The sequence below is a fragment of the Empedobacter brevis NBRC 14943 = ATCC 43319 genome (assembly GCF_000382425.1).
Taxonomy (GTDB): Bacteria; Bacteroidota; Bacteroidia; order Flavobacteriales; family Weeksellaceae; genus Empedobacter; species Empedobacter brevis.
Window position 1 is genome coordinate 1 of record NZ_KB908294.1, and the last position, 230,686, is coordinate 230,686.

Below are 230,686 nucleotides of genomic sequence, written 5' to 3' on the forward strand. Positions count from 1 at the left end.
ATGTTTAATAATTTGGTTGGCTTTAATCTGTGTTCAAAATCGTTAGCATTCCATAATTGGAAATTGACAACTTTTTCATTTCTGATTGTTCCGCCACAATCAATAAAATTCTTATTGATTTGTCCCACTTCGGTAACGTGGAAATGTTCGGGAACAAACGTTCCGTTCTCTAACTGAAATTCAACATTCTCTAATGTTGGCAAGATTTCTTTGATTTTTGATAGTTTCATATTAACTGAATTTTAAGTGGCACATTAAATGATATATTGCAATATAACGATATTGGATATTAAAAAAATGCTATGAACAGCACTTGGTTACTTTTACCTCCTGATTGAAAAACGCATTAAATTCCTGTTGAATTTCATTCCATACTTTTTCATCAATACAATAGCAAACAGATTTTCCCTCAATCGTACCCTGAACGATACCAATGTTTTTTAATTCCTTTAGATGTTGTGAAATGGTTGCCTGTGCCAACCCTAATTCCTCAACCAAATCGTTACAGATGCAGGCATCTTGATTGATGATATATTGAAGTATGGCAATCCTTGCAGGATGTGCCAAAACCTTAAACTGAGAAGCCAACTTATTCTGTTGGTCTGTAAATATTTCTGATTTAGTAAGTCCCATAGTTTACATTTTTACATCGCAATATTACGATAATAAATTTTAAGCACAAAATAGTTTGTGAAAATTTATGTTCCAATACCAATTCTTTACAAATCTTCATTTCGATTTTCAGCTACAAATAGTAAAACACTGCCTTTCAAAGCCAAACCCTGCCACTTCTTCAAAGGGGCTTATCTACTGCTATAATTTTAGGCTTCAAGCAAAATTCTAAACAAAAATTATAGTATGGATACACAGCAAAAAGACCTATCGTATTTCAGGTTACGATTACAAGAATTATTAAACACCAGCTTCCCCGAAAAAGCAAATGACCAAAAATTTATTGAGCAACGTTCTTCGTGGGCTACCAATGCCTACGAGGGGGCTTTTAGTTCGGGAAACGCTATTGAGCAATGCAACGAAATAGCCAATTACATACTTTTTGAGGGCTTGCATTTCTCCAAATTCGATACCGTGTTTCAGGTGGTATGCAATGAGTTTGATACCATAATGGCAGACGAGGAACTGCGACCGTTCGCCCTTAAAATGTTTTCTGTTTGCGAGCCTGTTTTCTCCGGCTATGAACTGACCTATGATTTCGCATACGGTTTTGAGTTTGACCTGCTCTATACCGAAATAACCGGAACCATCGCAATATGGATAGAGGAAAATGGGCTTCAGTAAAAAGCAACATCTCCAACAGAACATTGATGCCCTGCGAATTGCTTTTAAACTGGAAAAGGAGAAACGACAAGCCACCGTAGGCGAAAGACTGCTAATGATGCAATACAGCGGATTTGGCGGTCTTAAATTCGTGTTGAACCCCATAGCGAACGAAATAGACATCAATAATTGGAGAAAAACAGAACACGACCTTTTCCCGATTACGCAGGAACTCCACCAGCTGCTCAAAGAAAATTCAGAAGACGAAAAGCAATACCGCAGGTATGTGGATAGTATGAAAAGCTCTGTTCTGACGGCTTTTTATACACCGCCACAGGTCATAGATGCGATTTCCGCAACTTTGCGTGAAAGCGGTCTGAACATTGATAAATTCCTCGAACCCTCCGCAGGTATCGGGTCTTTCATACAATCCTTTTCAGAAAATAAAAAAGCCAGTGTTACTGCTTATGAAAAGGATTTGCTCACAGGCAAGATTTTAAAACAGCTTTATCCCGAAAGCATAATCCGTATAAGCGGTTTTGAGGAAATCCCCGAAAAGGGACAAAACAGCTTTGATGTAATCGCCAGTAATATACCGTTCGGCGATACTTCCGTCTTTGATTTATCCTATTCCCGAAGCAAGGACAGTGCAAAAGTACAGGCAGCCCGAAGCATACACAATTACTTCTTTTTGAAAGGTGCTGATATGCTCCGTGAGGGCGGTTTGCTGGCTTACATTACTTCACAGGGCATTCTGAATAGTCCGAAGAACGAGCCGATACGCAGGGCGTTGATGCAGGATAATAATTTGGTTTCGGCTGTCCGCTTACCCAACAACCTGTTTACGGAATATGCAGGAACGGAGGTTGGCAGTGATTTGATTATTCTGCAAAAGAACACAGCAAAACAAAGTCTGACCGAAAGGGAAGATCTGTTTTGCCAAAGCAGGCAAACAGAATACAATGCTCCGGGCAATGCACTCTTTCAGGACAGCACAAGAATTGTGCATACCGATAGAAAATTAGATACCGACCCTTACGGACAACCTGCACTCATCTATATTCATAAAGACGGCGTTAACGGAATTGCCAAAGACCTCAAACAAATGCTTTCCGAAGATTTTGGAAAACATCTGAATTTGAGTTTATATAGAGGCGAACGGAACGATGAGCCTGTAATACAAATTCCAGCTACTCCAAAGGTAACACCTCCAATTGTCGAACCTGTAACCATTCAGGCGGAAATACAACCTTTATCAATCAATCGGGAAAGCCCGCAGGAATTAAAACAATTAAGCATTTTCGACCTGTTTGAAAATGCGGACGAACCTGTAATGGTTGTTGCTCCGCCCAAAAGAACGACACAAGTTAAAAGGCAAAGCACCAATAAAAGAAGAGGTGCAATGGGTCGCCAACCTGACCTGTTCAGTAGTGCGATACAGCAACCTTATACACCTCCGATTACCAATAGAACTGCCAACGGAAGCCCATCTACCAATGGCAAAAAACAGGAAGCCATCGGCGACCTGTTTTCGGGTATCAACGGGAATGGCCAAGCTGATAAGCCAGCCGTTCCCGACACCATTCCCGAACCTGCTATGTATAGTGGCAAACTGCATCCGTTCCACCGTAACGATAGCCTTGTCGTGGATAATGGTTGGGTCGGTCATCTGCAAGATGTAGATACATCAGACGGTACGGCAGTTTTCCACCCTTTGCAATTACCGACCTTACAGAAAGCAAGAGCCGAAGCGTATATCGAGGTGCGTGATATTTACCAACAGCTTTACACTAACGAAGCAGAGCTTCAGACCGAACACAAAGAAGAAAGGGAAAACCTTAACCGTTTATACGATGCCTTTGTTAAAAGATACGGCAACCTCAACAGTGCCGATAATATCAAGCTCATTAAAACGGATAGTTCCGGTAAGGAAATTCCTTATTTGGAACGTGTTATTGGGGGTGTTGTACACAAAGCCGATATATTCAGCAGACCTGTTAGTTTTTCTACCATAACCATAGCAACGGATAATCCCGAAGAAGCATTAGCGGCTTCACTGAACAAATACGGAAGCGTGGATTTGGACTATATGTCCGAAATCAGCGGTATTACCGATGATGCTTTGAAAGAAGCCTTACACGGTCGTATTTACTACAATCCTCTGCAAAAGGAATACGAAATATCCGAACGGTGGATTGCAGGTAACGTAGTGGAGAAAGCCGAAGAGGTACGAACCTACCTCGAACGCAATCCCGATGACAGCGAAGCCAAAACAAGCCTTACGGTTTTGGAAGAAGCCCGCCCAAGACGAATTGAGTTTGAGGAACTCGATTTTAATTTGGGCGAACGCTGGATACCCACAGGCATTTACGCCCGATTTGCTTCACATCTTTTTGATACAGATGTACTCGTTCATTATTCTGAAAGCTCCGATGACTTTTCCGTAAAGTGTGACCGTAAGAATTTGCATATATGGGAGAAATACGCTGTCAAAGCAGAAAGCCGGACGTTTGACGGGGTTGCCCTGCTCAAACACGCCCTTGTCAATACTACGCCTGATATTACCAAAAAAATTACGGTTGGCGACCAAGAGGTCAAAGTACGGGATATGGAAGCCATACAAATGGCGAATACCAAGATTGACGAAATCCGTACCGCCTTTACCGATTGGCTGCACGCCCAAAACGATGAGTTTAAAAGTAGGCTGACCGACCAATACAACGATACCTTTAACTGCTTCGTCCGACCTAACTATGACGGAAGCCATCAGGACTTTCCGGGCTTAGACCGTAAGGCATTGGGCATTGAAGACCTGTATTCAAGCCAAAAGGACACGGTTTGGATGATTAAGCTAAACGGCGGTGCTATCTGCGACCACGAAGTAGGTGCAGGAAAAACGTTGGTAATGTGTACGGCAGCACAGGAAATGAAACGTTTGGGATTGGCACACAAACCGATGATTATCGGGCTGAAAAGCAATGTTCACGAAATTGCCGAAGCCTACCGCACTGCCTATCCACACGCTAAAATCCTGTTTCCGGGCAAAGAAGATTTTACGCCCCAAAAACGCCTGCGAATTTTCGGGGATATTAAAAATAACGATTGGGATTGTGTAATCCTCACACACGACCAATTCGGAATGATACCACAATCGCCCGAAATACAAAAGGAAATACTCGAAATAGAATTGGACAGCGTAGAGCGAAACCTCGATGCACTGGAATCGCAAGGCAAGGAAGTTACCAGAGGTATGCTTGCCGGAGTAATCAAGCGGAAAGAAAACCTCGAAGTCAAACTCAAAACCCTGCAACACGATATTGAAAATCGCAAAGATGATGTGGTGGATTTTAAGATGATGGGCATTGACCATTTGTTTGTGGACGAAAGCCACCAATTCAAAAACCTGATGTTCAACACAAGGCATACAAGGGTTGCCGGATTGGGCAATGTGGACGGCAGCCAAAAGGCATTGAACCTGCTCTTTGCTATCCGTACCATTCAGGAACGCATCAATGCGGATATGGGAGCAACTTTCCTTTCGGGAACGACCATAAGCAACTCACTAACGGAACTGTACCTACTTTTTAAGTACCTGCGACCAAGAGCATTGGAAAAACAAGGCATTCACTCTTTTGATGCGTGGGCTGCTATTTATGCAAGGAAAACGACCGATTATGAATTTTCTGTTGCTAACAACATTGTAGCAAAAGAACGTTTCCGATACTTTATCAAAGTGCCGGAGCTGGCACAATTCTACTCGGAAATCACAGATTACCGAACGGCAAAAGATATAGGAATTGACCGCCCCAACAAGAACGAGGTTCTTTATAACATATCGGCCACACCTGACCAGGAAGCGTTTATCCAAAGTCTGATGCAATTCGCCAAATCGGGAGATGCCACTTTGTTGGGAAGAGCACCTTTATCTCCATCGGAAGAAAAAGCAAAGATGCTTATCGCAACGGACTACGCCCGTAAGATGTCGCTCGATATGCGTATGGTAAGCGGTATGTACGAAGACCACCCCGATAATAAGGCTTCGCATTGTGCGGCAAACATTGCCAAGTATTACAACCAATACAATGCACAGAAAGGAACGCAATTCGTTTTCTCCGATTTGGGAACCTACAAGCCGGGCGAATGGAATGTGTACTCCGAAATCAAACGCAAGCTCGTGGAAGACCACGGCATACCTGCACACGAAGTCCGGTTTATACAGGAGGCTAAAAATGATAAGCAACGTAAGGAGCTTATCAAAGGTATGAACGAGGGAAAAATCAGGGTGTTGTTCGGTTCTACAAGTATGTTGGGTACAGGTGTGAATGCACAGAAAAGAGCCGTTGCGGTTCATCATCTGGATACGCCGTGGCGACCGAGTGACCTTGCCCAAAGGGACGGTCGGGCAGTCCGAAAAGGCAATGAGATTGCCAAGTTCTTTGCCGACAACAAAGTAGATGTGATTATTTATGCCGTAGAAAAATCATTGGATAGCTACAAGTTCAACCTGTTGTATAATAAACAGCTATTTATAGACCAATTAAAAAATAACAATCTCGGCAAACGGACTATTGACGAGGGCAGTATGGACGAAAAATCGGGAATGAACTTTTCGGAATATGTGGCTATCCTGTCGGGAAATACAGACCTGTTGGATAAAGCCAAGTTAGAAAAACAGATTGCAGGATTGGAAAGCGAAAAACAGGCGTTTAACCGTTCCAAGTTCAGTGCCAAATACAAGCTGCAAGACTTTACGGAATTGCTGGATAGTACGCAATCCCGATTAAACAGAATGAGCCTTGATTGGGGAAACTTACAGCAACGCATACAAAAGCGTTCGGATGGCACAATTGCAAATCCTGTACAGTTGGACGGTTTACCGCACAATGCGGATATTAAACAAATCGGTGCAAAGCTCAACCAGCTTTCGGACAAAGCCCGCACCGGAGGTCAGTATGAAGAAATCGGTAGTTTGTACGGATTTACGCTGTTGGTAAAAACCGAAATGTCCGAAAAGGAGGGCGTGGATATACGGGTAAACCGATTTTTGGTACAAGGCGAGGGCAATATCAAATATACCTACAACAACGGTTTAATCGCTAAAGATGAAAAGCTGGCTGCTGTAAATTTCCTTAATGCACTGGAGAAATTGCCCAGCTACATCGAGCAGGAACAAAAGAAAATTATAGAAATAAAAAAAGACTTACCTGTTCTCCAGGAAGTTGTCAATGGTACTTGGTCTAAGGAAAGCCGGTTGAGCGAACTCAAAACGGAACTGGCTGGCATTGAACGGAAGATACAGTTATCTATTACGCCGGAAACTAAAGAAGAACCTGCGGAACAAACCGAAAAACAAACTTCCAATATTTCGGAGAATATTGTACGGACTAAAGGTATTCATTTACCTCGTGGGGTATTGTAAGAATACTTATTGTATTTCGTCCTCTTCGTCCATTTTTTTAAGCAGGCTTTCTTTAAGGCTGTCAAGGAATTTGGTGCGGTTTATTTTTCGGGATTTAAGTTCCATAAACGTATGATAAAAGTCGCCTAAACTGATATTGAATGTGCTTTCAAATGTTTTGGCGATGGCTATTATATCTGCATTGCCAAATGCACCCTGCGAATGGAGTGAGTAAATTAACTCGGTTAATGCTGTTTTGCTTTCTATCCAATTTAAAGTAAAACTGTTAGACGGTTTCTTCTGATTGTTATTGTTTAGTTGGTCTTCGATATAAACTTGTATGAGGTCGTTGGCGATAATCTTTGCCGCTTTATAATCGTGGGAAGTAGAAAATCGATGGTCGGTTTCAAAAAACACAGTATCCAAGCTCAATTTTATATCGTGTTTGCCCCGTACAAATAGCTTATCATCAATAAATGAGTTATTCGTCCGGTAATATTTATAAAATTCAAGGTTGTTGTCAAAATACCTTTTAAGCTTTTTCAATTCTTCGTTTAGATATTTCCTGTTCGGTTTTGTACCGTATGGCTTCTTTGTTTCGATTTTATAAATAGCATTATAATAAATTAGTTTTGAAACGATAGCAGGTTTCTGATATTTGAAAAAATGTATTTCCTCATCAATATTTTTAAACCCTCTATTTAAAACATATTCCTTTATTTTAGACAAGCTTTTAAGGATGATATCTATAATCGCTTCTATCCGTTCAATAGAATAATCGGCTTCAATCTCTAATTCGTTGATTGATGTTTCCAGTTTCTTTATCGTTTCATTGTAATATTTATCCATTCAGTTTACTTCTTGATGTTTGAGTTATAAATGGAGAAGCCTAAATTTGTTATTATATTTAGGCATCATCCAGTTTATAGAAATAGAGAATGTTCAAGCATTTACTAATATCATACAAAGCATTCACGAACTGCACTTTTGGAATTACGATTACTCCAGTAAATTGTATTCTTGCTTTAAGTTGATATTGTTTCACTATAGTTTCTATTGAAAACAACCCACACATTTTACGCTGTCAGGGATAATGAGCATACGTTTATAAGGAATGGGGTGATGGCATTTAATACAGATACCAAAGCTCTCATCATTGATTTTTTGTAAAGCATTTTTTAATCTTATCAATTTGCTTTCAGCTTCACGTAAACTGGCTTCCAACACACTTTTATTGTTAATGGCATCCATTCTACTAATTCTTCCAATAGCAACATCGGGGGCTACAGGTTTGGTCATTTCCTTGTAGTCCGCAATGTCTTTTTTAGTTTTGGCTATTTTTTGCTCGATTGCAGTTTGCAATTCTGCTTTTTCTTCCTGTGTCATAAGAAATTATTTATCCAACATCACTTTGTAAGTGGGGTCTTCAATAATATTTATTTCGATAACACTTTCAGCATTTTTCAATAATTGTCTACAGTCCTGACTTAAATGACGCAAATGGATTTTTTTGTTTTGTTTAGCGTAGCGATGTGTCAGTACATTAAGTGCTTCAATAGCAGACATATCCACCACTTTACTTTCTTTGAAATCAATAATGACTTCTTCGGGGTCATTAAGGATATCGAATTTTTCAGTAAAGGCTGTTGTAGAACCAAAGAAAAGCGGTCCGAAAATTTCATAATGCTTTATTCCTGTTTCGTCAACATATTTTCTGGCACGAATACGTTTTGCACTTTCCCAAGCAAACACTAATGCGGAAATGATAACACCGATTAATACGGCTAATGCGAGATTATGTAAAACAACCGTAATCAGAGCGACCAGCATACCAACGAAAATATCGTGTCGTGGCATTTTATTGATGATGCGAATACTTGCCCATTCAAACGTACCGATAGCTACCATTATCATCAAACCTGTAAGAGCTGCCATAGGCACTTTTTCTATCAGACCACTGCCAAACATAATAAAAATTAACAAAGCCACAGAAGCGATAATTCCTGACAACCGTGCCCTTGCACCACTGGAAATATTGATTAAACTCTGACCAAGCATAGCACAACCGCCCATTCCTGAAAAGAAACCAGATAAAATATTAGCGGTTCCTTGTGCCACAGCTTCTCTATTACTATAGCCTCTTGTTTCAGTAATTTCATCTATGATATTTAACGTAAGCAAACTTTCAATCAGTCCCACACCCGCAACTATTGCGGCATAAGGAAAAATGATTTGAAGTGTTTCTAAATTAAAAGGAATAGAAGGAATATGAAACGGGGGAAAACCACCTTTTATTGACGCAATATCGCCAACGGTTTTAGTGTCTAATTTAAGAAAATACACCAGTCCAAATACAACCAAAATAGCAGTTAGAGATGCCGGAATAGCTTTGGTTAATTTTGGCAAACCCCAGATGATAAGCATTGTTAGAGCTACTAAGCCCAAAAGGATATACATATTCGAACCAGTAAGCCAATTGCCGGAAGCGTCTTTAAACTGGTCGAGCTGCGACATAAAAATGATAATCGCTAAACCGTTCACAAAACCAAAAATAACAGGATGTGGCACTAATCGAATGAGCTTTCCTAATTTTAGAAATCCCGCTAACATCTGAATAAGACCAGCAAGGATAACGGTGGCAAAGACGTACTCTACACCGTGGGTTTTTGCTAAAGCCACGATGACAACTGCGATTGCACCTGTTGCTCCTGAAATCATTCCGGGACGACCGCCTAATATAGAAGTAACCAGCCCCATCATAAAGGAGGCATATAAACCAACTAATGGAGAAAGTCCTGCAATTAAAGCAAATGCTACCGCTTCAGGAACCAATGCCAAGGCTACGGTAATACCTGATAACACTTCTGTTTTGTAATCTACCTTTTGTTTGAAATCAAACAAATTAATGATTTTTTGCATAATATATATAGAATTAAAATTGTTGAAAAGGCAATGAGCCGAAAGTGAAACTTTCGGATGCGACAAAGCGACCAATAAATTAAATTGGGAAAAAGAACTGCTAACCGCCTATCAAGGCGGAGTAACTTGAGAAGATATTTGTGTTGTTCTTTTCATTAAGTTTGCAAAACTACGGTTATTTTTTTACATCTACAATAACTATAAATGCTCTTTATCTAACCCTTTCTTCAAAAAAAAACGTAACCGTACTATTTTCTTTTCTTTCTGATAAATTAAAATTCAATCAGAATCCGAAAGAGAATACTTACGAAACAGCTCTTTTTTCATATTACCCTTGTTGCACCAAATGTTGCAAGTTTGGGTCATTTTTGATACGCTCCATTTCGCTTTCAATAATATTTACAATGTCTATTTTTATCTGACGGTAATTGCTTTCAATTTGCTGTTTCATTTTATCTTCTCCGTGTTCATTAACAAATGATAGGATTTCCGGTATCTTCTGATATACTTTAGTTTCTGCGGCAACTTTTTCATTGTCCACAACAATTTCAGCGTGAAATATTTTTTGCTCAATACGTTCATCAAAATTGTCCGAAACTGAACCCACAAACATTCCTTGTGTAAGTGTTGAGATTTTAGAAGCCGGAATAAGGCTGTCTAACTGTGTGGAGATAGAAGTAGATTTATCATTCCTGTTAATCGTCATACTTTGGCGTTTCTGCAATACTTTTCCGAAACGTTCCGAAAGGCTCTTTGCCGTTTCGCCAACCACCTGACCACTGAATATATTACCTACTGTATTTTGAATTACTTTGCTCTCTTTGTCGCCGTAATCCCTTGTTAATTGCGAAAAATCCTGAAAGCCCAAACACACAGCCACCTTATTACTTCTCGCAGTTGCGATGAGATTGTCCAGTCCTCTAAAATAAATTGTTGGCAACTCATCTATGATTACGGAACTCTTTAATTGCCCTTTTTTGTTGATGAGCTTAACAATTCTCGAATTGTACAAGCCCAAAGCTGCGGAGTAGATATTTTGACGGTCGGGATTATTACCAACGCACAAAATTTTAGGCTCTTTGGGGTTATTGATGTCGAGCGTAAAGTCATCGCCAGTCATAACCCAATACAACTGTGGGCTAATCATTCTTGACAAAGGAATTTTTGCCGATGCAATCTGTCCCTGCAATTGGTCTTGCGCTCCGGATTGCCACGCATCCATAAAAGGCGACAAATAATTTTCCAAATCGGGATAGGAAGTTAAAATCGTAAATACGTCCGAATACTTTTTGTTAAGCAATTCAATGGCGTGTGGGAAGGTACAATATTTACCGTCCTCATAGATTTTCAGATACCAAATAATGGCAGCTAATAGGATAATTGGGCTTTCCACGAAAAAATCCCCTTGCTTCTGTATCCAGCTTCGATTGAGGTTCAGCATTATGGTATAAGCCGCTTCATAAGCATCCGAAATGTCCGTCATAAAGTCTGGGTTCAAAGGATTACAACGGTGGCTCTTGCGTGGGTCATCGAAATTTATCACATAGAATTTTGGTTGAACTTTGTACTTATCTTGGTGCTTCAATAAATGATTGTAGGCAATGGTAGAAAGGTCGTCAAACTTGAAATCGTAGATGTACATTGCAAAGCCTTTCTCAATCTGTTGCTTTATATAGTTGTTTACAATTGCATAGCTCTTCCCCGAACCAGGCGTGCCCAGCACAATTGATGCCCTGAAAACATTGACTACGTTAATCCAGCCATTGTTCCATTTTCCTTTGTAATAAAACTTTGTGGGCAGGTTAACGGAATACTCGTTTTCCATCAGCTTGGTTTCTTGCTGAAAGCTCTCGTTTTCATTATTGAAAACATCGTCCATCAGGTTGGTACGAAGCAATCGGCTCATCCATACACCTGCCATCAGCAAAGCGATATAACCTAATGAGATAGTAAGAATATACAGAAATGTGCCTATTACCGGAGATAGTTTTAACAACAGTGTGTTCAGAAAGAAAAGCACAAAACCAACGCCCAAAGCCACGTAAATTTTAGACCAGGTTATCTTCTCATTCTTTACGCCTTTCGTTCCTAAACAACTTAAAGCAAGCAATACCAAAGCAAAGGCTTTAGTATATAAGGTATGTGAAAATAAACCTGCTGTTCTATCGAAGTTGCCTAATATTTTGTTGATTATTTCCAATGTCCAGCCACATTCCATAAAGAAACCGTAGCAGAACCAATAAAGGTGCATCAGTACCAAAAGAATACTTACTGCCCTCATAAAAGCCATTATTTTGGCTAAACCTCTTAAATCGTCTTCTCCCTGCATTATTTTTTAGTTTTAATGTTCGGGCGTGAATTTAAAGGCTCTACATAGTGGCTATAAGAATGTGGCAGTCAATGGCGGTGCGTGGCTGTGTTTGGCTGAATACTATTGCTGACCTATTTTGCGTTTACGTTTCTTCTTCATTTTGTTGGCAAAATCCTGTTCCTCGTAATCTTCGCCCTGTGCTTCGGGCAGTAAACCTCCCAATGCTTCAATCAAACCATCTTCGTGTTTGTCCGTAGTTAAGAAGTCGAACAAATGGTGTGGTTCTTCCGCAGGAAGATCCGCATTATTTGATGTGGATATTTTTGGTGGTTGTACGGCAGGTTCTTTAATATCGGGTTTGATGTTATTGTTCCAATAATCATTAAAGGTATTGGCAGAAAGTTCTGTTCCTAAACGTGAACCGTTCCAAACCGCTTTGGAATTATGGTCAATAAATGTGATACCATAAATACGCCCTGTATCATTCCTGCGTACCACTACATTAATGCCCTGTTCGCCTAACTGTTTTTTAAAAGCCTGCTCATCACTTGTGGTTTGCAGGGCAATAGTAACGGCAGCTTTAATGGTAGGTTTTGTCGGGTGGTCTTTTAAATTCTCTTTGCATTTTGCAAAATGCAATTCCAAAGCCGGAAGCCCTGCATTTTTACCAAACAACGAAGCCTTGAAAGGATGCCCGGCTCTTTCGCCTTTTTCATTTAAAGGAATGTACAGTAAACCCTGCCGTAGCTGTCCCTGCAATTCGCCCTCCACTTTTTCGGTGGTAACATTAAACAGGGAAAGCAAGGCATTGTATTCGCCCAAAGTCTGAAACTTATAATAATTCGGCAAGTGGCGGACTACTGAAGCAATTTGACTTTTTATATCGCCTGCTTTGTAATCTACCGGACGGAAAACCTTGTCGTTCTGCTTGTGTTCTTTATCGGTTGCGGGTATCAATTCGTGTTTCCTTTCGAGTTCACGGCACACATTCATCGACCGCATTTTTTCAAACTTGTCAGAGATTTTTTTACCATTCTCGTCCACACAAACCGATACGATATGAATATGCGAACGGTCAATATCGGTATGCTTAAAGACTACAAAAGGCTGTTCGCCGTAACCCATTTCCCGCATATATTCTTCCGCCATTTGCCGAAACCTGTCATCGCTAACCTTATCTTTCGGGTCGGGATTGAGCGAAATATGCAACGTATGCTTTTCCGTATTGCGGTTGGCAATCAGGTAAGGAGCAAAAGATTGTGCTAATTGTGCAACGGAATAATGACCGTTAGCGGTTTCAATCATCTTATGGGCAAACAAAATTTTTCCGTTTTCATTCTCCACTTTAAGCTGATTGTACGCCAATGCTCCGTATAAATTTCCGCTTCTGCCGATTTTCGCTATCATTTCTAAGGCTGTTTTTTCAGATGTTTTGCTTCAAATTCCTCACTTATCAGAATGATTTTTTGGCATAGCATTGCCATTTCAGCCGTTTGTTTTTCCAATTTGTAAAGGAACGCTGCGGCTTTTTTCTCGGAAAAATGTTTGTACAGCAGCTTTACAACCTGATTATAATTCACGCCTACGGAACGAAACTGGCTATGAAACGAGGTCAACCGCATATAAAAATCAACCGTTCCTTTGTCAATCTTAACCGATTTCATTTCCTTATTGAACAGTAGGGAAATGATAAACTTCGCTTTATTGGGCATTCCCGATGCTTCAAAAAGCGATAAAAGTTTGGCATTTTCTCCGTCTGTAAGACGGAAAACGTGGCGGTGGATGCTTGGGTCGGTTTTCGGTATCCGCCCGCCCTTATTCTGTTTTTTGTTACTGTTCTCGTTCATCACTAATCCATTTTTAATCCACACAAAACCTCGACTTCGGAGAGCGTTTTCTGCCCCCTGCTAAGGGCAAGTTGTTTTGAGGCACTAACTCGGTTTCGAGTGCCTCAAAACACAACTTGCCGTGTTCTGTTGAACACAAAAATCCGCCCTGCGGGACGGATTAAATGTAACAGGAAAAAACGGCTCGAAGCCGTTCCTGTTGCCCTCCATTTTGTCAAAAGACTTTTGCATAAATCCGTTAATAAAAATCATTGTACAAAGTAAAGCCCTGCCTGTAAGAGTATTGCAATGCGATACCCGGACAAACTCTGCCTTTGAACGCCAAACACTGCCACACCTCAATCAGCGGATAAATCAATCGCTTTATTTGCCGTATAATTTTAGTGCAGGTAGTAAAAAATGTATTTCAACAAAGAAGAAAATCAGGTTTGCAAATAGGCAGTTTGGAATAAAAGCATAAGGTTTTAAAAGCATAAAACAATAAAAGTGTAAAAGCGGTAAAGCAATTTACCTATTGTAAGGTTTGCCACTTGCTAAAGAATGTGCCTGACAAGGCAAAAATGAAAGCAAATATCTGTGCAGGAAAGTACGCAAAAGGGAATGCAGGAATATAGGAATGAGGTAATAATCAGATAAACCAATATTCAATCCTGCAAAACAAATAAAGTGTGTAACAATAAATTTTTAAATAATGGAAACAACAAAGAAAACTTTAAAAATCAGCTTCTCCACCCAAAAAGGCGGTGTGGGAAAATCTACAATGACCACCTTGCTGGCAAGTGTGCTTCACTACCGTTTAGGTTTTAATGTGCTGGTGATGGACTGCGACTTTCCGCAACACAGCCTGACCAATATGCGTGAACGGGATAAGAGAACCATAATGCAGAACGACTACCATAAAAAGGCGGCAATGAAGCAGTTTCAAGCCATCAACAAAAAAGCGTACCCGATTATCAAATGCAAGGCTGAAACAGCTCTGGAGAAAGCATCGGAATACAGAAGCCAGTCGGCGGTTGTGCCGGATGTTATTTTCTTCGACCTGCCAGGAACAGCCAATACCAAAGGTGTACTGACGACCTTAAAAAAAATGGACTTCATCTTTTCGCCCATTACTGCCGACCGTTTGGTAGTGGAAAGTACATTGGGCTTTACCAAAGCCTTTCTCGGACTTCCCCAAACGGACGAGGGCAATCCCGAACAAGAGATGTGGCTGTTCTGGAACCAAGTGGATGGCAGGGAAAAAACAGGTTTGTATGATGCGTATCAAAGTGTCATCAAAGAACTCAACCTGCCCATAATGGAAACAAGGATAATGGACAGCAAGCGTTTCCGAAAGGAAACAGACGACACAGGCAGTTATGTATTCAGGTCAAGTTTGCTGCCTGCCGAACCACAGTTAATGAAAGCAACTAAAATGGATTTGTTTGTCGAGGAATTTTTAAAAATCACTCATCTATAAAAATAGTAAAGTATGGCTTCAGATAACAAAAACAACGATTTTGAAAAGCCCAATGTTGATGAGGAATACCTTATGAACGTCATAAGCGGCGATGAGCCTGTTGCTCCACCGACCATTAACAAAAAGCAGGATGTACCAAAGGAAAACAAGCCCAGGGAAAAAGCCCGTAACAGTTCATCAAAGAAAGCGGACTACGAGGAAACGTTTTTGGTCAATCGTTTTCCATCGGGGCGTAATGGCAAGGTCGTTTACATACGCCCTGAATACCACGAAAGATTGCTCCGCATCGTTCAACTGACAAAGGAAGAAAGAACAACGCTCTACTCTTACATTGACAATATTCTTGAACATCATTTCAGGGAGTACGGGGACGATATTACCGATTATTTCAATGAACATTTTAAACCCATTCTATAATGAAGAAAGATAAAAAGAACAGGAATACTGTTGCAACCGGCAGCAACTCCGATACAGTTAGCAATACAGCTAAAACAACCTATGAAAACGCATTTATACAAATGAATAAAATGCAGAAAAGAGGCAATAAAAGCATATACCTAAGTCCTGAACATCACGAGCGTTTAACCCGCATAGTCCAGATTATAGGCGATGATAAAATACCCTTGTTTGCCTATCTCAATAATATTCTTGAACATCATTTTAAAGTATTTGAAGATATGATTACAAAAGAGTTCAACGAAAAGTACAAAGGCTTGTTTTAAAAAACCTACGTTATGGAAATAGTAATTGTGATATGCCTGCTGATAGTCATTGTCCTGCTTTTACAGGATAAGATTGTCATTAAGAAAAGGACAAAACAAGAACCTCCGCAGAAGAAAGTCAATCCGAACCTGCCCGATATTATGGGGCAGCCAAAATCCGTAGAACGCCTTTCAATGCCAAACGCTGCCAATGAACGCCAAATTGAGGAACCGGAGATAAACCCCGCTAATTTAGACATTGAATACGACGAAAATGAAAACGTCGGCATTCAAATCCGCAAGGAAGAGCTGGACGAAGTTTTCAGTAATATACCTGATTTGGAGGAAGAGGAAGAAGATTGGAACAGGTACGGAATATCCGGTGGCGATGACGGTTTTGCCCAAGGGGTTACCTTTGAAGAACTAAGCTCCGTGGGGGTGTTGCTCCAAAAAGAAGAATTGGAACCAGCCCAAAAGGAAACAGCGATAGCCATAGTTCAAAAAATACAGGGAACCGAATTATTCAGCCTATTGGAGAATTCTATGGAAGATGCTTCCCGAAGAATAGCCGAGCTTTTGGATAGCACCCTTTCATCTGAAACGGAAGACAGTTCTTCCACTTTGCGGAAAAGTGATTTGAGTGATTTTGACATTGGGGAGTTTGTTTAGGCAAGCTCCCTTTTGTATGTTAGACACAAATTAAAAATTGTTCAAACGCTATAAAACTAAGTGCCCGCTATTTTTACAAATTTTGGAGTATCGAACTTCGGTGTAATTGTTGGCATATCTACTTTGACTGATATTGGCATTGGAAAATCAACTCCCATAATAATTGCTTCTCCTGACCCTAAAGATGGTAAAAAAGAAAGAGTTTCTTTATTGGCAGTCGAGCAAGCACTCGCGATTGCTTCCTTATCTTGATAATTTATCAGCCTATGAGTAATGAATGTTCCCATTTGACTTAGCGTACCAACAGGAATATCTCTTGGCATTTGTGTTGATAAACATAGAAATAATCCATATTTACGACTTTCTTTAGCAATGTTATCAAAAGCATTTAATTCTGTGCTTTCAAAATATTCATCCTTAATTTTCTTGTTTAAAAACTGATGGGCTTCATCTACAAAGAGAATTAGAGGATTTTCTCTGAAAATATTAGTTCGAGCTTTATTCAATAAGTATCTTCCCAATGAATTTGCCAAGATTTCTCTTGCCTGAAAATTATAAGGTACATTTTCAAAACCAATTCTTAAAATATTTAATTCTGGATTATTCAAAAACTCGTCTATCTTGGTTATTAGGTTATTTGTGGTTGGAGCATTAAATCCAAACATACCGGAATAATCATTGTCCGATATTACATTGTTAACACGCATTATTAAACTCGTTGCATTTCCATAATTTCTTTCATCTCTATTGTTTGCCCAACGGTCGTTGAATATTTGAAAACATTCATTCCCTATTTGCCTGTGGAGTAGATTTATACTGAAATTATTTATTGTGAAATCTTCTATAATAGATTTATAAGTAAAGTAGGCATTATTATATGCCGCAGTAATATTATTTTGTTTTACAACTAATCCATTATTTATAACCACTTGCTGACCCCTGAATGTAAAAGTATCGTTAGTTCCATCATTATTATGTCCATTATTAGGAATATTCCCTAATAAGCAATGTGCAACTTTTAACGACTTAATAGCTTCCAATAAAACGGGTTGCTGTACTTGTCCTGATGGTCTGAACAGAACGAATAAATCATTAATGGTTAAATTCTGATATGGAAAATAGCTTTCTGAAATCAGTGTTGAATGGTCAACTTTTGGATGAGCATCAAATGTAGAGTATTCTCCCGTTGGGTCTAAGATTATAGCTTTTGCTCCGGTTTCTATAACTCCCTCAATAAATTTGCTGATGGTATAACTTTTCCCTCCTCCTGTTGTACCAACAACCGCACAATGACGACTAAATATCGCTTGCAAAGAAATATCTACGGGAACATTTTTATCGTATATCAAATTCCCCATTCTAAAAGTAGGAGAATGTTCGATATTTTCGGGTTTTATGCCAAAGGTTTTGAAATGTGTAGAAAGAAATTCCGACGAACAAATGAATACCTTAGAACCAATGAGTGGGAGGCTATTTATCCCTTTTTCTATTCTACTCGGGTCAAACAAATCAAATGATAAAAGAATTTCTATTCTTCCTACTGGATGAAATGCTTTAGTTGAAAAAGTTCTTTCACTTAATTCCAACCGTTCTTTTTCAGGTAATGATATTTCCAACATTTTTCCCAGAAAACCTTTTTCCTCTCCCTCAACAACAATATAGTTTCCTACAAGTCCACCTCTCAACACTTCTGCGTGGTGAACAAATGTTTTCATCAAAACAGAAGACGGGAAATGCACTTTCACAAATGCAGGGGATACAAAATTTACATACCCAAGAAAATGACTGTGATTAAAGGGGCTATTGCTCATATCTAACTATTAGGGATATTAATTACTATTTGTCGTGTATCTTCCTGATTGTAAGATTTTAAGTCAGGATAATTCTTAGCGAAATCCTCAAAGGTTTCTGAAACAATAGATATATTGGAATATTTGTTTGCAGCATCAATAAAGGGTTTCATATTTTCGTTGGTTTCATCTATCCCTTTATTTACAATCATCAATTGAAAGCCTGGATTTTGTTCCAAGGCTTCGATGATTGCGGTTACGATATGTTTATCCCCGAAACTAAAGCCTATTGTAATAAGGAAAACATTCTCCTTTCTCAAATTGGACTGGAACCTCGACATCATTTCAAAATACGGCTGTTCATAAGAGCTTTCATATTTTGATTGATGTGGATATATCATCAATGGTTCGTCAGGTTCTTCTTTTTGTATAATCTTGTTGTCTTGCTTTTCCCAATTTACAGAACCGTGTAATTTGTACAAATGGAAAACTTTTTGAATAAAATTGTCTTCTTCTTTTACTCTACTTTGATTGCGGGAAACAATATCGTAATCATAATTACGCCCACTAAATATTCTTGGTTGAGAAAATGAAAACCCGTCTATAACAACAAAATTGCTTTCACAAGCTGATTGTTCAAACATTAGGTCATAATTCAATGTAAACAGCTTAAATCTTGGTAAAGTAACTTTGCGTTTCGTTATTTTATTTAATAAGAGCGTATGTGGCGAATTATCTGGCAAACTCAATTGACAGGCTTCTTTGATAAAATCTTTAATTTTGTTTACACAATCCTCAATATCTATATCCTCTTTGGGTATATATGGTATAGCAGGTGTTGCCATAGAAAGAACCTTTTCTAAATTCTTTACTATAGAGCCATCATCCCATTTTTCATCGTAGCCAATAGTTTCAAGTAACTTTCCAAAAACATCGGCTGTTAAAAGAGCTTCCGCATCATCCCATAAATTTGCCATCGACTTACCCAACTTCCCATCTTTTCCCCAACCAATAGATGACCCTGCACCAGTTAGAAGTAATAAATTCTCAAACTGATTATTTAGAGTTTGGGAGTATTTATTCCTATTTGTTGCAATTGCATAATCAATTCTATTTTCGGTACTTTCTTTGAAATCGTGAAGTTTGCCGTCGATATATACTTTTATATCAGTAGCATCACTATCATCATAAGCAACAGAACTGTTATTGTTGAGTAAAATGTATTTCATATTCGCATATTTTATTTGTTAACCTTTTTATTGCCAAAGAAGAGTTGTTAAAAACCTAATCTGCATTATTCTTGATTGCATTTAATTCTTTTAAAACAATTTTTAAAGCCTGCTTTCCTATTTCTTTATCGTCAATAAGTCCCTTTATTTTATCTGAAAACCATAAAACCAATAGCTCATCAATTGGGGTATTCAAAAATTCTGCAAGCTTTTCGATGTGTTTTCTTGGCAATGGTCTTTCTTCATTTTCGACTTTACTGATAAAAGCACTATCCAGTTCCAATGCAGCCCCAACTTCCCGTAGGAACAATCCTTTACTTTCTCTTAGTCTTTTTATGTGTTTTCCAAATGCCATTTTGCTTTTTTAAGACTTGTCTAAATATGTCAAATTTAAGCAAAATAGTTTAATAAATACGGATTTAGACTTTCTATAAAGCCACTCACTGCCAAATCATTCCTTTGACTGCCACTTTATTATAACGCCCTGATTTCTGAAACACCTTTGTCCCGAAAGTCCGCAAGGTGCGGGATAACAATAACAAATTAATGTGTTTCAATTATGGAAAAACAGAGAAAAAAAGTTTTGCTGGCAGCCGTGGCTATGCTGTCAGGAATTGGTGCGCTCGCACAGGGAAACGGCTCGGCAGGTATCAACGAGGCTACCCAAATGGTAACGTCTTATTTCGACCCCGCAACCCAATTAATTTACGCCATCGGTGCGGTGGTCGGGCTAATCGGAGGTGTTAAGGTGTACAACAAATTCAGTTCGGGCGACCCCGATACATCGAAAACTGCGGCGAGCTGGTTCGGTGCGTGTATCTTCTTAATTGTTGCGGCTACCATCCTGCGTTCATTCTTCCTTTAATCCTTTGCTTTATGAACAATTACAACATAAACAAAGGCATCGGAAGAACGGTGGAATTTAAAGGTTTGAAAGCGCAATACCTTTTCATCTTCGCAGGCGGACTGCTCGGTACGCTCATCCTCGTGATGATACTGTATATGGCAGGCGTAAACTCTTACATCTGCCTGTTCCTCGGAGCAGGCGGTGCTTCGCTCATTGTGTGGCAGACCTTTTCACTAAACAGGAAGTACGGCGAACACGGGCTAATGAAAATCGGGGCAGGAAAAAGACATCCCCGATACATCATTTGTCGCAAGCCTGTACACCGCTATTTAAAATTCACTCCTAAATCGAATGCCCTATGAGAAACGTTGCAAAGACAACAACGCTGGAAAACAAATTTCCTTTGTTGGCAGTAGAAAACAACTGCATCCTTTCCAAAGATGCGGACATTACCGCCTGCTTTGAGGTTCGTTTGCCGGAACTGTTTACGGTAGCATCGGCGGAATACGAAGCCATTCACTCCGCCTGGCACAAGGCTATCAAGACTTTGCCGGATTTTACGGTCATCCACAAACAGGATTGGTACATCAAAGAAAGCTATGCTCCCGATTTGGCAAAGGAAGACCAAAGTTTTTTGGCTAAATCCTACCAACGCCATTTTAATGAGCGACCATTTCTGAACCATTATTGTTACCTGTTCCTGACCAAGACAACCAAAGAGCGTATGCGTATGCAAAGTAATTTTTCATCGCTTTGCAAAGGTTCGCTGATACCAAAGGAAATCAGGAACAAGGAACCGATACACCGCTTTATGGAAGCGGTGACACAGTTTGAACGTATCGTAAACGATAGTGGTTTTATAACGCTGCAACGCCTTACCGAAGATGACATCATCGGAACTGACGAAAAGCAGGGATTACTGGAACAATACCTTACGCTATCGAGGGATGCGGGAACACCGATGCAGGACATCGCACTCGGAACAGAAGAAGTCCGTGTCGGGAACAAAAGGTTAAGCCTGCACACGCTTTCGGACACGGACGACCTACCCGGAACGGTATCTGCCGATACCCGTTTTGAAAAGCTATCTACCGACCGTAGCGACTGCCGTTTGTCATTCGCCGCACCGGTGGGCTTGCTGTTAAGCTGTAACCATATCTACAACCAATATTTGTTTATAGACAACAGCGAAGACAACCTGCAAAAGTTTGAAAAGTCTGCAAGGAATATGCACTCTTTGGCAAGGTATAGCAGGGCAAACCAAATCAACAAAGAGTGGATAGAAAAATACCTGAACGAAGCACATTCGTTCGGTCTTTCTTCCATAAGGGCACACTTCAACATTATGGCGTGGTCGGAAGACCCTGCGGAGCTGAAACAGTTAAAGAACGATTGCGGTAGTGCATTGGCATTGATGGAGTGTAAGCCTCGCCACAACACTACGGACGTAGCCACTTTGTTTTGGGCTGGAATGCCCGGCAATGCAGGCGATTTTCCGAGTGAGGAAAGTTTTTACACTTTTATCGAGCCTGCGTTATGCTTCTTCACGGAAGAAACCAACTACCACAATTCGCCCTCTCCGTTCGGTATCAAAATGGCTGACCGCCTGACCGGAAAGCCTATCCATTTGGATATATCGGATTTGCCAATGAAACGTGGGATTATCACGAACCGCAACAAATTCATTTTGGGGCCATCAGGTTCGGGAAAATCGTTCTTCACAAATCATATGGTAAGGCAATACTACGAACAGGGTGCTCACGTCCTGTTGGTGGATACAGGGAATAGTTATCAGGGCTTATGCGAACTCATCAAAGGAAAGACCAAAGGCGAAGACGGCGTGTATTTTACATACACCGAAGACAATCCCATTGCCTTTAACCCTTTCTATACCGATGATGGCGTGTTCGACATTGAGAAGCGTGAAAGTGTCAAGACTTTGATACTGACACTCTGGAAACGTGATGATGAACCGCCAACCCGTTCTGAAGAGGTTGCTCTTTCCAATGCCGTAAGCGGCTATATCGAACGTATCAAAACGGACGATGTTTACCCATCATTTAACGGTTTCTACGAGTATGTCAAAGGCGATTACCGCAAGGTACTCGAAGAAAAACAGGTAAGGGAAAAAGACTTTGACATAGCAAATTTTTTAAACGTTCTCGAACCCTACTATAAAGGTGGAGAGTACGATTATCTGTTGAACTCCGATAAGCAGTTAGACCTGCTTTCCAAACGCTTTATCGTGTTTGAAATTGATGCGATTAAAGACCACAAAATCCTCTTTCCCATAGTCACAATTATCATTATGGAAGTTTTTATCAACAAGATGCGGAGGCTGAAAGGTATCCGAAAACTCATCCTGATTGAAGAAGCGTGGAAAGCGATTGCCAAAGAAGGAATGGCGGAATATATAAAATATTTATTTAAAACCGTCCGCAAATTCTTCGGAGAGGCGATTGTCGTTACGCAAGAGGTAGATGATATTATCCAGTCGCCCATTGTAAAAGAAAGTATCATCAACAATTCCGACTGTAAAATCCTCTTAGACCAGCGTAAGTATATGAATAAATTCGATGACATACAGGCAATGTTGGGGCTTACAGATAAGGAAAAAGGTCAGGTACTTTCTATCAATATGAACAACGATGCAAGCCGACTGTACAAAGAGGTTTGGATTGGCTTAGGTGGTACGAACTCGGCAGTCTATGCCACCGAAGTTAGTTTGGAGGAATACCTCGCATACACGACAGAAGAAACCGAAAAAATGGAAGTGATGCAATTAGCTTCCGAATTGGACGGTAACGTAGAACTCGCCATTAAGCATATCGCAATGCAAAGGCGTGACAAAGCAAATCAATAGTCATTAACATTTTAAAATTCATAAAAATGAAAAAGTTCCTTTTTATGGTGTGTACGGCACTAATGCTCGCCGTAGCACCGTCCGCAAAAGCACAATGGGTAGTAACCGACCCCACAAATCTGGCATCGGGTATTCTCAACAGTGCGAATGAAATCGTACAGACTTCTTCCACGGTATCCAATGTAATTAAAAATTTCAAGGAAGTGGAAAAGGTGTATAAACAGGGTAAGGAGTATTACGACAAGCTACAAGCTGTAAATAATCTTGTAAAAGATGCACGTAAGGTACAGCAGACTGTATTGCTTGTCGGTGACGTATCCGAAATGTATGTTACCAACTTCGGTAAGATGATGAACGACCCGAATTTTTCTGCACAGGAATTGGCAGCTATCAGCAATGGTTATTCGGCACTATTGAATGAAAGTACCGAACTGCTGAAAGAACTCAAACAGATTGTAACCTCATCAAGCCTTTCGCTGAACGACAAAGAGCGTATGGATATTATTGATAGAGTGTACAAAGAAGTAAAGGAATACCACAGCTTGGTACGCTACTATACCAATAAGAATATCTCTGTAAGTATTCTAAGAGCAAAAAAGCAGAACAATACCAAAAGAGTGCTTGACCTCTATGGAACTCCTAACCAAAAATACTGGTAGTTATGGAATTTCAAAATCTTCACGAAGTCCTACGCTCATTATATGATGAGATGCTCCCACTGTCCGCCGATATGGCGGCAGTGGCTAAAGGGATAGCCGGATTGGGGGCTTTGTTCTATGTTGCCATAAAAGTATGGCAGGCTTTGAGCAGGGCTGAACCCATTGATATGTACCCCTTGCTCCGTCCTTTCGCTTTGGGGCTTTGCATTATGTTTTTCCCAACTATCGTATTGGGAACAATCAATGCCGTGTTAAGTCCGGTGGTACAGGGTACTCACACAATCCTCGAAAATCAGGTGCTTGACCTCAACGATTTGCAGGCGAAAAAAGACCTGCTCGAACGGGAAGCTATGCTACGAAATCCTGAAACAGCCTATCTCGTATCAAATGAGGAATTTGATAAAAAGCTCGAAGAATTGGGCTGGTCGCCCGGCGATTTGATTACGATGTCGGGAATGTATATGGATAGGTTTGCCTACCAAACCGAACAAGCTATTAAGAATTGGTTTCGCAATCTGTTAGAGGTACTGTTTCAGGCGGCAGCTTTGGTCATTGATACCATAAGGACGTTCTTTCTCATTGTCCTGTCCATACTCGGGCCGATAGCCTTTGCGATAAGCGTGTGGGACGGTTTTCAGTCCACGCTCACGCAATGGCTGACCCGATACGTCAGCGTTTACCTGTGGTTGCCTGTGGCAGACCTGTTCAGCTCTATGCTTGCCAAAATACAATCCCTCATTATCGAAAAGGATATAGCAATGCTTGCCGACCCGACTTACATTCCTGATACCTCAAATACCGTGTACATCATCTTTATGATAATCGGCATCATCGGGTACTTCACAATTCCGACCGTGACAGGTTGGGTAATCCAAGCCGGAGGCGCAGGAAACTTTACCCGTAATGTCAACCAAGCTGCAATGAAAACCGGAAATATCGCCGGAGCAGGAACAGGTTCGGCAGTTGGAAATATCGGTGGCAGGTTAATGGGGAAATAAAAACAATCAAATCATTTAAAAATGGAATTTAAAACATTAAGAAATATCGAAAACAGTTTTAGGCAAATACGGCTGTATGCCATTGTATTTGCCGTTCTCTGCCTAAGTGTGGTAGGATTTTCACTTTGGAAATCTTACAGCTTTGCAGACGAACAACGCCAAAAAATCTATGTGCTGGATAATGGAAAATCGTTGATGCTTGCCTTATCGCAAGATGCAAGTATCAACCGACCTGTGGAAGCAAGGGAGCACGTCAGGCGTTTTCACGAACTCTTTTTTACGCTTGCTCCCGACAAGAACGCTATCGAAAGCAATATGAGCAGGGCATTCAACCTTGCCGATAAATCAGCTTTTGATTATTACAAAGACCTATCGGAAAAGGGCTATTACAGCAGGATTATTTCGGGGAATGTACAGCAACGCATTGAGGTGGATAGTGTCGTGTGCAATTTCGACACCTATCCGTATGCGGTGCGTACCTACGCCAAACAATTCATTATCCGTTCGAGCAACGTGACCAGGCGTAACCTGATTACTTCCTGCTATCTCGTGAACTCTGTCCGTTCGGACAACAACCCGCAAGGCTTCAACATCGAAAAGTTTGCAGTGATAGAAAACAGGGATATAGAAGTTATCGAACGCTAAAAAAACAATCTTATGGAAGCATTATCAGATTTAAACACGTTTGCAAAAATCCTTACCGATAAAGGATATAACGGCTATTTCCATACGCAGGGAGCGTATGCCGGAAAGTTGAAGGAAAGTATCGGCGAATACCTCGAAAACTGCCAAAAAGGTACAGATAGTTTGCCTAAACAGGACTTGTTGCTGACGGGCTACCTGCAATGGTCGGGCGAAGACAAGCCAAGTGTAGAATGCAGTATGTGGGTAAAATACCTGAACGGCAAATTCTCGCTCAACAGAATGGAGGTTGCAAGGAAAGACCAATTTGGGCAACTGCTGAAAAAATCGGAACTGACAAACCTGTCTGTAATATCCGCACCCAAAGCGGTTGAGGCAGTCGCTTTGGTCAATGAAGAACCGAAGCAAAAGGCAGGTCAAAGTCCTAAGCGTTTCAAGCTATAACAACAGAAATAGTAAGGTTATGAAAAAACTAAGAGCAAATATGGACAGGTACTTTGACAAGCTGGACGAACGCTGGCGGGCATTGCCCTTGCGGAAACAGCACCAATACACACTTTACTTTTTTGTGGGGTATCTACTGCTTACGGCAGGGGTCATTTGCAAAGTATGGTACGATACCTCAAAGTCGGGTAACGATATGGTCATTGAGCATATCGAAAACCCTGTCCTCAAAAAAAGTGAAAGCCCTGCAAGATTGCAGGACACATTATCAACAATTCTAAAAAACAAGATTTATGAAAGAAAATGAGAACAAAAAGTCGGTTGTTCGGGTAACGGAAGGGAACCAGGCAGCAACCGCTGATGTACCGCAAGACGGTACACAGAACAAAGCCGAAAAGCTCAAAAAGCCGCTCATCTTTGGCTTAATGGGAATTGTCTTCGTAGGTTGTATGTACCTCATATTTAAACCATCCGCAGACAAAAAGGAAATCGAGAACATCGGGCTGAACGATGCAGTACCAGAGGCTACCGGAGCAGGAATGCCTGCCGACAAAGGCAAGGCTTATGAGTTGGAAATGCTGGAACGCAAAGAGCAAGAAAAACGCAATGCACTTACCACGCTTTCTGACTATTGGAATACTGAAGACAAAAAAGAGCCTAATGATGAATTTCCCGAAGAAGACGAAAGCAACAGCTATGGCGGTGGCAGAGGTTCGGGCAGAAACGGCAATCCGGCATTGAGCAGTTACCGCAATGCACAAAGCACATTGGGTTCATTTTATCAGGATAACAACTCGGAAACAACAGAACTCCGCAGGCAATTGGACGAACTAAAAGAACAATTAGCCGAGAAAGATGTGCCTAAATCTGTAACCGTTGATGACCAGCTTGCCCTAATGGAGAAATCCTACCAGATGGCGGCAAAGTATCTGCCAACGGGTACAAATTCGACAGAAGTTCCACCTGTTAAAAGTGCAGGTACAGCTACGACCGGTTCAACTCAAAAAGAACATTTTGTAGCGTTTACACCGACAAGGAAAAACACCGTTTCCGCTTTGTATCGTGAGCCTACGGACAGTGCCTTTTTAGCCGATTGGAGCGAAACAAGAAACCGGGGCTTTTATACCGCAGGTTCTATTGAGCAAACGGCACAACCGAAAAACAGTATCAAAGCCTGTGTACACGATGCACAAACGGTTATCGGCGAAACAGGGGTACGATTGCGATTGTTAGAGCCAGCCCAAACGCCCGGGCGTACCATTCCAAAAGGAACGATTGTAACAGCTAATGCCAAATTTCAGGGTGGACGATTACAGCTAAAAATTACCTCCGTAGAATTAGAGGGCAACATCATTCCGGTTGATATTACTATTTACGATTTGGACGGACAGCAAGGCTTGTACGTTCCGTATTCGCCCGAAATGAACGCCCTTACCGAAATGGCGGGCAATATGAGCCAGACTTCGGGAACAAGCATAATGCTCACGCAGAATGCAGGACAACAGGTTGCTGCTGATTTAAGCCGTGGCGTGGTACAGGGTGTTTCGGGCTATTTCGCCAAAAAGGTAAGAACCCCAAAGGTTACGCTAAAAGCGGGGCATCAGGTCTTCCTTGTATCTAAAAAATAATGTTGAACTCAAATAATTTAAACAATGAAAAATCATTTAAAAACCTTTTGGGCATTTGCCCTGATACTCGGCTTTGCCGTACAATCTTTTGCACAGGATAGTGCAAAAACTCCGCTTGCATTAGGCAAGATAGAACCGTATAGAATGGAAGTTACCTACGATAAAACTTCACATCTTATTTTTCCGACCGCCATTCGTTATGTGGATTTGGGAAGCGAATACCTGATTGCAGGAAAAGCGGAAGATGCGGAAAACGTGTTGCGTGTAAAAGCATCGGTAAGGGAATTTGAAGCGGAAACCAATTTTTCTGTCATTACCAATGACGGGCGTTTTTACAGCTTCAATGTGCATTACAGTTCCTATCCGGAGGCAATGAGCTATGACCTGCTCACGATGCAAAAGGCAGTAGATAAAGCCAATGGTAACGATGTGCTTTTTGAAGAATTGGGCAACAATTCTCCGTCATTGGCAGGCTTGCTGTTGGAAACGATTTACAAGAAAGACAAACGTATTGTAAAGCATATCGGGGCTAAGAGCTTCGGTATTCAGTTTATCCTCAAAGGCATTTACATACACATCGGCAAATACTATTTCCATACGGAATTGAGAAACCGTACCAATGTGCCATTTCAGATTGATTTTGTGAATTTCAAGGTAGTGGATAAAAAGGTAGCCAAACGTACCGTAGTACAGGAACGCCCGATGATACCGCTTAGGACTTACAAGCCACTGGACGACATTGCCGGAAAAACAATCGAACAAAACGTCTTCCTGTTAGACCAATTTACCATTGCCGATGACAAGGTACTGCTGATTGAGATTTTCGAGAAAAACGGAGGCAGGCATCAAACGCTCCAGATAGAAAATTCCGACTTAATCAAAGCCCGTTTGATTAACGATATGCACCTGAAATTTTAATAACCTTTTAAAGTAAATAATATGAAAAAGTATATCTATACCGTGATGCTCATCTTTATGGCCATCACGGTCACACAGGCACAAAGAATGTTACCTAAACAGAAAGGATTGGAAGTGAGTACGGGTGTGCTGTCCGATGATAAAATCGGTAACGATTATTATATCAATGTAGCAATGACCGTAAACGGCAAAAATGGTAACTATCAGCTTTGGGCGTTGGAATACACTCATCAATACCACGATTATAAAGACCTCCGCATACCGCAGGAAACTTATACCGCAGAGGGCGGTTACAGCTTCTTCCTCTTGGGCGATGCCCGTAAGAACATCACGCTGAACTTCGGAATAACAGGTGTAGTCGGTTACGAAAGTATCAACCGTGGCGAAGCAATGTTGTATGACGGAGCAAAAATTTTGAGCGAGGATAATTTTATCTACGGAGCTGGTGGACGGCTCACATTTGAAACGTACCTGTCCGACCGTTTTGTGTTAGTCCTGCAAGGGCGTACAAAGGTTTTGTGGGGTACAGACTTGGAACAGTTCCGACCGTCCGCAGGCGTGGGATTAAGGTTAAATTTTTAAAACGTAAAAACAATGATAGCAATATTCAATAAATTCAGGATAGGATTAAGCTCAATATATGTACTCTTGGCAATCCTCACAGCTTCGGTTACGTTGGTATCTTGTAGCAAAGACGATGAACTCGAAATACAGAACGATTTCCCTTTTGAGGTCAAAGTAATGCCTGTACCCAAAGATGTTGCCAGTGGGCAGACCGTAGAGATACGGATTACCATACAGCGAACAGGCAATTACAGCAATACGCAATATTTTCTCCGCTACTTCCAATTTGACGGTCAAGGCACATTGCGGTATTATGACGAACCACCGTATTTGCCAAACGATTTGTATTCGTTGCCAACGGAGCAGTTCCGGTTGTATTACACTTCGTCATCTACCGTATCACAATCCTTTGAGGTTTGGATTTCGGATAACTTCGGTAACGAAAAGCAGTTGAGCTTTCAGTTCAACAGTAGTGATTAATGCTACTTATATAAAAGCAAAACCGACTGTTACAGGTCGGTTTTTTGCTTTTCAGCTTTCGGTGTACGTTGTTTTTTTGTTTAAATTTACTTGAATTATAATCTTAACGGGTATGGATACAGTTACGGCTCAATTGGTGTTTGGTATTATTGTTATCGTTATTGCGATAGTGCTTATTTATTGGATAAACCGCAGGAAATTTTACAGGCGTAATGGTATGGGTGCAGAGGGATTTTCGAGTTTTGAAGCATCTGTATTTACCCGTTTTATAGAACGTATCGGCAAATGGATTGCCTATGCTTTAATTGTTGTCGGTATTGTCTGTATATGGACTTACAGCCAAATGAAAAAGGAAAAGGAACTGCAAAAAGTGGAGATACAAAACCCTCGATAATCAATCTGCTCATTCAAGTTGCCACTTAAGATATTTGTATAATTTTGTAGTATCTTAAACAGCTTTAGGCAAAATATAATTTGAATGAAACTACGAATTGAAAATTGGATTGATAATAATAATTTTTCAGAAGATGTAAATGTACTATTTACAGATGCCGTTACTTGCTATAAAGCTGGAGCGAATAGAGCCTCATTATTATTTTCATATTTGGCTTTTCTGACGATACTGAAGGAAAGAATAATTGGAGGAACTAAACCAAACTTATTTCCCCAAAGGGAATGGGACAAAATAATCTCAAAATTACAAAATGAAGACTTGTGGGAAGCAAGTGCATTTGATGCAACTCAACAACAAGAAAAAACTGACCAGACTACAAAAGAACGCACTAAAGACCCAATATTTAACCTTAATGACAATCTACGATTACAAATAAAATATTGGAAAGATAGAAGGAATGACTGCGCTCATTACAAGGATAATATTATAGACACTTTTCATATTGAGGCTTTTTGGGCATTTATAGAGAGTAATATGTCCAAAATAACAATAGAGGGTGGAATGCAATCTCTGATAAATAAAATTCATAAACATTTTGACCCAACTATTACTCCACCGGATAAAGACATTTCTCCATTAATTCAAGAGATTGAATTTTCAGTAGAAAGGTCAAAATTGAAACATTTTTGGGAAGCATTATTAAATAATGGAGAATGGGATTTCGACTTATCTATAAGGAAACAGGAACTAATTAGTAAAAGTTTAGAGGTAAATAAAGGTTTTGTAAACGATAGTTTGATTGCTATTGTCAAAGCCAATAAGTATTATTTAAAAGACTTTCTGTCGAACCATCCTGATAAAATTTTGAGCTTTAATTTTAATGAGGAAGAAGTCCGAAAATTTTGGAAAACACAATTAACTTCTTGTAACAACATTTTAGGATTATATACTTCTTTTTTAAGAAATGGTTTAATCCCACAAAATGAAATAGCAGAAGCAAATAAAACTATATTAAATGCTATAAGAGAATATTCTCCAACCATCAATGAGCATCAGATATTATCAGGAAATGGCATCTTAGATACTTTTAAACAAGTGATTTTAAACAACATTAGTTTTATTGGGTATAAGTCATATTTATGGGTAAACGATAGAGCTGATATTATTTCCGGAATAATCAAAAATTGCCCGTCCGATAAGGATATAATTATGAGATTAGTTGAGCACTATAATCAACGAGATAATTCTGATTGGTTATTGGAAAGATTTAATAATATATTTATTGATGGTAGTACCATTACCATTGAATATAAAAATATTTTGCAAACTGATAATGTAGAGATACCAGAGAAATTAAAAAAATACTTTGCTTAAATATTGTGAATAAGCAATATCAAATCGGATAGCCAAAAGGTTATCCGATTTTTTGTTTACAGAGGTAGTAAACCGCCAAACACTACCTTTCAACGCCAATCAATACTACATTTTCCAACCCTGTAACACCCCTTAATATCTTCGACTTCCACAGAAAAAATGAGCAAAAAATGGAAGTTATCGCAATACAAAAATCCGCATTGGACGGAATGAAAAATGAGCTAAGGGAAATTTTGGAAATGACCGAAAATGCTGTACGGAAATACACCCCGATTTTCAAAGAAGAGCAATGGCTCGACAACCAGGAAGTGTGTTTGATGATGAACATTACCAAACGGACTTTGCAGACCTATAAGGACAAAGGCTTATTGCCATATTCCAAACTGAACCGCAAGAATTATTATAAACGCTCGGACGTACAGGCTTTACTCGAAGCCGGACAGCCGTACAATACCAACGACAATGGATTTACTGACGAATGAAACGGAAGAAATCATCGCCCATCAGGAAATGATAATGCAGTTGAGAAACCGTATTGAAGAAATATTGAAAAACTACCGTCCTGTAATGAACGGAGAAATATACTTGTCGGGCGAAGATGTATGCAAGCTGCTCCATATCAGCAAACGGACTTTACAGCAATACCGTGACGATAATATCCTGCCGTTTATACAAATTGGGGGCAAGATAATCTATAAGGAAAGTGATATTCTGACCGTCTTAGAACAGAACTATATAGCCAATGACAGACATTGCTTGTAATTAATTTTGTTCTGACTATGTTTCAACGGAAGGACTTTAGTATATTTGCTATGTAAAATATAACAATACTTAAAGTGTTTTTGCTTTAGGTCTTGGTACTGAAAACTGGTAATTTTTTGTATCCCCAAGACAATAAGTAAGAACGCTCACGTCATAGGCGTGGGCGCTCGCTTATTCGGGGATTAAGGCGTACCAGTGCCTCAGTATCGGTAAGTGTGGTTGCCTGCGCTTCTTTTTTTTGTGCAGGGCTACATCAACTCAAAAAAGTAATGATATGGAAACTGGTACAGCACAAAAAAAAATTACCCTCGCCTTTATCAATGATAAAAGCCCGATTTTGGATTTGACCTGCAACGACCTCGCTGCTTCAGGAATTGAAGTATCGTTCCGCTCTGAAAACATTGAAGACGGACTATTCCAATTATCAGCATTAAAAACACTCCCCAACGTTTGTATTATTGACCTTGATTTTTACAATAAGAATGTGCTGGCACAGCTTCAAGAATTGAGAACACAATATCCAACCATTAAACTGATTGCACATAGTGATATTGATGCAGAAAAAGCCGTAAAATCTCTTTTAGAAATCGGTTTTGCAGGTTATCTGCTCATAGGTAGTGATGTGGACGATTTTAAAAAAGCTATTGATGTTGTTACCAATGGCGATAGATATTTTAGTGTGGGAGTAGCGGAAATTACACAGGAATATTTCAGCAATAAGTAACGTTCCAATTATAATAGTGTAAAATATCTGTTCTAATCAAGCGGCGTTCTTTTGCTTCTTTTCTTTGGTCGCTTATGTGAAAAGAAAAGAAGTCACTGCATACCTAATCATTGGGATAATGAATATCCCACATAATAATGTCGCAACCTGTTTGGTAAAATGTAGGGAAAGGAAATTGTGCAGGAGTGCATTTTGACAAAGGGGTTGCACCGATTTGATGCAAAAAGACTGCCCCGACCATCGGGAGGATCTGTCTTTTTGCCGCCCGATTTTTCGGGTCAGGCGACTTTTATCGGGTGGGTGCGGAAATCTTTCAGATTGTGAAAAAACCCCTTGTATTCGGTCATTCCTCTGCGGAATAAGTTCCACAATAAGGAACAACCCATTTGTGTCAATGAGGAATTGATAAACAAGTCCTGGTATTCCAATGCTTCGGCAAGGGAGCAACTTGGCGTGTTGTCTTCTTGTTCGGATTGCTTCAACAATTCGCCAAATTCATCGGTAACAAATGGCAGGCTTGCCACCGTTTGGTATTTCTCTGAATTGGGTTGCTTTATCTCTCCGATGGTAGATAGTAACACTTGTCCTGTATCTTGGCTGTTGCCAAAATCCAACCAATATTTTGGCTCATCTTGGTAGTGTCTGCGGTAGCTTATTTCTTTTAGAATTTCAGCAACACCAAATCTCGCCTGTACATTGTCCACACAAGTAATGGTTATGATTGCCCTTGCTTTTTCGGGTATTCTGCCAAACTTGTCCTTTTCAAATTTTACCGTTTCGGCTTTCCAATTTGTACCGATGCAACGATTGATACGGTTTATCAATGCAACCGATTTGTACAATCCTGTTTCACTTTCAAAAAAACGCTGTCTGCCTAAATTGGCACTCGTGATAACATCATCATCCCAAAGGCGGACTTGCAACCCTGCGTGTCCTAACGCTATCAAGCTCTCGTTTATTTCCATTAAAGCGGTCACTACTTTTGAGCCTGTGCCACCTGCTCCGATAAGGTTTACCGAAATCGGGTTTGTCGGATTGAGCAGATAATTGTCCGTAAAATGGATTGCTGTTTTTGCTGTATTCATCACAATAGATTTTTAAGGGTTTTGTTATTCTTTTTTAATACTTCTTTCGGAAAGGGTTTATCTGTGTTGATAAGGTCTTTCCAAAGATTTACAATGTTTTTTTTCGTCAAGTTTTCGCATAATGAATGGCTGAAATAGGAATTGAAAAAATAATGTTCCCACGCCTGTATAAATTCCTCAACCGAAGCCGAATTTTTAATGTCAATACTAACAGTACCCATACATACGTTGCCCTTTTCGTAGATATTGAAAAATGGGACGTAATGCAATGGCGTTTTCTCGGTAGGTCTTCTGTCGCTTGCCAAAGCAAATACCGTAAGACTGCTTTTGCTCGCTAACCAAAGCATTGGCGGTACTTGTGCCTTTCCGTTGGGTATGCCCAAACTATCTACAAAATACAGTTGTCTTTGCTGTGCTTTCGTGTACCATAGCACCGTACCTTTTTCGCTCGGACTGATATGCAGAATATTGGTCGGCAAAATTCCATTTGGCTTTAAAAAAGCTGTGTTCTTTTCTTCATCGGTCTGTAAAGCCTTTGCCAATACGTTGGCTTCTTTTACTGTCAATGGGTGGGCATTGGTAGGCGTTCCGTTGCTATCCATATCGAAATGCTCCACGTACATTGCTGTATCTGTTCCTTTGGTTTCATAGAAAACCAAAGCGGATTTTGGATAGTACAATGTGCCGAAATCTTTGGTTATGTCGTTTATGGTGTTCATTTTTCTGTTGATTTATAGTCATACAATAGAGTGCATAGGTCGTCCAATAAGGTAAACAAGCGGTTTTCAAAATCAAGGTTGTTTGTCTTTATTTTGCTTCCGTCAAAGGCTTTGCAAATGGTCGGTTCTTCCAATACTCCGCACTCGTTAAACTCGTTGTTGATGCTTTCTTTAAGGCTTTCATATAACCAACCTTTGGTATCGGAAATAAAAGAGATATACTTTTCCATTCCGATTGCTTCATTTTCGTAATCATCATTATAGGGGTCTTCTTCGGGCAATGGTGCATTTCTGAAAATGGTTGCGTTCGGATATTCCGTATAAAGGGCAAAGGCATTACAAGCAACTTGCCAACATTCCCTGTCGAATGTATCAAGGCTTTTAAATCGGCTCAAACGCTGTTCAAATACCTTTAAATTGATACGGTTAAATAGCTTCTGTTCTATCCTGTCGCCAATATATTCGGCATTTCTCAACTCACTTTTATACGTTTCGGTTTCGTCTGTTTCATCATCCTGTTCTACCCAATCTTTGTGCGTTTCATATAACCAATACAAATAGCTGTCTTCCTGTCTGTAATACGGCACATCGGCAATATGGTACAGATAACTGCATACCGATATAAGTAGCTGTGCGGTCTTTTTACGCTTCGGGTCTTTGAGCATTTTAAAGAGTGGTGCAATAGGAATATAATACAAGGTTGTACCTACATTATACCTTTCCTCGCTCACAAAAAAGGTTTTCTTACTATCCTGTACCAATTTGAAACTATCCCAATTTATGTTGGTACGTTTTACTTTGGTTTCCATATCCCACATAGACAATGTTATATTGTATGGAAAATCAAAATCTTTGGTCTGCATTGGCTCAATGCTGTAATGTTCAGCAAGTCGGGAAAGGGACTTGTAAAAATCCCTCTCCGTTTTCTGACAAGCCTGTACGGATTGTGCTGTTTTCAGTTTAGGCAGAAACGTACACTTTAGAATACCATTGGTAGCATTGCTATCGGTACGGACTTCTGCTTGTCTTTCTGCACTTGGTTTGCATCCTTTGGTCTTTGCATCCAATTGGCAAACTCGCCCAACTGTCGGTGCAATTGCCGTTGTCGTTTCTGTTCGGGTATGCTGATAGTTCCCGATATGATGTTGCGTTGCATAATTCATCGTTTTAAAATTTTGGTTTAACCTTTCGTACCCATTACGCTCTCAAATTTGTACTCGACTGCATCATCTTTTATTTGTGGTGCTGATACTTTTGCGGTTGTCAAAATCGGGTACATATTGGCGTAAAAATTCATTACGGCTTCCACGCTCCAACGTGGTTCTGGGTCGGTCAATCTGATGTCCTGTCCTTTATCATTGAGGATAAATACTCGCTCTAATTGGGTTGCTAATAACATAATGGTCGTTTTTAAATGTTAATACTGTTCTTCTTCGTCCGCTTCATCAATAGGATAATCGGCAGCAACTTCTTCCTCTTTTTGCGGTTCGGGTTTTGCTTCTTCCATTGCCCCGAAAAGGCTTGGTGTGGCAAACTTGTCGGACAATGATGTTTTACGCTTGCGTATCTCGTCCGCTTTTTCGGGGAACTCCGTTATATCGGGTACTTTCATCCACGCATCACGGAACTTGCCCTCTTTCTCCAACTCGTCAGCCTTTGCCATAGCATCTTTAAACTTCTTGTCTTTGGCTTCTTTTTCCTTTTTCTCCTTTTCGGCTTTTTCTTTCTCGATTGCCGATTGCTTTTTAACTTCTTCCAATTGCTTTAAGAATTTCTCCATATCCACCATTAAGCCCGATACCTTTTGTATAGGTGTGGTTATCTGCTCAAAAAACCCCTCGTCAAACTCTTGGGGTGTGGCGTTAAATGTCAATGGGGGAATAAGGTTTTTGGCACTATCTCCGCATTGTTCGTTGTTGAGCAATACTGTTACGATTAAGTTGCTTTCTATTCCTTTTGAAATGTTCAGTTGTAAAACTCCTGTAAAGTCCAACTGCTGTATCTGATTGAAAAAATTTGTGTTCATTGTTCTAAAATTTTAAAGTTTCGTCTAATCGTTTTTTGATTGTTGTCAGTTTCTCAAACATATCCGTCCAATAGGCTTTTAGCTTTTTGTCGAACTCTGAAAAACTTTTGTCCTCGTGTCGGTACTCTTTATATTGCCTTGCCATTTTAATGGCTTCTTTAAGGTTTGTTATCTCAATGGGGCAACCGTTCAAATCTGTTACTTGCATAGCTTTATGAGTGTGATTTTTCAGCGGTATAAACTCCATTTTCATAATAGCCAAATAGCTGTTCCCAAAGTCGTATTAGGCTATTGGTATCTACATAGAAATACTCGGTTCTACTGCAATAGATGATGTAAATAGCTTCGTCTTTGTATTGTGTTTCAAGGCTCTTGTCTTTAGCCATACTTTTTGCTTCCTCTATTGTTTTTGCTTTCATATCCGTTGTTTTATAAGGCTACCACCGATTAAGGCGGTAGCCTGTTGTTATTTAATTAAGGTTTAGGATTTCCGCACCGTCCAAAGCAAATGCGGTACACAATTCAAATGCTTTCTGTGATTTGAGTTGGGCAGTACCACCCAATACAATGCTCTGCAACTTAGCTTCATCGTTCTTGTAATTTCTCACGTTCTGATAGTACCCTGTCACAGCATTGTACGCTCCGAACAATGTGCCTTTGGTAGTGTCCATTTGCTGTGTATCGCTTATCATTGCATACGCAAAAGCATCCTCAACGACATTTTTGAACACGGTGGAAATTTCATCTTCCGCACCTTTTTTGATGAGGTCAAGCGTTTCCTTGTTCGGGCAAAGTGCCAACTGTATTAGCTTTCTTACCTCTCGGTCAGATACTTTTACTTTTGCCCATTCATTGAAAATTCCCTCTAATTGATTACTCAATGTGTTGGCAAGTCCCATAATCTTGTGAGCATTCTCGATACGTTGTTTTGCTCCCGAAGTGTGCTTGATACGGACAACATTGGTCATACTGCGTAACGAAGCGTTTAAGGTGTTTTGACAAACAATTCTGATAGGCGTAAATGCGGCTGTAATACTTCCGCTACCATCGTGCGAAGTGGTTAGGAAAATGTACTTTTCTGTTACATCATCGCCATTACCTACACGGATATAGTCGGGCAATTTGGCTGTGATAAAATTGCGTTCTCCGTTGCCTAACGCTCCTGCGGTTTCGTATAAAATCCCCTCGCCACCACCTACAATAGCATCAAAGAAATTAAAGGCTTCACGGTTCTGTACAATGTGGTAATCCTTGCCGACTACGCCCAATACTGCGTTGTTATCGGTGCGTATGTTGGCGAAATAGTTAGGTACTTCCAATTCGCTACTGCCTATTTCTATGCCGTTGGCAGTTTCGATAATGCCCGAACCTTTTGTAAATAGTGGGGATTTTATGACTTCGTAATCTAACCCTGCGTATTTGATAGCTTCCTCGCTTGTCGGGTATTGCTCCACGATTTGCCCCAAGTTGTGCCACGCTTTTTTTTGAACGCTGAAAAATGAATAACGCCCTGTTCTCTCGTTGAAATTGATATTATGTGCCATAATGCTTAAAATTTTGATGTTAAAAAATGATTGAATACTCGTTGTTAAAATGGGAGGTCGTCATCTACTCCCTGCGTTGTAAATCCGTTACTTTCAGATTGTGCAGTAGCCTGTACGGTTTCGGCTCTCCTGCCTCCTGCAAGCGGTTTGAAGTCAGAGGTATGAAAGTTCAAACCTGCCTTTGCTTCTCCGTCTTTACCTACCCACGCTCTTGTGCTTACCCTGCCAGTCAGTTCTACCAATAGACCTTTAGTGAGTATCTTCACTGCGTTCGGGGTTCTCCAATATGAGCAGTCGAAATAGGCGGTTTGCTCCACTCGTTCGCCCTGTTTGGTTTTGTAGCTGTCGTTTACCGCTACTGAAAAGTTTACTACTTGTTTTCCGTTTGACGTTGTGCGTACTTCCGCATCCCTTGTCAGTCTTCCTGTGATGTTCATAATCGTCCTGTTTTAAAAGTTGTACATTTTGTTACGTTCGCTTTTCTCGTTTCCTGCTTCCTGTTGTGGTTTGCTCCGCTTCGCTTCGCATAATTTTTTCCAAAAGAAAAACCGGAAAAAAGAAAGCAGATAATCCAAGCGGGCAATAGCGAAAACCAAGAAAAAAAATGATTTAATGGGGGTTCCTTTAGGGGGAAACCGTTCATTCATTTTTTTTATTGGTGGGTGTGTGCGGTGGCTGCCCGCTATAACTTAGCTGCCTTTTTACCGGTTGATTGTGGAAATATTCTGTTCTAATTTTTATGGAATAAATGACCAGGCTATGAGAGCCTGAAATAGAGGTTGGAATAATCGAAAAGTAAGGGCATAAAAAAAGCAGAACCGTTAAGTTCTGCTCTGTTGTGAAGTAATAAAAGTTAATCAGATTGCGGCTAAAAATGCTTCTTCCATAGCCTGAAATTTTGGGGCAACTAAATCCATATCCTTACTGATTTTTTGGCTTGTGATTTTGGCGTAAATCTGTGTGGTGGAAATATTTTTATGCCCCATCATTTTGCTAAGACTTTCAAGCGGTACGCCCTCGGTCAAAAACATTGTGGCGAATGTGTGACGGGCGGTGTGGAATGTAACTTTCTGTTCTGTAACAATACTCGCTTCCTCAATAAGTTTACCTATATGCGTGTTGCAAGTCGCATTGGATGGCATTGGGAATACAAAATCATTTCTTGTAACTCCACGATATTTCTCAATGATGCGTTTGGGGATTTCCAAAAGACGGACGTTGGAGGCAACATCTGATTTCTTCCTCCTGCTGATTATCCATTGGTGTCCATCAAAGAAAGACTGGATATTGCTCCATTTCAGTTTCTTAATATCAATGTAAGAAAGCCCTGTAAAGCAACTGAAAATAAAAAGGTCTTTTACAAGTTCATATCGGGGCTTAGATGGTTTCAGGAGCATTAAAGTTTCCACATCCTCTTTTAAAAGGTAGCTGCGGTCGGTTTCTTCCATACTGATTTCATAATCTTCAAAAGGATTATCCCGTATCAAGCCTTTCTTGATAGCCAATTCTGCCAAAGCAATAACTGGCATTGTGTAAACCCAAACCGTATTATGGGTACATTCCTTATCAATGCGAAGAAAGAAATCAAACTCACGGATAAAATCAGAAGTGAGTTCTCGGAAAGCCATATCGTCACGATGGTAACGCTCCCTTATAAATTCGCTAAGGTGATTGTAAACAGTGTTGTACTTGCTATATGTGCTTTGAGAGCGTTTTCCCTTAGCGACCATTTTTTCAAAGTCTTCGTTTTGGTCTTTAAAGACTTTTAGTACGGCATCTTCCATTACACCAACACCTAAAAACGAGAGCTTTACTTTTTGGGCGGTTGCAAAGCCCTCGTGCTTCAGCATATCTTCGTAAATCTTGTCGATACGTCCACGTATGTTATCCAATTTTTGGTTAACGCTCAAAGCGGTGGCACTCTTTCCCTCAACTCTTCCGTATTTTAAATCCCAATTATTAGGATTGATTTCTAACTTTGTTCCGAAAGTTTTAGGTGTTCCATCAATGGTAATACGTGCCATAATTGGTGCATTACCGTTCTTTTTCAGTTCGTTCTTTTTCAGGTAGAAAAGCAGTTTGAACGTGGACTTTTTTGTCTGTTCCATAACTCAAATGTTTAATGTTTAAAATTAAATTACATTGAGTTACAAGGGAATATAAAAATGGGTGCAAAAGACTGAAATATAATCAGTTAAGCTATATCATTACCGTTATCAATCGGTAACGAATTAGTAACCTAACCTTGTGTTTTCACGACCAAAACCTATCAGACACCGAGTTCCAAACTAAGACTACTGTTTTATAAAGCATTGTATAGCAACGGGTTTAATCGTTTTGCTTACTTTTGCTTTTTACTAATCTTTTTTATTTAAAAAAGTGCCAACTGTTTCGATTCCAATTCTAATAAAAATTGTTTTCGCTTTTTACCACCTGCATAACCTGTTAGGGATCCATCTGAACCAATTACTCTATGGCAAGGTACCAAAATTGCTATTTTATTCTTCCCATTCGCATTCGCTACAGCTCGTATCGCCAATAAATCTCCTACAGCTATAGACTGTTCTTTGTATGAACGTGTTTCTCCAAATGGTATTTTTAATAATTCGTTCCACACTTTTTTCTGAAAATCTGTTCCGATAAAATCCAATGGAACTGTAAATTCTTTTAATGCACCCTCAAAATATAAATTCAATTCTTCCTCCAAAATATTCAAAACTTCATCTTCTTCTTTTGATAAAATATCACCTATATTTTCAATCTCTTTGAGTTGTTTTTCGGTCGATTTTCCATCAAAAAATTCTAACATACAAAGTCCTTTTTCTGATTTAATCGCAAGCATTTCTCCTAAAGGAGTTTGTATTTTTTTTGAATGAAACATTTTCTGAAATTTTAGTTGAAAGTTAGAAAAATATAACCGTAATTTGGTATCAAATTTGTTGTTAAAAATATCATAAAATTAGTTTATGAAAAAATCTATATTCGCGAGTATTTTCGCTTCATTTATTATATTCTCTTGCCAATCAAAAGGTGTTCAGCAAGAAGAAAAAAAAGCGGAAACAAAAGCCGAAGTTATGAAAGCTGTAAAAGAACACAACGCTAAAAATTCTTTGGATTGGGATGGAAAATATGAAGGTGTTTTACCTTGCGCGGATTGCGAAGGAATAAAATATATTGTTGAGTTAAAAAAAGATGGTAACTTTTTTATTGAACAAGAATATTTAGGGAGAGAAACGGTTTATCAGGATGAAGGTTTTTACAAATGGGATGCTGCCGGAAATGTGTTGCACCTAAACTCAAATGTCAGCCCTCTTGTATTGAAAGTTGAGGAAAACCGATTAAAAGTATTGGATCAAGAAGGAAAAGAAATTTCTGGAAATCTAAAAGAGAAATACATTTTAAAGAAAGTAAAATAATGATCTAAAATAACAACCAACAACTAAAGTTATTGGTTGTTGTTTTTAATGAAGCAATTGATTCTTTTTTAATTCTTCATATACCTTTAAAACGCCAATTACTTTAATTTCTTCTTGCAAATACTCCTCAAAACTAAAATAACCTACTGCTTCAATCTCATTTGTTGGTTTTATATCTTCCTTCAAATCATACAAAAAACAATCTTGTTCCATCAACAAATTTTGTTCTCCGTAAGCCTCCGCTGTAATATGACAGAAATAATTTAATTCACTTTCAAGTAAATCAACATCTAATTCTTCTTTAATTTCTCTAATCAAAGCAGATTTTGAATTCTCGTCCTGATCAATTTTTCCTCCCGGTAAATACCATGCTTTTTTGTTTCCACTAAAAGTTAAAAGCAATTTATTGTTTTTTATAACCAATAAACCTGCTGTTGGCAATTGAATCATATTTTATTTCCCTAAACTTTTTTGCCATTCCCAAGCTGTACGCATACTTTCAGCTAATGGAGTTTTCGGTTTCCAACCTAACTCTTTTTCTGCAAAAGAATTATCTGCATAAGCTTCTATAATATCTCCTCCACGGCGTTCTTTCACTTGATAATTTAATTTCAAATCATTTGATTTCTCAAATGCATGAACAACCTCTAATACTGTAGAACCTGTTCCTGTTCCAAGATTAAAAAATTCTAATTTGTGTTTATTTTTATTTTCAATCAGTCTCGTAACAGCCTTTACATGCGCATCTGCCAGGTCATTTACATCAATATAATCACGAATTGCAGTTCCATCGCGTGTCGGATAATCATCACCCCAAACAGACAATGTTTCTCTAATTCCTGCTGCTGTTTGCGTAACATACGGAATCAAATTATTCGGAATTCCTTTTGGTAATTCTCCTATTTTAGCCGTTGGATGTGCCCCTACCGGATTAAAGTACCTTAAACAAATTACATTCTTATTGAAAGCAGATGAAAAATCTTCTAAAATTTCTTCTCCCATTTGCTTTGTTTTTCCATAAGGAGATTCAGGTTTTTTAAGCGGTGTTTGTTCATCAATTGGCATTTTATCCGCTTGTCCATACACCGTACAAGATGAACTGAAAATAATATTATCTGTATCAAAATCTTTCATTGCATCCAAAAGGTTGATTAATCCTAAAAGGTTATTACGATAATACATCAATGGTTTTTCGACTGATTCACCTACTGCTTTATGTGCGGCAAAATTGATAATTCCATCAATTTTATTCATTTTAAAAAATTCGTTTACTTTTTCCTGATCTTTTAAATCAATTTCAAAAAAAACAGGTTTTACAGTAGTAATAGCAGCAATTCTATCTAAAAAATCAATTTCTGTATTAGATAAATCATCAATTATCACCACTTCATAACCTGCATTTTGTAATGCAACAACTGTATGCGAACCAATATAACCTAATCCGCCAGTCACTAATATTTTACTCATTTCGTATTTTAAAGTTTCTTAGTTGTTCAAATTTATAAAAATTAAAAAGCTTCTGAAACAAATCAGAAGCTTTTTAATTTCATATTTCAATTGAAAATTATTTTCCAAAAAATTCACGAACAGCTGATGTAATGTAAGTTAATTGCTCTTCATCTAATTCTGTGTGCATTGGTAAAGAAATGACTTCTTCTACTAATTTGTTTGTGTTTGGGAAATCTGCATCATTATAATGTCCATGATCATATGCTTTTTGCTTACGTAACGGAACCGGGTAATAAATCATTGCAGGAATTTCTTTTTCTGTTAAAAACGCTTGTAATTCATTGCGTTTTCCATTCGTAACACGTAAAGTATATTGGTGAAATACATGAGTTGTATCTTCTCCTTTCACCGGAGTCAATACTTCATCAATATCTTTAAAAGCTGCTGTATAATAAGCTGCTGCTTTATTACGAGCTGCATTATAATCATTTAAAAAAGGTAATTTATGACGTAGAACTGCTGCTTGAACAGAATCTAAACGAGAATTAACTCCTACTTCATCATGGTAATAACGCTTGTACATTCCGTGATTTACAATCCCGCGTAAACGATGCGCCAATTCCTCGTCATTTGTAAAGATTGCGCCACCATCTCCATAACAACCTAAGTTCTTTGACGGGAAGAAAGATGTACAACCAATATGGCCTATTGTTCCTGCTTTTTGTCCTTTGTAATCTGCTCCAATTGCTTGGGCAGTATCTTCTACAACATATAAATGATGTTCTTTTGCAATCGCCATGATTTCGTCCATATTGGCACATTGACCAAATAAATGAACTGGGATAATTGCTTTTGTTTTTGGTGTAATTGCTGCTTTTAATTTTTCTGTATCTATTGTAAATGTATCATAATCAACATCTACTAATACAGAATTTAATTTTAACAAATCAATTACTTCAACTGTAGCAGCGAATGTGAAATCTGCTGTAATCACCTCATCTCCTGGTTCTAAACCTAAAGCCATTAAAGCAATTTGTAAAGCATCAGTTCCGTTTCCACAAGGAATGACATGCTTTACCTTTAAATATTCTTGTAATTCAGTTTCAAATTGTTTCACTTCAGGACCATTAATGAAAGCGGCCGAATCTAAAACATTCATAATTGCAGCATCAACGTCTCCTTTTATTTTTTGGTATTGACTTTGTAAGTCAACCATTTGTATTTTTTTCATAGCTTAATGAATCTTTCAAATCTACAACTTCAAAAAGTTGTTATTATTACAACAAATGTACAAAAAAAGCTCATTCTAAATTTTTAACTTTGCAACATTGTGCAAGGATTTTATAACACATCGATTAAGGCGTACGGAATGGCGCTAAAATTGGCCTCGAATTTTAACGAAAAAGCAAAACTTTGGGTAGACGGTCGTAGAAATTGGGAAGAAAAAATAGCCTCTAAAATTTCTGAAACCGATAAAGTTTTATGGGTACACTGCTCCTCTTTGGGCGAGTTTGAGCAAGGTCGACCTGTAATTGAAGAACTGAAAGAAAAATATCCGACACATAAAATAGCCGTTTCTTTTTTTTCTCCTTCAGGTTATGAAATCAGAAAAAATTATCAAGGTGCAGATTTGATCTTTTATTTGCCTTTGGACACCAAATCAAATGCCGAAAAATTAATAAAAGTTCTTCATCCTGAGATTTTAATCTTAGTGAAATATGAATACTGGTTCAATTTAATTTCAGCCTTACACCAACACAATATTCCGACTATCGTTGTTTCTTCGATTTTTAGAAAGAGTCAGAATTTTTTCAAAAAAAACGGAAACAACTGGTTTGCAAAAAAGCTGAAGTTAATTCATCACTTTTTTGTTCAAAACCAACAATCAAAAGAGTTATTAGACGCGATACAAATTTCACAAAATACAATTGCAGGTGATACACGGTTTGACCGTGTCAAACAAATTATTCATCAGGACAATCAGTTGGATTTTATGAATTATTTCAAAGGAAATTCCAAACTAATTGTTGTTGGAAGCTCATGGCCAAAGGATGAAGAATTATTTGTGGAACTAATCAATCAAAACTTAAAAGAGGATTGGAAAATTCTTTTTGCACCGCATAATTTAAATGAATCGGCAATCAATTCTTTCTTGGTTCAAGTCGATTCAAAAGCGATAAAATATTCAGATTTAGACAAAACAACTGAGCAAGATTTAACCCTTTCGAAAGTGTTTATTCTGAATACAATCGGAATTTTATCAAAAGTCTATGCTTATGCAGACATTACGTACATTGGTGGTGGTTTTGGTGCTGGAATTCACAATACATTAGAAGCTGTAACATTTGGCAATCCTGTTGTTTTTGGTCCTAAATACAAAAAATTTCAAGAAGCTGTCGATTTAATAGAGATTGGCGGAGGTTTTTCGATTTCGAATCAACAAGATTTTAACAACATCATGAACCGCTTGATGAATGACGAAAATTTCAGAAAAGAAAGCGGACAAAAAGCAGGAAACTTTGTCCAAAATTCTCCAAATGCCACAAAAATTATTTTAGACTATTTGGATCAAATTTTATAAATCTCATAATTTTACCACTTTTTAACAAAAAAGGCATAAAAATTGTGAATCGAAAAGCATTATTGATTTTTTGAAAAGCAAATCAATCTTATCTATGAATAAAACTTTACTTTTGAATTAAATATAAAATAACTCAGACTTAAGTAATAAAAAAATGAAGAAACTAATCTTAGGAATAGCACTTTTCGGTGGATTAAGTGCAGCAAACGCGCAAATTGATTTAGGAATAAAAGGAGGACTTAACTTCCCAACTTTATCTGGTGATTCTAGAAAATTATATGATGATCAAACAAAATTCAGAACAGACTTTTATGTTGGTGGTTATGCCAACTACAAAGTAACAGATCAAATTAGTTTTCAACCCGAGCTTTTATACTCAAAACAAGGTGCCGGATTAAAAACAACTGATAATTCTAATGCCAAAATTGTAACACATAACATTAATATTCCTTTGATGGGACGTTATGAAATTATGGATGGTTTAAATGTTGAATTTGGTCCTCAATTAGGATTTTTAGTTTCTGCGAAAGCGAAAAGTGAAGAAGGAAAGACAGACACAAAAGTAAAAGTTACGGATAATTTCAAAACGTTTGATTTTGGACTAAACTTTGGTGCCGGTTACAAAATTACAGATGAATTAGAAATCAATGCCCGCTTTACAAAAGGATTATCAAACATCAATAATGTCTTCCCTCAAGGAATGAATGATAACTACAAAATTACCAATACTTACTTTAGCGTTGGTGTCGCATACAAATTAACAGAAATGTAATTTCATATCGCATACAACATATTGAAGGGGCTTTTTGCTCCTTTTTTTATGCTATCTTGTTAAATATTTCTAAAACAGCTCTCTAAATTCAAATTAAATTCTATATTTGTAGTAACAAAATTACAATTGTAGATATGAAAGTTAAATTATCAAGAAGAGAAGAAGAAGTCATGGAAGTAATTTGGAGTGGAAAACAGGTTTTCGCCAAAGATATTATAGATTCTTATGACGAACCGAAACCTGCAAATACTACAATTTCTACCTTATTAAAAAGAATGCATGACAAAGGATATATTGACTACGAGCAAATGGGAAACTCGCGCCGATACTTCGCTTTGGTTAAAAAAGAAGATTATTTTTCGAAAGAAGTAAAAGGAATGATTTCAAACTTCTTTAATAATTCGACAACTCAATTTGCTTCATTTTTTGCAAAATCTAACAATATGTCTGTCGAAGAATTGGAAACATTACGTGACATTATTGACAATGAAATAGACCGTAAAAAGAAATAGCCTATGGTTGCTTTTTTTATAAAATTTATACTTTGTTCCGGATTTTTATATTCCTTTTATAAACTTTTCCTGGAACGTGAAAGCATGTATAAAATCAACCGATTTTATCTGCTCTTTTCATTGGTATTTTCATTGATTGCACCATTGTATAAAATTGATTTGCCAATTACAGCCAACGAAACAAATATTTCACCGGAACTTTTAGCTTTACTGATGCAGAACCCTGAATTGTTTCAACCTGAAGGAGGAATTAATTTCGGTGATATTCTTAAGTTCTGTTATAGTATAATTGCTCTCGTGTTCCTTGTAAGATTTCTCTACAATTTATATGAACTGATGTTTAAAATAAAAACAGATGAAAGGATTAACGATGATAAAATTACTTATATTCTCGATTTAGAATCGAATCAACCTTATAGTTTCTGGAATTATATTTTTATTCCCCAAAAACAATTAAAAAATTTGCACCAGAACTTAATTGATCACGAAAAGGCACATTGTCTTCAAAAACATAGTGTTGATATTCTTTTGATCGAAATTTTTCATATTCTTTTCTGGTTCAATCCGTTCATTTATTTCTACAAAAAATCAATCAAATTAAATCATGAATTTTTAGCGGATGAATATGTTTTAAAAAGAAATTCTGATTTAAAAACGTATCAACATCAAATTTTAGACTGTATTGCAACACAAAGTCCGTCGATGATGGCAAGTAATTTCAATTTTATTCTAACCAAAAAACGCCTGCTTATGATGACAAAAAATACCTCGAAGCGAAAAGTAAAAATTCTTTCGTTTGCTTCAGTACCCTTTATTTTGAGTGCTTTTGTATTATTTAGTCAAAAATCTTTTGCTCAAGAAGTAGAGAAAAAAGCTAAAAAAGTAGAACAAGCTTTAGAAAAACCTGTTCAGTCACAAGCTGGTTTGATTTATGATCATGTAAATAATTTTGGAGATTCTATTCCTAAAACAGAAAGAACAACTGAGTATAATAAGGCCGAAAAAACAGAGAAAGTTTTGACAAAAGATGAGTTGAAGAATCTCTTGAAAAATAATACTCAAAACAAAATTATCTTAAACGATGCCGGAGATATCATCTTGAATGATTCGATAAAAATAAAAGACATCGTAATGAAGAAAGAGATGATTCCTACAATTTTATACAAGAACGATGGTAAGATCTTGCAAAAGATTGATCCAAAAGATATCGACAAAATGCTTGTAAAAAAGGATGAAGGATTAATCGAAATTATCAAAAAAGATTCTTCTATTATACGAATATTCAATTTCGAAAAAAATGTTCCAAAAATCAATAAAAAAACTTTAAAAAGTAGAGGTTCAGCTAAAATACCAGTTACTCCAAATCATATTTCTCTAAAAAATGGGTATTCCATCTATACAGATAAAAACGGTGCAGAACATAAAATTTTAAACTCCGAAGTGAATAAAATTTATTTAACAAATACAGCCAAAGAAATCACCGGAAAAGTTGAAATAAATTTCCCTAATATTCCAAAAACAGCAAAAAAAATAAAAAGTGATCCTGAAGAAGGAAAAGAAAACATGAATATAACTTTTGTTCCTTCTACAAAAGGCTATACATTCAATTACACCTATACCGACTCAAATCAACCTTTATCAGACCATTTGGATCAACGAATGAAGGAATTAAAAATTGAAGAACAAAACACTAAAAAACAAATAAAAGAAGTCGAACGCTTACAACGAGAAGAACGTAAAAAAGCAAAAAAATAATCAAAATAAAAATCCGGCATATTTTACAGCCTATTTACAAAGGAAGTTCTGCGAGCTTCCTTTTTTATTTCATCGTGTTTTGAGTTTCGAATTTTATAATCTTATGAAGATTGTTTAACTTTCCTAAAATTTCAGAATTTGTTACAAGCAGGCGACTTCAAAATTTACAATGCATCTGCCGGTGCAGGTAAAACGTATACTTTGGTAAAAGAATTTCTTTCGTTATTATTCACCAACGAAAGTGATTATCATTTCGAGCATATTCTAGCAATTACATTTACCAACAAAGCAGCCGGCGAAATGAAAGAACGTCTAATCGAAACGTTGGAAAAAATTGCTAAAAATCCTCATCCTAAAGAAGATCCGTATATTCTCGAATTAGCTTCAGAGCTGAAGATGAAGCCTGAAATCATCAAAATAAAAGCGTACAATATTCTGATTGCGATTCTTCACAATTATTCAAAATTTTCGATTTCTACGATTGATAAATTTAATCTGAGATTAATGAAATCGTTTGCACAAGATTTAGGTCTATCCATGAATTTTGATGTCGAAATGAATACCACTGAAATTATTAATGAATCAGTAGATTTATTGTATTCAAAAATCGGAGAGGATGAAAAGCTGACGCAAACAATGATTAAAATTGCGTTGGATAACATGGACGAAAATAAATCCTGGGACATTCGAAAAACGCTTTCTTCTGACACTTCTGACATTTCAAACGATCGACATTTACACGATTTGGAAAAACTAAAAAACATTTCACTTGACGAATTTATTCGTTACAGAAAAGTTATTTTTGAGGATATAAAGACACTAAAAGAGGGTTTAATTTCAGTTGGAAATGATTTTTTCAACTTACTTGCAAACAATGGAATTTCTGTTAATGAATTACCTGGAAAAAGCAGAGGTATTGCCGCATTTTTTCAAAAACTAAAAAATTATGATGGCTTTGGTTTGATTTTACCAACTGATGCAAATTCGAAAGACATGTTGGAAGAAGGTTATCTTTCCAAAGTAAAAGACACAACAGCTGAATCTATCTTTCCTGAAATTAAAACGTTGTTCGAAAAAGCTACAAATATCAACGATCATTTGCTTTTATTAACCTCAATACAAAAAAATATTTCATCCATCTCCCTGATTAATGAAGTAGAAAAATCATTGGATTCCATCAAAAAAGATTCAAATGTTTTATTGATAAATGAATTCAATACCATTATCAGTAAAAATCTTCAACAACAACCTGCCAATTTTATATACGAAAGAATTGGTTCACGATACAATCATTATTTTATCGATGAGTTTCAAGATACTTCAACTTTACAATGGAACAATTTAAATCCGTTAGTTGAAAATGCACGTGCTCAATCGGATACCATTATGCTGGTTGGCGATGCGAAACAATCTATTTATCGGTGGCGCGGCGGAAATCCTGCTCAGATGATTGATTTAATTGATCGAAAAGAAGAAGAAAATATAAAAGTTGAAGAGTTAGAAAAAAACTGGCGAAGTCACGAAAACATCATTCAGTTTAACAATGAATTGTATTCATTTATTGCACCTCAACTTAATTTATCTAGCTTTCAATACTTGTATGAAATCGGAAATAAACAATTCGTAAATGATCAAAAAGAAGGTTTTGTCAAAATCAATTTTATTGAGCAAGAAGGACGTTCAAAAGATTTGTTTAAAGAACAAAACTTAGCATTAGTTTTGAAAACCATCGAAGATTGTCGTTCAAATGGCTTTTCGTTAAGCGACATTGCTATTTTAGTTCGTAGCAACGCACAAGGCGTACTATTGGCAAAATATTTAACAGAGAACAAGTTGGTTGTGATTTCGAATGAAGCTTTATTGTTGAAAAATTCGTTTGAAATTCAGTTGATTGAATATTTATTCAAAATCACTTCAAATCCAATGGACGAGCAATCTAAAATTCGTTTCTTGATGGTAGCTTATGAATTAGAATTGTTCCAAACTGAAGATTTAACAATCACTGTGGAAGAAGCTTTAAAAGAAGGTTTGACAAAATTTCTGAAAGTAACCAAAACACTTGGAATTGATTTAGATTTTATTCAGGATCAAAATCTTTCTTTGTACGATTTTACTGAAAAAGCAATTCGAACATTGCATCTACAAAACCGTTCACCTGCTTATATTTTGAGTTTTTTGGATGTTATTTTAGACTACTCTTCTAAAAACGAATCAGACCTCAATTCTTTTCTCGAGTTTTGGTCGACCATTAAAGACAAAGCCAGTATCAAAACACCAAAAGGAGTTGATGCCATTCAAATTATGACAATTCATAAATCGAAAGGATTAGAATTTCCTGTGGTTATTTTACCTTTTTTAGATTGGCAAAGTAAAAATTCAAAAATTTGGATTCCGTTGCAAAAAGATGAAGAAAACCCTTTCGATACTTTTTATGTTGGAATTAACAATGAATTAAAATCAATTAAAAACGAAGCGATAAAATCTAAAATTGACGAAGAAGAAAATTTGGTTCAACTTGACGAAATCAATACTCTTTATGTTGCTACAACACGCGCTAAAGAACAATTGTATATGATTGCTCAGAAACCAAAAGAATCTTCAAAATCAAAAAATATTGCAAATTATTTGTACGAATTTGTTTCTTATCATGGTTACACTGATGATGAAGTAATTTTAAAAGGTTCTCCTAAAAGAATTTCTACACCAAAATTCGTTGGAAATGCTTCAGCAGAATTGAAACTTTATTCTTCCGATTGGAATACCCGCTTGGTAATCAATACCAATTCGGAAAAAGCCCAGGAAAAATTAAAATTTACCGAGTTTGGTAATACAATTCACACAATTTTATCGCAAATTGTCACCCAAGAGGATTTGCCTCAAATTATTGAAAATGAGAAACAGCGTGGAACAATTTCTGCTGAAAATGTAGCCCATTTGCAAAAAACCTTGCAGAATTTATTACAAGATGTTAAATTAGTTCCCTATTTTGCTGATGGTTTGACTATTTTGAATGAACGTGATTTTATCGATCAAAGTGGACAAATTTTCAGGGCCGATCGTGTTGTCATTGATGCTGAAAATAATTGTTCGATTATCGATTACAAAACTGGTCAACCTGATTTAGACCATCATTTTCAAGTCAATAGATATGCTGATTTTTTTGAGAATTTGGGTTATAAAATTCAATCTAAAATCTTGATCTATATTGACGATGAACAGCAAAAAATAAATGTTGTAGAGGTATATTGATGAATGAAAATGTAAAATTAAAATTAGCGAGTTTACCCGAAACACCAGGTGTTTATCAGTATTATAACAAAAAAGGAGATTTGTTATACATTGGTAAAGCAAAAAATTTGAAACGCCGTGTTAATTCGTATTTCAATAAACAACACGATTCGAAACGTTTACGTGTTCTGGTAAGTAATATCGAAACGATTGAAACCATAAACGTTAATTCTGAATATGATGCGTTGTTATTGGAAAATAATTTAATTAAGGAACATCAGCCGCGCTACAACATCTTATTAAGAGATGACAAAACCTATCCTTGGATTTGTATTAAAAACGAACGGTTTCCGCGTATTTTTTCCACTCGAAATGTGATCAAAGATGGTTCTGAATATTTCGGACCCTATTCTAACGTCAAAACCATGAAAGTTTTGTTGAGTTTAATTAAAGAATTGTACCCCATCAGAACATGTTCATATGATTTGAGCGAAAAAAATATTGAACAGCACAAATTCAAAGTTTGTTTAGAATATCACATCGGAAATTGTCTTGGACCTTGCGAAGGTTTCCAAAGCGAAGAGGAATACAACGAACAAATTACCGCAATTCGTAATATTATCAAAGGAGAATTTAACGAAGCCAAACAATATCTGGTCAATCAAATGACGAAATATGCAGTAGATTTGAAATTTGAGAAAGCACAAATCGTTAAAGAAAAAATCGAAGCTTTACAGCATTACCAAGCGCGATCAACTATTGTTTCTCCTACAATTACAAATGTTGATGTTTTTTCGATTTCGTCCGACGAAGAATATGCCTATGTCAATTTCATGAAAATTTATCATGGTGCTATTATTCAGTCTCATACAGAAGAATGGAAAAAGAAATTGGACGAAACGGACGAAGATTTACTGGAACGGGCTATTATTGATTTTTCAGAACGATTTAATTTAACTTCTAAAGAAATTTATGTTCCTTTTGAATTAAGTTTAGAAATTCCTTTCCGAAAAATTACAGTTCCCAAAATCGGAGAGAAAAAACATATCGTTGATTTATCCTTGAAAAATACACGAATTTATCGTTTAGAACAGCTCAAACAAACCAAAATTGTTGATCCTGATCGTCATACCAATCGCATCATGAATCAGATGAAGGTGGATTTGCGTTTACCGGAAGAACCAAGACACATAGAAGGTTTTGACAACTCTAATATCCAAGGGACAAATCCGGTTTCGGCGTGTGTTGTTTTTAAGAATGGAAAACCGAGCAAAAAGGATTATCGAATTTTCAATGTCAAAACAGTTGAAGGCCCAAATGACTTCGCAACAATGGAAGAAGTCATCGAGCGGCGATATTCCAGAATTTTGGCAGAAGGAGAATCATTGCCGCAATTGATTTTGATCGATGGAGGAAAAGGTCAATTAAGTTCCGCTTTGAAATCAATTGACAGATTAGGTTTACGTGGCAAAGTTTCTGTGATTGGAATTGCAAAACGTTTGGAAGAGATTTATTATCCGGATGATCCTTATCCTCTTTATTTAGATAAAAATTCTGAAACACTAAAAGTGCTTCAGCATGTTCGGGACGAATCGCACCGTTTTGGAATTACACGCCATAGAAATCGCCGAAGCAAAAATGCGTACAATTCTGTTTTAGAGAAAATAGAAGGGATTGGTCCGCAAACAATTAAAGAATTATTAACAAATTTTAAGTCGGTAGAAAGAATAAAAAACGCATCTTTGTTAGAGTTAACTGATCTTATAGGAAAATCTAAAGCAAAAAAAATAAAAGATTATTTTTCGAATGATGAAAAATCTACTAATTGACAGAGATTTAACTTCTCTTTTGAACAACCCGAAATTACAAGCCATTTTGGCAATTGTTCCTATCACCTTATTTGTTCTTGGCTTATTAAGTTATTTTGGTATTTTTTATTCTATGTTCAGCACACTTGATGCTCAGCTAGGGCATATGGGAAATTCCAAATCATTATTAAGTGCTTTGTTAGGAAACCTTATTATATTCATTTTCTTAGTGTTGATGAGTTTCTTTACAGGAGTTATTTCCTTTGTTTACTTTATTGTACATGCTTTAAAAAATCCTAATCTAATTAAAAGTGATGACCGTTTAGTTTGGATTACGGCAATTATCTTTGGCAATGGAATAGGAATATTCATCTATTGGCTTGTACAAATCAAACGAAAAAAACCTCGTCCTGTTATCGATTTATACACAGACGATATTTAAAATATAAAACTGCTTTACAATTTCATAAAGCAGTTTTTTTTATCTTATCAATCAAAATTTCGTACCTTTTCTACTCTAAATCATGAAATTATGAACATAGTAGAACTATTGGTAACAGAATTGCAAAACGAATATCAAATAACAAAAGAATTTGTTGCAAAATTTCCAAGTGATAAGGCAGATTATAAGCCACATGAAAAAAGTATGGATATCACAACTTTGACAAATCATATTGTCGAAATTTTTGCTTGGCCGGCTCTAATTTTAACAACAGATAAATTAGACTTTGCAGCCGGAGATTACAAGCCTACAAATTATACAACTGCTGATGATTTACTGAAGAAATTAGATGCTGATGATCAAGTTGGAAAAGAAGCGTTAGAAAATGCATCTGAAGATGATTTAATCAAAAATTGGAAAATAGTAGCCGGAGAAACTGTTTATGCTGATTATACAAAATATGAAGCAATTCGTCATGCATTGAATCAAATTACACATCACCGCGCTCAATTAGGTGTTTATTTCCGTTTACTTGGCATTGCTTTACCTTCAAGCTATGGTCCAAGTGCTGATTCTCAAAAATTTTAAATAAAAAAAGACCTCTTAACAAGAGGTCTTAAAATCATAATTAGTGTTAATTCATATTACTTAATTGGTAATATCATTTACTCAAAAATATAACATATATCATCTTTAAACAAATCTAGTTAAGATTTTTTTTAATAATTCTTAACATTTTTATTAGATTCTCACTTTTCAATCAGTTTTTTTTATTTTATCTAAATAAGACATCAAGAAAAAACAGGATTTATTATGAATATCAAAAAAAGCTTTCGATAAATTCGAAAGCTTTTTTTCTATTTTTAAAAATAATCGTCTAGTTAAACAAAAGGTGTTTTCACAACTTCCGCTAATATATTTTTATCTCGAATCTGAATTCGGATTGAAGTTCCAACTTTTGCAAAATCTGTATGCACATAAGCCAAACCTATTCCTTGTTTCAGCATTGGAGATTGAGTTCCAGAAGTCACAATACCGATTGTATTTTCATGATCATCAACCACTTTATAATCGTGACGAGGAATCCCTCTTTCAATCATCTTGAAACCAACTAACTTCTTTTCTACTCCTGCTTCTTTTTGTGCTTTTAAAATATCAGAAGAAATAAAGTTTGTGTCCAATTTCGTTACCCAACCTAAACCTGCTTCGTATGGAGTTGTCTCATCATTGATATCGTTTCCATACAGACAATATCCTTTTTCCAAACGCAATGTATCACGAGAAGCCAATCCACATGGTTCAATCTCGAAAGGTTTACCGGCTTCCATCACTTTATCCCACATTTCATTCGCTTGTTCGTTCGCAAAATAAATTTCAAAACCGCCCGAACCAGTATATCCTGTTGCTGAGATAATCACATTATCTATCCCTGCAAATGTCCCAATAGCAAAGTGATAAAAAGGAATCTCTGATAAATTAATTGCCGTTAAAGACTGCATCGCTTCAATTGCTTTTGGTCCTTGAATTGCCAACAAAGACATTTCATCCGACTTATTTGTCAATTCTACTCCAAATGTATTGTGCTTGTTCATCCAGTCCCAATCTTTCTCAATATTAGAAGCATTGACTACTGCCATCCATTCATCATCAGAGATTTTGTAAATAATTAAATCATCTACAATTCCTCCTTTTTCATTGGGCATTGCGTTATATTGAGCTTGACCAACTGCAACTTTTGTTACATCATTCGTCAGTAAATATTGTAATAAATCTGTTGCTTTTTCTCCTTTTAAAAAGAATTGTCCCATGTGAGAAACGTCAAAAACACCAACCTTTTCGCGAACAGCAAAATGTTCTTGGTTAACACCTGCGTATTGCACTGGCATTTCATATCCAGCAAAAGGAACCATTTTTGCACCTAAATCTTTGTGCTTTTGGTTTAATGCAGTTACTTTCATTGTTTGTTTGCTTTGATAAGTTTATAATTCTCCCAAAAATAAGGAATTAATTGTTAGGAAGATTTCTTAATAGTGAAGATTATCTAATTTTATGAATAATTTTTAGATCTCCTGTAGTCGCCTTATAAGGCTCGAAACGCATAATTGATTTTCCTTTGCCAAACTTATTCATAAATTTTTCGTTTATTTTTCCAGATAGTTTTACGGGTTGACAACCTTCGCAAGGAACAATCAGAATGGTATCATTCACTTTTCCTTTTATTTTTACAATTTCGTACGAATAATCTTTATCCAAACGTGATTTAATACTATTTTCAAGTGACTGATCAAAGTTTTTTACAAAGAAAACCCGTCGGTCTTTATTGCTTCCAATAATAATCGCTACACCAACTAAAATTAATAAAACGACAATTGATATCGTCAAAATTTTTTTAAAATCCATCTTTTTGGTTAATTCGTAGTTTAAAAGTAATAATTCATTCCCAATGAAAAAAATATTCATTTTATTTCCTATCTTTTTCATCTTATTTACATTGACAATGAATAGTTGCTCAAAGATGAAAATTGCAACAGAAGAACAATTTATTTCAATCAAAAATATTCAAAATGGGGATTTGATTTTTGTTGGTGCACAAACCGAAGAACTTTCAGGTGCAATTAGTCGGGTGACTAAGCTATCTGACCAAACAAATTTTGATCATGTTGGATTGATTGAAAAAACATCTGATTCTATTTTTGTTTTGCATGCTGCTCCAATGGGAGGATCGCAACGAGAAGAAATTCATCATTTTTATACTTCACAAACCGAAAAAAATAATCAAATTGTCATTTATCGTCTCAAAAAAGAATATCAATCAACGATTCCTCATGCAATTGAAAAAGCAAAAACCATGCTCGGAAAACCTTATAATTGGTTATATATTTTGAATGATAACGAATTATATTGTTCGGATTTTGTGGAAAGAGCTTTTCGTGATGATAAAGTTTTTGAGCTGATTCCGATGAATTTCAAAAATAAAGAAACCGGAATTATTGATAATTTTTGGGTAGATTTTTATCGTAAAAAAGGAAAAGAAGTTCCACAAGACGAACCAGGAACCAATCCGAATCAATTGGCAACTTCTGAAAAACTAATCAGAATTGGAGAATTTAAACTCTAACTTATCTGATTTAAAAAAAATTATTTCAAAATCAAACACGTTTTTTAAAACAATAAATGGAAAATTATAAAAAACAAATATGAAATGGGAATAATCCCTACTTTTACCATATGAAACAAAATATCATTTATAGTATCATTTTCTTTTTCGTGTTGTTTGGACTAAAATATTTGTTTGATAAAAGCGATACACAATCGATGTTAATTACTTCGGGAATTGGTGCAGCAATCTTTTTTGTTTACCGTGTGCTTGTCCGAAAAATGTTATACAAACAAAAAGACCAGGAAAACTAATTTCTCTGGTCTTTTTTTATCGCTTTCATCGCTTCTTCGATATGCACATTGGCCACATTCGAAACAATATGTTCTATTAGTTGTCCTTGTTTATTGAATACAAATGTTTCACGCGGCGTGAGTAATCCAAATTTCTTTTTAATTCCTAACAACTTCGACAATTTTGCTCCTTTATCCGAAAGCAATGGAAAATTGAGCTGATGTTTCGTATAAAATCTTTCGTGCGAAGAAGTTGATTGCCCATTAATTCCGACTACAACAGCATCTAATGCATTAAAATCTGCATTTACATCACGAAATTCACATACTTCTTTTGTACACGTTGGTGTAAAGTCCATCGGATAAAAGAAAAGGACAAAGTATTTTTTGTATAAAAATTCGTCCGAATTGAACCAATTTCCTTTGTTATCTTCCAACGAAAAAGTTGGGATATGACTTCCTATTTTCATTCGCCAGTGTATTCTACAAAATTACGAGGAGTCTCATATAATGTTACTTTCAATTCTAAGCCTGAAGCTAATTTTGCACGAATTTTATTCCAAATCAAAATCACAATATTCTCAGCTGTCGGATTAACAGTTTTAAATTCTTCAATGTCTACATTTAGATTTTTGTGATCCAGGTAATCTTCGACTTCAACTTCAATAATTTTACGTAACTGATCCAAATTCATCACAAATCCGGTTTCCGGATCAACTTCTCCTTTTACCGAAACTATAATTTCATAATTATGTCCATGATAATTCGGATAAGAACATTTTCCAAAAACTTTAAAATTTTGTTCGTCGCTCCAAGTTTGATTAAATAATCGATGTGCTGCGTTAAAATGTGCTTTTCTGTTGACCGTCACTTTCATCTGTATAATTATTTATTCTTCAATATACGAAACGTAATGTTCAAAAATTATTTTGAACCAAGCCGTATAATTCTGAGGATTTTTTTCTATATCTTTTTTCAAATCATCTAACTCTACCCAACGATAAGCCATCACTTCATCCGGATTCAAATTTGGCTCATCGTCAAATGTCCCAATAAAAACGTGATCCAGTTCATGTTCTGTTAAGTCATTTTCCAAATGAGCTTTATAAATAAAATTAAATTTATATTCCAATTCACAATCAAACCCCATTTCTTCTTGTAAACGTCTATGTGCAGCTTCTTCATAAGTTTCCTTATCACGCGGATGGCTGCAACACGTATTGGTCCACAGTGTCGGAGAATGATATTTAGTTGCAGCTCTTTGCTGAATCATCAATTCACCTTTCGAATTGAAAACAAAAACAGAAAATGCACGATGCAACAATCCGGCTACATGAGCTTGTTGTTTCTCCATCAATCCTAATTTTTGATCATCTTGATCAACTAAAACTACGAATTCTTTCATGTAACAAAAATAACCTTTTATACAGGATTAAAAAAGAAGTTCAATTTCTTTGTGTTTAAACTCTCTCAATTCTTGGTTAATTTCAATCAAAAGATTTCCGGCTTCATTCACATCACGAATAATTCCATTCGTTTCCTCCCCGTTTAATATAAATGTAGAATTTTCATCTTTTCTAAACAAATTATCCAAATAAGTTTGATGAATTTGATTGAAATCTTTCTGTTCTAAAATGGAATATTCTGCCTCAAATAAATGCATTAAACCTGCCAAAATTTCCTCGATGTCATATTCTTTGTCAGTCACTTTCCGAATTGATGTAGCTTTTGGTAACTGATTAAAATCAGTTTGATTCACATTCATTCCAATTCCAATTACCGAATTCATCCTTCCATTCGACCGGTGGTTTTCAATCAAAATGCCACACACCTTTTTATCATTGAGAATAATATCATTCGGCCATTTTACGTTTGATTTTGAATGAAATTGTTTTAAAAATAGACAAATAACATTCGAAATCCATTCGTTGAAATAGATTAATTCTTGAAAACTATAATCCGTTTTCAGTAAAAAACTAAAGGTTAAATTTTCGCCAGCAGTCACCTTCCATTCATTTCCAGCATAACCTTTTCCTTTTGTTTGATTTTTAGCATGTATGACAGTCCAACTATTGGCATCTTTTTTGGACAATTCCACTAAGAACTCATTCGTATTAGGCAAAGAATCAAAACTAATTAAGTACATTTTTTTTACTACTTTTATACAGTGGTTAAAGTTATTTTAAAAAGTTTAAACTTTAATAAGGATTCACTAAATTTGCGAATTACAAAATAAAAGATGATAGATACTCAATATACAAAAGACTTGCTGGATAGCATTGTTGATGGAATTACAAATGTTAAAGGAGAAGAAATTACCATTCTAGACTTAAGAGAAATTGAAAATGCATTTTGCCAGTACTTTGTTATTTGTACAGGAAATTCTAATACACAAGTTAGTGCTTTAGCAGCTTCTATAGAAAGAACTGTAAAAACAGAAATGTCTGAAAGACCTTTTCATGTAGAAGGTACTCAAAATAACCAATGGGTTTTGATCGATTACACCAATGTCATTGTCCATATTTTCCAAAAAGAATACAGAGAATATTACGATATCGAAAGTCTTTGGGGTGATGCCATAGAGACACGTATCGAAATGGAATATTAATCATAACTGAAACCAAAAAAAAATTGAAAAAAAATAATTTTAAACCTTCGGGGTTTAATCCTACATGGATTTATGCTATAATAGGATTATTGCTGATTGCCTTTCTGTTATTTTCTGATAATATTGGCGGTGTAGGCGGTACTACTAAAAATATTGACCGTACAACATTTCTTACTTATGTAGAAAAAGGATATGTCAAAGAAGCTGATTTAGAAAAAGAAACCGGACGAGTTAGTGTTTATTTAACTGATGCGGCACTGAATACGGAAGAATTTAAGAAATTCAAAAAATCAAATGAATCTTTAAACCCTTTTGCTACAGGTGCTCCTAATTTTACATTTAATGTCGCTGATGCAGGAAATTTTGAAAAAGATTTTTATGCGAATGTGGAAAAAAGTCCAAATAAGACTGCAAAACTTAATACGCTTGTATCAAATGGTTTTGGAGGATTATTTATGAATCTTTTCATTTCACTAATTTTCTTCGGATTAATTTACTTCTTACTGTTCAGAAGAATGGGTGCTGGAGGATCTGCCGGAGGAGGTGGAGGGATTTTCTCTGTAGGGAAATCGAAAGCTAAATTATTTGAAGGTGATGACCACATCAAAACAACTTTCAAAGATGTAGCCGGATTAGAAGGTGCAAAAGAAGAAATTGAAGAGATTGTTGAATTCTTAAAACATCCTGAAAAATTCACAAAATTAGGTGGACGAATTCCTAAAGGAGCCTTATTAGTAGGACCTCCTGGAACAGGTAAGACCTTATTAGCAAAAGCTGTAGCTGGAGAAGCAAAAGTTCCTTTCTTCTCATTATCAGGTTCAGATTTTGTTGAAATGTTTGTAGGAGTTGGTGCCTCTCGTGTGCGAGATTTATTTAAAAACGCAAAAGAAAAATCCCCTTCAATTATCTTTATTGATGAAGTTGATGCAATTGGACGTGCACGTGGAAAATCAAACTTCACAGGCTCTAACGATGAACGTGAGAATACATTGAATCAGTTGTTAACAGAAATGGATGGTTTTGGAACAGAATCTAATGTCATCGTGATTGCTGCCACAAACCGTGCTGATGTATTGGATAAAGCTTTGATGCGTCCAGGTCGTTTTGACCGTATTATTCACGTTGATTTACCTGAATTGAACGAACGTAAAGAAATTTTCGCAGTTCACTTGCGTCCTTTAAAATTAGGAGAAGATGTTGAAATTGAATTTTTAGCTAAACAAACACCGGGATTTTCCGGTGCAGATATCTTCAATGTTTGTAACGAAGCTGCTCTAGTTGCTGCTCGTAAAAACAAAGAAGTGGTAGAAAAACAAGACTTTTTAGATGCTGTTGACCGTATTATTGGTGGATTAGAGAAGAAAAGTAAAGTCATTAAACCTTCTGAGAAAAAACGTATTGCTTACCACGAAGCTGGTCATGCAACAATCGGATGGTTAACTGAACATGCTGCTCCATTGGTAAAAGTGACGATTGTTCCTCGTGGACGTTCATTAGGTGCTGCTTGGTATTTACCGGAAGAAAGACAAATTACAACGACAGAACAATTGTTAGACGAAATGTGTATGACAATGGGAGGTCGTGCTGCTGAGGAAGTCGTTTTTAGTAATATTTCTACAGGTGCATTAAGTGATTTAGAAAAAGTTACAAAACAAGCTTCTGCCATGGTTAGTATCTATGGTTTAAACAAAGAAGTTGGAAATGTATCTTATTATGATTCATCCGGACAAAACGAATATGGATTCAGTAAACCTTATTCTGAACAAACTGCTCAGGTAATTGATAAAGAAGTTAAAACAATGATCGAAGCTCAATACGATAGAGCAAAAGATATTTTGCGTGAACACCGTGATCAATTAGATGTTTTAGCTCAAAAATTAATTGAGAAAGAAGTTATTTTCAGAGAAGATTTAGAAGAAATTTTCGGACCAAGAAAATTTGTCAATGAGTTGGATCAATCAGAAGATAAACAAGAACAAATTATTGAAACTGATCCGGAACAAATTATTCAGCCAGAATCTGGAAACGATATTTAATTTTACAAGTTAAATTTTCTATTATAATTTAAAAAATCGTCTTAATAAGACGATTTTTTTTTTACATCATATTAGTATTAACAAAATTTGTTACCTTTAGGCTGAAATCGTATAATATTGTACAAAATCATAAGTTTCCATGTGGAAAGCAATTAAAAACCTACTAAAAAAAGCGATAGAGAAACCTGAGGATAAAGAGGATAATAATCACATCGATTTGTTTCATCCTAATTATTCTGAGCACAACGTTTCTATGGACGAAGTTTTTGCGACAAACTTCAATGCTGGTGGTGGGCATTTTTTATTCTGTGATAATAATCAAGAAGCTTTTCAAAACTTAAAAGAAATTATCCATTACGAAAATGTTACGGAGTTGATTTGCCTTGATCCTAAACTTCAAGAAATATTAACAAACATTCAGATTCCTTATGTGGAAAACCCTTGTGACTCGCGATATACGCTTAGTTTTCTTAGTTGTGAGTTTCTAATCGCCTTTGATGGCAGTATTATGTTATCGGCACATCAAACTTGCGGAAGAAATATAGATGATTTTCCATCAAATTTTATTATCTATGCACGCCCATCGCAATTAGTAGAAAATGTTGGTGCGGCATTACAAAAATTACGAACATTAAAAAAAGACAACCTTCCATCTAAAATAACTTCTATTCGTGGGAAAAACATGCATAAATTTCCAAATGTACAGAATGCGAAGAATATTTATTTGTTATTGGTTGAAGAATAGAGATGAAAAACTTAGCAATTAGAGCTTTCTCGGGACTTATTTACGCACTTATTATATTTTTCGGTACAACAATACATCCAAAAGGTTTAATCGTTTTGATGATGGTTTTCGGACTTTTTTGTTTGTACGAATTCTTTAAAATCACCAATCTTAAGAATAAACTTTACCAATTAGGAGCGCTTGTAGCAGCTTTAATTGTTTTTGGATATTATGGAAAAGAGTTTCTTGAAGCTTTCGAAACTTCAAACCATTATTACTTTCATTTAAGAAGTTTGTATTTTATTATTCCTGTTTTATTTACCTTCAGTATTTATGTTATTTTCAAATCAACCAATGAATTATTAAATGATTTCGGAAAAGCTACATTAGGATTAACCTACATTATTGCTCCTTTTGCCGTTGCTCTAACGTTACCAAGTTTTGATTACCACTTAGGAGAGAAAGCAATGCATTACGAAGTTTTCTTTGTGTTTTTATTGCTTTGGTGCAGTGATACATTTGCTTATTTAACAGGGAATCTAATTGGAAAACATAAATTAGCCCCAAAAATTTCGGGTGCAAAAACTTGGGAAGGATTTTTTGGTGGAATTATTTTTACATTACTAGCCGGATTTTTTATTCAGAAATATTTTGGAGAAAACTTACATGGAAATTGGATGGTTATCGGCTTAATTGTCGCTGCATTAGGCCCATTGGGAGATTTAACAGAATCTAAATTGAAACGTTTTTTTAATGTAAAAGACAGCAGTAATTTAATTCCTGGCCATGGCGGTTTTTTAGATCGACTAGATAGCTTTATATTTGTCGTACCATTTGTTTATTTATATTATTTATTCATATATACTTTATGAAACTTCACAGAGAAGGAACAGCAATTTTGATAGGTTGTTTAATTTTATTTGCAATCGCTACAGGAGTATTACATTATTTTTTCCCTGTTTATGGTTTTTATTTCGCTTTACCGTTATGGGTTACTTACGGATTTATCGTATGGTTTTTCCGAAATCCGATTAGAGAATCAGATTCATCTGAAAACTGCGTTATTGCGCCTGTAGATGGAAAAGTTGTGGTATTAGAAGAAGTTTACGAAAGTGAATTTTTAAATCAGAAATGTATTCAATTGTCTATTTTCATGACGCCGCTTAACGTACATGTAACACGTTACCCTGTCAATGGAAAAGTCATTTATTCTAAGTACCATCCGGGAAAATTCTTGGTAGCATTTCATCCAAAGTCATCTGAATTAAATGAAAGAACAACCGTTGTTGTTGAAAATTCGGATCACACAAAAGTTCTTTTCAGACAAATAGCCGGTGCTGTAGCACGAAGAATTGTTTGTTATAGTAAGGAGAATGACACTGCTGTAGCAGGAAAAGAATATGGATTTATAAAATTTGGTTCACGTGTTGATATCTTTTTGCCACTTGATACTGAAATAAATGTAAAGGTAGGAGATAAAACAAAAGGTGGAATTCAGAAAATTGCACAATTGAAATAAATCAGTTAGTTGAACTCAATGTTTTTAACTAATTTTGTCAAAAACAATATTATCATAATATACCCATACAATAAATTTTGTAAGACATGAAAAAATTAATTCTTTTAGTAGCTGTTGCTGCATTTGCTACTTCTTGTAACTCTAAGGCAAGTGTAAATCATGGTGTCCTTCCTGTAGTTCATGAGCCGGCAACCGCAGAGGAAATGCATCACAAATCTGAAGCTGCTCACGCTGCTCATGACGGAGAACATGCTCAGGCAGCAGAAGAAAAACATGAGGAGGTAAAAGATTCTACAAAAACAGTAGAAACTCCTAAAACAGAGAAGAAAGATACTGTAAAAGCTGGTCATTAAGATTCAGCTTTTTTTTATTCTTTACGTTTTATTTTTTCAGGAAAAAATTTAAAAAATTCTGCTTTTGATTTTTCATCCGGAGAAATTAAATAGATTTCTTTAGCAAGACCAGCTAAAGTTTTATCATCGAAAGAATCAGTAAATAAAACATCAAATTTCTCTCCACTGTCTAGAAAACCTTTTTTGATTAAGTTTTCCACTTTCTTCTCTCCGAAATTATCATTCAGTCGATGTTCTTCAATTGTTGCACCTACTACCAAAAATTGATTTACCGTAATATAATTTTGTATAAACTCTTTTAAATAAATTTCCGGAGCAGCAGATGAAATGGCTATCTGGTAATTATTTTCTCCAAAATAATCTAGATAATTCATAACATTTTTATTCAAATAAGGATATAATTTCTTAGAAAATTTGGAGCAATAGTCTGGGGGATATTCAAGAAGAATTATTTCTCTTTTAAATAATTCATGTGAAAGATTTCTACTTATTTTTCTCTTAAAAATTAATCTTGAAATAGTAAAAAATAATCTCAATTCTAATGTCAAAAAAGAATTTGACCAAATAAAAAATATCCAATGTGTAAACGAATTAATTCGAATTAAAGTTTTATCGAAATCAAAAACAACTTTTTTATCCATCTAATGACCAAGGAAATCTAATTAATATATCTGAATATAAATAATAATCTGGAACAATAACTGATTCTTTATTTGTTACAACTACAGTTAATGAAATAATATTCGTTTTCGGTATTATTATTTCTTGTTCTATCTTTTCGAGTACACTTCTCAAAGAATTACCTGAATCAACCGCATCATCTACAACAAGTATTTTGTCATATACTTTCCAATCAAAATTATCAGGAAAGGTAATTTCTCTTGAATTATTTTCAGCTTTATGTAGTAAATATTTATATTCAATAACTCGCAGCCTATTCAAAATTGATTGTGGTAAAATCTTAAAAGATTTTTGGAGAGTAATTTTAATTAATTGATTACTCTTTTTTCTTTTTGTTGATGGTCGCTGGCAAGTAACTGAAACAAAATCAATTTTTGTAGAACTTTCTTTTTGAAGTTGTTTTACCACCATTTTTGCTATAGGTATTCCTCCTTCTTTAATTCCAACTACTAAGCAATTTCCATTTTTATCTAAGAACTTCTCTAAGTTCTTTTGCAAAAAAGAATCAAACACTTTTTGATCAAAATTAACTACTTTCATTTAAAACTTATTTTCAGAATATGGTATCCGGTGTTGAATAGAACGAACCAAAGTTGCTTCATCTGCATACTCTAACTCGTCACCTACTCCAAGTCCTCTTGCAATGGTAGAAAAAATAATTTCGGTATTTTTCAATTGTCTATACAAATAAAAAACAGTGGTATCACCTTCCATTGTTGAACTTAAAGCAAAAATTATTTCTTTCACACTTTCATTCTGAACGCGGTCTATTAATGTTGGAATATTTAATTGGCCTGGTCCAATTCCTTCCATCGGAGAAATCTTTCCTCCTAAAACGTGATATTGTCCTTTAAATTGTCCTGTATTTTCAATTGCCATTACATCACGAACATCTTCTACGACACAAATTGTAGATTCGTCACGCAAAGGATTACTACAGATCTCACAAACCTCCTCATCTGAAATGGTATGACAATGTTGACAATATTTGACATCATCTACTAAATGTGAAAGCGCTTCTGACAAAGCTGTTGTTTGCGATTTTGGACGATTCAACATATGTAAAACAAGTCGCAAAGCCGTTCTTTTTCCTATCCCCGGTAAATTTGACATTTCTTCTACAGCTCGCTCCAGAACCTTGCTTGGGTAATTCATTTATTCAAAAAATTATAGACGACAAATTTACAATTTTATCTTCGTAAAATTAATCTGTCACCATTAATCCAAAAATAGTAAATTTGGGCTTATTTACTCTAAGAAATTATGAACTCAACAATTTTACTGCTTTGTGTAATTGTATACTTTGTAGGACTTTTAGTCATCTCGTATATCACAAGCCGAAATTCGGATAATCAATCTTTTTTTAACGGAAATAAAAAAAGTAAATGGTGGTTAGTCGCTTTCGGAATGATTGGAACAAGCTTAAGTGGCGTAACATTCATCTCTGTTCCGGGAACAGTCGGAAAGCTAACCGGATCCGAATACATTTACGGTGGTTTCGAATATTATATGATGGTCATCGGTTTTTTTCTTGGTTATTTTATCGTTGCCGGTGTATTACTTCCGTTATATTATCGAATGAATTTGACTTCCATTTATACTTATTTAGGCAAACGTTTCAATGTTGAAGCACATAAAATAGGTTCTGTTTTTTTTATTATCTCGAGAGGAATTGGTGCTACAGCACGTTTGTATTTAGTGGTAAATGTCTTGCAAATCTTTTTACTGGATAATTTAGGGGTTCCGTTTTGGGTAACAACATTTATCTTATTATTGATGATCTTATTGTATACATTTGAAGGAGGAGTAAAAACAATAGTCGTTACAGATACATTACAAACATCATTTATGATTATTAGTTTGATTGCTTGTATTTGGTTTATCTTATCTCATCTCAATTTATCTGTGGCGGAGGCCTATGATATCATGCAAGCTAAAAATTATACCCATTTAATCAACTTAGATCCAAACTCTAAGACTTTTTTCTTAAAGACAATCTTGGGCGGAATGTTCATTACAATTGCAATGACCGGACTTGACCAGGAAATGATGCAAAAAAATATCTCGGTTGATAATCTACAAAATTCAAAAAAGAACATGTTAACTTTTGCCGGAACATTGTTAATCGTAAATCTTGCATTTCTCTTCTTAGGCGGATTGCTTTATTTATATGCAATGAGTGAAGGAGGTTTTTATACAACCGATGGTTTTATCATGGAGCAAGGTGGACAGAATATTATGGGAGATGACATGTTCCCTGCCCTTTCACTTTTAGGCCATCATTTCCCTATGGTGATCTCAATCATTTTTATCATCGGATTAATTTCCGCTTTGTTTCCTTCTGCTGATGGGGCTTTAACTGCCGTTACCAGCTCTTACTGTGTCGATTTATTGAATCTCAACGAAGACAACGAAAAATCAGAAAAGGAGAAGAAAAGAATCCGGATCAGAGTTCATCTGGCTTTCACTGTCATCTTCTTCATTTTAATCATGATCTTTAAAATGATTAACAATAAATCGATTGTTTATTTGGTTATGGAAGTTGCAGGATATACGTACGGTCCTTTATTGGGATTATTCGCTTTCGGAATTTTAACAAAACGTCATATTTACAAAAAATATTCAATTATTACAGTAGCGCTACTAGCTCCTGTTATCACATACATCATCAATGAACTGGTCATTAATTTTAGCGATTACAGAATTGGAGTGGAGTTAATTATTCTGAATGGTTTATTAACTTTTGTCGGATTATGGCTCGTTAGCGCTAATCAACAAAAAGAAATTACAACTTAAACATGGAAAAAAAATTAAAATTAATATGGGATTTTTATGGTCCTGATGCCATACCTACTGCAAAACATCATGCAATTCACTTGAAACAATATGCAGAAAAAGAAAAACTGCAAAGTACAATTGCTGAATTTGTAGAAATTGAACCTGAATATGCCGTAGCATATTTGGTTGTTGTAGAATCTGAAATGATACAGGTTCGTGATGCATTGATTCCTCATCGGGGTGAGTGGCACGTAGAAGAATAACATAAAAAAGACGGAGTAAAAACTTCGTCTTTTTTTTGTATTTACACGATCAATTAAAAACTGTTCCCTATTTCTAGTGATTTATGTTCTATCATTTTTTTGCCCATTAAAAAAGAATTATTTTTGTTCAAATTTTTATAAACAAACAATGACACTTCAAGAACTTCAAACACAAGTACAACAAACAAGAAGAGATATTTTGAGAATGGTACATGCCGTAAATAGTGGTCACCCAGGTGGATCATTAGGTTGTGCAGAATTCTTTGCCGCTTTATATGGTAAAGTAATGACCTATTCTACAGATTTCTCTATGGACGGAAAAGGAGAAGACCTATTTTTCTTATCTAACGGGCATATTTCTCCGGTTTATTACAGCACTTTAGCACGTTCAGGATTTTTCCCAGTAAGCGAATTAGCTACTTTCAGAAAATTAGATTCTCGTTTACAAGGTCACCCTACAACACATGAAGGTTTACCAGGTATTCGTATCGCTTCAGGCTCTTTAGGACAAGGATTATCTGTAGCTTTAGGTGCTGCTCAAGCAAAAAAATTAAACAATGACGATAAATTAATTTACACATTACATGGTGATGGTGAATTACAGGAAGGCCAAATTTGGGAAGCCTTTATGTATGCCGCTGGTAAGAAAGTAGATAATATCATTTCTACAATTGATTACAATGGTCGTCAAATTGATGGTGATACAGATGTTGTAATGCCTTTAGGTGATTTGAAAGCAAAATTAGAAGCTTTTGGTTGGATTGTTTTAGAAGAAGAAAATGGAAATGATTTAGAAAAAGTAATTGCTATTTTAGAAAAAGCTAAAACATTAACAGGAAATGGAAAACCAGTTTCTATTTTATTACACACAGAAATGGGGAATGGAGTTGATTATATGATGGGAAGTCATGCTTGGCATGGGAAAGCTCCTAATGATGAGCAATTAGAGAATGCCTTAACTCAAAACCCTGAAACGGAATTAACAGATTACTAAAAATTAGCATAACCAAAATACTATGAAAACATTATTTTATTCAATACTTACGCTTTGTTCTTTGACAGCCTTTGGGCAAGAAAAAACCTATTCTTTTGATAAAAAAGTTTCTTACAAAATCAATTTACCAGATGAATATCGTGTTTATTTAGAAGGACAAAAAGAGTTGCTATTTGTTACATATATCACAAAAGATGCTGTTTTAGGAACCTCAGAAGGAGGTCCTTATGTATCGGGAAGTTTTAATAAAGAATCTTTCTTTATTCATAACAACAGGTTCTTTGATGTATATGCCAATTCATTAGAAAATCAATTATCAATAAAAGCACCTTATTATTATGAAGGTGTTTCTGAAGATAATTTAAAACCTTATTCAGACAACTTGTTTGAAAAATTTGTTTCGGTAAAAAACTTAAATTCATCTGCAACCATCAATGGATATACTTGTAATGAATATGAATTGACTTCTAAAACAGAATTTGAAAACAAAACATCAACATTATGCATTGACGAGAAAAATGCTATAAATAATGTAGCTATCATGTTTCCTCAAATAAAATTAAAAGGACTTTTAGTGAGGTATGATGCGGGAGATTTTAATGGATTAACAATTCAAAATATTGCAAATTCTAATGTAAAAGTAACATTCGATGAGAAAAAAGAAATCGAAAACTTTACAAACGAAATAGCAAAAAAGAAACTGGAGTATGATAATCTTATGGCCGCTGTAGATTCTACATCTCCTGTTGCTGCTTACACACCGGATAATCGTTACGAAGACCCAATCATTAATTATTACACGTATCAAACATCAGACAACAACAATATCAATAATCTTTTTGGAACTATTGCTTCATTAAATTATAGTTTGGTTTACACGGATAATGACTATGATGGAAATCCAGATATTGATCGTTCAGCAGCATTATCAACGGCTCAAGGTTCTACCGCTCAATTGATCAAACAATTCAAAAAAAATAAATTAGCAAACAAAAGCGAGGTAAAAGAATTAAATCATCTTTTCAAAACATATTTTGACGATGCCAAAAAGTTTAAATTAACGGAAGTCTCTTCTGACTATGACGAAGCTGCTGTAGCAGTAGATTCTGCTGTTTCAGCTGTGTCTATGGCAGATTATTACGATCCTTACATTTCAGCTTACAAAACAACTGATATTAATACAATTGATCTGGCAATCGACAATCCTAACGTTCAAGATTTCATGAAAGTTGCTCCTGAACACTGTAAAGATTTAAAAACTAAAATTCCGACTTTTACAGACAAAGAATTAGGAAACTTAGTTTACAATTATGCAGGCCAAGTGTGTGATTTGTACATCTATCAAAGCGGAAGTGTTGGTTTACCTGAAACAATTGATGCCATGAGAAAAAGTGTTTTAGAAATTAACAATAAATACGATAAACTGAAAAAAGAAGACAAAGAAAAATTAACCACTTTCTTGAATTCTTTGGATTGATAATTATCAAATACATCCATAATGAAAAAGTCTATCAGCTTCATCTTAATAATTTTGACAAGTTTTGCTTTTGCTCAAATGCAATCGTATAAATTTGAAAACGTTATACAATATCGTATCAAAAGTGATTTCTATTCAGATTTTCTGGATATTTTATCAACAAAAGATAACAAAGCCCATTTGATGATTACACGAACTCCTATGGGAAATTTTGCTTCATTAAAAGTAAACGACAACATGTATTCGGTTTACAGTGAAGAAAAGAATCCTAAGGTTTTTAAAATTGATTTTGAAGGCACAAAAGATTTATTAGGAAATGCTTTTTTAGTAACTGATAATCCTAGTTTAACGAATTCAATTATCGGAAATAGTTATGTTGCAAACAGAACAGGTAAAAAAGAAACGATTTTAAATCAAAAATGCGAAGTGTACAACATTTTTAGAAAAGATAACAACAAGGATGATGGCACAGAAATTTGTATTGATACAAATTCTACTATCAACACCGTTCCGTTTATCAATTCTGAACTAAATTTAAAAGGCTTGGTTTATCGAGTTGGGCAAAATATTGTTTTAGAAAATGTCGAAACATTAGAAAATTGGATAAAAAAGAGCGCTGAAGACAACGAAGAAATTAATATTTCACCAAATGATTTTATTTATCAATTTGATGAAAAAACAGAATTAGAAGAATACAAAAACGAATACAAAAAACAAAAACAATGATAGACTTAACATACACAGAAAAAAAAGATACCCGTAGTGGATTCGGAGATGGATTAACGGAACTAGGAAGAACGAATCCAAATGTTGTTGCATTATGTGCTGACTTAATTGGTTCATTAAAAATGGATCAATTTATCAAAGAAAATCCGGAACGTTTTTTCCAAATTGGGATTGCAGAAGCAAACATGATGGGAATTGCTGCAGGTTTAACAATAGGTGGTAAAATTCCGTTTACAGGTACATTTGCAGAATTTTCTACAGCACGTGTATATGATCAAATTCGCCAATCCATTGCATATTCTAATAAAAATGTAAAAATAGCTGCTTCTCATGCAGGTTTAACATTAGGAGAAGACGGAGCAACTCATCAGACATTAGAAGACATCGGTTTAATGAAAATGCTACCAGGAATGGTTGTGATCAATCCATGTGATTACAATCAAACTAAAGCGGCTACAATTGCTGCTGCGGAATATGAAGGTCCTGTTTACTTGCGTTTCGGACGTCCTGCTGTTCCTGTTTTCACACCTGCTGATCAAAAATTTGAAATTGGAAAAGGAATTTTAATGAACGAAGGATCAGATGTAACGATTGTCGCTACCGGACACTTGGTTTGGGAATCTTTAGTTGCCGCTGCAGAATTAGAAAAAGAAGGAATTTCTTGTGAAGTGATTAATATTCATACAATCAAACCTTTGGATGAAGAAATCATTTTAAACTCTGTAAAGAAAACCGGTAAAATTGTGACTGCTGAAGAGCATAATATTTTAGGAGGTTTAGGCGAATCTGTAGCCCGAGTTTTAGCTCAAAAACTACCAACAAAGCAAGCTTTTGTTGCCGTTAATGATAAATTCGGTGAATCAGGAACACCATCAGATTTAATGAAAAAATATGGTATCGATTCAACTGCTGTCATTGAGAAAGTAAAATCTTTACTTTAAATCGATTCCTAAACATCATAAAAGGAGCTTATTTTAAGCTCCTTTTTAGTAAATTAGAAAATGATATTTCAAATCATTTAGGTTGGTCAATAAGCAAAAAAGTGCTATTTGATCCATAGGTCTTTTGCAAAATTAGACTATCTTATCCGAATAAAAAATACTCATTAATTAGTATTATTTATTAAACTAACGAACGTTTATTCATGAAAAAAAAAGGTCAGAAATCATTCGAGGAGTACGTCCGTACCGTAAAAAAATTTTGGAGCGAGAATACTGAGAAAAGAATTAATTCTGTAGAGAAGAATAATTTTAAAACGATTGACGATTTTTTACAAGTCTATGGAAGTCTTTCTATTGGAGAATATTTTATGTATATCATCAATCCAAATAAAGGTACTTTTGAATATGTTTCTCCTCAAGCAGAATCGATGTTAGGTTATCGAACAGATGAGTATAGTGCTGAATTGTGTGTTCAAATGGTTCATCCTGAAGATTTAGAATATGTGATTGATATTCAGAAAAAAATTTCAAATTTCAGTATGGAAATCATCCCGGAAGAAAGAACCAATTATAAATTCACCTATGATTTTCGTGTGATCGATATTAACGGAGGTGTTCATCAAATCCATCTTCAGCACTTCTTTTATGAATTGGGTAAAAATCTCCTTCCAAACCGTGTTATTTGCTTAGCTACTGATATTACTCTATTAAAAGTTGCAGGCACTCCTAAAATGCATATTTACAGTATTAAAAACGGTTTAAACAGTCTTTTAAATTCGACTATAAATTCAGCGCTTCAATTAACAAAAAAGGAAAAGGAAATTATTGAATATTTGGTCAAAGGTTATACAAGTCAGGATATAGCCGATGCCATAGGACTGAGTAAACATACAGTTGATACACATCGAAGAAATATGTTGAAGAAAAACGATTGTTCTAACACTTCAGAACTATTCAGTCTTTATTTTAAAAAGTAGAAAAAGCAAGCCGATAAGCCGGGTTCTGTCATTTTAGATTTAAAATGCTTTGTCATTTATCTAGGATTTAAGTTACCTTAAATTTCTATCTGCCTACCCCCCAGCAACGAACGAGTAGCTCTTAACTGCTGGTATACATGGCATTGCTCCGCATAGAGTTTACCTGGTTTCACTACAGCCGAACTGTACATACTTTCTGTTGCACTTGTCCTCGCCTTCCGACGGACGGGCGTTACCCGCTATGCTTACTCTGTGGAGCCCGGACTTTCCTCTTCAAATAAATTTGAAGCGACAAAGTGGCTTGCTAAGCGCAAATGTACGGTAAAAGTTAGCAAAATAAAAAAAGGCTCAAACATTTTGTTCAAGCCTTTCTTTTATAGAAACTTAGATATTACTCTGATTTTTCTTCTTTTGCTTTTCCTTTTACAGAAATTTTAACCCCATCCTTTGCCTCATTTAAGTCAAGAATTAATTGATCTCCTTCACTAATTACAGCATTGATGATTTCTTCTGCCATTGGATCTTCAATGTATTTTTGAATTGCACGTTTCAATGGGCGCGCTCCATAATCTTTATCAAATCCTTTATCAGCAATGAAATTCTTCGCTTCTTCTGTTAATTCGATATGGTAATTTAAAGCTGTTAAACGTTCAATCAAACTCGCTAATTCTATATCGATAATTTTCATAATATCTTCCTTCGTTAAAGAATTAAAGAAGATGATATCGTCAATACGATTTAAGAATTCTGGTGCAAAAGCACGTTTCAATGCCGTTTCAATTGTTGATTTAGCTCGTTCATCGGCAGAATCTTTCTTCGAAGAAGTTCCAAATCCAACACCATCGCCAAATTCTTTTAATTGTCTTGTACCAATATTAGATGTCAAAATGATAATTGTATTACGGAAATCTACTTTACGCCCTAAACTATCTGTTACATGACCATCATCTAAAATTTGTAATAAGATATTGAAAACGTCCGGATGTGCTTTTTCAATCTCATCTAACAAAATTACAGCATACGGTTTACGGCGAACGGCTTCTGTCAATTGACCACCTTCTTCATAACCAACATAGCCTGGAGGTGCTCCTACTAAGCGAGAAACAGCAAATTTCTCCATGTATTCAGACATATCAATTCTAATCAATGCATCGTTAGAATCAAAAATCTCTTTTGCTAGAACTTTTGCTAATTGTGTTTTACCAACTCCTGTCGTTCCCAAGAAAATAAATGAACCAATTGGCTTGTTAGGATCTTTCAATCCTGCACGATTACGCTGAATTGCTTTCACAACTTTTGCCACCGCTTCGTCTTGACCAATTACTTTTCCTTTCATTAACTCGTTCATTTGAGCTAATTTTTTCAATTCTTTCTCTGCAATACGATGCACCGGTACACCTGACATCAACGAAACAACTTCCGCTACATTTTCTTCAGTAACCGTTTCTCTATTCTCTTTCGACTCTTGCATCCATTGTGCTTGAGCACGCTTTAAATCGCTTTCAATTTGTTTTTCAGAATCGCGTAAACGAGCTGCTTCTTCATATTTTTGAGATTTTACAACTTTCGTTTTTTCTTCGCGAACCTCTTCCAGTTTCGCTTCAAGATCTAAAATTTCTTGCGGAACCTTAATATTCTTAATATGCACCCGAGAACCAGCTTCGTCTAAAGCATCAATTGCTTTGTCTGGTAAGAAACGATCTGTAATATAACGTGTTGTCAGATTAACACAAGCTTGTAACGCTTCGTCTGTATAATTTACATTATGATGCGCTTCATACTTATCTTTGATGTTATGCAAAATTTGTAACGTTTCTTCCGGCGTAGTTGGTTCAACCATTACATTTTGAAAACGACGAACCAAAGCGCCGTCTTTCTCAATATATTGACGGTATTCATCTAACGTTGTTGCACCAATACATTGTAGTTCTCCTCGCGCTAGAGCAGGCTTGAACATATTAGAAGCATCTAAAGAACCTGTAGCTCCTCCTGCTCCAACAATCGTATGCAATTCATCAATAAAAAGAATAATGTCATCATTTTTCTCTAATTCATTCATGATGGCTTTCATACGTTCTTCAAACTGCCCTCGGTATTTTGTACCGGCAACTAATGAAGCCAAATCCAGAGTTACCACACGTTTGTTGAATAGTACACGCGAAACTTTACGTTGTACAATTCGTAATGCCAAACCTTCTGCAATAGCAGATTTACCTACACCTGGCTCTCCAATCAATAATGGATTGTTCTTTTTACGACGAGAAAGGATCTGAGAAACACGTTCTATTTCTTTTTCTCGTCCAACAACAGGATCCAATTTTCCTTCTTGCGCAATCGCAGTTAGATCACGTCCAAAATTATCTAAAACAGGTGTTTTACTTTTTGACGTAGATTTACTTGCAGATGCTTTTTCATAATCGTTGTCTGCATCTCCTCCATCAAAAGAAGGATTTTCGGCACGAGGCGACTGGATTTCTTCGTCCTGAAATTGAAATTTGAACTCTTCCTTAACTGTATTATAATCGATATCCAATTTATTCATCAATTTTGTAATCGGATCGTTTTCGTTACGAAGAATACACAATAACAGATGGATTGTATTTACAGTTGGACTTTTAAACAATTTTGCTTCTAAGAATGTTGTTTTCAACGCTCTTTCTGCTTGCTTTGTCAAACTCAAATTCTTTATATTATTTCCAGGAGTTTCTTTAGCTGGGTTAAGGTTTTCTATTTTTTGACGCATCTCGTCCAAATCAACATTCAATGCTTCTAAGACAGAAATGGCTTTCCCTTCACCGTCGCGAATAATCCCCAACAGAAGGTGTTCCGTTCCTATTTGGTCGTGGCCTAATCTCAACGCTTCTTCCTTACTATAAGAAATAACGTCTTTTACTTGTTGTGAGAAATTATCGTTCATTTTATTATTTAAGCTGTCTTTAACAAATATAATTATTCTGATAGACTATAGCATAAATTATGCCTATGTCCGAAATGATTTAATGAATCCTTAAAATAACGAATTATTGTCTATTAATTTCAAAATAGCTGACAATATTTCATATCAATTCTTAAAGAATTCATAACAATTTGAGAAATAGATGTCGTCGCCAGAAAATCATATAAATCGCCTCTGTTCATTTTCAATCGGTTCTGCAATTCAAAAATATCATTTGAAGAAAGAGAGCCACTTGATTTAAAAATATGATCGATTTCTTCTCTTCTTTTAGGAGTATACAGTGTAGATGAACACCAAGTTACAACCTTTTCCTTCGACACATCTTTTACTTTCAATTCTTTTTCATTCCAAAACAAAAGATAAGCATTTTTAGTTGGTCTTTCAAAAACAAAAATTGTAAAAGGAGCAATATCTGACAATTTTTCCGATTTAATAAACTCATTTACAGATTTATATTTCAGTAAATTTAGAAGTATAATTCCTCTGCTTTCTCTGTATTTTTCTTTAAAAGAGACCGGTTTTTCTTCTCCTCCATTCAAAATACAAGCAACATATTGTTCCGAATAAAATATCCAAGTCCCTCTTGCGCGTTCGTCCACAGGAGAAAAATACGTTTTTTCAAAACGCTGTTGTTCTATAATTTCTTTGGAAGAAGAACGGTTAATTTCCTCATCCCGATTATGTGATAACACGAATTCTTCTTCATTTCTATAAAAACTGACTATACACATCTCATTTTTCAATTTACTTCAAATGTAAAAATTTATCTTTGCAAAGAATTATGAGTATTCAGAAAACCATATCACATTCTTTTGATGAAATGAAATTCATTCTTTTGCAATTTGACGATACGTCCTATCAAAAAGAATTGAACGTTATTTCTAACGCTTCTGTTGGCCAGCATTTTCGTCATATCATCGAGTTTTACGATTGCTTTATTGATGCGCAAAAAAGCGGTTATATTTGTTACGATGACAGAAAACGTAACCGGATACTGGAAACTTCTGTTGTTGAAACTCTACGTACATTAAATAATTTAAAATTGAATATTGAACGTTTAAATTTAGAAACATCAATTCAATTAAGACAAAATTATTACGGCGAAAATTTCACGATTCCTACAACAAATTATCGCGAATTGATGTATTGCTTTGATCATAGCGTTCATCATTTTGCCTTGATAAAAATTGCGATTGGAACTCATCTTCCTGCAATTAAAATTCCTCATAATTTTGGGGTTGCTTCATCAACCATTGCTTTTCAAAATCTTGAAAAATGAATCCAAAAATTGCGAAGTGGACACAATACGAATTTTGGCCATTCTGGTTATTTTATGGACCATTGACACCTTGGTACATTTACAAAATTTTTCAGGCAGGTGCGCCAGCCTATTTTTGCTCAGTCAATCCCAATATGAAATGGGGAGGTTTTATCGATTATTCAAAAATAGATTTACTGAATCAAATTGATGAAAATTATAAACCAAAAACTTTTTTTTTCGAAGAATTTACTACGCAAAATATTCCATTCAACTTTCCATTTGTCGCAAAACCAAACACTGGAGAACGTGGAATTGGAGTGGAATTAATTCGAAACACTACCGATTGGTTCTCTTATTTAGAACAAAATAATCGGAATTTAATTTTACAGGAATACATCCAGTCTACTATGGAATTTGGTGTTTTTTATGTTCGAATGCCGAAAGAAAAAACAGGAAAAATCATTTCAATTACTGCAAAAAATTTTTTGACATTTACAGGAAATGGAACATCAACATTGAAGGAATTAATTGAGCAAAATTTAAGAGCATTTTACAGAAAAGAATATTTGTTCAAGCGCTATCAAAGTGAGCTAAATTCAATCCTCAATAAAGATGAAAAACTATTGGTAGAACCAATTGGTAATCACAGTAGAGGAACAACTTTTTTGGACGGCTCTTCTTTAAAAACTCAAAAACTAGAAGAAACAATCGATTATGTTGCGCAAAAAATTGAAGGCTTTTATTATGGACGCATCGATTTGAAAGCAAAAAGTTTGGAAGATTTCCAGAACGGAAATTTTGTCATACTCGAAATTAACGGAGCCAATTCGGAAGCGACACATATTTACGATCCTTCATTTCATTTGCTAAAAGCCTATAAAGAAGTTATTAAACATTTAAATTATCAACATAAAATTGCCATTCAAAACCATCAATTAGGTGTAAAATGGACCGATTGGAAGTTGCTTGCAAAAGAATTATTCAAACGATATCAATCCTGATTTACCAAAATTGGCAGTTTATCCGAAAAGGAATAATGATTGAAAGAAGTTTTTGAAACCAATTTTATGAGTTATCCATTTCCGAAAAAAACAATTGTAATTCCACTATTATTGCTTATCCCTATGTGGATTATTTTTTTATTTCAACAGAATGGATATAATCTTGATGACTGTTACGGTGTTATTCCACGTACGTTTGTAGGATTAAAAGGTATTTTATTGTCTCCTCTTTTCCATTCTGGCTGGAAGCACATTATAAGCAATACATTTCCTTTGGCATTTCTAAGTTTCATCGCTTTGTTAATGTATGATAGACTGGCTTATTATGTTATTTTCTTTGGATGGATTTTATCCGGAATTATTTTATGGCTAATTGGAAATCCACCTTTTTTAGATGATCATGTAAGTTGCCATATTGGAGCAAGTTCTATTGTCTACTTACTCGCTTCTTTTATTTTTTTTAGTGGAATTATCCGCAAAGAAAGAGGTTTAATGGCAATCTCATTAATCATTATTTTATTATATGGAGGAATGATTTGGGGAATGGTTCCTCAAGAAATATTACCTCAACTAAAATCAGAAGTAGGAAGTAATTCTATTTCTTGGGAAGGACATTTGAGTGGTTTTATTTCAGGTGCTTTTTTCGCCTTTCTATTTAGAAAAATTGGTCCGCAAAAAGAAACGCCTAAATGGGATCAAGAAAATTATTATGATCCACAAGCCGATCGTTTATGGGAAGTCTACCAAGAGCAAGAGCGATTAAGAGCTGAATATTTACAATCGTTAGAAGAAAAAGAAGATTATTCTGACAATGATTTCAAAAACATATCCAATTCATAAATTTCTTTCGGTGCTCTTCCAGCATCATAACCAGGAGAATAATAATTATTATCGTTTTCTTTTACAGACAAATTAACAATTGGTGCCCCATCAAATTGATGTCTTTGTGCACTCTTGTCAACAACAATATTTTCCAATGCAGGTAGATTAACCGTATGTAATAGATGCTTTATTTTCTTCCAATCTTCACTTTTTGTTTGTCGAATAATTGTATCAGAATTATGTATAATGTATGTTTTCTCGAAATTAATAATTTGACTTTCACTATTTCCTCTTGTTGATTGATTTCTTGTAACTTCAATAGTTTTCAAATCATTTTCGATCAACTTATTATTTGTAGAACAGCTCGTTATTATGAATAACATAACTGTTAGTGTATTTATTTTTAACATGTCTTGTATTTTATTTCTAATTTAATCAAAAAATACTCCTGATCACTCAAAATTTTTCCTTGTATTACTTTCGATCATCTTTCACCAAACCTTTTACTCTCAGATTCAATTTATTAAAGAATATCGTATAATTTTCTTTTTTTTCATTTGATGTAAAAAAGCAGTTTGTCAACTAAATAAAATTGACCTTTTCATTCTATTGATATACACTAAACTAAAATACAAAATTCATTATTTTTATTTAGATTAATTATAAATATTTATTCTTTTTACTTTGTTTGTTAATTTTTTTAAGATAGTTTTGTCTAAATTTAAAGTACTTATGAAAAAAAATATATTTTATTTATTTCTTTTACTTTCCTCAAATTATTCTTTTGGACAAAACTGGACGCTAGTCAGTGAATCTGAAGCTTATCCAACTGCCAGAAAAGAATATCAGGATAAAAGGAACCAGAAAATTTTTAAATTAGATCGAAGAACATTAGATCAAAAATTAGTAAATGTTTCTTCTCGTAATACAAATCAAGGAGGGACAGTAATTAGCATGCCTAATGCCAATGGTACTGTTGAACGCTTTGAAATTTGGGAAGCTTCTAATTTTTCAGCAAAAGATCAAGCGAAATACCCGAACTTGCGCTCTTATGTCGGAAAAAGTTTAGAAGACCCTTCAGCATACTTACGCTTTAGTACAGGGCCTTCGGGAATTAGTTCAACAATTTTCAGAGCTCATGACAAGTCTGAATTTTTGGAAACTTATTCAAACGATGGTAAGTTTTTCGAAGTACATTCTAAAAATGGGAAAAATGATTTTAATTGCTCTACTCCTGAAGATCATGCAACGCATAAAACAGCTGAAAAGATTGATGCAAAAAGTAACGATCAGAAATTCAGGACATATCGTTTAGCTTTATCAGTCACAGGAGAATATAGTCAAATTTTTGGCGGAACATTAGAAAAATCTCTTGAAGCCATGAATAATACAATGACTCGTGTAAATGGTATTTTTGAAAAAGACATGGCAATCAATTTCGTTTTTGCTGACGATGTCCAAAAGCTTATTTACTTAGATCCTGAGACAGACCCTTACTCTCCTTCTGATGTAGGTCTTGATGATGATCCAGTATATGGAGGTTACCCTGAATACGCATCTGTCTGGAATGTAGAACTGCAGCGTAATTTACGTGACAATTTCGGAGAGCAAAACTACGATATCGGGCATTTATTTGGACACGACGGAGGTGGTGGAAATGCCGGTTGTATAGGTTGTATATGTGAAACTGCTTTTCCTCAAGGAAAAGGAAGTGGGTTTACATCTCCTGGTAGCGGTTTGCCAAAAGGCGATAGTTTTGATATCGATTACGTGACACACGAAATAGGCCACCAAATCGGAGCGAATCATACGTATTCATATCGAAATGAAGGTACCGGTGTTAATGTGGAACCGGGTTCAGGTTCAACCATTATGGGATACGCTGGTATTACTTATTTTAATGTTCAAGCCCATTCAGACGATTATTTTACCTATAGAAGTATTCAACAGGTTCAAAATAATTTAAAAAATAAAACGTGTGGTATAGAAAAACCTATTTTTAATACACCTCCAAAAATAGAATTAGCTAAATCACTTTATAATATTCCTGTTGGTACAGCCTTTAAATTAGATGCAGCAATCTCTGATGCAGAAAATGATGCTTTTTTAACTACATGGGAACAAAATAATTCAGGAAACTCTTCTACAACAAATGAAAACAGTAGAGTTAAAGGGACTAAAACTATAGGTCCTAACTTTAGATCTTTCAAACCTGTAAAAGAATCGTACAGATATTTTCCTAATTTCACTAGTATTCTGAATAATCGATTGATTCATACTGGAACTGGTAATGCTGTGTGGGAATCGTTAACATCTGTTCCCAGAACATATGATTTCACTGTAACAGCAAGAGATTACAATATTACAGGACCTCAAACGAACACAGAGACTGTCAAAGTAATAGCTACAGCGAATGTAGGACCTTTTGTTATTACATCTCCTGAAAAATTAGCCATCAACACTGATGAATTTACAGTTACTTGGGATGTTGCCAATACAAATCTTGCTCCAGTTAACACCACAAAAGTTAAAGTCTCTATTTCATGGGATGAAGGAAATTCTTTCAAAGAATTAGGAATCGTGGATAATAATGGTTCTGCTACTTTTGCAATGCCGGAAGATGCAGTTTCTGTTACAAAAGGTTATGTTATGATAGAAGCAGTGGATAATATTTTCTTAGCTGTTAAGAAATTTGAAACTGAAGTATTAGCAACAAAAGATGTAGTAGCAAAAGAATCTAAACTTTATCCTAATCCATCAAATGGAACTTTTACAATAGAGCAAAAAATTACAGGAAGTGTTAAAATCGATATTTTAGATGTAAATGGACGAGTAGTGTATGCTACTACGGCAGATGCTATCGGAAATTTCAAAAAACAGATTAACACAAAATTACCTAGTGGAATTTACTTCGTACGAGTTTCATCAAATGAAGGAGAAAACACTTCGAAATTAATTATAAAATAACACTAAGTTATCTATAATAATAAAACCCCTGAAAAATTAATTTTCAGGGGTTTTTATATTTTTTAATCTTTCACTTAAAAAGGCATTCCCGGAATATTCGGTAAATTTTCCTGAGCCGTTTTCTTTGCTCTGTCGATTGCTTCATTTTTCACTTGTTCCAACGCTTTGTTTAACGTCATCACGACTAAATCTTCAATCTCTTCTTTCTCCATTCCTTCTGCAAGTTCAATATCTTTTACAGTAGCCAATTTCGACATGGTAATTTTTACTTTTCCGTCGTTAGAAGTCGTCGTAAAAATTTCGCCATCTAACTCACTCTTCAGATCAGAGAATTTATCTTTAAATGAATTGATTTTTCCCATCATTCCCATGATGTCTCCAAAATTTCCAAACATTTGTTTTTATCTTTAATAATTAATTATTCGTGTAGTTTTTTCCACAATAAATCTTTCAATTCTGTAATTCCTTTTCCGGATACTGATGAAATAAATATTGTATCGACATCAGTTGGTAATTGCGCTTTAATTTCTGCTTCTAATTCGGCATCTAGCATATCCGATTTAGAAATTGCTAAAACCCTTCCTTTATCTAATAATTCAGGATTAAACTTCTGCAATTCATTCAACAAAATTTCATATTCCTTTTTATAATCTTCAGCATCTGCAGGAATTAAGAACAATAAATTCGAATTACGTTCGATATGGCGTAAAAAACGATGTCCAAGTCCTTTTCCTTCTGCTGCACCTTCTATAATACCAGGAATATCTGCCATAATAAACGACTGATGATTACGGTATTCTACAATTCCTAAATTAGGTGTTAAAGTTGTAAAAGCATAATCTGCAATCTTCGGTTTTGCAGCTGAAACAGCAGACAACAATGTTGATTTTCCAGCATTTGGAAAACCGACTAAACCAACATCTGCTAGAATCTTAAGTTCTAAAGTAACTTGACGCTCTTCTCCTTCCAACCCTGGCTGTGCATAACGAGGAGTTTGACGAGTAGCAGAACGGAAATGCCAGTTTCCTAAACCACCCTTTCCTCCTTTTGCGATAATTAATTTTTGTCCATTTTCCGTTACTTCACCAATGATATTTCCTTCATCATCTTTTGCAATCGTTCCGATTGGAACTTCCAAAATAATATCTTCACCATCAGCTCCGGTAGAACGAGATTTACCACCACGTCCTCCATGTTGTGCACGGAAGTGTTTTTTGAATCGAAATTCTAACAATGTCCAAAGGTTAGAGTTTCCTAAAAGTGTGATGTTTCCTCCACGTCCACCATCACCACCGTCCGGTCCTCCTTTGTCAATATATTTTTCGCGATGCAAACTTGCTGAACCCGCACCTCCATGTCCGGCTCTACAATTTATTTTTACGTAGTCAACAAAATTTGATTGCATATTTTTTCTCTTTTAATTAGTCTGCAAAAGTACGATTTCTAATTTGTTTATTAAAATCTTGTATTATCTATTTTGAATGAATAATTTATAATGCCCCAGATTTTTATTTATATTTATTCAATTAATTAACTCATAAATATGAATACTAAAAAAAATCTATCTGAATATACGGATGAGGAACTTCGAACAACTCAAAAACAAACAAAAACTATTGTGATGACACTTGGAAGTTTTATGCTAATTGTCTTTATATTTCTAATTTACTCTGCGATAAAAACAAAAAATTATGCTTTAATTGCAGTAGGATGTGGAACTTCTATTGCTTTCATGCCATTAATGACTCGATTTTCTATGATTAACAAAGAATTTAAATCTCGTAAAAATAATTCTAAAAATTTATGAACAACGAGCATCTACAGCGTTTACTTCCTTTTGGTTATATTTATTTAGTCATCATGGGAATTATTAAGGAATCTATTTTTTACTATCAATTAGACATTAATATTCTGAAATTTTCGAGCATTATGGATATTTTAATTAGTCCAATTGCAGAAATCACAGCACATCCATTCCTGCTTTTATTTTTTATTGTTCTTGTCCTTCTACTCTATTTTTTCAAAAAATATTCTTTGAATCATCCAGAAAAGAAATTCATAAAAAAATATTACAAGATTAAAGAAACAGAAAACATATCTAAAGAAGAATTTATGAAGAAAATTGATCAAAATTTAATTGGATTCTTTTTTGCCATGCTGATTTGTTTCTTCTTAGGATTTGGGATAGGTGGTGGAAATTTTTTATCGAAAAGAATAAAAAATGGAGATTTAAAATTCGAAAAATATGGACAAACCTTAACTTTTAATTCTGGAGAGAAAAAAGAAATTTATTTAATCAACACCAATAGTCTATATTATTTTTATGTTGTAAAAGGTCAAAAAACTATAGAAATCTCACCTATTGGTACAATACAATCAATTGCAAAAAATAAGTAATCAAATCATATTTTTATAATGAATAGGATTGATTAATTTTGCTGCATGTACAAACAAATCAAACAAATTCTATTTCAATTACAGCCTGAAGATGCACATCACTTTGTCACGCGTAACCTTAAAAATTATGCCTCGTTTCCAGGAGTTGGAAAATTATTAGATAAATTTTATCAATACAACCATCCAAACTTAGAACGAGAAGTTTTTGGTATCAAATTCAAAAACCCAATTGGTTTAGCTGCTGGCTTTGATAAAAATGCTGAATATATCGAAGAATTGAGCCACTTCGGATTTGGCTTTATTGAAATTGGAACAGTTACTCCAAAACCTCAGCCTGGAAATGATACACCTCGTATGTTTCGTTTGGTAGAAGATGAAGCGATTATTAATCGAATGGGATTCAATAACAAAGGTGTTGATTATGCTGTTAAAAAAATCAAAGCTTTACCGCATCGTGAACGTTATATTATTGGTGGGAATATTGGAAAAAATAAACTGACACCAAATGAAGATGCAGTCGATGATTATATCAAATGTTTTAATGCCTTGTTTGATTATGTCAATTATTTTGTTGTAAATGTCAGTTCACCTAACACTCCCGGATTGCGAGATTTGCAAGAGAAAGAACCTTTATTGTACATTTTAAAATATTTGCAACAATACAATCATCAGAATGCACAACCGAAACCTATTCTGCTTAAAATAGCACCGGATTTGACAGATTCTCAACTGGATGATATTATTGATATTGTCGTAGAATCTAAAATTGCAGGAGTTATTGCGACCAATACAACCATCTCTCGAGAAGGTTTGACATCTGATCCTGAAATTATAAAAGAAGCTGGAGGTGTTTCAGGAAAACCTTTAAAAAATCGTTCAACAGAAGTTATTCGTTACCTGTCTGAAAAATCAAACAAAGCTTTTCCTATTATTGGTGTTGGCGGAATTCATTGTACTGAAGATGCCATAGAAAAATTAGAAGCCGGTGCAAGTTTACTCCAAGTTTATACAGGCTTTATCTACGAAGGTCCGAGTATTGTAAAAAATATTTGCAAAGGATTAATTGAAAATTAGTAAAATAATACTATTTATTTTTTTTAAACTTATTTTATCGACATAAAAACATCCAAATAAAAAAGGATTCTCATCCATGAATGAGAATCCTTTTTATGATATATAAAATTGTTTTATAAAACTTCTTTAATAGCTGCATTCAACTTTTCAGTAATATCTTCAATAGAACCTACTCCATCTATTTCAACCCATTTACCTTGCGCTTTATAATGTTCTGCAACAATTGCAGTTTTCTCGTAATACTCTGTAATACGGTCACGAATAATTTTTTCGTCCACATCATCTGCACGCCCAGAAGTTTTTCCTCTTTCTAATAAACGCTCTACTAAAACTTCATCATCCACAACCAATGCCAATGTAATAGAAACTTCACTATCGTATTTTTCCGCTAAGATTTTGTCTAAAGCTTCAGCTTGAGATGTTGTACGTGGATATCCATCAAATATATAACCTTGCGGGTTTGGATTATTCTCTAAATGATCAACCAACATATTTGTTGTCACCTCATCTGGAACCAATTGCCCCTTATCCATATAAGATTTCACTAGAGCTCCTAATTCAGTTTCATTTTTAAGATTGAAACGAAACAAGTCTCCTGTAGAAATTTGAGGAGTTTGGTATTTTTCTTCTAAAAATTTAGCTTGTGTTCCTTTACCACTACCAGGAGGTCCGAACAATACAATGTTTAGCATTTTGTTTTAATGTTTTATTTGATAAATATCTGGTAAATTTCTTCCTAATCCGTCAAAATCTAAACCATACCCTACTACAAATTTATCTGGAATCGAAATTCCAACTAAATCTACTTTTAAGTCTTTTTTGTAAGCGTCTGGTTTAAATAATAGAGTAGCTACTTTTAATGATTTAACCTTTTTCTCTTGCAAGATTCGGTGCAATTCTATTAACGTATTCCCCGTATCTACAATATCTTCTAAAATAATTACGTGACGATTTTCAACATCCATCGGAATATCCATCTCAATTTGAACTTTTCCTGTTGATTCTGTCCCTTCATAAGATTTTAATTTCAAGAATGAAATTTCACATTCTCCTTGATATTGTTTTAAGAAATCGCTGAAGAACATTACAACTCCATTTAATACACCAACAAAAATCGGTCTTTCGTCTTTGTATTCATCATAAACTTCGTTTGCCATATTTTTGATGGCGTGTTCTATTTCTTCAAAAGCGATGTACGGAATAAATTTTTTACCGTGAATTTCTATTTCTTTCATTGTTTGAGATATTCAAATATATACTTTTTTTGATAAAGTTTAAAACATTTATCTATTTATTAGATTGTCATTGAGAAAATTCGCGTCTCAGGCTCATTATCTATCATTCTCTTATCGAATGGCATACACACATTTCGAACAAACGGACGACCTTCTTCTTTGACGATTAATCCATCTTCAACAAACTCAATTAAATTATCGTCAACCATGCCTTTCAACATTATTTTGATACGTTCCAAATCATCAAATTTCATCGTTTCATTTGCCCAAGAAGTTTCTAAATTACACATTAAATTTAAAATATGACGACGCATAATTAAATCTTCTTCTGATAAAATATGACCTTTAAAAACAGACAATTCTCCGTTGTGAATTGATTTTTCATACTCCTCTACCGTTTTTTCATTTTGTGCAAAACTATACCAGGAATCACTGATTGAAGATACTCCTAATCCAACCATTAATTGTGTTTTAGAAGAAGAATAACCCATAAAATTACGGTGTAACGTATGATTTTTCATCGATTGATACATCGAATCATTTTCTAATGCGAAGTGATCCATTCCTACCTCGAAATACCCCATTTCTTCGAACATTTTCTTTCCTTCTTCATATAAGGCACGTTTCAATTCTGGCGAGGGTAAATCTTCGTCATGAAAACCACGTTGACCAACACCTTTTATCCACGGCACATGCGCATAACTATAAAACGAAATACGATCCGGGTTTAATTGTTTTGTTAAATTAATCGTTTCCGTCATTCCTTCCATTGTTTGATGCGGAAGACCAAAAATCAAATCGTGAGAAACAGATGTAAAACCTATTTCACGTGCTTCATCTGTTGCTCTTTTCACATTTTCAAAAGGCTGAACACGATTAATTGCTTTCTGGACCTTGATATCATAATCTTGTACACCATATGAAATACGTCTGAAACCTAAATCATATAATGCTTGCAAATGTTCTCTAGTTGTGTTATTCGGATGTCCCTCTAAGCTAAACTCATATCCTTCTGCAACCTCCGCGTATTCAAAAATTCCGTCAATCAACCTCTTCAGGTTATCCGGAGAAAAAAATGTTGGTGTTCCCCCTCCTAAATGAATTTCTTTAATTTTTGGACGAGATGAAAATAAATCCACATACAATTTCCATTCTTTCAAAACTGTTTCAATGTACGGAACTTCTACCGAATGCTGTTTTGTAATACGTTTATTACACGCACAAAACGTGCACAAAGCTTCACAATAAGGTAAATGAATATAAATTGATATTCCTTCTTCTTCATTACTTTCATCGAAAGATCGTTGAAAAGTATCTATCCAACCTTGTTTTGTAAAACCATCATTGTCCCAAAAAGGAACAGTTGGATAGCTCGTATAACGAGGTCCCGGAATATTATATTTCTGAATTAAATTATTCATATCTAAAAAATTAAAAATACTTAATCAGCCTGACTAAGTATTATTTAATAAATTTTATGTTTAAAGTTATTTTATAGAATTGCCTGACGAACTTTCACCAATTTAGTTAACAATCCTTCTAACAAATCTAATTGCAACATATTTGCTCCATCACTTTTTGCATTTTTAGGATCTGGATGTGTTTCAATAAAAATACCATCTGCCCCAACAGCAATACCAGCTTTTGCAATCGTTTCTATTAATTCCGGCTTTCCTCCTGTCACGCCCGATGCTTGATTGGGTTGTTGCAATGAATGCGTAATATCAAGAATAACCGGTGCATAATTTTGCATAACAGGAATTCCACGATAATCTACGACCAAATCGCCATAACCTAACATTGTACCACGTTCGATAATTGCTACATTATTATTTCCGGAATCTGTTACTTTTTCTACAGGAAATTTCATGGCCTCCGGAGAAAGAAACTGTCCTTTTTTCAACGTTACATGTTTACCTGTTTTTGCAGCGGCAACGACTAAATCAGTTTGACGAACCAAAAAAGCAGGAATTTGCAAAACATCTACATAAGCTGCAGCCATTTCTGCATGAAAAGGCTCATGAATATCCGTTGTTGTTGGAACATCAAAAGTCTCTCCTACTTTTTGAATAATTTTCAATGCTTCTTCATCACCAATTCCTGTAAAACTATCAATACGAGAACGGTTTGCTTTCTTAAAAGACCCTTTAAAAATATAAGGAATCTCCAATTTATCAGTAATATTAACTACTTTTTCAGCAATTCTCAAAGCCATCTCTTCGTTCTCAATGGCGCATGGACCAGCAAGTAAAAAGAAGTTGGGCGAATCTTTGTGTTTTATCTTTGATAAAGTTTCTATCATTGTGCAAATTTACACAAAGTTATCGACTTATTTTTCATAATTTTGCCTATACTTTATCATTCTTATTTATCGTTTTATGGATTTTTTATCTAACATTGGTATAGCTGATATTTTTGGCTATCTTGCTTCAGTCTTTATTGTACTAGCATTCTTTTTTTCAAAGATTACAATTATTCGTATTATCAACGCAATTGGTTGTATATGTTTTGTAATTTATGCTGCTATGATTGAGGCTTGGCCAGTCCTTATTCCAAATGCTATTTTATTTTTAGTTCAAGCGTACTACATCGCTTTCAAACCTGGAAAATAATCTTAAAAAACCATAAAATTGAAAATCCTATCTGCTGTACTAAATAATATTGAAACGGATCAAAGATTAGATAAAGTTTGCCATTCTTTATTAAAGTTTGGATACGATGTAGAATTGATTGGGGCGACTATAAATGGAAGACCAGAATTGAATAAACCATACAAGACATTTTTGATGGAACAAAAAAATCAATCAACAATGAAAAAGTATGCAGAATTCAATTACAAATTATTTTTCACTTTGCTTAAAAAAGCTGATAAACAGACTATTTTATTAGCGAATGATTTGGATAGTTTACTTCCTTTTTATTTAGTGAGTAAAATAAAAAAAATTCCTTTAGTTTTTGATAGTCACGAAATTTATTCAGAATTACCATCATTACACAATCGTCCTAAAACAAAAAAAATTTGGAAAATTTTAGAACGTTCTCTTATTCCAAAAATCAAGTATTTTTATACCGTAAGTGATGGATATGCCAATTGGTTTCGCAAAGAATATGGAGCTAATCCGGCTGTGATTAGAAATGTTCCCAACCGAACAAAACTTAACAATAAACAAGATTTTATTTTCTTCCGCTTACCCGAAAACCCAAACAATGACAAAATTTTATTGTATCAAGGTGTAATTAACATGAGTCGAGGAATTGACAAAATGATTAAAGCTTTTAAATACATCGATAATTGTCAATTTTGGATTGCTGGCGAAGGGCCTAAAAAAACTGAATACGAACAATTAGTAAACGATTTAAACTTAACGAATCGTATACATTTTTTAGGAAATATTCCCCCAAAAACTTTAAAAACTATAACACCTTTAGCTGATGTAGGAATGAGTATGGAAGAAGATTTAGGATTAAGCTATCGCTATGCTCTACCGAATAAATTATTTGATTTTATTCAAGCTAGAGTGCCAATTCTAGCAACAAATTTGCCCGAAATAAAAAAAACTGTAGAAGAACATAAAGTTGGAAAAGTCATTAAAAACCATGAACCAAAACATCTTGCTGAAAAACTACAAGAAATCTTAAACGAAGGGAAAAGAAGTTACCAGGAAAACCTTACAAATGCAGCAAACGAACTTTGTTGGGAAAATGAAGAAAAAAAATTAAAAGAAATTTTTGATAAAGTCAATTCATAATGATAAGCATTTGTATTCCGATATATAATTTTGATATTAGACCTTTAGTTAGGGATTTATTATATCAAACTTCATTATTTAAAAATTTACCTATCGAAATTGTTTTGATTGATGACGCTTCTGATATAAACTTCCAAGAAATTAACCATGAATTAAAAAACTTTGTAAACTTCATTCAATTAGATCAAAATATTGGTCGTTCTAACATCAGAAACTTATTTCTAAAATATACAACTCAACCTTATTTACTTTTTCTAGATTGCGATGGTTTGATTCATCACAACCCTAATTTTATTTCAAATTATTTAGAAAGTACGAATCAAAATTTAGATGTCGTTTGCGGAGGAAGAATTTATTCAGAAAAATGTCCTCATAAAAACGTTTCTCTCAATTGGAAATATGGCAATAAAGTAGAAAGTCCCGCCATTATTAGAAGTTTTATGTCGAATAATTTTTTAATTAAACGAAGAGTTTTTGAATTAATTTTATTTGACGAAACTATTCGATATTACGGACACGAAGACACCCTTTTCGGAATTGAATTAATCAAGAATAATATTCAAATTACTATTATTGACAACTCTGTTTTTAATGCACATTTAGAGAATAATAAAACTTATTTAGAAAAAAATATTTCAAGTCTGAAAAACTTAAACCAATTAATAAAGTCGAATAAAATTAAAGTTGAAGAATTTCAATACATCAAACTTTTAAACTTTTATCTTCAATTAGAAAAATATCGATTAACATTTATTTATTCCAAATTTTATTCAGTTATTAAACAACATATTTATGCTAATTTACTTAGTCATAATCCAAATTTGACTTATTTTAATTTATACAAACTTGGTGAATTCATACGTATAAAAAAAGAGTCTACAACTAAGTAAACTCTTTCTTTTAAATTATATTGTGTAATTTTCTTATTCAGTAATTGCTTCTGCAACTTCAAATAATTTTCCGTCTTCACAACGCACTTTACGTGCAGGATAACGACGAATAATTTCGTAATCGTGTGTTGCCATCAAAACCGCACAGTTATTTTGTTTAGAAACCGACAACAATAAATCCATAATATCATTTGACGTTTCCGGATCTAAATTTCCTGTTGGCTCATCGGCTAAAATTAATTCAGGATGATTCAACAAGGCACGAGCTATCGAAACACGCTGTTGCTCTCCTCCAGAAAGACGGAACGGCATCATTTTCTTTTTAGACAACATCCCTACCGAATCTAAAACCTCATCAATACGTTTATCAATTGTCGATTTATCTTTCCAACCTGTTGCTTTTAAAACAAATGTCAAATTTTGTTCTACCGTACGATCTGTTAACAATTGGAAATCTTGGAAAACAATTCCTAAATGTCTTCTAAGATCCGGAATTTTACTTGTTTTTAATGATTTCAAATCCATTCCAACCACAGCACCTTGACCTGATTGCAAAGGTAAATCACCATAAAGCACTTTCAATAAACTACTTTTTCCACTTCCTGTTTTTCCGATAAGATAAACAAATTCACCTTCGCTAAGTGTAAAATTAACGTCCGATAATACTAAATGGTTTCTTTGATATATAGATGATTGACTTAACTCAATTACATTTTTAGCTTCCATACTTTCTACAGTCTTTAAAACAAATGTAAAAAAAAAGCTTGAAAGAACGACCTTCAAGCTTATTTTTTATGAATTGTAGCGATTATCTTTTAGCTCTTACTTCACTAACAGTTAATGCTTTTCTTCCTTTCTTTCTACGAGCAGCTAATACTTTGCGCCCGTTTTTAGAAGCCATACGCTCACGGAATCCGTGTTTGTTTCTTTTTTTTCTGTTACTTGGTTGAAATGTTCTCTTACTCATCTTTACTAAGTTCTAATCCATTACTCGAATGGGTTGCAAATATACAGTTAATATTATTAATTCAAAAATCAAATTGATAGAAAATTACAAAAAAAGCTGAATTAATAGTAAACCGCGTTCCGTTCTACACTTTGTAATTTTCGAAGTGCAAATATAAAAACTTTTTTTTGTTAAGCAAACGAAAATTAAAACAATAACATTTAAATTTTATCAACATTTTTATACTTCCATAAGAAGAAATTTATTTTTAGAATGATTTAAAAAGTTTCCTTAAAACTTTCATAAAACATCAAATATCTTCTCTTTATCAGTCTTTTTTTAGCTTAAAATTCGTATATTAGCCACCTTATATATCAAAACAATATGACTGAAGGAGAAAGACTAATCCCAATTAATATTGAGGATGAAATGAAATCCGCTTACATCGATTATTCGATGTCGGTAATCGTATCTCGTGCGCTTCCGGATGTGCGTGATGGTTTAAAACCCGTACACCGTAGAGTATTATTCGGAATGTATGAATTAGGTGTTTTTTCTAACCGTTCTTACAAAAAGTCGGCACGTATTGTAGGAGAAGTTTTAGGTAAATTTCACCCACACGGCGACAGTTCTGTTTACGACACAATGGTACGTATGGCGCAACCTTGGTCTTTACGCTACTTATTAGTTGACGGACAAGGTAACTATGGTTCTGTAGATGGAGATCCACCTGCTGCAATGCGTTATACTGAAGCTAGACTTCAAAAAATCTCAGACGAATTATTAGCTGATTTAGATAAAGAGACGGTTGACTTTCAATTAAATTTTGACGATACTATCCAAGAACCTACTGTATTACCTACACGTGTCCCTAACCTATTGGTAAACGGTGCATCTGGTATCGCTGTTGGTATGGCAACAAATATGGCTCCTCACAACTTAACAGAAGTAATTGACGGAACTGTAGCTTACATTGATAATCGTGAGATTACAATTGATGAGTTAACACAACACATCAAAGCACCGGATTTCCCAACAGGAGGTACAATATATGGTTATGATGGTGTAAAACAAGCTTTCGAGACCGGACGTGGGCGTGTTGTCCTACGTGCTAAAACAAACTTCGAAGAAGTACATGGTCGCGACTGTATTATTGCAACAGAAATCCCTTACCAGGTTAACAAGGCTGACATGATTGCAAAAACTGCAGAATTAGTAAAAGATGGTAAATTAGATGGTATTTCTGAGATTCGTGACGAATCTGACCGTAAAGGTATGCGCATTGTGTATGTCTTAAAAATGGATGCAGTCCCTAATGTTGTTTTAAACAAATTATTTAAATATACTCAATTACAATCTTCTTTTAGTGTCAATAATATTGCATTGGTTAATGGTCGACCAGAGCAATTGAACTTGAAAGATATGATTTATCATTTCGTAGAACATCGTCATGAAGTGATTGTTCGCCGTACGGAATATGAATTGAGAAAAGCACAAGAAAGAGCACATATCTTAGAAGGTTACATGAAAGTAATCGGAACGCAAGATGACCTTGATCGTGCCATTAGAATTATTCGTGAATCTGCAACTCCGGAAGATGCTCGTTCAGGGTTAATGGTAGCTTTCGAGTTATCTGAAATCCAAGCACGTGCAATCTTAGATTTACGTTTACGTACATTAACAGGTCTTGAGATTGACAAAATTCGTGAAGAGTACGATGAAATCATGAAAATGATTAACCATTTGAAAGATATTTTAGCAAACGAGGATTTACGTATGCAAATTATCAAAGATGAGTTATTGGAAGTTCGTAAAAAATATGGTGACGAACGTCGTACTGATATCGATTATGCTGGTGGTGATTTAAATATTGAAGATTTAATCCCAGATGAAAAAGTTGTTTTAACGATTTCTCATATGGGATACATTAAGCGTACACCACTTACAGAGTACCGTAAACAATCTCGAGGTGGAGTTGGTAACAGAGCTGCTACAACACGTGATGAAGATTTCTTAGAATACATGGTTTCGGCATCTAATCACCAATACATGTTGTTCTTTACAGAAAAAGGAAAATGTTATTGGATGCGTGTGTACGAAATCCCGGAAGGTTCTAAAACATCAAAAGGTCGTGCCATTCAGAACTTGATCAACATCGAACCAGATGATAAAGTAAAAGCTTATATCCGTACCCATGATTTAATGGACGAAGAATACGTAAATAATCACTACGTAATTATGGTAACTAAAAATGGTATCATTAAAAAAACATCTTTAGAAGCTTATTCTCGCCCGCGTACAAACGGAATCAATGCTATCACAGTTCGTGAAGGCGATACATTATTAGAAGCTTTATTAACAGATGGTAAATCTCAAATTATGATTGCTTCTCGCTATGGTAAGGCTATTCGTTTTGAAGATGAAAAAGTTCGTCCAATGGGACGTACAGCTTCAGGGGTTCGTGGTATCAACTTAGGTGATGCAGCAGACAATGAAGTAATCGGAATGATTGTTGTTTCTGATATGGAAAAAGAAACCGTTTTAGTTGTTTCTGAACAAGGTTACGGAAAACGTTCTTCTATTGAAGATTATCGTGAGACAAATCGTGGTGGTAAAGGTGTCACAACCTTGAATATTACTGATAAAACAGGAAAATTAATCGCTATAGAAGCTGTAACAGATGAAGATGATTTAATGATTATCAACAAATCTGGTGTTGCGATTAGAACCGGTTTAGATGAAATTCGTGTGATGGGTCGTGCAACACAAGGTGTTCGATTAATCAACTTGAAAAAGAACGACGAAATTGCAGCAATTGCAAAAGTAGAAGTGGAAGAAGAGTTGGAAGATGAAGTGGAACTTGATGAAAACGGAAATCCAATTGTTGTAGAAGATTCAAACGAAAACAACGAAACTCAAGCAGAAGAAACAACTGCTGAGAATCCAAATAATGAATAATCAATGAAAAAATTATTATTTAGTTTAGGTTTAGTTTTAGCAATGTCAACATCATTTGCTCAAACTAGTGCAGAAGAATTAACAACAGAACCTACAGTTTTAGCTGAAAAATATAATAAATCAGCAAAAGAAAACTTAGCAAAAGGTGATGTAACAAAAGCAAGTCAGGATTTAGCAAAACTATCTAAATACGAAAATGGTAAAGTTTGGCAAGTCAAAAATAAAGACACTAAAAAAGACGAATTTTATTATTCTCAAGCTGATTTAGACAAAGCTACAGCTAACGGGAATTATGCAAAAGCAAAAGAAATTGCCTTACAACCAAAATATGGTTTTTTATTGCAATCTGAGGTGTCTAATTTAGCTAACAAAGAATTAGATGCAGCAAATAAAGCAATGGATGCTAAACAGTTTACTGAAGCAGGAGCTAAATTCTTAAATGTTTACAATTTAGTAGAAGCTTTAGGAACAAAAGAAGACATCTACAAATACCAAGCTGCCATCTGTTTTTACAACGCAAATGATTATGATAAATCGTTAGCTATTTTAAAAGATTTAGCTGCAAAAGGATTTACAGGTAAATCTGCGAATCAAACAAAAGATTACAACCGTGATATGTATGTTTTAGCATTAAATGGCTTATACAATGCTAAAAAATATGATGCGATTGTAGAAGAAGCGATTGCTAAATATCCTACAGATGCTGACATCAATAACATTGCAACAGGTATTTATCAAGTTTCTGGAAATGCAGATAAAATGCGTCAACGTATTGAAGAAGCAATTAAAATCAGCCCGAACGATGCACAAAACTACTATAATCTAGGCGTTTTATATTTAGATGATACTTCTAAAGTTGAAGAATCTAAAAATATGTTCAAAAAGGCAATTGAATTAAATCCTAAACATTTTGAATCTTACAACAATTTAGTTTTAGCTGTTTTACAGCCAGACAAAGGAATTGTTGAAACAATGAACAATAATTTGGGTACGTCTAAAAAAGAAAAAGAAATTTACAATGCAAACGAAGCAAAACGTAAAGCTTTGTTTACAGAGGCCGTTCCTTATCTTGAAAAAATGTATGAAATTCAACCTGAAAACCGTCAGGTTATTCGTAACTTAATTCAAGCTTACAAAACATTAGGAAACGATCAAAAAGAAACTTTCTATCGTGACGCAGAGAAAAAATTAGCAAAATAATAATTTTCAATCATAAAAAAAGGACTTCAATTGAAGTCCTTTTTTTATGATTGAAATTCTTCAGAATAACATTATCTACAAATTATAGCTTCGTCTTACAAGTCCCAATTTCTTAAATCCGGTAAAAAATGATGAGCTGTCAAATCATAACGAACAGGCACAACTGAAATATAACCTTCCTCCAAAGCTTTTTCATCTGTATCATCTCCTTTATCAAGATTCTTAAACTCTCCACTCATCCAATAATAGATTCTGCCTCTGGGATCTTCACGCTTGTCAAATTTCTCTTCCCATTTTGCATCCGCCTGACGACAAACTTTAATTCCTTTTATTTCGTGTTCTTTTAGTTTTGGGATATTCACATTCAACACAACACCTTTTGGCAAATCATGTTCAAGAACTTGAGAAATAATTGTCTTGATAAACTTTTCTCCGGCCTTAAAATCTGCATTGTATGCAAAATCACAAAGTGAAAATCCAATTGCAGGAATCCCTTCAATCCCTGCTTCTACCGCAGCAGACATCGTTCCTGAATAAATAACATTCACCGAAGAGTTTGACCCATGATTTATTCCCGAAATACATAGATCCGGTTTACGTGGTAAAATTTGTGAAACAGCTAATTTCACACAATCCACAGGTGTTCCTGAACACGCATATTCTTTTACTTCTTCATCAACTTCAATTTCATCACAGAACAATGTCGAATTTATAGTTACAGCATGTCCCATTCCACTTTGCGGACTATCTGGCGCTACAACATATACTTCTCCAAATTCTTTAGCAATTTCTATTAATGCTCTTATTCCTGGCGCAGTTACTCCATCATCATTTGTAACTAAAATTAGCGGTCTTTCCATATTTTATGCTTACTTTTATTCATCATTTTTTGCAAATGTAAAAAACTTCCTTCTAATTTCTTTTTTGTTTTATATTTGAAGGACCCTTTAAATTATTAATTTATATAATACCAGCGCAATATGTTAATTAAAAAAACGTATGTTTTACTATCGTTTTTATCAATGAGTTTGCTTGCTTTTTGTTTTTGCAAACCCATGCTAGACACTGACGAAGAAAAAGAAAAGTTAATTGTAAAAAACACTCGAAACACATTAACTTACTTACACTACAAACCTGCTACAATTGATGATAAATTTTCTGAAAATGTCTTCAATAAATACTTGGAATATATTGATCCTAGTAAGCGATTTTTATTGCAATCTGACTATGATTTATTCAAAAAAGATTACCATAATTTAGACGATTATTATAAATCTGAAAATTTAAAATTCTACAATTCTACTGCAGATACAATCTATAAGCGTATTGCTGAAGCTGAAAAATATTCGATGGATGCTTTGTCTAAACCCTTTGATTTTAATCAAAAAGAAAATTTCAATGTAGACTACAAAACATCTAAATATGCCAAAGATAAGAACGAAGCAAAAGATTTATGGCGTAAATATTTGAAATATAATGTTATGTTAGAAATCGTTTCAATGCAAGACGAATTGAAAGGTGAAAAGAAAGACACAATCGATACTAAAAAACCTCTGAAAGCAGTAAAAGATCCTTTAGCTGATAAAGACAAAAAGAAAATCACAAAAGATACTCCTTTTGCAGAGGTTGAAAAAATTGCACGTGAAGAGGTAAAAGATTTAATTTCTGATTATTTCCGCCGTATTAAACAGACGAAACGCGAAAATTATTTCTCTATTTACATGAATTCGTTTACAGAGCAATATGATCCGCACACAACCTATTTCTCTCCTACGAGTAAAGAAGATTTCGATTTCGAAATGTCCGGACAAATGGAAGGAATCGGCGCTAAATTACAAGATAAAAAAGGCTATGCTACAATTGCTGAATTAGTAATTGGAGGACCTGCTTGGAAAAATGGAAAACTGGAAGTTGGAGATCAAATTATCAAAGTTGCTCAAGGTAAAAATGAAGAAGCGAAGAATATCGTTGGAATGATTTTGAGTGATGCGATTCGATTAATTCGTGGTAAAAAAGGTACTGAAGTTCTCTTAACTGTTAAGAAAAAAGATGGTTCTCAACAAACAATCTCCTTGATTCGCGATGTAATTGAATACGATGAAGTATTCGCTCGTTCTTCTGTCATTACTGATGAGAAAGGGGACAAATATGGAATGATTTACTTACCGGAATTTTATACTCCGATGGGAAAAGAGGGTGGTCGTTACCCTTCTGATGATATAAAAAAGGAAATCGAAATTCTGAAAAAAGAAAATATCAAAGGACTTATTTTCGATGTCCGTAACAATGGAGGCGGATCTTTGGAAGAAGTCGTTAAAATCTCCGGATTATTCATAAAACAAGGACCAATTGTACAGGTTAGACGTTCTGACGGAATGTTAAAAATTCATGAAGATAAAGATGCCTCTATCGCATACGACGGACCTTTAGTTGTCATGGTAAACGAACTTTCAGCTTCTGCATCTGAAATTTTTGCTGCTGCTATGCAAGATTACGGACGCGCTGTTATTGTAGGTTCTCCTCAAACTTTCGGAAAAGGGACTGTACAAACTATTTTACCGTTAGATCGTCAACAAGGAAGCGATGAATATGGAGCAATTAAATTAACTATCCAGAAATTTTACCGTGTAAATGGAGGGTCAACTCAATTAAAAGGTGTACAATCTGATATTTCATTAGTTGATCAATTTACATACGAAGACATTAGCGAAGCAGCTCGTCCTGAAGCCTTGAATTGGGATCAAATTAAACCATTAGTTATTGCTCAATGGCCTACAACTTTCGATTTAACTAAAATCAAAGCGAACAGTAAAGCTCGTTTAGAAAATAATGCACACCTGAATTTAATGAACGAAAGTTTCAAGTTCATCAAATCAATGGAAGAAACAAAAGAAATTCCTTTGAATTTGACAGATTATAAAGCTTACCGTAAAACTCGTGAAGATAAAATCAAAAAGTTTGAAGCATTAGATAAGTATAAAAACAGCTTCAAATTCTCAATGAATCAAAATGATTTGGCTACGACTAAAACCGATACAGTTTTAAAAGCTAAACGTGATAATTGGTTCAAAGGGATGCAGAAAGATTTTTATTTGAACGAAGCTGTTAACGTTTTAAGAGACATCAAATAATGAAGCAGGAAAACGGTTCATTTTCTCAAATCGTATTCAATAAATTAAGAAAGAACACCCTTGGTGTTCTTTCTTTTGGTGTAATAGTATTGGCTGCAATCATCTCGATTTTTGCTTACGTATTTGCATCTGACAAAACAGAAAATGCTAATAGACAAGATTTAACCATTTCATATGCACCAATAGGTTATAAACAAAAAACAATCGATATTCCATTACCTAACTATACAGGAAAGACTAGTTTTTCTGACTATATCTTTGGAAAGGAAATCGATTCAGAACAAATTAGTATTACATCTTATAAAAAGAAAGGAAAAACAATAGAGTATATTCCTTATTTGGGAAACGGACTAAGTGGAGAACCGATAAAAGTGGATATTTCGACTTGGACAAAACACAACATCAATCCGCAAGACATTGAGAAAGATTTTATCTATACCAAAACATATCTTTTGGGAACAGATTCCTATGGACGAGATTTTTACTCTAGGTTAATCATTGGAACAAGAATTTCTTTTCTTATTGGTTTTATCGCAGTTTTCATTTCGTTAATTGTCGGAGTTACATTAGGTGCTATCGCAGGATATTATAAAGGTCGCGTAGACAATGTTATCATGTGGCTGATTAATGTTGTATGGTCAATCCCGACATTACTTTTAGTCATTGCCATTACCTTAGCTATAGGGAAAGGGTTTTGGCAAATATTTATTGCTGTTGGATTGACAATGTGGGTTGAAGTTGCACGTGTCGTTCGCGGACAATTTTTATCTTATCGAGAAAAAGAATTTGTAGAAGCAGCAAGAGCCCTAGGTTTTTCAGATTCTCGAATCATTTTCAATCAAATTTTACCAAATGTCGTCGCTCCGGTTATTGTTATATCTGCCGCAAATTTTGCTTCCGCAATTTTGGTGGAAAGTGGACTGAGTTTTCTTGGTATAGGAGCACAACCTCCTACTCCTTCTTGGGGAAATATTATCAAAGAACATTACAATCACATTATCCTTGGCAAACAACATTTGGCTATTTTACCAGGTTTGGCTATTATGTTACTTGTTCTTGGCTTTAATATTTTCGGAAATGTTTTACGGGATATCATGGACATTAAGCAGTAAATTTTGAAAAAATGATATAAAAAATCCATCTCAAAAATGAGATGGATTTTTTATTTTTTATTTAATTTGTCTTCGCGACTACTTTCGCCGTATTTTTTTTATGAAGTTGTTGTTGTTGTTGTTGATGCAACCTCATCGAATCTTTAGAAGGTACTTTCAAAGGGTAAGTTCCCGTAAGTCCAGCTAATCTAAATGCGCTGTATATATTTTTGTTCTGTTTATTTCCTAATGCTATTACCGTAAATTGGTTGTTAACATCGTGTACGAAAACGGTATTATTTCCATGCCACCAACCATTGTGATACAATAATTTCTTTCCATTATCATATTCTAACAAACGCATCCCAAGTCCATAATTCTTAAATCCTTTTTGCTCGTAACTATATCCTTGAAAAGCTTCTTTCTTAATCTTTTTCGGTAAGAAATCATTTGAATACATCGCCACATCCAATTTATATAAATCTCTTGGAGTTGAATAAATATTTTTGTCTCCATATGTACGATCAAAATCATCCCAAGCCCATTCATAACCATTGTATTTATACGAACGCGCGACAGTATCTTTATCGCGATCATAATCAAAAACAAACGTATGATTCATTTCTAACGGATCAAACACCATATATTTCATCGCTTTTGGATAGTCCATCTTCATTACTTTCTCTATAATTAAAGCGAGAAAGGCAAAATTGGTATTCGAGTAATAAAAACCTTTATCTGCCGGACGAATTTGCTTCACATCAAATTCTTTGAAAATATTCAAAACATCCTGATTAGAAATCGGTTTCTCACGATCCATCATTACTTTCTTATTATTCCACAAAACATTGGCATAATTTGGCAATCCACTTCTATGATTCAATAAATTCCGAACCGTGATATCTTCATAAGGAAAACCTGGTAATATAGTATTCACTTTTTGATCCAATTGTAATTTTCCTTTCTCTACCAATTTAAGAATCGCCATAGAAGTAAACACCTTTGAAATTGAAGCGATATGGATAGGTGTTTCTGCAGTTATAGGACGTTGATGTCTTTCATCTGCCATACCTTGGTACTCTTCTAAAAGTATTTGACCATTCTTCACCACCAGCAATCCTCCACTAACTTTACCATCAACCCAAAAATCTTTGTAAAAAGTATTGATTTTGTTTCGATAATCGTTTAGTTCTGCTTGCGTATACCTCATTGGTTTAAAATCTGCTTTCCAATCCAACGAATCATACCGCAAAGCATGCGGATCTTTTTTTCTTAATTCTTCTTTTTGTTCGTTTTTCTTGCTGCAGCTTCCCATAAACAACATTGCAGAAGCAAGAACAACCACTACATATTTCATGTGTTTTTATTAATCTTTTTGTTTATTTCTACTAAAGTATAGATTTATTCGTGGAATATTTCCCCGTTCGTAAACATTAAGTTTTTTTTATGATTTATGCGCTTGTTGAGACTTAAACTCTCCTAAAATAACACTTGTTGCAACAGCTACATTAAGACTTTCTGTTGAACCGTTTTTACCAAAAAAAGGAATGCTCAATTTATTTGTTGTCAGATTTTCTATTTCTTTTGAGATTCCATTTGCCTCATTTCCCATTACTAAAATACCTTCTTGCGGAAGGATTTGTTCATAAATAGACTCCCCTTCCATAAAGGTTCCGAAAATATTTCCTTTGTATTCGGTTAAATATTTTTCCAACTCAATGTAATGAACCTTTACACGTGTGAAAGACCCCATTGTCGACATAATCACTTTCGGATTATATAGATCTACAGATTCTTTGGTACACAAAATATCTTCTATTCCAAACCAGTCAGCCAAACGAATAATTGTACCTAAATTTCCTGGATCGCGAATATCATCCAAAGCGATGGTTAGTCCCTTCAGTTTAATATTTTCGTGGTAATTTGGTAATTCACAAAGTGCCAATCCAACATTTGGAGTCGTTAAAAAACTTATTTTTTTAAGGTCTTTTTCCTCTATAAAAGTTTTTTTGACGTGTGTCGCATCCGTCCAAAAATCCTCAGTTATAAATAATTCTTTAATATTTATTGAACTTTTTATAACTTCCCCTATATTTTTAACACCTTCTACGACAAACAAATTATATTTTTGTCTAAATTTTTTAGAACCCAGAGAAGTTATTATCTTAATAACGTTATTTGATAACATATTTATGCAAAAAAAAATTACAACAAATATAGCACTTATCTCTTGCTTAGGATTAGTTTTTTCAAGTTGCAGTACAACGAAGAAAGTTCCTGAGGGAGAATATTTGTTTGTAAAAAACAAATTTGTCTATGATAAAGAAGATCCGGACATTAAAAAGAAGAAGACAATCGTCAACAAAGATCTCAGTGATTATGTAAAACAGAAGCCTGCCAGTAAGTTTCTTGGTTTCTTTCCTCTTTGGCAATGGGTTTACAACTGGTCTCCTGCAAAATTTGACGAAACCTTCCATGAATACTACCTTCAAGATGCCTCTCAACGCAACCAGAAATTATTGGATAGTCTGTTAACTAAAAATAATCTGAGTGAATATGCAGGTCAGAGCTTATGGAAAGAACGTTTATATTATAGCCAAGGTGAAGCTCCTATTTTATTAGATGAACAGCAATCAGAATTTTCTGCAAAGAATTTGAATCGATTATTTCATGACAAAGGTTATTTCGATTCTAAAGTAGCTGTATCTTATGACAAAGATTCTCTTTCTAAAAAGGCCGAGACCATTTATGACATTAAACTGGGCGAGCCTTCTTATATTGAAACATTTACACAAAAAATCTCTGATGCTAAAATTGAAGAATACTTAAATTCGCCTTTGGGAGGACAAAGTACTTTACATGCCGGGGATCAGTATAATTTTGATAAATTTGAAGAAGAACGTGATCGAATTGTTGATTTACTTAAAAATAGAGGTTACTATGATTTTAATGATTCCGGAGAAGACTTATATTTTGAAGCCGATACATTAAAGAGTAACAAGCGTCTCGATATTACAATGTTTATTGATAAATACAATCAAGATTCATTGAAAATAGACAGCATCACTCCATTCACACAATACCGTTTCGGTAAAATTAATATTTATGCCGATGTTCGCAGTCAAGTTGATGATGAGAGTCAATTGATCAAAAAAGAATACAAAGGTTATAATGTATTTTATGAAAAAGAACCGGACTACAGACCAAGATATTTTACAGATGCCTTTGTAATTAGTCCCGGACAGTTGTATCGTCAGCGACAGGAAATTCAAACCAAACGAAATATTTTCAAAAAAGAAAATATTAACCTTCATGGTTTTAGAATCACTAAACAAGATTCTATTTTAAATGTTGATGTCTTTTTCACACCTAAAAAGAAATATGACTTGAATTTATTTGTCGAAAGTTATGCTTCTCGGTACATGAATTTTGCTATTTCGCCCGGAGTTACTTTAACGTCTCGAAACCTATTTGGGGGTGGGGAAAATCTTGAAACGACATTAAAAGGAACTTTAGGTTCTGTCAACAAAGATTTTTCTTTGAACAAGGCTTTTTTAAATGCATATGAAATAGCCGTTGAAACAAAATTGAAGTTTCCTTATTTATTAACACCTATTAATCTTGATAATATTCTACCCAAACGTTTTTCTGCCGAATCTGTCATTCGAACAAATGCAAGTACGCAAAAGAATGTTGGTTTAGATAAAACTACTTACGGTTTTGGTTTTGATATGGATATTTCGAGTTCGGAGTTTCAACACAAAGTTTCCATCTTCAATACAGAATTTATTAATAATAGAAAAAAAGACCGTTATTATGAAGTTTTTACACGGGATAATGATACAAAAGAGGAAGTAAAAAATTTGTACTACACCTACAATCCGAATGCACCGATTTATCAAACGGATGATGAATTAACGGATGCAATTGAAGCAGATAAAGCTTTCCAAAACTCCTTAACAGGAAACGATGCCAGATTATATGTCGATTTTGAAAATATGCTGTATAGAAAGGCTAATATCTCTCAAAACGTATTAATCAATTCACTTATTTATCAATTCACTTTTAATCAAGAGAATTCGTTTCGTCCAAAAAGTAATCCATGGTTTATACAGGCACGTATTGAATTAGCTGGAAACGTATTGCGAGGGTTAGACAAAGCTTTTGGTTTCAATAAATCTGAAGAGGATCGAGATGGAAATCGAGCTGGTTTAATATTTGGCATTCCTTATTCTCAATTCATCAAGTTTGATGTAGATATTAGACGAAAATTTAAAATGGATTCTAATTCTAGCCTAGCAGGACGTTTCTTGTTCGGAATCATTCAGCCATACGGGAACTCGGATTCTGCTCCTTTCGTAAGAAGTTATTCAGCCGGAGGAGCTAATGATGTAAGAGGTTGGGCTCCTTTAACACTAGGACCCGGAAGCAAACCTCGTATCAATTCGAAAAATCAAAGTTTAGAATTTGAGAGTATGAAACTTTTATTCAATGCCGAATACCGTTTTAATCTTTTCGGAAGTTTAGAAGGTGCTTATTTTATTGATGCAGGTAATATTTGGGGAATTAACAAAGAGCGCCAAGAAACTTTATTTAAATTCAAAGATTTTTACAAAGAATTTGGAATCGGCTCGGGTGTTGGTTTCCGTTATCATATTGGTACATTTGCAATTGTAAGATTTGATTTAGGTTACAAAATTTATGATCCTTCTTACGAGTTAGGTGATCGTTGGCAATTTGATAATTTTAATATCCTGAAACCAAGATTACACTTCGGAATTAATTATCCTTTCTAAAAAAACATCTATATTTGTTTCACAAAATACTAACATAATGAGCAGAAAATTTCCTGCCGGTGTTGCTACCGGTTCATTAGTTCAAGACATTATCAATGATGCAAAAGCGAATCAATACGCTTTACCGGCGTGTAATGTCATCGGTTCAGATACGATTAACGCAGCAATGGAAGCCGCAGTTGAAGTAAATTCTCCTATTATTATTCAATTTTCTAATGGAGGCGCTTCTTTTAATGCCGGAAAAGGATTAAAAGGTGATCATCAACTTTCTGCTATCAAAGGTTCAATCGCTGGAGCAAAACATATTCATACTTTGGCTGAATCTTACGGAGCTACTGTAATTTTACACACAGACCATTGTGCAAAAAAATTATTGCCTTGGATTGACGGAGTTATGGATGCTAACGAAGAACATTTCAATAAATTCGGAAAGACTTTATTCAGTTCGCACATGTTAGATTTATCTGAAGAACCATTAGAAGAGAATGTAGAAACTTGCAAAAGATACTTGGAGAGAATGTCTAAAGTCGGAATGACATTAGAAATGGAACTAGGTATCACTGGAGGTGAGGAAGACGGAGTTGATAATTCGAATGTTGACAATTCTTTACTGTACACTCAACCAGAAGAAGTTGCTTATGTATACGAAAACTTAAAATCGGTTTCTGATAATTTCTGGATTGCAGCCGCTTTTGGTAATGTCCACGGTGTTTACAAACCAGGAAATGTCGTTTTAACTCCAAAAATTTTAGATAATTCTCAAAAATATATCAACGAAAAATATGGGGTAGATAACGCTGTAAACTTTGTATTCCACGGAGGTTCGGGCTCTACTTTAGAAGAAATTAGAGAAGCGATCAGCTATGGTGTAATCAAAATGAATATTGATACAGATTTACAATATGCATTTATGGAAGGTATTCGTAAATATTTTGACGAAAATGCAGCCTATTTACAAGGGCAAATCGGTAACCCAGATGGTCCGGAGGCTCCGAACAAAAAATACTATGATCCACGTGTATGGTTAAGAGCTGGAGAAGTTTCTTTCAAAGACAGATTGATTCAGTCTTTCCACGATTTAAATAATGTTAATACTTTAGGATAATCTTAATTAAGATTTTTCTATTCAAATAAAAACAGAGAATATGCCTTGGTTTATTAGAAGCAAGAAAAATATTACAACGCCTACAGAGTCAAAAAAAGACGTAAAAAAAGGCTTATGGTATAAAACACCATCAGGAAAAATTATTGAAACAGAAGAGCTAAAAGCAAATGCGTATGTAAGTCCGGAAGACGACCATCACGTACAAATTGGTTCTCAAGAATACTTTGATATCTTATTTGACGAAGGAAAATTCACAGAACTGGATGCAAAGGTAGAAAGTAAGGATCCATTAAACTGGACGGATACTAAACCATATAAAGACCGTTTAAAAGAAATAAAAAAGAAAACGGGAATGATGGATTCTATTCGCAACGCGACTGGAAAAATTCATGGACGTGATATTACAATTTCTTGTATGGATTTCAAATTCATCGGAGGATCTTTAGGTTCTGTAATGGGTGAAAAAATTGCACGTGCAATTGATTATTCAATCAAACACAAAACACCTTATATTATCATTACTCAATCTGGTGGAGCTCGTATGATGGAAGCTGCTATTTCGTTAATGCAATTAGCAAAAGTAGAAGCTAAATTAATTCAATTAGCAGAACACAATATTCCTTACATTACAATTTTAACAAACCCTTCTTTCGGAGGAATCACTGCTTCTTTCGGATCTATTGGTGATGTAATTATGGCTGAACCGGGAGCTTTGATTGGTTTCGCTGGTCCACGTGTAATCAAAGAAACAATTGGTCGAGATTTACCGGAAGGATTCCAAACTTCAGAATTTTTACTTGAAAAAGGATTCGTTGATATGATCGTTCATCGTAAAAAAATGAAAGATAAAATAAAAGAGGTAGCTGATATGTTAATGCCTATCAACTAATTAAAATAAGTGCAAATATATTTTTACAATTTTATTCAAATTTGATTTGGATTATTAGAAATTGATTTTATATATTTGCACTCCAATCGCGAGAATAGCTCAGCTGGTAGAGCACGACCTTGCCAAGGTCGGGGTCGCGGGTTCGAGTCCCGTTTCTCGCTCTTTGAAATATAAATTTAAAAATCAAATTTTGCCTTGGTGGTGGAATTGGTAGACACGCAGGACTTAAAATCCTGTGTCCATTAGGACGTGCGGGTTCAAGTCCCGCCTGAGGTACTTTTTTAATTTGATTTTTACAATTTTACGCGGGAATAGCTCAATTGGTAGAGCGTCAGCCTTCCAAGCTGAATGTTGCGGGTTCGAGTCCCGTTTCCCGCTCTAACTTTTATTAGTTGGAGCCTTGGTGGTGGAATTGGTAGACACGCAGGACTTAAAATCCTGTGTCCATTAGGACGTGCGGGTTCAAGTCCCGCCTGAGGTACAACAAAGCTCAAGAATTTATTTTCTTGAGCTTTTTTTTGTTTTCTACAACCAACCATTTCTCAAGAATTTTCATCTATTCAATAAATCTAAACTTTTAAAAGATGAAAATAACAATCCCAACTCCATGTAAACAAAAATTACAAGACGATAATTTTTGTACAAAATGTCAACATTCAATTCAAAACTTTTCTGAATTCAATCAACAAGAAATGAAATCAGAATTGGAAAATAACAATGTGTATTGCGGTATTTTTCATCCCAATCAATTAAATAAAAATTTAATACAAAAAACAATTTCAAATGTGATGATTTTTTCTGCTGTAGGATTGATGATCTCACCAGTTAATGCAAAAAATCCAGAAATAACAAATTACAATGATCTTGATTTTATCAAACAATCCATAAAAAAAGAAACGATCGAGATTAAAATAAAAGTAAACAAAGATGATACGGATTCTTCAGTAAATCATTTCAGGACATACCGATTATTAATTAACAATGAAGTTATAGAAGAAAATCTCGAAGTAGGAAAAGAGTATACGGTTACATTTGAAATTCAAAAAGGATCAGATTTAACTCTTCGTTTAGCTTCAAATCAGAATAGATTGGATATAAGTCGATATTTCCCAAAAAATAAAATTCCAAACAAAATCAATTTTTCCACAACAGATTTTGTAATTCAACCTGTTATAATGGGAAAAATAGCAGTTTCAAAATAATTTTCTTACCTTAGTTGTGTAAAAGGGAATCGAGTGCAAATCTCGGGCTGTCGCGCAACTGTAAGTAGTGAAAACTATAAGCCAGACCACTTTTTAGATGATGCTTTCGCGATTGAAGCTCAATCAAAATCACATTTATATTTTTATTTGTTGAATTGATTGCCCTTGATTTCGAAAGCATTTTTTATGAAAAATTAGTTGATAGAAAATGCAAAAAGAAGAAATTCAATCCATTATTGATCTTAAAACAAAACCACTTGGCGCTTTAGGATTATTAGAAAAAATCGCACTTAAAATTGGTTTGGTTCAACGACGAAATCATTTAGAATTAATTCAACCTCATCTTATTGTTTTTGCTGGTGATCATGGTATTGCTCAATCTGGCGTTAGCGCTTATCCAGCAGAAGTTACCCCGCAAATGGTTTTTAATTTTCTGAATAATGGTGCCGCAATTAATATTTTTTGTAACCAAAATGAGATTGATTTAACCATTGTTGATGCAGGTGTTAATTATGATTTTGATGATTATTCGATTCTGAAAAACTGTAAAGTTGAAAAATCAACAAAGAATTTCTTACACGAAACAGCGATGACAACTACTCAATTAAATCAATGTTTCGATTATTCTAAAAAGATTGTAGATGAAATTGCTCAAAACGGAACAAATATTATCGGTTTTGGCGAAATGGGAATAGGGAACACATCTTCTGCCTCGATGATTGTTCACTATTTGACTGATTTACCTTTAGCGCAATGTATCGGGAGAGGAACAGGTTTGAATGATGAGCAATTACAAAATAAAGTTGACATTCTTACCCAAACTAGAAACAGACATGGAGAACTTACTGATCCAAAACAAATTTTAACCACTTTTGGAGGTTTTGAAGTCGCACAAATGACAGGGGCTATGCTCACGGCTTATGAACACAATATGTTAATAATGATAGACGGCTATATCGCTTCTGCAGCTATTTTAGTTGCTTCAAAACTGGAACCTGAAATTTTAAAGAATGCAATTTTTTGCCATCAGAGTGATGAATCCGGACATCAATATTTATTGAATTATTTTAATGAAGAACCAATTCTCAAAATTAATTTACGTTTGGGTGAAGGAACAGGATGTGCATTGGCTTATCCCATTATAAAAAGTGCGGTAAATTTCTTCAACGATATGGCAAGTTTTAAATCTGCCGGAGTAAGTAACAAAGAAACTGGAGTAGAATGCTAAAAAAAGAAATCACTTATTTTTTAACCGCATTGATGTTTTTCACTCGAATTCCAATTCCGTTCAAAATTTCATACAGCAACGAAATTATGAATCAATCGCAGAAATATTATGCAGCAATAGGCCTATTGGTAGGTGCTCTCAATGCATTTATTTATGGTATTTGTCAATTTATTTTTCCTATAGATATTGCTATTATACTTACCATGATTACAAGTATTCTTTTAACAGGTGCTTTTCATGAAGATGGTTTTACGGATGTTTGTGATAGTTTTGGGGGAGGATATGGTAAAGAAAAAATCTTAACAATCATGAAAGATAGCCGAATTGGAGCATATGGTGTAATCGGTGTTGTTTTATTGTTGTTACTAAAATTTACTTCTTTGGTTCACCTTGCAGAAAATAATTTTTGGCTAATGATTTTTACATTAATTACAGCACATTCGGTTAGCCGTTTTTTTTCAGGAATGATGATTTATACACACGAATATGTAACAGACATTGATAAGAGTAAATCGAAGCCAATGGCAAATAAAGCACTACCAATCAAAAATTTAATCATTAGTTTTATTTTTTGTCTTACTCCTTTTGTTATTTTTGGAAAATGGACATTCTTGTTAATCCTGCCATTTTGTTACTTGGGAAACGTTTATTTAGGTTGGTATTTTAAGAAATACATTGGTGGTTATACAGGCGATTGTTTAGGAACAGTACAACAGGTAACTGAAGCTTTATTTTACCTTGGAATTCTTATTTTATGCAGGTTTTTGTAATACGCCATACGAAAGTAAATATTTCTTCATCTGTCTGTTATGGACAAACAGATGTGGATTTAGCTGAAACTTTTTGGGAAGAAGCAAAAGAATTACATAAAAAAGTAAACCATGAATTTGATGCTGTTTACTCAAGTCCATTGAATCGCTGTCAAGAATTAGCTAAAACTTTTACGAAAGAAATTATTTTTGATGAACGGTTGAAAGAATTCAATTTTGGTGATTGGGAAATGAAATTCTGGAACAAAATTCCTTCCGAACAAATTAGACCTTGGTATGCAGATTTTGTACAAACCCAAACTCCTAACGGCGAATCGATGGAAGAAATGTTCTTGCGTGTTTCTGATTTTATGAATGAGTTACGGACAAAAGAGCACGATAGAATTTTGATTGTTACGCATGGTGGCGTTATTCGGTTGATATGGTGTTATTTGTTACAGATTCCACTTCAAAATACATTTAAGATTCCCGTAAATTATGGTGAAATTTTTCAGTTTAAGTTAGGAGAAAATAAGGTTGAAGATTTTATTCTGAGAAAGTAATCACTTCATTTGTAAAATGGTTTACTCCATTATCAAGTGTTATTTTGAATAAATTCATTCACAATTGTTTTTAAATCCCTTTGAATATCAAGCTCTATGATTTCCTGTATAGAAGATAGGCTTTCTATTTTCCAAGCATCATTCCTCACATGATACGTTTCTAATTTAGAAACTAAAGTTTGATAAAAAATTTCATTCCCGATTTCTTGTTCGAGTTTTAAAATAAATTCATTTACTGTAATCGAAGGTTCCGGCCAGTCATTTTCAGCATCTAAAAGTTTTACTGCAACAATAAAATCTGTTTTCGTTGTGAAATTATTCTGCTCAATCAAGGAGGAAAGTTTCTCAAAAGTCATAGTTTTATTTTGAATCTCTAATTTCTTAAAAAAAATCAATAACTCAAATATTTCAAAACTAATTTATTAGAAAAAACTTGTAAAATTAATCCTAAAAACACTTGCATAAGTAGTATTATTGACCTTATATTTGCACTCACAACGCGGGAATAGCTCAATTGGTAGAGCGTCAGCCTTCCAAGCTGAATGTTGCGGGTTCGAGTCCCGTTTCCCGCTCTTTGAAATATAAATTCAAAAATCAAATTTTGCCTTGGTGGTGGAATTGGTAGACACGCAGGACTTAAAATCCTGTGTCCATTAGGACGTGCGGGTTCAAGTCCCGCCTGAGGTACTTTTTTAATTTGATTTTTACAATTTTACGCGGGAATAGCTCAATTGGTAGAGCGTCAGCCTTCCAAGCTGAATGTTGCGGGTTCGAGTCCCGTTTCCCGCTCTGTAAAAGCCGAAGATAAAATATCTTCGGCTTTTTTATTTCTATAAAAATCTGAATAAGAAAAACCGATGATCTCTCATCGGTTTTTTTATTTATTCTTTTAGTTGCTGGTTATCTCGTAAACAACATTTCACGGTATTTCGTTAATGGCCATAAATTGTTATCGATTAATTCTTCTAATTCATCCGAATTGTAACGAATTTCATCAAATAAGGGCTTCACTTTTTTACCAAATGCTTCTGCTTGTTTTTGATGATCAGTAATCTCTTTTGCTTTCTTCGCCTCTTTTGCTAGTTTGTCCGTAGCCGACTTTATTGCATTGATATGCGTAGAAATCGTTTTAATCAATTCCATTTGATCTTTTGCCAAATCTTTGAAATCATCTCCAAAAATATCTTTCAATCCTTTGACATTTTTCACCAAAACATTTTGGTAATTAACTGCTGCGGGAATGATTTGAGATAAAGCTAAATCAACCAAAACATTTGCTTCAATAGAAATTTTTGTTGAATATTTTTCTAATTTGATTTCATTACGTGCTTCAACCTCACGAGCAGAAAGAACACCTGTCTTTTCGTAAATCTCAATATATTTTGGGGTTAATTCTAATTTTAATGCTTCAGGAGTTGTTTTGTAATTAGTTAAACCTCTTCCTTCAGCTTCCTTTACCCAATTATCAGAATAACCATCTCCTTCGAATAAAATATGTCGAGAAGATTTGACATACTCACGTAAAATATTAAAAATAGCTTCATCTTTAGACAATCCTCCTTCAATTAAAGCATCCACTTCTTTCTTGAAATCTCTTAATTGTTGTGCTACAATTGTATTGATGACTGTCATTGGTTCGGCACAGTTTGCAGAAGATCCTACTGCACGAATCTCAAATTTATTTCCTGTAAACGCAAATGGAGATGTTCTGTTACGGTCAGTGTTATCCAATAAAATTTCCGGAATTTTACCTACCACATTCAATTTAAGCTCTGTTTTTTCTTCAGGAGACAATTTTCCTTCTGTTACTTTCTCTAATTCGTCTAAAACAGACGTTAATTGAGATCCAATGAAAATAGAAATAATTGCAGGTGGGGCTTCATTTGCTCCTAAACGGTGATCATTACCGGCTTCTGCAATTGCAGAGCGTAACATATCTCCATATTCCGACACAGCTTTAATTGTATTCACAAAAAACGTTAAGAACTGTAAATTCTTTTTAGGATTTTTTCCCGGAGATAGTAAGTTTTCTCCTGTATCTGTTGACAAAGACCAGTTATTGTGTTTACCGGAACCGTTAACTCCTGCAAATGGCTTTTCGTGCATCAATACTTTGAAATCGTGCTTCTTTGCAATACGACCCATTAAATCCATCAACAATGAATTGTGATCCACCGCCTGATTTGCTTCTTCAAACATTGGCGCACATTCAAATTGATTCGGTGCAACTTCATTATGGCGAGTTGTAATTGGAATACCCAATTTCATAGATTCAATTTCCAAATCTTGCATGTAAGCCATAACACGCATCGGAATTGCTCCAAAATAATGATCATCTAATTGTTGACCTTTTGCGGGAGAGTGTCCTACTAATGTACGACCTGTCATTTGTAAATCCGGACGAGAATTATATAAATTTAAATCAACTAAAAAATATTCTTGCTCCCATCCTAAAGTTGATTGAACTTTCGTTACATTTTTATCAAAATACTTTGCGACTTCTGTTGCAGCATCATCGACAACTTGCAAAGCTCTTAATAAAGGAACTTTATAATCTAATGTTTCTCCTGTATAAGAAATAAATACTGATGGAATAAATAAGGTTGTTCCAATGATAAAAGCTGTAGAGGTAGGGTCCCAAGCTGTATACCCACGAGCTTCGAATGTATTACGAATCCCTCCATTAGGAAAAGAAGAAGCATCCGGTTCTTGTTGTACTAATGCAGAACCTTCGAAAACATCAATTGCGCGACCATCTTCTGTTGGGCGAAAAAATGAATCATGCTTTTCAGCCGTTGTACCTGTTAATGGTTGAAACCAATGCGTAAAATGTGTTACTCCTTTCGAAATGGCCCAATCTTTCATTGCAGAAGCAACCTGGTCTGCAAATTCACGTGGAATTTTAGTTCCTTTTTCTTTCGCAGAAATAATTGCTTTAAAAGCCGGTTTGGGTAAATATTCTCTCATTGTATCATGAGAAAATACATTTTGATTGAATAACGTAGATAGCTTCTCTCCGATAACAATTTTTTCAGCTTGTTTATTAACTGTTTTTTCTAATGCTTTAAATCGTAATGTAGACATTATGGGATTTGTTTTTTGTTTGATGAAGCAAAAATAAAATAAAAATAAACACACACCCCTATTTTTTTTAGGGGTGATTTAATTTTTTATATTCAAAAACATTCAAACACTCTGTTTTTGGGCAATATTTTTATTTAATGAAGCAAAAATAATTTTAATTTAATATTCTTTAAAACGAAAAAAGCAGTTTCAACTTGTTGAAACTGCTTTTAGACACTCATAATATAAAAAGTTTTTGGTCTATCTGAAACGATCTACTGATTTTACAAGATCATCATCCTTCTTAATCAAACGATTGGCAATTGACAGAAGCACAATCGAAGCTAAAGGAACTAACGCCCAAATACCTTTCTCAGAATTTCCTTCTCCAGGTAATGTTAGTAAACAGTATACAAAAGAACCAATTAATAAAACATTCAAAATAATGTTTAACCATCCTAAGCTAATTTGCAAACGACGCTTTTTGTAAAGCATGATGGCTAAAAATGAAATTAAAGCTGATGCAAAAAAGGCCAATGAAAAAATATAATCTCCTTTTTCCGGATTTGATAACCATTGCAATGGAATATCAAACAGCTTATCAAAATTCATGGCGAATATACTCGAAATTATTCCACTTAAGAATAAATATATACTTTGCTTTCTTTGAATCATTTCTTAAATTTCGAATACAAATGTAAAAAAACTTTTTGAGTTTTTATAATTATTCGTACTATTGCATTAATAAATCTCAAATTTATACGCTTTATAACAATTCTATTGTTATGATTCCCAATTACTTTATTGAATAAAAAAATATAAACACATTAATACCTTCATTATAGGATTATGTTTGATATCGAAAAATTAAAATCATTCAAATTACCAGATTTACAACAAGTTGCAGAGCAATTAAAAATCGAAGGGTATAAAAAATTAAAAAAAGGTGAACTGTTGGATGCTGTTTTAGCATTTATCAACACTCAACCTACGGTTAAGGAAGACGTTGAAATAAAAACAGAGTCTAAACCTGTAATAAAAGATGCGGCTGAAAATCTACCGAAAGAAGAGAAGAAACCAAAACGAAAAAGGGTTCAATCTTCAGAAGGAGAAACTCAACAAAAAGAGGTTACCATCCAAGAAGACAAATCCGATCAAGCGAAAGAAACTTCGACAGATACAGAAAAAACAGAGGAAAATAATCCGCGTGTAAATAAATTTCAGGACCGCGCAAATAAAAGCCAAGATCTGAAAAAGAATAATCAAAAGAAGAATACTTCATCTGAGCAGCGAAATCAAAATCAGAGTGAGCAAACTCAACAAAATAATCAACGTAATCATCCAAATCAGAAAAATAAATACCGCGCTGCGAATTATGAGTTCGATGGAATTATTAGCACTGAAGGTGTTTTAGAGATTTTACCAGATAATAATTATGGTTTTCTTCGTTCATCAGATTTCAATTATTTATCTTCACCGGATGACGTATATGTTTCTCAATCCCAGATTAGATTATTCGGATTAAAAACCGGTGACACGATTACAGGAGAGGTTCGTCCTCCAAAGGAAGGAGAAAAATATTTTCCTTTAATCAAAATTAAAGAAATCAATGGGCGTACACCAGATTATGTACGAGACCGCATCGCTTTCGAGCACTTAACTCCCCTTTTTCCAAACGAAAAATTCAATCTTAGCAATTCAAAAGCTTTATCAAACCGAGTATTAGACTTATTTGCACCAATTGGTAAAGGTCAACGTGGTATGATTGTCGCTCAACCAAAGACAGGTAAAACATCTTTGTTAAAGGATATTGCAAACGGAATTGCACAGAATCATCCGGAAGTTTATTTAATCGTCTTATTAATTGACGAACGTCCTGAAGAGGTGACTGATATGAAACGTTCTGTAAATGGAGAGGTGATTGCTTCTACATTTGATGAAGAAGCAAATCGTCACGTAAAAGTTGCAAATATCGTTTTAGAAAAAGCAAAACGTATGGTAGAATGCGGACACGACGTGGTGATTCTTTTAGATTCTATCACTCGTTTGGCACGTGCTTACAATACAGTTTCTCCTGCTTCTGGTAAAGTTTTATCCGGAGGTGTTGATGCAAATGCTCTACATAAACCAAAACGTTTCTTTGGAGCTGCACGTAATATCGAAAACGGAGGTTCACTTACCATTATTGCGACAGCATTGATTGATACAGGATCTAAAATGGATGAAGTGATCTTCGAAGAATTTAAAGGAACAGGTAACATGGAATTACAATTGGATCGTAAGATTGCAAATAAACGTATTTTCCCTGCTATCGACTTGGTTAATTCTTCTACACGTAAAGATGATTTATTATTAGATGAAAAAACTCAACAATTGATGTGGGTTTTACGCAATCATTTATCGGATATGAACCCGGTAGAGGCAATGGAATTCTTACACGATCGTATCAAAAATACACGTTCTAACGAAGAGTTTTTAATCTCAATGAATAAGTAACATTTCTTATTATAAAATCAAAACCATCTAAAGTAATTTAGGTGGTTTTTTTGTTTTAAATTCATTTGCTCCTTTTCAAAATTAAATTTATACTAACTAATAGTGAGAGCTTTTGATAAATGGGTAAGTTAAAAAAATAAAAAAAGCCCAAGAAAAAAATTCTTGAGCTTTGTTGTACCTCAGGCGGGACTTGAACCCGCACGTCCTAATGGACACAGGATTTTAAGTCCTGCGTGTCTACCAATTCCACCACCAAGGCATCCAACTAATAAAAGTTAGAGCGGGAAACGGGACTCGAACCCGCAACATTCAGCTTGGAAGGCTGACGCTCTACCAATTGAGCTATTCCCGCGATTGTGAGTGCAAATATAGAACAGCTTTTTGAATTACAAAACTTTTAGGAAACATTTTTTTCATAATTATTTCACATTAAAAGCTAAGTTTCTCACCATAAATTTTTTAAACAAAAAAAATAATTTATATCCTTTCGATTAATTTGATTTAGAATTAGCTGATTCATTCAAAATGATTGCATTTTTCCAATAATCAACCAATTTTTGTAATGAATATTGAGCATTTGCAGGACTTGTACTCGGCATAGAGATATAACCAATAGATGATTTTTTATCAAAATATTCCCAAAATAATTTTTCTGATTTTTTTCCATTGAAAATAATTCGTTCTATTGTCGGATATTTCATCAGTAAACTTTCTATATTATTTGGAATTTCGTTTTTTATATTAACATCCATACTGCCTTTTCGAACAGCAGAATTTGCTACATCCCAAAGTGCTAAATGATTTTGTAAGATGATTTGCTTTCTCGTTTCATAATCATCTGAAAGTTCTACATTGAAAATTTTGAATAAAATCTGCCAGAATCGATTTCTTGGATGTCCATAATATTGATTCATTTCCAATGACAGATCCCCTGGCAATGAACCAAGAATTAAAACTCTTGGTTCTGGTGATATGATGGGATCAAACGATTGTTTGTACATTATTTACTTTCCTGAAAATACACTTCTTCATAAGGTTGAATCAGTACCCAACCATTTCCTGAAAATTTCATTTGAAATTCTTCTCCACTACCTCGTCCCAACAAACTTTTGAATGAAACATTAGATTTGAGTTCCGGCGATAAATTACCCGACCAAGCAACTGTTGCATTAGGATCTGTAAAAACCGGATTATCTGGTGTTACCAATAATGTCAAGGGATCTCCATGTGTTGATATAGCAACCATTCCTGTTCCGGATAATTTTACTTGAAAAATTCCTCCCGCCATCATTCCTGCAATGCTTTTCAACATTGTAATATCACTTTTCAACGATTGATCGTGCGCAAGCACATCATTTCCGTTTACACAGATTGATTCGTTATCCATTTGTAAAATCTGAACTTTCTTTCCTGAATCTGCTACATACAATCGACCCGACCCTTCTGCTTTCATCAACTTTGTACCTTCTCCTGTTAATGTTTTCTTCAGGAATTTTCCTAACCCTCCCGATAACATTCCTTCACGTTCAAACTTAATGTTTCCTGTGTAGGCTACCATACTTCCGGCTTTTGTCCAAACTGCTTGATTGTCCAAATTTATCTCCAGCATTTGTGGTTTCTCCAGTTCAAAATAATCGTGTTCCGCTTCATTCTGTTTTGTTTTCTCAATAAACTGACCAATTGTATATTCACTCATAATTTAGTTTTTTAATTCCTTCTAAAGATAACTTTTTTACATAAAAAAAGTGTTACAAAATTGTAACACTTTTTACTATTTTCCAGGTATTTGGATTAAATAATTTGTTCCGACACCTCTTCCCATTCTAACATTTTCTTGTCCAAATCATTTTTTAAATTCGAATAATTATCGAGTTCTAATTGCGTTTGCGAACCTGTATGTAATTTATGTTCTAAATCTGCAATCTTCGTTTCTAAATCTGATATTTCTGTTTCGATTCGAGACAATTTATTTTTCAGACGTTTCTGTTCTTTTTCTTCCTCAAAAGATAAAACTCTTTTCGCTTGTTCTATTTGAACTTCAATCGGCTTCTCTTCCTTTGGGGCAGCTAAAATCCCTTTTTCCACTTCACGGAAATTTCCTGCTTTTATTTGTTCCAAGTAATCATCAATTCCAGAAAGATACTCTTTCACCTGACCGTTACGGAAATCGAAAACTTTATCGACTAAACCTTCTAAAAATTCACGATCGTGAGAAACTAAAATTAAAGTTCCTGTGTATTTTTGAAGGGCCTTTTTCAGTAATTCTTTTGACACTATATCCAAGTGATTCGTCGGCTCATCCATAATTAACACATTAAACGGACGCAACAACAATTTACATAAAGCCAAACGGTTTCGCTCACCTCCCGAAAGAACCGAAACTTTTTTCTCCACAGCATCGCCACCGAACATAAATGCTCCCAAATAATCGCGAACATGTTTACGTGTTTCTTCTGTAGCTGAATTTTCAGCTTCTTCTAAAACTGTTAATTTATCATTTAAAACATGTGCTTGATTTTGAGCAAAATACCCGATTTCTACATTATGACCATGTTTTATTCTACCGGTATAAACTTGTTCATTGATAATTGCTCGCGATAAAGTTGTTTTCCCCTGACCATTTTGACCAACAAAAGCGACTTTTTCACCACGGTTAACATAAAATGAAACATGATTAAAAACCTGGTGATTGCCAAAAGCAACACCGACATCCTCTAGCTCAAAAATAATTTTACCCGGTTGAATAGCATCAACAAAACGAATATTCATCTTCGTAACATCATCATTTTCGATTTCGATGCGTTCTATTTTGTCTAATTTTTTGATTAAAGATTGCGCCATCGATGCTTTATTGGCTTTTGCACGGAACTTCGAAATCAAATCTTCCGTGTGCTTAATCATTTGCTCCTGATTTTTCTGTGCCTGTTCTAACTTCTCGCGTCTATCCTCACGCAATTCTAAATAGCGTGTGTAATTTGCTTTAAAATCAGAAATATGGCGATTTGCAATTTCGATGGTACGATTGGTCACATTATCCAAAAACTGACGATCGTGAGAAACTAACACCACTGCTCCCGGGTAATCTTTTAAGAATTCTTCTAACCAGATAATTGAATCGATATCCAAATGATTGGTAGGCTCATCTAACAGCATCACATCATGTTTTTGCAACAAAAGTTTTGCTAACTCAATTCGCATTCTCCACCCACCTGAGAATTCGTCTGTAGGGCGATGAAAATCTGAACTTTTGAATCCTAAACCAATTAAAATTTGTTCAATTTCAGCATCTTTCGTATACCCTCCTAAAAGCCCAAAACGTTCTGTTAAATGTGAAATATCTTCAATTAGCTTTCCATATTCATCCGATTCATAATCCGTGCGTTCAGCTAATTCTTTGTTGACAAAATCAATTCGATTCTGAATTTCAACCAACTGTTCGAAAGCAGAATCGGCTTCTTGCCAAACTGTTCTTCCTTGTACAAAATCGATATCTTGCGATAAATATCCTATTGTAACCTCTCCTTCGTATACGACATCTCCTTCCGAAGGTTGCTGACTTTTGGATAAAATCTTAAGTAAAGTTGATTTTCCTGCTCCATTTTTCCCTACTAAACCAACACGGTTTCCTTTGTTGATGCGGAACGAAACGTTTTCGAATAAATATTTACCCGCAAAATAAACTCCTAAATTTTGTACTAATAACATTTTGCAAAAATACAATGTTTTTTGTTAGCTGAAAACTTAGTCCTTCAAGGTTTTACACGATAACTGAAAAAATACAACACAAAACTTACCATAATAGAAATTGTTGCAGGGATAAAATAGGCCAAAGCAAGATTTTTAGTTTGAATGAAGTTAATCGGAAGGTTAATAAATTTAAATTGAAAAACCATAAAACACAGAACAACTATAATCACCGCTATTTTCCAATTGTAATTACGCTTATGATTAATGATTGAGCATAAAATATACCCTAAAGTAATTCCTATAAAGCTCAAAATCATTTTGATTGTGGCTAAATGTTTTAGTTTTTCGCTAATACCAAATTCATCACTTTTTCGAACTAACAACGCAAAATGATCTTTCCCAATAGAATGAATCAATTCAATCAAATCTAATTCAGCCAATACATAAAATTGCTGCACTCCCAATAGTAACAAAATACTTGCTGCTAATTGAATTGAGAATATTTTAAAATTAAAGTCTTTCATTCACAATAAAATTTAAAATCGTTCATAAAATCGTTCTATCGTAGCTTCTTTGTTTATTGGTTGATTATGCGCTAAAAAATTATACAATTCATCTACCATTACAGGAGCCAACATCGTTCCCCTCGTTCCCATTCCATTCAAACAAATCAATTGTTCATAAATTGGATGCGGACCGATAATCGGACGACGATCGACAACAGTCGGACGAATAGAAGCATGTTGCTCTATTACTTCAATCTCATCGTTTAAAAATTGTTGCACTCCATTTACCAAGTCATACTTTGCGGTTTCTGTTTTTTCATAATTCACATGGTCTCGGTCGTATGTTGCACCTACAAAATATTGATTATTTCCTAAAGGCATCAAAAATTCTTTTCCCTTTACAACTGCATCAGGGAGATTTACATCGGTCTCAACTTTTAAAACCTCTCCTTTTACACCTATTACAGGAAGATTTTTGAAAAACGGATTATTTAAAATATTATAACCTTCAGCAAAAATAATCTTATTTGCTTCGATATTTTTATAGGTCGCTTTACTATCTTCTAATTTTAATTCATCGAAATTAAACGTTTCGTCTATCAACCCGTTATGTTCGGCTAAATAATTTTTAAAATCTGCCAAAAGGTTCGTTAAATCCACACGTCCAGTATGCAAAACTTCACCAGAACCAATTGGATTATTGATAGAAGAATAATGATTCAATTGATTGGTATCTGTTGATAAATAATCAATCAAATCAGGATGAGTCATCGCTTTTTTTAACCACGTTTTTTTCTCTTGCTCGTCATTAAAAATTCGATAAACAGGAAAATTGTAGATGTATTTTTTATTCAGTAATTGTTCAAATTCACCAAATACTTCTTGCAAACGGTTAATTTGATGGGTTGCATTCCAAACGAGAGAAAAACGTTTTAACACAACCGGATTAAAAATCCCGGCCGCTATCGCCGAAGCATTGTGGAAATGATGATCAATAACCACAAAAGATTTCTTCTCTTGCAATAATTTCATTGCCATACAACTTCCGGCAACCCCCTGTCCAACGATGATATACTCTACTTTTTTCACGTTCTAAAATTTGTAGACAAAGTTAAATAATGTTTCCGTTTTACTTATCTTTATTCACAAAATCAATCAACTTATGCAGATCTTTTATATTATTTTTTCTTGCCTTGTCATTCTTTCTGTGATAATTCCTTTTATCCGACATCCCCATTGGACCATAAGAGTTTTTGATTATCCACGTTTTCAGAAATTAGTTGTAGTCATTTTTGCATGTATCTTATTTATTTTTGTCGATAAAACTTCACTGACTATAAGTGTGTTTACTTGTCTAATTTTTACTGTCATTTATTTATTTTGGGTGATTATTCCTTATTCTCCATTTGGAAGAAAGATGATTGATAAAGTGGATTTAAAACCAAATGAAAAACCTTTGGATTTGTTTGTGTATAATGTCTTGCAAGACAATGTAAAGTATCAAAAATTGGTTGATTTGATCAAAAAAAGAAATCCTGATATTGTTTTTTTATTGGAAACAAACAAAGAATGGATGGAACAAATACGAGAAGCGACCAACGATTTCAGCTATAAAATTGAAGTTCCATTAGAGAATACATATGGGTTATTATTTTACTCTAAATTACCTATTATACATCAAGAAATCAATTATCTCATCAGTACAGAAATTCCTTCTATCATTGCAGACATTGAGTATAATAATCAAATTGTACGATTATACGGTTTACATCCTACTCCTCCGGTTCCCCAAGAAAATGAAGAAAGTGCAGAGCGTGATGCGGAAATTTTAATGATAGGGAAACAAGCCAAAGCCTATCGGAAAGCATGCATTGTTTTTGGTGATCTGAATGATGTTGCCTGGAGTAGAACCACACGTTTATTTCTGAAAACATCGCAAATGTTAGATCCCCGTCGCGGACGTGGAATGTTCAATACCTTTCATGCTCATCATTGGTTTTTACGCTGGCCTTTGGACCATTATTTCTTAAGTTCCCAGTTCAGATTGATTGAGATGATACGAGAACCCAATATTGGTTCTGATCATTTTCCAATTAGTATAAAAGTTGTTTTACGAAACGATGACGATTCAGGAGAAATGAAATTAGATCAGGAAGAAAAGATTGAAGTGGAAGAGAAAATTGAAGACGGGATGGAGAAAGGTAATGCGAATTAGAGCTTTCAAAATTATCTTTTTATCTTATTTTTAACCATAAAAAAATCCAGTCAAATGACTGGATTTTTATTTTATAACATTCAATTAATAATTCCACATATCAGCTTCTGACTGAATAATCGAATTTCTAATTTTGTGATGTTCTTCTAATTGACCTTTCGAATCGTTCGGAATATAATCTTCAATCATTTTTGTTCCGTACATTGTTTGCGCTTTATAAATAACAGAACTAAAACGTCTTGCATTTAACATCTCATCATACGTAATGGCAGAATTAGAATTGCTTGGATTGAATACCGTAGCATTTACCAATACATTACGCGCATCCGGATACCAAATCCAGAACAAATCAACAAATGTACCGTCAGTAAATTCAGTTCCTAATGATTGCGCATCAGGTCCCATAATCGCTAATCCTAACAAACGATATTTTAATTCTCCTAAACGACGATCGATGTACCAAAGTCCTTTCGTTTTGATCATCTTAATATCATCAGACTTAATTTTATAATTAAAAATGGCAGCATCGTCCGGTTTTTCTCCGGCTGCAATCATATCATAGTAATATTGTTGCGTATCTTTCTTTTCATTGCGTGCCATGATTTGTTCATAAGTCATTTTCGTCTGAAAAAACTCATCATCATAAACTTCTTTGATTTTCTTGTTACGAACTCCATCTACTAATACATCGTATAATGATTTTGAATTCTGAACCAATTCATCACCTGATTTATAATACGGTTGATTAAGACGCTCATTCAGATCGATGACTTCCCATACAACTTTTGACCATAAAACATCTTTATCTTCGATAAAACCATATTTCATAGGATCTTGTGCTGTACTTACAGTATCTCCAGCTTCATCAACTCTTGTTTTATTTTCGCGGTCTCTTCTTAACTGTTCCGGTGTAACAGCATTAAGAACATTTTGCGCCATTGTAAGAGTTGAGAAGAAACTCATTAAACCAAACAAAAGATATTTCATATTCTAAATTTTTACTTATTAAAATTATTGTACTTGAATTGCAATTGATGATGCTTCTCCTGTTGCTCCGGAATTTGTACGATATTTAATATCGAATACACCAATTATATCTCCTTTTTTCGCTTTCGAAATTGCTCCGGCCGCACCTGACATTTTATTTCCAGAAACTCTCACCGTTGCCTGACCAGGAACTTTAACATTAAATGATGTGACTTCTCCTGAAATTGGGAATAAGAAGTCCGGCCAATCTATACGTATTGTTTGTGCAGCAATTCCATTGTCCGGAATACCAGGACTTGTTTTACCTAAAATTACACCACGAGCCGGTGGAACCGGTTTAATACGGAATGTTTCGCGAACTGATAATGTTTTACCTGAGCTGGCTCTTGCTGAAGCTGTGAATACAACTTCGCTACCACCTCCTGCAGTATAGTTCCATTTGTTTGCGCCTGCTCCTGAAGCTGTTCCTGATGAAACACTTAAACTCACTGGTCCGTTTGCTCCGTTAATGGTTGCAGAAATCGGGTTAGATACACCTCTATAAACAACGCGTAAATTATCGGCAACAATAGATCCTCCTGTTGGGTCTTTTTCAATAACCTCTTTAAATTTAACATCTGATGTTTGTGCTACAACTTGGTAAGTTGATGGCGCAATTTTCACTGTTTTAGTTTGTCCATTCGAAACATACGTAATATTACCTGTTAACTGGTGCATTCCTACAGCTGAAGTATTCAATTTAATTGAGGCTTTACCATCGACAACAGCAGCGTTACCGACACTTGTAGAAACAGATCCTTTAATAGAATTGTCATAAGCACCTAATACAACATTCAATACAGCTTCATCACCAACTTTCACAACACCTGGTGATAAGAATAAACCTTGGAAAGCATCTAATTCTATTTTCTCTTCTAATTTACCTGATAATAATGCTCGTACTAGATTTCCTTCTTCTGTACGGGCATCCATTTGCATTTTAGATAAATTTGTTAAAGATGCAACCATTGGCTGATCATAGAATTTTTCTTGAATCCACGTTTGTTTTTTAGATTTTGATGTTGTTCCGAAAAACTCATTAATACGAGCTTCCGCATTCTTAGCATCAGGACTTTGTTTTGCAAAATTCATTAGGAAATTTCTGAAAACATCAATTTTATTTGTAAACTCTTGTGCTTTCTCATTTCCTTTATCACCGCCTTTTCCTTTAAAGAATAACGAAACGATTGGTTCTGTATTAGACAATGCATTGTAATCTGTATCTTCCGATCCTGAAACAAAATCTGCACCTGCCAATTCTTTTTTCAATCCATCGATATACGTTACAAAATCATTTGTCTGCTTCTTAACTTCTGCAGCTTCTGCCTGAGTTTTTGCATACGTTGGGTCATCTTTCGCCTTTAGATCAATTTGACCATAAAAGGTATCATTATTTGTTTTCGTTAAAGTCGTTGTCGACTCTAAAGAAGTATTTATTGTTTCGAAAGATCTCAGAACCTCACGATCCACGTTCAAAGCCATCATCGCAATGAACACGAGATACATCAGGTTAATCATCTTCTGACGTCCGGTTAATCTACCACCTCCTGCCATAATAATTTATAGAATTAATGAATAATTAGTTAATTTATCGAAACAATGAATTAGTTATTTTTCATTGCTGAAAGCATCCCTCCGTATACTTTGTTTAATGCATTAATGTTCGCAGAAAGCTCTTGCATTTCTTTTAAGAATTGCTCTGAACTACCTGAAGATTTTTGCATTTCTTCGATAAATTGTTTATTTAATTCTACTTGTTTTTGGCTATTTGTAATTTGCTCAGCGTACACAGCATTTAATTGGCTGATGTTGTTAGATGCTTTTGCAATCTCATTGCTATATTGTTCTGTTGAAGCTACAGCAGTTGTTGTTGTATTTAATTCATTTACAGCTGAACCAAATTTATCCAAAGAACCACGTAATCTTTCGAACACTTCTTTATCTAATTTAGCATCTGCTAAAACTTTATCTAACTCAGCAGTTAAATTGTTCCCCGCAGTTGCAACAGCAGCAGTTTTTCTTTGTACTGGCTCACCGCTTAATAATTCCGGGTAAGCTTTCTCCCATTCATAACTTCCTTCCGGTTTGTCGAAGAATGCTGAATAAAAGAAAACGAATGCCTCAGCTACTAATCCGATTGTTAAGATTAGGTTAGCCGAAAGTGGTCCTAAATTAGTATGTGTAATTTTACATAATGCCCCGATAATTACTACTGCGGCAAAGAAATTATACAAAAAATTTGTAAGACGTTCTTGTTTTGAAGCTTGTACTGCCATATTGCTTTTAATTTATTGTTTTATTGAAAATTAGGTTATTTGGTTTTTCTAAAATTTACTTTTGATCCTTCTGGAAAAGATTGAACTGTACGGAATCCGATGAAACTTCTTGCTGAATCTTTATTTTCCCAATCACGTGATGATACCATTAACAAGTATCCAACATCTTTCCAAGATCCTCCACGAACACTTCTGTTTACCTCTCCTGACATCGTGATTGATGGATTTAATGAAGACGACATCGTATAAGAAGATCTGTTATAAGGAGAACTTGTCCATTCTGCTACGTTACCAGCCATATCATAAAGACCATAACCGTTCGCACGGAATGTTTTGATAGGAGCTGTATACATATAACCCGTTTTCTTCCCGTCGTTGATTTCTAAATAATCTCCACGCTTAGGTTTAAAGTTGGCTAAATAACATCCTCTGTCATCCGTTAAATATGGTCCTCCCCAAGGATAAGGAGCATTTTCTAAACCACCTTTCGCTGCATATTCCCACTCAATTTCTGTAGGTAAACGGTAACTAATTACTTTAACCTGGCTTCCTCTTTTCTTTTTGTTATTTAAGGCAGTATTGTGATATCTTGTACGGAAATCACAAAATGCAGTTGCTTGATTCCAATTAATTCCAACTACAGGATAATCAGCATAGGCTTTGTGCCAGAAATAATCTTGATGCATTGGATCATTATACGAATAGTTGAAGTCTCTTACCCAAACTGTTGTATCAGGATAAATATTTAAACTAAACTCTTTACGGAAATCAACTCGGAAAGTACCACGTTTCTTTGCTGCTGCAGTTTGATCAACAGTTACGTAAGAATAGTTCAATTTACGTGTATCAATACGTCTCTCTCCATTCATACGTTCTTCTGGCGGATAGTATAAGCCTTCCATTACTTCTGCATAATCAACATCAGGATATTTGTATTTATCCCATTCTAAACGCTGTTTCCAGTTTATTTTTTTTGCATCTAATGATTGTCCATCTCTACCTGTATTGCTATTTTTAAGATATTCATCATAAGGCGTTCCTTCTCCATCAGCTGAACCGGAAACATATGCATAAGCTCCAATACCATCACTATCAGTGTTAGGGTTCAAAGGATCAAAACCTAAAGATTCTGCCTTATTAGCTAAAGCAGTACGAGCGATAGAATCTTTGACATAATTCACAAAAATCTGATACTCAGAGTTTGTAATTTCTGTATCGTCCATAAAGAAACCTGTAACAGTAACAGTTTTTACAGGAGCATCATTTGTTTTTGTAAAATCGTAATCGGTTTGCCCTAAAACAAACGATCCACTCGGAATCGGAACCATTCCTTTTGGACGAACTGGCGTCCAAGCCGAAGATGTTTTCGAAACTATTTGTCCATCATTTCTATCACTACTCCCTCTGTTCTTCAACATTTTACATGATGATAAAGAAAGAGATAGTAACAATGCACTTACCAAAATTCTATTCATTCTGTTATAGATTTATTTTTATACAGGTTTTATACTTTAATTCTCAATTAATAAGGCTACAAATTAAGGCAATTTATTAATTGAATTTTACAATTGTTCTTTATTTTTTAATAAAATTTTTTGAAATACTTCCACCATCTGTTTGGTATTTCACCATTCAATGCTTGTTCATAATCTTTTTCAGAACAAGGAATAATTTCAACTTTTCGTTCATCATCTACAGTATTGTCTACCTCAATCCACAGTTGACTGGTTAATGTATTTCTATAAAATATATAATTATATCCTTCTGTAGGAACAAAAATTTTCTCAAAATATTGTGTATCGTTAAAACTTTTTATCTCAGGACGGTGATTTTTTCCATCTATGAAATACCAAATCATCTGTGCTATTAACAAATGATCTAATTTTTTATAATTTTCGATATAATCACAAACGTAAAGCGAAGTCAATTTATTGCTAAATCCCAAATATCTTGTCAAAGCACAGATCTCGCGCGAAGTAAATCCATTTGGCGTCATATGTTTTGAAGAAGAGAAATCTGCCCCCTGTAAACTGGAAAGATTAAGCAAGGCAGCGTTAGCATCTCTTGAGTAGGGTTCTATTTCTTTTACATTATCTGAAATTACCCCCAGACGAAGAGCTTCAAAATTTAATTGATCTAATAAATCTAATTTTTCTTGCGCCACAAAATAAGTTTGAAAACCAATATTGGTATAGTCCAACAAATTAAAAGGTTCATTCGAAATAATTTTTGTTAAATAATTTCCTTCTGTCGTTTGTAACTCATCTTTGCCTAATCGTAATTTATGATCAATCGTCAGATAAGATATTTTATCCACAATTTTGTCATAAGCACGATATTGTTGATAACCTAAACTTGGATTTCCTCCTAAAACAACAACAATATAGCCTTCGCGGATTAAACCATTTGTTACTTCTCTGAAAACTTTTTCACTTTCAGCTTTGTCATCATAATAATTAACATCACCAAAATCGTATAAATCAACTGACCAATTCCCCATTTGCAATTCGTACAATTGTGTACGAATCAGGCTGAACTCTACATCCTCAATCAAATCTTTTTGCTTCGAACGAGATTCTGTTACACCAATAATCGCAATTTTATCTTTCGATTTTTCATCTAACTCGATAACATCTTCACGAAATTTTATAGATGTTCCTAACGCAAAAGAATTACAAGACTTCGCAAAATCTTGTAATTCTTCAGAAACGGGTTTTAAAAAGTCTTTGTACATTACTTTTTAGTCGTTGTTTTTTTAGTTGTCGTTTTTTTCGTCGTAGTCTTTTTAACTGATGTTTTTTTCGCAGCAGTTTTCTTTGCCGGTTTTGCAGCTTCTATGAACTTCTCTACCTCAGCCAAAGTCAACGCTTCCGGATTTGTTTCCTTTGATAATTCAACTTTTATTTTTCCTTGAATCAAATTGAAACGTCCCCAACGTGCTTTCTCTAAACGAATTTCCTGTTCCGGCCATTCACGTACAACACGTTCAGATTCTTTGCGTTTTTTGTCTTCTATCAATTCAATAATATCCGCTTGAGATAAATGATCAAAATCGTATTTTTTTGAGACATTAATAAACCATTCATTCCATTTAATAAACGGCCCAAAACGTCCTTTCCCTTTTGTTACATCATACCCTTCATATTGAGCAATCGGCGCATCAGCTTTTAACTTTTCTTCAATTAATTCGACTGCTCTATCAAATGATAAATCCATTGGATCTTCCTCCTTAGGAATCGAAATGTATTTATCATCAAATTTTACATAAGGTCCAAAACGTCCAATATTAACCTCCACTTCATGTGCTTTATACTCCCCTAAGGTTTTTGGTAATTCGAATAATTTCAGTGCCTCTTCTAATGTTATACTATGAATCGACTGATGTTTTTGAAGACTTGCAAAACGTGGTTTCTCCTCATCTTCTGCTTCTCCAATCTGGATCATTGGACCAAATCGGCCAATACGTGCATGTACTTTTTTACCTGAAGAAGGATCTACACCTAATTCACGTTCTCCTGTTGCACGATCAGCATTTTCTTGAACATCTTCTACTACATGGTGAAATTTTGTGTAAAATTCATCAATCATTTTTGTCCAGTTCAATTTACCTTCCGCAATCTCATCAAAGCTATTTTCAACACGCGCAGTAAAATCATAATCCATAACGTTCGTAAAATAATCCACTAAGAAATCATTTACAACGATTCCGATATCAGTTGGCATTAATTTGCGACGATCTGCTCCAAAAATTTCTTTTTGTTGCTCTTTTTTGATTTGATTATTGACTAAAGTTAAGGTTGTATATTTTCGTTCCTGACCATCCAATTCTCCTACTTCTACATACCCCCTGTTCTGAATTGTAGAAATTGTTGGTGCATATGTAGATGGACGTCCAATTCCTAATTCTTCTAATTTTTTCACCAAAGAAGCTTCTGTATAACGAGCAGCCGGACGTGAAAAACGTTCTGTTCCATTAATTTCTTCAGCTGTTAATTGCTCATTTACTTGTACACTTGGCAACAATACTTTATCATCATCTACATCGTCTTCATCATGTGATTCTTGGTAAACCTTCAAGAAACCGTCAAAAACAATTACTTCCCCTTTTGCTTGAAAGATAAAGGTATTTTGGTTATTATCGATGTCAATGATTGTACGTTCCAATTCAGCGTTTGCCATTTGCGAAGCTACTGTACGTTTCCAAATTAATTCATACAATTTTCGCATCGAATCGTCTGCATTTATCGAATGATTTTCGAAATGTGTAGGACGAATTGCTTCGTGTGCTTCTTGAGCAGATGAGTTTTTATTTTTGTATTTTCTTATTTCAACATATTTGTTTCCATAAGCAGATTCTATTTCAGATTTAACCGCAGCTAAAGCATCATCAGACAAATTTACGCTATCAGTTCTCATGTAGGTAATATGTCCAGATTCGTACAATTGTTGAGCGACACGCATTGTTCTTGAAACAGAGAAACCTAATTTACGAGAAGCCTCTTGTTGTAACGTTGATGTTGTGAATGGTGCTGAAGGCGTACGTTTTGCAGGTTTCTTTTGTAAGTCATTTACTTTAAAATTCGCACCGACACAAGTCTCTATGAAATCTTCTGCTTCTTTTAACGTAGAGAATTCTTTTGTTAAAACAGCTTTTAAGCTTCTTCCTTCATTTGTTCCAAAAATAGCAACAAATCGATAAGATGAAACAGGTGAAAAATTTTGAATTTCTTTTTCTCGCTCAACAATTAATCGAACAGAAACTGATTGAACACGACCTGCAGATAATCCTGGTTTAATTTTTTTCCATAAAATTGGTGACATTTCGAAACCAACTAATCTATCCAAAACACGACGAGCTTGTTGCGCATCAACCAAATTCTCATCGATTTGACGTGGATTTTCAACTGCGCGCTGAATCGCTTTTTTTGTAATTTCATTAAATACAATACGTTTTGTATCTTTTTTTTCTAATCCAAGAACATGGTACAAATGCCAGGAAATAGCCTCTCCTTCACGATCCTCATCGGATGCCAGCCAAATTGTTTGAGCTTTAGAAGATAATTTTTTCAGTTTACTTACAACATCCTTTTTATCAGGAGTTACTTCGTATATTGGTTTATAATGATTCTCGATTTCGATTCCCATTCCCTTCTTAGGTAAATCGACTACGTGGCCAAAACTTGATTCCACGATAAAATCATCACCTAAAAAACCTTGAATGGTTTTAGCTTTTGCTGGGGACTCAACAATAACGAGATTTTTAGACATATTGTTTTCTTAAAAAATTTCTGCAAAATTAATAACAAAAAAATGAAGCAGCCAAAAATGATTTCTTAACTGCTTCCTAATTTTATCTATTTCATGTAAGGATTATCCTTGTAAATATCTGTTCCGATTTGGTCTATTTCCGATTGTTCATTGTCATCAGTCCCTATAATTGTTTCATATAAAACATATGTAGCAATATAGATTAGAGGCATTGCAACTAATAATCCTACTCCACAGGCAAGTGCTCCTAAAATTGCTACTCCAATACACGCTAAGCAAAACACAAATGCTGATCCGAAATTTTTGAATAAAATACTTACACTTGATTTTATAGCTTCCATTGTTGTGAAATTTGTAAACAATACAAATGGAATTGCTAATATTGATGTAACGTAAAAAATGAATCCAGGTACAATACACAACAAAACACCTATCAATCCTAAAAATTGAATTGCTAAATATGTTGTAAAAATAACTCCGAATTTTCCGTCTTTATAATGAACAAACAAATCTGAAAAATCAGGATTTTGATGTTTATTAAATTTTTTAGCCATTGATAAAATACTAATATTTATAGGTGCTAAAGCAGCTGCTACCACAATACTAATAATATTACTTACCCAAACTAAAGGAGACAAGGCTTCTGCGTATACCTCATCAACATCAGACATATCTGAAATAACAAAAGAAGGGACAGAGATAAAAAGACCCATTATAAAATTAATAGCAAAACTAATTGCAAATGTGATCACTATTGCAAGAATTGCATATAAAGCAATTCCTGAAAAAATATCCCATGATTTTGAGAAAATATCTCCAACACTAATACTAACTCCGCGTTGCTTAATCTCTTCTATTCTTTGTCTAACTTTATTATCCATCGTTTTATATTTTTTAGATTTCCTCAAATCTACAAAATGTTAATAAAATGCAAAAGAAAATTTTACTGCCAATATGTCACATAGATTTATTATTTTTGCACGATAAAATATCCATTTTAGAATGCATACAGAAGAAAAACATATAGATGAAGCAAGACAAGGAGAAGCTTTAATGACTGCTCCGACACGTAATGCAACAAAGAAATTATTCTTGGAAAGTTACGGATGTCAAATGAATTTCTCAGATAGTGAAATTGTTGCGTCTATTCTAAATAATGAAGGTTATCAGACTACTCAAAAAGTTGATGAAGCAGATTTAATTCTTTTAAATACTTGTTCTATTCGTGAAAAAGCTGAACAAACTGTTCGTAAACGTTTAGGGACATTAAATGCCATCAAAAAGCAAAACCCAAGTCTTAAAATTGGAGTTTTGGGCTGTATGGCAGAGCGTTTAAAACATAAATTTTTGGAAGAAGAACATTTAGTAGACATTGTTGTTGGTCCGGATGCTTATCGCGATTTACCGAACCTAATCAATGATGTAGAAGACGGTCGTGATGCAGTGAATGTTCAATTATCAAAAGAAGAAACTTATGCTGAGATTTCTCCTGTTCGTTTAGGCGGAAACGGCGTAACAGCTTTCGTTACAATCACTCGTGGTTGTGATAATATGTGTACATTTTGTGTTGTTCCTTTCACACGTGGGCGCGAACGCTCTCGTGACCCACATTCAATTTTAAATGAGTGTAAAGAATTAGCAGAATCAGGTTACAAAGAAATTACACTTTTAGGTCAAAACGTAGACTCGTATTTATGGTATGGCGGAGGTCCAAAAAAGGATTTCAAAAATGCCACAGAGATTCAGAAAGCTACTGCTGTTGATTTTGCACAATTATTAGACATGGTTGCGACACAATTTCCAGCTATTCGTTTACGTTTTTCTACGTCTAATCCGCAAGATATGGAAGAAGGTGTTTTAGAAATGATGGCGAAGCATAAAAACATTTGCAAATACATTCACTTACCAGTACAATCAGGTTCTACAACTGTTTTAGCACGTATGAATCGTCAACATACACGTGAAGAATATTTTGAATTGATTGATAAAATTCGTCGTATTGTCCCAGATTGTGCCTTATCTCACGATATGATTGCTGGTTTCTGCGGAGAAACAGAAGCAGAACACAAAGATACGTTATCCTTAATGGAATATGTGAAATATGATTTCGGTTATATGTTTGCCTATTCTGAACGTCCCGGAACACCTGCACACAAAAAAATGCCGGATGATGTTTTACCGGAAGATAAAAAACGGCGTTTACAAGAAATTATCGAATTACAACAAAAACATTCAGCAGAACGTATGAATGGTTATGTTGGAAAAGTGCATGAAGTTTTAATTGAAGGAAATTCAAAACGTGACGACAAGTTTTGGTATGGCCGTAATACGCAAAATGCTGTTCTAGTTTTTCCAAAAGTAGAAGGAACTAAAATTGGTGATTTTGTTAACGTAAAAGCAAATAGCTGTACAACCGCTACTTTAATTGGTGAAATGGTTGAAGCTTAAAAATTTTTCCTTCTGATTTTTTCAGAATCATATCCAAACTAAATGATGAGAAGTTGAAAGAAATTCAACTTGACAACCTAAAAAAATAAAAAATGGATTCTTTACAAACAATCAAACAACGTTTTGGAATCATTGGAAATAATGTTGCCTTGAATCGTGCGATAGAGAAAGCGGTTCAGGTTGCTCCTACCGATATATCTGTGCTTGTCATAGGAGAAAGTGGTGTCGGAAAAGAATTCATTCCAAAAATTATTCATAATCAATCTGCACGTAAACACAATAATTACATTGCTGTAAACTGTGGTGCAATTCCTGAAGGAACAATCGATTCTGAATTATTTGGACATGAAAAAGGTGCATTTACAGGTGCTACACAAACGCGTAAAGGTTATTTTGAAGTCGCTGATGGCGGAACTATTTTCTTAGATGAAGTTGGAGAATTGCCTTTAGCTACACAAGTTCGTTTATTGCGTATTTTAGAATCAGGCGAATTTATGAAAGTCGGTTCTTCTGATTTACAAAAAACCAATGTGCGCGTTGTAGCTGCAACTAATGTAAAGCTGAAAGAAGCTGTTGAAAAAGGTAAATTTCGTGAAGATTTATATTACCGATTAAATACAGTTCAAATAGACATTCCTGCTTTGCGCGAACGAAAAGAGGATATCAATTTATTGTTTCGAAAATTTGCTTCAGATTTTGCGAATAAATATAGAATGCCTCATATTGAGCTTTCACCGGAAGCACAAAATTATATCGCCAATTATCCTTGGCCCGGGAATGTCCGTCAATTAAGAAATTTTGCAGAGCAAGTTTCTGTTGTTGAAAAAAACCGTGTGATTTCATTAGAAAAAATCATGGAATTATTACCTCATAATTCGACAATGCTAACGGTTACGAATAAAAAAGATGGGAATTCATCTGATTTTATGGAACGTGAACTATTGTTTAAAGTTTTGTTGGATATGAAAAAAGATTTGAATGATTTACGTGCATTAACATTAGATTTAATCAAACACAAAGATGTAGAAGATTTCAATGGCAATACACAAGAGTTAATTCAACGTGTTTATCAGGACCAAAATGAACCTGAAAATGATTTTGCACCCAATCAATACAATTTAGTTCCGGCAACTCAAACACCAAAGACTCCTACTTTTCAACAACCGCAATACGATTATTCGAACGATGTCTACGATGTTAGTCCTATTGAAGAACCAGAATCGCTTTCGTTACAAGACAATGAAAAGGAAATGATTAAACTGGCATTAGAAAAACACAAAGGAAAACGTAAAATGGCTGCCGACGAACTAGGAATTTCGGAGCGTACATTGTACCGTAAAATCAAACAATATCATTTGTAAGTATGAACAAAATTAAATTATTTGTCCTTAGTATTTTCACTATTTTTAGTTTAACAGGCTGTATAAAATATTCGCTTTCAGGAGCTGCTATTCAACCGGATTGGAACACAATTTATGTGGCAACTTTTCCGAATTATGCACCTCAACAAAATCCTACTTTAAGTCAGGATTTAACAATTGCCATTCAAGATATTTTTAGAAGCAGAACTAAATTGAAATTAAATTCGAATGAAAACTCTGATTTAATTATAGAAGGTGAAATTACAGGATACGATGTCGTTCCAGAAGCAATTCAATCAAATGATATCGCTGCAAAAAACCGTTTAACAATTTATGTAAAAGTTCGGTACATCAACAATAAAGACGAATCTAAAAATTATGACAGAACATTTTCAGCATTCCAATTGTATGATGGAAATGCCATGTTAAGTAATGTTGAGTCATCAATTGTACCGCTAATTATTGATGATATTCGCGACCAGGTTTTTGCATCTATTGCGATGGATTGGTAAAAAATAACCTTATATTTGAGCAATGACCAGAATTGAATATTTAGTAGCACATCCGTACGAAGTCGAGAAATCGGATATTCCACTTCTAAAAAAAGAAGTTGAAAAATACCCGTATTTCTATACCTTGCGTGCATTGTTACTTTATGGTTTGAAGAAGGAAAATCATCCATCTTTTGAAGATTATTTGAACAAAACTTCAATTCAAAGTAGTAACCGTGTCGATTTGTATCATTATATCAACTCAGAACCTGTTCAAAAAGAAAATCAGGTAGAAACACTTTCAATCGTTGAGAAATCTAGACAAGATGAGAGAATGCAAAAATTACCTGAAAGTGAAATCATTTCTGAACCAATCATTGAAGATTCCATCACTCATTCTATACAAGAAAATGATGAATCTATTGAAGTGAAAAATGATAATCCAATCATTGGAAATGAAAATATTTCTGAGATCATTGTTAGTGAAAACGATCATGAAATCAATGACGATATTGTGGATGAAATGATTGAAAATGATACAGAAGAATCTGAACTGAGAACAGATCATGTTGTGGATATTATTTCTGATGAAGAATTGAATGAAGTGGCAGAAATCACCAACAAAGTAGTCAAAATATCTAGCATTTCTAAAGATACAACTTTGAATAATGATATCGAAAATGCTGTTCAACAAACTTCAGGTATCGAAATTATTCAATCAGAACCAGAAGAAATATTGCTTCTAAAAAATGAAGTTCATGAAAATTCTGAAGTAAAAAAAGTTCAGCTTTCGGAAAAAGAAAAAGACGAATCAACATTTTCATTTTCCGATTGGTTAAAAAAAGTTCCATCTCAATCAAAAAGTCAAGAAGAGATTGAAGAGGAACAAGAGATTGCCGAAAGAGAAATAAAATATAAGCTGATTGATGATTTTTTGGAAAAGAATCCCAAAATAGTTCCGATGAAAAAAACGGACATTACACCAGCCAGTACCTCTTCAAATTTTGTTCAGAATACAGAAGAATATTCAGATTTAATGACTGAAACTTTGGCTCAGATTTATATTGAGCAAAAAAAATATGACAAAGCAATTAAAGCTTATAAGATATTAATTTTGAAATATCCAGAAAAAAATAGTTTATTTGCAAATCGAATTAAAGAAATTGAAAATTTAAAAAACTCTAAATAATAAAATGGGACTATTTCAGTTTTTCATGATTATTATCATGATTTTATGTGTATTGTTAGTACTAATCGTATTATCTCAAAACCCTAAAGGAGGAGGTTTATCTTCTACTTTCGGAGGTGGCGGAGGAAGCCAAATGTTTGGAGTTCAAAGAACAAATAAATTCTTAGACAACACAACTTGGGGATTATTTATCGTTGTAATTGTATTGATTATTGGAGCAAGTGCAGCACACGAAAATCCAAATGCAATAAAACCAATTAAAACAAACGTTACAGTACCTGCTAACAATTTACCAGCGCAACCAGCTGCAAATGGAGCAAGTCAAAATCAATTACCAGCACAACCGGCGAAGTAATTTTTTAAGAAAAATAAGTAATAAAAAACGTGAATCAGAAAATGATTCACGTTTTTTATTGCCTTTTATTTAAATTATATTCATAATTTAGTGTTAAACACTGAATATGAAGCACTATTATTTCCTGATTTCTTTATGTTTTCTATTTTTTATTAGTTGCGGTCAACAAAAGATTATGAAAACAATTCCTAAGAATGAAATCAATATTTTGAGAACGGCATTAGATGAGAACGGATGTAAGGAATCGGTTAGAATTTTCACGAATAAAGAAAATTTTGATGATTTTCAAAAATCGTTGCTTATTCCTGGTCAAAGAAATGCGCCTTTACATATCGTTGATTTTACAACTAAAAATGTTGCTGTTATTTGTAAAGAAGACATTGACAGTTACGAACTGTCAGAATTAACAACAACTTCTAAGCATAATTTTTTAAAATTAAATAAAAATGAAAATAAGTTTGATGAGTCTATCAACTTATTGGTTATAGAAATTCCGAAAGAAATTAATCGTTTAACACTTGAATATTAAAATTTATGAAGTCAAAATTTATTATCTTATCTCTACTAATGGGAGGAAGTTCTGTTTTTGCTCAAAGTAATTATTGGCAAGAACTGAAAAACAAAAATTACCAACCAGCCAACTTGGTTGAAAGATCATCTGTTCCAAAAGAATATAAATTATTTAATTTGGACATTACAAGTTTAGTAAATGATCTGAACACGATTGCAAATAAAGGGGGAAATCAACCTCATTTAGTTAATATTCCAAATGATAAAGGAGAATTAACGAAGTACCAAATTGAAGAAGCTTCGATTATGGCACCTAAACTTCAGGAAAAATTCAACACTATAAAGTCTTATGTTGGAAAATCCGTTGATGGAAAATCGACTATCCGTTTCAGCTATTCTCCTTATCATGGATTTAGTGCCATGATACAAAAAGGACATGAAGTTTCTTACATTGATGCTTATACAGAAGATTTATCAACATACATTTCTTACAGCAGAAAAAATGTTGATGACATGATCAATTTTACTTGTCATACAGATGATGTACATCAACAAAACTTAATTAATCAGATAACAGACAAAGTTCCTACAAATAACATTGCTACAGATGGTAAAATGAGAAAATACCGCTTAGCATTAGCAACAACTGTTGAATATTCAAGATACCATATTAACAGGTCCGGTGTAATGAATGGAACTGACGAAGAAAAATTAGCTGCTGTTGTATCCGCAATAAACGTTGCTATGACTCGTGTAAATGGTGTTTACGAAAAAGAGTTTGGTGTTACAATGGAATTAGTTGAGGAAAATGATAAAATTATTTTCATTAAAACAGATGAATACACAAACAATAGTGGTTCTGCTATGCTTGGACAAAATCAAACTGTTTTAGATCGGGAAATTGGTATTGATAATTATGATGTAGGTCACGTATTTTCTACCGGAGGCGGAGGAGTTGCTTACTTAAGAAGTCCTTGCGGTAACAGTAAAGCTGGAGGAGTAACAGGTTTAGGAGCGCCTATAAATGATCCTTTCTATATTGATTATGTAGCGCATGAAATGGGCCACCAATTCGGAGCTCCACACACATTTAATAATTCGTGCGGAGGGAACCGTTCCGGAGCTACAGCAGTAGAACCAGGAAGTGGTAGTACAATCATGGCTTATGCAGGTATTTGTCCCCCTAACGTACAAAACAATAGTGATCCTTACTTTTCAACTGTAAGTGTTAACAATATTTACTCTTTTGTTACATCAGCATCAGGAAGTTGTTCTGTCAATACAGATTCAGGAAATAATGAACCTGTTTTAGAATTAACAAAATTAACCCATAGCATTCCGCATTCGACTGCATTTTTATTAGAAGCTACCGCTACAGATCCTGACGGAGATGCATTAACGTACAATTGGGAGCAAATAGATACTCAAATAGCTACGCAACCGCCGTTATCTACAAATACAGGGGGACCAACTTTCAGATCGCTTAATCCAACAACTGAAGGACATAGATACTTCCCTAATCTACAATCAATTGTTGCAGGTAAATTAACATTTGAATCGAATCCTGCACCAATGTCATGGGAAGTTATCCCAAGCGTTGCACGTACTATAAGATTCTCTATATTGGCTAGAGATAATAATCCAAAAGGTGGGCAGACAGATCGTAAGAATGTTGTTTTAACTGTAAAGGATGTAGGTCCATTCAAAGTGTCTTCTCAAGACACAGGCGATTATTGGGCGTATAATCAACCGGCATCAATTACTTGGGATGTCGCAGGAACAGATGCAAATGGAATTGATACACAAAATGTAAAAATCTTATTATCTGTTGATGGAGGTAAAAACTTTGATTACATTTTAGCAGAAACAGCTCCAAATAATGGAAAATATGATTTCACTGTCCCTTCTGATATCAAGCTAACGAAAGAGGCTCGTATTATGATTAAGGCTATTGATAATGTTTTCTTAGCTGTAAATGCTGCAAACTTTGAGATTTCTGATAAATTAGCAATATCTGATATTACGACTAAAGATCTTGCGTCTATTTCTCCGAATCCATCTAATGGAATGATTAATTTAGATTTCAGTAAATCATTTACAACAGGTAAAATTACTGTAACAGATTTAGCAGGTAGAACAGTTTACTCGAACAATTTGAATTCTTCTAAATCACAACAAGTGAATTTATCCAATTTAGCAAATGGTGTCTACATTATTTCTATTGAAACTGGAAATGAACAGTTCACGAAAAAAATTATTATCAAAAAATAATCTTTTATAAAATTACTTAAAATGCCAAGTTGTCTGACAGCTTGGCATTTTTATTTTTCCTCCTTGTAATTAACTTATCCATAATGGCAGAAATTAGCTGTTGGCACGTTTTTCGTTGAATTGAAATCATCAATTTAAAATAAAATATACAAATATGTCACAATTAAACATTAAACCATTAGCAGATAGAGTGGTAATTGAACCAGCTCCTGCCGAGACTAAAACAGCTTCAGGAATTATTATCCCAGATTCAGCAAAAGAAAAACCACAAGAAGGTATTGTAGTTGCAGTTGGTAATGGTAAAAAAGATGAGCCAATGACAGTTGCAGTTGGGGATAAAGTACTTTACGGAAAATATTCTGGAACAGAATTGAAATTAGAAGGTAAAGATTACTTAATCATGCGTGAAGCAGATATTCTGGCAATCATCTAAATATAAATCAATAGATTTTTAAACTATTCAAAATAAACAAAACCAAGTACTTTGTACATCGTGCATCGTACATAATACAATAAATAAAAATGGCAAAAGATATTAAATTCGATATTGAATCAAGAGATGCTTTAAAAAGAGGTGTTGATGCATTGGCAAATGCAGTAAAAGTAACATTAGGACCAAAAGGTCGTAACGTTGTTTTAGAAAAATCTTTCGGTGCTCCACATGTCACAAAAGATGGAGTTTCTGTAGCAAAAGAAATCGAATTGGAAGATCCAATCGAAAACTTAGGTGCTCAAATGGTAAAAGAAGTTGCTTCTAAAACAAATGATGTTGCCGGTGACGGAACTACTACTGCAACAGTTTTAGCACAAGCTATCGTTCGCGAAGGTTTAAAAAATGTTGCGGCTGGTGCAAACCCAATGGATTTAAAACGTGGTATTGATAAAGCAGTTGCTGGTATCGTTGCGAATTTAAAAGAACAATCTCAAGAAGTTGGTGATTCTTCAGAAAAAATCAAACAGGTTGCGTCTATCTCTGCAAATAATGATGATACAATCGGATCATTAATCGCTGAAGCTTTCTCTAAAGTTGGAAAAGAAGGTGTGATCACTGTTGAAGAAGCGAAAGGAACAGAAACGTATGTTGATGTTGTAGAAGGAATGCAATTTGATCGTGGATACCAATCTCCATACTTCGTAACAAATGCAGATAAAATGATTGCGGAATTAGAAAATCCTTACATTTTATTGTGTGAGAAAAAAATCTCTAACTTACAGGAAATCTTACCTCTATTAGAACCGGTTGCTCAATCAGGACGTCCATTCTTAATCATTTCTGAAGAAGTTGAAGGTCAAGCTTTGGCAACTTTAGTGGTTAACCGTTTAAGAGGATCATTAAAAATAGCTGCTGTTAAAGCACCAGGATTTGGAGATCGTCGCAAAGCAATGTTACAAGATATCGCCATCTTAACAGGAGGTACAGTTATTTCTGAGGAGCAAGGAATTACGTTAGAAACTGCTACTTTAGAAATGTTAGGAACAGCTGAAAGAGTTGTTATCGACAAAGACAATACAACTGTTGTGAACGGAGCAGGAGATGCAGAACAAATTAAATCTCGAGTAAACCAAATTAAAGCACAAATCGAAACGACAACTTCTGATTATGACCGCGAAAAACTGCAAGAGCGTTTAGCTAAATTAGCTGGAGGTGTTGCTGTATTGTATGTTGGTGCTGCTTCTGAAGTTGAAATGAAAGAAATCAAAGATCGTGTAGACGATGCTTTACACGCAACTCGTGCCGCTGTTGAAGAAGGTATTGTTGCTGGTGGTGGTGTTGCTTTTGTTAGAGCTTTGTCTAACTTAACAATCGAAACAACAAATGCTGACGAAGCGACAGGTGTTAAAATTGTTACTCGTGCAATCGAGGAACCATTACGCCAAATCGTTCACAACGCAGGTGGTGAAGGTTCTGTAGTGGTAGCAAAAGTAAAAGAAGGAACAGGTGATTTCGGATACAATGCAAAAACTGATGAATATGTTAACATGATCGAAGCTGGAGTTATTGATCCAACTAAAGTTGCTCGTGTTGCATTAGAAAATGCTGCTTCTGTTGCAGGTATGTTAATCACGACTGAAGCTGTTGTTACAGAAATTAAAAAAGATGAGCCAGCTATGCCACCAATGGGAGGTGGAATGCCGGGGATGATGTAATCATCGCTTCATCAATTCATATAAAAAATGCCATCCTTCCGGATGGCATTTTTATTAAGCCATAAATAAAAAACTATATAATTGTCGATTTTCCCATCAAGACGTTTTCAAAATTGAAATACGAATGATGATCATGATCACTCAATAATATCTTTGCAATGTAGTTTGTAACAACAGATGTCGAATAATCACTTGTTTCATCTAAATCTGACGTTACAATCAAATTATTAATCGCATTCTCCACAGCTTTCTCTATCGCTTTTGCTCCTTCTTCTAATTCCAAATAACGCAACATCATTGCCGCACTCAAAATAGAAGCCATCGGATTTGCAATTCCTTTTCCTTTTGCTTGTGGATAAGAACCATGTATAGGTTCGAATAATGCATTTTCTGTACCAATAGAAGCAGATGGTAATAAACCAATACTTCCTCCAATTACACTTCCTTCATCTGAAATAATATCTCCAAACATATTCTCTGTCAAAATCACATCAAATTGCTTAGGATTAAGAATTAACTGCATTGCTGCATTGTCAACAAATAAATAATCTAATTCTACTTCCGGATATTCCGGACTAATTTCCATCGTAACTTTTCGCCACAAACGAGACGTGTCCAACACATTTGCTTTGTCTACTAAGGTTACTTTTTTGCGACGTTTCATTGCTTCCTGAAAAGCTAAATGTGTAATTTGCTCAATATCTTTTCTATTGTACGAGCACGTATCATACGCATGCGAACCATCTTGCGCCGTAAATTTCTCCCCGAAATAAATTCCGTTAATCAATTCACGAAAAATCACCATATCTGTACCTTCAATGTAGGAACGCTTCAACGGGCTTTTCCCCAACAAAGATTCGTAAGCCTTGATCGGACGGATATTTGCAAATAAACCAAGTTCCTTTCTCAACTTTAACAAACCTTGTTCGGGACGAACTTTAGCGTTCGGATTATTATCATATTTTGGATCTCCAATTGCTCCAAATAAAACTGCATCCGAATTTTTACACAATTGCAGTGTCTCTTCTGGCAAAGGACTTCCTGTTTCGTCAATTGCAATCGCTCCGATCAAAGCTTGCTCAAATTCGAAATTATATTTGAAAACTTGTTCTACAACTTTCAGAATTTTTATTGTTTCCGAAACGACTTCTGGTCCTATTCCATCGCCAGGAAGTACAGCAATTTTATGCATTTTCATCTTGTAAAGATTTATGATTTTGTTCGTAAGCTTCTATTTTGTCTTTCTGACTGATTAAGAAATCAATATCATCATACCCATTTAATAAACAGATTTTTTTATAAGAATCAACCTCAAAATTGATAGATTGACTTTGAATTCCCAAGGTTTGATTTTCCAAATCAACTTCAAATTCTGTTGAAGGGTTTTGATCGATTATCTCAAATATTTGATTTAAAATTTCATCTGAAACAACAATTGGTAAAATTCCGTTATTCAACGCATTTCCTTTAAAAATATCCGCAAAATAACTACTAATTACAACATCAAATCCGTAATCTTTTATTGCCCAAGCTGCGTGTTCACGGCTGCTTCCACAACCAAAATTTTTTCCGACAACTAATATTTTCCCTACATATTTTGAATCATTCAGTGGAAAATTCTCAATTTTTTCATTCTCTTGATTAAATCGCCAATCTCTGAACAAATTATCTCCAAAACCTTCTCTGCTAATCGCTTTTAAAAAACGGGCCGGTATAATTTGATCGGTGTCTATATTTTCTATTTTAATCGGAACTGCCGATGATTTAAGCTGATTAATTGAATCCATTTCGTGCTAATTTTAATTAATATCAACAACCTTTCCATGAATTGCCGCTGCTGCCGCAATCAAAGGACTTGCTAATAATGTTCTTGAATTTGGTCCTTGTCGTCCTTCAAAATTTCTATTTGAAGTTGAAACACAATATTTCCCTGCCGGAACTTTATCTTCATTCATCGCTAAACAAGCTGAACAACCAGGTTCTCGCAGCTTAAAACCTGAAGCTTCAAAAATTTTATCCAGTCCTTCTTCTATTGCTTGCTTTTCTACAAGTTTTGAACCGGGAACAATCCAAGCTGTCACATTTTCATTGCGCTGTTTTCCCTTTACATAATCTGCGACTTGACGTAAATCCTCAATTCTCGCATTGGTACAACTTCCTATAAAGACATAATCAATCGGATGATTAATAATCGATTGGCTATCTTTAAATCCCATATATTTCAACGCCTTTTCAAAAGATTCTTTCTCATTTTCGTTTAATGAATCTTTTGAAGGAATGGCATCTTTCACCGAAATTCCCATTCCGGGATTTGTTCCAAACGTAATCATCGGATAAATATCTGCTGCTTCAAACTCTATTTCTTCATCAAAAACCGCATCTTTATCACTTGGTAAAGTTTTCCAATACGCTACTTTTTGTTTCCATTCTTCTCCTTTCGGCGCAAATGGTTTGTCTTTTAAATAAGCAAAAGTTGTTTCATCTGGTGCAATCATTCCACCGCGAGCTCCCATTTCTATCGACATATTACAAACGGTCATCCGTCCTTCCATCGACATATTTTCGAAAACATCTCCGGCATATTCGCAGAAATAACCAGTTCCGGCATTTGTTCCAACTTTAGAAATGATATATAAAATCACGTCTTTCGGTTGAACATTTGGATTTAATTTTCCATTCACTTTAATTCGCATCGATTTTGGTTTATTCATCAACAAACATTGACTTGCAAAAACCTGAGCGACTTGGCTGGTCCCAATTCCAAAAGCAATTGCACCAAAAGCTCCATGTGTCGAAGTATGGCTATCGCCACAAACCATACTCATTCCCGGTTGCGTAATTCCTAATTCAGGTGAAATAATATGAACAATTCCTTGATAAGGGTGACCTAATCCGTAAAATGTAATGTTATTTTTTTCGCAATTGAAAGCTAATTTTTCCAATTGTTGCTTTGATAAAGGGTCACGAACCGGTTGATTCTGATCAATGGTCGGAACATTATGATCTGCTGTTGCAACAATTTGATTTGGACGATAAACCGGAATATTTCTCGCTTCTAGTTCTGCAAATGCTTGTGGACTTGTGACTTCATGAATCAAGTGTTTATCGATATAAATGACTTGCGGACCGTTTTCTACTTGGCTTACAATATGTGCATCCCAAACTTTATCGAATAGTGTTCTCATGCAAATTTTCTTTGAATTGTTTGAGTAAACTGATGCATTAACCCGATTAAATCTTCACGTACAACTTCTTTTTTTGAATCAGCTATCTCTAAAAATTGTTCGTACAAAATATCTAATTCATTTTTAGAAGTATCAAAACCAATATCTTTAAGACGATAAGCCAATGCTGAACGTCCGCTTCGGGCTGTCAAAATAATCGACGATTCGTTTACCCCAACATCTGCAGGGTTAATAATTTCATAAGTTTCGCGATTTTTTATCACACCATCTTGATGAATTCCAGAACTATGCGCAAAAGCATTTGAACCAACAATTGCTTTATTTGGTTGAACCATCATTCCCATTGTTTCAGACGTTAATTGACTCAATTCTGTCAACATTTGTGCATTGATATCTGTGTAAAAGTTTAGTTCTTTGTGCTGTTTAAAAATCATCACAATTTCTTCTAAAGCTGTATTACCGGCTCTCTCTCCAATACCATTAATTGTACATTCTATTTGTCGTGCTCCATTTATTACTCCTGCTACAGCATTTGCCGTTGCCAGTCCCAAATCATTATGATTATGACACGAAATAATGACATTCTCAATTCCCTGAACGTTATCTCTTAAGTATTTAATTTTATTTCCATACTCAAGCGGTAAACAATAACCTGTTGTATCCGGAATATTAAGAACAGTTGCACCTGCCTTTATGACTTCTTCGCATACTTTAGCTAGAAAAGCATTATCTGTTCTTCCAGCATCTTCGGCATAAAATTCGACATCATCTACAAACGTCTTTGCATAAGTTACAGCTTCTACAGCACGTTCAATTATTGCTTCACGATTCGAATTGAACTTATAAATAATATGTGAATCTGACGTTCCTATTCCTGTATGAATTCTTGGTTTAGCTGCAGATTGTAATGCTTTCGCTGCAGATTCTATATCTTTTTTATTCGCACGAGTTAATCCGCATACCGTTGTATTTTTCACTAATTTTGAAATTGCATTCACCGCTTCAAAATCTCCAGGGCTTGAAATTGGAAAACCAGCTTCTATCACATCTACACCTAGTTCATCTAATCTGGCAGCAATCTCTAACTTTTGTTTTTTATTTAATTTGCATCCTGGTACTTGCTCTCCATCTCTTAGTGTTGTATCAAAAATTTGAATCTTTTCGGCACTCATTGCAATTTGTTTTGATTGTTATTGTGATGTAAAATTAAAATTGTACTAACTTTAATTTTCTTAGAAAAAAGATATTTTACAATTCTTAAAGATATTTTAAAACAAATATAACCCTCAAAAACAACTACTTAAAACTAATTTAATTACAATGTCAAATCATAATAAAGATGCACTTTTTAGTTTAATAAAATCGCTTAACCGTTCCGAAAAACGTCAATTTAAACTTTATGTAAATCGTTTACAAATCAATGCTGATGCAAAATTTCTATTACTTTTCGATTTATTGGATAAGCTAAACGAGTATGATGAAAATATTATTTTAAAGAAAAAAATTACAACGAAACTCCAATTATCCAACTTAAAAGCACATTTGTACAAACAGATTTTATTTAGTTTGAGAATGAATCCTTCCCAACAGAATACACGTATGCAAATACGGGAACAATTTGATTTTGCAACTATTTTATATCAAAAAGGGTTGCACAAACAAAGTCTCAAAATGTTGGATAAAGCTAAAACACAAGCGTTAGAGTTAGACGAAAAAACTATAGCATATGACATTCTTGAATTAGAAAAAATTATTGAATCTCAATTTATTACACGTAGTATTTTCGGGCGAGCAGATCAGCTGATTGAACAATCAGAAGAGCTGAGTTTACAGAATTTACAAGCAAGCAAGCTGTCCAATTTATCCTTAAAATTATATAGTATTTTATTGGAAAATGGTTATGCGAAGAACAAAGAAGAAATTGATCACATTCAGCATTTTTTTGATACGGAGACAAAAAACATTGACTTTAACCGATTAAAATTCAAAGAAAAATTATGGTTTTACAAAGCCAATGTTTGGTTATCTATGTTAACGCAAAACCTTGAGAACTCGTATGAATTTTCGAAAAAATGGGTTGAACTGTTTTACGAAAAAAAAGAAAGGATTCTGAGTCATCCTGTCTGGTTTATTAAAGGAAACTCATATTTATTAAAAATTTTGTACCTGAAAAAGGATTCTCAAGAATTCAAATTCTGGTTTGATAAACTGGAAACTGTTTATAATATTTTACCATTGAATGATAATGTAGAGGCACTTTGGTTTATCAATAAATTTAACAGTAAACTGAATTATTTTTTTATCAATCCGAAAGAAAATATTAGCCCTTTTTTGATTAAAGATATTTTAAGGGAAATAAAATCGCATCAACATAAAATCGATCAGCATCATATTTTAGTTCTTTATCTCAAGATTGCTGCTTACCATTTTTTGAATAAAGACTGGAATAATTCGTTCGAATATTGTCAAAAAATTATTCAAAGTGATACCTCTATTCAAGAAGATTTGTATTTCTATACATTGGTTCTCATTATGATGAATTTATATGATTCTGGCAATGATCAGGAACTGGATGCCTATTCTTATAAAACACATCAGTTCTGTAAGAAAATGAAAAATAGTAATATTATTACGCGAAAAATAAGTTTATTTTTTATTGAGTTGAATGACTTATTTCCTCATGAAAAGGTAAAAGCTTTCAGAGAATTAGACGAATTTCTAAAAGATGCTGATAATCAAAGTTTATTGAGGAGAAATACCAATTACATCAATCTTAGACGCTGGATAGAAGATAAAATTTAAGTCTGAGAAATTAATTTTATAACTTTTAAATAACTCTGAAATTTTTACTGTTTAGTGTATATTTACAACTATAACAAATACTGAAATAATATGTATCAAGATTACATCGTCGGCGAACATAAAGCAGACAAAGGAAAGAGGTTTATCAATTACATTGTTGATATCATTGCTTATTTAGCATTTACATTTTGCATGGGATTATTCCTTGGTGTTTTTTCAATGATTACCCATATTGGTTTACCAAAAAATGACCTTTTTTACAACATACTTGGTATAGGTTGTCTCATTATTTATTATTTCGTTATTGAAACTCTGACAAAAGGTCGTTCAATAGGAAAGTTTATTACAGGAACTAAAGTTGTCATGATTGACAGTTCAACTCCAACAACAAAAGACTATTTTATGCGTAGTTTGTGTCGTATTATTCCATTCGAACCATTAACTTTTTTAGGAGAAAATGGCTGGCATGATTCAATTACAAAAACGACAGTTGTCAATAAAAAAGCTTTTGAACTTGATTTATCAAGTCAAGACAGTATTGAACATATTGGCCATACTGATATTGAAAAATCTTCTATAAAATAATAAGCAAAGAATATTCCGGGTTAAAAGAATTTATGTAATAAATCATTCTTTTTTCTGCGTATAATTTCGCAAAAAAGGCTATTTATTAATACCTTTGCAACGTAAATATATTTTTGAGAAATGGAAAAACAACCTCAAGAGGTAGTATTAGTTGGTGCAGGTATCATGAGTGCTACCCTAAGCATACTTCTTAAAAAAATCAATCCGGCTATTAAGATTTCTGTTTTCGAAAAATTAGATAAGATTGGATTTGAAAGTTCTGATGCTTTCAATAATGCTGGTACTGGTCATTCTGCTTTTTGTGAATTGAATTACACACCAATGGACAAAAACGGAGTGGTAAATATTGATAAAGCAATTAATATTGCAAAACAATTTGAAACTTCGAAAGAGTTTTGGTCTTACTTAGTCGAGAATAATTACGTTTCTTCTCCTGAAAAATTTTTACGTCCTACACCGCATATGTCTTTTGTATGGGGAGATGATGATGTAAATTTCTTGAGAAAACGTTACGAAAAATTATCACAACATCCTTTATTTAAAGAGATGGAGTATTCTGAAGATATTTCAAAAATAAAAGAATGGACTCCCTTAATTGTTGACGGTAGAAAAGGTAATGAGAAAGTTGCGGCAACGCACATGAACTTGGGAACTGATGTAAATTTTGGAGAATTAACCCGTCAAATTTTCAAAGGCTTACAAGACAAAAATGAAATTACATTAGAAACTGAACACGAAGTAAAAGACTTAACACGTCTTAGCAACGGAAAATGGGCTATAAAAGTAAAAGATCTTAAATCTGGAAGTAATAAAGCTGTTAATGCAGATTTTGTATTTATCGGTGCAGGCGGTGGAGCAATTTTATTGTTACAAAAATCCGGTATTCCGGAATCGAAAAAATTCGGAGGTTTTCCTGTTGGTGGTCAATGGTTAATTTGTCAAAATGAAGAAGTAATCAAAAAACACCATGCAAAAGTATATGGAAAAGCAAAAATTGGTGCACCACCAATGTCTGTTCCTCACCTTGATACACGTGTGATTGACGGAAAACAGTCTTTATTATTTGGTCCTTTTGCTACATTTTCAACTAAATTCTTAAAATACGGTTCTAATTGCGATTTATTCAAATCTGTTAACGTAGGTAATGTAGGTTTCTTGATGAATTGTGGATTAAATAATATCGATTTAACGAAGTATTTGATTGAACAAGTTATGCTGTCAAAAGCAAAAAAAGTAGAATCATTACGAGAATATTTTCCAGAAGCGAAATTAGAAGATTGGTTTGAACAAACTGCCGGACAACGTGTACAAGTGATCGAACAACAAAACGGAAAAGGAGTTTTAAAATTTGGAACAGAAATCGTAACATCTCAGGATGGTTCTATATCTGCCTTATTAGGAGCTTCTCCCGGAGCATCAACTTCTGTAAGCGCTATGTTGAACTTAATGAAACAATGCTTCCCTGAATTGATGAAAAACAATTGGAACGAGGCTATTAAAGAAATGATTCCTTCTTACGGAGAAGATTTAGCACAAGCTGAATTAGTTGAAGCATCAAGAGCTCGTACAACTAAAGTGCTTAAAATTTTAGATTAAGATTATTCTAATCCTATATATTCCTGGTAAATACTATTACCAGGATTTTTTTTGAATAATTAAATGAAATAAAAAAAGGTTTGAGAATACATTCTCAAACCTTTTCATTTTTTCTGAACATCTTAGTCTTGTATTAGTCTTCGCTTTTTAAGATTTCGTATTCAACTTGCATCACTCCTGTATTGGTGTGACCAATTTCGCTGAATGCAGCTTGACTTAAGTCTAAAACTCTAGATTTAGCGTATGGACCTCTGTCGTTAATTTCTACAACTACAGATTTACCATTTCTGATATTCGTAACTTTTACTTTCGTACCAAATGGTAAAGACTTATGGGCAGCCGTTAGTTCGTGTTTGTCATACGTTTCACCACTAGCTGTCTTGCGTCCGTGGAATTTGTCTCCATACCAAGAAACAACTCCTGTCGAGATTTTTCGAGCACTATTCTCGATAAGTTCTCCAACCAACTTTTCATCTTCAACTGATAATGTATCTTTCTTGATGGTATCATTATCAATATCATTACTAAATCTTTTCTCAGAAGCTGGCATAATAATTGTGTCATTATGACCAGAATCCTTAAAAATTTTACCATCAGCATTTGCTATTGGAAAAATCATTAACATTGCTATAAACGCTGTAATGCTTTTCGTCATCCTTTAGATTTTTCTGATTTACTTTGCAAATTTAAGGGTATAAACACCTTCTTATTTAGAATTATTCTAATCCATTGATTTTTAATTCTAAAATCTCTTGTGCTTTGCTGATTTAGATGCTTACAGCGATTTGTTAATTTAATGTTAAAATAAAGATTGAATCCTAATTTTTTTGGCAATTATTTATTTAAACCGGATATATCATTGATAATCAACGAATAATCATTTTGTAAAAATTGAAGAAATTTATTAAATAAAGAAACAAAAAAGGTAAAGTTTTGTCAACTTTACCTTTTCTTAATTTTTAAAGATTTAAAAATCAATTATAAACTCGCTAAAATGTCTTTTACTTTAGCCGAAATCAATTTTCCTTCTGCTTTACCTGCTAATTTAGAAGATGCTGCTCCCATTACTTTTCCCATATCTTTTGGAGAAGTAGCACCAACCTCAGCAACAATTTCTTTTATTGCTACAGTTAATTCTTCATCTGTTAATTGAGCTGGTAAAAATTGTTGAATAACTTCTGCTTGCGCCAATTCCTTTTCTGCTAATTCAGGACGAGCATTTGTTTCGAATTGTTCAGCAGCTTCTTTACGTTGTTTGACTAACTTTTGTAATAAAGCTATTTCTTGGTCTTCTGACAATTCTCCATTAGCTCCAGATGTTTTTGCTAATAATAATTCAGATTTCACAGCTCTTAAAGCTTCTAAGGCAACAGTATTTTTAGCTTTCATCGCTTCTTTTAACTGTCCCATTATTTGGGTTTCTAAATTCATGATTTTTGCTTTTAGACTACAAATTTAAGACAAAAAAAGGCTCATCGCAAAAGCAATGAACCTTTTCTATAATAAGAATATTTTTTACGAGTGATCGCCTATTAATCTACATTGTCATGTAGAAAATTATTTGGACGAATTTGTGTTTCGTTGTTTCGATTAGTTCCTACAGAAAAATCTGAAGACTGGTTATCCTGACGATCGGTTAAATTTAATCCTTGACGCTTATAAGCAGGAATTGCTTCATATTCATCTACCTGAGAATTTGTCATCGTGTTGTTAAATTTAAAATTAAATTGTTTCAACCGATTTCTTCTTTCCTCGATCATATTGTTTAATTCAGTATCATTTGATTCTTCAATCGGCTGATTAAACGGATCTACTGCAACTTGTACTTGTACTTGTTCAGGTTGAGGTACAGTTGAGTGCGATACATTTGATTGAACTGGTTCTACATTTCCATATCCTTCATTTTTAGGAGCCTTGTATCCTGTATAATTATTTTGAGGATAATTAGATTGTTCTGAAGCTACATGATTAGAATATGAATGATAGGATTGATTGTTATTCGTCACATCATTTGTTCGTTCCTGAGGACGATTAAAATCAGATTTTAAACGTGGTTCAAAATCATCATAAGAACGTTTTTCTTGTACAGGTTCATCCTCAATGTCATCTAATACATAACGTTTCGGAGCATTATTTTCTTCAAAAGATTGCTCTGGCGTATTGTGATAAGATTGTTGTTGAAAACTTTGGTTAATATCCGCATCTCGATAGTTATTTTGGGGAGCCTCCGGCATTTGATTTTGTTGAGACGTCTGTGGTGCTTGTGTAGAAGCATTAGAGCGTCCAAAATCTAATGTCATTGGTTTTACACGATTTACAAAAGGTTGATCAACAGATAATGTTTTATTAATCGGTTGTTCCTCTTCTAAAGTATGCACAATTTTTTGTTCTTCTTTTCCTGTATAAGCCTGGTCTTCCGTTGGGAAACCTGTAGCTACTACAGTTACAGAGATTGAATCACCTAAATCTAAATCCTCACCAATACCCATGATAATATTTGCACTATTTCCAGCTTCTTGTTGAATGTAATCATTGATGATACCAATTTCGTCCATTGTAATTTCATTATTACCAGACAAAATCAATAACAAAACGTTACGTGCTCCTGTAATTTTATTATTATTTAACAATGGAGAATCTAAAGCGGAAGAAATCGCATCTTTTGCTTTGTTTTCACCTGAACCTTGTGCAGATCCCATGATTGCTGTTCCTGAATTTTTCAATACAGTACGTGCATCACGTAAATCGATATTCATTGCATAGTGTTGTGTAATAACTTCTGCAATTCCTTTCGCTGCTGTTGTTAAAACCTCATCAGCTTTCGAGAAACCATTCTTGAACCCTAAGTTTCCATATAGCTCACGTAATTTATCATTGTTGATCACAATCAATGAATCTACATTTTGTCTTAATTTCTCGATACCTTTTTCAGCTTGTTCCAACCTCATTCTTCCTTCGAAAAAGAATGGCGCTGTTACAATACCTACTGTTAAGATATCCATTTCTTTTGCTATTCCGGCAATAACCGGTGCTGCTCCGGTTCCTGTACCACCACCCATTCCGGCAGTAATAAATACCATTTTAGTCCCTTCGTCTAAAACAGCTTTTACGTCATCCATGCTTTCGATAGCCGATTGCTCTCCCACTTCAGGGTTTGCTCCTGCTCCTAAACCTTCTGTAATGGCTTGTCCTAATTGAATTCGTGTTGGGACTGGACTATTCGCTAATGCTTGAGAGTCTGTATTACAAATCACAAATTCAACACCTGCGATTCCTTGTTCAAACATGTAGTTTACGGCATTGCTACCTCCACCACCTACTCCAATCACTTTGATTGCTTGAGATCGGCTCTTTGGTAAGTTGAACACAATATCTCCTGTTAACATATCACTCATATTCTTCTTATTAAATTGGTTCGTAATTTATTCTAGTTTATTCTTATTATTCAGTTTCGTTGATCATTTGGATAAATTTATCCGTCCATTTAGAAAAGAAATTCTTCTTTTCTGGTTTTGATTTTGTCTCTTTCTTATCACCAATTTCTTGGTCTAATAATTCGTCTACAACTTCTTCTCTTTTAGGTTTTCTGACGTCTTCTTCCACTTCAACCTCAACTTGTGATACTTTTGTTGATTGTTTTGGTTGAGCTGGACGAATACCTATTTCTAATTCTTCTTGGTTGTTCAAATTATTAATGACCGGTTTCTCGTAGATTTCGTGCTGATAATTTGCCTCTAACTCTTCCAAACCTTTCATCAACAATCCTACAGATGTTGCATATTCTGGCCCACTAATTTCTTCTGCTTTAGCTCCTACAATATGTTCATTCGAATAACCTATTCGCACATCCATTCCAGTAACGTATTCGGTCAATTGACGAATGTGTTTCAACTTAGATCCACCTCCTGTTAAGACGATTCCTGCAATCAATTTCTTATTTTGATCTTCGCAACCGTAATTTTTCAATTCCAAATATACTTGTTCTAAAATTTCCTGCACACGTGCATGGATAATTTGTGACAATCTTTTTAATGATATTTCTTTTGCCTCTCGTCCCTTTAATCCGGGAATCGATACAATTTCAGTTTCTTTATTTTCACCTGGCCATGCAGAACCAAATTTTTCTTTAAGTGCCTCTGCTTGTTTTCCGATGATTGAACACCCAACTTTAATATCTTCTGTAATTACATTACCACCAAACGGAATAACAGAAGTATGTCGAATGATATTATCTTTAAAAATTGCAATGTCAGTTGTCCCACCACCTATATCGATTAAAGCAACTCCAGCTTCTTTTTCTTCTTCACTTAGAGCAGCGCTTGATGAAGCAATAGGCTCTAACGTAATACTTGCTAAACGTAAACCGGCAGCTTTTACACAACGTGCAATATTTCTAATGGATGAAACCTGCCCTACAACCACATGAAAGTTCGCCTCTAAACGGCTACCATACATTCCGATTGGTTCTCGGATTTCACCTTCATTATCAACTTTAAACTCCTGAGGAAGAACATGGATAATTTCTTCTCCTGGTAACATGACCAATTTATAAACCTGATTGGTTAATAATTTCAAATCATTATCATCAATCACGTCTTCAGAATTGGTACGTGTAATATAATCACTATGTTGTAAGCTACGAATATGCTGACCGGCGATTCCAACGGTTACATCAGTAATCTTAACACCTGAAGACCTTTCAGCTTTTTCAATTGCTTCTTTTATCGAATTAATGGTTTGTGTAATATTATTCACTACCCCTCTGTGGACACCTAAACTTTTCGCTTGTCCATGTCCAAGAATTTCGATTTTTCCGTTTTCATTTTTTCTTCCGACAAGTGCTACAATCTTTGTAGTTCCTATGTCTAAGCCAACTGCAATCTTACTATTGTTCTCCATTTTTTATTCGTTTGGTTGCTACAACTTGGTTCACAAATTTTAAGCTCAATTTTTCATAATCTTCTGTTCCTATAAAATCAATGTATTGATTATAGAATAACTTTAGATTGTGTAACTTTTGTTCAAAGTTATTTAAGGTTCCTAATTCTATATAATAGTTTCCTGTATTAACAATTAAATTGAATGAACGTTGTCCTACTTTTTGAATTGCAATGATGTGATTTTTTAATAAATCGTCTGCTTTTAAAGCGTATACAAATTTACTCAAATCCTCATATTCATTCGGTTTTACATCACCAGAAACTAAAATTACATCCGCTGAACTTAATTTAGATAAAGGCATTTTATCGCCTTTTGTTGTCAAATAAAATTCATTTTTCAGCGTTTTCACTCTAGCAACTGCTGTTTTCGCTTTTATATCAAGCCGTAAATGTCCATTAATATCTTTACTTACCTGTACAGAATCCACAAATGGGCTTTCATTTACTTTTTGTTCGATATCTTTCACATCCACCTCTTTCAAAGTTTGTTTCAGAATATCTTTTCCTTCTTTATTGATAATTTCTCTTATCGATTCATCATTGATAAAATAATTCTCAACCGGCTGAACAAAGGCTACGTCTAATTTTTCCACTGGACGTGAAGCATTTTTAATTACCGTAAAACTAATCAAACCGATCAGTAGGGCAATTCCAAAAATCACTTTTATGATTTTCAATTTACGCTTCACCTAACCACTCTTTTATTGGTTTAACAATTGTATCTATATTACCTGCTCCGACAGTTAATAATACATCAAAATCTTGTTTTTTGATTTCGGTTAAACTATCTTCTAATGAAGATACTATTTTTTCTTTTAAATCTACCTTTTCAAGCAGCCAATTTGACGTAATTCCTTCAATTGGCAACTCTCTTGCAGGATAAATATCTAGCAAAATCAAACTATCTAATTGACTTAAACTTTGTCCGAACTCTTCCGCAAAATCCCGTGTACGTGTAAATAAATGTGGTTGAAATACACCTAACACTTTTTTTTCCGGGTACAATTCACGAACGGAACGAATTACTGCATCCAATTCAGTTGGGTGATGCGCATAATCATCGATGTAAATCTTTCCATTTGATTCAAAACGATTAAAACGCCTTTTCACCCCTACAAAAGTGGATAAAGCTTCTTTTATTTTATTATGTGGAACACCCATATAATCTGCCACAGCTAAAGCTGCTATTGCATTTTCCATGTTATGATGTCCCGGCAATAAAATTCCAACATCTTTCAATGTGCCATGTGGCATTTTGACGTCAAATACATAATGTCCATCAATAATTCTTACATTGTGTGCATTATAATCTGCATCTAAATCGACACCATATGTAAAAGCATTATCAAAAGGCAAACCTTTGTGAACAAATAATTTTTCTTCAACAATTGCTGCAAACTCTTGAAATGATTTTTTTACTTCCTCTCTCTCTCCATAAATGTCCAAATGATCTGCATCATCAGATGTGATAATCGCCAGCTTTGGAGAAAGACGTAAAAAAGAACGGTCAAATTCATCTGCTTCTGCAACGGTATATTTAGAACCATTTAAGATGATATTCGAATCATAATTTTCTGCAATACCTCCTAAAAAAGCTGTACATTCTACATTCGCAACTTTTAGAATATGGCCTAAAATTGATGATGTTGTGGTTTTCCCATGGGTTCCTGCAACACCAATATTGTACGTATGTTTTGTAATTTCACCTAATACCTCAGAACGCTTCATGACCTTAAAATCGTTTACCAAAAAATAATTCAATTCTGTATGATCTTTTGGTACTGCCGGCGTGTAAATCACCAATGTATTTTCTTGATTAATTCCTGCAGGAATTAAATCAATGTTATCTTCGAAATGAATATCAATTCCTTCAGCAATCAATTCAGTTGTCAGCTCAGTTTGCGTTTTGTCATAACCAACCACATTTTTACCAATTGACTTGAAGAAACGTTCCAAAGCGCTCATTCCGATTCCTCCTGCACCGATGAAATAATAATATGTTTTATCTAAAATATTCATTATAATAAATTCAATAATATATCTACAATCTCTTTTGTCGCATTAGGCTTACCTAATTGCTTGATATTTTGAGATAATTTATTTTTTAATTCTTCATTATTTGCCAAAGCGATTACTTCTTTGACTAAAGTTTGTTTGGCCTCAGCATCTTTCACCATAATTGCAGCATCTTTCTTTACCAAAGCTTCCGCATTTTTAGTTTGATGATCTTCTGCCGCAGTTGGTAATGGAAGCAAAATGGTCGCTTTTCCAACAATACACAATTCTGAAATTGCCATTGCACCTGCACGAGATACAATCATATCTGAAGCGGCATATGCATCTTTCATGTTATAAATAAATTCGGTTACATGAATTGTCGGATATTTATCACCAACGATATTTTTGATTTTGTGATAATCCAACTTCCCTGTCTGCCAAATTAACTGAACGCCACTCGCAACAAATTCATCTAAGTTTTCTAACCAAGCATTGTTCATTGCTCTTGATCCTTGCGAACCACCAACTGATAAAATAGTTGGTTTCTCTGTATCCAATTCAAACGCTGAAATTGCTTCTGCTTTTGAAGGTAAATTCTGAAAAATTTCGGCACGAATCGGATTTCCTGTATAATGCACTTTTTGCTGTGGAAACTGAGAAATTCCTTCGTACGCAGTGCAAATTGCAGCGGCTTTGTTTTTCAAAATTTTGTTGGTAATTCCGGGAAACGAATTCTGCTCTTGTAATAAAATTGGAACATTTTTATTTCCAGCAATCCACAACATCGGTCCGCTTGCGTAACCTCCTGTACCAACAGCTAAATCCGGTTGAAAATCTTTGTAAATCTTCTTTGCCAGGCTTAAGCTTTTTATCAATTTGAAAGGGAAATTAAAATTCGCTTTCATGTTACTTCTATCAAATCCAGAAATTGGCAAACCTTTTATCGTATAACCAACTTTTGGCACTTTCTCCATCTCCATTCTTCCTTCTGCCCCTACAAACAAAATTTGTGCATCCGGCAAACGACGTTTTACTTCGTCTGCGATCGCAATGGCCGGATAAATATGTCCACCTGTTCCTCCACCACTGATTAAAATTTTAGGCGATGTCTTCGATGTATTCTTCACTTAATACTTTTCTATCTTGTTCTAATTCTTCTTTCGATTTTATTTGAGTACTTACACTCAAAATTATTCCGAATGAAATACATGTCATCCAAATGGATGTTCCTCCATAACTAATCATTGGTAATGGTTGACCTGTCACCGGAATCAAATTAACGGCTACTGCCATATTTACCATAGCTTGTATTATAATTGGTAAGCCCACTGCAAATACAAGTAATGTACCAAATATGGTATGAATTTTAGATGCGATGATACAAATTCGAATTAAAATCAGAAGAAAAATTCCGATCAATAAAATTGCACCAATAGCACCATATTCTTCCACAATAATAGCAAAGATAAAATCGGATGAGGACTGAGGGAGAGTTTGCTTAAAAACACTTTTTCCTGGCCCAGCCATTTCATTCAATCCTCGTGCAATAGCTGCCTTAGCATGTAAAACCTGGTAACTCTCTAACCCTGAGTCATCATTAAATTTTTCTATACGCGACATCCATGTGTGCACACGTGAATTTGTAACCAAATCCGGTCGAGATAAAGCTAGCCAAACGAATCCTCCTCCAAGAATCAATCCTGTTGCAGCTATCGTAAACAAATATTTGAATGGAAATCCGCCTATAATCAATAATATACCGCACATTCCTGCTAACATCAACGCTGTTGATCCATTAGAAGGAAAAATCAATCCAACAATTACAAGGATTGGTAAGAATAATGGCAAAGCTGTATTTTTCCAGGTGTATTCTTTGTCTCTGTTTTTTGTCAAATAACGAGCTATATAAACCAATAATGCTTGAGATGCAATCATGGAAGGTTGAATTCCAATTCCTGTTCCAGGAATTGTCAACCAACGCGCTGCATTCGCACCGCCAATAGTCTGTCCTTGTATAAGGGTAATGGCTAAAACTCCTGAGAGCAAAACGACCGCACTTAAAGCAAATAGTCCAAACCAACGATAGTCTACACGTTGCAATCCATAAATAATCAATAACCCAATCAATAAAATGACGGCATGTTTTGCCAAGTGTCCAAAAATAGTTCCTGAGCCTACTGTATACACCAAGTTAGAACTTGCTGAATAAACAGGTAAGAACGAAAATAAAGCTAACAATAAGATGAAAGCCCAAAGAGGTTTATCCCCTTTAAAATATTTTTGTACGATGTTAGACATTGATTGGTTCTGTTATTATAAATTATAATTTGCGTACGTTTTCTTTGAATTGATTTCCACGATCTTCGTAACCACTGAACAAATCGAAACTTGCGCAGGCAGGTGACAATAAAACCGCTTCTCCTTTTGTTGCTAATTTATACGATTGTTCTACACAATCTTTCATCGTATTTGTTTCGATAATTGTCTCAATGTATGGACTAAAAAATTCGACAAGCTTTGAGTTATCAACACCTAAACAAACAATAGCTTTTACTTTCTTTTTCACAAAAGGTAACACCTCATTGTAATCGTTTCCTTTATCTTTTCCTCCAACAATCCAAACAATTGGTTTTGTCATACTTTCTAAAGCAAAATAAGTTGCATTCACATTCGTTGCTTTAGAATCATTGATAAAATCAATCCCTCCAATTGTTAAAACTGGTTCTAAGCGGTGTTCAACAGATTTAAAATCTGATAAACTCTTTCTTAGTTCCTCATTATTAATTTCAATAATTTTTGCTGCTACAGCAGCTGCCAATGAATTGGAAACATTGTGTTTTCCTATTAATCCTAAATTATTCACTAACATTGTAAAATCACCATTCGAATCGTTCACACGGAACAATTCATTGTCTGCGTATGCTTCATTTGTTGCATCCTTCATTGTGAACGGTTTACGATTTGCACGAATATTCATCTGATCAATCATCTCCATTATTTTTGGATCGTCAAGATTATAGATAAAATAATCGTTTTCATCTTGGTTTTCAGTAATTCTGAATTTAGACTTTGCATACAAATCAAACTGATATTCGTATTGGTCTAAATGATCTGGTGTAATGTTTAATAAAATCGAAACATAGGGCTTGAAGCCTGTTTTAATATCATCTAGTTGAAAACTACTCACTTCCAATACATAATAATCGAAGTTGTCTTCTGCTACAGATTTTGCAAAACTTTTCCCGATGTTACCACCTAATCCTACATTTAATCCAGCTTGCTTCAGGATATGGAACATCAAACTTGTTGTTGTTGTTTTTCCATTAGATCCTGTTATCGCAATAATTTTTGCATCTGTGTAACGAGACGCAAATTCAATTTCAGAAATAATTGAAATTCCTTTCTTTTCTAATTTCTGAATTAGTGCTGCTTTCTTTGGAATACCCGGACTTTTCATTACTTCGTCCGCATTCAAAATTAACTCTTCCGTATGCTGACCTTCTTCATAAGCAATTCCATACTCCTCCAAAAGTTGTTTATAATTATTTTTTATTTGCCCCATGTCTGAAAGAAAAACATCTAAGTTTTCTTTCTTCGCAAGAATAGCTGTTCCTACACCACTTTCTCCTCCTCCTAAAACGACTAATCTCTTCATTTTTTATCTAATCTTTAAGGTAATGATACTAATTACCGCTAAAATGATTCCGATAATAATTGCACGTACCACTATTTTACTTTCGTGATAACCCAATTTCTGAAAATGGTGATGTAGAGGAGACATCAAAAAGATTCTGCGACCTTCACCAAATTTCTTTTTCGTATACTTAAAATAAGAGACCTGTAACATTACCGATAAACTTTCTGCGAAAAATATTCCGCATAAAATAGGTAAGAGCAACTCTTTACGAACAATGATAGCTAAAACAGCAATAACACCTCCAATTGTCAAACTTCCTGTATCTCCCATAAATACTTGAGCCGGATAGGTGTTGTACCAAATAAACCCTATCAAACCTCCAAGAAACGCCCCACAAAAAATTAAGACTTCTTCAGAGCGAGGAATAAACATAATGTTCAAATAATCGGCAAACATGATATTTCCTGAAACGAAAACAAACATAGCTATTGCAGCCATAATTACAGCCGAACTACCTGCTGCTAAACCATCGATACCATCTGTTAAATTTGCTCCATTTGAAACTGCTGTAATGATAAAAATTACAGCGAAAATGAATATTGCTGCAACTGCCCAAGTCGGACGATCTTGTGCCTCCATCCAGAATAAAATATCTGAATAGTTAAATTCATTTCCTTTTACAAAAGGCATTGTTGTTTCTAATGTTTTTTCTTCTGCTCCAAACTTTATTGATTTGTTATATTCCGTCATCTCAGTCCCTGCAGAAGCTTTCACTCTATTCTCTTGGTGTTTTACAGTTACTGTTGGGCTAAAATAAAGCATTAAACCTACTACAACTCCAAGTCCTATTTGTCCTAAAATTTTAAACTTTCCCTGTAAACCTTCTTTGTTCTTCTTAAAAACTTTGATGTAATCGTCTAAAAAACCAATGACACCTAACCAAATTGTTGAAACCAACAAAATGATAATATAAATATTATCTAATCTTGCAAATAGTAAAGTAGGAATTAATGTTGCCAAAATAATAATGAGACCACCCATTGTAGGCGTTCCTGCTTTTTCTATTTGTCCTTTTAACCCTAAATCGCGAACAATTTCTCCCATTTGCTCTTTACGTAAATAACTAATAATTCGTTTTCCGTAAAACAAACTGATAAACATTGCTAATAAAATTGCCATTCCCGCACGAAAAGACGTGTACTGGAACATACGTGCTCCTGGAAAATGAATACCTTCTAAATAATCGAATAAATAGTATAACATTCTTTATTTGTTCAATATTTTACTCAATTCTGATGCGACTTCTACATCAGAAAAATGTGTTCTTACTCCGTTAATTTCTTGATACGTCTCGTGACCTTTACCCGCGATTAAAATAATATCTTTTGGTTCAGCCATTTTAAGCGCTGTTTTAATTGCTTCTTTACGATCTGTAATCTTCAATGTGCGATTATAAAATTGTGGTTTTACACCTACTTCCATATCACGAAGAATTTCTTCAGGATCTTCTGTTCTTGGATTATCTGACGTAAAAATGACAAGATTTGATTTTCCACTTGCAATATCTGCCATTTCAGGTCGTTTTGTTTTATCACGGTCTCCTCCACAACCAACTACTGTAACTAATTTCTCGTTTTTTGTACGAATTCCTTCTATTGTATCCAAAACATTCTCTAAAGCATCAGGTGTATGTGCATAATCAACAATCACAATAATTCCTGCTTGTGTCTTGAACGTCTGAAAACGCCCGTCTACATTTCCAAGTATACTCAATGCTTTTAGAACTTCCAATTCATCTTGTCCTAAAATTGATGCTACACCAAAAACCAATAATAAATTATATGCATTGAACTGACCAATCAGAGAAGTCCAGAATTCTTTTCCATTAAATTCTAACTGCATTCCATCAAATTGATGTTCAATAATTTTCCCTTTAAAATCTGCATCCGTTTTTAGTGCATACATTTTTTTTGCAGCAACTGTATTCTGAAGCATTACTTTTCCGTTTTTATCATCTGCATTCGAAATTGCTGTAGATGTTTTTGGCAAATCGTCAAAGAATTTCTTTTTAGCCGCAAGATAGTTAGCAAACGTTTTATGATAATCTAAATGATCGTGTGTGATATTTGTAAATCCTCCAACTTCGAAATGCAATCCTGCAATTCTGTTCTGATGAATACCATGCGAAGAAACTTCCATAAAAGCAAATTCACACCCCTTATTCACCGCTTCCCGAAACATTTTATTCAAAGTCAAAATATCCGGCGTTGTATGTGTAGAAGGGATTACTTCTCCATCAATTACAATTTTAATTGTAGAAATCAACGCGCAAGCATATCCTAATTTTGTAAACAATTCGTACAACAATGTTGTTGTTGTTGTTTTCCCATTTGTTCCTGTAATTCCAACTAATTTTAAATCTTTTGTCGGATTATCATAAAAATTAGACGCTAAAATCCCTAATGCAATTGTTGAATTCTCTACTTTTATATAGGTTACTCCTTCTACTAAACTTTCCGGAAAAACCTCACAAATTACGACTTTCGAGCCTAAACTTATCGCTTTATCTATATAGTGATGCCCGTCAACTGTAACTCCATTTACAGCAACAAAAACATCATCTTTTGACACTTTCCTTGAATCAAATTGAATATTATTGACCTCAACTTTTGTTGAACCAATCGTTTCTGAGATGGAAACTTTATACAATAAATCAACTAAATTTCTCATCCTTCCAACATTAAATAAATTGTCTCACCCTTCTTAAATCTTGTTCCTGCAGGAATGGATTGATTTGTCACCTTTCCAAATCCTGAATACTGCACATCTAAACCTAAATTTTCCAATATCGGAATCGCTTTAGAACCTGTATGTCCGGTAACATTCGGTACGATATTTTTAGAATCACCTACTTTAATATCATCTCCTTTCTTAAACTCCTTCACCGCATTTCTTTTTACTAAATCGCGCGGCAAAGGTATAGGAGTTTTCGAATACACCCAATCAGCTATTTTCTTAAAAACCGGAGCAGTTACGCTACCTCCATAAAACCCTTTCGCTGTATTTGGTTTATGCACAACTACAATACATGAATACTTCGGTTTTTCTGCCGGAAAATATCCTGCAAAAGATGCACGATACTGCATTCCTTTGCCATCTCTTTTCCAATAATCAACACGAGCTGTTCCTGTTTTACCTGCTATATCATAATTACTGTTACTAATAATACGACCTGTTCCTTGTTCTACTGCTCCGCGAAGCATTTCCTGCATTTGCTTTACATTCTCCAAAGAGGTTAATTGTTCTACTAAAACAACAGGCTCAAAAATCTTATCCGGTTCACCTTTACGGGTAATTTTATCCATAAACAATGGTTTCAACATTTTACCATTGTTAGCAACAGCATTATAAAAAGTTACAATTTGAATCGGAGTTAGTTGTAATCCATAACCATATCCCATAACAGGTAATGTAATATTACTCCAGGATTTACTATCAGGACGATGCATAATAGGTCGACCTTCACCGAGAATATCCACTCCCAACGGAGAAGTCATATGCCATTTATCCATCTTCTCGAAAAAAGTTTTTGGATTTTCTCCGTAATATTTATTGATGATTTTTGCTGTACCAATGTTAGATGATTTTTTTATCACTCCATCTACTGTCAATGTTCCATAACCGTGTGTATCCGTTATCGTACGCCCATAGAATTTATAACTTCCTCCTCCGGTTTCTATTGTAGAGTTTTTATTGATATAACCATCATCCATTGCAGCAAGCAACGAAACAGTTTTAAATGTTGACCCTGGTTCAGCAGCTTCACCTACAGCATAATTGTAGTCATCGATGTAAGTTCCGTCTTTTTTTCGGGACAGATTAACTATAGCGCGAACTTTACCAGTCTGAACTTCCATTACAACCACACTTCCGTGTTGTGCTTCAAATTCAGAAAGCTGCTTATACAAAGCATCATAGGCTACCATTTGTAAATCGGCATCAATTGTGGTATAAACAGAAGAGCCTGCTTGAGGTTCCTGCTCCCAACTTTTCATTGGCTTCCATTTTCCACGCCCCATAAATTGTTCCCAACGACGCCCTTCAATCCCGCTTAACAGGTCAGAATAAGCACCTTCTAACCCCACTTTTCCACGTTGATCATCATAACCTATTGTCCGAATGCCTATATCCTGAACAATTAATTCTCTTTTTGATTCTGTCTCATGGATAAAACCACCTTTGTTTTGACCTTTGTTAAAGATTGGAAATTTCTTGATACGTTGATATTGTTCATAATCCAAATCTTTCACCAACATCATGTAGCGATTTTTCTTTTTACGTTCTGTAGAAAATTTATCGTAAAAATAAGACGGAGATTTAGTAAACATCTTACCTAAAGAATCGGCAAGATTATGCATTTCAGTTTTAAATAATTCGTCTTTAATAACTGTTAAATCAACATAAATATTATGCTTTGTAACAGTCGTAGCCATTAAGGCGCCATTCGAAGCGTAAAGATTACCTCGTTCAGCAGTAACGGTATCTAATCTAAAATTATTTTTTTCAGCAAAACGCTCTAATTCAACACCTTCTATAATATTAATTCGAAACATAAAAACAATAATAAAGATGGCCCAAATCGCTATTGCGCCGGCAAACACCCATCCTTTGATGACAATATTGTTTTTATTTTTCGCTGACTTCGTCATATACTTTGTCTACTATATAATAAGGTTGTTTATCTGGAATCTTCAAACCGTACACTGCGGTACGCTCCAAAATTTCTGTTTCCAATTGCATACGCATCAAATCACGATGCTTATCCGTATATTGAGATTTTAAATCCTCTACTTTATCTTGCAATTCAGCAATTCGAACAACTTTTTGATCTACTAAATGCGAACTCGAAATACTCAAAAAAGCCAAACCAACCAAATACATCATAAACTTCCAGTTTTGCTCCGAGCCAGTTTTAATTAAAAACTCACCCCTCAACAAACCTGTAAAAGTTTTTTTCTCCGGTAATATTTTCTTCTTTTTTGCCATTTCTATTTATTAATCTTCGTTACGCACTGCAATACGCATTTTTGCACTTCGCGCCCTAGGATTTTCGTTTATTTCATCTTGCGTCGGCACAATCACCTTTGATTGCAAAGGTTTGAAAGGAGCCGACCAATTTCCAAAAACATCACGTTCAGGCTCTCCTTCGAACATTCCGTTTTTCATGTATCGTTTCGTTAACCGATCTTCTAATGAATGGTAAGAAATAATCACCAGGCGTCCGCCCGGTTTAATCACTTCTCCACATTGTGTCAACATCTCTTTCAACGCTGCCATCTCATCATTTGCTTCGATACGTAAGGCTTGAAACATTTGTGCAAAAAACTTATTCTCTTTCATCTTTGGAATAAATGAAAAAATCTGCTTCAATTCATCAATTGTATTGATTTGCTTATCCGCTCTCGCTTTTACAACTTCTCTTGCTAAACGATAAGAACCTTGTAACTCTCCAAAATCATAAAAAACACGAGCAAGATCTTCTTCTTCGTATTCATTAATAATCGTTTTAGCTGAAAGCTTCGCATTCTGATTCATTCGCATATCCAACTCTCCATCAAAACGAGTTGAAAAACCGCGTTCCGGCGTATCGAACTGATGAGAAGAAACTCCCAAATCGCCCAAAACACCATCCACTTGTTTCACTCCACGAAATCTTAAATTATTTTTTAAGAATCTAAAATTTTGCTCAACCAACTCAAATCGATTGTCATCAATTTTATTACGAACAGCATCAACATCTTGATCAAATGAAAATAATTTCCCATTTTGATCCAAACGATTTAATATTTCACGAGAATGACCTCCACCCCCGAACGTACAATCTACATATATTCCCGATTCATTGCTAATTAATGCATCGACACTCTCTTTTAATAACACTGGATTATGATATTCACTCATCTTCTCCTAAATTTCCCATTACATCTTCTGCCAAAGAAGCAAAATCTATATCATCTACATTAATCGACTCTTCGTATTTGTCTTTGTCCCAAATTTCGATCATGTTTACAGAAGAATTAAGAACCACTTCTTTATTAATTGCTGCAAATTTCACTAAATCTTTTGAAATTTGTACCCTTCCATTTGCATCAACTTCTACAATTTTTAATCCAGCCGTAAAAATCCTAATGAAATCATTATTTTTTTTCACAAATCGATTCAATTTATTCAAATCGCTCATCACCTTCTCCCACTCTTTCATCGGATGAAGTTCTAAACAATTTTGAAACACAGATCTTTTCAACACAAAGCCATCTTCCAAATAATCAGCAAGTTGTTTTTTCAAACCAGCTGGAATCGGGAGTCTACCCTTTGTATCTACCTTACACTCATATGTTCCAATTAATGAATTCATGATAGAATTTTTTCAAAAATAAAAAAAATATTACCACTTATTACCATTTTTTACCACTTTTATTGAAATAGTTATCAACAATTTAAAATTTAGTATCAGACAGTTATGATTTTTATGACGGAAACACCATGTATATTTCGTCAATTTACATTTATATAGACCTTGTCTCAATGAATAGTTAACATTGCATTTAAAGTTTTTTAGATAAAGCACCAATTAAAAAATATAATTAATTAAATTTGTCGACTTAATATAGAGTAAATGTTTTTTAGCTTAAAAAAGAAAGATAAGTTCTCTTACATAGAAGAGGGAGAAGGACAACCAATTGTTTTACTTCACGGTTTAATGGGTGAACTTAGCAATTTCAGCTCACTTACAAACTATTATGCGCAAAGAGGATATAAAGTTTTCGCACCGGAATTACCCTTATATTCTTTATCTGTTATTAATACGAATATCAAAAACATTGCAAAACATGTTGCCAATTTTATTGAAGAAGTTGTGAAAGAGCCAGCTATTTTAGTCGGAAATTCTTTAGGCGGACATATTGGCTTGATGGTTTGCCATAGGCATCCTGAATACGTAAAAGCATTGTGTTTAACAGGAAGCTCCGGGTTATATGAAAAATCTTTTGGAGAAACCTATCCTAAACGCGGCAATTATGAATATGTAGAACGTAAAACACGTGAAGTTTTTTATGATCCTGCAATTGCTACAAAAGAAATTGTTGATGATGTTTTCGATACTGTAAATGACAGAAGTAAAGCCATCAAAACTTTATATATTGCCCGAGATGCAATTAAATCTAATATGAAAAATGATTTAAAAGACATTCAGGTACCAGTTTGCTTAATTTGGGGAAAACAAGATAATGTTACACCTCCTGAGGTTGCAATAGAGTTTAACGAAGAATTACCGGACGCTTCGCTTTATTGGATTGATAAATGTGGTCATGCTCCAATGATGGAACATGCTGAATTATTTAACGAAATTTTACATAAATGGCTGATCGAAAAGCAACTTGATCCAGCAACTAAAGCATAATTTATGATTAAAAAAGCTGAATTTGTAAAAAGTTCACAAAAATATACAGATTGCCCGGACCCATTCAAACCAGAATATGCATTCATTGGCAGATCAAATGTCGGTAAATCTTCCTTAATTAATATGTTAGCAGAAAAAAAAGCATTAGCTAAAACTTCTGCAACACCAGGTAAAACTCAGCTTATCAACACATTCGAAATGGATGACACTTGGTATTTAGCCGATTTACCAGGTTACGGGTTTGCGAAAGCTCCAAAAGGCGTTCGCGGAGGATTCAATAAAATGATTTACGATTACATTGAATTTCGTAAAAACTTAGTGAATGTTTTTTTATTGATTGATTCGCGCCATGCTCCTCAAAAAATAGATTTACAATTTATGGAGTGGTTAGGAAACAAACAGATTCCTTTTGCTATTGTGTTTACAAAATTAGATAAACTAACAAGTACTCAAATGCAAAAAAATTTAAATCATTATAAAAACGAATTATTAAAAACATGGGAAGAACTTCCTAAAATATTTGCAAGTTCTTCTTCGAGTAAAATCGGTAAATTAGAGATTTTAGGATACATTGATAGTTTAAACGAACACCTGGTAGACGAATTTAAAAAAGAGCAATACAAAAAAGAATATTAAAAAAGTCGGAACTAAGTTCCGACTTTTTTAATCGTTATTATTCACCTAATTCAGCAGATTTAGTTTTCAGTTCTTTCAGACAAGGTTCAACCAATTTCATTAATCGATCCTGTAATTCCTGTGAAGGATTGTTCATTTGCATCATTTCAACATATGTAAACTCTCCCATCATTTTATCTGTAGAACAACTGCAATAATCTTTTACTAATTTTTGTTTTGCTCCTGACATTTCAGGAGTAATCGCAGCATTTTCACAAGAAGTCATCGCTTGAATTTTTAAATTCTCATCTTCTTTATCCGGCTTCGAGTTACAACCCATAACAGATAATCCTAAGATGAATCCTAAAACACTCCTTTTCATAAGTTTTCATTTTAGTTATTAAAGTAACGATTATTTGTTATTTCACAAAATCATGAATTGCTTCTACATAACCAGGTAAACCTTTTCCTGAAATAATTTTCAAACAACTTTCTCCTGTTATGCTATTTTTTCTAAAATCTTCACGTGCATAAATATCAGAGATATGAACCTCTATCACCTTTGTTTTAATTGCTTTTATTGCATCTGCTATTGCATAAGAATAATGTGTATAAGCACCTGCATTTAAAACAATTCCCTCATATTTAAAACCCACTTCATGTAATTTATCAATAATATCTCCTTCATGATTCGATTGATAATAATGCAACGAAATATCAGGAAACTGTTTTTTTATCTCAATAAAAAAATCTTCAAACGTTTGTGTTCCGTAAATTTCCGGTTCTCGAACTCCAAGCAGATTTAAATTAGGACCGTTTATAATTTGTATTTGTTTCATTATCTTTATTTTATAAATTTTAAACACTATTCGGATGTTAAAAAGTTTATTTTTTTCTTATTTTTTAGTCTTTTTATCCATATTATTAACTTTTTGGCACAAATCTTGTGAATATTAAATCACCAACCCTATATCATAAAATATAACCAATCTAAACCAAAAATCAACCAAACCTTAAAATCTCAGCTATAGCAAATAGCTGAGATTTTTATTTTAATAACCATATTTACCTCTCCACTTTTGATGAAGTGACTGTTTATCGACCTGTTCACGTTTATTGTCCCCTGGTTCATAAAAAGTTGTTCCCGAAATTTCATCCGGCAAAAACTCCTGTTCTGCAAAATTACCGGGAAAATCGTGCGAATATTTATACTCTTTCCCATAATCTAACTCTTTCATTAACTTCGTCGGAGCATTTCGTAAATGCAATGGAACCGGCAAATCTCCGGTCTGTTTCACAATTTGCTGCGCTTTACCTATCGCTAAATAAGTTGCATTACTTTTCGGTGAATTTGCTAAATAAACCGCACATTGACTTAACAAAATCCGAGATTCAGGATAACCAACTGCTGAGACAGCCTGAAACGTATTATTCGCTAAAATCATAGCAGTAGGGTTGGCATTCCCGATATCTTCTGAAGCTGAAATCAACAGCCTTCGTGCAATAAATTTTAAATCTTCACCACCTTCTATCATTCGAGCCAACCAATAAACTGCAGCATTAGGATCAGAACCGCGAATCGATTTAATAAATGCTGAAATAATATCATAATGTTGCTCTCCTGTTTTATCATAGCGTGCAAGATTTTGCTGGATACGCTCGTGAACAATTTCATCATTGATGATAATTTTATCTGAAGGAGAAAAACTATTGATCACTAATTCCAATCCATTCAATAATTTTCTTGCATCCCCTCCGGAATACCTTAACAACGCATTTGTTTCTACTAGTTCAATATTTAATTTTGATAAAACGACATCCTTTTTTATAGCTCTTTCTATTAAATCAATCAAATCATCTTTCTCAAGATGTTTTAACACATAAACTTGCGCGCGCGAAAGTAAAGCCGGAACAACTTCAAAACTCGGATTTTCAGTTGTTGCTCCAATTAATGTGACCAACCCTGTTTCTACTGCACCTAATAGACTATCTTGTTGCGATTTATTAAAACGATGAATTTCATCTATAAATAGAATCGGATTTTTTGAACCCGAAAACAAGTTCTGATTTTTTGCCTTTTCAATAACCTCCCTCACTTCTTTTACACCGGAATTAATTGCACTCAATGTATAAAAAGGACGATCTGTCAATTCTGATATTAATTGCGCAAGTGTCGTTTTTCCGGTTCCGGGAGGTCCCCAAAAAATCATCGAAGCAATCATATCATGCTGCAACATCATTTTTATAGGACCATTATTTCCTATCAAATGTTTCTGATTAATATATTCTTCAAGCGTTTTTGGACGCATTCTTTCAGCTAAAGGCGCATTCATAAAATCCTGTTTAGATTTCAAAGTTAGGGAATGTTTTGTCAAAATGAATGATTTTTTCGGCGACGTATTTTGACAGTTAGATTTAGTTTATTTGCGTTGGAATAAAAATTAAAATGATGAAGAAAGCGTTAGAATGTGCTTTAATTTTAACAAGAAAGCACCAACTTTTAGGTGATAAGATTACTTTATCAACAGATTATTTAAAAAAAATTGAACTAAGAGATAAACAAGTAGAAATCAACAAACAAATGGTTGATTTTTTGATTGAATTGCAAGAATTCATTGAATTCATCAAAGTCAATCAAACACTTAAATTAATGTATATCGAACTCGTTGATTATTATTTTAATCAAATACACCATCAAATTAATTTTTATGAAATAGAATTAGATCGATTAGAATTTGAATCTAAATTTTCGATTAACTTTATTAATCCAAACAAAAACAATGAAAAAAATCGTGAAATTAATTCCGTTCAGAAAAAACTAAACTTATGCTACACTATTATTAATTCATAAAAAACGTTTTCGGCATAATTTTTTATTGTAAATTCGAATGAATATTTAGAATTTGAAATGAAAAAATTAACAATGTTTTTTAGCTTAATGATTATCTCATTAAGCTTTGCATTTGGTCAACAAGCAGAAAAACCAAAAATTTATAATGAAGAAGCAAATCCAAAAGTAGATATTGCAAATGCAGTACAAAAAGCTGCTGTAGAAAAGAAACATGTTCTATTGCAAATTGGAGGAAATTGGTGCGCCTGGTGTATTATGTTTGATAAATTGACAAAAGAAAATCAGGAAATAAAAGAGTATATGGCAAATAATTATGAAGTTGTTCATGTTAATTATTCACCTAAAAATAAAAATGAAGAAACTTTAGCGGCTTTAAAACACCCAGAACGTTTTGGCTTTCCTGTTTTTGTTGTTTTAGATGAAAAAGGAAATTTAATTCATACACAAAATTCAGCTTATTTGGAAAGCAAAGAAACAAAAGGTCATGATCCAAAAGTTGTTTTAGAGTTTTTACAAAATTGGTCATATAAAGCCTTAGACCCTGCAAGCTATATTAAAAAATAATTTATCGTATACAACTAAGAATCAATCCGAAAACATAATACTCAAGGATTGATTCTTTTTTATTTCTCTTATTGATTAACTTTGCGAGATGAACAACCTTTTGATAAAACCATTTATTATAATGGTGCGATTTTATCAATTCGCAATTTCCCCTTGGATGGGAAGCAATTGTAGATATCAACCAACTTGCTCGTCATATATGATTGAAGCATTAAAAGAACATGGTTTACTAAAAGGTTTGTGGCTCGGAACTAAAAGAATTGGTCGTTGTCATCCTTGGGGAGGACATGGTTACGACCCTGTACCTAAAAAGAAAATTTAATGATTAACTTAATTTCGTTTATCGATTGGAATCCTAAACCGTATTTATTTGAAATAATGGGATTCAAAGTACATATTTACAGTTTATGTTGGATTGTCGCCTTTGTTGTCGGGTGGTATTTGATGTCAAACATATTCAAAAAAGAAAACCAGAAAAAAGAATTATTAGACCCTCTATTTCTATACACCTTTATCGGAGCTATAGCCGGGGCAAGACTTGGAGAATATTTGTTCTATGATCCTGCAGCTTTTATAGAACGACCTATTGAAGTTTTTTTACCTATACAACATGCTCCCGGAAAAGAAGCCTTTTTTGGATTATTACAAGATTATGAATTTGTTGGATTTAGTGGATTAGCCAGTCATGGAGCAGCATTAGGAGTTATTCTAACTTCTTATTTATTTAGTAGAAAATACTTGCATCGCAATGTTCTATGGCTGTTAGATAGAATGGCTGTTGTAGTTCCGTTTGGCGGAGCAGCTGTACGTATCGGGAATTTTTATAATTCTGAAATTGTAGGAAAAGCATCTGACTTACCATGGGCTGTCAAATTCTATCAACAAAGCTTGGGATATGGAGAAATTATTCCTCGTCACCCTGCTCAGATTTACGAAGCGATAGGTTATATCATCTTAGGTTTTATTATGCTTTTTATGTATTATAAAACAGATAAAAGAAAATATTTAGGCGCTTTGTTAGGTGTATTCTTATTTTTATTATTTTTAATTCGATTCATTGTCGAATTTTATAAAGAAAATCAAGGAGAAGAAGCAGTTGCTCAAGCCTTAAATATGGGACTTAATAATGGTCAAATTTTAAGTATTCCTTTTATGATAATTGGACTTTATTTATTTATCTCTTCTAAAAACAGATTAGAAGTATATCAACCAAATTAATATTTAATTTTTGAAATATATTTAAACTTATGGGATTTTTTAAAGAATTTAAAGAGTTTGCCGCTAAAGGAAGCGTTGTAGACTTAGCTGTCGGTGTTGTTATCGGTGGTGCTTTTGGTAAAATTGTAACTTCGTTGGTTGAAGATATCATTACACCTGCATTATTAGATCCGGCATTAAAAGCCATTAATGCTGAAAATTTAGCTGCATTAGTTATACCGGGAACTGCAATTAAATATGGTAGCTTCTTAGCTGCTGCTATTTCATTCATTGTTGTTGCTTTTGCTTTATTTGTCATGATTAAAGGAATAAACAAGTTGAAAAGAGAAGCTCCAGCAGAAGAACCTGCTCCTGCTGGCCCAACTCAAGAAGAATTATTAGCAGAAATTCGCGATTTATTGAAAAATAAACCTTAGTTTTTGCTCAATTTCATACTAAAAAAGGTTCGCAATTGCGAACCTTTTTTAGTATAAAATATTTTTAGAAGGTTATCTTACATTGACATCTCTTCTCCTCCCATTTCTTCTCCATCTGGACGTTGTCTATTGTTCTTTTCTCTTTCGTTTGTTTTCTTAAAACGATATGTAAAGGACAAATTGATTGAACGTTTCATCCAACGCATACTATTATAGTTTTCAGAACCTTCATAGTAAGTTGTCATTTCACGTTTTCTTGAATTGAATACATCTCTTACATTTAAAGTCAGGGAAGCTTGTTTCTTAAATAAATCTTTTGATAAAGAAAAATCCATCGAAAGATTATCTTCTATTTTTTGTTGAGCGGTTTTCATACTTCCCATATAATTACCAGCAACCTGAATTTTAAAGTCTGCTGGCAAAGTAAAGTTTGAAGATAAACGTCCTCGAGAACTAAATCCATCTCCAGAAAAATCTTGTCCATCAACTTTCGTTTCTATATTTCCTGTTTCTGGATTTAAGTAATCATGATTAATTTCAGTATAATATCCTGTTCTTTTATAACCAAACAAATTAACATTCAACATCAAATTCCACCATTTGAATGGACGATAAGTCGCCGTTAGATCTAATCCATAACGATCTTCATTTCCCTCATTTACAGGTCTCGAAATATAAATTTGTTCGAATATATCATTTCCATCCTTATCTTTCGCTTCTCTATAATTAATACGTTGAAATTGATTAATCATATCAGTTGTTCTTTGATAAAACAAACTTGGCGTAACCATTAACTTACCAATCGAGGTGATATAAGATAATTCTAACGAATTGGTATACGTTGGATTCAAGTCTGGATTTCCGTAACGTACATTTCTGTCATCCGTTGCAGAAAAGAATGGCATTAACATGAATCCCATTGGACGTTGAATACGGCGAGAATAACTCAATTGCATTTCTTTTTTATCTGTAAACTTATAGTTCAAGGTTAATGTTGGAAATAAATCTGTATATTTTTTAGAAATATTTTCTTTCGTTATGTGATTCTTAATCTCGATATCTGAACTCTCTACACGTAAGCCTGCAAAATACTGGAACTTTTCTCCAATAGAATTACCAAATTGGGTATACGCTGCAAATACATTTTGTTGATTATCAATATCAGCGAGGAATCCAGGTTTTGGAGTTATGATTCCGTTTTGGATAATATCATTTGCACTAGTTGTTTTCGTATCATTAAAGTCAGCACGAACTCCTAATTCAAACTTACCTTTTTCTCCTACCGGACGAACATAATCTGCTGTAAATACTGCAGTATTTTGTTTTTCTAAACTAAATGTTGATTCTCTATTTGTAGGATTATTAGTAATATCAAATTGATTGATAATCCCATTTTCATCCTCTTTTCCATAAGAATACCTTCCTGTAAATGACAATTCATGTCCTTTTTTATCAAACTCATGTTTGTAATTGAAATCTACATCAAAATTATTTTCAATTTCAGATTCATTCTCTAGACGTAATGTTCTATTTGTTAATGTCCAGATAGGATCAAAATAAGAATAGTTAACTGTACTGATATTATCCCCATTATTGTAACGATATCCTGCAGAAAGCCCCAAAGTGTTTTTATCATCTAAATAATATTCTCCTCCTACACGAACATTATAGTTCCGGCGAATACGCTCTCTATCTGTATCTGTTTGTCTATAATCCGTAATTATTCCTTTCGGGTAGTTTGTCGCTAAAGCACTTCCTTCTCCTTCCCTATTTGCATAACGATATCCAAAATTTGTATACACATTATATTTTTTCGTTTTATAGTTTAAATTAACATTAACTCCTGCCATATCCGGAATACCTCCGTTCAAAGTTACTGAACCGTTAAAACCTGTATTTGTTCCTTTCTTCAAAACAATATTAATAATTCCCGCAGAACCTGATGCTTCATAACGTGCCGAAGGGTTTGTCACTAATTCTATACGTTCTACGTTTTCTGCCGGAATATTTTTTAAGGCTTCCGCCACATCCGAGACACCTAACATTCCCGAAGGCTTTCCATCAATCAAAAACTTTACATTATCATTTCCTCTTAACGAAACATTACCTTCCGCATCAACTTGTACAGAGGGTACATTTGCTAAAGCATCAGACAACGACTGTCCTTGTGACATAGGATCATTGGCCATGTCGTATACTTTCTTATCTAATTCTACTTTATAAATTGGTTTTTCTGCTGTTACAACAGCTGCATCAAGAGAAACCGTTTGAGAACCTTTTACAGTAAAAGTACCTAAATCTAAAGCCGTTGTCAAGTTTACTTGCTTTTCAATCACATCATATCCCATAGGTTCTATCACTAGGATATAATCTCCTGCTTTTGCTTCAACAACAAAATCTCCTTTTGCATCTGTAGCACCTTCAGCTACAACTCCTTCTTCTGTACTTTCAAGCGTTATGGTTGTGTACTCCACCGGCTTATTATCGCTTGACAAGACTTTCCCCTTAATTTTTAAAATATCTTGCGCATTTAACCCTGCACAAATACAAATAAAAACCAGAGCAAATAAATTTCTTAACCTCATTTGTTCAATTTTTCTTTTTTGTAGTTCTAAATTTTACAATTTATTAGACAAACACTTTATGAAAAGGTTTAATCTTAAACAAAATATTCGAAAGAATTTGTCGTGTAAAACCTTTCTTCAGTTACAATCTTTTATAATTTATTGTATTATCTACTTAAAAAATTTAACACCATATATTTTAAACCTTTTTAATTTTTTAAAGTCTTAAGAATAAATAAATAAATAAATAAATAAATAAATAAATAAATAAATAAATAAATAAATAATTAAAAAGTTGATCATGATGAGAACAGCATTTTATAAATACATAGGATTAGGATTAATTGCTTTCACGCTAACAACAGCGTCAGCGCAAGATAAAAATGAAGAATCCAGAGAACAGAAATTACAACAGTTAAAAAAAGATTTAAACTTGACAGATGCGCAAGTCATAAAGATCAAACAAATTGAAGATAGTTACAAAGATGAAAAACTTGAATTAAAAAGGAAAATGAAAGAAGTTCGTCAAAAGGAGTTTAATGAAATCAATACTGTTTTTACACCGGAACAAAGGGCAACATTGAAAGAATTGCACCAAAAAAAACATCAAAATAGAAAAGGAGCTAATTAATTAGCTCCTTTTCTATTTTGATGTTTACTATATTATTTTTAATATGCTTTTGCATATAATACTTTATATCTAGCAGGTTTTCCTGAAAAGACATCAACACCTTCTGTAGGTGTTTCAAATGCTAAAGGAATACAACGAATTGTAGCTTTCGTTTGATTTTTAACCGCTTCTTCTGTTTCTTCTGTTCCATCCCATAAAGCTGAAACAAAACCTCCTTTATTTTCAATCACATTTTTGAATTCTTCAAAATCAGAAACTTCTGTTATATGTTCATCTCGATAATTCAAAGCTCGTTGGTATAAATTACGTTGAATATCCTCTAATAATTTTTCAACTTCTGTGGATACATGATCCAATGTGATAAATTGCTTTTCTAACGTATCGCGACGTGCAATCTCTACATGACCTTTTTCCAAGTCTTTTGGTCCAATTGCGATTCGTAGAGGCACCCCCTTCAATTCATATTCAGCAAATTTCCAACCCGGTTTTGTTTGATTATCGTCATCAAATTTAATTGAGATATTTTTCGCTTTTAATTCAGTCGAAAATTTATCAACAACCTGACGTATTTCTTCTAACTGATCTTCTGTTTTATAAATAGGAACGACTACAACTTGTATTGGTGCTAATTTTGGAGGCAAGACTAATCCTAAATCATCAGAATGTGTCATAATTAATGCACCCATTAAGCGAGTAGAAACCCCCCAAGAAGTTGCCCATACATATTCTTGTTTCCCTTCTTTACTTGCAAATTTAACATCGAATGCTTTTGCAAAATTTTGTCCTAAAAAGTGGGAAGTTCCAGCTTGTAACGCTTTCCCATCTTGCATCAATGCTTCGATTGTATAGGTATCATCTGCTCCGGCAAAACGTTCAGAATCTGACTTTCTACCTTTTACAACCGGAATTGCCATAAAGTTTTCTACCACATCTGCATATACATCTTGCATTTGTTGAGCTTCAGCTACTGCTTCATCTTTCGTTTCATGAGCAGTATGCCCTTCTTGCCATAAAAACTCCGCTGTTCTCAGAAATAAACGTGTACGCATTTCCCATCGAACAACATTTGCCCATTGATTAATTAAAATTGGTAAATCACGATAAGATTGAATCCAATTCTTATATGTACTCCAAATAATTGCCTCAGAAGTTGGACGAACAATTAATTCTTCTTCTAATTTGGCTTCCGGATCTACAATTAATTTTCCTTTATTGTCAGGATCATTTTTTAACCGATAATGTGTAACTACCGCACATTCTTTTGCAAAACCTTCCGCATTTTTTTCTTCGGCTTCAAATAAACTTTTAGGAACAAATAAGGGGAAATAAGCATTTTGGTGACCTGTTTCTTTAAATCTTTTGTCTAATTCTGCTTGTAGTTTTTCCCAAATAGCATATCCGTATGGTTTAATAACCATACTACCTCTAACTTTCGAATTTTCAGCTAGATTCGCTTTTACAACAAGCTCATTGTACCACTTAGAATAATCCTCAGCACGAGTTGTTAATTTTGCCATAATCTTTTATATTTGTTGATAAGTTTCGTATCTTTACTTGGCATTATTATTGCCTTTAAATTTATGCAAATTTAATTATTACGAACGATGTAAATTTATAATTATGAACAAAGTTTATAAAATTTCTAATAAAATCTCTGCAACTACTCTAATTATTGTAGGTGCATTAGGAATTTCATCTTGTTCGACTTATCAACCTAGTGGTTACGAAAGCGACGGAGTTTATTACAATCCGAAAACAGATAAAACTTACCAACAAGCTCAACCACAGTACGGTAACGAGCAGAATGAACAAGAAAATCCCGGAGAGATTAAAATTGGCAGCCCTTATTTCGATGCGGAAGGTAATGGAGCTGAACAATTTTATTATCAAGATGATACAGACAGTACTCAAAATAATTCTACAGAAAAATCTTCAGCCAAAGTTAAGATTAATGGATATGGTTTAGGAGGGTACAATTATTTTGGGAATAACGACTACACTCTTTCTTACAATGGCTCTAGTGACTATAGCTGGGGAAGAAATGATGGTGTAGAAATTAACATTTGGAATACTTCGCCATGGATGTATGGATGGGGATGGAACAACCCATACCATTTCGGTTTTTATGATCCGTGGTACAGTCCATGGTATGGAGGTGGTTTCGGATGGGGTTGGAACAGACCATTCTATGGCGGCTTCTATGATCCATGGTTTGGAGGTGGTTTCGGATTCTCTATGGGATGGGGATGGAATAACCCATGGTACGGAGGTGGCTTCGGATGGGGATGGAACAATTGGTATGGAAATCCTTACTACGGTTACGGTGGTTGGGGTTGGAACAGACCAAGAGGTATCTACTCTCAACCGGGTTACAGATATGGAGGTCGTTTAAACAATACGATTAACTCTACTCGTCCAATTGGAAGTTTTGACAATAGAGGTGGACAATTATCAAATGGAATCAGACCATCTAGAGGAAATACAATTAACAACACGACAACACGTCCTTCTCGTGATGTGAGACCTACTGGTAGCCAGATTAATAATAACACTCGCCCTACAAGAGAAGTAAGACCTTCTGTTAGTGAAAGTCAAAACAACACGACACGTCCGACGCGTGAAGTGAGACCTACTGTTGATAGTCAGATTAATAACACTCGTCCTACAAGAGAAGTAAGACCTTCTGTTAATAATACAACACGACCAACTCGTGAGGTGAGACCTACTGTAGATAATAGTCAGATTTATAACACTCGCCCTACAAGAGAAGTAAGACCTAATCAGACTCAACAACCTACATACAACACAAGGCCTACTAGAGAAGCTCAACAATACCAACAACCTAACAGAAGCTATGATAGAGGCAATACGAACACTCGCCCCTCTTATTCTTCTCCTGCCCCAAGCAGAGGAAGTAGCATGAGTAGTGGAAGTATGGGGGGAGGCTCTCGTGGAAGTAGCGGAGGCTCTCGTGGTGGAAGAAGATAAATTGATTTAGAAATTAAATAATGAGAAAAATAATCACAAGCCTTTGTATCTTAATTGGTACATTGGCTTTTGCACAACAAGGTAAAGGGTACGAAACCCAATATTCTACTAACGCTATTAATTTATATTCGCAAGATATAAATAGTGGAAATGCGAAGTACATTGGTGTTGGTGGAGCAGTTGGTGCATTAGGAAGCGACATTACATCAGTAGAGCAGAACCCTGCCGGATTAGGTGTAGCAATTAACTCTGATGTTCAAGTGACAGCTGGTGTATCTGCTTTTAGTAACAAAACAACTTTTGGAACTACTATTAAACAATCAGAAAGTAATTTTGATTTTCAACAATTCGGAGGAACCTTTATTTTCAATAATGAGGCCTCAAAATGGAACCGTTTTACAGTTGGTGTCGCATACCTTAATCAACGTTTAGACAATTATTCAACAATTGGAACAAACGAAGGAATTAAATTCAGCGATCCTGACGGAACTTTCAACGGATACATCAAAGATATCGATGGATACAAATCAAAATTTTCGGTTAACCTGGGGACCAGTTATGATGATAAATTATATTTAGGAGCCGGGTTAAATTTCCATGAATCAAACTATTCCGGATATGAACAATATGCAGAACGTGATGATAATAATGGACAAAACTATGTGTACAATGCAAATGGAGCTCCTTATAGTGAAATTGGTCAAGGCTTCTCTTTCTCTTTAGGTGCAATTTACAAAGTCAATCACAATGTTCGTTTAGGTGCTGCTTATCATTCTCCTGTTTGGTATAATGTTTCAGAAGATTATTACGCTGCAAATTTTATCAATAACGGAACAGCTGTTGATTCATATTATATGTATTCTTCAGATTATGACATGACTCGTGGTGGGCGTTTTGTAGGAAGTTTAGGTTTTGTAGTTGGTAAAAATTTATCTCTTGGAGCTGATTATACTTACCATATGAATAACGACACAAAATTTAAACCTTCGGCTAATTTCAATGGAACCAATAACTTTATCAATGATGTCGTAAAGAATTCTAGCGAGGTTAGAGTTGGTGCTGAATATCGTGTAGATCGTTTCAAAGTTAGAGCCGGTTACAATTACGTCACTTCTCCCTATAAAGATTTTACAATCGATTTAGCAAGCGAGAACAATGTTGTAACAAATGGGGCTCTTTTATCGAAAGCCTTCCAAGGGGATATTAACCGGGCAAGTTTTGGTTTAGGATATGATTTCGGCGGATTCTATATTGACGCTGCTTATCAATATCAAACTCAAAACTACAAGCAACTAATTGGTGGAACAGATTACATTGACACAAACAATAATTTTGTCTCTTTACCCAATACGTATGCTCCAAAAGTTAAATTAAATAACAATCTATTCTTATTGACATTAGGTTGGCAATTTTAATAAAAAAAAGAACTCAATAAAAAAAATCGGATGAAATTCATCCGATTTTTTTAGTACTAAATATTAACCAAAATAGTCTAAACAAAAAAAACTATTTATTGATTCTTTTTACTGATGACATCCCCGAAGTACTTACTTTTGTTTGTAAACCACTCTCGTCTAAATAACGAACAGAACTTGCTCCTGAACTGTCAGCAACCAAACTATTAATTGCCCAAACAGTTGTCGAGCTTGCCCCTGAACAATCCACCGTGACATTTGCAGCCTTGAGATCTTTTCCTACAAATGAAGAAGCCCCGGAAACAGAAATAGTTAAATTCTGAACATTCCCTGAAATCTTCATACTCGATGCTCCTGAGTTATCTACAGAAATTGAATTTGAAACTGCATCTAATTTCAAATTACTAGCTCCGGATAAATCTACCGCTAACTTTTCTACTTTTTGCGTTGGAATCACTGTGACATTCGAAGCTCCTGAGATACTAAAAGAACGTAATTTTTTATGTGGAAAATTAACCTTTATCGAGGTATTTTTTAAATTCACAGTACCTTTCATTTTAACAACTAAAACACCATTCTTCACCTCAGTAATAATTCTATCCATAATATTATCTGGAGCTTCAACAGTAATTTCTCCATTGTAATTGCCATCAGAAACAGTAACATTTATTGCATGACTCACATCAATTCCTTCGAATGAAGAGACTTTACGATTTTGAGTAACTGTATTATTACTTGCTTCTACTCGATCTAAATAATTAGAAACAGGTGATTTAGAATTTAAATCCACCGAACAACTCGCAAATCCTAACGAGCTGAATATTATAATTGGAAGAAAAATGTACTTCATAGTGATGTGTTTTTATTATTAAGACGTATTAACTTCTAAAAAGTTACAAAAAATATTCATTTTATTTAAAAATCTAAATCAATCCGTCATAAATATTTAGTAATTTCGCTAACTATGAAAATCATCAGTTACAATGTAAACGGAATTCGTGCCGCGATGACCAAGGGGTTAGTTGAATGGTTAGAGGCTGCTCAGCCAGATGTTTTTTGCATTCAGGAAACTAAAGCTATGCAAGAACAGGTGGATACAAAACCTTTTGAGGATTTAGGGTATCATATTTATTGGCATGCTGCTGAAAAAAAAGGATATAGCGGTGTTGCCGTATTTTCTAAAATCAAACCAAATCACGTACAAATAGGAACTGGAATAGATTACATTGACAGAGAAGGTCGCGTGCTAAGAGTAGATTTTGATCATGTTTCTGTAATTAGTCTTTACTTACCAAGCGGTACAAATATCGATCGATTAGATTTTAAATTACAATTTTGTGAAGATTTTAAAAGTTACATTAAAGAACTTAAAATCTCTCATCCAAATCTAATCATTTGCGGAGATTACAATATCTGTCACGAAGCGATTGATATTCATGACCCTATTCGCAATGCAAAAGTTTCCGGATTTTTACCTGTCGAGAGAGAATGGCTATCTGCTTTCATTGATGAATGTAATATGATTGATTCTTTCAGATATTTTGTAAAAGAACCTCATCATTATTCATGGTGGTCTTACCGTGCCAATGCACGTAACAATAACAAAGGTTGGAGAATTGACTACAATATGGTCAGTCAGACATTAGAAAATAAAATGACTCGTGCTACTATTCTACCGGAAGCTAAACACTCGGATCATTGCCCTATTTTATTAGAATTAGACGTTTAAGATTATATAAATGAAAAAAATTGTACTTTGTTGTTTAACTGTTTTTGCAATTGCAAGTTGCGTTCCTCAGAAACAACACCAAGAATTGGAAGCTAACTATTACAAAGCATTAGACGATCAAGCAAATACGTCTAAAGATTTAACATTAGCAAATTTAAAAATCGAAAATCTTGAAAAAGATTTAGAACGTACAAAACGAGAATTGTATATCAGAGATACAGCTTTGTCAAATGCACAATCTATGATTAGAATTTCTCAAAAAGAACACGATACAAATTTGCAGGAATTGTATTCTGCTTTGAATAGTTCGGGAGAAAAATCAAAACTTTTCTATACACAATTGAATGAAAAAGAAAAGCAAGTAACTGAATTGACTCAAAAGCTAAAGGATATGGAAGCAAAGATTGATCAAAAAGATACTGAAATCTTTAATCTTAAAAGACAAATCTTAACACAAGAGATCAATCAAAAAGTTTCGGAAGCAACTGCTACACCTCCTAAAACGGTGGCTCCGGTAAAACCAAAAACAGCAACAAAAAAATAATTTCAAAAGTCTTATTCTAAATGGTAAGACTTTTTTATTTTTTCTTCCCTATTCTTTTCAATTGAAATTTTGTAACAAAAAAGATTAAAACAACAAATACTAAAAAAAAGAATACTCCGACAATTGTAATTCCTAACACGGGATTAACTGTTTTGGGAAGTGTAATTTCTCGAATTACCGGTACACGTACAAACAATTCTGCAAAAAATGCTGCCCATAAACCTAAAGCAGCCGCAACCATTCCTTTAATATGTACAGCAATTCTATCTCCTTTAAAATTTTTACTTATGAATGGCCATATCCCTCTATACAAGGCCCAAACAGAAAATGGAATCATGTAATGAAAAGGACCAAAACGCATTCCTAATTCATGAATAAACAGAGCTGTAATATTAACACACAGTAAAACAGATACAAAAATATACCCTAATCTTTTATGGAGTTTCGTTCCTGGTCGTAAAATTAAAATCAATAATCCTACACCTAAACCAACTGATGCAGATAAGAAGTGCACAGCTCCAATCACTGATTTCGAAGTTAACCAATAGGTTTCTAAATAATTCATGAATAATTATTTTATCTCTAATTTAAACTCCATTCAGGAAAATCAAAAAATGAACTTACCGAATTGTAGAATACTTCGCATAAAGTGTATTTTTTGAATTCTGAATTGATTTATTCTCTAAATCGAAGTAACTTTGCAGGAACTAAAAAGTTTTAATGAAAGTTATTTGCGAAACGAAGAGTTTGGTATTACGAGAATTTTTTGAGATTGATGCATTCGAATTGTTTCAATTAAATTCGGACAAAGAATTAATGAAAATCGTGAACGAAAAACCTTATAAATCTGAAGACGAAGCGAAGTTCTTTATAGAAAGTATGAAAAAACATTACCTGGAAAATGGCTTTGGTCTTTGGGGTGTTCATGAAAAAAAGAGCGGACGATTTGTTGGCTGGGGAGGTTTGCGTCAAACAAAATACGGTCCTGTGATTAATATTCGTTTGAAACGTAAATTTCAACATAAAGGGTACGGAACGGAAGTTCTAAATGCTGTTGTGGATTATGCAAAAAACGAATTAAAACTAGAAAAAATTGCAGCAAAAGCAAATGTAAATCAACCCGAAACATTAAAACTTTTGAAAAAATCTAAACTCCAACCTTCGGAAGAAAATGAATTAATTTTTAAATTATAACACTAAAAAAGCGAGAAGTTGAAACTTCTCGCTTTTTTACTATTTCTTTTTAGGTGGAAACTTTTGCAATAATTTTGTTACCCCTTTCTGAATATTGTTCGCCCGAACTTCCGGAGAAGCTTTAATTGGCATTTGAATTTTAAGTGTTCCTTCCCAAACCAATCGACCTGCATCAAACATCGAAATGGTGTAATTCTGATTCAGCTTTTGAGACATGATTGGAATCCCGACAGAAACTCCTCCTCCGAAACCGTAACCTCCGGTTCCCATTCCGACTCCTACACTCGAGTTTTGTTGTTTTGAGACAAATTCTTCAGGTTTAACTTCCACAGTTAAAATTCCTTCATTTGTTTTTTGAAACCCTCTGTACAACATTCCTTTCTCCATTGAAGAAAACAATCTTGCAGAATCTAAATCATTCAACCCTAAGTTTCCTTTTTGAGCAAAAGTATATGTTCTGTTGGTTTCAAAATCAAAATCGCGGTCATAATCTACCGCTATATTTTGCGTACTACACGAAACAGCTGTTAAGAGAATAGCACTTAATAAAAGTATTTTTTTCATCGTTCATGATTTATTTAATTTGAATACTTAGACAACTTTCATTTACTTGAATGTTTTAATATAGGTTTCCACCACTTTTCTTAACGAATCGAAACCTATTTCATCAAGATTTAGTTCATGGATTGTAATCCATTTCACCTCAGCAATTTCTTCTTTTTCAAGAACAATTTCTTCATTAGGAAAATCAGCAATAAAAGCTAAATCACAGGTTTTGTATGGAATTTCTTTGTATTCGTAATCATTTGGCTGAGAAAGAAAATAATTGAAATGTTCTAATGGTATCGTAATGCCTAATTCTTCTTCAATTTCTCTTTGACAAGTTCTTTCAGCTGATTCATCAGGATCGGTAAAACCACCTGCCAAATCCAACATTCCCTTCTTTGGCTCTTTGTTGCGAACTGTAAACAAAATTTTATCTTCTTTTCTTAGAATAACAGCAACTGCGGCTGCAACATTTTGGTAATAAACCAAGCCACAGCTGTCGCAGGTCATTTTTCTAAAATCAAAACTATTGATAGCATGTCCACAATTCGGACAATATTTAAACGATTTTATCATTAATTTCTAACTTCTTTCTTTAAAATGAGATCAAAAACATAAATTATTTATTCCTTGGATGAAACTTAATAATGGCATCTCGAATAAATTCCTGATCAACGTGTGTATAAATTTCCGTCGTCGTAATACTTTCATGTCCTAACATTAACTGTATTGCACGAAGATCAGCTCCATTTTTCAATAGATGAGTTGCAAAAGAATGACGAAAAGTATGGGGGCTAATTGTTTTTTTTACTCCGGCAATGATCGATAATTCTTTCACAATTGTAAAAATCATGACGCGCGTAAGATTTTTACCTCGTCTGTTTAAAAATAAAAAATCTTCGTAACCAGCTTGTATAGGAAGATGAATACGAATACTTTCCTTGTACAAGTTAATATATTTTATCGTATAATCGCTAATCGGAACAAGTCTTTGTTTATTCCCTTTTCCTATAACACGTACAAAACCATCATCAAAAAATAAATCAGAAATTTTAAGATTTATAAGTTCTGACACCCGCAAACCGCATCCATAAAGTGTTTCAATAATTGCTCTGTTTCGTTGGCCTTCAGGTTTTGAGAGGTCAATAACTTCAATCATTTTATCAATTTCTTTTTCCGAAATTACATCAGGAAGTTTCATTCCTATTTTTGGTGTTTCGAGCAAAGAAGTAGGATTGTCTTCTCTAAAATCTTCAAGTTGTAAATAACCAAAAAAACTTTTCAATCCGGAAATTACCCTTGCTTGTGAACGAACACTATACTCACCAGACGCAAAATTATGCACAAAATCCCTCAAATCATCTTGAGTATAATCTAACGGTTGTTTATCCGAATAATGTATTAATTTTTGAATATCACGTAGATAACCTTCAATTGTATTAACAGAAACTCTTTTTTCTAATTTCAGATACATTTGGTAGTCATACAAAGCATCTTTCCACTGCATTTACTTCGTTATTTTTTCAAGTTCAAAAATACGCTTTATCATTTCATCTTCCGGCATCCAAACTTGATAAAATGCGCGCGGGCCGTATAGACTACCTGCAATTGTTGCTTTCATGTAATTATCTACAGTTGATGAAAAAACAGGATTAAACTCATTCGAAGGAATTCCTAAGACTCCTAAAAATTCATTTCGGTACATTCCGGCATTGAAATATTTTAAATAAATTGTTTCATTATGAAACATGAAAAAATCGTGAATAGAGTATATCTTTTTGAATAAAAACTCATCAAAATAATTTGCATCTTGATTATAATACAACCAGTTGGCGACTGAATTCGTATCCAATGCCACAAATTCATCCGGAATAATTCCTCCGCCTCCATAAACCTTTTTACCTGAAGGAGCGGTAAACTCTAAGTCTTTGTTTATTTTGATAGAATCTTTTGTGTACAATTCTCCAGATTTCAATCTTTTATACAAATCGTCACTATACTTTGCTGTTTTCTTATCAAAAGGTTTTTGGATAGAACGGCCAGATGGTGTATAATAATTTGCAACAGTTAGACGAACTTTTGTATCATCACCTAAATTAATTTCACGTTGAACTAATCCTTTCCCAAAAGAACGACGACCAACAATAATTCCCCTACCATAATCTTGAAGAGCTCCTGCTACAATCTCACTGGACGAGGCTGAATTTTCGTCCATTAAGACATAAATTTTTCCTTTTTCGAAAAGACCTCTATTGGTTGCGTAAATATATTTTTTTCGTTTTTGTTTATCTTGAGTATAAACAATCAATTCATTTTTAGTTAAAAATTCATCTGCAATTTCTTCCGCAACATGCATTATTCCTCCGGGATTTCCTCGCAAATCGAACACTAATGTTGTCATTCCTTGATCTAATAAATCCTGTAATCCTTGGTGAACTTCGTTTGCTGAATTTTCTGAAAAACGCGTTAGTTTTAGGTAACCGATATCATTTGTCAACATATGTTTTCCTGTAACTGTAGGAACAGGAACAACAGTACGCTTAAGGACAACTGAAAGCGGTTTACGATCTCGGATAACAGAAATCTGTACCTCCGAACCTTTCTTTCCTTTCAATAAACTTTCAAGTACTTTCTTGTCTTTTGCTACTAACGATTGATTATCAGCTGCAATTAATTGATCTCCAAACTGAAGTCGTCCGTAATTTGAAGTTCCGGGCAATGTACGCTCTACAACAATTGTATCATTCAGAACACGGAATTGAATTCCTATACCAACAAACTCACCTTTCAGTTGTTCTTCCGCTTTTTGTACAGAAGCCTTATCAATATATGTACTATGCGGATCTAATTTTCCAACCATATAATTGATTGCATCATCAACTAAGCTATCCGAATTCACATCATTGACATATTCGTTGTCTATCAAAGAAACCAATCGACGAATTTTCTGTTCGTTATCAGAATATTGTAAACCTACAATATCCTTATTTTCGTCGAATGCAAAATCGTATTTTTTCCCCACCATAAAACCGATTAGGAAAATAATCATCACAACTAATACGATATTAATAACTTTGAAAAAACTTCTCATTTAACTGTATAATTCTTCTTCTGTAATATGTTGAATGGTAATTCCTGCTTTTTCTAAAAATTCTAACCCTGAAAGATCTTTGTATTGTTGAATATAAACAATGCGTTTAATTCCTGCCTGCAAGATCAACTTGCTGCAATCTGTACATGGCGAAAGTGTAATATACAATGTTGAGCCTTCCGCAGATTGTGTAGATGTAGCACATTTCAGAATAGCATTTGCCTCAGCGTGCAAGACATGCCATTTTGTGTTTCCCTCTTCATCTTCACATTTATTCTCAAATCCGCTTGGCGTACCGTTGTAACCATCAGAAATAATCATTCGATTTTTAACAATAATTGCACCAACTTTTTTGCGTTCACAATAAGAAAGATTTGCCCACTCAAAAGCCATTTTTAAATACGCTTTATCGTAACGTAATTGTTTTTCTAAATTTTTTTCCATTTTTTTTAGGCTTCTTCTTTTCTTTTTGTCCACAAAGGAGGAACAAAAAATGGTAACGGATTTCGAAAAAATGCTTTTAATGTATGAGAGATCATTGCAAAAATCTTATAAAATGGAATATTATTCGATCTCATCGCCATTAATAATGATAAAATGAAACTTACCAGGAAATTACACCAGCCAACCATAAAAACAGCTATAAATCCAATAATCATTGGACCAATATCATAATGATAACCCATTCCTCCAATTCCAATGGCAAAGTTCCCTGAGACAAACGTAATATGTCGGATATCAAAAGGCTGTCCTGTAAAATCTCCAATCAAAAAGGCACATCCCATCATGAAACCAAAGGCTACATTTCCGACAACACCGCCCATATTCTTTTCGAACCAATTTGATATTTTTCTTCTTCTACGCTCTGAGAAAGATTTTTTTAAAATTGGGTGATTATAAATTCGTTCAGGAATATTATTAAAACGTTGACTATTGATTGTCATACCGGAAATTAATCCAGAAAGGAACAAGAAAACACCTGCAATTCCTCCGAAATAAAAAATATGCCAATCCATGATTACAACTTCTTCCCAATAATGGTACGCCTTAGAATATTTTAAGACTTCTAATCCTAAAACTTGATTCAGTAAATAGAATATCCCTAACGAAACCATAAACCCGGCCACAACATTTCCTAAGAACGCAATCATTTGGCTTCTCACTAATTGTGCAAATAAGGTGGTAAAATCTTTTACATTTAGTTCTGATCCCGAAGTTGGTACAAGTGAGCGTGCTAAACGTGCAGCAGTCATAGAAGGCTGTTTCGTTGCAAGCGTCATATGTGTGAGGTAAATAGCACAAAAACCAACTGCATAATTTATACTAAAGAAAAATGCTTTGAATAAAGGAGATGTATCCGGGATGTTTCCAATTCCTGTTTTAATAAAACATAAGAAAGAAACAATGAAACCTCCTCCACAGGCCGTCCAAAACATTTTATTATATTCCTTCGCTGTTTGCGTAATATATTTTTCACCCGTTTTTCCATTGTGGTAAGTGACCAAAAAAGTAATCAGATAAACAGTAGAACTCAATTGATTACTCATAAAATTCTTCGGTGCATAAAACTCAATCCACTTTTTGGTTGCAAGACTATAAAACGAAATAATTCCGTTTAATTTTAATTCATTGAAACTATTTAAAATAGTTTGAAGTCGAACCAATTGTTGTTGCAAACGATTTATCTTCGAAGCTACTTTTAGCGAAATTCCTTTGTAATCTTTCTGAGTTAAAATATCATTTAACAAATGTTTACACTTGGAAATACTTTCTTTGATTTCCAGCATATCAAATCCAGCTTGTGGATTTTCGATGATATTACTAATCTGCATAGACAGTTTAGAGAATGGATTATCAAGATAATTCACTTCATTACTGTAACGCATCATTTCTTTATCAGAAAAACCTCCGGTAATACGAACTGTTAATATAGAAATTGCTTGAAAAAGCTGATTCTGAATATTATTTACATTTCCTTTAAAATTCTCTGGTTCGATATCTTGAAACAAAACTTCGAAGAATTTTCTCCATCTATCTCTCGGAATGATTCGAATTACTTGTAAATTTTTCGAATTATAAAACATTTCATTCACAACAGAAGTCAATTCATTATTGTCCTCTATATCCGGCAAGACAGAATCCATTATTTTTTTTCGGAAAATTGATAATAAATTATCTTCCAGATGAATTCCGCTATCAACTAAATAGCTTACAATATTAATTTTCCCGAATGTTTTCTGAAGTTCTTCGCGAAAAATTAATCGATAGGTTATATTATTTTGAAGTTTTGAGATTAAATCATCAATAAAAGAAATTGAATCTGGATAATCTTTTCTTGCTTTCTCCAATAATCTTAGAAAAAAGCTCTTCTCGTATTTTTTATTTTGATCAAATATAGAGTCTAAAGCCATATTTTAATTTCTTCATTCAGAGTACAAAAATAAAAAACTTATACTACTAAGCAGTATAAATCAATAGAAATAAAAAAGTGATTCTCATTTGGAATCACTTTTTTTATTTAGAATTTAAAATGTTTCTTATCTATTGCAGGATTTATTTTTATGTCATTAAACTTTATCACATATTCTCCTCCCTCATTAGGTTTTCCTACGACTTTGGTAGCGAAAGATAGTCCATTGTACGTTTTAAAATTTGAATAATAAAGTGTTTCATCTTTATTTTTCTCCATTACAATTTCGTACGAATTTTTATCAAAACAATAAACGGTAGAGTTCGTATTTTTTGTTAATTCTATCTTATAGCAACTATTATTTTGATCGTATTTATCTGTACCTAAGAATTTTACTTTAAACCCTTTTTGTTTATATTTCAAAATATCTGAATCGAATGAGTCTGGCTTATAATCTTTGACAGCAACATTTTTCTTTGCAACTTCGCTGTACGTCCATCCTATTTTTCCATCATATCCTTCGTTTAAGATTTCTTTCCCGTTCATCACAAACACAACCTTTTTATTGTATGGGCGTTGATGGTAAACAATCATGGGATAAGAATCTCCTAAGTTTATGATAGCTTCTCCTTTTAGGATCACACTGTTCAAATTATTCCAAGCTGCTTCTCCTCCTGTTTTCTGAATATGATTTTCGATTATTTTTTCTGCATCCTGAGCAAAAGCTGTTGCAGAAAATAATGAAATCATAAGCGTAGTAAACGTCAATTTCAACATAAGAACTTTTTTCATTTTTAACAATCTGCCGAACAAGATATAAAAACTAATTTAAAGTTCTATAAAGAAATGATGGGTTTTAGTCTTTTTTAACTTCTATATGCGACCAATTTTCACCTCTTAATATGCGGTAAACTTGTCCTTGAGAAATATTAAATTGTTTTGCTAAAGTAGATATTTTAGTCTTTCTGTTCGGATCGATTAATTTCTTTTTTAAACGAATTACTTGCGCTTCTGTTAATTTACTGTTTGGAATACTATCCAAACGAGAACGCCCTTTCATCATTCTGAATAAATCTTTGTTGTGCTCCTTCCATTCATCTAAAGTTGCCCACTGCAAGTTATCAATTGCATTGTTCAATTTATTGTGATCCAAATGCACCACATATTCTTTATTTTCCGGATTAGGCAAAAAAGTTTCTGCAACCATTTTGTGCACATATTTAGCTGTACGCTTTCCGTCTGCTTTAGTTACCCAAATTGCACGATATCCATTATTAATCGCTCCTTCTAAAATTTTATATTTATCTTGGCCGGTATACATTTTTTTTACCAAACCATCCTTTGAAACTAGAAAAGATCTTTTTTCTATTAATCCTTCAGTTCCAAATTCTTTCCATGAATCACTCATAATCACTAATTTACTTATTTATTACATTTTTACAACAACATTCATACCGAAATTTTTATTTTAAGACGAATTAACTTAATTATTTCGTTTTCAAACTAAGTATAGGTGATTTTTCAGGCCAAAGATAATTGATAAAAGGTTTACATATTATTTTTTAACAATAGTGGATAAATACTTTTTTGCACGTTCCAAATCTTCAGGCGTATCAATTCCTACTCCTATTGATTCAGTTTCGATTACTTTAATTTTCATTCCGTATTCTAAGTAACGCAATTGTTCTAATTTTTCTGCTTTCTCATTTTGGCGCATCATTAATTTCGAGAAATTCAATAATGCTTCCTTTCTGAATGCATAAATTCCTAAATGACGAAAATATTTTGGAGTGAAGCCATCTTCTCTTGCAAACGGAATAGGAGAACGAGAAAAATAAAGTGCAAAATTATTGCTATCCGTTACCACTTTTACAAAATTAGGGTTGTTAATAGATTCTTCTCCAGTAATAGATTCTTTTAACGTTGCGACATCAACTGTTTGTCCAATTTTTCCGTCAAAAGAAGAAAGTAAATCTGCCAATGCTTTTTTGTTAACAAATGGCTCGTCTCCTTGCACATTTAAAATAATATCACATTCAATATTTTCTATAGCTTCCGCTATTCGATCGCTTCCTGTTTCATGTTCTTTTTTACTTCTAATTGCTTTTCCGCCATGATTGACAATTTCATTAAAAATCAAATCAGAATCTGTGACGACAAAAACATCATCAAACAGTTGAGTTGCCACAACATTTTCATACGTCATTCTAATGATGGTTTTATCTCCTAACTGCTCCATTAGTTTTCCGGGAAAACGAGAAGCTGCATATCGTGCAGGAATTACGGCTATTTTTTTCACTTCTTTTATTTCAAATTTCTGTAAATTTAAAGTAGATTCGGCTGAAATGCATTTTTAATCAACAAAATAATTGTACTATCTTTACCGAAATAAATTTTCTGTATGAAGATTGCGTTCAAAATTTTGTTATTTTTGATTTCATTAGGATTAATTTACATCTTAATCAGCGAGTTAAAAATCCAAGGATAAAGAAAAATTTATGTCAAAAACAACTCAACGTTCGTTAGCGATTTTACTATCACACGATATGCTTAGTTATATTACCAAAACAACCGACGGAGAATCGACTTCGTTTTCGGATGTTTATGACTATTCCGTGGATTTTACAAATCTTAACAAAACGGAGATTGAAATTGAACATGAATTGCGCTCAAATTTGACGTTATTACAAGAGTACGATTTTGTCCATATTTGTTTTTTATCCACGACGATAAATCTTGTTCCGAATCAATTTTCACGTAAACCTTTCGAAGAATTATTATCACTTTCTAATTACAATCCGGTCGAATTGGCGATAGATTGTCCGTTAGAAAATGTAGAAGCTTCGATTATCTATAATATTCATTATCCGCTGAAAGATATTTTACTTACGTTACCTAACTTGCAAAATGCACGTTTGTACCATTCGGGTAAATTTTTGATTGATTACGGAATGATCAACTCGAAAAACGATGAAATTTATATCAATTTAATGCATCAAAAATTAGAAGTTTGTGTGTTGCGCAATGGAGAATTTATTTTTTATAATCTATTTGAAACAAAAACGAAAGAAGACTTTTTGTTTTACATTTTGTATACATTAAATCAATTAAATATTAGTCCAAATACGGTTTCTTTATATGCTTTTGGCGATTTATTAAATTCGCCCGATTATTACGAAACGTTAAAAAAGTACGTTCGTCATATTTCGTTCAACGAAGAAGACAAACAACTTGGACTATATTTTACATTATATAAATTATTCGAATGCGAATCATTTCAGGAACATTAAAAGGAAAAAGAATCACAGCACCAACTAACTTACCGGTGCGCCCTACAACAGACTTCGCGAAAGAAGCTTTATTTAATATATTAAACAACGAATGGTATTTTGACGAGATTACCGTCTTAGATTTATTTTCAGGAATAGGAAGTATTTCGTTAGAATTTGCTTCGCGAGGAGCAAAAAAAGTAACGTCTGTCGATAATTTTTATGGCTGTGTAAAATTTTTAGATGATACAGCAAAACAGTTAAAGTTAGATGATGTGATTTCCACTGTAAAAAGTGATGTGATTAAATACCTGGACAAAAGACCTATTAAAAAGTTTGATATCATTTTTGCTGATCCTCCTTACGATTTAGATGAAGAAACCTACAAAAAAATTCCTCATCTCATCATGGATAATCAATGGTTAGAAGAAGGAGGAAACTTTGTATTAGAACATCCTTCAGGTATTTCTTTTGAAGATCATCCCAATTTCATTCAGCATAAAAAATACGGAAACGTACATTTTTCTTTCTTTGAATAAGTAACATTTTCTTAAAATATTTAACAAATCGGCTATAGGTGATAACTATCAGCCGATTTATTTTTTTTATTTATACTAAGTCTAATTAAATTTGCACCATTAATTTATTTAGATTAAATATAGATAACATATGAAAAGGAATAAACTTCTACTCGCAACACTTACTTTACTTAGTTTTTCAGCTGCTTTTGCACAGGAAACAACTAAGGAGAAGAAAGATTCTATCAATAATTTACAAGAAGTTGAAATTTTTGGAGACCGAAATAAAAAACAAAGAGGGTTAGAAGCTATTACCCGTTTTCCTGTTTCGCCAAATCAACAAATACAAACTATATCTACAATTTCAGAAAAATTAATTGAAGAACAAGGAGCTCTAACCATTACAGATGCAGCTCGTAATGTCCCTGGTGTCACGTTGTTTGGTTCTTATGGAGGAAACCGTGAATCAATGTCTATTCGTGGATATCGTGGAACTCCTGTATTAAGAAATGGAGTGAGACAAGATTCTGATTTTAGAACAGCTGGAGCAATTTCTGATATGCAAGGAATTGAATCTATCCAAGTTATAAAAGGTTCTGCAGCTATTACACAAGGTGTAGGAAACGGATTAGGTTCTGCTGGTGGTGTTATAAATTTAGTTACTAAAACACCTCGATTTAATAATTCTGGAAACATTGGATTGCGTGTTGGATCTTGGAATCAAATCCGTACAACATTTGATGTTCAACGTGTTGTTGATGAAGCAAAAACATTTGCTTTTAGAATAAATGGTGCCTACCAACAAGCTGATAGTTATAGAGATGTTGTCAACAGTAAAAGATTTTATATCCAACCTTCTGTAGCATGGAGACCTGATGAAAAAACAGAAGTAATCGCAGAAATGGATTATTTAGATTTTGACGGAGTACCAGACAGAGGAACTGTTAACTTAGCCGGAGATGACGTACAAGCTTTAGCTAATATGGGACATCGATTCTTAGGTTTTAATACTGATTTTGATAAGAGCGAAGCAATTACTTACTCACTTCGAGCTACTAGAAATTTGACAGATAAGATTAGTGTTCGCGCTGCATATTATGCTTCTTATAATGACAGAGATCAGCAAGGAACAGGATTAGGATTAATCAAAAAGGATGGTGAAACTTTATATAATCAACGTTCAAGAAGTTTAAGCCGATCTACCCGTAACGATAGAAATTCAACTATTCAGATTGATGTAATGGGGAAAGAATTTAAATCAGGAATATTAACATGGAATTGGCAAGCAGGATATGATTACACAACATATCGTGTAGATTCAAGAAGTGCTCAAATAGATACCGGAAGAAAAGATCAAAACGGAGATCCTATTTATACAACATCTATTCCTGTTCCTGGTAAAAACATTGAAAATGTATTAGGAACAATTGACAATACTATGCCTTCTAATTTTGATTGGAGTCAACTAAATATTAACACTTCTTCTCCCCTTGATGAAGGATATTACTATGGTTTTATGACACAACATCATCTTAGTATAACAGATTATGTGAAAGTTGTTGGGGCATTGAGATGGTCATATTCCGGAGTTAATTCTAAAGATGTTTTAGATCCTATGATTGGTTTAATGCTTTCTCCTACAAAAAATATAAACATTTTCGGTTCGTATACAACAACTTCAAGTTTAAGAAGTGCAACAAATCCATTAGAACAAGGAGGAACAGTTGGAACATCAAGAACAAAACAATTTGAAACAGGAGTAAAAACATCATGGTTCAACGATCGTTTCAGAGCAAATGTTACATATTTTGATATGAAAAATGAAAATCTTTCTTATCAAGTTCTTAATGATGCAGGTAATGCAACTGGATACTATGGTTTAGCTGGTAATCTTAACCGCAAAGGAATTGAATTTGATATTTCTGGACGTATATTACCTAATTTACAAGTCTTATTAGGATATGCTTATTTAGATGCTACATACGAAGATTCTCCTGCTTATGTAAATGGATCTCGACCAATGAACGCTCCATACAATACAGCCAATGCCTGGATACAATACAAATTCCAAAACACAAACTCATTTGTTGATGGACTTTCCTTATCTGCAGGTGTATATTATGTAGGTTCTCGCCCTGTAAACGAATACGCTCAAAAAACATTTTTACACAATACAACACCAGGTGTAAAACCATTCTTAATGCCAGAATACACAACGCTTAATGCTCAAGTTGGTTATTCATTAAAAAGATTTGATTTCCGTTTATTCTTTAATAACATTACAGACGAAATCGGATATAACTCATATTATCGTGGTGGATACATCAACCAAATTGATCCATTCAATATGGCCGGACAAATTGTATTTAAATTCTAATTTTTCTCAGAGTTAAAACATATTTTTAGCATTTTAAAATAGGAAAGCGGCAGTTTTATAAACTGTCGCTTTTATTTATTGTAGAATTGGCTTAACTTCCCTCAAAATTATTTTGAAATATATGAAAACAAAACTTACTGCTTTATTGATATTTTTCTGTTCCGTTTTTTCATTTGCACAAACAGAAAACACCTTAAAAACAATTCCCGAATTTTCTTTTGTTAAAATGCAATCTGATGGAATTTTTAATTCAAAAGATATCAAAAAAGGAAAACAAACATTAATCGCACTATTTTCGCCAACATGTATTCATTGCCAATTGGCGCTGAATCATTTTAATAATAATTACGACGAACATTTAAAAAACACACAAGTTATTCTGGTCTCAGAGTATGAAGCAAAAGATGTTTTACCTTTCTTAAAGCAACATGCCCCAAAATTTGTTGACAATAAAAATGTTGAGTTATTATATGATTCAAACTACGAGTTCGGTCCTATTTTTCAGCCAACATCCATTCCTACCTTCTATTTATTTGATAAGGATAAAAACTTAATCACCATCAAAAAAGGTTCTGTCGAAGCAAATCAGATTTTTAATTATTTAAAATAATAATCTATAAATAAAAAATCCCACTCATGGAGTGGGATTTTTTATTTATATGTAATCTAAGATTATTTACCTTGTTGAGCTTGGGCTTCAAATTGTTTTTGCAACTCTTTGATTTGCTCTTCTGATAAACCTTGACCTTGCGCACCTGGCTGTCCTTGCGGAGCAGCTTGTCCTTCTTTAAAGTCTACCAACTCTACTTCGAACTCTAATGCTTGGTTTGGTCCAATTTGTCCACCTGGCGCTCCCATTTCACCGTAACCTAAGTTAGCAGGAATATAGAATTTGTATTTAGCTCCTTTAGACATTAACTGTAACCCTTCTGACCATCCAGGAATAACTTGGCTCAAAGGAAATTCAACACCTCCTTTTGCTTCCGGGTTTTTATCTGTACTATCAAACGTTTTACCAGTAGCTAAAATTTTACCAGTGTATTTTACTTTAACAATACTATTTATAGTTGGCTTTGCACCATTTCCTTCTTTCTCTACCACATAAACTAGTCCTGAAGCAGTTGATTTAGCACCTGAAGATTTTTTCTTTTCTTCTACTAATTTAGCAGATTCATCTGAATTTTTCTTCACTAATTTTTGTTGGTTATTTTTTGCATAAGTATCCAAAATACCCATTCCGGCTTCTTGTGTAATCAACAATTTTTTGTGACGTACAACATCCATAATCCCTTGAACAATAATATCTTTGTCCATTTGATCCAATTGTTGTTGGTTGATAACCGTCTCAATTTGTTGACCAACTTGCTGACCAATAGCATATGATTCTCTACTTTCTTTTCCAGCTTTTAAATAATCTCTGATCCCTTTTTCTAATTGATCATAGTTGATACTATCTGTCTCAACTAATCGCCCTCCAAGACCTTTGATTTGCTCTCCAAGCCCAGTACCAAATGCATATGACGCTTTTTGATCGTCATTTTCTAATTTGTCTACAGATTTTCCTTTGTTACAAGACGCTAACGACGCAACAACAAAAATCCCTAAAAGAACTTTTTTCATTATTTATAAAAATTTATTGCAAGTTTAATAAGAAACTTTCATTAATCATACAAATCTAACCCAAATTCTTCTTTTAATTTTAACAAAATGGGGTTTTTATCTAATAATTTCTCAAATTTCTCTTTATTGGATAAAATATGATTCTCTGCTTCTTTTTCCGAAAACTTAATTTGTATCGTAAAATAGTGATTCTTAAGAAACACCCTCAGGCTATTTCTAATTCTATCTTTATACTCTTCAAACTCTTGTTTTGATGAATGTGAAGTAAACTCAAAAATCACTTCATCCCCTGCCAAATCAAGATTTGTAGTCATCAAAGCATTGTATGACGGAATATTATGTTCAATTTTTAATCGATCCAAGAACCGCTTCCAACCTTCTTTTACTTGCTCGAGAGTGAATTCTTCCCGAGGCAAATCATTCCGTAAAATTTCTTCTTGATGTTCTTCTACCTTTGCGCCAGGTAAAGCCATTTTCAAACTAAATGAGGAACTTCTATTTGCCTTAATTGGTTTAGCAGCACGCGTATATTCTTTGATTTCATCAGAGATCAACGTTTTGTTTACGTGAGAAACCGACGATGATAAATGTTGTTCATTGATTTGAACCGAAGTAATTTGTTGAACCTGAGGATCAGTGACTTTTGAATGTTCTTGTTGTTCCGAAAAATAAAATGTAGGTGGAACTATTCTATACTTTTTTTTTTAAGCCCATTTTCTTCTGCTGTCAAAGAGGCCAATTGCATTAAGGCAATTTCAACTGTCAAACGTGGATTCTTACTCGATTTATAATTTAAATCTGCTTCATTACAAATTTCAATTGCTCCAAATAAAAACACTGCTGAACATTTTTGTGCATGCTCCAAATATTTTGCTTTTATTCGTTCTCCCACCTCCAATAAACTTACTGTATTCGCAGTTTTTGCCATCAATAAATCTCGAAAATGAGCACCTAAACCGCATATAAAAAGATGAGCATCAAACCCTTTATTCAAAATATCATTCAATTGTAACATTGCTTGTGGAATATCATTTTCCAAACAAGCATCTGTCATCTTGAAATAATAATCGTAATCCAGAACATTTAAGTTTTCGGCAACTGAAGAATACGTTAAGTTTTTATTCGTAAAAGTTGCCATTCTATCAAAAATTGACAATGAGTCGCGCAAGGCTCCATCTGCTTTTTGTGCAATCAAATGTAAGGCATCATCCTCAAATGTCACCTGTTCTTTTCCTGCGACATTTTTCAAATGACCTTTGATTTCTTCAACTCCTATTCGTTTGAAATCGTAAATCTGACAACGAGAAAGAATTGTAGGAATAATCTTATGTTTTTCTGTAGTCGCCAAAATAAAAATAGCATGCGCAGGCGGTTCTTCCAACGTTTTCAAAAAAGCATTGAAAGCAGCTGTAGACAACATATGAACCTCATCAATAATGTACACACGATACTTTCCTATCTGTGGAACAATACGAACCTGATCTATCAAATTTCGAATATCGTCAACCGAATTGTTTGAAGCTGCATCTAATTCAAAAATATTGAACGCAAAATCCTGATCACCTTCTACACCATTTTCTTCATTGATTTTGCGCGCCAAAATTCGTGCGCATGTTGTTTTTCCTACTCCTCTTGGTCCACAAAATAAAAGAGCTTGTGGCAATTGGTTTGACTTTATCGCCTGTTCCAAAGTATTTGTAATAGACGCTTGTCCTACTACATCTTCAAAATTTAGCGGGCGATATTTTCTGGCTGAAACAACAAAATTTTCCATACAATTGCAAATATAATGGTTTTAACTTTCTAATAAAAATTCTTTCAATTCTCACCGCTCAATTCCGATTTTTTTTATAAATTCCACAAGTAAAAAATTATAAATTATTCCGGACATTATTCTAATTCTTTCTTAATTTCTAATAAAATGCAAAATTCCGAAAGTCAAGATTCAATACCTATCATCAGTATACAAGGTTTTCGACAAGGACAGCTTGCTGGTCGAGACGAATTATTGTTTAACGAATTGCACGGCGAACGACATATAGATAAACCGCACAAGCACGATTTCTTTGTCATTATACTTTTTGACAAAGCTTCAGGCACACATAGTATAGATTCTAAAGATTACCCGATTGGAAATCGGGAAATACATGTTTTGTTCCCGGGACAAATGCATAAGTGGGCTATCAATGACGGAACAATTGGTTATCAATTGATGACGGAACGATCATTTTTCGAACAATTTGCGCCATATTTCCGTTTCTCATTTACCAATTACCAAAATCATCCTGTCATCAAATTATCAGACGAGGCTTTCTCGAAATTGATGTATGAATTTGATGCCATTAAAGAAGAATTAAAATCAGAAAACTCGTTGGTCCATTTAATTCATGCACGAGCAGCTGTTATTGCTGCAATCGTAAGTAAAGAAGCGGAACATATTTTTACCGAATTTAAAGTTTATCAATCCAATCCCAGATTAGCTAAATTTAATATGCTAATTGATGAATTTTACAAAGAAGAGAAGTCTGTAGCTTTTTATGCTGATAAATTACATATTTCTGCTAATTACCTGAATATTTTGTGCAAAAAACATTTAAAAGTTTCGGCTACTCAACTTATTCAACAACGAGTGTATATAGAAGCTAAAAGACTCTTAAAATCAGATCATCTTTCGATCAAAGAAATTGCTTATGAATTAGGTTTTTCTGATCATGCCTATTTTTCTAATTTCTTTAAAGCTCAAACAGGTAGCACACCTACTCAATTTCGAATTCAAAAATAGATTATTCACACTGATAAAAGATTTATTTATAAATCTTACAAGTATCTGCAGTTTTTGTAATATTCTAATAAACATTATTTCAAGTACTTTGTTCTAAACAAATTAAAGATCATAATGAATAACAATATATCTCGTAAAGATTTTCTTAAAAATTCAGCTTTAGGATTAGCAGGTTTTTCTTTTTTACCTGGATTTTTACAAGCAGCACCAGATTTTCAATTAGATAAAACTGACCTTACAAAACCAAGAAATTTTACATTAAAAAATGTTCGTTTGGAAACTGGTTTCGAATATGAAAATGATGAAATCATTGGGACAAAAACAGATCTTTTTACGATTGAAATTGCAAATGGAAAAATCAAAAAAATTAGTCCAAATCAATTGAATGCAAAAGCTATTGATGCGAAAGGCCTGTTGATGTTACCATCTTTCAAAGACATGCACATTCATTTAGACAAAACCTTGTACGCAGATAGATGGCGTGCAGTTCGTCGTTCAGGAGGAATTAAAGGAATGATCGAATTGGAGCAAAAAGTATTACCTGAAATGCTAAAAAAATCGACTTATAAAGCTGAAAAATTAATTGAATTATTACAATCGTACGGAACTGGATTTGCCCGTAGTCATGTCAATATTGAACCGACTTCTAAATTAGATTCATTGAAGAATTTAGAAATCGCTTTAGCGAATAAAAAAGATTCTTTCGGTGCCGAATTAGTTGCCTTTCCCCAACATGGTTTGTTTTATACAGATTCTCTTCCATATATGAAAGAAGCTGCAAAAATGAATATTGACTACATTGGAGGTTTAGATCCTACAAATGTGGATGGCGCAATCGAAAAAACAATGGATGCGACGATTCAATTAGCTATAGATCATAACAAAGGAATTGATATTCATTTGCACGAATCTGGAAAGTCCGGCCATGACACAATTAATTATTTAATCAAAAAAGTAAACGAAAATCCTCAATTAAAAGGTAAAACTTTCGTCAGTCATTCTTTTGCATTAGCCACTTTGGACAAAACAAAACAAGAAGCTATTGCCGAACAATTAGGAGCTGCTCAGATTGGAATTGTGTCTACTATTCCATTCGGAAGTCTCGTCATGCCAATCCCTACCTTACTTAAACACAATGTAAATGTAATGACAGGTAACGATAGCATTGTTGATTATTGGAATACAATGGGAACAGGAAGTGTTTTACAAAAGGCAAATCTTGCTGCTCAATTGTATGGTCAAACCTCAGAATTTGGTTTATCAAGGATGTTGAAGTTGGCAACAACAGGACCAATTCCTTTGGATGACAAAGGTGTACAACAATGGCCAAAAGAAGGAGGTGATGCGAATATCATTTTGATAGATGCCAGTTGTTCTGCAGAAGCAGTCTCAAGAATATCTCCTGTTCGTTCTTTAATTATAAAAGGAAACATCATTTATTAACTGAACTTTTAATTCAGTATTTCATTCTTTAAAAAATATGTGATTATGAAAACAGTTTTAACATTAATGGCTATGATAGCAACGGTCACTTCATGCTATTCTACTCCAACAGAAAATTCAAATACAGAAATTATGAATGAAAAAGATATTTTGAATGCAGTCAAAAATAACGATATACAAGCTGTTAGAAAAGCATTAGAAAATGGTGCAGACGTAAACACAACTGATAACAGTCGCCGTTCTTTATTATTAATTGCAACCAATAAAACGAATATCGAAATGGCTAAATTACTGGTTAAATACGGAGCAGATGTTAATCAACAAGCCGATAATCTGGATAGTCCTTTTTTATACGCCGGTACCAGTGGACAAACTGAATTGGTTCAGTTATTTTTGAATCATGGTGCTCGTTTCGATGTTTTCAACCGTTACAACGGTTCTGCATTAATTCCAGCTTGCGAACGTGGACATATAGAAACGGTAAAACTGCTCGCAAACACTAAAAATTATCCTATAGATCATGTCAACCGATTGGGATGGACAGGATTGATGGAAGCTATTATTTTGGGCGACGGAAGCAAAAAATATCAACAAATTGTTCAGATATTAAAAGATGCCGGTGCGAAAATGGATATTCCGGACCGTGATGGAATAACACCTTTGCAACATGCACAACAAAGAGGTTACAAGGAAATCGTAACCATAATTAAATCATAAATCATCATGCAAACAAATTATATAGCCCACTCAGAAGGAAATTACACCTTAAAAAATGTACGGTTGGAAACAGGCTTTCTTGAAGATGAATCCGGAATTATTGGTACAAAAACAGATTTGTTTTCTGTTGAAATAAAAAATGGTGAAATTGAAAAAATAAGTACGAATAACAAATTAGCTACAAATACAATAGACGCAAAAGGTCTATTAATGTTACCTGCTTTCAAGGATATGCACGTGCATCTAGACAAAACTTTGTACGGACTGCCTTGGCAAGCACTTTCACCAAAACGTCGAACTGTTGCAGATATGATTGCTTACGAGCAGGAAATTATTCCGGAATTGTTAAAAACATCTGTTGAACGAGCAGAATTACTTATCAATTCATTACAAAATCATGGAACTACCTTTGGCCGAACACATTTTAACGTCGAAACGACTTCCGGTCTTCGATCATTAGAAAATTTAGAAAAAGCATTAGAAAACAAGAAAGAAACTTTCAGTGCAGAATTAGTTGCTTTTCCTCAACATGGTTTATATTACACAGATTCAGCTTCACTAATGAAAGAAGCTGCACAATTGGACAATGTTGCTTTTGTTGGAGGATTAGATCCTTTTAGTATTGATCAAAATATTGAAAAAGCAATTGATTTTACAATTCAATTAGCTTTAGACAATAAAAAAGGAATTGATATTCACTTACATGACAGTGGAAAAGAAGGCATGCGTACAATTGAATATCTGATTGATCAAACATTGAGAAACCCTGACCTGAGAGGAAAAACCTATATAAGTCATGCCTTTGCCCTGGCACATTTATCGAAAAATGAAACGCAAAAGATAGCTGAAAAATTAGCAGAAGCAAAAATAGGGATTGTCTCATCAGTTCCATTCCGAAATAAAGTTGAAATGCCTATTCCAACGCTAGTAAAAAACGGCGTCGAAGTATTGATTGGAAATGATAATGTACAAGATTACTGGAGTACCTTTGGTACAGGAAACATGTTACAAAAAGCAAATCTAATTGCTGATTTGTATAGCTGGGAAACCGAATATGATTTATCAAGAACTTTAGGTTTTGCTACAAAAAATATTGTTCCATTAGATAACAACGGATCCATGCAATGGCCTAAAGCAGGGGATGAAGCAAGTCTTGTTTTAATTGATGCAAGTTGTTCCGCGGAAGCTGTTGCCAGAATGTCTCCAACCGTAGGTTTAATGCACAAAGGAAATCTGATTTGGAAAGATAATCATGCAAAAAATAAAAACCTATAGCGAATTGAGTTAAAAACCGTTGCAATTTTAGTAAATTTAAATACTTTTCGTTAGATTCGTCTGTCAAAGATTTATTATTTTTGCCTCAATTATACTCAACCTTAAAATGGCTATAAAAAACACTCAGGAAACACCTAAAACGCCTAAAAAGCAAATCATAAAAACAATTATAGGTATTCTATTTTTAGTACTTGGATTGTTATTGTTTGTTTCATTTTTATCTTATTTTTTTAATGGTTTAATGGATCAAAGTCAGATCTCCGATCTATTAGACAAAAGCGAAACTGCAGAAAACATCTTCGGAAAGTTTGGGGCTCTACTAGGCGAAACATTTATTTTGCAAGGAATTGGAATTGTTTCATTTTTTGTTCCGGTTTTCTTTATCCTTTTAGGGATTAAAGTCGCAACCAATTGGAAAAAAATTAAACCGTTTACAACACTTTATCAAAGTATATTTTTCATGATTTGGTTGCCGATTTTTTTCGGATGTGCTTTTCCCGGTCAACATATGCTTTGCGGGGTAATGGGATTTGAAGTCAATGATTTTTTAAATAGTTTTATTGGAAAGTGGGGCGTAATTTTATTATTATTCGTTAGTTTATTGATTTATTGTGTCATTCATTTCAGAATGACTTATCAATCTATACAAGAAAAGATGGAAGAACGCGCAAAGCAAAAAGAACTTGAACGGATTGAGAAAGAACAACAACGAATCAAAAAAGAACAACTCGAACTAAGACAACGTAAAGAAAAAGAAGAACAGGATAAGATTAATCAATTCAATAAAGAAGCTGAGAAACAACAAGAAAAAGATTTGATTGAAGAATTAGACTTGGTTGAAGAAACAGTTCAACCACATACTCTAAATCCTAACGAACCATTTCAACAGGATTTTACTGTTCATCCACCTCAAGCTGAAGAGCAGTTGGAAGAAACACCTCTTAATATCACACCTTTGGTTGTGGAAGATTTAGATGAAGAAAACGATGCTATTGATTTTACCCCGGCTTTTGAAATAAATACACAAGAAGTTATTTCTGAAGAAATACCAACGAATCTCGAATTAAAAGTTCAACACATTGATGAAGAAGAAGAATTTGAAGCAACTTCTGCACGACTAGTTGAAGAGCAAGGCGAATATAACCAACGTTTGGATCTACCTAATTATCAATTCCCACCTCTTTCTCTATTGAGAAAATATGATAACGGAAATACGTTAATTGATCAGAAGGAATTAGAACTGAACAAAAATAAGATTATCGAAACCTTAGCAAACTATGGAATTGGTATCTCTCAAATTACAGCAACTATTGGTCCTACTGTAACGCTTTACGAAATTGTTCCTCAAGCCGGAGTTCGTATTTCTAAAATTAAAAACCTTGAAGATGATATTGCCTTAAGTTTGGCTGCTCTTGGTATTCGTATCATTGCCCCTATTCCCGGAAAAGGAACAATCGGTATTGAAGTTCCCAATTCAAACCCCTCAATGGTGTCGATGCATTCTGTTATTGCTTCCCAGAAATTTCAGCATGCTGAAATGGAATTGCCTATCGCTTTTGGTAAAACAATCACAAATGAAACTTTTGTAGCAGATTTAGCTAAAATGCCGCACTTATTAATGGCTGGTGCAACGGGACAAGGTAAATCGGTAGGATTGAATGCAATTATTGCGTCTTTAATCTACAAAAAGCACCCATCAGAATTAAAGTTTGTGATGGTTGACCCTAAAAAAGTCGAATTAACCCTTTATTCTAAAATAGAACGCCACTATTTAGCAAAATTACCAGATGCTGAAGAAGCTATTATTACGGACAATGCGAAAGTAATTAATACATTAAATTCGCTTTGTATTGAAATGGACGACCGTTACGAATTACTTAAAAATGCTTTTGTCCGTAACATCAAAGAGTACAATGCAAAATTTAAACAACGTAAATTAAACCCGGAAGCCGGACATCGATTTCTTCCTTATATTGTTTTAATCGTGGATGAGTTTGCTGATTTAATCATGACTGCAGGTAAAGAGGTTGAATTGCCTATTGCGCGTTTGGCTCAATTGGCACGAGCCGTTGGTATACATTTAATTGTTGCCACTCAACGTCCATCTGTAAATGTGATTACCGGAACTATTAAAGCAAACTTCCCGGGTCGTGTAGCTTTCCGTGTAACTTCAAAAATAGATTCTAGAACAATTTTAGATTCTCCGGGAGCTGATCAATTGATTGGAAAAGGAGATATGTTGTACACAACAGGAAATGAATTGGTTCGTTTGCAATGTGCCTTTGTTGACACACCGGAAGTTGATAAAATTACTGAATTCATTGGCGAACAACGCGGATATCCAGATGCTATGCATTTACCGGAATATGTAGGTGAAGAAAGTGGTTCATCTTTAGATGTTGATTTATCGGATCGTGATGCTTTATTTGAAGATGCGGCAAGATTAATTGTCATGAATCAACAAGGTTCTGCATCTTTATTGCAACGTAAATTAAAATTAGGATACAACCGTGCCGGACGTTTAATCGATCAATTAGAAGCGGCAGGAATTGTTGGTCCTTTTGAAGGAAGTAAAGCTCGTCAAGTCTTGATTCAAGACGACATGAGTTTGGAACAGTTGTTGAATAATTTGAATTAAATTTTATTAAAAACAGATAGAAAATTAAATTGTATGAAAAAGTTAATCTATTCTTTCATACTCTTATTAGTAGGGGTTGGAACATTGAATGCTCAATCGGCAAAACAAATCTTAGACAAAGTTTACGCAAAATACACTAACGCAAATTCTTATTACATTAAATTCGATTTTAGTCATGTTGTAAATGGAAAATCGACAAATCGTTCGGGAGAAGTTTTTTCGATGAAACAAAAGTTCAATTTAAATGTAGGTGATATCAATCAAATTTATACCGGAACAAAACTGTATACAATTTCTAAAGACGATAAAGAAGTGACAATTTCGAATGCTTCGAACACCGACGATTTCTTAACACCAACGAAAGTTTTAAATACATATCGTACTGATTTTAGTTATACATTAACCGATAAAAAAACGATTGGAGGGAACACCATTCAATATATAAAATTAACACCAACTAAGACTTCTACGATTAAATATTCGGTTTTGGGAATAAATATGGCAAATAATCAAATCTACGATTACAAAGAATATGGTAAAAATGGAGATACCACATCTATCGTTGTAAAAGATTATGTTCAAAATTTACTTATTCACAAAAGTTACTTTAACTTTGACCAAAAGAAATATAAGTCGCAAGGCTATATTATTACTCAATTATAATCAATGTTTAAAAAGCTTGACCGGTATTTAATTAAGACCTTTTTAGGTCCATTTTTTTTCATCTTTAGTGTCTTATTTTTCATCTTCATCGTGCAATTTGCATGGCAACAGATGGAAAAATTTGTTGGAAAAGGTTTAGAATGGTATACTATAACTGAATTACTTTTTTGGTTAGGAATTAATGTTGTTCAACTTGTTCTGCCACTTACTATTCTTCTAGGTTCTATTATGACCATGGGAGGTTTTGGTGAGCGATACGAATTGGCAGCCATGAAAGCTTCCGGAATTTCTTTAACACGAATCCTTGCTCCACTTTTTGCTTTAGTAATACTAATGTCAATTGGACTATATTTCTTCGGTGATAAGGTCATGCCTTATTCGCAACAGAAGGCCCGTACAATGTACTTTAATATCATACAAACGAAACCGACTGTGAGTATGAAAGAAGGCGTTTTTATTGAAACAGTTCCGGGTTTTCAAATGAAAATCAATAAGGTTTCAGGTGAAAATTCTGAAAAACTGGAAGATGTTTTTGTTCATCAAAATACACCCTCTGGAGAAGATGCGATGACGATTATTGCGAAAAAAGGAAATCTAGCGCCTGATAAAAATGATAACCATTATCTAAAAATGGAACTTTTTGATGGAATTGCTTACACAGATAACATCAAAGATAAAAACTTTGAGCAACGCAGACGACAAGAAAATCAATATACTAAATTTGATACACTAAATTATTACATTGATATTTCAGATATTTTAAATTCCGGAAAAGATGAAGATCCTGGAAACTCATATAAATATTTAGATGGAAAAGGGTTAAGACATTTAATCGACTCTTTAAATACCGATTACAAAAAATATTACAAAGATCTAAAAACAAATATATTCACACAGAATTATTATTACTCGAACAAAACAAAAGAAATAGATTCAGTTAAAACAAGTATGGTTTTCGATCTGAAAGAATATTCAACTCAGGATCGAGATCGAATTCTGAATCAATCTGTACAAATGATAAATCGTGACCAAGAAAATCTATCATTTTCAGAACAAGAAATTATTCATCGTGAAAAGTTATACTCAAAAGTTAATATTCATTACCAACGTAACTTTTCGTATGCCGTAACTTGTATTATTTTCTTTTTGATTGGATCATCACTGGGAGCCATTGTAAAAAAAGGTGGTATCGGAATGCCTGTGATTATTTCTATTATCATTTTTGTTATTTATTTTATCTTGAATTTCTCTGCCGAAAATATGGCTAAAAATGGAAAAATAGACCCTACACTAGCAGCTTGGGCAGCTAATATTATTGCACTTCCATTTTCATTACTTTTCTGCTTCAAAGCCAACCAAGATTCAGAAATATTTAACATCAGCATTTACATAGATCCTATTGTAAAATACTTTAGTAAGTTTAAGAAAACAAACAAAAACGAGGAACATTCTCGTTATCAATAATATAAAACAATGGAAAATAGATCATCTCAATTAAACACAATTGAAGAAGCTTTAGAAGATTTAAAACAAGGAAAAGTTATCATTGTAGTTGACGATGAAGATCGTGAAAATGAAGGAGATTTCCTATGTATTGCTGAATTTGCTACGCCAGAAATCATCAACTTTATGGTGACACATGGACGTGGATTAGTTTGTACTCCATTGACACAACAAAGATGTAAAGCTTTAGGTTTAGACCTCATGGTTGGTCATAATACTGCGATTTACGAAACTAATTTTACTGTATCTGTCGATTTACAAGGACATGGATGTACAACAGGAATTTCCGCTTCAGATCGTTCTAAAACTATTCAGGCTTTAATAGATGAAAATACAAATCCAGACGATTTAGGAAAACCGGGACACATTTTTCCTTTAATCTCAAAAGACGGAGGTGTTTTAGTTCGTATGGGACATACTGAAGCCGCAGTTGATTTGGCTCGCATGGCTGGTCATTATCCTGCCGGATGTATTGTTGAAATCTTGAAAGAAGATGGAGAAATGGCTCGTCTTCCTGAATTATTAGAAATTGCAAAGAAATTCGATTTAAAAATTATTTCAATTGAAGATTTAATTGCTTACCGTTTAGAAAACGAATCGTTAGTAAAACGTATTGATGAGTTTCCTGCAAAAACAAAATTTGGAGATTACGAATTGATCGCTTATCAGCAAACAACAAATAATCAAGTTCACTTTGCTTTGAAAAAAGGAAAATGGACGAAAGATGATGTTGTTCCGGTACGTGTTAAATCGACCAACAGCTATTACGATTTGTTCAGTGCTTTACAAAACGGTGAAACCCCTTTACTGGAAAAAACAATGAAGATCATCAACGAAGAAGGAAAAGGTGTTGTTATATTTATTAACAATATTCAAAACTCTGAATTGGTTGAGCAAAAGCTTGAAATTTTTAAAAGTTTTTCTGAAGGAAAATCAAAGTCAGGTGTTCTACCTGCTGACGAGAAAGATCACGGAATAGGCTCTCAAATCATTAAAGATTTAGGTATTCAGAAAATGAATTTAATTACCCGAAAGATTGAAGAACCACATACCACACAATATGGTTTAGAAATCATAAAATGTACTCAATTATAAAATACTTTTAATATAATCAAAAAAGCAGTTCCGGAAGAACTGCTTTTTTTTGTAGATTTAATTTAATTAACTCAATATGAAGAAAGGATTTTTATTATTTATAACCTTTATATTTTTTTATTTTATTTCTTGCAAAAAGAAAGAATGTCAACCGTTTTATGTATATGATAAAATAGAATGGTATAGTTATAAACGAAATTTAGATAGTATTCCTCCAGATTTAAAAGATAATGCATTTTTGGTTGGAGTCTTTCAGGGCTCTATATTTACAAAAATTAAAGACTCAGATAAATTAGCACTTTTATCAAGCGATGATTTTAATAAATCAATCGTTCCAATTTCTAAATACGATCAATTGAACAGATTATTTTGTTACAATGAAAATCTTGGCGTTGAAGGAATAGCTACTGCTTGTCTTCCTTTTTATAATGATATTTTAATTTTCAAAAAAGAAAGTAAAATAATAGGAATTGCTAAAATTTGCTTCAAATGTCAACAATCTACTTTCACAGAATCCAGTACCAATACAAATGCTTTTGGCGCTTTTGAAGAGATTATAAAACTTGAAAAAATAGTATACTCTAAATAAAACTATCTAAAAATAATATATTTTTAGATGTAGTATTGAATAAAATTTATGACTTTAGAAAAAATCGAAACAGAATTTATTATTGATGACGGAAGTCCATCTCCCAAAATTTTATCTGACAGCAACAATCTTTTTTTAAATTTCATGGTTGATGATGAAAATTTTAATACAATCACTTTAAAGTTTTTAAATTACCATATTTATAAAATAGGTTATCCGGGAAACGAAACACTTTGCTATCACCCTTATACCGAACTAGGAATTAATTCTTCCGACTTTTATCTGGTAAATGATTCAATGTGGATGAATGAATTAAGAGAAATCGATAAAAATCATCCATATTTTAGTGATAAAAAATGGAATTCTTTGAATCATTATATTATTACTTTTCACGATGATTTATTTGAATGTATTGCAAAAGATTTTGAAACAACAAGTCAAATAACTTTTGAAAATATCATTTTTTGAGCTACAATCAATAAAAAAAGCTTCTCGATTACGAGAAGCTTTTTTATTAATAATCACATAATATTTAATGCGCATAATGTTTACGAGAAACAAAATGCAGAATTTTTTGAACTAATTTTGTGTTTTTATAAAGATTCCAATTCATTAATAAAACACTGAATAAAATGACAGCTAATCCGTAAATCTGCAAATGAGTTACGATATCATCTGTAAAAAAATAACTTAACGCAACAGCTACAATAGGATTAATATAGGCATAAGTAGACACCTCTACCGCCGGGCGGTGCTGCAATAACCACACATACGAGCCAAAAGCTAAAATAGAGCCAAAAGTAACTAAATAAGCCATTGCTAACCAATCTTCTGTCGCTACATTTTCCAAGTTGAAATTTGCATATTCTCCATTGAACATCGCAACAGTATTGAATAAAACGCCAGCTGTAATCATTTGCCAGGCTGTTTTAACCATTATATTCAATTCTTCTTTCGGTTTTGTAACTTCTTTCTTTTGTTTTTCTGTTACATATTTTGAATACAGTGAACCCAATGTCCAAGCAATAGAACAAAAGATTAAGACAATTAAACCTATCATATTCAAGAACTGCTGATCCGCATCTGCATGCGCAGTGGTTGTTTGCTCATAAAACAACATTAACACGCCTATAAAACCTAACAACACGCCTAAAATTGTCGGAATACTTGAAAAATTTTGTTTCCATTTCGGTTTATCTAAGACAATAAACCAGATTGCTGCAGATGCTGCCATGATTGCAACAATTCCACTTGGTAAAAATTGTTCAGACCAAATAATTCCGGCCATGTCAATAAACAACAACATAAAACCTGTAAACATACATTGTTTTACAATTTGTTTATCCCATAGTTTGTAACCTTTCAGTTTACAATATCCCATTAAGATTGTGCTCGCCGCTATAAAACGAAATGAACCCAAAATAAATGGACTAAATCCATGTAAAGCCTTATCTATAAAAAAATAAGTTGACCCCCAAACGACATAAACCACAAAATAGGCTGCAATAATCAGCCACTTGCTTGGTTGATTCCCTTTCATTCAATCTCAATTTTTTAATTCGTTGGTATAACGATATTCTGTTCTTCTTTTATTGTTTGTAAAACAATTGTTGTCCGTGTAGAAGTAATCCCATCTATTTTACTTAGATGTTTTCTCATCAAATCTACCAAACCTTCATTGTCAGATGTTCTTACTTTAATCAGATAGCCATCCTCTCCTGCTATATCATGGACTTCTAAAACTTCCGGAATTTCAGCTAATTGTTTTCCTACAGTTTCGTCTCCAATAATATCGACAGTTTTGATAAAAATATACGAAAGTAATTTCTGCCCAACTGCCACAGGATTTATCTTTGCATGATAAGCTAAAATAACTTTCTTATTTTCAAGCTTTTTCACGCGCTCTAATATTCCGGAAGGTGCCATTCCCAATTCTCTAGCGATATCAGCATTGTTAATACGTGCATTTTCCTGCATTAATCGCATGATTTTCAAATCAGTAGCATCTAAATTAAACTCTATCTTTTCCATTTCGACTGCAAAATTAAGACTATTTTGAATAATATTCAAAAAATATATCAAAAAATGTATGTTGTTCTGTATATTTTTTCCCCTTGATAATTTAATTCGTATAAATAATTATAATTGTATCATTTATTCATTAAAAAAATGAGACAATCAAAGTAATGTCTCATTTTACTTACTGTATAAAAAATAATCAAAATAACATTCTGAGTTTAATCTTTGTTCAACATTGAATTTTCTTTTGTGTCTTTCATAAAAAAATAAACAATTAAAGAAAAAGCAATACATCCTGTAATGTACCAATAATAATATGTTTCTACTCCTTGTGTTTTCATAAACAACGCAACATACTCTGCCGAACCTCCAAAAATACTTACAGTTAAAGCATAAGGCAACCCCACTCCTAAAGCACGAATATTTGCCGGAAACATTTCTGCTTTTACTACTGCATTAATAGATGTATAACCAGAAACAATGATTAAAGCAACCATTAAGTATGCAAACGCCATCCACATAGAAGTAGCTTGACTTAGGCCTGTAAGTAATGGGACAGTCAACAATGTTCCTAAAATACCAAATCCTAATAACAAAGGCCTGCGTCCTATTTTATCTGATAATAAACCAAAAACCGGCTGTAGAGCTGCAAAAATAAATAATGACAAAAAAGAAATTAAAGTAGATTCTTCTTTTGTTAAGTTTACTGTATTTACCAGAAACTTTTGCATATATGTCGTATACGTATAGAAAGCTAATGTTCCTCCCATTGTAAGGCCGACAACCGTTAAAATTGATTTTGGGTATTTCAATAATTGTTTAATACTTCCATTGTTTTCTTTTTCCTCTGCAGAATCATTATTCTTTTCAAATGCTTCTGTTTCATGTAGGCTTTTTCTTAAATACAACGCTATAACAGACAAAATAGCTCCTATAACAAATGGTATCCTCCACCCCCAAGATAATAATTGTTCTTCTGTAAGAAGTAATTTTTGTAATATCAATAAAATTCCTAAAGCGATTAATTGTCCTCCGATTAATGTAACATATTGAAAAGAGGAATAAAAACCACGTTTATCTGCCGTTGCCATTTCTGATAGGTACGTTGCCGAAACACCATACTCTCCTCCTACACTTAATCCTTGCAACAAACGAGCAATTAATAAAAGAGCTGGAGCCAATACTCCTATTGTTTCATAACTTGGCGTTAGTGCAATCAACAAAGAGCCGAATGACATTAATAAAACAGATAAAGTCATTGCTCTTTTTCTGCCAATTTTATCTGCAATTGTGCCAAACAACCAACCTCCAATTGGACGCATTAAAAATCCTACTGCAAAAATTCCAGCTGTATTTAACAGCTGAGCAGTTTGATCTCCTGTAGGAAAGAAAGACGAAGAAAAATAAATAGCAAAAGCGGCATAAGCGTACCAATCATACCATTCTACAAGGTTTCCTATAGACCCTCCTACAATCGCTTTTACACGATCTTTGACAGTTAGTTCTGTTGTTTTAATTTCTTGAATATTCATCTGTAATAATATTTTATAATTTTTCTTTTAAAATGCAATTTGTAATGTGATTAAATGTTCTCCTTTTCTTGTGAAAATTTCTTTTGAATCTTGTGTATACAAAGGTCTTGAAGAATATTGATAGGCAACTTTAGCATTCTGAGCCAAAATGAATAGATTAGCACCTACATCAAAATAATTCCCTGTTTGATTTAATGCTTCAAAATCTTTCAAGGCATAAGCAATAAATGGCTGAAGCTTTACTACAGGGCTAAATTTAGGGAGTACAAAACCCACTTGTGAATACCATATACTTCCTGTCCCTAACAAAAATCTTGCATTCCCGAAACCTTCTAGAGCTTTAACTCCTGAAAAGTTTGGATCAGCTGTACCAGGGTTTAGCAAACCTGTTGTTCTTAAGTAATTTGGTCCAAAATTATAACGATAAAAAACCGAATAAAGATTCAAAGACATTTCTCTTGATTTCCGACCTAGTGGCGTATCTAAAAAAGCATCTGCTCCAAAAATAAATTCATTATGTGATTCAAAAACTCCTTCTGTAGGTTGAGATAACGTTGCATTTTTTGTAGAATAAAAACCTGCCCCTATATTAAATACCTTTTTTGCTCCTAAATATGTTCCTGCAAAAAATGATGTCGCTGTATTTTCTTTATCAAAAAACTGATACATTGCATAAGCTGCATATGATAATTTACCTGATTGATTATTATCTACTATTTGCCCTACCTCCGGATTTCTATTTGTAGCAAACGGTTTGTTCACAGCTACTCGATAATTAAATTTATTTAATTCACCATGTACAAATACTCCAAACTGTCTCGAAAACTGATCAGAAACCTCAATATTAGGAAAATTAAATACCGGTAAATCTGCTGTCAACAATTTGGTTGTACTTGCATTTGTCATACGACTAACACCTGCCCAACCGTGTAAACCTGCTCCTATATATAAATGATTTTTATTTTCTTTTTTCGTGAATTCACTTTTTCTTGGAATAATTGCCAATTCATTATAGGCATCCATAAAAAATACTTGAGGTTTTTTCCCTTGCCCATTTGCTCCGGTTCCAGCTCCTCCTCCACTTATAAAAGACTGATTATTAATCCCCAATTGCATGACAATAGAATAATAATTTGATAGTTGTGCAGAGATTGAAATTCTCATACGACGCAGACTAGCATCATATGTATGATTTTGAGGAACGTCATTAACCAACGTACCAGGGTTATTTTCTATACTTCTTAACCAAATTTGACTTGATAATCCGAATTTAATGTTTTTATCTCCTGATTCGTCAAGGTTAATTTTAATCTCCCCTAATGAATTTTTAAATTCCGGTCCTTGATTAAGTTTTTCTACACCTTGTTCTACCTTCTTTATCGAATCTTGAGCTAATAAGAATCCAGAAAAAATTAATGCGGATAATAAGATTTTTAGTTTCATGTGTTACTTTGTATTTTTAGCTTCTTATATTGTGTATTTTATACACTACTAAATAACAAATGAAATTTGAAGAATGTTTGAAGTTTTATTGAAGAAAGTTTGAAATTTTATTTAATCAATCCCCTGCTCTTTATGATTTTAAATCAATGGTAAATTGATGCCAATTTGATTTGTATTTATACTTAATTTCAAAATTATAAACATTCAATATTTTTTTAACTAATGCCAATCCAAGACCTATTGATTCTTTATTATATTTACTTTTATTAAACCGTTGAAAAATAGTTTCATTCGTAAATTCTTGTTCGTAACCTGTGTTACGTATAATAAATTTTGTTTTTGTTAATTCTATTACTATTTTTCCATTTTGACAATTATGCCTATTTGCATTACTGATCAAGTTATTGAACACAATATGAGCTAAAAGTGTATTCATTTTAATCTCCACATCCTCAACTAAATTTAACGTCAATTCTACACCGTTCATCAACATTAAATCCTCTTGTTCAGAAATCATTTCCTTGATTAAGTCGGTTAAATTAATCTTATCAATTGTAACTTCATGGTACTCCAAGCTCATTAATAAAATTAAAGAACGATTAATTGCCGACACTTTATTTATATCATCGTACATACCACTTAATGACTGCATTTGAGTTTCTGATAATTCTTCATTCAACATTAACTCGATTTTTGCTTTCATATTTGCCATGGGTGTTTGCAGTTCATGAGAAAGATTTTGAGAGAACTCTTTTAAAGCATTATAATGCTCTATTGATTGTTGAGATGTTTTAAGAAAAAGATCATTTAATTGATTCAACTCATGGATATCAGAATGTACAATTTTTATTTTTTGGTTCTCTTTCAAATCAAACCGTTTCATTCTATCGATCAAATAATAAAAAGGAGTATACAATTTTCGGGAAATAAGCTCTCCAAAAAATATAATGGAGATAATTACGAAAACAAATATCCATGCTATCACCATTAAAATTCCTACAAAAAATTTATCATCTATAATTGTCAAACTTAGCTGACTCTCTATTTGATAATGCACTCCATTAACAAAAGGATAAGTTGTCACCGTTAAATGATTGACCATGGTTTGCAATTTATCATCCCATTCGTAGTCTCCATTTCTTATGACCTCTTTTGTAAGACTATCATAGCGCCCATCTAAAATTTTAATCTTAACATGAGGATGTTGATCTTCTAGCTCAGAAATTGGTTTGTTTTGTAATTTCTTTTCAATTATTTTATTCAGATTTTCTAATTTCCCTACAGCTGATTGATTCGTAGCCCGTTCTATCGCGAAGTAAAAAATAAAGAAACCAAATACCATTGAACAGAAAACGACAACAATAAGATACTGTGTTATTTTTTGACTTAATCTCATTTAACCATCAGTCCATTTATATCCCAATCCGTAAACTGTTTGCACATAATCTGTTCCGTCTGCTTCTGATATTTTACGACGCAGGTTTTTTAGATGTTGATAAATAAAATCTACATTATCTAAATTGTACGTGTAATCGCCCCAAAGATGAATTGCTATTGCTTGCCTAGACAAAACTCTATTTTTATTATTGATAAAATAAATCAACAAATTCAATTCTTTTTTTGTCAGATTGAGAAGTATATCTTTTACTTTACATTCCATGGATTGCATATCAATCACTATTTCATTATAAATCAACAAATCATTGTTACTTTCTTTTTTACTTCTTCTGGCAACAGCTTTTATTCGGGAATGTAATTCAGGTAAAGGAAATGGTTTTGTTATATAATCGTCTGCTCCACTATCTAAACCAATTATCTTGTAATCTAATGAATTCTGAGCAGAGATAATAATCACTTGTGTAGAAGGGTAAATCTGTTTGATATAATGTAACAATGTCAACCCTGTACCATCAGGCAAAGTCATATCAAGTAATACACAATCATATTCAAACATAGATAGGATATCTTTTGCCTCCGCTAAACTTGATGCCCATTCGCAAATATAATTCTCTTGTTTTAGAAAGTTAATTATATTATCTGCTAATTCTTGATGATCTTCTACCAATAAAAGTTTCATTCTTCCTCAAAATTTGTTTTTAAAGGTAAACTATTTCCACAAAACTATAACCAAATCTATATCTTACAGTTATTGACTTCTTGAAACACAGTTTAAATCCTTAATGAAATATATATTTTATTTTAAAAAATTTAAAATAAAAAAAAGCTACCCAAAAATGGGTAGCTTTATATCATTTGAAAATTTCAGTTAGAGAATTAGTTTCCTCCTTCTTCCATTTTCTTTTTCAATGCAGCTAATTCATCGATATCTCCTAATGTAGAAGTTTCGATTGTATTAGATGAATTGTTGTTGTTATTGTTAGATGATTTCTCAGCTTTAACTTCTTCCTCACGGAAAGTTGCTGTATGAGAAACTACCACACGACGGAATTCTTTGTTGAACTCGATTACTTTGAAAGATGTTTCATCACCTTTTTTGATACGAGATCCGTCCTCTTTCTCTAATGTACGAGCCGGAGCGAAAGCTTCAACGTCAGCATCTTCGAATTGTACTGTAGCACCTTTATCAAATACGTCAACTGCAACTCCTGTATGAACAGTTCCTACAGCATATTTAGCTTCGTATTTGTCCCATGGATTTTCAGTTAATTGTTTGTGACCTAAAGATAAACGACGAGCTTCTACGTCTAATTCTAACACAACCACGTCTAAGATATCATCAACCGCACAGAATTCTGATGGGTGTTTGATTTTCTTCGTCCAAGATAAGTCAGAGATGTAGATTAATCCGTCAACACCTTCTTCTAATTCTACGAATACACCGAAGTTTGTGAAGTTACGAACTTTACCTTTGTGAGTAGAACCTACTGGGTATTTCGTTGTAATATCTGTCCAAGGATCTGGAGTTAATTGTTTGATACCTAAAGACATTTTTCTTTCTTCTCTGTCTAAAGTTAAAACTACTGCTTCAACTTCATCACCTACTTTTACGAAATCTTGAGCAGAACGTAAGTGAGTAGACCATGACATTTCAGAAACGTGGATTAAACCTTCAACACCTGGAGCAACTTCAACGAAAGCACCGTAGTCAGCTAAAACGACAACTTTACCTTTCACTTTGTCACCAACTTTGATGTTTGCATCTAAAGCATCCCATGGATGAGCTTCTAATTGCTTAATACCTAATTGGATACGAGATTTATCTTCGTCGAAATCTAAAATTACAACGTTGATTTTTTGTCCATCTTCTAAAATTTCTGATGGGTGGTTGATACGAGACCAAGATAAGTCAGTAATGTGAATTAAACCGTCAACACCTCCTAAGTCTACGAATACACCGTAAGATGTGATGTTTTTAACTTCACCTTCTAATACTTGTCCTTTCTCTAATTGAGCAACGATTTCTTTTTTCTGAACTTCGATATCAGCCTCAATTAACGCTTTGTGAGAAACAACTACGTTTTTGAATTCCGGGTTAATTTTAACCACTTTGAACTCCATAGTTTTTCCTACGAATTGTTCGTAATCACGAATTGGTTTAACATCGATTTGAGAACCTGGTAAGAAAGCTTCAATTCCGAATACGTCAACAATCATACCTCCTTTAGTACGAGCTTTGATGTAACCGTTAACGATTTCTTGAGAATCATGTGCTTTGTTAACAGCATCCCATGCATTTAATGTACGAGCTTTTTTGTGAGATAAAATTAATTGTCCGTTTTTATCTTCACGTTGATCAACCATTACTTCAACGATATCCCCAACTTTTAAGTCTGAGTTGTAACGGAATTCGTTTAATGAAATAACACCTTCAGATTTGAAGTTGATGTCAACGATAGCTTCTTTATCTGTAATACGTACAACTTGTCCTTTGAATACTTCATTTTCATGTAAGTCTTCTAAAGTTGTATCGTACATTTGCTCTAATTCAGCTTTTTCTTTACGATCTTCTTCGTTTAATCCTGATTCGAAAGATTCCCAATCAAATGATTCTGGCGCTACGTTTGCATTAGCAGACGCATCTAATACCGGAGTGTTTAATACAACTTCTTGTACCTCCTCTTGTTTTGTTTCTTTAGACATAATTCTAAAAATTTGTATCTCAATCAATTTTATTTTTGGAATCTTCAAATGCAAATAAATGACCGAGAGAAGTTTAACTTAATAATTAATCGCCTGATTCCTAACTCATTTTAGCGAGTGCAAAGATAAGTAATAATATTTAATTATTTAGAATAATTTATACTTCAACCCAAAGAATTTTAAGATTTTATAAACGATTTACACCCCTGTTTATTCGTAACTTGTAAACGAATCTCAAATTTTATGGATAGTTTAAAGAAAATAAAACGATTTTCTAAAATCGTAAAAGTAGTCTCTAAATATGGTTTTGAAGAAATACTTTCTCGCGGAAATGATTTGCTTCATTCTGAGCAAAATACCGATTTTTTTAACAGTTCTTTCAATCAGCGTTTTCGAATGGCTTTAGAAGAATTAGGGCCTACCTATATAAAATTCGGACAACTTTTGAGCAATCGAAAAGATTTGGTTCCTGAATCTTTGATCGAAGAATTAAAAAAACTTCAAGATGACGTTCCGCCTGAAAATATAGATATCAAACAAAAAATAAAAGACGAGTTCGGAATAGATCCTGACGAACACTTCTTATACATTGACGAACAACCTTTCGCTGCAGCAAGTATATCACAAGTTTATCGCGCAACTTTACTGAATGGAGAAAAAGTCGTCTTTAAAGTAAAACGTCATAATATTCAAAAAATAATTGAATCCGACTTAGCGTTGATTCGAGACATTGTTCAGTTTCTAGAAAAAAAATATGAAAAACTTCAAAAGTTATTTATTTCTGAAATTGAAAAATCATTTGAAAATTCAATTCTAAAGGAACTTTCTTTAACCAATGAATTCCAAAATATTGAACGTTTCAGGAAAAATTTCGAAAACAGCAAAGATGTTTATGTGCCCAAAACCTATGAAGATTATTCGAACAATAATTTTCTTTGTATGGAATTCATCGAAGGTTTTAAGGTAAATGATGTTGAGCAATTAGAAGCTTTAGGACTTGATCCTAAAAGAATCGTACAAAAAGGATTTGACATCTATTTAAAACAACTTCTCGATGATGGTTTTTTTCATGCAGATCCTCATCCTGGAAACATATTTATCCTAAAAGATGGAAGAATTGTTTTCATAGATTTTGGATCGATGGGCGTTTTAGCGATCAATGAAAAAGAAACGTTGGAAAACGTCGTAATTGATTTTGGTTTAAAGAACCCGAAGCGAATTGTTCGTTCACTCAAAAAAATGGCCATTAAACATTATATTGAAAATGACAAACAATTGGAACGAGATATTGCTGATATTTTTGATTATTTAGAATATAATACAGTCGACACCATAGAAGTTCAGATTATGATTAAAAAGTTTAATCATATTTTACAGCGAAATCATGTTCTATTACCTGAATATGTTTATATTCTATTACGGGGAATTGCACTTATAGAAGGAATTGGCCAACAATTACATGCAGACCTTAACATTCAACGCTCCATGCGTCCTTATGCTATCAAATTAGCCCGTCAAAAATTTCATCCAAACTATTTGAGTAAAAAATTTATTGACAATCTAAAAGATATTCAAGACCTCGTAAATGATTTACCGGAAGACACATTAAAACTTATTGAAAAAATAAACAATGATAAACTGGCACTTAATTTCAAAATTAATGAATTGGATAATATTGAGAAATTGATTAAAGACAGTATCAATAAAATTGTTCTTGCTTTATTGACGTTAACTTTTGGAATTGGAGCCAGTATGCTTGCCAACACCAATGTCCGCCCTATGTTTTTAGATATGCCCCTTCTTTCATGGATTGGTTATTTGTTATCTGTATTTACAGCAATCTGTATCATTGTATTGGTTTTTAGAAAAAAATAAACGAAATATATTTAAATAAAAAATAGCCACCTCATTGAGGTGGCTATTTTTATTATAAGCTATTTAAGAATTATTTTTTCTTTTTGATAACTTTAGTTTCTGTAACTGTTGCTGTTTTAGGTAATACCTCAACACGTCTGTTTCTTTGGTAACACTCTTCAGTGTTTTCAGTACATAATAATTGAGTTTTTCCTAATCCACGAGCAGTTAAACGAGACTTGTCAACTCCACCTCTTTCAGCTAAGACATTAACTAATGCTTGAGCACGTTTTAAAGATAATGTTTTGTTGTAAGCATCTTTACCTCTTTGATCAGCGTGACCGTCAATGTAGAAGCTTTTACCTTTTAAATCATCAGAATTTAAAATTTGAGCAGCTACTCTTACATCTTCGTAAGAAGAAGGTACAATTTTATCAGAGTTGTACTCGAATAAAATGTTAGATAAACGTTTTGCTACGTGAACTTCAGTCCATGGACATCCGTTATTTTCTTTTGGTCCTTTTTCTGTTGGACAAGCATCGTCTTTATCTGGAATACCATCTCCATCTGTATCTGGACAACCTTGGAATTCTGCTAAACCATATTCATTTGGACAAGCATCATCCTTATCTAAGATTCCGTCATTATCTGTATCTGGCCAAGGACATCCGTTATTTTCAACTGGTCCTGCAACCTCTGGACATGCATCATCTTTGTCTGGAACTCCGTCACCATCTGTATCTGGACAACCTTGGAACTCAGCTAAACCTGGTTCGTTTGGACAAGCGTCATCTTTATCAAAGATTCCGTCACCATCCGTATCTGGACAACCATTCGTAGCAGGATCTCCTGTAGCGATACCTGGAGTATCCGGACATGCATCTTCATCATCAGGAATACCATCATTATCTCTATCTTGTTTTCCAAAACGGAAAGTAACACCTACTGTATGTTGGAAAAAGTCAAAATAGTTATTTCCTCCATAAGCTGGTAACCAGTTGTAATCAGAAGCTACATTTAAACCAAAGTTTTTAGTAAACCAAAAGTTAATACCAGCCCCTAAAGAAGCTGCAAAATGGTTTTTCTCTAAATCTTCAGCTTCAGTAATTTGATAAGTACCTCCATTTTCGTTACCGTAGTAAGCTGTTAATGGAAATTGTAATCCTGTGTAATCGTATCTGTGGTAACCAGCACCTACACGGATATATGGATCAAACCATGAATCTTCTTTTAAAATGTATCCATTAGCTAATTTATAACGTAAACCTAAACCAGCATTAATGAATAATTCATCTTTAATTGCTAATCTGTTGTTGTCAACTTCACCTACAGAAGCAGTTAAATCAACATCAAATGATCTGTTTAAGTTACGGATAATAGACAATTTCGATAAAGGAGGAACGATATCCCAGTTATCTGTCTTAAAATACTGGTTGAATGGTCCAGTTGCTGAGTTGTGATCAACTGCGTGAGCACCAACTGTAATTGCCCAAGGATTCTTAGAATTCTGAGCATCTACAAAAGAATTACCCGCTAGGAATAAAACTACTGCAGATAATAATAGATTAAACTTTTTCATTATCAAATATTTAGCGTTTTAAATATATTTAATTTTATATAATTTTTATACAATTATAAGACAAATTTAAGAATTCTTTATCATTCTATCCAAATCTCTTTTCAAATCTTTTCCTTTTATTGTGTTTCTTTTATCAAAAAGTTTCTTTCCTTTTGCTAAATAAATCTTCAATTTTGCCAATCCGCTGTTGTTTATATACAGCGTTGTTGCAACAATCGTTAATCCTGTTTCTTTTGTTTTACGCTCTAATTTTCGTAACTCAGATTTTTGCAATAAAAGTTTTCTGTCTCGTCTTGTTTTATGATTAAAATATGTCCCCCAATCATATTCGTCTATAAACATATTAATGATATAGAGCTCTCCATCTTTAAATTGACAAAAGCTTTCTGTTATCGAAGCTTTTCCCATTCGGATAGATTTTATTTCAGTTCCAAACAACTGGATGCCGGCATCGTATGAATCTAATAATTCATATTCAAACCTTGCACGTTTATTCTTAATCGTAACTTCTTTTTGCACTTTATTTTATTCCAATTAAAATTTGTAACTTTGCCGGAAGGTCAAACAAACATCATACCAAAAATTATGTTAAATGTTTCTAATTTATCGCTTCAATTCGGAAAGCGTGTACTTTTCGACGAAGTTAATATAAAATTTACAAATGGCAACTGTTACGGGATAATTGGTGCTAACGGAGCAGGAAAATCAACTTTCTTAAAAATATTATCAGGTGAAATCGATCCCACTTCTGGACAAGTTAGTTTAGAAAAAGGAAAACGTATGTCTGTTTTAGAACAGAATCACTTCAAATATGACGAATACACTGTATTAGACACTGTATTGCGAGGAAATAAAGTATTATACGATATTAAAGAACGTATGGACGCTTTATATGCTAAACCTGATTTTTCTGAAGAAGACGGGATCAAAGCAGGTGAGCTTGGAGTAGAATACGAAGAGATGAACGGATGGAATGCGGAATCAGATGCTGCAACACTATTATCAAACGTAGGAATTGACGCTGATATTCATTATACATTAATGGGCGATTTAGACAATAAAGCGAAAGTCCGTATTTTGATCGCGCAAGCTTTATTTGGTAATCCTGATGTATTAATTTTAGATGAGCCAACCAATGAATTGGATGTCAATACAATTTCTTGGTTAGAGGATTTCTTAGCGAATTATGAAAACACAGTAATTGTTGTCTCTCACGACCGTCACTTTTTAGACTCTGTTTGTACTCATATCTGTGATTTAGATTTCTCTAAATTAAACTTATATTCAGGAAATTATACTTTCTGGTACGAATCTTCTCAATTAGCTTCTAAACAACGTGCTCAACAAAACAAGAAAGCTGAAGAAAAGAAAAAAGAATTACAAGAATTTATCGCTCGTTTCTCTTCTAACGTTGCTAAAGCAAAACAAGCTACAGCTCGTAAGAAAATGATTGATAAATTAAATATCGAAGAAATTAAACCATCTTCTCGACGTTATCCTGCCATTATCTGGGAACAATCTCGTGAAGCCGGAGATCAGATATTAGAAGTGAACAATTTGTCTGCTTCCGTTGATGGTGAAGTTTTATTTAAAGACGCTACAATCAACTTGAAAAAGGGAGATAAAATTGGTATTTTCTCTCGTAACTCGAAAGCTGTTACTCAATTCTTAGAGATTTTAGCAGGTGAAGCTCAACCAGACTCAGGAGATTTTTCTTGGGGAATTACAACAACTCAAGCTTATTTACCTTTAGACAATACTAATTTCTTTAAAGAAGACATCAACTTAGTAGACTGGTTACGTCAATACACAGAATCTGATGAAGAACGCCATGAAGAATTTATGCGCGGTTTCTTAGGAAAAATGTTATTCTCAGGAGACGAAGCACTTAAAAAATCGTCTGTTTTATCAGGAGGTGAAAAAATGCGCTGTATGTTCTCTCGTATGATGTTATTGCGTGCAAACGTATTATTATTAGATGAACCAACAGGTCACTTAGATCTGGAGTCGATTACAGCTTTAAATAACTCTCTTGTTAATTTTAAAGGTACTGTATTAATGGCTTCTCATGACCACGAATTAATCCAAACAACTTGTAACCGCATTATCGAATTAACTCCTAACGGAATTATTGATCGTTACATGACATATGACGAATTCTTAGAAGATTCTAAAGTAAAAGAATTAAAAGCGAAATATTACGCTTAAGATTTTTATCAAAATAATTTGAAAATCCAGAAGGTTCTACTTTCTGGATTTTTTGTTGTCAAAATAGTTTATCTTTGAATCAGCTTTTTAGAAATGATTCAAATCCCATCAATATTACTTTATCTCATTATTGCATTGATTATTTTTCTAATCATCATGATTACCTATTTAATCCATTCATTAAAATCTGAAAAAAAATTAAACCAAGAACAAACTCAACGTCTGGACAACTTATCAACTAAAGTTGACGAATTGAAACTTGAATCATACGAAGCAAAGCTTAATCCACATCTTTTTAAAAACATCCTAAATTCTATTCAGTCAAATGCTTATCAAACCTATTATACCATTGATAAATTAGCAAATGTTTTGGATTATATTTTATACGAAAGCAAGGATAATTTTGTCACAATAAAAGACGAAATTGATTTTACAAAAAATTTTATTGAAATCAATAAAGTAAAAGTTTCGCCTTTGTTTGATTTTCTCATTAAAACCAAAATTGATGAAAACTCCCCTTATTATCAAGAAAAAATTATTTTACCGTTAATCAGCATAGACTTCATTGAGAATGCTTTTAAACACACCGATTTTCAACAATCCAATTCTTTTATAAAAATTATGATTGAATTGAATAATACATCATTTCAAATTCAAGTTATCAATAAAATTTCTCCTAAAAATAGCCTGAAGAAAGAATCTGGCGGACATGGAAGCCAATCTTTAAAACATCGGTTAAAAATGGTTTACGGTGATAATTTTCACCTCTCTAAAACCATTGAACAGGATATTTTTATAGCCAACTTAAAAATAAATCTACATGAGTTTTACACTAAAATGCATACTAATTGACGACGAAATTCTTGGATTAAAATACCTGAAAATGTTGTGTGAACAAATGGACGATATTGAAGTTGTTAAAGCTTATGTTGATCCCGAATTGTTTATCAATGAATTTGAAAATCTAACATTTGATTTTTGTATTCTGGATATTGAAATGCCAAAAATTAATGGTTTACAAATTGCAAACTTATTAAAAGAGAAACCTTTTATTTTTTCGACTGCCTACAAAGAATATGCAGTTGATGCGTTTGATTTAGATGCGACAGATTACATTCAAAAACCCATAAAAAAAGAACGTTTACAACAGGCGATAGACAAAGTCAAAAAACGCTTGCAAAATAGTTTTCCAATGCAAAATAATTTTGTGCAGTTAAATTCCGACAAAGGAAAAATTTTATTGCACTTCAATCAAATTCTATACATCTCCACTTCTACTGTCGAAAGCCGTGACAAAATCGTCTACTATCAGGATTTATCTTTTCTAATTTTGAAAAACATTACTTTAGATACATTATCCGAACTATTGCCGGAAAAAGATTTTGTTCGCATCAACAAACGTGAAATCATTAACTTTCATCACATCAAATATTTTCATTCAGATAATATTACATTAGACATCTTATCAAAAGAAAACAAAGAAATTAATTTGGTGTTGAGTGAAGTCTACAAAGCTAATTTCATCAACCAAATTTCAATTTGATTACAAAAAAAAACCATTTCATTACATTTTTATCTCTCTTTAATAAAATATGTCATTTTTCTGGAAATTAATTCCTGACTTTTGTTGAAAATTAACGCCATGAAAAAATCGACAAGAAATTCAATTTTTTACATCGTAACAATCCTACTTTGTTCTTTAATGATGTACTTTATTGTCATAAAAGCAGAAGAACTAGAAGTGGGAAAACATGTTGTCCATGCGGCTAATGAAAACAATTATTTCAATGATTTCATCACTAGTATCACGCATAATATTGGACACCCTCTTGCTATTTTATTAGCACAAATTGTAACGATTATTTTTACTGCGAGAGTCTTTGGATGGATTTTTAATAAAATTGGGCAACCCACTGTTATAGGTGAAATAATAGCAGGTATTTTTCTTGGCCCTTCTTTTATCGGGATGCACTTTCCTGAATTCTTTGGAAACCTTTTTCCAAAAGAATCTTTGGGTAATTTAGAATTTATCAGTCAAATTGGTTTAATTCTTTTCATGTATGTCATCGGAATGGAATTGGATTTAAAAGTTCTGAAAAAAAATGCACAAGATGCCATTGTAATTAGTCATGCAAGTATAATTATACCATTTACACTTGGTTTAGCCTTGGCCGGACTAATCTACATGGAGTTTGCTCCGGAAGGAATCAATTTCCTTTCATTTGCACTTTTTATAGGGATTTCAATGAGTATTACAGCCTTTCCTGTATTGGCCAGAATTGTACAAGAACGCGGTATTAGTAAAACTCGTTTAGGCTCTATTGTTATTACTTGTGCTGCCGCAGACGACATTACAGCCTGGTGTTTATTAGCAGCTGTCATTGCAATTGTAAAAGCAGGTTCATTTGTAAGCTCTCTATATGTTATCTTACTTGCAATTATTTATGTTGTTGCAATGGTTCGTTTTGTCCGTCCTTTCTTAAAACGAATTGCAGATGTTCATTCTAGTAAAACAACACTTACAAAACCGATTGTCGGAATCTTTTTCCTAGTTTTAATAATCTCTTCTTATTTAAGTGAAATCATTGGAATCCATGCATTATTTGGAGCTTTCTTAGCTGGAACAATTATGCCAGAAAATATCAAATTCAGAAATTTATTCATCGAAAAAATTGAAGATGTTTCATTGGTTTTATTACTTCCGTTATTTTTTGTTTTCACAGGTTTAAGAACACAAATAGGTTTACTGGATAGCCCTCATTTATGGCGGACAGCAGGTTTGATTATTTTGGTTGCTGTGACAGGAAAATTTGTAGGAAGTGCAATAGCGGCTAAATTTGTAGGACAAAATTGGAAAGACAGTTTGACCATTGGAGCATTAATGAATACGCGTGGATTAATGGAATTAGTTGTGCTAAACATTGGTTATGATTTAGGTGTCTTAACTCCGGAAGTCTTTGCCATGATGGTCATAATGGCCTTAATCACAACATTTATGACAGGACCTGCATTGGATGTGATTAATTGGATTTTCAGAAAACAAAAAACAGAAAATGAGCTCAATGAAATCAATCAAAGTCAGAAATATAAAATCTTAATTGATTTTCAGACACCGGAAAAAGGAGCCGAATTATTACGTGTAGCAAACAGCTTTGTCAAAAATCAAGATGATAATTCACTTGTTACAGCCATCCATGTCATGAAAAGCAGCGAAGTTCAACATTTTAATCTTGAAGAAAGAGAAACCGAAATTTTTGAACCTAT

At 34.1% G+C, this 230,686-nt stretch carries 224 protein-coding genes, 9 tRNA genes, 1 other RNA gene and 1 riboswitch (1 of these 235 cut by a window edge); of the genes, 121 read left to right on the plus strand and 113 right to left on the minus strand.

All coding sequences use genetic code 11. The features are described 5' to 3' along the window. Window positions 1-230: DUF6428 family protein (locus tag H277_RS0107035; RefSeq protein WP_019974879.1), on the minus strand; the 230-nt coding region annotated here is incomplete at its 3' end. Window positions 231-300: 70 nt separating this feature from the next. Further along, window positions 301-633, minus strand: a complete 333-nt coding sequence (locus tag H277_RS0107040) for an ArsR/SmtB family transcription factor (protein WP_019974880.1) — start codon at window positions 631-633, stop codon at window positions 301-303. A gap of 225 nt (window positions 634-858) precedes the next feature. Between H277_RS0107040 and H277_RS0107045 the strand changes: the two genes are divergently transcribed. Continuing rightward, the gene (locus tag H277_RS0107045) at window positions 859-1,296 is read left to right on the plus strand and encodes a DUF1896 domain-containing protein (protein WP_019974881.1); all 438 of its coding nucleotides are present in this window, start codon (window positions 859-861) and stop codon (window positions 1,294-1,296) included. Beyond that, window positions 1,283-6,694, plus strand: coding sequence for an N-6 DNA methylase (locus H277_RS0107050; RefSeq protein WP_019974882.1), 5,412 nt, complete (start codon window positions 1,283-1,285; stop codon window positions 6,692-6,694). Before H277_RS0107045 ends, H277_RS0107050 begins: the two co-directional genes overlap by 14 nt. 6 nt (window positions 6,695-6,700) lie before the next feature. Here H277_RS0107050 and H277_RS0107055 read toward each other — a convergent pair whose 3' ends face one another. The 6 genes from H277_RS0107055 to mobA all read right to left on the minus strand — a co-directional run bounded on the left by H277_RS0107055 (window position 6,701) and on the right by mobA (window position 13,750). After that, window positions 6,701-7,522, minus strand: a complete 822-nt coding sequence (locus H277_RS0107055) for an RteC domain-containing protein (protein WP_019974883.1) — start codon at window positions 7,520-7,522, stop codon at window positions 6,701-6,703. Between the two features lie 204 nt (window positions 7,523-7,726). Beyond that, entirely contained in the window at window positions 7,727-8,059 is a 333-nt protein-coding gene (locus tag H277_RS0107060; RefSeq protein WP_019974884.1) for a TraR/DksA family transcriptional regulator, read from the minus strand. Between the two features lie 6 nt (window positions 8,060-8,065). Then, complete coding sequence (locus tag H277_RS0107065) at window positions 8,066-9,592, minus strand: SulP family inorganic anion transporter (protein ID WP_019974885.1); 1,527 nt, start codon at window positions 9,590-9,592, stop codon at window positions 8,066-8,068. Window positions 9,593-9,920: 328 nt separating this feature from the next. Continuing rightward, complete coding sequence (mobC, locus tag H277_RS0107070) at window positions 9,921-11,921, minus strand: conjugal transfer protein MobC (RefSeq protein ID WP_019974886.1); 2,001 nt, start codon at window positions 11,919-11,921, stop codon at window positions 9,921-9,923. 102 nt (window positions 11,922-12,023) lie between these two features. After that, entirely contained in the window at window positions 12,024-13,310 is a 1,287-nt protein-coding gene (gene mobB / locus H277_RS0107075) for a conjugal transfer protein MobB (RefSeq protein ID WP_019974887.1), read from the minus strand. Between the two features lie 2 nt (window positions 13,311-13,312). Then, a complete protein-coding gene (gene mobA / locus H277_RS0107080) occupies window positions 13,313-13,750 on the minus strand; it encodes a conjugal transfer protein MobA (RefSeq protein WP_019974888.1) in 438 nt (145 codons plus the stop codon). A gap of 691 nt (window positions 13,751-14,441) precedes the next feature. Between mobA and H277_RS0107085 the strand changes: the two genes are divergently transcribed. Genes H277_RS0107085 through H277_RS0107100 form a run of 4 tightly spaced genes read left to right on the plus strand, consistent with a single transcriptional unit; the run spans window position 14,442 to window position 16,579 of the window. Next, a complete protein-coding gene (locus tag H277_RS0107085; protein ID WP_019974889.1) occupies window positions 14,442-15,209 on the plus strand; it encodes a ParA family protein in 768 nt (255 codons plus the stop codon). 12 nt (window positions 15,210-15,221) lie between these two features. Beyond that, window positions 15,222-15,626: a DUF3408 domain-containing protein gene (locus H277_RS0107090; RefSeq protein ID WP_019974890.1), complete on the plus strand. Its 405-nt coding sequence runs from the start codon at window positions 15,222-15,224 to the stop codon at window positions 15,624-15,626. Continuing rightward, window positions 15,626-15,931, plus strand: coding sequence for a DUF3408 domain-containing protein (locus H277_RS18760; protein ID WP_019974891.1), 306 nt, complete (start codon window positions 15,626-15,628; stop codon window positions 15,929-15,931). Before H277_RS0107090 ends, H277_RS18760 begins: the two co-directional genes overlap by 1 nt. 12 nt (window positions 15,932-15,943) lie before the next feature. Next, entirely contained in the window at window positions 15,944-16,579 is a 636-nt protein-coding gene (locus tag H277_RS0107100) for a hypothetical protein (protein WP_019974892.1), read from the plus strand. A gap of 56 nt (window positions 16,580-16,635) precedes the next feature. Here the strand turns inward: H277_RS0107100 and H277_RS0107105 are convergent, their stop codons facing one another. Genes H277_RS0107105 through H277_RS0107115 form a run of 3 tightly spaced genes read right to left on the minus strand, consistent with a single transcriptional unit; the run spans window position 16,636 to window position 19,953 of the window. Beyond that, entirely contained in the window at window positions 16,636-18,390 is a 1,755-nt protein-coding gene (locus tag H277_RS0107105; RefSeq protein WP_026357461.1) for an ATP-binding protein, read from the minus strand. A gap of 2 nt (window positions 18,391-18,392) precedes the next feature. Continuing rightward, window positions 18,393-19,598, minus strand: a complete 1,206-nt coding sequence (locus H277_RS0107110) for an SIR2 family protein (RefSeq protein ID WP_019974894.1) — start codon at window positions 19,596-19,598, stop codon at window positions 18,393-18,395. 55 nt (window positions 19,599-19,653) lie between these two features. Further along, complete coding sequence (locus H277_RS0107115) at window positions 19,654-19,953, minus strand: helix-turn-helix domain-containing protein (protein WP_019974895.1); 300 nt, start codon at window positions 19,951-19,953, stop codon at window positions 19,654-19,656. Window positions 19,954-20,157: 204 nt separating this feature from the next. On the opposite strand from H277_RS0107115, the gene H277_RS0107120 reads away from it, so the two are divergent. The 17 genes from H277_RS0107120 (at window position 20,158) to H277_RS0107195 (ending at window position 32,895) form a co-directional block, all read left to right on the plus strand. Further along, entirely contained in the window at window positions 20,158-20,463 is a 306-nt protein-coding gene (locus tag H277_RS0107120) for a DUF4134 domain-containing protein (RefSeq protein WP_019974896.1), read from the plus strand. A gap of 11 nt (window positions 20,464-20,474) precedes the next feature. Beyond that, on the plus strand, window positions 20,475-20,807 hold the full coding sequence (locus tag H277_RS0107125) for a DUF4133 domain-containing protein (RefSeq protein WP_019974897.1): 333 nt from the start codon (window positions 20,475-20,477) through the stop codon (window positions 20,805-20,807). Next, entirely contained in the window at window positions 20,804-23,308 is a 2,505-nt protein-coding gene (locus H277_RS0107130; protein WP_019974898.1) for a TraG family conjugative transposon ATPase, read from the plus strand. The genes H277_RS0107125 and H277_RS0107130 overlap by 4 nt, the downstream gene beginning before the upstream one ends. Before the next feature lie 26 nt (window positions 23,309-23,334). Continuing rightward, window positions 23,335-23,967, plus strand: a complete 633-nt coding sequence (locus tag H277_RS0107135) for a DUF4141 domain-containing protein (RefSeq protein ID WP_019974899.1) — start codon at window positions 23,335-23,337, stop codon at window positions 23,965-23,967. Between the two features lie 2 nt (window positions 23,968-23,969). Further along, entirely contained in the window at window positions 23,970-24,965 is a 996-nt protein-coding gene (traJ, locus tag H277_RS0107140) for a conjugative transposon protein TraJ (protein ID WP_026357462.1), read from the plus strand. A 21-nt stretch (window positions 24,966-24,986) separates the two neighbouring features. After that, window positions 24,987-25,610, plus strand: a complete 624-nt coding sequence (gene traK / locus H277_RS0107145) for a conjugative transposon protein TraK (protein WP_026357463.1) — start codon at window positions 24,987-24,989, stop codon at window positions 25,608-25,610. Between the two features lie 12 nt (window positions 25,611-25,622). Beyond that, window positions 25,623-26,051, plus strand: coding sequence for a hypothetical protein (locus H277_RS0107150; RefSeq protein WP_019974902.1), 429 nt, complete (start codon window positions 25,623-25,625; stop codon window positions 26,049-26,051). A gap of 19 nt (window positions 26,052-26,070) precedes the next feature. After that, the gene (locus H277_RS0107155; RefSeq protein WP_019974903.1) at window positions 26,071-26,358 is read left to right on the plus strand and encodes a hypothetical protein; all 288 of its coding nucleotides are present in this window, start codon (window positions 26,071-26,073) and stop codon (window positions 26,356-26,358) included. Then, on the plus strand, window positions 26,345-27,679 hold the full coding sequence (traM, locus tag H277_RS0107160; RefSeq protein WP_019974904.1) for a conjugative transposon protein TraM: 1,335 nt from the start codon (window positions 26,345-26,347) through the stop codon (window positions 27,677-27,679). The genes H277_RS0107155 and traM overlap by 14 nt, the downstream gene beginning before the upstream one ends. Before the next feature lie 24 nt (window positions 27,680-27,703). Continuing rightward, window positions 27,704-28,597, plus strand: a complete 894-nt coding sequence (gene traN / locus H277_RS0107165) for a conjugative transposon protein TraN (RefSeq protein WP_019974905.1) — start codon at window positions 27,704-27,706, stop codon at window positions 28,595-28,597. Between the two features lie 21 nt (window positions 28,598-28,618). After that, entirely contained in the window at window positions 28,619-29,179 is a 561-nt protein-coding gene (locus tag H277_RS0107170; protein ID WP_026357464.1) for a conjugal transfer protein TraO, read from the plus strand. A gap of 12 nt (window positions 29,180-29,191) precedes the next feature. Continuing rightward, entirely contained in the window at window positions 29,192-29,641 is a 450-nt protein-coding gene (locus H277_RS19975; protein WP_034727225.1) for a DUF3872 domain-containing protein, read from the plus strand. A 112-nt stretch (window positions 29,642-29,753) separates the two neighbouring features. Then, window positions 29,754-30,035: a hypothetical protein gene (locus H277_RS0107175; protein ID WP_019974907.1), complete on the plus strand. Its 282-nt coding sequence runs from the start codon at window positions 29,754-29,756 to the stop codon at window positions 30,033-30,035. Between the two features lie 84 nt (window positions 30,036-30,119). Beyond that, the gene (locus H277_RS0107180; RefSeq protein ID WP_019974908.1) at window positions 30,120-31,409 is read left to right on the plus strand and encodes a hypothetical protein; all 1,290 of its coding nucleotides are present in this window, start codon (window positions 30,120-30,122) and stop codon (window positions 31,407-31,409) included. A gap of 170 nt (window positions 31,410-31,579) precedes the next feature. Next, complete coding sequence (locus tag H277_RS0107185) at window positions 31,580-31,891, plus strand: helix-turn-helix domain-containing protein (protein WP_019974909.1); 312 nt, start codon at window positions 31,580-31,582, stop codon at window positions 31,889-31,891. Then, complete coding sequence (locus H277_RS0107190; protein ID WP_019974910.1) at window positions 31,872-32,171, plus strand: helix-turn-helix domain-containing protein; 300 nt, start codon at window positions 31,872-31,874, stop codon at window positions 32,169-32,171. The genes H277_RS0107185 and H277_RS0107190 overlap by 20 nt, the downstream gene beginning before the upstream one ends. Window positions 32,172-32,445: 274 nt before the next feature. Then, on the plus strand, window positions 32,446-32,895 hold the full coding sequence (locus tag H277_RS0107195; protein ID WP_019974911.1) for a response regulator: 450 nt from the start codon (window positions 32,446-32,448) through the stop codon (window positions 32,893-32,895). A 278-nt stretch (window positions 32,896-33,173) separates the two neighbouring features. On the opposite strand, the gene H277_RS0107200 is transcribed toward H277_RS0107195, so the two are convergent. From H277_RS0107200 to H277_RS18765, 11 genes are all read right to left on the minus strand, one after another. After that, window positions 33,174-33,980, minus strand: coding sequence for a PRTRC system ThiF family protein (locus tag H277_RS0107200; RefSeq protein WP_019974912.1), 807 nt, complete (start codon window positions 33,978-33,980; stop codon window positions 33,174-33,176). After that, window positions 33,980-34,699, minus strand: coding sequence for a PRTRC system protein B (locus tag H277_RS0107205; RefSeq protein WP_019974913.1), 720 nt, complete (start codon window positions 34,697-34,699; stop codon window positions 33,980-33,982). Before H277_RS0107205 ends, H277_RS0107200 begins: the two co-directional genes overlap by 1 nt. After that, entirely contained in the window at window positions 34,696-35,862 is a 1,167-nt protein-coding gene (locus H277_RS0107210) for a hypothetical protein (RefSeq protein ID WP_019974914.1), read from the minus strand. The genes H277_RS0107205 and H277_RS0107210 overlap by 4 nt, the downstream gene beginning before the upstream one ends. Window positions 35,863-35,879: 17 nt before the next feature. Beyond that, window positions 35,880-36,098 carry a PRTRC system protein C gene (locus tag H277_RS0107215; protein ID WP_019974915.1) on the minus strand — a complete coding sequence of 73 codons (219 nt, stop codon included), beginning with the start codon at window positions 36,096-36,098 and terminating at the stop codon, window positions 35,880-35,882. 18 nt (window positions 36,099-36,116) lie between these two features. Beyond that, window positions 36,117-36,725: a PRTRC system protein E gene (locus H277_RS0107220; RefSeq protein ID WP_019974916.1), complete on the minus strand. Its 609-nt coding sequence runs from the start codon at window positions 36,723-36,725 to the stop codon at window positions 36,117-36,119. Between the two features lie 4 nt (window positions 36,726-36,729). Beyond that, complete coding sequence (locus H277_RS0107225) at window positions 36,730-36,972, minus strand: hypothetical protein (RefSeq protein WP_244874884.1); 243 nt, start codon at window positions 36,970-36,972, stop codon at window positions 36,730-36,732. Continuing rightward, entirely contained in the window at window positions 36,938-37,111 is a 174-nt protein-coding gene (locus H277_RS19980; RefSeq protein WP_244874885.1) for a DNA-binding protein, read from the minus strand. Before H277_RS19980 ends, H277_RS0107225 begins: the two co-directional genes overlap by 35 nt. Before the next feature lie 84 nt (window positions 37,112-37,195). Further along, window positions 37,196-38,269: a DUF932 domain-containing protein gene (locus tag H277_RS0107230; RefSeq protein WP_019974918.1), complete on the minus strand. Its 1,074-nt coding sequence runs from the start codon at window positions 38,267-38,269 to the stop codon at window positions 37,196-37,198. 44 nt (window positions 38,270-38,313) lie between these two features. Continuing rightward, the gene (locus H277_RS0107235) at window positions 38,314-38,706 is read right to left on the minus strand and encodes a single-stranded DNA-binding protein (RefSeq protein ID WP_019974919.1); all 393 of its coding nucleotides are present in this window, start codon (window positions 38,704-38,706) and stop codon (window positions 38,314-38,316) included. A 420-nt stretch (window positions 38,707-39,126) separates the two neighbouring features. Next, a complete protein-coding gene (locus H277_RS0107245) occupies window positions 39,127-40,377 on the minus strand; it encodes a site-specific integrase (protein ID WP_019974921.1) in 1,251 nt (416 codons plus the stop codon). Window positions 40,378-40,640: 263 nt separating this feature from the next. Then, window positions 40,641-41,150, minus strand: a complete 510-nt coding sequence (locus H277_RS18765) for a methylated-DNA--[protein]-cysteine S-methyltransferase (protein WP_019974922.1) — start codon at window positions 41,148-41,150, stop codon at window positions 40,641-40,643. Window positions 41,151-41,235: 85 nt separating this feature from the next. Between H277_RS18765 and H277_RS0107255 the strand changes: the two genes are divergently transcribed. Beyond that, window positions 41,236-41,685: a copper resistance protein NlpE gene (locus tag H277_RS0107255; RefSeq protein WP_019974923.1), complete on the plus strand. Its 450-nt coding sequence runs from the start codon at window positions 41,236-41,238 to the stop codon at window positions 41,683-41,685. Window positions 41,686-41,730: 45 nt separating this feature from the next. On the opposite strand, the gene H277_RS0107260 is transcribed toward H277_RS0107255, so the two are convergent. From H277_RS0107260 to H277_RS0107270, 3 genes are all read right to left on the minus strand, one after another. After that, window positions 41,731-42,135 carry an NUDIX hydrolase gene (locus H277_RS0107260; RefSeq protein ID WP_019974924.1) on the minus strand — a complete coding sequence of 135 codons (405 nt, stop codon included), beginning with the start codon at window positions 42,133-42,135 and terminating at the stop codon, window positions 41,731-41,733. A gap of 3 nt (window positions 42,136-42,138) precedes the next feature. Continuing rightward, window positions 42,139-43,152: a UDP-glucose 4-epimerase GalE gene (galE, locus tag H277_RS0107265; RefSeq protein ID WP_019974925.1), complete on the minus strand. Its 1,014-nt coding sequence runs from the start codon at window positions 43,150-43,152 to the stop codon at window positions 42,139-42,141. 97 nt (window positions 43,153-43,249) lie between these two features. Further along, window positions 43,250-44,365: a DegT/DnrJ/EryC1/StrS family aminotransferase gene (locus H277_RS0107270; protein WP_019974926.1), complete on the minus strand. Its 1,116-nt coding sequence runs from the start codon at window positions 44,363-44,365 to the stop codon at window positions 43,250-43,252. A gap of 99 nt (window positions 44,366-44,464) precedes the next feature. Between H277_RS0107270 and H277_RS0107275 the strand changes: the two genes are divergently transcribed. From H277_RS0107275 to H277_RS0107310, 8 genes are all read left to right on the plus strand, one after another. Then, window positions 44,465-45,715 (plus strand): 3-deoxy-D-manno-octulosonic acid transferase, encoded by a 1,251-nt coding sequence (locus H277_RS0107275; RefSeq protein ID WP_019974927.1) that lies wholly within the window; start codon window positions 44,465-44,467, stop codon window positions 45,713-45,715. Between the two features lie 154 nt (window positions 45,716-45,869). Next, window positions 45,870-46,487 carry a porin family protein gene (locus H277_RS18770; RefSeq protein ID WP_019974928.1) on the plus strand — a complete coding sequence of 206 codons (618 nt, stop codon included), beginning with the start codon at window positions 45,870-45,872 and terminating at the stop codon, window positions 46,485-46,487. A 134-nt stretch (window positions 46,488-46,621) separates the two neighbouring features. Further along, the gene (locus H277_RS0107285; protein ID WP_019974929.1) at window positions 46,622-46,999 is read left to right on the plus strand and encodes a BlaI/MecI/CopY family transcriptional regulator; all 378 of its coding nucleotides are present in this window, start codon (window positions 46,622-46,624) and stop codon (window positions 46,997-46,999) included. A gap of 84 nt (window positions 47,000-47,083) precedes the next feature. After that, a complete protein-coding gene (locus H277_RS0107290) occupies window positions 47,084-48,754 on the plus strand; it encodes a M56 family metallopeptidase (RefSeq protein WP_019974930.1) in 1,671 nt (556 codons plus the stop codon). A 138-nt stretch (window positions 48,755-48,892) separates the two neighbouring features. Next, window positions 48,893-52,003: a UvrD-helicase domain-containing protein gene (locus tag H277_RS0107295; protein WP_019974931.1), complete on the plus strand. Its 3,111-nt coding sequence runs from the start codon at window positions 48,893-48,895 to the stop codon at window positions 52,001-52,003. Beyond that, window positions 52,003-53,811 carry an excinuclease ABC subunit UvrC gene (uvrC, locus tag H277_RS0107300; protein WP_019974932.1) on the plus strand — a complete coding sequence of 603 codons (1,809 nt, stop codon included), beginning with the start codon at window positions 52,003-52,005 and terminating at the stop codon, window positions 53,809-53,811. Before H277_RS0107295 ends, uvrC begins: the two co-directional genes overlap by 1 nt. Beyond that, entirely contained in the window at window positions 53,789-54,232 is a 444-nt protein-coding gene (locus H277_RS0107305) for a hypothetical protein (RefSeq protein ID WP_019974933.1), read from the plus strand. Before uvrC ends, H277_RS0107305 begins: the two co-directional genes overlap by 23 nt. A gap of 90 nt (window positions 54,233-54,322) precedes the next feature. Then, window positions 54,323-54,820, plus strand: coding sequence for a DinB family protein (locus H277_RS0107310; RefSeq protein ID WP_019974934.1), 498 nt, complete (start codon window positions 54,323-54,325; stop codon window positions 54,818-54,820). A gap of 293 nt (window positions 54,821-55,113) precedes the next feature. On the opposite strand, the gene gcvT is transcribed toward H277_RS0107310, so the two are convergent. Together gcvT and H277_RS0107320 are read right to left on the minus strand one after the other, a co-directional pair. Next, window positions 55,114-56,190, minus strand: coding sequence for a glycine cleavage system aminomethyltransferase GcvT (gcvT, locus tag H277_RS0107315; protein WP_019974935.1), 1,077 nt, complete (start codon window positions 56,188-56,190; stop codon window positions 55,114-55,116). Window positions 56,191-56,269: 79 nt separating this feature from the next. Continuing rightward, entirely contained in the window at window positions 56,270-56,713 is a 444-nt protein-coding gene (locus H277_RS0107320; RefSeq protein ID WP_019974936.1) for a hypothetical protein, read from the minus strand. A gap of 34 nt (window positions 56,714-56,747) precedes the next feature. Here H277_RS0107320 and H277_RS0107325 point away from each other — a divergent pair, with 34 nt between their 5' ends. Together H277_RS0107325 and H277_RS0107330 are read left to right on the plus strand one after the other, a co-directional pair. Further along, window positions 56,748-57,350, plus strand: a complete 603-nt coding sequence (locus H277_RS0107325; protein ID WP_019974937.1) for a YiiX/YebB-like N1pC/P60 family cysteine hydrolase — start codon at window positions 56,748-56,750, stop codon at window positions 57,348-57,350. A gap of 110 nt (window positions 57,351-57,460) precedes the next feature. After that, complete coding sequence (locus H277_RS0107330; RefSeq protein WP_019974938.1) at window positions 57,461-57,643, plus strand: hypothetical protein; 183 nt, start codon at window positions 57,461-57,463, stop codon at window positions 57,641-57,643. Here the strand turns inward: H277_RS0107330 and H277_RS0107335 are convergent. Genes H277_RS0107335 through H277_RS0107350 form a run of 4 tightly spaced genes read right to left on the minus strand, consistent with a single transcriptional unit; the run spans window position 57,640 to window position 59,768 of the window. Beyond that, the gene (locus H277_RS0107335; protein WP_019974939.1) at window positions 57,640-58,092 is read right to left on the minus strand and encodes a peroxiredoxin; all 453 of its coding nucleotides are present in this window, start codon (window positions 58,090-58,092) and stop codon (window positions 57,640-57,642) included. The two genes, H277_RS0107330 and H277_RS0107335, sit on opposite strands and share 4 nt — an antisense overlap. Then, window positions 58,089-58,499, minus strand: a complete 411-nt coding sequence (locus H277_RS0107340; protein ID WP_019974940.1) for a 6-pyruvoyl trahydropterin synthase family protein — start codon at window positions 58,497-58,499, stop codon at window positions 58,089-58,091. The genes H277_RS0107335 and H277_RS0107340 overlap by 4 nt, the downstream gene beginning before the upstream one ends. A gap of 12 nt (window positions 58,500-58,511) precedes the next feature. Further along, window positions 58,512-59,027: an isopentenyl-diphosphate Delta-isomerase gene (idi, locus tag H277_RS0107345; RefSeq protein WP_019974941.1), complete on the minus strand. Its 516-nt coding sequence runs from the start codon at window positions 59,025-59,027 to the stop codon at window positions 58,512-58,514. Between the two features lie 27 nt (window positions 59,028-59,054). Then, window positions 59,055-59,768 carry a biotin--[acetyl-CoA-carboxylase] ligase gene (locus H277_RS0107350; protein WP_019974942.1) on the minus strand — a complete coding sequence of 238 codons (714 nt, stop codon included), beginning with the start codon at window positions 59,766-59,768 and terminating at the stop codon, window positions 59,055-59,057. Window positions 59,769-59,861: 93 nt separating this feature from the next. Between H277_RS0107350 and rsfS the strand changes: the two genes are divergently transcribed. The 6 genes from rsfS (at window position 59,862) to H277_RS0107380 (ending at window position 64,862) form a co-directional block, all read left to right on the plus strand. Further along, window positions 59,862-60,230 (plus strand): ribosome silencing factor, encoded by a 369-nt coding sequence (gene rsfS, locus H277_RS0107355; RefSeq protein WP_019974943.1) that lies wholly within the window; start codon window positions 59,862-59,864, stop codon window positions 60,228-60,230. Between the two features lie 23 nt (window positions 60,231-60,253). Next, window positions 60,254-62,266, plus strand: a complete 2,013-nt coding sequence (ftsH, locus tag H277_RS18775) for an ATP-dependent zinc metalloprotease FtsH (protein WP_019974944.1) — start codon at window positions 60,254-60,256, stop codon at window positions 62,264-62,266. A gap of 139 nt (window positions 62,267-62,405) precedes the next feature. Further along, window positions 62,406-63,011 (plus strand): hypothetical protein, encoded by a 606-nt coding sequence (locus H277_RS0107365; protein ID WP_019974945.1) that lies wholly within the window; start codon window positions 62,406-62,408, stop codon window positions 63,009-63,011. A 2-nt stretch (window positions 63,012-63,013) separates the two neighbouring features. After that, window positions 63,014-63,862 carry a phosphatidate cytidylyltransferase gene (locus tag H277_RS0107370; protein WP_019974946.1) on the plus strand — a complete coding sequence of 283 codons (849 nt, stop codon included), beginning with the start codon at window positions 63,014-63,016 and terminating at the stop codon, window positions 63,860-63,862. Next, window positions 63,859-64,509, plus strand: a complete 651-nt coding sequence (locus tag H277_RS0107375; protein ID WP_019974947.1) for a phosphatidylserine decarboxylase family protein — start codon at window positions 63,859-63,861, stop codon at window positions 64,507-64,509. The genes H277_RS0107370 and H277_RS0107375 overlap by 4 nt, the downstream gene beginning before the upstream one ends. Window positions 64,510-64,595: 86 nt before the next feature. After that, the gene (locus tag H277_RS0107380) at window positions 64,596-64,862 is read left to right on the plus strand and encodes a hypothetical protein (RefSeq protein WP_019974948.1); all 267 of its coding nucleotides are present in this window, start codon (window positions 64,596-64,598) and stop codon (window positions 64,860-64,862) included. 14 nt (window positions 64,863-64,876) lie between these two features. Here H277_RS0107380 and H277_RS20600 read toward each other — a convergent pair whose 3' ends face one another. From H277_RS20600 to recR, 3 genes are read right to left on the minus strand one after another with little or no spacing between them, the layout of a single operon-like run. Then, a complete protein-coding gene (locus H277_RS20600) occupies window positions 64,877-65,503 on the minus strand; it encodes an HAD family hydrolase (protein WP_019974949.1) in 627 nt (208 codons plus the stop codon). After that, window positions 65,496-66,083: a phosphoribosyltransferase family protein gene (locus H277_RS0107390; RefSeq protein WP_019974950.1), complete on the minus strand. Its 588-nt coding sequence runs from the start codon at window positions 66,081-66,083 to the stop codon at window positions 65,496-65,498. The genes H277_RS20600 and H277_RS0107390 overlap by 8 nt, the downstream gene beginning before the upstream one ends. Next, a complete protein-coding gene (gene recR, locus H277_RS0107395) occupies window positions 66,084-66,698 on the minus strand; it encodes a recombination mediator RecR (protein ID WP_019974951.1) in 615 nt (204 codons plus the stop codon). 108 nt (window positions 66,699-66,806) lie between these two features. On the opposite strand from recR, the gene H277_RS0107400 reads away from it, so the two are divergent. From H277_RS0107400 to H277_RS0107430, 7 genes are all read left to right on the plus strand, one after another. After that, entirely contained in the window at window positions 66,807-68,339 is a 1,533-nt protein-coding gene (locus H277_RS0107400; protein ID WP_019974952.1) for a sodium:solute symporter, read from the plus strand. 2 nt (window positions 68,340-68,341) lie between these two features. Then, window positions 68,342-68,584 (plus strand): hypothetical protein, encoded by a 243-nt coding sequence (locus H277_RS0107405; RefSeq protein WP_019974953.1) that lies wholly within the window; start codon window positions 68,342-68,344, stop codon window positions 68,582-68,584. A gap of 148 nt (window positions 68,585-68,732) precedes the next feature. Further along, window positions 68,733-69,578, plus strand: a complete 846-nt coding sequence (locus H277_RS0107410; RefSeq protein WP_019974954.1) for a transketolase — start codon at window positions 68,733-68,735, stop codon at window positions 69,576-69,578. A gap of 22 nt (window positions 69,579-69,600) precedes the next feature. Further along, a complete protein-coding gene (locus H277_RS0107415) occupies window positions 69,601-71,055 on the plus strand; it encodes a hypothetical protein (protein ID WP_146810491.1) in 1,455 nt (484 codons plus the stop codon). A gap of 21 nt (window positions 71,056-71,076) precedes the next feature. Continuing rightward, window positions 71,077-71,781 carry a hypothetical protein gene (locus tag H277_RS0107420; protein WP_019974956.1) on the plus strand — a complete coding sequence of 235 codons (705 nt, stop codon included), beginning with the start codon at window positions 71,077-71,079 and terminating at the stop codon, window positions 71,779-71,781. Beyond that, window positions 71,781-72,722, plus strand: a complete 942-nt coding sequence (locus tag H277_RS0107425; RefSeq protein WP_180906861.1) for a transketolase family protein — start codon at window positions 71,781-71,783, stop codon at window positions 72,720-72,722. Before H277_RS0107420 ends, H277_RS0107425 begins: the two co-directional genes overlap by 1 nt. Before the next feature lie 203 nt (window positions 72,723-72,925). Continuing rightward, window positions 72,926-73,699, plus strand: a complete 774-nt coding sequence (locus H277_RS0107430; protein WP_019974958.1) for a LuxR C-terminal-related transcriptional regulator — start codon at window positions 72,926-72,928, stop codon at window positions 73,697-73,699. Here H277_RS0107430 and rnpB read toward each other — a convergent pair. The 3 genes from rnpB to H277_RS0107440 form a co-directional block, all read right to left on the minus strand. Beyond that, an RNA gene (gene rnpB / locus H277_RS19705) (RNase P RNA component class A) lies at window positions 73,698-74,007 on the minus strand. The two genes, H277_RS0107430 and rnpB, sit on opposite strands and share 2 nt — an antisense overlap. A gap of 83 nt (window positions 74,008-74,090) precedes the next feature. Further along, window positions 74,091-76,616, minus strand: a complete 2,526-nt coding sequence (locus tag H277_RS0107435) for an ATP-dependent Clp protease ATP-binding subunit (RefSeq protein ID WP_019974959.1) — start codon at window positions 76,614-76,616, stop codon at window positions 74,091-74,093. A gap of 119 nt (window positions 76,617-76,735) precedes the next feature. After that, a complete protein-coding gene (locus H277_RS0107440; protein ID WP_019974960.1) occupies window positions 76,736-77,386 on the minus strand; it encodes an NRDE family protein in 651 nt (216 codons plus the stop codon). Between the two features lie 50 nt (window positions 77,387-77,436). Here H277_RS0107440 and H277_RS0107445 point away from each other — a divergent pair, with 50 nt between their 5' ends. The 3 genes from H277_RS0107445 (at window position 77,437) to H277_RS0107455 (ending at window position 79,757) form a co-directional block, all read left to right on the plus strand. Then, on the plus strand, window positions 77,437-77,934 hold the full coding sequence (locus tag H277_RS0107445; RefSeq protein ID WP_019974961.1) for a hypothetical protein: 498 nt from the start codon (window positions 77,437-77,439) through the stop codon (window positions 77,932-77,934). Then, window positions 77,931-78,917, plus strand: coding sequence for a hypothetical protein (locus tag H277_RS0107450; RefSeq protein WP_019974962.1), 987 nt, complete (start codon window positions 77,931-77,933; stop codon window positions 78,915-78,917). The genes H277_RS0107445 and H277_RS0107450 overlap by 4 nt, the downstream gene beginning before the upstream one ends. A 66-nt stretch (window positions 78,918-78,983) precedes the next feature. Continuing rightward, window positions 78,984-79,757 carry a rhomboid family intramembrane serine protease gene (locus tag H277_RS0107455; protein WP_033422626.1) on the plus strand — a complete coding sequence of 258 codons (774 nt, stop codon included), beginning with the start codon at window positions 78,984-78,986 and terminating at the stop codon, window positions 79,755-79,757. On the opposite strand, the gene H277_RS0107460 is transcribed toward H277_RS0107455, so the two are convergent. Next, entirely contained in the window at window positions 79,718-80,149 is a 432-nt protein-coding gene (locus tag H277_RS0107460) for a hypothetical protein (protein WP_019974964.1), read from the minus strand. The genes H277_RS0107455 and H277_RS0107460 overlap by 40 nt on opposite strands. A 322-nt stretch (window positions 80,150-80,471) precedes the next feature. Between H277_RS0107460 and H277_RS18780 the strand changes: the two genes are divergently transcribed. Continuing rightward, window positions 80,472-82,706, plus strand: a complete 2,235-nt coding sequence (locus tag H277_RS18780) for a zinc-dependent metalloprotease (RefSeq protein WP_019974965.1) — start codon at window positions 80,472-80,474, stop codon at window positions 82,704-82,706. A 74-nt stretch (window positions 82,707-82,780) separates the two neighbouring features. Here the strand turns inward: H277_RS18780 and H277_RS0107470 are convergent, their stop codons facing one another. Further along, entirely contained in the window at window positions 82,781-83,101 is a 321-nt protein-coding gene (locus H277_RS0107470; protein ID WP_019974966.1) for a YbaB/EbfC family nucleoid-associated protein, read from the minus strand. 23 nt (window positions 83,102-83,124) lie between these two features. Further along, a complete protein-coding gene (gene obgE, locus H277_RS0107475; RefSeq protein ID WP_019974967.1) occupies window positions 83,125-84,111 on the minus strand; it encodes a GTPase ObgE in 987 nt (328 codons plus the stop codon). Window positions 84,112-84,249: 138 nt separating this feature from the next. Between obgE and H277_RS0107480 the strand changes: the two genes are divergently transcribed. The 3 genes from H277_RS0107480 (at window position 84,250) to H277_RS0107490 (ending at window position 86,177) form a co-directional block, all read left to right on the plus strand. Continuing rightward, a complete protein-coding gene (locus H277_RS0107480) occupies window positions 84,250-84,513 on the plus strand; it encodes a hypothetical protein (protein ID WP_019974968.1) in 264 nt (87 codons plus the stop codon). A 122-nt stretch (window positions 84,514-84,635) separates the two neighbouring features. Continuing rightward, window positions 84,636-85,103, plus strand: a complete 468-nt coding sequence (locus H277_RS0107485) for a hypothetical protein (protein ID WP_146810492.1) — start codon at window positions 84,636-84,638, stop codon at window positions 85,101-85,103. 45 nt (window positions 85,104-85,148) lie between these two features. Continuing rightward, a complete protein-coding gene (locus tag H277_RS0107490) occupies window positions 85,149-86,177 on the plus strand; it encodes a quinone-dependent dihydroorotate dehydrogenase (RefSeq protein ID WP_019974970.1) in 1,029 nt (342 codons plus the stop codon). A gap of 113 nt (window positions 86,178-86,290) precedes the next feature. Here H277_RS0107490 and H277_RS20495 read toward each other — a convergent pair whose 3' ends face one another. The 4 genes from H277_RS20495 to kdsA form a co-directional block, all read right to left on the minus strand. After that, entirely contained in the window at window positions 86,291-86,869 is a 579-nt protein-coding gene (locus tag H277_RS20495; RefSeq protein ID WP_019974971.1) for an adenylate kinase, read from the minus strand. Window positions 86,870-86,875: 6 nt separating this feature from the next. Beyond that, window positions 86,876-87,412, minus strand: a complete 537-nt coding sequence (gene hpt, locus H277_RS20500) for a hypoxanthine phosphoribosyltransferase (RefSeq protein WP_019974972.1) — start codon at window positions 87,410-87,412, stop codon at window positions 86,876-86,878. A gap of 59 nt (window positions 87,413-87,471) precedes the next feature. Beyond that, complete coding sequence (hemN, locus tag H277_RS0107505) at window positions 87,472-88,833, minus strand: oxygen-independent coproporphyrinogen III oxidase (RefSeq protein WP_019974973.1); 1,362 nt, start codon at window positions 88,831-88,833, stop codon at window positions 87,472-87,474. Window positions 88,834-88,904: 71 nt separating this feature from the next. Further along, window positions 88,905-89,714: a 3-deoxy-8-phosphooctulonate synthase gene (gene kdsA, locus H277_RS0107510; protein WP_019974974.1), complete on the minus strand. Its 810-nt coding sequence runs from the start codon at window positions 89,712-89,714 to the stop codon at window positions 88,905-88,907. 76 nt (window positions 89,715-89,790) lie between these two features. Here kdsA and H277_RS0107515 point away from each other — a divergent pair, with 76 nt between their 5' ends. From H277_RS0107515 to H277_RS18785, 3 genes are read left to right on the plus strand one after another with little or no spacing between them, the layout of a single operon-like run. Beyond that, window positions 89,791-90,024 (plus strand): hypothetical protein, encoded by a 234-nt coding sequence (locus tag H277_RS0107515; RefSeq protein WP_019974975.1) that lies wholly within the window; start codon window positions 89,791-89,793, stop codon window positions 90,022-90,024. Window positions 90,025-90,042: 18 nt separating this feature from the next. Beyond that, window positions 90,043-91,161, plus strand: coding sequence for a glycosyltransferase (locus tag H277_RS0107520; RefSeq protein ID WP_019974976.1), 1,119 nt, complete (start codon window positions 90,043-90,045; stop codon window positions 91,159-91,161). Next, entirely contained in the window at window positions 91,161-92,051 is an 891-nt protein-coding gene (locus H277_RS18785; protein WP_019974977.1) for a glycosyltransferase family 2 protein, read from the plus strand. The genes H277_RS0107520 and H277_RS18785 overlap by 1 nt, the downstream gene beginning before the upstream one ends. A 33-nt stretch (window positions 92,052-92,084) precedes the next feature. Here H277_RS18785 and H277_RS0107530 read toward each other — a convergent pair whose 3' ends face one another. Both H277_RS0107530 and rpmH read right to left on the minus strand, forming a co-directional pair. Next, window positions 92,085-92,777 carry a cell division ATP-binding protein FtsE gene (locus tag H277_RS0107530; RefSeq protein ID WP_019974978.1) on the minus strand — a complete coding sequence of 231 codons (693 nt, stop codon included), beginning with the start codon at window positions 92,775-92,777 and terminating at the stop codon, window positions 92,085-92,087. 82 nt (window positions 92,778-92,859) lie between these two features. Continuing rightward, window positions 92,860-93,018, minus strand: coding sequence for a 50S ribosomal protein L34 (gene rpmH / locus H277_RS0107535; RefSeq protein WP_019974979.1), 159 nt, complete (start codon window positions 93,016-93,018; stop codon window positions 92,860-92,862). Between the two features lie 363 nt (window positions 93,019-93,381). Between rpmH and gyrA the strand changes: the two genes are divergently transcribed. Together gyrA and H277_RS0107545 are read left to right on the plus strand one after the other, a co-directional pair. Further along, window positions 93,382-95,955 (plus strand): DNA gyrase subunit A, encoded by a 2,574-nt coding sequence (gene gyrA / locus H277_RS0107540; protein WP_019974980.1) that lies wholly within the window; start codon window positions 93,382-93,384, stop codon window positions 95,953-95,955. A gap of 3 nt (window positions 95,956-95,958) precedes the next feature. Then, window positions 95,959-97,155, plus strand: coding sequence for a tetratricopeptide repeat protein (locus tag H277_RS0107545; protein ID WP_019974981.1), 1,197 nt, complete (start codon window positions 95,959-95,961; stop codon window positions 97,153-97,155). 95 nt (window positions 97,156-97,250) lie between these two features. On the opposite strand, the gene surE is transcribed toward H277_RS0107545, so the two are convergent. Then, a complete protein-coding gene (gene surE / locus H277_RS0107550; RefSeq protein ID WP_019974982.1) occupies window positions 97,251-98,015 on the minus strand; it encodes a 5'/3'-nucleotidase SurE in 765 nt (254 codons plus the stop codon). A gap of 195 nt (window positions 98,016-98,210) precedes the next feature. Here surE and H277_RS0107555 point away from each other — a divergent pair, with 195 nt between their 5' ends. Continuing rightward, the gene (locus tag H277_RS0107555) at window positions 98,211-100,286 is read left to right on the plus strand and encodes a carboxy terminal-processing peptidase (RefSeq protein ID WP_019974984.1); all 2,076 of its coding nucleotides are present in this window, start codon (window positions 98,211-98,213) and stop codon (window positions 100,284-100,286) included. Next, complete coding sequence (locus H277_RS0107560) at window positions 100,286-101,398, plus strand: ABC transporter permease (RefSeq protein ID WP_019974985.1); 1,113 nt, start codon at window positions 100,286-100,288, stop codon at window positions 101,396-101,398. The genes H277_RS0107555 and H277_RS0107560 overlap by 1 nt, the downstream gene beginning before the upstream one ends. Before the next feature lie 61 nt (window positions 101,399-101,459). On the opposite strand, the gene H277_RS0107565 is transcribed toward H277_RS0107560, so the two are convergent. Together H277_RS0107565 and H277_RS0107570 are read right to left on the minus strand one after the other, a co-directional pair. Further along, the gene (locus tag H277_RS0107565; protein WP_019974986.1) at window positions 101,460-102,734 is read right to left on the minus strand and encodes a serine hydrolase domain-containing protein; all 1,275 of its coding nucleotides are present in this window, start codon (window positions 102,732-102,734) and stop codon (window positions 101,460-101,462) included. An 87-nt stretch (window positions 102,735-102,821) separates the two neighbouring features. Continuing rightward, the gene (locus H277_RS0107570; protein ID WP_019974987.1) at window positions 102,822-103,565 is read right to left on the minus strand and encodes a TrmH family RNA methyltransferase; all 744 of its coding nucleotides are present in this window, start codon (window positions 103,563-103,565) and stop codon (window positions 102,822-102,824) included. Between the two features lie 4 nt (window positions 103,566-103,569). Between H277_RS0107570 and tamL the strand changes: the two genes are divergently transcribed. The 11 genes from tamL to cobC all read left to right on the plus strand — a co-directional run bounded on the left by tamL (window position 103,570) and on the right by cobC (window position 111,909). Next, entirely contained in the window at window positions 103,570-106,173 is a 2,604-nt protein-coding gene (tamL, locus tag H277_RS0107575) for a translocation and assembly module lipoprotein TamL (RefSeq protein WP_019974988.1), read from the plus strand. A 37-nt stretch (window positions 106,174-106,210) separates the two neighbouring features. Beyond that, complete coding sequence (fbaA, locus tag H277_RS0107580) at window positions 106,211-107,278, plus strand: class II fructose-bisphosphate aldolase (RefSeq protein ID WP_019974989.1); 1,068 nt, start codon at window positions 106,211-106,213, stop codon at window positions 107,276-107,278. Window positions 107,279-107,318: 40 nt separating this feature from the next. After that, window positions 107,319-108,167 (plus strand): acetyl-CoA carboxylase, carboxyltransferase subunit beta, encoded by an 849-nt coding sequence (accD, locus tag H277_RS0107585; RefSeq protein ID WP_019974990.1) that lies wholly within the window; start codon window positions 107,319-107,321, stop codon window positions 108,165-108,167. An 88-nt stretch (window positions 108,168-108,255) separates the two neighbouring features. Continuing rightward, window positions 108,256-108,328: transfer RNA gene (locus tag H277_RS0107590), tRNA-Gly, on the plus strand. 31 nt (window positions 108,329-108,359) lie between these two features. Continuing rightward, window positions 108,360-108,443: transfer RNA gene (locus H277_RS0107595), tRNA-Leu, on the plus strand. A 29-nt stretch (window positions 108,444-108,472) separates the two neighbouring features. After that, window positions 108,473-108,545, plus strand: a tRNA-Gly gene (locus H277_RS0107600). A gap of 19 nt (window positions 108,546-108,564) precedes the next feature. Then, a tRNA-Leu gene (locus tag H277_RS0107605) sits at window positions 108,565-108,648 on the plus strand. 103 nt (window positions 108,649-108,751) lie between these two features. Beyond that, on the plus strand, window positions 108,752-109,369 hold the full coding sequence (locus H277_RS20170) for a hypothetical protein (protein WP_019974991.1): 618 nt from the start codon (window positions 108,752-108,754) through the stop codon (window positions 109,367-109,369). Beyond that, window positions 109,346-109,481, plus strand: a riboswitch (cobalamin riboswitch). Its footprint overlaps the gene before it by 24 nt. A 96-nt stretch (window positions 109,482-109,577) precedes the next feature. Further along, window positions 109,578-110,597, plus strand: a complete 1,020-nt coding sequence (gene cobT, locus H277_RS0107615) for a nicotinate-nucleotide--dimethylbenzimidazole phosphoribosyltransferase (RefSeq protein WP_019974992.1) — start codon at window positions 109,578-109,580, stop codon at window positions 110,595-110,597. Continuing rightward, window positions 110,591-111,367, plus strand: a complete 777-nt coding sequence (locus H277_RS0107620; protein WP_019974993.1) for an adenosylcobinamide-GDP ribazoletransferase — start codon at window positions 110,591-110,593, stop codon at window positions 111,365-111,367. The genes cobT and H277_RS0107620 overlap by 7 nt, the downstream gene beginning before the upstream one ends. Then, window positions 111,352-111,909 (plus strand): alpha-ribazole phosphatase, encoded by a 558-nt coding sequence (cobC, locus tag H277_RS0107625; protein WP_019974994.1) that lies wholly within the window; start codon window positions 111,352-111,354, stop codon window positions 111,907-111,909. Before H277_RS0107620 ends, cobC begins: the two co-directional genes overlap by 16 nt. Before the next feature lie 32 nt (window positions 111,910-111,941). On the opposite strand, the gene H277_RS0107630 is transcribed toward cobC, so the two are convergent. After that, window positions 111,942-112,265 (minus strand): hypothetical protein, encoded by a 324-nt coding sequence (locus H277_RS0107630; protein ID WP_019974995.1) that lies wholly within the window; start codon window positions 112,263-112,265, stop codon window positions 111,942-111,944. A gap of 143 nt (window positions 112,266-112,408) precedes the next feature. Here H277_RS0107630 and H277_RS0107635 point away from each other — a divergent pair. The 3 genes from H277_RS0107635 (at window position 112,409) to H277_RS0107645 (ending at window position 112,698) form a co-directional block, all read left to right on the plus strand. Beyond that, window positions 112,409-112,481 (plus strand) — tRNA-Gly (locus H277_RS0107635). 31 nt (window positions 112,482-112,512) lie between these two features. Beyond that, a tRNA-Leu gene (locus H277_RS0107640) sits at window positions 112,513-112,596 on the plus strand. A 29-nt stretch (window positions 112,597-112,625) separates the two neighbouring features. Continuing rightward, window positions 112,626-112,698, plus strand: a tRNA-Gly gene (locus H277_RS0107645). 111 nt (window positions 112,699-112,809) lie between these two features. Here H277_RS0107645 and H277_RS0107650 read toward each other — a convergent pair. Beyond that, window positions 112,810-114,993 carry a glutamine synthetase III family protein gene (locus H277_RS0107650; RefSeq protein WP_019974996.1) on the minus strand — a complete coding sequence of 728 codons (2,184 nt, stop codon included), beginning with the start codon at window positions 114,991-114,993 and terminating at the stop codon, window positions 112,810-112,812. Window positions 114,994-115,233: 240 nt separating this feature from the next. Beyond that, complete coding sequence (locus H277_RS0107655) at window positions 115,234-115,647, minus strand: DUF4293 domain-containing protein (protein ID WP_026357472.1); 414 nt, start codon at window positions 115,645-115,647, stop codon at window positions 115,234-115,236. A gap of 174 nt (window positions 115,648-115,821) precedes the next feature. Here H277_RS0107655 and rho point away from each other — a divergent pair, with 174 nt between their 5' ends. Beyond that, the gene (rho, locus tag H277_RS0107660; RefSeq protein WP_019974998.1) at window positions 115,822-117,468 is read left to right on the plus strand and encodes a transcription termination factor Rho; all 1,647 of its coding nucleotides are present in this window, start codon (window positions 115,822-115,824) and stop codon (window positions 117,466-117,468) included. A 175-nt stretch (window positions 117,469-117,643) separates the two neighbouring features. On the opposite strand, the gene H277_RS0107665 is transcribed toward rho, so the two are convergent. From H277_RS0107665 to H277_RS0107695, 7 genes are all read right to left on the minus strand, one after another. Then, a tRNA-Leu gene (locus H277_RS0107665) sits at window positions 117,644-117,727 on the minus strand. A gap of 20 nt (window positions 117,728-117,747) precedes the next feature. Beyond that, window positions 117,748-117,820, minus strand: a tRNA-Gly gene (locus H277_RS0107670). Window positions 117,821-117,959: 139 nt separating this feature from the next. Then, complete coding sequence (locus H277_RS0107675) at window positions 117,960-118,469, minus strand: DNA-deoxyinosine glycosylase (protein ID WP_019974999.1); 510 nt, start codon at window positions 118,467-118,469, stop codon at window positions 117,960-117,962. Beyond that, window positions 118,469-119,164, minus strand: coding sequence for an AIM24 family protein (locus H277_RS0107680; RefSeq protein WP_019975000.1), 696 nt, complete (start codon window positions 119,162-119,164; stop codon window positions 118,469-118,471). Before H277_RS0107680 ends, H277_RS0107675 begins: the two co-directional genes overlap by 1 nt. Before the next feature lie 95 nt (window positions 119,165-119,259). Then, window positions 119,260-121,173, minus strand: coding sequence for an ABC-F family ATP-binding cassette domain-containing protein (locus H277_RS0107685; RefSeq protein ID WP_019975001.1), 1,914 nt, complete (start codon window positions 121,171-121,173; stop codon window positions 119,260-119,262). A gap of 44 nt (window positions 121,174-121,217) precedes the next feature. Further along, window positions 121,218-121,679, minus strand: a complete 462-nt coding sequence (locus H277_RS0107690; RefSeq protein WP_019975002.1) for a hypothetical protein — start codon at window positions 121,677-121,679, stop codon at window positions 121,218-121,220. 12 nt (window positions 121,680-121,691) lie between these two features. Beyond that, entirely contained in the window at window positions 121,692-122,750 is a 1,059-nt protein-coding gene (locus H277_RS0107695; protein WP_019975003.1) for an NAD(P)/FAD-dependent oxidoreductase, read from the minus strand. Window positions 122,751-122,823: 73 nt separating this feature from the next. Here H277_RS0107695 and H277_RS0107700 point away from each other — a divergent pair, with 73 nt between their 5' ends. Beyond that, a complete protein-coding gene (locus H277_RS0107700; protein ID WP_026357473.1) occupies window positions 122,824-123,876 on the plus strand; it encodes an endonuclease/exonuclease/phosphatase family protein in 1,053 nt (350 codons plus the stop codon). 84 nt (window positions 123,877-123,960) lie between these two features. On the opposite strand, the gene porN is transcribed toward H277_RS0107700, so the two are convergent. The 7 genes from porN to H277_RS19685 all read right to left on the minus strand — a co-directional run bounded on the left by porN (window position 123,961) and on the right by H277_RS19685 (window position 133,327). Then, the gene (gene porN / locus H277_RS0107705; RefSeq protein ID WP_026357474.1) at window positions 123,961-124,863 is read right to left on the minus strand and encodes a type IX secretion system ring subunit PorN/GldN; all 903 of its coding nucleotides are present in this window, start codon (window positions 124,861-124,863) and stop codon (window positions 123,961-123,963) included. A 24-nt stretch (window positions 124,864-124,887) separates the two neighbouring features. Then, window positions 124,888-126,456, minus strand: a complete 1,569-nt coding sequence (gene porM / locus H277_RS0107710; protein WP_019975006.1) for a type IX secretion system motor protein PorM/GldM — start codon at window positions 126,454-126,456, stop codon at window positions 124,888-124,890. A gap of 50 nt (window positions 126,457-126,506) precedes the next feature. Continuing rightward, the gene (gene porL / locus H277_RS0107715; protein WP_019975007.1) at window positions 126,507-127,178 is read right to left on the minus strand and encodes a type IX secretion system motor protein PorL/GldL; all 672 of its coding nucleotides are present in this window, start codon (window positions 127,176-127,178) and stop codon (window positions 126,507-126,509) included. A 35-nt stretch (window positions 127,179-127,213) separates the two neighbouring features. Next, on the minus strand, window positions 127,214-128,653 hold the full coding sequence (gene porK, locus H277_RS0107720; RefSeq protein WP_026357475.1) for a T9SS ring complex lipoprotein PorK/GldK: 1,440 nt from the start codon (window positions 128,651-128,653) through the stop codon (window positions 127,214-127,216). Window positions 128,654-128,760: 107 nt separating this feature from the next. Continuing rightward, complete coding sequence (locus H277_RS0107725; RefSeq protein WP_019975009.1) at window positions 128,761-129,912, minus strand: arginase family protein; 1,152 nt, start codon at window positions 129,910-129,912, stop codon at window positions 128,761-128,763. Continuing rightward, window positions 129,912-132,446, minus strand: a complete 2,535-nt coding sequence (topA, locus tag H277_RS0107730) for a type I DNA topoisomerase (RefSeq protein WP_019975010.1) — start codon at window positions 132,444-132,446, stop codon at window positions 129,912-129,914. The genes H277_RS0107725 and topA overlap by 1 nt, the downstream gene beginning before the upstream one ends. Window positions 132,447-132,532: 86 nt before the next feature. Further along, window positions 132,533-133,327, minus strand: coding sequence for a DUF2189 domain-containing protein (locus tag H277_RS19685; RefSeq protein WP_019975011.1), 795 nt, complete (start codon window positions 133,325-133,327; stop codon window positions 132,533-132,535). Between the two features lie 121 nt (window positions 133,328-133,448). Between H277_RS19685 and miaB the strand changes: the two genes are divergently transcribed. The 9 genes from miaB (at window position 133,449) to groL (ending at window position 143,219) form a co-directional block, all read left to right on the plus strand. Beyond that, complete coding sequence (gene miaB, locus H277_RS0107740) at window positions 133,449-134,894, plus strand: tRNA (N6-isopentenyl adenosine(37)-C2)-methylthiotransferase MiaB (protein ID WP_019975012.1); 1,446 nt, start codon at window positions 133,449-133,451, stop codon at window positions 134,892-134,894. Window positions 134,895-134,986: 92 nt separating this feature from the next. Next, complete coding sequence (locus H277_RS0107745; protein WP_019975013.1) at window positions 134,987-136,255, plus strand: sigma-54 interaction domain-containing protein; 1,269 nt, start codon at window positions 134,987-134,989, stop codon at window positions 136,253-136,255. Window positions 136,256-136,257: 2 nt separating this feature from the next. After that, a complete protein-coding gene (locus H277_RS0107750; protein ID WP_019975014.1) occupies window positions 136,258-136,767 on the plus strand; it encodes an LptE family protein in 510 nt (169 codons plus the stop codon). Window positions 136,768-136,789: 22 nt separating this feature from the next. Next, window positions 136,790-137,935 carry a tetratricopeptide repeat protein gene (locus tag H277_RS19690; RefSeq protein WP_019975015.1) on the plus strand — a complete coding sequence of 382 codons (1,146 nt, stop codon included), beginning with the start codon at window positions 136,790-136,792 and terminating at the stop codon, window positions 137,933-137,935. A 4-nt stretch (window positions 137,936-137,939) separates the two neighbouring features. Next, complete coding sequence (gene secG, locus H277_RS0107760) at window positions 137,940-138,290, plus strand: preprotein translocase subunit SecG (RefSeq protein WP_019975016.1); 351 nt, start codon at window positions 137,940-137,942, stop codon at window positions 138,288-138,290. A 175-nt stretch (window positions 138,291-138,465) separates the two neighbouring features. Continuing rightward, window positions 138,466-138,819, plus strand: coding sequence for a hypothetical protein (locus tag H277_RS0107765; RefSeq protein ID WP_019975017.1), 354 nt, complete (start codon window positions 138,466-138,468; stop codon window positions 138,817-138,819). 5 nt (window positions 138,820-138,824) lie between these two features. After that, a complete protein-coding gene (locus H277_RS18800) occupies window positions 138,825-141,071 on the plus strand; it encodes a zinc-dependent metalloprotease (RefSeq protein WP_033422617.1) in 2,247 nt (748 codons plus the stop codon). A gap of 154 nt (window positions 141,072-141,225) precedes the next feature. Then, a complete protein-coding gene (locus H277_RS0107775; protein ID WP_019975019.1) occupies window positions 141,226-141,504 on the plus strand; it encodes a co-chaperone GroES in 279 nt (92 codons plus the stop codon). Window positions 141,505-141,593: 89 nt separating this feature from the next. Next, the gene (gene groL / locus H277_RS0107780; RefSeq protein WP_019975020.1) at window positions 141,594-143,219 is read left to right on the plus strand and encodes a chaperonin GroEL; all 1,626 of its coding nucleotides are present in this window, start codon (window positions 141,594-141,596) and stop codon (window positions 143,217-143,219) included. A 73-nt stretch (window positions 143,220-143,292) separates the two neighbouring features. Here the strand turns inward: groL and leuB are convergent, their stop codons facing one another. From leuB to H277_RS18805, 4 genes are read right to left on the minus strand one after another with little or no spacing between them, the layout of a single operon-like run. Continuing rightward, complete coding sequence (leuB, locus tag H277_RS0107785) at window positions 143,293-144,417, minus strand: 3-isopropylmalate dehydrogenase (RefSeq protein WP_019975021.1); 1,125 nt, start codon at window positions 144,415-144,417, stop codon at window positions 143,293-143,295. Continuing rightward, the gene (gene leuD / locus H277_RS0107790) at window positions 144,404-145,006 is read right to left on the minus strand and encodes a 3-isopropylmalate dehydratase small subunit (RefSeq protein WP_019975022.1); all 603 of its coding nucleotides are present in this window, start codon (window positions 145,004-145,006) and stop codon (window positions 144,404-144,406) included. The genes leuB and leuD overlap by 14 nt, the downstream gene beginning before the upstream one ends. A 12-nt stretch (window positions 145,007-145,018) precedes the next feature. Continuing rightward, window positions 145,019-146,404: a 3-isopropylmalate dehydratase large subunit gene (gene leuC / locus H277_RS0107795; protein WP_019975023.1), complete on the minus strand. Its 1,386-nt coding sequence runs from the start codon at window positions 146,402-146,404 to the stop codon at window positions 145,019-145,021. Continuing rightward, entirely contained in the window at window positions 146,401-147,576 is a 1,176-nt protein-coding gene (locus tag H277_RS18805) for a 2-isopropylmalate synthase (protein WP_019975024.1), read from the minus strand. The genes leuC and H277_RS18805 overlap by 4 nt, the downstream gene beginning before the upstream one ends. 148 nt (window positions 147,577-147,724) lie before the next feature. On the opposite strand from H277_RS18805, the gene H277_RS0107805 reads away from it, so the two are divergent. From H277_RS0107805 to mqo, 3 genes are all read left to right on the plus strand, one after another. After that, window positions 147,725-149,206: a hypothetical protein gene (locus H277_RS0107805; protein WP_019975025.1), complete on the plus strand. Its 1,482-nt coding sequence runs from the start codon at window positions 147,725-147,727 to the stop codon at window positions 149,204-149,206. 90 nt (window positions 149,207-149,296) lie between these two features. Next, complete coding sequence (locus H277_RS19695; protein ID WP_019975026.1) at window positions 149,297-149,791, plus strand: RDD family protein; 495 nt, start codon at window positions 149,297-149,299, stop codon at window positions 149,789-149,791. Between the two features lie 120 nt (window positions 149,792-149,911). Further along, complete coding sequence (gene mqo / locus H277_RS0107815) at window positions 149,912-151,387, plus strand: malate dehydrogenase (quinone) (RefSeq protein WP_019975027.1); 1,476 nt, start codon at window positions 149,912-149,914, stop codon at window positions 151,385-151,387. A gap of 133 nt (window positions 151,388-151,520) precedes the next feature. Here the strand turns inward: mqo and H277_RS0107820 are convergent, their stop codons facing one another. The 15 genes from H277_RS0107820 to mraZ form a co-directional block, all read right to left on the minus strand. Then, a complete protein-coding gene (locus H277_RS0107820) occupies window positions 151,521-152,042 on the minus strand; it encodes a septal ring lytic transglycosylase RlpA family protein (RefSeq protein WP_019975028.1) in 522 nt (173 codons plus the stop codon). A 323-nt stretch (window positions 152,043-152,365) separates the two neighbouring features. Beyond that, complete coding sequence (locus tag H277_RS0107825) at window positions 152,366-152,818, minus strand: GatB/YqeY domain-containing protein (RefSeq protein WP_019975029.1); 453 nt, start codon at window positions 152,816-152,818, stop codon at window positions 152,366-152,368. 101 nt (window positions 152,819-152,919) lie between these two features. Next, window positions 152,920-154,773, minus strand: coding sequence for a cell division protein FtsZ (gene ftsZ / locus H277_RS0107830; protein WP_019975030.1), 1,854 nt, complete (start codon window positions 154,771-154,773; stop codon window positions 152,920-152,922). Window positions 154,774-154,828: 55 nt separating this feature from the next. Then, window positions 154,829-156,286 carry a cell division protein FtsA gene (gene ftsA, locus H277_RS0107835; RefSeq protein ID WP_019975031.1) on the minus strand — a complete coding sequence of 486 codons (1,458 nt, stop codon included), beginning with the start codon at window positions 156,284-156,286 and terminating at the stop codon, window positions 154,829-154,831. After that, the gene (locus H277_RS0107840; protein ID WP_019975032.1) at window positions 156,273-157,016 is read right to left on the minus strand and encodes a cell division protein FtsQ/DivIB; all 744 of its coding nucleotides are present in this window, start codon (window positions 157,014-157,016) and stop codon (window positions 156,273-156,275) included. Before H277_RS0107840 ends, ftsA begins: the two co-directional genes overlap by 14 nt. Next, window positions 157,006-158,346, minus strand: coding sequence for a UDP-N-acetylmuramate--L-alanine ligase (gene murC / locus H277_RS0107845; RefSeq protein WP_019975033.1), 1,341 nt, complete (start codon window positions 158,344-158,346; stop codon window positions 157,006-157,008). The genes H277_RS0107840 and murC overlap by 11 nt, the downstream gene beginning before the upstream one ends. After that, window positions 158,346-159,452 carry an undecaprenyldiphospho-muramoylpentapeptide beta-N-acetylglucosaminyltransferase gene (gene murG, locus H277_RS0107850; protein WP_019975034.1) on the minus strand — a complete coding sequence of 369 codons (1,107 nt, stop codon included), beginning with the start codon at window positions 159,450-159,452 and terminating at the stop codon, window positions 158,346-158,348. Before murG ends, murC begins: the two co-directional genes overlap by 1 nt. After that, the gene (locus tag H277_RS0107855) at window positions 159,424-160,623 is read right to left on the minus strand and encodes an FtsW/RodA/SpoVE family cell cycle protein (protein ID WP_019975035.1); all 1,200 of its coding nucleotides are present in this window, start codon (window positions 160,621-160,623) and stop codon (window positions 159,424-159,426) included. The genes murG and H277_RS0107855 overlap by 29 nt, the downstream gene beginning before the upstream one ends. Before the next feature lie 22 nt (window positions 160,624-160,645). Beyond that, a complete protein-coding gene (gene murD, locus H277_RS20175) occupies window positions 160,646-161,980 on the minus strand; it encodes a UDP-N-acetylmuramoyl-L-alanine--D-glutamate ligase (RefSeq protein ID WP_019975036.1) in 1,335 nt (444 codons plus the stop codon). Between the two features lie 3 nt (window positions 161,981-161,983). Next, window positions 161,984-163,225, minus strand: a complete 1,242-nt coding sequence (gene mraY / locus H277_RS20180; protein ID WP_019975037.1) for a phospho-N-acetylmuramoyl-pentapeptide-transferase — start codon at window positions 163,223-163,225, stop codon at window positions 161,984-161,986. A 3-nt stretch (window positions 163,226-163,228) separates the two neighbouring features. Next, window positions 163,229-164,692 carry a UDP-N-acetylmuramoyl-L-alanyl-D-glutamate--2,6-diaminopimelate ligase gene (locus H277_RS0107870; protein ID WP_019975038.1) on the minus strand — a complete coding sequence of 488 codons (1,464 nt, stop codon included), beginning with the start codon at window positions 164,690-164,692 and terminating at the stop codon, window positions 163,229-163,231. Beyond that, entirely contained in the window at window positions 164,689-166,671 is a 1,983-nt protein-coding gene (locus tag H277_RS0107875) for a penicillin-binding protein (protein ID WP_019975039.1), read from the minus strand. The genes H277_RS0107870 and H277_RS0107875 overlap by 4 nt, the downstream gene beginning before the upstream one ends. Beyond that, on the minus strand, window positions 166,649-167,008 hold the full coding sequence (locus tag H277_RS18815; RefSeq protein ID WP_019975040.1) for an FtsL-like putative cell division protein: 360 nt from the start codon (window positions 167,006-167,008) through the stop codon (window positions 166,649-166,651). The genes H277_RS0107875 and H277_RS18815 overlap by 23 nt, the downstream gene beginning before the upstream one ends. Before the next feature lie 9 nt (window positions 167,009-167,017). Next, window positions 167,018-167,923, minus strand: coding sequence for a 16S rRNA (cytosine(1402)-N(4))-methyltransferase RsmH (gene rsmH, locus H277_RS0107885; RefSeq protein ID WP_019975041.1), 906 nt, complete (start codon window positions 167,921-167,923; stop codon window positions 167,018-167,020). Continuing rightward, window positions 167,916-168,377, minus strand: a complete 462-nt coding sequence (gene mraZ / locus H277_RS0107890; RefSeq protein ID WP_019975042.1) for a division/cell wall cluster transcriptional repressor MraZ — start codon at window positions 168,375-168,377, stop codon at window positions 167,916-167,918. Before mraZ ends, rsmH begins: the two co-directional genes overlap by 8 nt. A gap of 261 nt (window positions 168,378-168,638) precedes the next feature. Between mraZ and H277_RS0107895 the strand changes: the two genes are divergently transcribed. Together H277_RS0107895 and yihA are read left to right on the plus strand one after the other, a co-directional pair. Further along, complete coding sequence (locus H277_RS0107895; protein ID WP_019975043.1) at window positions 168,639-169,421, plus strand: alpha/beta fold hydrolase; 783 nt, start codon at window positions 168,639-168,641, stop codon at window positions 169,419-169,421. Window positions 169,422-169,424: 3 nt separating this feature from the next. Beyond that, the gene (gene yihA / locus H277_RS0107900) at window positions 169,425-170,057 is read left to right on the plus strand and encodes a ribosome biogenesis GTP-binding protein YihA/YsxC (RefSeq protein WP_019975044.1); all 633 of its coding nucleotides are present in this window, start codon (window positions 169,425-169,427) and stop codon (window positions 170,055-170,057) included. Window positions 170,058-170,094: 37 nt separating this feature from the next. Here the strand turns inward: yihA and H277_RS0107905 are convergent, their stop codons facing one another. The 3 genes from H277_RS0107905 to H277_RS0107915 all read right to left on the minus strand — a co-directional run bounded on the left by H277_RS0107905 (window position 170,095) and on the right by H277_RS0107915 (window position 172,369). Continuing rightward, window positions 170,095-170,418, minus strand: coding sequence for a hypothetical protein (locus H277_RS0107905; protein WP_019975045.1), 324 nt, complete (start codon window positions 170,416-170,418; stop codon window positions 170,095-170,097). A 37-nt stretch (window positions 170,419-170,455) separates the two neighbouring features. Further along, complete coding sequence (locus H277_RS0107910; protein ID WP_019975046.1) at window positions 170,456-170,875, minus strand: type II 3-dehydroquinate dehydratase; 420 nt, start codon at window positions 170,873-170,875, stop codon at window positions 170,456-170,458. A 213-nt stretch (window positions 170,876-171,088) separates the two neighbouring features. Next, the gene (locus tag H277_RS0107915) at window positions 171,089-172,369 is read right to left on the minus strand and encodes a replication-associated recombination protein A (RefSeq protein WP_019975047.1); all 1,281 of its coding nucleotides are present in this window, start codon (window positions 172,367-172,369) and stop codon (window positions 171,089-171,091) included. A gap of 116 nt (window positions 172,370-172,485) precedes the next feature. On the opposite strand from H277_RS0107915, the gene H277_RS0107920 reads away from it, so the two are divergent. The 5 genes from H277_RS0107920 to mscL all read left to right on the plus strand — a co-directional run bounded on the left by H277_RS0107920 (window position 172,486) and on the right by mscL (window position 175,085). Beyond that, a complete protein-coding gene (locus H277_RS0107920; protein ID WP_146810374.1) occupies window positions 172,486-172,887 on the plus strand; it encodes a hypothetical protein in 402 nt (133 codons plus the stop codon). A 57-nt stretch (window positions 172,888-172,944) separates the two neighbouring features. Then, complete coding sequence (locus H277_RS0107925; protein ID WP_019975049.1) at window positions 172,945-173,451, plus strand: thioredoxin family protein; 507 nt, start codon at window positions 172,945-172,947, stop codon at window positions 173,449-173,451. Between the two features lie 88 nt (window positions 173,452-173,539). Beyond that, complete coding sequence (gene yidD / locus H277_RS0107930) at window positions 173,540-173,773, plus strand: membrane protein insertion efficiency factor YidD (RefSeq protein ID WP_019975050.1); 234 nt, start codon at window positions 173,540-173,542, stop codon at window positions 173,771-173,773. Beyond that, window positions 173,773-174,669: a prolipoprotein diacylglyceryl transferase gene (lgt, locus tag H277_RS0107935; protein ID WP_019975051.1), complete on the plus strand. Its 897-nt coding sequence runs from the start codon at window positions 173,773-173,775 to the stop codon at window positions 174,667-174,669. Before yidD ends, lgt begins: the two co-directional genes overlap by 1 nt. Before the next feature lie 29 nt (window positions 174,670-174,698). Further along, a complete protein-coding gene (gene mscL / locus H277_RS0107940; protein ID WP_019975052.1) occupies window positions 174,699-175,085 on the plus strand; it encodes a large conductance mechanosensitive channel protein MscL in 387 nt (128 codons plus the stop codon). Window positions 175,086-175,162: 77 nt separating this feature from the next. On the opposite strand, the gene H277_RS0107945 is transcribed toward mscL, so the two are convergent. Beyond that, a complete protein-coding gene (locus tag H277_RS0107945) occupies window positions 175,163-177,670 on the minus strand; it encodes a TonB-dependent receptor (RefSeq protein WP_019975053.1) in 2,508 nt (835 codons plus the stop codon). Window positions 177,671-177,950: 280 nt separating this feature from the next. Between H277_RS0107945 and H277_RS0107950 the strand changes: the two genes are divergently transcribed. Beyond that, a complete protein-coding gene (locus H277_RS0107950) occupies window positions 177,951-178,280 on the plus strand; it encodes a hypothetical protein (protein ID WP_026357480.1) in 330 nt (109 codons plus the stop codon). A gap of 38 nt (window positions 178,281-178,318) precedes the next feature. On the opposite strand, the gene proS is transcribed toward H277_RS0107950, so the two are convergent. Then, a complete protein-coding gene (gene proS, locus H277_RS0107955; protein WP_019975055.1) occupies window positions 178,319-179,797 on the minus strand; it encodes a proline--tRNA ligase in 1,479 nt (492 codons plus the stop codon). A gap of 103 nt (window positions 179,798-179,900) precedes the next feature. Here proS and H277_RS0107960 point away from each other — a divergent pair, with 103 nt between their 5' ends. Beyond that, window positions 179,901-181,268, plus strand: coding sequence for a hypothetical protein (locus H277_RS0107960; RefSeq protein WP_019975056.1), 1,368 nt, complete (start codon window positions 179,901-179,903; stop codon window positions 181,266-181,268). 20 nt (window positions 181,269-181,288) lie between these two features. Then, window positions 181,289-182,683 (plus strand): OmpP1/FadL family transporter, encoded by a 1,395-nt coding sequence (locus H277_RS0107965; protein WP_146810376.1) that lies wholly within the window; start codon window positions 181,289-181,291, stop codon window positions 182,681-182,683. A gap of 91 nt (window positions 182,684-182,774) precedes the next feature. Here the strand turns inward: H277_RS0107965 and H277_RS19700 are convergent, their stop codons facing one another. Continuing rightward, the gene (locus tag H277_RS19700) at window positions 182,775-183,533 is read right to left on the minus strand and encodes a head GIN domain-containing protein (protein ID WP_081623203.1); all 759 of its coding nucleotides are present in this window, start codon (window positions 183,531-183,533) and stop codon (window positions 182,775-182,777) included. 114 nt (window positions 183,534-183,647) lie between these two features. Here H277_RS19700 and H277_RS0107975 point away from each other — a divergent pair, with 114 nt between their 5' ends. After that, window positions 183,648-184,412 (plus strand): exodeoxyribonuclease III, encoded by a 765-nt coding sequence (locus tag H277_RS0107975; RefSeq protein ID WP_019975059.1) that lies wholly within the window; start codon window positions 183,648-183,650, stop codon window positions 184,410-184,412. Between the two features lie 10 nt (window positions 184,413-184,422). Further along, window positions 184,423-184,956 carry a hypothetical protein gene (locus H277_RS0107980; RefSeq protein WP_019975060.1) on the plus strand — a complete coding sequence of 178 codons (534 nt, stop codon included), beginning with the start codon at window positions 184,423-184,425 and terminating at the stop codon, window positions 184,954-184,956. A 34-nt stretch (window positions 184,957-184,990) separates the two neighbouring features. On the opposite strand, the gene H277_RS0107985 is transcribed toward H277_RS0107980, so the two are convergent. Beyond that, on the minus strand, window positions 184,991-185,521 hold the full coding sequence (locus tag H277_RS0107985) for a DUF2306 domain-containing protein (protein WP_019975061.1): 531 nt from the start codon (window positions 185,519-185,521) through the stop codon (window positions 184,991-184,993). A 155-nt stretch (window positions 185,522-185,676) separates the two neighbouring features. Between H277_RS0107985 and H277_RS0107990 the strand changes: the two genes are divergently transcribed. Beyond that, on the plus strand, window positions 185,677-186,150 hold the full coding sequence (locus tag H277_RS0107990) for a GNAT family N-acetyltransferase (RefSeq protein ID WP_019975062.1): 474 nt from the start codon (window positions 185,677-185,679) through the stop codon (window positions 186,148-186,150). Window positions 186,151-186,189: 39 nt separating this feature from the next. Here the strand turns inward: H277_RS0107990 and H277_RS0107995 are convergent, their stop codons facing one another. The 9 genes from H277_RS0107995 to kdsB all read right to left on the minus strand — a co-directional run bounded on the left by H277_RS0107995 (window position 186,190) and on the right by kdsB (window position 194,496). Next, on the minus strand, window positions 186,190-186,714 hold the full coding sequence (locus H277_RS0107995; RefSeq protein ID WP_019975063.1) for a DUF4136 domain-containing protein: 525 nt from the start codon (window positions 186,712-186,714) through the stop codon (window positions 186,190-186,192). Window positions 186,715-186,756: 42 nt separating this feature from the next. After that, the gene (locus H277_RS0108000) at window positions 186,757-187,272 is read right to left on the minus strand and encodes an NUDIX hydrolase (RefSeq protein ID WP_019975064.1); all 516 of its coding nucleotides are present in this window, start codon (window positions 187,270-187,272) and stop codon (window positions 186,757-186,759) included. A 43-nt stretch (window positions 187,273-187,315) separates the two neighbouring features. Further along, window positions 187,316-188,203 carry a site-specific tyrosine recombinase XerD gene (gene xerD / locus H277_RS0108005; protein ID WP_019975065.1) on the minus strand — a complete coding sequence of 296 codons (888 nt, stop codon included), beginning with the start codon at window positions 188,201-188,203 and terminating at the stop codon, window positions 187,316-187,318. Continuing rightward, window positions 188,204-189,787: a S41 family peptidase gene (locus tag H277_RS0108010; protein WP_019975066.1), complete on the minus strand. Its 1,584-nt coding sequence runs from the start codon at window positions 189,785-189,787 to the stop codon at window positions 188,204-188,206. It abuts the gene before it with no gap. Beyond that, window positions 189,788-190,231, minus strand: a complete 444-nt coding sequence (locus H277_RS0108015; protein ID WP_019975067.1) for a deoxycytidylate deaminase — start codon at window positions 190,229-190,231, stop codon at window positions 189,788-189,790. Between the two features lie 5 nt (window positions 190,232-190,236). Beyond that, window positions 190,237-192,198, minus strand: a complete 1,962-nt coding sequence (locus tag H277_RS0108020) for a hypothetical protein (RefSeq protein WP_019975068.1) — start codon at window positions 192,196-192,198, stop codon at window positions 190,237-190,239. 107 nt (window positions 192,199-192,305) lie between these two features. Further along, window positions 192,306-192,989 carry a LolA family protein gene (locus tag H277_RS0108025; protein ID WP_019975069.1) on the minus strand — a complete coding sequence of 228 codons (684 nt, stop codon included), beginning with the start codon at window positions 192,987-192,989 and terminating at the stop codon, window positions 192,306-192,308. Between the two features lie 64 nt (window positions 192,990-193,053). After that, window positions 193,054-193,605 (minus strand): HNH endonuclease, encoded by a 552-nt coding sequence (locus H277_RS0108030; RefSeq protein ID WP_019975070.1) that lies wholly within the window; start codon window positions 193,603-193,605, stop codon window positions 193,054-193,056. A gap of 147 nt (window positions 193,606-193,752) precedes the next feature. Further along, entirely contained in the window at window positions 193,753-194,496 is a 744-nt protein-coding gene (gene kdsB / locus H277_RS0108035; RefSeq protein ID WP_019975071.1) for a 3-deoxy-manno-octulosonate cytidylyltransferase, read from the minus strand. Window positions 194,497-194,695: 199 nt separating this feature from the next. Between kdsB and H277_RS0108040 the strand changes: the two genes are divergently transcribed. From H277_RS0108040 to H277_RS0108055, 4 genes are all read left to right on the plus strand, one after another. Further along, a complete protein-coding gene (locus tag H277_RS0108040) occupies window positions 194,696-195,487 on the plus strand; it encodes a DUF3822 family protein (protein ID WP_019975072.1) in 792 nt (263 codons plus the stop codon). After that, window positions 195,463-196,005, plus strand: coding sequence for an RsmD family RNA methyltransferase (locus H277_RS0108045; RefSeq protein WP_019975073.1), 543 nt, complete (start codon window positions 195,463-195,465; stop codon window positions 196,003-196,005). Before H277_RS0108040 ends, H277_RS0108045 begins: the two co-directional genes overlap by 25 nt. Before the next feature lie 130 nt (window positions 196,006-196,135). Next, window positions 196,136-198,361, plus strand: a complete 2,226-nt coding sequence (locus H277_RS0108050; protein ID WP_019975074.1) for a TonB-dependent siderophore receptor — start codon at window positions 196,136-196,138, stop codon at window positions 198,359-198,361. A 121-nt stretch (window positions 198,362-198,482) separates the two neighbouring features. After that, complete coding sequence (locus H277_RS0108055) at window positions 198,483-198,971, plus strand: TlpA family protein disulfide reductase (RefSeq protein WP_019975075.1); 489 nt, start codon at window positions 198,483-198,485, stop codon at window positions 198,969-198,971. 62 nt (window positions 198,972-199,033) lie between these two features. Here the strand turns inward: H277_RS0108055 and H277_RS0108060 are convergent, their stop codons facing one another. From H277_RS0108060 to dnaX, 3 genes are all read right to left on the minus strand, one after another. Beyond that, window positions 199,034-199,981 carry an FKBP-type peptidyl-prolyl cis-trans isomerase gene (locus H277_RS0108060; protein WP_019975076.1) on the minus strand — a complete coding sequence of 316 codons (948 nt, stop codon included), beginning with the start codon at window positions 199,979-199,981 and terminating at the stop codon, window positions 199,034-199,036. Window positions 199,982-200,022: 41 nt separating this feature from the next. After that, a complete protein-coding gene (locus tag H277_RS20185) occupies window positions 200,023-200,535 on the minus strand; it encodes a hypothetical protein (RefSeq protein ID WP_019975077.1) in 513 nt (170 codons plus the stop codon). A 131-nt stretch (window positions 200,536-200,666) separates the two neighbouring features. Continuing rightward, window positions 200,667-201,755, minus strand: a complete 1,089-nt coding sequence (gene dnaX / locus H277_RS20190) for a DNA polymerase III subunit gamma/tau (RefSeq protein WP_019975078.1) — start codon at window positions 201,753-201,755, stop codon at window positions 200,667-200,669. Window positions 201,756-201,902: 147 nt separating this feature from the next. Between dnaX and H277_RS0108075 the strand changes: the two genes are divergently transcribed. The 10 genes from H277_RS0108075 to H277_RS0108120 all read left to right on the plus strand — a co-directional run bounded on the left by H277_RS0108075 (window position 201,903) and on the right by H277_RS0108120 (window position 213,154). Beyond that, window positions 201,903-202,763, plus strand: a complete 861-nt coding sequence (locus H277_RS0108075) for a helix-turn-helix domain-containing protein (RefSeq protein ID WP_019975079.1) — start codon at window positions 201,903-201,905, stop codon at window positions 202,761-202,763. A gap of 114 nt (window positions 202,764-202,877) precedes the next feature. Beyond that, window positions 202,878-204,206: an amidohydrolase gene (locus H277_RS0108080; protein ID WP_019975080.1), complete on the plus strand. Its 1,329-nt coding sequence runs from the start codon at window positions 202,878-202,880 to the stop codon at window positions 204,204-204,206. 45 nt (window positions 204,207-204,251) lie between these two features. Further along, the gene (locus tag H277_RS0108085) at window positions 204,252-204,923 is read left to right on the plus strand and encodes an ankyrin repeat domain-containing protein (protein ID WP_019975081.1); all 672 of its coding nucleotides are present in this window, start codon (window positions 204,252-204,254) and stop codon (window positions 204,921-204,923) included. A 6-nt stretch (window positions 204,924-204,929) separates the two neighbouring features. Further along, on the plus strand, window positions 204,930-206,198 hold the full coding sequence (locus H277_RS0108090) for an amidohydrolase (protein ID WP_019975082.1): 1,269 nt from the start codon (window positions 204,930-204,932) through the stop codon (window positions 206,196-206,198). A 106-nt stretch (window positions 206,199-206,304) separates the two neighbouring features. Next, window positions 206,305-208,836, plus strand: a complete 2,532-nt coding sequence (locus tag H277_RS0108095) for an FtsK/SpoIIIE family DNA translocase (protein ID WP_019975083.1) — start codon at window positions 206,305-206,307, stop codon at window positions 208,834-208,836. 33 nt (window positions 208,837-208,869) lie between these two features. After that, window positions 208,870-209,499 carry an outer membrane lipoprotein periplasmic chaperone LolA1 gene (gene lolA1 / locus H277_RS0108100; RefSeq protein ID WP_019975084.1) on the plus strand — a complete coding sequence of 210 codons (630 nt, stop codon included), beginning with the start codon at window positions 208,870-208,872 and terminating at the stop codon, window positions 209,497-209,499. Between the two features lie 3 nt (window positions 209,500-209,502). After that, window positions 209,503-210,963, plus strand: coding sequence for an LptF/LptG family permease (locus H277_RS0108105; protein ID WP_026357482.1), 1,461 nt, complete (start codon window positions 209,503-209,505; stop codon window positions 210,961-210,963). Between the two features lie 9 nt (window positions 210,964-210,972). Continuing rightward, window positions 210,973-212,097, plus strand: a complete 1,125-nt coding sequence (gene ribB / locus H277_RS0108110) for a 3,4-dihydroxy-2-butanone-4-phosphate synthase (RefSeq protein WP_019975087.1) — start codon at window positions 210,973-210,975, stop codon at window positions 212,095-212,097. A 76-nt stretch (window positions 212,098-212,173) separates the two neighbouring features. Continuing rightward, a complete protein-coding gene (locus tag H277_RS0108115) occupies window positions 212,174-212,686 on the plus strand; it encodes a hypothetical protein (protein ID WP_019975088.1) in 513 nt (170 codons plus the stop codon). Between the two features lie 48 nt (window positions 212,687-212,734). Further along, window positions 212,735-213,154, plus strand: a complete 420-nt coding sequence (locus H277_RS0108120; protein ID WP_019975089.1) for a hypothetical protein — start codon at window positions 212,735-212,737, stop codon at window positions 213,152-213,154. Window positions 213,155-213,218: 64 nt separating this feature from the next. Here H277_RS0108120 and H277_RS0108125 read toward each other — a convergent pair whose 3' ends face one another. From H277_RS0108125 to rpsA, 7 genes are all read right to left on the minus strand, one after another. After that, complete coding sequence (locus H277_RS0108125) at window positions 213,219-214,226, minus strand: EamA family transporter (RefSeq protein WP_019975090.1); 1,008 nt, start codon at window positions 214,224-214,226, stop codon at window positions 213,219-213,221. Between the two features lie 14 nt (window positions 214,227-214,240). Beyond that, window positions 214,241-214,717, minus strand: coding sequence for an Lrp/AsnC family transcriptional regulator (locus tag H277_RS0108130; protein WP_019975091.1), 477 nt, complete (start codon window positions 214,715-214,717; stop codon window positions 214,241-214,243). A 206-nt stretch (window positions 214,718-214,923) separates the two neighbouring features. Then, window positions 214,924-216,237 carry an MFS transporter gene (locus H277_RS0108135; RefSeq protein ID WP_019975092.1) on the minus strand — a complete coding sequence of 438 codons (1,314 nt, stop codon included), beginning with the start codon at window positions 216,235-216,237 and terminating at the stop codon, window positions 214,924-214,926. Between the two features lie 27 nt (window positions 216,238-216,264). Continuing rightward, window positions 216,265-217,680 (minus strand): hypothetical protein, encoded by a 1,416-nt coding sequence (locus tag H277_RS18825; RefSeq protein ID WP_019975093.1) that lies wholly within the window; start codon window positions 217,678-217,680, stop codon window positions 216,265-216,267. A gap of 130 nt (window positions 217,681-217,810) precedes the next feature. Beyond that, the gene (locus H277_RS0108145) at window positions 217,811-219,076 is read right to left on the minus strand and encodes a sensor histidine kinase (protein WP_019975094.1); all 1,266 of its coding nucleotides are present in this window, start codon (window positions 219,074-219,076) and stop codon (window positions 217,811-217,813) included. Then, window positions 219,077-219,757 (minus strand): response regulator transcription factor, encoded by a 681-nt coding sequence (locus H277_RS0108150; protein ID WP_019975095.1) that lies wholly within the window; start codon window positions 219,755-219,757, stop codon window positions 219,077-219,079. It lies immediately after the preceding gene. 197 nt (window positions 219,758-219,954) lie between these two features. Beyond that, window positions 219,955-221,781 carry a 30S ribosomal protein S1 gene (gene rpsA, locus H277_RS0108155; RefSeq protein WP_019975096.1) on the minus strand — a complete coding sequence of 609 codons (1,827 nt, stop codon included), beginning with the start codon at window positions 221,779-221,781 and terminating at the stop codon, window positions 219,955-219,957. A gap of 243 nt (window positions 221,782-222,024) precedes the next feature. Between rpsA and H277_RS0108160 the strand changes: the two genes are divergently transcribed. Further along, window positions 222,025-223,656, plus strand: coding sequence for an ABC1 kinase family protein (locus H277_RS0108160; RefSeq protein WP_019975097.1), 1,632 nt, complete (start codon window positions 222,025-222,027; stop codon window positions 223,654-223,656). Between the two features lie 70 nt (window positions 223,657-223,726). Here H277_RS0108160 and H277_RS0108165 read toward each other — a convergent pair whose 3' ends face one another. Both H277_RS0108165 and smpB read right to left on the minus strand, forming a co-directional pair. Then, window positions 223,727-225,214, minus strand: a complete 1,488-nt coding sequence (locus tag H277_RS0108165) for an OmpA family protein (RefSeq protein WP_019975098.1) — start codon at window positions 225,212-225,214, stop codon at window positions 223,727-223,729. Between the two features lie 66 nt (window positions 225,215-225,280). Next, entirely contained in the window at window positions 225,281-225,733 is a 453-nt protein-coding gene (smpB, locus tag H277_RS0108170; RefSeq protein ID WP_019975099.1) for an SsrA-binding protein SmpB, read from the minus strand. A gap of 66 nt (window positions 225,734-225,799) precedes the next feature. Here smpB and H277_RS0108175 point away from each other — a divergent pair, with 66 nt between their 5' ends. From H277_RS0108175 to H277_RS0108190, 4 genes are all read left to right on the plus strand, one after another. Next, on the plus strand, window positions 225,800-227,422 hold the full coding sequence (locus tag H277_RS0108175) for an ABC-F family ATP-binding cassette domain-containing protein (RefSeq protein WP_026357486.1): 1,623 nt from the start codon (window positions 225,800-225,802) through the stop codon (window positions 227,420-227,422). A gap of 93 nt (window positions 227,423-227,515) precedes the next feature. Beyond that, a complete protein-coding gene (locus H277_RS0108180; RefSeq protein WP_033422618.1) occupies window positions 227,516-228,274 on the plus strand; it encodes a sensor histidine kinase in 759 nt (252 codons plus the stop codon). Continuing rightward, a complete protein-coding gene (locus H277_RS0108185) occupies window positions 228,243-228,965 on the plus strand; it encodes a LytR/AlgR family response regulator transcription factor (protein ID WP_019975102.1) in 723 nt (240 codons plus the stop codon). The genes H277_RS0108180 and H277_RS0108185 overlap by 32 nt, the downstream gene beginning before the upstream one ends. Before the next feature lie 99 nt (window positions 228,966-229,064). Then, window positions 229,065-230,686, plus strand: partial view of a cation:proton antiporter gene (locus H277_RS0108190; protein ID WP_033422619.1) — the 5' portion only. The gene runs 655 nt beyond the window's last position; 1,622 of the gene's 2,277 nt are visible here — the first part of the coding sequence; its start codon is at window positions 229,065-229,067; its stop codon lies beyond the right edge, outside the window.

What these genes read in the sequence shown, in the direction of transcription:
- H277_RS0107040 (WP_019974880.1), bottom strand. Translation starts at nt 633, where the DNA reads ATGGGACTTACTAAATCAGAAATATTTACAGACCAACAGAATAAGTTG.
- H277_RS0107045 (WP_019974881.1), top strand. Translation starts at nt 859, where the DNA reads ATGGATACACAGCAAAAAGACCTATCGTATTTCAGGTTACGATTACAA.
- H277_RS0107050 (WP_019974882.1), top strand. Translation starts at nt 1,283, where the DNA reads ATGGGCTTCAGTAAAAAGCAACATCTCCAACAGAACATTGATGCCCTG.
- H277_RS0107055 (WP_019974883.1), bottom strand. Translation starts at nt 7,522, where the DNA reads ATGGATAAATATTACAATGAAACGATAAAGAAACTGGAAACATCAATC.
- H277_RS0107060 (WP_019974884.1), bottom strand. Translation starts at nt 8,059, where the DNA reads ATGACACAGGAAGAAAAAGCAGAATTGCAAACTGCAATCGAGCAAAAA.
- H277_RS0107065 (WP_019974885.1), bottom strand. Translation starts at nt 9,592, where the DNA reads ATGCAAAAAATCATTAATTTGTTTGATTTCAAACAAAAGGTAGATTAC.
- mobC (WP_019974886.1), bottom strand. Translation starts at nt 11,921, where the DNA reads ATGCAGGGAGAAGACGATTTAAGAGGTTTAGCCAAAATAATGGCTTTT.
- mobB (WP_019974887.1), bottom strand. Translation starts at nt 13,310, where the DNA reads ATGATAGCGAAAATCGGCAGAAGCGGAAATTTATACGGAGCATTGGCG.
- mobA (WP_019974888.1), bottom strand. Translation starts at nt 13,750, where the DNA reads ATGAACGAGAACAGTAACAAAAAACAGAATAAGGGCGGGCGGATACCG.
- H277_RS0107085 (WP_019974889.1), top strand. Translation starts at nt 14,442, where the DNA reads ATGGAAACAACAAAGAAAACTTTAAAAATCAGCTTCTCCACCCAAAAA.
- H277_RS0107090 (WP_019974890.1), top strand. Translation starts at nt 15,222, where the DNA reads ATGGCTTCAGATAACAAAAACAACGATTTTGAAAAGCCCAATGTTGAT.
- H277_RS18760 (WP_019974891.1), top strand. Translation starts at nt 15,626, where the DNA reads ATGAAGAAAGATAAAAAGAACAGGAATACTGTTGCAACCGGCAGCAAC.
- H277_RS0107100 (WP_019974892.1), top strand. Translation starts at nt 15,944, where the DNA reads ATGGAAATAGTAATTGTGATATGCCTGCTGATAGTCATTGTCCTGCTT.
- H277_RS0107105 (WP_026357461.1), bottom strand. Translation starts at nt 18,390, where the DNA reads ATGAGCAATAGCCCCTTTAATCACAGTCATTTTCTTGGGTATGTAAAT.
- H277_RS0107110 (WP_019974894.1), bottom strand. Translation starts at nt 19,598, where the DNA reads ATGAAATACATTTTACTCAACAATAACAGTTCTGTTGCTTATGATGAT.
- H277_RS0107115 (WP_019974895.1), bottom strand. Translation starts at nt 19,953, where the DNA reads ATGGCATTTGGAAAACACATAAAAAGACTAAGAGAAAGTAAAGGATTG.
- H277_RS0107120 (WP_019974896.1), top strand. Translation starts at nt 20,158, where the DNA reads ATGGAAAAACAGAGAAAAAAAGTTTTGCTGGCAGCCGTGGCTATGCTG.
- H277_RS0107125 (WP_019974897.1), top strand. Translation starts at nt 20,475, where the DNA reads ATGAACAATTACAACATAAACAAAGGCATCGGAAGAACGGTGGAATTT.
- H277_RS0107130 (WP_019974898.1), top strand. Translation starts at nt 20,804, where the DNA reads ATGAGAAACGTTGCAAAGACAACAACGCTGGAAAACAAATTTCCTTTG.
- H277_RS0107135 (WP_019974899.1), top strand. Translation starts at nt 23,335, where the DNA reads ATGAAAAAGTTCCTTTTTATGGTGTGTACGGCACTAATGCTCGCCGTA.
- traJ (WP_026357462.1), top strand. Translation starts at nt 23,970, where the DNA reads ATGGAATTTCAAAATCTTCACGAAGTCCTACGCTCATTATATGATGAG.
- traK (WP_026357463.1), top strand. Translation starts at nt 24,987, where the DNA reads ATGGAATTTAAAACATTAAGAAATATCGAAAACAGTTTTAGGCAAATA.
- H277_RS0107150 (WP_019974902.1), top strand. Translation starts at nt 25,623, where the DNA reads ATGGAAGCATTATCAGATTTAAACACGTTTGCAAAAATCCTTACCGAT.
- H277_RS0107155 (WP_019974903.1), top strand. Translation starts at nt 26,071, where the DNA reads ATGAAAAAACTAAGAGCAAATATGGACAGGTACTTTGACAAGCTGGAC.
- traM (WP_019974904.1), top strand. Translation starts at nt 26,345, where the DNA reads ATGAAAGAAAATGAGAACAAAAAGTCGGTTGTTCGGGTAACGGAAGGG.
- traN (WP_019974905.1), top strand. Translation starts at nt 27,704, where the DNA reads ATGAAAAATCATTTAAAAACCTTTTGGGCATTTGCCCTGATACTCGGC.
- H277_RS0107170 (WP_026357464.1), top strand. Translation starts at nt 28,619, where the DNA reads ATGAAAAAGTATATCTATACCGTGATGCTCATCTTTATGGCCATCACG.
- H277_RS19975 (WP_034727225.1), top strand. Translation starts at nt 29,192, where the DNA reads ATGATAGCAATATTCAATAAATTCAGGATAGGATTAAGCTCAATATAT.
- H277_RS0107175 (WP_019974907.1), top strand. Translation starts at nt 29,754, where the DNA reads ATGGATACAGTTACGGCTCAATTGGTGTTTGGTATTATTGTTATCGTT.
- H277_RS0107180 (WP_019974908.1), top strand. Translation starts at nt 30,120, where the DNA reads ATGAAACTACGAATTGAAAATTGGATTGATAATAATAATTTTTCAGAA.
- H277_RS0107185 (WP_019974909.1), top strand. Translation starts at nt 31,580, where the DNA reads ATGGAAGTTATCGCAATACAAAAATCCGCATTGGACGGAATGAAAAAT.
- H277_RS0107190 (WP_019974910.1), top strand. Translation starts at nt 31,872, where the DNA reads ATGGATTTACTGACGAATGAAACGGAAGAAATCATCGCCCATCAGGAA.
- H277_RS0107195 (WP_019974911.1), top strand. Translation starts at nt 32,446, where the DNA reads ATGGAAACTGGTACAGCACAAAAAAAAATTACCCTCGCCTTTATCAAT.
- H277_RS0107200 (WP_019974912.1), bottom strand. Translation starts at nt 33,980, where the DNA reads ATGAATACAGCAAAAACAGCAATCCATTTTACGGACAATTATCTGCTC.
- H277_RS0107205 (WP_019974913.1), bottom strand. Translation starts at nt 34,699, where the DNA reads ATGAACACCATAAACGACATAACCAAAGATTTCGGCACATTGTACTAT.
- H277_RS0107210 (WP_019974914.1), bottom strand. Translation starts at nt 35,862, where the DNA reads ATGAATTATGCAACGCAACATCATATCGGGAACTATCAGCATACCCGA.
- H277_RS0107215 (WP_019974915.1), bottom strand. Translation starts at nt 36,098, where the DNA reads ATGTTATTAGCAACCCAATTAGAGCGAGTATTTATCCTCAATGATAAA.
- H277_RS0107220 (WP_019974916.1), bottom strand. Translation starts at nt 36,725, where the DNA reads ATGAACACAAATTTTTTCAATCAGATACAGCAGTTGGACTTTACAGGA.
- H277_RS0107225 (WP_244874884.1), bottom strand. Translation starts at nt 36,972, where the DNA reads ATGGAGTTTATACCGCTGAAAAATCACACTCATAAAGCTATGCAAGTA.
- H277_RS19980 (WP_244874885.1), bottom strand. Translation starts at nt 37,111, where the DNA reads ATGGCTAAAGACAAGAGCCTTGAAACACAATACAAAGACGAAGCTATT.
- H277_RS0107230 (WP_019974918.1), bottom strand. Translation starts at nt 38,269, where the DNA reads ATGGCACATAATATCAATTTCAACGAGAGAACAGGGCGTTATTCATTT.
- H277_RS0107235 (WP_019974919.1), bottom strand. Translation starts at nt 38,706, where the DNA reads ATGAACATCACAGGAAGACTGACAAGGGATGCGGAAGTACGCACAACG.
- H277_RS0107245 (WP_019974921.1), bottom strand. Translation starts at nt 40,377, where the DNA reads ATGGAACAGACAAAAAAGTCCACGTTCAAACTGCTTTTCTACCTGAAA.
- H277_RS18765 (WP_019974922.1), bottom strand. Translation starts at nt 41,150, where the DNA reads ATGTTTCATTCAAAAAAAATACAAACTCCTTTAGGAGAAATGCTTGCG.
- H277_RS0107255 (WP_019974923.1), top strand. Translation starts at nt 41,236, where the DNA reads ATGAAAAAATCTATATTCGCGAGTATTTTCGCTTCATTTATTATATTC.
- H277_RS0107260 (WP_019974924.1), bottom strand. Translation starts at nt 42,135, where the DNA reads ATGATTCAATTGCCAACAGCAGGTTTATTGGTTATAAAAAACAATAAA.
- galE (WP_019974925.1), bottom strand. Translation starts at nt 43,152, where the DNA reads ATGAGTAAAATATTAGTGACTGGCGGATTAGGTTATATTGGTTCGCAT.
- H277_RS0107270 (WP_019974926.1), bottom strand. Translation starts at nt 44,365, where the DNA reads ATGAAAAAAATACAAATGGTTGACTTACAAAGTCAATACCAAAAAATA.
- H277_RS18770 (WP_019974928.1), top strand. Translation starts at nt 45,870, where the DNA reads ATGAAGAAACTAATCTTAGGAATAGCACTTTTCGGTGGATTAAGTGCA.
- H277_RS0107285 (WP_019974929.1), top strand. Translation starts at nt 46,622, where the DNA reads ATGAAAGTTAAATTATCAAGAAGAGAAGAAGAAGTCATGGAAGTAATT.
- H277_RS0107290 (WP_019974930.1), top strand. Translation starts at nt 47,084, where the DNA reads ATGTATAAAATCAACCGATTTTATCTGCTCTTTTCATTGGTATTTTCA.
- uvrC (WP_019974932.1), top strand. Translation starts at nt 52,003, where the DNA reads ATGAATGAAAATGTAAAATTAAAATTAGCGAGTTTACCCGAAACACCA.
- H277_RS0107305 (WP_019974933.1), top strand. Translation starts at nt 53,789, where the DNA reads ATGATGAAAAATCTACTAATTGACAGAGATTTAACTTCTCTTTTGAAC.
- H277_RS0107310 (WP_019974934.1), top strand. Translation starts at nt 54,323, where the DNA reads ATGAACATAGTAGAACTATTGGTAACAGAATTGCAAAACGAATATCAA.
- gcvT (WP_019974935.1), bottom strand. Translation starts at nt 56,190, where the DNA reads ATGAAAGTAACTGCATTAAACCAAAAGCACAAAGATTTAGGTGCAAAA.
- H277_RS0107320 (WP_019974936.1), bottom strand. Translation starts at nt 56,713, where the DNA reads ATGAAAAAGATAGGAAATAAAATGAATATTTTTTTCATTGGGAATGAA.
- H277_RS0107325 (WP_019974937.1), top strand. Translation starts at nt 56,748, where the DNA reads ATGAAAATTGCAACAGAAGAACAATTTATTTCAATCAAAAATATTCAA.
- H277_RS0107330 (WP_019974938.1), top strand. Translation starts at nt 57,461, where the DNA reads ATGAAACAAAATATCATTTATAGTATCATTTTCTTTTTCGTGTTGTTT.
- H277_RS0107335 (WP_019974939.1), bottom strand. Translation starts at nt 58,092, where the DNA reads ATGAAAATAGGAAGTCATATCCCAACTTTTTCGTTGGAAGATAACAAA.
- H277_RS0107340 (WP_019974940.1), bottom strand. Translation starts at nt 58,499, where the DNA reads ATGAAAGTGACGGTCAACAGAAAAGCACATTTTAACGCAGCACATCGA.
- idi (WP_019974941.1), bottom strand. Translation starts at nt 59,027, where the DNA reads ATGAAAGAATTCGTAGTTTTAGTTGATCAAGATGATCAAAAATTAGGA.
- H277_RS0107350 (WP_019974942.1), bottom strand. Translation starts at nt 59,768, where the DNA reads ATGTACTTAATTAGTTTTGATTCTTTGCCTAATACGAATGAGTTCTTA.
- rsfS (WP_019974943.1), top strand. Translation starts at nt 59,862, where the DNA reads ATGATAGATACTCAATATACAAAAGACTTGCTGGATAGCATTGTTGAT.
- H277_RS0107365 (WP_019974945.1), top strand. Translation starts at nt 62,406, where the DNA reads ATGTGGAAAGCAATTAAAAACCTACTAAAAAAAGCGATAGAGAAACCT.
- H277_RS0107370 (WP_019974946.1), top strand. Translation starts at nt 63,014, where the DNA reads ATGAAAAACTTAGCAATTAGAGCTTTCTCGGGACTTATTTACGCACTT.
- H277_RS0107375 (WP_019974947.1), top strand. Translation starts at nt 63,859, where the DNA reads ATGAAACTTCACAGAGAAGGAACAGCAATTTTGATAGGTTGTTTAATT.
- H277_RS0107380 (WP_019974948.1), top strand. Translation starts at nt 64,596, where the DNA reads ATGAAAAAATTAATTCTTTTAGTAGCTGTTGCTGCATTTGCTACTTCT.
- H277_RS20600 (WP_019974949.1), bottom strand. Translation starts at nt 65,503, where the DNA reads ATGGATAAAAAAGTTGTTTTTGATTTCGATAAAACTTTAATTCGAATT.
- H277_RS0107390 (WP_019974950.1), bottom strand. Translation starts at nt 66,083, where the DNA reads ATGAAAGTAGTTAATTTTGATCAAAAAGTGTTTGATTCTTTTTTGCAA.
- recR (WP_019974951.1), bottom strand. Translation starts at nt 66,698, where the DNA reads ATGAATTACCCAAGCAAGGTTCTGGAGCGAGCTGTAGAAGAAATGTCA.
- H277_RS0107400 (WP_019974952.1), top strand. Translation starts at nt 66,807, where the DNA reads ATGAACTCAACAATTTTACTGCTTTGTGTAATTGTATACTTTGTAGGA.
- H277_RS0107405 (WP_019974953.1), top strand. Translation starts at nt 68,342, where the DNA reads ATGGAAAAAAAATTAAAATTAATATGGGATTTTTATGGTCCTGATGCC.
- H277_RS0107410 (WP_019974954.1), top strand. Translation starts at nt 68,733, where the DNA reads ATGACACTTCAAGAACTTCAAACACAAGTACAACAAACAAGAAGAGAT.
- H277_RS0107415 (WP_146810491.1), top strand. Translation starts at nt 69,601, where the DNA reads ATGAAAACATTATTTTATTCAATACTTACGCTTTGTTCTTTGACAGCC.
- H277_RS0107420 (WP_019974956.1), top strand. Translation starts at nt 71,077, where the DNA reads ATGAAAAAGTCTATCAGCTTCATCTTAATAATTTTGACAAGTTTTGCT.
- H277_RS0107430 (WP_019974958.1), top strand. Translation starts at nt 72,926, where the DNA reads ATGAAAAAAAAAGGTCAGAAATCATTCGAGGAGTACGTCCGTACCGTA.
- H277_RS0107435 (WP_019974959.1), bottom strand. Translation starts at nt 76,616, where the DNA reads ATGAACGATAATTTCTCACAACAAGTAAAAGACGTTATTTCTTATAGT.
- H277_RS0107440 (WP_019974960.1), bottom strand. Translation starts at nt 77,386, where the DNA reads ATGTGTATAGTCAGTTTTTATAGAAATGAAGAAGAATTCGTGTTATCA.
- H277_RS0107445 (WP_019974961.1), top strand. Translation starts at nt 77,437, where the DNA reads ATGAGTATTCAGAAAACCATATCACATTCTTTTGATGAAATGAAATTC.
- H277_RS0107450 (WP_019974962.1), top strand. Translation starts at nt 77,931, where the DNA reads ATGAATCCAAAAATTGCGAAGTGGACACAATACGAATTTTGGCCATTC.
- H277_RS0107455 (WP_033422626.1), top strand. Translation starts at nt 78,984, where the DNA reads ATGAGTTATCCATTTCCGAAAAAAACAATTGTAATTCCACTATTATTG.
- H277_RS0107460 (WP_019974964.1), bottom strand. Translation starts at nt 80,149, where the DNA reads ATGTTAAAAATAAATACACTAACAGTTATGTTATTCATAATAACGAGC.
- H277_RS18780 (WP_019974965.1), top strand. Translation starts at nt 80,472, where the DNA reads ATGAAAAAAAATATATTTTATTTATTTCTTTTACTTTCCTCAAATTAT.
- H277_RS0107470 (WP_019974966.1), bottom strand. Translation starts at nt 83,101, where the DNA reads ATGTTTGGAAATTTTGGAGACATCATGGGAATGATGGGAAAAATCAAT.
- obgE (WP_019974967.1), bottom strand. Translation starts at nt 84,111, where the DNA reads ATGCAATCAAATTTTGTTGACTACGTAAAAATAAATTGTAGAGCCGGA.
- H277_RS0107480 (WP_019974968.1), top strand. Translation starts at nt 84,250, where the DNA reads ATGAATACTAAAAAAAATCTATCTGAATATACGGATGAGGAACTTCGA.
- H277_RS0107485 (WP_146810492.1), top strand. Translation starts at nt 84,636, where the DNA reads ATGGATATTTTAATTAGTCCAATTGCAGAAATCACAGCACATCCATTC.
- H277_RS0107490 (WP_019974970.1), top strand. Translation starts at nt 85,149, where the DNA reads ATGTACAAACAAATCAAACAAATTCTATTTCAATTACAGCCTGAAGAT.
- H277_RS20495 (WP_019974971.1), bottom strand. Translation starts at nt 86,869, where the DNA reads ATGCTAAACATTGTATTGTTCGGACCTCCTGGTAGTGGTAAAGGAACA.
- hpt (WP_019974972.1), bottom strand. Translation starts at nt 87,412, where the DNA reads ATGAAAGAAATAGAAATTCACGGTAAAAAATTTATTCCGTACATCGCT.
- hemN (WP_019974973.1), bottom strand. Translation starts at nt 88,833, where the DNA reads ATGAATAATTTAATTCAGAAATATAATATTCCGGGACCTCGTTATACG.
- kdsA (WP_019974974.1), bottom strand. Translation starts at nt 89,714, where the DNA reads ATGATAGAAACTTTATCAAAGATAAAACACAAAGATTCGCCCAACTTC.
- H277_RS0107515 (WP_019974975.1), top strand. Translation starts at nt 89,791, where the DNA reads ATGGATTTTTTATCTAACATTGGTATAGCTGATATTTTTGGCTATCTT.
- H277_RS18785 (WP_019974977.1), top strand. Translation starts at nt 91,161, where the DNA reads ATGATAAGCATTTGTATTCCGATATATAATTTTGATATTAGACCTTTA.
- H277_RS0107530 (WP_019974978.1), bottom strand. Translation starts at nt 92,777, where the DNA reads ATGGAAGCTAAAAATGTAATTGAGTTAAGTCAATCATCTATATATCAA.
- rpmH (WP_019974979.1), bottom strand. Translation starts at nt 93,018, where the DNA reads ATGAGTAAGAGAACATTTCAACCAAGTAACAGAAAAAAAAGAAACAAA.
- gyrA (WP_019974980.1), top strand. Translation starts at nt 93,382, where the DNA reads ATGACTGAAGGAGAAAGACTAATCCCAATTAATATTGAGGATGAAATG.
- H277_RS0107545 (WP_019974981.1), top strand. Translation starts at nt 95,959, where the DNA reads ATGAAAAAATTATTATTTAGTTTAGGTTTAGTTTTAGCAATGTCAACA.
- surE (WP_019974982.1), bottom strand. Translation starts at nt 98,015, where the DNA reads ATGGAAAGACCGCTAATTTTAGTTACAAATGATGATGGAGTAACTGCG.
- H277_RS0107555 (WP_019974984.1), top strand. Translation starts at nt 98,211, where the DNA reads ATGCTAGACACTGACGAAGAAAAAGAAAAGTTAATTGTAAAAAACACT.
- H277_RS0107560 (WP_019974985.1), top strand. Translation starts at nt 100,286, where the DNA reads ATGAAGCAGGAAAACGGTTCATTTTCTCAAATCGTATTCAATAAATTA.
- H277_RS0107565 (WP_019974986.1), bottom strand. Translation starts at nt 102,734, where the DNA reads ATGAAATATGTAGTGGTTGTTCTTGCTTCTGCAATGTTGTTTATGGGA.
- H277_RS0107570 (WP_019974987.1), bottom strand. Translation starts at nt 103,565, where the DNA reads ATGTTATCAAATAACGTTATTAAGATAATAACTTCTCTGGGTTCTAAA.
- tamL (WP_019974988.1), top strand. Translation starts at nt 103,570, where the DNA reads ATGCAAAAAAAAATTACAACAAATATAGCACTTATCTCTTGCTTAGGA.
- fbaA (WP_019974989.1), top strand. Translation starts at nt 106,211, where the DNA reads ATGAGCAGAAAATTTCCTGCCGGTGTTGCTACCGGTTCATTAGTTCAA.
- accD (WP_019974990.1), top strand. Translation starts at nt 107,319, where the DNA reads ATGCCTTGGTTTATTAGAAGCAAGAAAAATATTACAACGCCTACAGAG.
- H277_RS20170 (WP_019974991.1), top strand. Translation starts at nt 108,752, where the DNA reads ATGAAAATAACAATCCCAACTCCATGTAAACAAAAATTACAAGACGAT.
- cobT (WP_019974992.1), top strand. Translation starts at nt 109,578, where the DNA reads ATGCAAAAAGAAGAAATTCAATCCATTATTGATCTTAAAACAAAACCA.
- H277_RS0107620 (WP_019974993.1), top strand. Translation starts at nt 110,591, where the DNA reads ATGCTAAAAAAAGAAATCACTTATTTTTTAACCGCATTGATGTTTTTC.
- cobC (WP_019974994.1), top strand. Translation starts at nt 111,352, where the DNA reads ATGCAGGTTTTTGTAATACGCCATACGAAAGTAAATATTTCTTCATCT.
- H277_RS0107630 (WP_019974995.1), bottom strand. Translation starts at nt 112,265, where the DNA reads ATGACTTTTGAGAAACTTTCCTCCTTGATTGAGCAGAATAATTTCACA.
- H277_RS0107650 (WP_019974996.1), bottom strand. Translation starts at nt 114,993, where the DNA reads ATGTCTACATTACGATTTAAAGCATTAGAAAAAACAGTTAATAAACAA.
- H277_RS0107655 (WP_026357472.1), bottom strand. Translation starts at nt 115,647, where the DNA reads ATGATTCAAAGAAAGCAAAGTATATATTTATTCTTAAGTGGAATAATT.
- rho (WP_019974998.1), top strand. Translation starts at nt 115,822, where the DNA reads ATGTTTGATATCGAAAAATTAAAATCATTCAAATTACCAGATTTACAA.
- H277_RS0107675 (WP_019974999.1), bottom strand. Translation starts at nt 118,469, where the DNA reads ATGTACAAACAATCGTTTGATCCCATCATATCACCAGAACCAAGAGTT.
- H277_RS0107680 (WP_019975000.1), bottom strand. Translation starts at nt 119,164, where the DNA reads ATGAGTGAATATACAATTGGTCAGTTTATTGAGAAAACAAAACAGAAT.
- H277_RS0107685 (WP_019975001.1), bottom strand. Translation starts at nt 121,173, where the DNA reads ATGTTATTAGTACAAAATTTAGGAGTTTATTTTGCGGGTAAATATTTA.
- H277_RS0107690 (WP_019975002.1), bottom strand. Translation starts at nt 121,679, where the DNA reads ATGAAAGACTTTAATTTTAAAATATTCTCAATTCAATTAGCAGCAAGT.
- H277_RS0107700 (WP_026357473.1), top strand. Translation starts at nt 122,824, where the DNA reads ATGCAGATCTTTTATATTATTTTTTCTTGCCTTGTCATTCTTTCTGTG.
- porN (WP_026357474.1), bottom strand. Translation starts at nt 124,863, where the DNA reads ATGAAATATCTTTTGTTTGGTTTAATGAGTTTCTTCTCAACTCTTACA.
- porM (WP_019975006.1), bottom strand. Translation starts at nt 126,456, where the DNA reads ATGGCAGGAGGTGGTAGATTAACCGGACGTCAGAAGATGATTAACCTG.
- porL (WP_019975007.1), bottom strand. Translation starts at nt 127,178, where the DNA reads ATGGCAGTACAAGCTTCAAAACAAGAACGTCTTACAAATTTTTTGTAT.
- porK (WP_026357475.1), bottom strand. Translation starts at nt 128,653, where the DNA reads ATGAATAGAATTTTGGTAAGTGCATTGTTACTATCTCTTTCTTTATCA.
- H277_RS0107725 (WP_019975009.1), bottom strand. Translation starts at nt 129,912, where the DNA reads ATGTACAAAGACTTTTTAAAACCCGTTTCTGAAGAATTACAAGATTTT.
- topA (WP_019975010.1), bottom strand. Translation starts at nt 132,446, where the DNA reads ATGTCTAAAAATCTCGTTATTGTTGAGTCCCCAGCAAAAGCTAAAACC.
- H277_RS19685 (WP_019975011.1), bottom strand. Translation starts at nt 133,327, where the DNA reads ATGGATAATAAAGTTAGACAAAGAATAGAAGAGATTAAGCAACGCGGA.
- miaB (WP_019975012.1), top strand. Translation starts at nt 133,449, where the DNA reads ATGCATACAGAAGAAAAACATATAGATGAAGCAAGACAAGGAGAAGCT.
- H277_RS0107745 (WP_019975013.1), top strand. Translation starts at nt 134,987, where the DNA reads ATGGATTCTTTACAAACAATCAAACAACGTTTTGGAATCATTGGAAAT.
- H277_RS0107750 (WP_019975014.1), top strand. Translation starts at nt 136,258, where the DNA reads ATGAACAAAATTAAATTATTTGTCCTTAGTATTTTCACTATTTTTAGT.
- H277_RS19690 (WP_019975015.1), top strand. Translation starts at nt 136,790, where the DNA reads ATGACCAGAATTGAATATTTAGTAGCACATCCGTACGAAGTCGAGAAA.
- secG (WP_019975016.1), top strand. Translation starts at nt 137,940, where the DNA reads ATGGGACTATTTCAGTTTTTCATGATTATTATCATGATTTTATGTGTA.
- H277_RS0107765 (WP_019975017.1), top strand. Translation starts at nt 138,466, where the DNA reads ATGAAAACAATTCCTAAGAATGAAATCAATATTTTGAGAACGGCATTA.
- H277_RS18800 (WP_033422617.1), top strand. Translation starts at nt 138,825, where the DNA reads ATGAAGTCAAAATTTATTATCTTATCTCTACTAATGGGAGGAAGTTCT.
- H277_RS0107775 (WP_019975019.1), top strand. Translation starts at nt 141,226, where the DNA reads ATGTCACAATTAAACATTAAACCATTAGCAGATAGAGTGGTAATTGAA.
- groL (WP_019975020.1), top strand. Translation starts at nt 141,594, where the DNA reads ATGGCAAAAGATATTAAATTCGATATTGAATCAAGAGATGCTTTAAAA.
- leuB (WP_019975021.1), bottom strand. Translation starts at nt 144,417, where the DNA reads ATGAAAATGCATAAAATTGCTGTACTTCCTGGCGATGGAATAGGACCA.
- leuD (WP_019975022.1), bottom strand. Translation starts at nt 145,006, where the DNA reads ATGGATTCAATTAATCAGCTTAAATCATCGGCAGTTCCGATTAAAATA.
- leuC (WP_019975023.1), bottom strand. Translation starts at nt 146,404, where the DNA reads ATGAGAACACTATTCGATAAAGTTTGGGATGCACATATTGTAAGCCAA.
- H277_RS18805 (WP_019975024.1), bottom strand. Translation starts at nt 147,576, where the DNA reads ATGAGTGCCGAAAAGATTCAAATTTTTGATACAACACTAAGAGATGGA.
- H277_RS0107805 (WP_019975025.1), top strand. Translation starts at nt 147,725, where the DNA reads ATGTCAAATCATAATAAAGATGCACTTTTTAGTTTAATAAAATCGCTT.
- H277_RS19695 (WP_019975026.1), top strand. Translation starts at nt 149,297, where the DNA reads ATGTATCAAGATTACATCGTCGGCGAACATAAAGCAGACAAAGGAAAG.
- mqo (WP_019975027.1), top strand. Translation starts at nt 149,912, where the DNA reads ATGGAAAAACAACCTCAAGAGGTAGTATTAGTTGGTGCAGGTATCATG.
- H277_RS0107820 (WP_019975028.1), bottom strand. Translation starts at nt 152,042, where the DNA reads ATGACGAAAAGCATTACAGCGTTTATAGCAATGTTAATGATTTTTCCA.
- H277_RS0107825 (WP_019975029.1), bottom strand. Translation starts at nt 152,818, where the DNA reads ATGAATTTAGAAACCCAAATAATGGGACAGTTAAAAGAAGCGATGAAA.
- ftsZ (WP_019975030.1), bottom strand. Translation starts at nt 154,773, where the DNA reads ATGTTAACAGGAGATATTGTGTTCAACTTACCAAAGAGCCGATCTCAA.
- ftsA (WP_019975031.1), bottom strand. Translation starts at nt 156,286, where the DNA reads ATGGAGAACAATAGTAAGATTGCAGTTGGCTTAGACATAGGAACTACA.
- murC (WP_019975033.1), bottom strand. Translation starts at nt 158,346, where the DNA reads ATGAATATTTTAGATAAAACATATTATTATTTCATCGGTGCAGGAGGA.
- H277_RS0107855 (WP_019975035.1), bottom strand. Translation starts at nt 160,623, where the DNA reads ATGTCTAACATCGTACAAAAATATTTTAAAGGGGATAAACCTCTTTGG.
- murD (WP_019975036.1), bottom strand. Translation starts at nt 161,980, where the DNA reads ATGAAGAGATTAGTCGTTTTAGGAGGAGGAGAAAGTGGTGTAGGAACA.
- mraY (WP_019975037.1), bottom strand. Translation starts at nt 163,225, where the DNA reads ATGTTATACTATTTATTCGATTATTTAGAAGGTATTCATTTTCCAGGA.
- H277_RS0107870 (WP_019975038.1), bottom strand. Translation starts at nt 164,692, where the DNA reads ATGAGAAATTTAGTTGATTTATTGTATAAAGTTTCCATCTCAGAAACG.
- H277_RS0107875 (WP_019975039.1), bottom strand. Translation starts at nt 166,671, where the DNA reads ATGACGAAGTCAGCGAAAAATAAAAACAATATTGTCATCAAAGGATGG.
- H277_RS18815 (WP_019975040.1), bottom strand. Translation starts at nt 167,008, where the DNA reads ATGGCAAAAAAGAAGAAAATATTACCGGAGAAAAAAACTTTTACAGGT.
- rsmH (WP_019975041.1), bottom strand. Translation starts at nt 167,923, where the DNA reads ATGAGTGAATATCATAATCCAGTGTTATTAAAAGAGAGTGTCGATGCA.
- mraZ (WP_019975042.1), bottom strand. Translation starts at nt 168,377, where the DNA reads ATGAATTCATTAATTGGAACATATGAGTGTAAGGTAGATACAAAGGGT.
- H277_RS0107895 (WP_019975043.1), top strand. Translation starts at nt 168,639, where the DNA reads ATGTTTTTTAGCTTAAAAAAGAAAGATAAGTTCTCTTACATAGAAGAG.
- yihA (WP_019975044.1), top strand. Translation starts at nt 169,425, where the DNA reads ATGATTAAAAAAGCTGAATTTGTAAAAAGTTCACAAAAATATACAGAT.
- H277_RS0107905 (WP_019975045.1), bottom strand. Translation starts at nt 170,418, where the DNA reads ATGAAAAGGAGTGTTTTAGGATTCATCTTAGGATTATCTGTTATGGGT.
- H277_RS0107910 (WP_019975046.1), bottom strand. Translation starts at nt 170,875, where the DNA reads ATGAAACAAATACAAATTATAAACGGTCCTAATTTAAATCTGCTTGGA.
- H277_RS0107915 (WP_019975047.1), bottom strand. Translation starts at nt 172,369, where the DNA reads ATGAATGCGCCTTTAGCTGAAAGAATGCGTCCAAAAACGCTTGAAGAA.
- H277_RS0107920 (WP_146810374.1), top strand. Translation starts at nt 172,486, where the DNA reads ATGAAGAAAGCGTTAGAATGTGCTTTAATTTTAACAAGAAAGCACCAA.
- H277_RS0107925 (WP_019975049.1), top strand. Translation starts at nt 172,945, where the DNA reads ATGAAAAAATTAACAATGTTTTTTAGCTTAATGATTATCTCATTAAGC.
- yidD (WP_019975050.1), top strand. Translation starts at nt 173,540, where the DNA reads ATGAACAACCTTTTGATAAAACCATTTATTATAATGGTGCGATTTTAT.
- lgt (WP_019975051.1), top strand. Translation starts at nt 173,773, where the DNA reads ATGATTAACTTAATTTCGTTTATCGATTGGAATCCTAAACCGTATTTA.
- mscL (WP_019975052.1), top strand. Translation starts at nt 174,699, where the DNA reads ATGGGATTTTTTAAAGAATTTAAAGAGTTTGCCGCTAAAGGAAGCGTT.
- H277_RS0107945 (WP_019975053.1), bottom strand. Translation starts at nt 177,670, where the DNA reads ATGAGGTTAAGAAATTTATTTGCTCTGGTTTTTATTTGTATTTGTGCA.
- H277_RS0107950 (WP_026357480.1), top strand. Translation starts at nt 177,951, where the DNA reads ATGATGAGAACAGCATTTTATAAATACATAGGATTAGGATTAATTGCT.
- proS (WP_019975055.1), bottom strand. Translation starts at nt 179,797, where the DNA reads ATGGCAAAATTAACAACTCGTGCTGAGGATTATTCTAAGTGGTACAAT.
- H277_RS0107960 (WP_019975056.1), top strand. Translation starts at nt 179,901, where the DNA reads ATGAACAAAGTTTATAAAATTTCTAATAAAATCTCTGCAACTACTCTA.
- H277_RS0107965 (WP_146810376.1), top strand. Translation starts at nt 181,289, where the DNA reads ATGAGAAAAATAATCACAAGCCTTTGTATCTTAATTGGTACATTGGCT.
- H277_RS19700 (WP_081623203.1), bottom strand. Translation starts at nt 183,533, where the DNA reads ATGAAGTACATTTTTCTTCCAATTATAATATTCAGCTCGTTAGGATTT.
- H277_RS0107975 (WP_019975059.1), top strand. Translation starts at nt 183,648, where the DNA reads ATGAAAATCATCAGTTACAATGTAAACGGAATTCGTGCCGCGATGACC.
- H277_RS0107980 (WP_019975060.1), top strand. Translation starts at nt 184,423, where the DNA reads ATGAAAAAAATTGTACTTTGTTGTTTAACTGTTTTTGCAATTGCAAGT.
- H277_RS0107985 (WP_019975061.1), bottom strand. Translation starts at nt 185,521, where the DNA reads ATGAATTATTTAGAAACCTATTGGTTAACTTCGAAATCAGTGATTGGA.
- H277_RS0107990 (WP_019975062.1), top strand. Translation starts at nt 185,677, where the DNA reads ATGAAAGTTATTTGCGAAACGAAGAGTTTGGTATTACGAGAATTTTTT.
- H277_RS0107995 (WP_019975063.1), bottom strand. Translation starts at nt 186,714, where the DNA reads ATGAAAAAAATACTTTTATTAAGTGCTATTCTCTTAACAGCTGTTTCG.
- H277_RS0108000 (WP_019975064.1), bottom strand. Translation starts at nt 187,272, where the DNA reads ATGATAAAATCGTTTAAATATTGTCCGAATTGTGGACATGCTATCAAT.
- xerD (WP_019975065.1), bottom strand. Translation starts at nt 188,203, where the DNA reads ATGCAGTGGAAAGATGCTTTGTATGACTACCAAATGTATCTGAAATTA.
- H277_RS0108010 (WP_019975066.1), bottom strand. Translation starts at nt 189,787, where the DNA reads ATGAGAAGTTTTTTCAAAGTTATTAATATCGTATTAGTTGTGATGATT.
- H277_RS0108015 (WP_019975067.1), bottom strand. Translation starts at nt 190,231, where the DNA reads ATGGAAAAAAATTTAGAAAAACAATTACGTTACGATAAAGCGTATTTA.
- H277_RS0108020 (WP_019975068.1), bottom strand. Translation starts at nt 192,198, where the DNA reads ATGGCTTTAGACTCTATATTTGATCAAAATAAAAAATACGAGAAGAGC.
- H277_RS0108025 (WP_019975069.1), bottom strand. Translation starts at nt 192,989, where the DNA reads ATGAAAAAAGTTCTTATGTTGAAATTGACGTTTACTACGCTTATGATT.
- H277_RS0108030 (WP_019975070.1), bottom strand. Translation starts at nt 193,605, where the DNA reads ATGAGTGATTCATGGAAAGAATTTGGAACTGAAGGATTAATAGAAAAA.
- H277_RS0108040 (WP_019975072.1), top strand. Translation starts at nt 194,696, where the DNA reads ATGTCAAAAACAACTCAACGTTCGTTAGCGATTTTACTATCACACGAT.
- H277_RS0108045 (WP_019975073.1), top strand. Translation starts at nt 195,463, where the DNA reads ATGCGAATCATTTCAGGAACATTAAAAGGAAAAAGAATCACAGCACCA.
- H277_RS0108050 (WP_019975074.1), top strand. Translation starts at nt 196,136, where the DNA reads ATGAAAAGGAATAAACTTCTACTCGCAACACTTACTTTACTTAGTTTT.
- H277_RS0108055 (WP_019975075.1), top strand. Translation starts at nt 198,483, where the DNA reads ATGAAAACAAAACTTACTGCTTTATTGATATTTTTCTGTTCCGTTTTT.
- H277_RS0108060 (WP_019975076.1), bottom strand. Translation starts at nt 199,981, where the DNA reads ATGAAAAAAGTTCTTTTAGGGATTTTTGTTGTTGCGTCGTTAGCGTCT.
- dnaX (WP_019975078.1), bottom strand. Translation starts at nt 201,755, where the DNA reads ATGGAAAATTTTGTTGTTTCAGCCAGAAAATATCGCCCGCTAAATTTT.
- H277_RS0108075 (WP_019975079.1), top strand. Translation starts at nt 201,903, where the DNA reads ATGCAAAATTCCGAAAGTCAAGATTCAATACCTATCATCAGTATACAA.
- H277_RS0108080 (WP_019975080.1), top strand. Translation starts at nt 202,878, where the DNA reads ATGAATAACAATATATCTCGTAAAGATTTTCTTAAAAATTCAGCTTTA.
- H277_RS0108085 (WP_019975081.1), top strand. Translation starts at nt 204,252, where the DNA reads ATGAAAACAGTTTTAACATTAATGGCTATGATAGCAACGGTCACTTCA.
- H277_RS0108090 (WP_019975082.1), top strand. Translation starts at nt 204,930, where the DNA reads ATGCAAACAAATTATATAGCCCACTCAGAAGGAAATTACACCTTAAAA.
- H277_RS0108095 (WP_019975083.1), top strand. Translation starts at nt 206,305, where the DNA reads ATGGCTATAAAAAACACTCAGGAAACACCTAAAACGCCTAAAAAGCAA.
- lolA1 (WP_019975084.1), top strand. Translation starts at nt 208,870, where the DNA reads ATGAAAAAGTTAATCTATTCTTTCATACTCTTATTAGTAGGGGTTGGA.
- H277_RS0108105 (WP_026357482.1), top strand. Translation starts at nt 209,503, where the DNA reads ATGTTTAAAAAGCTTGACCGGTATTTAATTAAGACCTTTTTAGGTCCA.
- ribB (WP_019975087.1), top strand. Translation starts at nt 210,973, where the DNA reads ATGGAAAATAGATCATCTCAATTAAACACAATTGAAGAAGCTTTAGAA.
- H277_RS0108115 (WP_019975088.1), top strand. Translation starts at nt 212,174, where the DNA reads ATGAAGAAAGGATTTTTATTATTTATAACCTTTATATTTTTTTATTTT.
- H277_RS0108120 (WP_019975089.1), top strand. Translation starts at nt 212,735, where the DNA reads ATGACTTTAGAAAAAATCGAAACAGAATTTATTATTGATGACGGAAGT.
- H277_RS0108125 (WP_019975090.1), bottom strand. Translation starts at nt 214,226, where the DNA reads ATGAAAGGGAATCAACCAAGCAAGTGGCTGATTATTGCAGCCTATTTT.
- H277_RS0108130 (WP_019975091.1), bottom strand. Translation starts at nt 214,717, where the DNA reads ATGGAAAAGATAGAGTTTAATTTAGATGCTACTGATTTGAAAATCATG.
- H277_RS0108135 (WP_019975092.1), bottom strand. Translation starts at nt 216,237, where the DNA reads ATGAATATTCAAGAAATTAAAACAACAGAACTAACTGTCAAAGATCGT.
- H277_RS18825 (WP_019975093.1), bottom strand. Translation starts at nt 217,680, where the DNA reads ATGAAACTAAAAATCTTATTATCCGCATTAATTTTTTCTGGATTCTTA.
- H277_RS0108145 (WP_019975094.1), bottom strand. Translation starts at nt 219,076, where the DNA reads ATGAGATTAAGTCAAAAAATAACACAGTATCTTATTGTTGTCGTTTTC.
- H277_RS0108150 (WP_019975095.1), bottom strand. Translation starts at nt 219,757, where the DNA reads ATGAAACTTTTATTGGTAGAAGATCATCAAGAATTAGCAGATAATATA.
- rpsA (WP_019975096.1), bottom strand. Translation starts at nt 221,781, where the DNA reads ATGTCTAAAGAAACAAAACAAGAGGAGGTACAAGAAGTTGTATTAAAC.
- H277_RS0108160 (WP_019975097.1), top strand. Translation starts at nt 222,025, where the DNA reads ATGGATAGTTTAAAGAAAATAAAACGATTTTCTAAAATCGTAAAAGTA.
- H277_RS0108165 (WP_019975098.1), bottom strand. Translation starts at nt 225,214, where the DNA reads ATGAAAAAGTTTAATCTATTATTATCTGCAGTAGTTTTATTCCTAGCG.
- H277_RS0108175 (WP_026357486.1), top strand. Translation starts at nt 225,800, where the DNA reads ATGTTAAATGTTTCTAATTTATCGCTTCAATTCGGAAAGCGTGTACTT.
- H277_RS0108180 (WP_033422618.1), top strand. Translation starts at nt 227,516, where the DNA reads ATGATTCAAATCCCATCAATATTACTTTATCTCATTATTGCATTGATT.
- H277_RS0108185 (WP_019975102.1), top strand. Translation starts at nt 228,243, where the DNA reads ATGAGTTTTACACTAAAATGCATACTAATTGACGACGAAATTCTTGGA.